The sequence below is a fragment of the Pantoea sp. BJFS-204 genome (assembly GCF_049310725.1).
In the GTDB taxonomy this organism is placed as follows: domain Bacteria; phylum Pseudomonadota; class Gammaproteobacteria; order Enterobacterales; family Enterobacteriaceae; genus Pantoea; species Pantoea agglomerans.
On record NZ_JBMOWE010000001.1, the window covers coordinates 1 to 230,686 of the forward strand.

The following is a 230,686-nucleotide window of genomic DNA, read 5'->3' on the forward strand; positions in this document are numbered from 1 at the left end:
TGAGAGTCCTGAAGGGACGTTGAAGACTACGACGTTGATAGGCCGGGTGTGTAAGCGCAGCGATGCGTTGAGCTAACCGGTACTAATGACCCGTGAGGCTTAACCTTACAACGCCAGAGGCGTTTTTTGAGAGACACAATTTTCAGCCTGTACCGGATAAAAATTAGCGGAAACGAAAGATTTTGCGGCGTGACAAGGCGCAGAGCGAGGACGTCAGCGGGAGCATACTGAAGTATGTGACCGGTGTGGCTGAGCGATGGCAACGCGGTCATGGCGTAAAAGATTCGTTTCGTGCACCAAGATTTGCCTGGCGGCTTTAGCGCGGTGGTCCCACCTGACCCCATGCCGAACTCAGAAGTGAAACGCCGTAGCGCCGATGGTAGTGTGGGGTCTCCCCATGCGAGAGTAGGGAACTGCCAGGCATTAAATAAGTGAAGAAGCCCCGCACGAAAGTGCGGGGCTTTTTTACGTCTGCACTTTGCCACGTTAAGCTGAAAATATGATCTGCAGGCACGCGGTATGTCACCCTTAACTCCCCATTATTCACTTCTGAATGACCAGCAACCCGCTGATTTTTCGATAATTAGCGACATAGCTCACAATAATAATCTCGGATTACGCCGCCTTTACCTTCAGTAGACTTAAATGCTTTACTCACTCCTTTAAACGCTGTTGATCAGCAAGGAACAGAGGTAAGGCATGGCACCCACAAATAATAAAACTCAGACGGATGATACAAAGAAACGTATCTGGGCTATCGTCGGCGCGTCATCAGGTAACCTGGTTGAGTGGTTCGACTTCTACGTTTACTCCTTCTTCTCACTCTATTTTGCCCACATTTTCTTTCCGCAGGGCGATACCACCACTCAGTTGTTACAGACAGCGGGCGTTTTTGCGGCAGGATTTTTAATGCGTCCGATTGGCGGCTGGCTGTTCGGCTATATCGGCGACAAACATGGCCGAAAAAATTCGATGCTGGTTTCGGTCTGCATGATGTGTTTTGGTTCGCTGGTGATCGCCTGCTTACCCGGTTACGCAACGATCGGCGTGGCTGCGCCCGTCATTCTGCTGCTGGCGCGTATGTTTCAGGGATTATCGGTGGGCGGAGAATATGGGACCAGCGCAACCTACATGAGTGAAGTGGCTCTGGAAGGACGCAAAGGATTCTACGCCTCATTCCAGTATGTCACGCTGATAGGTGGTCAGTTAGCGGCGGTACTCACCGTCGTGGTCCTGCAATTTCTGCTGACGGATGCAGAACTGCGAAGCTGGGGCTGGCGTATTCCGTTCTTCCTCGGCGCATTGCTCGCCGTTGTCGCATTATGGTTACGACGTTCACTGGAAGAGACCTCAGATAAGACGAGCCGCGAACATCGCGATGCGGGTAGCGTAATCGGGTTACTGCGTAATCATACTCGTCCCTTCCTGATGGTGCTGGGTTTCACCGCAGGCGGCTCCCTGAGTTTTTACACCTTCACCACCTACATGCAGAAGTATCTGGTTAATACGTCAGGTATGGATCCTAAAACGGCCAGTGGCCTGATGACCGGTGCTTTGCTGGTCTTTATGCTGATTCAGCCGATTATCGGTGCCCTGTCAGATAAAATCGGTCGTCGCACCTCGATGATGATTTTTGGCGCGGGCGCGGCCATCTGTACGGTCCCCATTCTGACACTGTTGCAAAACGTGCAGAGCCCTGGTGTGGCTTTCCTGTTAATCATGCTGGCGCTGCTGATTACCAGCTTCTACACCGCCATCAGTGGCATCCTTAAAGCAGAAATGTTTCCGCCACAGGTACGCGCACTGGGTGTAGGGCTATCTTACGCAGTAGCGAATGCGATCTTTGGTGGGTCGGCAGAGTATGTTGCGTTGCTGATGAAGCAGCAGGGGATTGAGACGACTTTCTTCTGGTATGTTTCAGCGATGGGCGCGGTGGCATTTCTGGTGTCGCTGTTGCTGCACAAGCGCGGTAAGGGGATTAAGCTTTAACAGAGAAGGCTACTGACTCAGATTCCACAGGGCAATGCCGCTGGCAGCACCGGCGGCATCCCAGGCGAAATCTTTCCAGCTCCAGCCGCTGCCATTCGGGCGGCTGTCATACCACTCTTTTCCCGCCCCAGGCGTTAATGAAAACAGTCTGGCTTTGCCGGTCAGAATGGTGCTGGCGCTGCCCATATTCACTGCCTGCTGTGGCCAGGACTGCAGAGGCGACAAAATGCTCCGCTTTATCTCGTCCGGTCTACTGATCTTCCGCCATATGGGCGCATCCACTACACAACAGCCCAGCAAGCAGCACACTTCGCATAGCAGATGCCTTATTGGCCGCAGCGATTAAAGAATCCGGCTGATCAGGCGATCGATACGTATCCGGCGCAGACGGCGAATCAGCTTGCGCACCTTGGCCGGGTAATCAGCAATACTCTCAAGCTCACGGAAATGCGTCACTACCGTTGTGTTCTGCCGGATTAACGTCAGCTCCTTCTCACGCTGAGCCGCTAACTCCTGATGAGGATCGTGGATCAGCACCGCATTTTCCAGATCGAGCCGCCAGGCACGTGGATTGAGGTTATTACCGGTAATCAGCTGCCATTCGTCATCAACCCACATTCCTTTAAGGTGATAACTGTTCTCGCCATCCTTCCACAGTCTCACGACCAGCTGATCGGTCGTAACGTAGTAGTGCAAACGGCTCATAAAGCGACGCAGATTGATTTCATACAGGTAAGGCAGCGCGCCGATGATTTTGAACGGCTGATCGGGCGCAATATAGAAGTCATTGGCTGTTTTATCGCCGACGATGATCTCAACCTGTTTTCCCTGCCGCAGAAGATGAATGATATTACGTACCAGCAAGGCGGGCATGTTGAAGTAGGGGGTACAGATGATCAGCTTCTGTTCCGCACAGGGCATCAGGTGGAAGATGGTTTTATTGAGCAGGCTATGCTTACCCAGACCGACCAGCGGCGTGACCGTCAGTTCATCGTTGCCGGCATTCCCTTCAAACTGATAATTGAAACCGCGCAGGTCCTGACGGAACTGGCGTGTCTCATTTTTAATTTCAGGACTTGAGGGGCGCTCAGCAAAATCGAGTCGGTTTACCGCCTCTGCTGACTTCAGATTGAGCGTGATCCAGTCATACATCGTATCGGTCAGCTGGGAATTACGGATAACCTGATAACGGTCATAGCGATACTTATCATGCTGATGCAGGTAGACATCATTGATGCTGGCGCCGCTGTAGAGCAGCATATCATCAATAATGAACCCTTTAAGGTGGAGCACGCCCAGCGCTTCACGGGTATTGACCGGGATACCATAAACCGGGATGGCAATATCCGGATAACGTGTCGCCATTTCGCAATACCAGTCGGCATTGGTTACGCCTCGCGCTGCGCCAATTCGCCCACGCTGCGCACGGTGCCAGTCAACCAGAATCGAGATATCCAGCTCCGGCCGCGCCTGCTTCGCACTATAAAGCGCATCCATGACGGCACGTCCGGCGTCATCATTTTCCAGATAGAGCGCAACAATACAGATGCGAGTCTGCGCTGCCGCAATCTTCTCCAGCAACGTCTGGCGAAATTCGGCAGGCGAGTAAAGTGTCGACACATCCGCAACGGATTGTGACAGTTTCGGCAGCTGTGCGAGGTGTTGTTGGTGTTTGTTACGTTTAAATTTAGACAACATCACAGTGCACTTCTTCTCTGTTCATTGCATGGCCTTTTGCCATCAAATCAGGGTTATAACCACAAATAATAACATCAACTTCGCCGATTCGAACGTTTTTTACCTTTCTCTACAAGGTTAGTTGATCTCATTCTGTAAAGACAATTTCAGGCTGACAATACCGTCATCCAGTTGAATATCAACATGAAAGTTTAGCTTTCGTGCCAGCGTAATCATGCCGCGGTTATGGGGCATGGTGATACCGTTCAATTGTTGCAAGCCGTGATGCCGGGTATAGCGGATCATCTTTTCCAGCAGACGACGGCCCATGCCTAAGCCTTTCAGGTCGGAACGGACCAGCACCGAAAACTCCGCATCAATGTTATCTGCATCAGAGATAGCGCGGGTGACGCCGATGATCTCGGGGCGCCCATGATGCTGACGTACCGCCACAATCGCCATCTCGCGGTCATAATCGATCTGGGTCATGTTGGCGAGATCATCATGAGTAAACTCACTGATTTCACTGAAGTAGCGGTAGTAGAGATCTTCTTTGGTGACCTGACTGATGAAATCGCGCAGTAGGGGCTCATCCTCTGGCAGAATGGGCCGGAACAGGCAGAATTGCCCATCCTTTAACTCCACCTGCTCTTCCAGATGCTGAGGATAAGGACGTATTGCCAGCCGTGCTTCGTTATCGCCGTGGAACGGAGCCAGCGTCAGGGTGACATCCAGCAGGGTAAAATCATTGCCCGCCGCCAGCAGCGGATGAATATCCAGTCGCTGGATCTCCGGGCAATCCACCACCAGGTTAGAGACCTGCACCAGCAACTGGCTTAAACCGGGGATATCCAGCGGATTCAGCGCGCTGCGGCTGCGGATTTTTCCGCTCTTGATCGCCTGAATCACCAGATAGCGTGCCAGCGTCATATTCAGCGGGGGAAGGGCAACGGCAGCCTGTTTATCGGCCTGCCATTCAACGCCGCCTTCCCCCAGCATAATGATCGGGCCAAACAGGGCATCCTGTTCGACCACGACCCGCAGCTCCTGTGCGCCTGCACGACTCGCCATGCTCTGAACCAGCAGCCCTTCGATACGTGCCTGTGGCAGCGTCTGTTTTACCCGATCAAAAATGGCCTCAGCGGCATGCTCCACTTCGCTGGCATTACGCAGGTAGAGCATCACGCCCTGCACCTCCGATTTATGCGCGATATCGGGTGAACGCAGTTTCAGCGCCACCGGATAGCCAATCTGATCGGCAATCGCCACTGCCGCCTTACTGTCGCTGGCGATCCAGGTCGGCAGCGTGGCCATCCCGTAAGCCTGCAACACCGGCTGCACTTCGTGGGTATCCAGCGCAGTAACACCACGCTCCAGCGCCTGTGACAGCAGCTGGTGTGCATGGGCACTGTCCAGGTTCAGGGTGGCGGGCAGGGCAGGGGTTTCGCGCAGCTGCTTCTGGTTACGGCGGTACTCAACCTGATGCATAAAAGCGGTCACCGTTCCCTCTGGCGTGCGCCAGGTCGGTATCCCCGCCTGCGTAAAGGCTCGGCGCGCGGCTTGTGAAGAGAACTCGCCGCTCCAGTTGGTCAGCAGCGTCACCAGCTTACCGCGCGGGTGACGGGCGATGGTGTCGATCAGATGTCCGGCCGTTTCAGTCGCGGGCGCGACCGCGCTTGGCGCATGAATAATCATCAATGCATCAAGTTCATGGCTGTCGAGCAGGATCTCTGTGCAGGCGGCATAACGTTCTGCTGTGGCGTCATCTTTTAAATCCAGCGGGTTGCCGCGGCCTGCGCCAGCGGGCAACAGCGCCTCGAGCTGCTGAATCGTCTGCTCGCTGAGCTGCGCCAGTTTCCCGTTGCGGGCATAGAGCTCATCCAGCGCCAGCGCGGCGGGGGCGGCACCATTACTGATGATCATCAGCCTGTCGCCACGCAGCGGCCGCATATGACTCAGCGACTCAACGGCGGAGAAGAGCTCATGGGTATCCTGCACCCGCAGTAACCCGGCACGCTGAATGGCTGCATCCCAGGCGGCGTCCAGACCGCTGTGGGTGCCCAGCAGCGCCTGTGCTTCCCGGCTGCGACCACTCTTGATCACCAGAATCGGTTTATTACGGGAGGCGCTGCGTGAGGCAGAAACAAAACGACGCGCATCGCTGAGGTGCTCAAGATAGAGCAGGATAGCGCTGGTTTTACCGTCGCGAGCCAGGAAGTCGAGCAGATCATCGACATCGGTATCCAGACTGTCACCCAGCGCGATAAACCAGGAGAATCCGAGATTACGCTGCTGCGCCCAGTCGAGAATGGTGTTGGATACGGCGGCGGACTGGGAGATAAATGCGATACGGCCTTTCTCTATCGGCACTGGCGAGAAGCTGGCATTCAATCCCTGCCAGGGGGCCAGCAGTCCAAGACTGTTCGGGCCCAGCAGACGTATCTGCCACTGGCTGGCGCAGGCTTTGAGTTCGGCAGACTGGCTGGCGGGCGCAGAGAGAATAATGCAGGCTTTGCAGCCTTTCTCCCCGAGCTGTTGCAGCAGTTCGAGGTTACGTTTTGAGTGGGTGCAGATCACTGCCAGGTCTGGTGCGAAAGGTAAGCTGTCGATAGTGGGCCAGGTCAGTACGCCGCTGACCGCTTTATATTTCGGCGTCACCGGCAACACCGGGCCGCTAAAACCGCCCGCCAGCAGGTTACGCATCATAAAGTATCCGGCGCGCCCTGGCGTGACCGAGGCACCAATCACCGCAATTGATTTAGGTCGTAACAGCGCTTCCAGTCCGCGTTGGCTCATCTCGCTCTCCAGAGTTCGGGATTTGCGTGATTGTAAACGCTTTTTGCTGGCAGTGCTTCCGGGCAGATCGCAGGCTGCGCATCCCGATTTTAATCTCTGTCACCGCAGGGACGCTCCCGCCAGGAGGTGACAGGGCGATTAATCCTGTCCGGCGTGGTGCGGTTTCCCTGTCAGATAGGCCGCGCGGAACTGATCAAAATGGTGAGATAACGCCTCAGCCGCCAGCCGATCGCCCGCCTGCGCCAGCAGCGCCGCGGCCACTTCAGCAGTGCAGTGCTGACCTGCGCCGTGGGCTTCACGCAGCGTATAGCGCGACGGGGTGCTGACATCCAGCGACATCACCGGCAGGGCGTCGAGCCAGGGGCTTTTACGGAACATTTTGCGGGCTTCGGTCCAGGTGCCGTCCAGCATAATAAACAGCGGCGGCTTGCCACTGGCGGGCGGCGTTGTCAGCACTTCGCGACCGGGGTCGGCATAGGATGCCGGGAAAACGACCAGCGGCTGATAATCGGGATTGCGCACCGCCGCCAGCAGCAGCGGATCCGTCTCGGTGCGTGACCAGCCAAAAGCCTGAGTTTCCGGCAGAATATCGGCAATCAGCCGGCCGGTGTTGCTCGGCTTCATCGGCTCGGTATCAAACATCACCAGGCAGAAGCGGCTACGGGCGGACTGCGGCACGATCTGACTGCAGAGACAGTTGATCTCTGGCAGCAGGCAGCCCTGACAGCGGATGACCCGATTCCCGCGCGCGAGGAAAGGACGGGTAGATCGGGCCAGGCGTTGGGTGCGCAAGCGCAAAACAGCATTATCAGACATGAGTATTCAGGGCAGGAAAAACGTCAGTGTAATCGAAGCGCAGGCGAAAAGGAAAAGGCCAGCCAGGCTGGCCTCTGAAGATTAAAGTGACTCATCCAGCCATTCATTGAAAGGCGCTTTAGGCATCGCGCCATTCAGCATGTCGACCCGCTCGCCGTTCTTAAACAGCATGATGGTCGGGATGCTGCGAATGTTGAAACGGGCGCTCAGGGCCGGCTCCGCTTCGGTGTTCACTTTAATAAAGCGGACTTTACCGCTGCGTTCACTGGCGACATCTTTAAACACCGGCGCAAAATTGACACAGGGACCACACCAGGGCGCCCAGAAATCGATCACCACCGGCAGATCATCCTGCAGATATTTGTCAAAGTTAGCGCTGGTGGCATTCACCACTTCGCCATCAAATAACGCATTTCCACAGCGACCACATTTCGCCACGTCGGCAAGGCGTTCTTCAGGAACGCGATTGGTTGCCTGACAGGAAGCGCATACCGTATTCATAGGAACCTCTGATGTTGAAAAGTGTCAGTCTGGTAAATATTGTTCATTATGAAAGGGGACGGATTCCCTCTCAATCTGGATTGCTCTATAGGTTCAATAGTTGATAGCTAAGCGCCAGCACATCAGGTAATCTGCGCGCTCTCAATGCAGGAGGAAGACATGAACGACGAATTTAAAGGCAAGAGCGGTAAGGTTAAGGTGATGTACGTGCGTGGCGAGGACGATAAAAGCGCGCGCGCGCCTAATCCTCGTACAGGCAAAGGTGGTCACGCTGCTGCCCGTTCGGATGATAATCGTCGTTCGTCTGGCCCCCGTACTGAACGCAGTCAGGAAGGTGGTCGCTCCGCTGGCCGTCGCAGCGACGACACCGGTCGCAGCAGTTCACCGCGTCGTGATGAAGGCGGACGTGGCGCTCCACGCCGTTCAGACGATGGCGCAGGCCGCCGCAACGATCGTGGCGATGATAATCGCGGCGCCTATGGCAGCAGCGATTCCCCGTGGCGCACCGTGTCACGCGCGCCATCAGCAGATCGTCCGGCAACCGAAAGCGATAAGCCGGATCACGGCGGCATCAGCGGCAAGAGCTTCGTCGATCCCGAGCAGATCCGTCGTCAGCGTAACGAAGAGACGCGCGTCTATGGTGAGAACGCCTGTCAGGCGCTGTTCCAGAGCCGTCCTGAAGCGATTGTTCGCGCCTGGTTCGTGCAGGAAGTGACACCGCGTTTCCGCGAAGCGCTGCGCTGGCTGGCGGCTAACCGCAAAGCCTATCACGTCGTGGAAGATGCTGAGATTACCAAAGCGTCAGGCACTGAGCATCATGGTGGCGTCTGCTTCCTGATCAAAAAGCGCATGGGTATGGCGGTTTCTGAATGGCTGAGCCAGGCGAATACCAAAGATTGCGTGCTGGCACTGGAAGATGTCAGCAACCCGCATAACCTCGGCGCGATTATGCGCAGCTGCGCGCACTTTGGCGTAAAAGGTTTGCTGGTGAACGACGCCTCACTGCTGGAGTCCGGCGCAGCGGTACGTACCGCAGAAGGCGGTGCTGAGCATGTGCAGGCCATCAGCGGCGCAACCTTCAGTGAAGGTCTGGAAGCGTTCCGTAAAGCGGGTTACACCATCGTCACCACCTCCAGCCATCAGGGCACGCCGCTGGCGCAGGCTCAGCTGCCCGAGAAAATGGTGCTGGTGTTAGGGCAGGAGCGTGAAGGTCTCTCTGATACCGCGTTCAAACAGGGTGACATGAGCCTGTCGATTGGCGGCACCGGCAACGTAGAAAGCCTTAACGTCTCGGTCGCAACCGGCGTACTGCTCGCCGAATGGTGGCGTCAGAACGCATAAAAAAACGGGCCGAAAGGCCCGTTTTGCTTTGTCACATCAGTGCGCACCACCGCCACCGCCGCCTGCGCTAAACGGCGGACGGGCAAACCAGATCAGCACCAGCAGAATCAAAAAGACCCCCGCCGACGCCCAGAAAATTTCATTCGCTGAAATAATCAGTCCCTGGTTAGTAATCTGCTGCGCGATCCAGGCCGACGCCTGCTGCTGCGTCATCCCCATGCTCTCCAGCTGGCTATACATCTGCTGCGAATTGACGTTGTAAGGGGTAATCGACTCCGTCAGGTAGCTATGATGCATCGACTCGCGGTTACTCCACATGGTGGTGGTAATCGACGTTCCCACCGAGCCTGCAAAGGTACGCATAAAGTTCGACAGGCTGGAGGCTGCGGCCATGCGCTCCGGCGGCAATCCCGACAGCGTAATGGTGGTCAGCGGCATAAAGAAGCAGGCCACGGCAAAGCCCTGAATAAACTGCGGCCAGGCTGAGGCACCAAAGTCCATTCCCGGTTCAAACGTATACGCGCGCCAGTAGAAGCAGACGGCATACATAATGAAGCTGAACGTGACCAGCCGTCGCATGTCGAGCTTATGGGCAAAGCGTCCGATGATCGGCGACAGGATCACCGGCAAAATGCCCACCGGCGCAGACGCCAGACCGGCCCAGGTTGCGGTGTAGCCGTAGACCTCCTGCAGCAGCTGCGGCAACAGAACAATCGAGCCGAAGTAGAGCATATAAGCCAGACTGATCGACAGGCAGCCAATGGTGAAGTTGCGCGACTTAAACAGCGACAGATCTATGATCGGGTGATCGTCAGTCAGCTCCCACACCAGCAGGACTGACAGCGCAATCACGGCCACTACCCCGAGCACGATGATCTCGGACGAGTTAAACCAGTCGAGCTCCTTTCCGCGATCCAGCATCACCTGCAAACAGCCGATCCCCACCACCAGCAGCACCAGCCCGACCATATCGATCCGCCGGATTTCGGTTTTGGTTTCCCGTCCACGCAGGGTTTGCAGCGTCAGTATCACCACCGCCACACCAATGGGCACGTTGATAAAGAAGATCCAGCCCCAGTGATAGTTATCGCTGATCCAGCCGCCCAGTATCGGGCCACAGATCGGTGCGACGATCACCGTCATCGCCCACAGCGACAGCGCAACACTGCGCTTGGCGGGCGGATAGTTGTTGAGCAGCAGACTTTGCGACAGCGGGATCAATGGACCCGCGACGATCCCCTGAATGACGCGGAAGAAGATCAGCATCTCCAGGCTGTCTGACATGCCGCATGCCCAGGAGGCGATAGCAAACAGAATGGTCGACCAGGTAAAGAGCTTCACTTCACCGATGCGTTTTGCCAGCCAGCCGGTCAGCGGGATCGAGATCGCATTGGCCACACCAAACGAGGTGATCACCCAGGTTCCCTGGGAGTTCGACGCCCCCAGATTACCGGCAATCGTGGGGATAGCCACGTTGGCGATGGTCGAGTCCAGAACCTGCATGAACGTCGCCAGCGATAGCGCAATGGTCATCAGGACCAGCGGCATTCCTTCAAGCGGTTTTTGTGCCATTACAGCCTCCGCGTCATCATCCGGCGTTGGCGCGGACGATATCGGTGATCAGCTGATTGACCGGCGCAAGGTCAATCGCCAGTGCGTTGCTGCTGTAAGCGGCTTGCTGACGGGCGCTGGTGGCCAGCGCGCTGCCCTCTTTGCTGGTGGTATCGATTTTAACCAGCGTTGAGAGGCCAATACGCAGCGGATGTCTGGCGATATCTTCCTGATTCAGTTCGATACGAACTGGCAGGCGCTGAACCACTTTGATCCAGTTACCGGTGGCATTCTGTGCCGGCAACAGTGAGAAGGCGCTGCCGGTGCCCATATCCAGTCCTGCAACTTTGCCCTGATAAACCACTTCGTCACCGTAGATGTCGGCAACCACGGTGACAGGCTGACCAATACGAACGCCAGCCAGCTGGGTCTCTTTAAAGTTGGCATCGACCCACAGATTCGTTGCAGGCACGACGGCGAGCAGCGGGGTGCTGGTGGAGATTTGCGAACCGACCTGCACGCTGCGACGGGAGACAAAACCATCCATCGGGCTACGGATTTCGGTGCGCTGCAGCGCCAGCCAGGCGTCACGCAGCTCAGCCGCGCTCTGTTGCACGGCAGGCTGATTTTCCAGTGAGGTGTTGAGGATCATCGCCTGATTCGCATTGTATTGCTGAATCGCCACGTCCAGTTGTGCTTTGGCCGTCGCGACGGCATCGCGGGCGTGCTGCAACTCTTCACGGCCAATCAGATTAGCCGCGCCTAACGGCTCACGGCGTTTCAGGTCGGCCTGTGCCTGCGCCAGAGCGGTCTGTTGCAAGGTAATGCTGGCCTTATACTGTTTACCATTAATCATCAGCTGATGCGTCTGACGCACGCTGGTGGCAAGTGCCGTCTGCGCTTTTTCAAACGCCTGCTCCGCATCCGTCTTATCCAGTGAAACCAGCACATCGCCTTTTTTGACGAAATCGGTATCTTCAAACCAGACTTTATTTACGCTACCGGAGACCTGTGCCATCACCTGCACCTGGTTACCCGCAACGTAGGCGTCATCCGTTTCCTGAAAATGGCGCAGGACCAGGAACCAGTAAACTCCCCAGGCAATACCAATCAGCACAAAGATCAACGCCAGCACGATGAGCACACTTTTGCGCTTCTTCTTTTTGTTGGCTGACGGTTGCGGGCTTTGTGCTTCTGCCGTTGCACTCATGTCTTTCTCCACGTTTTCCATTTAGTCGGGCGGCAGAAATCCCTTTTCGCCAGCGCCCGAGTCGAAAAAGCCAGCGACTGAGCGCTGGCCAGATAAAAAAGGAAATTAAAATAACGATTCCGACAGGTGATTGTGTCGCACTTATTGCTATTAGCGGGAAAGCGAGGCGATCAGCTGATCTTCATCCATTTTATCAAGACGATTAAGTAGCTTACGGGTGATGCCTTCCAGCTGTGACTTCTCATCGACGGAGAGCGAAGACCAGAGGTATTGCAGGCTCTGATGCTGAGGTGGCAGCAGCTGACGCAGGAACTCCATCCCTTTATCGGTCAGATGCAGGTGCAGGCAGCGACGGTCGTGATCGCTTTCGCGACGCTCAATCCAGCCGCGCTTTTCCAGTTCATCAGCAATGCGCGTGGCATTGGTGCGCGAAGAACCAAGGGCAGAGCTGAGCTCAGAGGGCTGAATACTATGGTTTTCCTGTGCATCCAGCGTAATCAACGCCATGAACAGGGTTTCATTAATACCCTGTGCTTTCAGCATCTTATTACGGTTGTCCAGCAGTTTACCCTGCATATGCATACAGAGACGCGTCAGAATAATTTCCTGCAACGGAAAATCCTTATGGCGATTGGCACGGATGTTTAGCATCTGCTCAATGGGAGTAAACGAACTTTCCATTAAAAAAAACCTCACTAATTGCAACTTGTATAATAACTATGGTGACAGGATAAGCGTAGTCACTTTTTGGCAGGTGATCGCTGACAGAATCACTATTCACCATCAAAGGTATTCCAGGCCATTCCCTGGCCCTGGGTCAAAAACCCGTACGTCCGGCGGCAGCCGCTGTGCCGGAACGTGATCAAAAAGGGGGCAAATTTAATAATATCGCGGGGAAAAATAACTGAAGTGAATAGGTTTGCTACTAACCATAACAAACCTAACCATTTGTGACCAGACGCAATGCGCTGTCCGGCCAGGCTTCAGTTGATTTTTTCCGGCTCAAAGCGCGATCCGGTTGCCCAAATCAGCAGATTAACCACAGTCAGCAGCGCGCCAGCGCCACAGACGCCATACCAGCCCCAAAGATGGTAAGCGGTCGCGGAGAGCAGTGAGCCGGCCGCGCCACCCATAAAGTAGCTGGTCATGTAACCGGCATTAAGACGGTTCCGCGCCTCCGGCATCTGCGCGTAGATCACGCTTTGATTGGTGATATGGACGGCCTGTACCGCCAGATCCAGCAGCAGGATGCCGACGATCAGCGGCGCAAGCTGCTCCGCGCCCCACGCAATGGCAGCCCACGACAGCAGCATAAGCAGCAGGCCCAGTTGGGTGGTCAGCTTCGCTTTACCCTTGTCAGCCAGCGCGCCCGCCTGACGTGCGGCCAGCGCACCCGCGGCACCGACCAGCCCCAGCAAGCCAATCTCGCCCTCTGAGAAGTGATAGGGCGCCCCGGCGAGCAGAAAGGCCATTGAGGTCCACAGCAGGCTGAAATTGGCAAAGGAGAGGCAGCCGGTCCAGGCGCGGGTGCGGAGCACCCGATTACCGGCATACAGGCGAAAGATGGAGGCCAGCAGTTGCGGATAGCTCATGGGCACAGACTGTTTCACGCGCGGCAGCGATCGCCACAGCGCCAGGGCCATCACCACCATCAGCAGGCTGGCAGTCCAGTAAACGGTACGCCAGCCGCCAAGCTGCGCCAGGCCGCCTGCCACGGTGCGCGCCAGCAAAATCCCAAGCAGCAAACCGCTCATTACCGTCCCCACTATTTTGCCGCGCCGCTCCGGCTCTGCCAGCGTGGCGGCCAGCGGCACCAGGATTTGTGCGGCGACCGAGAACAGGCCGGTCATCACCGTGCCCAGCAGTAAAAAGAGAAAGGAGTGCGAAAGGGCGATAATCACCATGCCCGCAGCAGCCAGCAGGATCATCGTAACAATCAGGCTGCGTCGTTCAAACCGATCGCCAAGCGGCACCAGCAGCAGCAGACCGCAGGCGTAGCCCAGCTGCGCCGTGGTGACAATAAATCCGGCGAGGCTGACAGAGAGATCAAACTGTTGGGCGATGGTATTCAGTAATGGCTGAACGTAGTAATTACTGGCTACGCAGAGGCCGGTTGCTACTGACATCAGCATTACTAAAGCAGGCGTCAGACCCTGGCGAGTCGCATTCATAAACAGCATCGGTCGCTAATAATCATTTGAGGTTAATAGTAACTCAAAAAACTATTTCACACGCATGTTTATTAACAGGCCATACCAGTCGGGAAAGCAGGCATAAAAAAAGGGCAGAAAAATTTCTGCCCTCAGATAACTGCCCGACTAAAAGCGTATGCTCACTGAGCCAGCACTTTTATCAACCACCCGGGGCGGAAATGTTTTCAGGTTATTGCGCGGCGGCCTGCGCCTCGCTGATCCATTTATCGAACTCAGCCTGATGCGCCTTAATCCAGCCATCCACATGACGGTTAATCGCCTCTTCTGAGTTTTGTCCGGCATGCATTGCTGAGTTTTCAGCATTGATATCGGTAATGGGCAGCTTCATGACCGCAAACAGACGGGCAGCCGCCGGGTTTTTCGCCGCCCAGGCTTTGTTGGCGACGATGTGCATGGTGTTAACCGGGAAACCGTAGTTCGCGCCGTTTGGCAGCTTAGTATCCACATCCTTCTGTTCGCCAGGCAGCGAAGAGAACGGCACCTGCAGCCAGACCACATCGCGGCCCGGCTTCAGCACATCGCTCAGCCAGTAGGGCGTCCAGGTGTAATAAAGGATCGGTTTACCCTGTTTGTAGCGCGCCAGCGTATCCGCCACCATCGCCGAATAGTTACCCATATTGGCGGTCACGGTATCACTGAGACCGAAGGCGCTGTTCTGATGATTAATCACCGCTTCACAGCCCCAGCCTGGCGTACAGCCGGTCATATCCGCTTTGCCATCGCCGTTGGCGTCAAACAGGCTGGCGATCTTAGGATCTTTCAGCTGTTCGATATTGGTGATGTGATATTTCTCGGCGGTCTTCTTATCAATCAGATAACCCTGGGCGGCACCGGTAACGTAGGTGCCCTGACGATAGAGCTTCTGATCGCCACCGGCGGCTTTGTACATGTCGTCATGCAGCGGCTGCCAGTTCACCGCGGTAAAGGTGGCGTCGCCGGCGGCGATAGAGGTGTAGCCAACGTTGTAATCCACTTCACTCGGCTTGCTGACCTGATAGCCGAGTTTTTCCAGCGCGCGGCTGACAATCAGGGTCTGAAAAGTCTCTTCAGCGATAGTGCTCTGTATGGGTTGTACCGTAATACCTTTGCCCGGCAGATCGGCAGCGGAGACGTGTGAAACGGCCAGCGTGGTTACCACGGCGGCGAGCAGAGAGGCTCTGTTGCGCATAGTCATTCCTTATTTCAGATGTCGCGTCAGGATGGGCGGCGCGCAGGCACCGCCCGACAGATTATTTTTTACGCGAAGGAGAGAAGATCAGGCCCAGCGGGCCGGTGTGATACCAGTGACGATTACCGCGGCTGCGGCTATCGCGACCAAACGATTGGGTCAGACGGTCAAGGATAATGGCAAGGATCACAATCCCCACGCCACCCACCGTAGCCAGCCCCATATCGAGACGGCCAATACCGCGCAGGACCATCTGACCGAGTCCGCCCACGGCGATCATCGAGGCGATCACCACCATCGACAGCGCCAGCATCAGGGTCTGATTAACGCCCGCCATAATGGTGGGCATCGCCAGCGGCAACTGCACTTTGAATAGCAGCTGACGCGGACTGGCACCAAAGGATTCGCTCGCTTCGATCAGATCGGCGGGCACCTGCTTAATGCCGAGAATAGTCAGACGCACAATCGGTGGCAGGGCGAAGATAATCGTGACCACCACGCCTGGCACGTTGCCGATACCAAACAGCATCACAATCGGCACCAGATAGACAAAGGCGGGTGTTGTCTGCATCGCATCCAGCAAGGGACGTACGATACGCGCTGCCCGTTCACTGCGGGCCAGCCAGATCCCCAGCGGCAGGCCGATGAGAATGCAGAACATCAGCGCGGTAAGCACCAGCGCCAGCGTGACCATCGCCTGCGACCAGGCGCCAATTGCGCCAATCACGATCAGCGATACCAGCGTGGCGATGCCCATGGCGGGCGTCGCGATCTGCCAGGCGATTAGCGCAAACACCAGAATCGCTACCGGCGCGGGCATCCCCAGCAACAGCTGCTGAAAGGCGCTGAGAATATAGTCAACCGGTACCCGGATACCCTGAAACAGCGGGCGGAAATGGTTGACCACCCAGTCGATGCCGGTAGTCACCCAGTGATCAAGCGGGATCCAGGTTTTGTGGAACGGATCCATGATATTGAAATGTTCCGGCGCGGGCGCAGGGGCGCTGTTGAGCCAGTCACTGCTGCTGGCTGCATCGGGTGTCGCGCTGCCATCGGGCGTGCCCCAGGCATCGGCACCGCCGCTGCTGGTGGGCGCAGCCTGACTGCTGGCGGCGGTGCCGCTATCCCACGGATTGGTGGTTTCCTGACTCATGGCTGGGCTCCTTCACGATCTAACGCGCGCAATAGCGTGCTTTTGGAAATGATACCGACATACTGATTCTCCTCGCCGACCACTGGCACCGCACAGGGCGCCTGAGCGACGTGCGAGAGCAGATCGCTCAGTGAGGTATCGGCGGGCACCGCGGCTGGCGAGTCGAGGAGGGCGCTATCGAGTCCCAGACCTGCTGCCAGCGCGGCTTTCAGCGAGTCGGTGGAGACCACGCCAAGAAACTTCTGTTTCTCCAGCACGTAGCCGTAGTCGCGGTCTTCATCCTGCAGCAGCTTAATGGCGGAGCGCGGGCCGAAACCTGGCGCTTTGCGGATCAACGCTCCCGCGCTACGACGTGCGATATCTTTGGCGCTGAATACGTGGCTGATATCGACGCCGCGGAAAAAGGTGCGGACATAGTCATTGGCTGGATTATTCAGGATCTCATCCGGCGTACCAACCTGTATCACTTCGCCGCCCTGCATAATGGCAATACGGTCGCCAATACGCATCGCTTCATCAAGATCGTGGGAAATAAAGACGATGGTGCGCTGATGCCTGGCTTGTAAATTAACCAGTTCATCCTGCATTTCAGTACGAATCAACGGATCCAGAGCGGAGAAGGCCTCATCCATTAATAAGATGTCGGGATTGATGGCCAGTGCGCGGGCTAATCCGACGCGCTGCCGCATCCCTCCGGAAAGTTCATCCGGGTAAGCGTGCGCATAATTCTCCAGCCCGACCTGACGTAACGCTTCCAGTGCTTTTTCCTGGCGTTCAGCCAGTGCGACTCCCGCTAATTCCATGCCAAATGCCGTATTATTTAATACATTCATGTGCGGCATCAAAGCAAATGACTGGAATACCATACTGATTTTATTTCTGCGCACGTCACGCAGTTCGCTGGCTGATATTTTGGCAATATCGACACCGTCAATAATCACCTGGCCGCGCGTCGGCTCTATCAGACGATTGAGAAGGCGAACCATGGTCGATTTTCCTGAACCGGATAACCCCATGATGACGAATATCTCGCCTTCTTCAATGGCCAGACTGGCGTTCTTTACGCCAAGGGAGAGCCCGGTCTTCTCAAGAATGACATCTTTGGTCGCACCCTTTTCAATATATTTAAACGCGCGATCCGGATTGTCGCCAAATATTTTATAGAGATTTTTTACTTCGAGCTTAATAGCCATGCAGTCATTAAATCCTGGTTGAAATATCTAATATTATCCTGTCGTTCCCGCTGAAATTTAAGCAGGCCATACCGTAGCACACTGACGTTATCTGACAACCCTGAAGTGGAATATTGACCGGCCGCGGGACATTCAGATGCCGATTATCTTCAGTGCTCACAAGGGATAAGCGTGGATTAATTTTTTGTGAAATCATCGGCGGGTTTTTGGCATTTCAGCCGATTTGCCGGCTGAAAGGGAGAAAAACAAGCGTCACCGACGTGAAATATTACGGAAATAATGGATTCCGATGCAGGGAAATAATCACGCCTGAAACGATCGGGTTCAGTGGAATAATCGGCCGTAAAAAAAGGAAATGCGGGGTGGGTGAAAATCAACAAACGGTGAAATAGTCAGGCTGTGTTGCAGTAATATTTTTTTCTTATGATTAGACGGAATGGCGCGGCTGACACGGCACTGCCAGAGAAAACCGGATGCTGACAAAACAGCACCCGGTAACCCTTAGAAATTCCAGTCTTCGTCTTCGGTTTCGACCGCTTTTCCCATCACATAGGAGGAGCCTGAACCGGAGAAGAAGTCGTGGTTTTCGTCGGCGTTGGGCGACAGAGCCGACAGAATGGCCGGATTCACCGCTGTCAGCTCCGCCGGGAACAGCGCCTCATAGCCCAGATTCATTAACGCTTTGTTGGCGTTGTAGTGCAGGAAGGTTTTCACCTCCTCTACCCAGCCGACATCGGCATAGAGCGCCTCGGTATAAGCCACTTCGTTCTCATACAGCGCCAGCAGCAGATCATAGGCGAACTGCTGCAGCTCTTCGCGGCGCAGATCGTCAGCGGCAGCCAGCGCCTGCTGATATTTGTAACCGATGTAGTAACCGTGCACCGCCTCATCGCGAATAATCAGGCGAATCAGGTCAGCGGTGTTGGTCAGCTTGCCACGGCTCGACCAGTACATCGGCAGCCAGAAGCCGGAATAGAACAAAAACGACTCCAGGAAAACGCTGGCGATCTTCTTCTTCAGCGGATCATCGGCCTGGTAGTGTTCCAGGATGATGCGCGCCTTGTTCTGCAGCGGCGCATTCTCTTCGCTCCACTGATAAGCGGCATCCACATCCTGGGTGTTACACAGCGTTGAGAAGATCGAACTGTAGGAGCGGGCATGCACCGCTTCCATAAAGCTGATATTCGACAGCACCGCCTCTTCGTGCGGGGTAATGGCATCTTCCATCAGCCCCGGCGCACCGATCACGTTCTGGATAGTGTCGAGCAGCGTCAGGCCGGTGAATACCCGGATGGTCAGCTGCTGCTGCTGTTTATCCAGCGTCTGCCAGCCGGGCAGATCGTTGGAGAGCGGCACTTTCTCTGGCAGCCAGAAGTTGCTGGTGAGACGATTCCACACCTCAAGATCTTTGTCATCCTGAATGCGGTTCCAGTTAATTGCCTGAATCTGTTTTAGTTTCATCATTTTCATCACAGGGAGCATGATACGCAGCCCTGAACCTCCGTGCCCTGAAGCGCCATCTGGCGCAGTCGAATGTAATAGAGCGTCTTAATGCCTTTTTTCCACGCGTAAATCTGCGCTTTGTTGATGTCACGGGTCGAGACATCATCGCGGAAGAACAGCGTCAGCGACAGGCCCTGATCGACATGCTGAGTCGCTTCTGCGTAGGTATCAATAATCGCTTCCGGCCCAATCTGATACGCATCCTGATAGAGATGGAGATTCTCATTGGTCATAAACGGCGCGGGATAGTAGACGCGGCCGGTTTTGCCCTCTTTGCGGATCTCGATGGGGGAAACAATCGGATGGATGCTGGAGGTGGCATGGTTGATGTAGGAGATTGACCCGGTTGGCGGGATCGCCTGCAGGTTCTGATTAAACAGTCCGTGCTGCATCACCGCGTCGCGCAGTGCCTGCCAGTCCGCCTGTGTCGGCAGCGTCAGTCCGGCGTCGGCAAACAGCGTCGCTACCCGTTCCGTGCGCGGCAGCCATTCGCGCTGCAGATACTTATCGAAGTAGGCGCCGCTGGCGTACTGCGATTCCGCAAAGCCATCGAAGGTCTGCTGACGCTCCTGTGCCAGCTGATTAGAGGTGCGCAGCGCATAATAGGTGATGCAGTAGAAGTAGAGATTAGTGAAATCCAGCGCTTCCGGTGAACCATAGGCGATGCCTTCCCGCGCCAGATAGCCGTGCAGGTTCATCTGACCCAGGCCAATGGCGTGCGAACGGCGATTGCCTTCGGCGACCGAGGGCACCGAGCCAATTTCGCTCATCATCGACACCGAGGTCAGGGCGCGGATCGCCACATCCACGGTACGCGCCAGATCGCGTGAATCCATGGCGTGCGCAATGTTCAGTGAGCCGAGATTACAGGAGATATCTTTGCCGATCCGGCGATAGCTGAGATCGTCATTGTACTCGCTGGCACTGTTCACCTGCAGGATCTCAGAGCAGAGGTTGCTCATGTTAATGCGACCGGCAATCGGGTTACTGCGGTTCACGCTGTCCTCATACATGATGTAGGGATAGCCCGACTCAAACTGAATCTCAGCCAGCGTCTGGAAGAAGTCGCGTGGCTGAATATAGGTTTTACGGATGCGGTCGTCGGCCAGCATCTCGTCATATTTCTCGCTGATGCTGATATCGCCAAAGGCCTGACCGTAGATCCGTTCAACGTCGTAAGGCGAGAACAGCGCCATCGGTTTGTTCTCTTTTGCCAGCTGGAAGGTGATATCGGGGATCACCACGCCCAGCGACAGGGTTTTGATGCGGATCTTCTCATCGGCGTTTTCGCGCTTGGTATCAAGGAAGCGGAAAATATCGGGATGGTGCGCATTGAGCCACACCGCGCCAGCGCCCTGACGCGCGCCGAGCTGATTCGCATAAGAGAAGGCATCCTCCAGCATTTTCATCACCGGGATAACGCCCGACGACTGATTTTCAATACGTTTGATTGGCGCACCGGACTCACGCAGGTTCGACAGCAAAAAGGCGACGCCGCCGCCGCGCTTTGAGAGCTGTAGTGCCGAATTCACGGCGCGACCAATTGACTCCATATTGTCTTCGATGCGCAGCAGGAAGCAGGAGACCAGCTCACCGCGTTGCTGTTTGCCGCAGTTCAGGAAGGTTGGCGTGGCGGGCTGGAAACGGCCGCTGAGGATCTCCTCCAGCAGGGCCCGCGCAAGCTTTTCATCGCCCTGAGCCAGCGTCAGCGCCACCATGCAGGCGCGCTGTTCGAAGGTTTCCAGATAGCGTTTGCCGTCGAAGGTCTTCAGGGTGTAGCTGGTGTAGTACTTCCAGGCACCGAGAAAGGTTTTGAACTCAAATCCCCAGTTTTCCGCCACCTCATGCAGCGCAAGCAGGAACGCAAAATCGTACTGGTTCAGCACTTCCGCTTCGTAATAGCTCTCTGCCACCAGATAGCGTAAACGCTCAGCGCAGCTATTGAAGGAGACGGTATTGGGTTGCACATGCTGCAGATAAAACTGACGTGTCGCTTCGCGATCCTTGTCGAACTGGATGCGGCCCTCGGCGTCGTAGAGATTGAGCATGGCATTAAGGGCGTGATAATCGAGCGTCACGTCGTTGAGGGTGTCTGTTGTTGCCAAAATTGGGTTACTCCCGCTTTAACTTTCGCGATATCGTCAGGCGTTCCCATCAGCTCGAAGCGGTAGAGGCAGGGAACCTGACATTTATTTGCAATGATGCTGCCCGCCAGGCAGTAACCGGCACCGAAGTTACGGTTGCCCGCTGCGATTACGCCACGAATACCGCGTCGGTTCGCCTCATCATTAAGAAACTGAATCACCTGACCGGGCACCGCACCGCGACTGCTGCCACCGCCATAGCTGGGCACGACCAGAATATAGGGCTGGTCGATATGCAGTTGTTGCCGGGCATCAAGCGGGATGCGCCGGGCAGGCAGGCCGAGGCGCGTCACAAACCGGTGGGTGTTTTCCGACTGGCTGGAAAAATAGACCAGCGGGAACATGTGTTTATCCTCCGACAGCAGAAAGCGTGCGCAGCGTGGCGATTTTGTCCGGGCGGAAACCGCTCCAGTGATCGTTATCTGCCATCACGACGGGTACCTGGCGGTAACCCAGTGATTTCAGGTTGTCGATCGCCTCGGGCTGGCTGTCGAGATTGATAAGCTGATAGGCGAGACCCTGACGGTCCATCGCATTTTTGGTTGCCGTGCACTGGACACAGTTATCTTTAGTGTAAATAATAATGCGCATGATTCGTATTTCCCTCTATATGCGGTTCTGATGTCAGGAAACAGAGCTGGAGGAGCAGGTTGCGGGCCTCATTCTGCCGGACATCTGGTGTCGTGCTGATGAGATAAATACTAGATGTAGTGCTTTTGTGGGTCAAGCCCACCAGATATAGGGTTTTATGATTTGCATTTGCGCAACAGCGGCAAAGCCAGCAGGGATGCGCCCTGCAGCCTGGAAAAATCTTTTGTAAATGTCACCAGCCAGAAAAAGGGCATAAAAAAGCCCCGCACAAGGCAGGGCTCAGGAGATTTTCTGGAGTTGAGCTTAGCGGCGTGAAGCCAGCAGCACGCCCACTACGATACCGAAAGCGGCACCGATACCAACACCGTGCCATGGCTTGTCATGGACATAGGTGTCAACCTGCGCACTGGCATCACGCGCAACCTGTGAAACACGGTTGCTGCCGCCGTTCAGTCTGGAGCGGGTCTGTTTCAGCAGCTTTTCTGCCTGACTGCGTGCAGAATCCACTTCGTCTTTGGCGTCACTGCCGTAAGATTTCAGCAGCGCTTCCAGTGAATCGGCCAGTTCGTTAACATCCTGATTAATATCAATGTCATCGTTTTTTACAGTGCGATTAAACATTTTTTAGCTCCCTTTGATTTAAAAACGTAATACTAGTGTAGACGACCTTGAGATAAACGAGACGCGGGAGTGTTCTTTAGGGAAAATTCCGAATGCCCACTCTGTCATGCTGTTGTAAGGTTGCGAAGCTTTTGAAAGAGGAGAGGATCGAGCATGTATTTACGACCAGATGAGGTAGCGCGCGTACTGGAAAAAGCGGGTTTCGAAGTCGATGAAATTACCCCACGGGCCTATGGTTATCGCCGTGGAGAGAACTATGTTTATGTGAATCGCGAAGCGCGCATGGGGCGCATGGCACTCGTCATTCACCCGACACTGAAAGAGAAGAGCCAGCCGTTCGCTGAACCTGCTTCAGAAATGAAGACCTGCGATCACTACACCCAATTCCCTCTCTACCTGGCGGGTGATTCACAGGAACACTACGGCATCCCGCACGGATTTAGTTCCCGCATGGCGCTGGAACGTTATATTCAAAGCGTTTTCGGCTAACGCATCAGGCCCCGCCGCGACGGGGCACTGAACCGCCTTTACCTCCTCCCTGTTTCCCTGCCGTTGCAATTACCGGCTGTGACGCGTATAAAACTGTTCCTTATAGATGTTTAGACGTCCATACGGATAAAAGTGATGAGCGAACAGCCAACTCCCTCGCAGGAACAATTTAAACGCACCATGAAAGTGCGCCATCTGGTGATGTTATCGCTGGGCGGCGTAATCGGCACCGGCCTGTTTTTTAACACCGGCTACATCATTTCCACCACCGGGGCGGCGGGGACGCTGCTCGCCTATCTGATTGGCGCGCTGGTGGTCTGGCTGGTGATGGTCTGTCTGGGCGAACTCTCCGTGGCGATGCCGGAAACCGGCGCGTTCCACGTCTATGCCGCACGCTATCTCAGCCCGGCAACCGGCTACACCGTGGCCTGGCTCTACTGGCTCACCTGGACCGTGGCGCTCGGCTCCAGCCTGACGGCGGCGGGCTTCTGTATGCAGTACTGGTTCCCGCAGATCCCGGTATGGATCTGGTGCCTGGTCTTCTGCTGCGCCATCTATCTGCTGAACGTTATCTCAACCCGCTTCTTCGCCGAAGGGGAGTTCTGGTTCTCGCTGATTAAGGTGGTAACGATCGTCGCCTTTATCGTGCTCGGCGGTGCGGCGATGTTTGGGTTTATCCCGATGAAGGATGGCACGCCCGCACCGGGCCTGAGCAATCTGACGGCGCACGGCTGGCTGCCCAACGGCGTACTGCCGATTCTGATGACCATGGTGGCAGTCAACTTCGCCTTTTCCGGCACCGAGCTGATCGGTATTGCGGCCGGTGAAACCCAGCAGCCGGAGAAAGTGCTGCCGCTGGCGATCCGTACTACCGTGGCCCGGCTGATTATCTTCTTCATCGGCACGGTATTTGTGCTGGCGGCGCTGATTCCTATGGATCAGGCGGGTATCGTGAAAAGCCCGTTCGTGCTGGTCTTCGAAAAGATCGGCATCCCGTGGGCGGCTGACATTATTAACTTTGTGATCCTGACCGCTATCCTGTCTGCGGCCAACTCCGGACTCTATGCCTCCGGGCGGATGCTCTGGTCGCTGGCCAATGAAAATACGCTGCCGCGCGCCTTTGCCCGGGTGAACAAGCGCGGCGTGCCGATGCTGGCGATCACCGTCAGCATGGTGGGTGGTTTGCTGGCGCTGGTCTCCAGCGTGGTCGCGCCCGACACGGTGTTTGTGGCGCTGTCGGCCATCTCCGGCTTTGCGGTGGTAGCTGTCTGGCTCAGCATCTGCGCTTCGCATTTTGTTTTCCGTCGTCGTCATCTTCAGCAGGGCAAATCGCTGGCCGATCTGGCCTATCGTGCGCCGCTCTATCCGCTGACGCCGGTGCTGGGTTTCCTGCTCTGTCTGCTGGCCTGTGTCGGTCTGGCGTTTGATCCGACCCAGCGTATCGCGCTGTGGTGTGGCATCCCGTTTGTGCTGTTCTGCTATGCCGCTTACCATCTGACCCACAAATCATCCCCGAAGCCTGAGGAGGCCAATGATGTCGTATAACCCTGTCGCGCAGGCTTTAACGGAGTCGCCACTGCTGATTCTGGATGGTGCCCTGGCCACCGAGCTGGAAGCCCGCGGCTGTCATCTGGCCGATGCGTTATGGTCAGCTAAGGTGCTGATGGAAAATCCTGAACTGATCTATCAGGTGCACTACGACTATTTTGTCGCTGGCGCGCGCTGTGCCATTACCGCCAGCTATCAGGCGACGCCGCAGGGCTTTGCCACACGTGGCCTTGATGAGGGGGAGTCACTGGCGTTGATCGCGCAGAGCGTCGAGCTGGCGCGACGCGCCCGTCACGATTATCTGGCGGTCCGGCCCGACGCGAAAACGCTGCTGGTAGCGGGATCGGTCGGTCCCTATGGCGCCTTCCTGGCGGATGGTTCGGAATATCGCGGCGACTATGCGTTGCCGGAAGCGGAGATGATGGCGTTTCATCGCCCACGCGTACAGGCGCTGCTGGCGGCGGGTGCCGATCTGCTGGCCTGCGAAACCCTGCCTTCGTTTGCCGAAGCGCAGGCGCTGGTGAAGCTACTGGCTGAATTTCCTGAAGGCCGCGCCTGGTTCTCGTTTACCCTGCGTGACGCCGGACACATCAGCGACGGCACGCCGCTGTCAGACGTCGTGAGCTGGCTGAATCAGCAGCCACAGGTGGTAGCGGTGGGAATCAACTGTGTGGCACTTGAGAGCGTGACGCCTGGGCTGCAGCAGTTGCAGAAGCTGACCGACAAGCCGCTGGTGGTCTATCCCAACTCTGGCGAGCAGTATGATGCCAGCAGCAAAACCTGGCACTCAGCGCCATCAGGCTGCACGCTGCATGACAAGCTGGCAGAGTGGCAGCAGGCGGGCGCGAAGCTGATTGGCGGCTGCTGTCGCACCTCACCCAACGACATCGCGGCTATCGCCCGCGCTTGTCAACCGCAATAAGCTGGCTGAATCGGGCGATGATAGCCCGATTGAGGCGGAGAGGGCGGTCTACACTCTGATCACTGATCACTCTGTGGACCCCTTCATGAAACAGCGAATTCTGGCCCTGGCCGCCGCGCTGCTGCTTAGCGGCTGTGCCACCATTGTCGGCAATGAAACCCAACTGGTGCGCATCGACTCCTTGCCGCAGGGCGCGCGCTTTACCGTGCAGGATGAGCGTGGCTATGCGGTTGCGCAGGGTTTCACGCCGCAGACCGTTGAACTGGAAAAATCTACCGGCCGCTACTTCGGCAAAAAGCACTACCTGCTGATGCTGGAAAGTCCGGGCTACGTGCCGGTCACGGTGCCTATCGAGGCACGCGCTAACCTGTGGTATCTGCTGGGCAATATCCCACTGGGTGGATTCCCCGGCTGGCTGCTGGTCGATCCCTTCTATGGCGGCATGTACGACCTCAAGCCTGAACACCCGCGTCCCTTTATGAACCCGGTTGGCGCGCGCGGCTGATTACTGCGCGGTCGGCTTCACCATTCCGCCTGGCGTTTTATGGCGTTCCAGATACTGATGCTGGAAAATGCACATGCGGATGGTGTTGCGGTACTCCCCGTTGATGAAAAACTCATGTTTAAGCACGCCTTCGATCTCGAAGCCGAGCTTGGTGTAGATGTGGATCGCTTTTTCGTTCTCCTGATCGACAATCAGGTAGAGCTTGTAGAGATTCAGTACTGAGAAGCCGTAATCCATCGCCAGTTTTGCCGCCTGGGTTGCCAGTCCTTTGCCCTGATGGGCCGGATCGATAATGATCTGAAACTCGGCGCGGCGGTGCACATGGTTGATTTCCACCAGTTCCACTAATCCCGCTTTCTGCCCGCTGTGCTCGACCACAAAGCGACGTTCGGTCTGATCGTGAATGTGCTTGTTGTAGAGATCGGACAGCTCCACAAACGCCTCATACGGCTCCTCAAACCAGTAACGCATCACGCTGGCGTTGTTATCCAGCTGATGGACAAAGTGCAGATCTTCCCGCTCCAGCGGACGCAATTTTACCGTCATTGCCTTTTCCTCTCATGAAATAATGGTCGCGAGTATACCGCATCAGCCAGCCGCTGCGTTTTGCGCTGTCGCATTCGCTGCCTGCTTCAGTCTGTAAAGGTTTACAGCGTCGCGTGGCAATCTAATGACTCAGAGGAAGAGGACAGCGCGCCATTCTGGCAATAGAGAGGATGAGGCTAATGGCGAAAGAAGGGGATGTTACAGAAAGGCGTGGCGGATGCAGCAGCGCCGGACGGCAGGTGAACGCCGTCCGGCCTGATTTCAGGCAGAGATCTGTTCGATGATGCGACCCTGCGACATGTGCACGGCGCGATCGCACATGTGATCGATCACGTCGGGATCGTGGCTCACCAGCACCATGGTCAGGCCATCCTGCTGTTTCAGATCGTTGAGCAGATTGAGGATCTCCGCCTGCACTGACATATCCAGCGCCGACGTCGGCTCATCCAGCAGCAGGATCTTCGGCTGCAGCAGCAGGGCGCGCACGATGGCGACGCGCTGACGCTGGCCGCCGGAGAGCTGATGCGGATAGCGATCCGCCAGGGCGGGATCGAGTCCGACATGACGGAAGCCCTGATCGATACGATCGTTGATATTGTCGCGTTTCAGCAGCTTCAGCAGCTTCAGCGGCTCGGCCAGCGTGCGACGCAGCCGGTGACGCGGATGCAGCGAGGCATAGGGATCCTGAAACACCATCTGCACTTCCTGACGCAGCGCGCCGGTGAAGGCTTTACCCGGCTGAACTTCGTGACCGGCAAGCTGCATCTGACCCTGCCAGTGTGGGTTCAGACCTGCCAGCACCCACAGCAGCGACGACTTGCCGCAGCCTGACGGACCCACCAGACCAAAACACTCACCAGCGTTAACCTCCAGGTTAACCTCATGCACCACGGTGCGCAGCTCGTAACCCTGTTTGTGGGCGACGCTTAGATTCTGCAGCTTAATCATCATTCGCCTCCAGCGCAGCGCGGTCCAGCACCGGTAAAGTCTGTCCGTGGGTCGCTTTGCCCGGACGGCAGGCCCACAGCGTGCGGGTGTAGGGATGAGTAGCGTGCGGCAGATCGGCGGCGGGTAGCGTATCCAGCAACCGGCCTTTATACATCACCATCACCCGCTCGCAATGTTCTGAAACCTGCTGCAAATCATGGCTGATCAGCAGCAGGCCCATGTTGCGCGCCTCCACCAGACCGCGGATCAGCGCCAGCACCTGATCGCGCATGGCATGATCCAGCGCGGAGGTCGGTTCATCGGCGATCAGGAAGTCCGGATCGGTAATCAGGGCGATCGCCAGCATCACGCGCTGGCCCATGCCGCCAGAGAGCTGATGCGGATACTGCTGCATCAGACGACGCGGATCGGGCAGGCCGACCGCATCCAGCATTTCACATACTTTCTCTTTGCGCTCGGCACGGCTCAGACGGCGATGCAGGATCAGCGGCTCTTCCACCTGCCAGCCAATGGTGCGCGTCGGGTTAAGGGCATACTTCGGGTCCTGCATCACCATCGCCACGCGGTTACCGCGCAGCTGGTTCCAGTGACGCTCGCTTAGCGTCAGCGCATTTTCACCGGCCACCTGGAGCTGGCTGGCCTGCAGATGCAGCGCGGGCGAGAGTAAGCCCATCAGGCTGCGGGCGGTCAGTGACTTGCCGGAACCGGACTCACCGACCAGCGCCACGCGCTCGCGACCCACGGAAAAACTGATGTTGTCGACCAGCAGCGCATCGTCGCTGCGAATGGTCAGCCCCTCGGCATGGAGCAGATTATTTTGCATGACGGGTATCCAGTCGGTCGCGCAGGCCATCGCCTGTCAGGTTAAAGGCCAGGCTGGCAAACAGAATCGCCGCGCCCGGTGCAGCAGCAACCCACCACTGATCAAAAATGACTTTACTGCCTTCGGCCACCATCGAACCCCATTCCGCCGTCGGCGGCTGAACGCCCATACCGAGGAAACCGAGTCCGGCCGCGGCCAGGATAATCCCGCCCAGGCTCAGTGCGGCGCGGACTACCGCCGTCGGCATGCAGAGCGGCAGGATATGACCGAACATCAGGCGAAAGCCCGTAATCCCCTGCATCCGCGCGGCAGCAAGGTAGTCGCTGCGGCGCAGTGCCAGGGTTTCGGCGCGTGCCTGACGGGCAAACGGCGGCCAGCTGGTCAGTGCCAGTGCCAGTGCGCCGTTCATCAGGCCAGGGCCGAGAATCGCCACCAGCGCCAGCGCGATCACCAGGTTGGGCAGCGACAGGAAGATATCGGTAATGCGCATCAGCAGGCGTTCGGTCCAGCCGCCCACGTAACCGGCGGTGATGCCGATCAGCAGCCCGGCCGGAATGGTCAGCACCAGAATCAGCGATACCAGCAGCAGGGTCGGACGCGCACCGTAAATCACGCGCGACAGCAGATCGCGGCCAAAGCCGTCGGTGCCGAACCAGTGCTGTGCCGACGGCGCCAGCAGACGGCTCGACATGGTCTGCACGTTCGGATCGAACGGCGCAATCAGCGGCGCCAGCAGTGCCATCAGGATAAGAATCGCCACCAGCGTCAGCCCAACGGTTAACGAGGTAACGCGTTGACGGCGACGGCGTGGTCGCAGCGTTTCGAGTTCAGAGAGTTGTTGCGTCATCGGGTTCTCGGATCGGTTAACCAGGTTAAAACATCCGCCAGGGTGTTAATCAGGATAAAGCAGCTGCCGATTAACAGGGTTGAGCCCAGAATCGCCGGCACATCGCCGGAGAACAGCGCATTGGTCATATAGCGACCCACACCTGGCCAGGCGAAGACGGTTTCGGTCAGCACCGAGCCTTCCAGCAGCGTAGCGTAGGAGAGGGCGATCACCGTGACCAGCGTGCCCAGCACGTTGGGGAAGATATGGCGCAGCAGGATGCGCACCCGACCCGCGCCTTTAGCACGCGCCAGCACCACATACTCTTTGCTGCTCTCTTCCAGCAGCGCAGCACGCAGCAGGCGGGTAATGCCCGCCATCGCCAGCAGGCCGAGGATCACCACCGGCAGCCAGAGGTGCGCAATTGCATTGCGGAACATCTCCGGTTCACCCGACAGCCAGCTGTCGATCAGCACAAAGCCGGTCTTCGGCTCCAGAGTATAAACCCAGATATCATCCAGCCGTCCCGGTCCGGCGGACCAGTGCAGCACCGCATAAAAGAGCAGCAGGCCCAGCAGGCCGAGCCAGAACACCGGCACCGAGTAGCCCAGCAGCGAGACAAAGCGGGCGAGATTATCGATCCAGCTGCCCGGTTTCCAGGCGGCCAGCAGCGCCAGCGTTACGCCGAACACCACCGCGAAGATCATCGCGCAGGTCGCCAGCTCGATGGTGGCGGGGAAGGTGGTCATCAGGTCGCCGCTCACCGACTGATTGGTGAGACGGGAGACACCCAGATCGCCCTGCGCCAGATGTTCGACGTAGCGCCAGAACTGCATCAGCACCGGCTGGTCGAGACCCAGGTCATGACGCACCTGCTCATAGGTCGCTTCACTGGCGTGATCGCCGGCGATCTGCTGCACCGGATCGATCGGCGAGAGATGCGACAGCATAAAGGTGAAGGCGAGCAGGCCAAGCAGCGTGACCAGCAGCGACAGTACGCTACCGATCAGGCGCCCGCCACGCTGCCAAAAAAGCCGGGCGAACCCGGCTGAAGGAACAGACTGTGCCATTACTTAGTGACCTGCGAGTAATACACCATGTCAGGGTTAATGCCCTGCACATAGCCTTTCAGGTTGTCGCGCAGGGCGATGAGGTTCTTCGCCTGCATCCCAATCACATACGGTGAGTTCTTCATCACTTCACGCTGCATCGCTTCATACAGCGCCACGCGTTTCTTCGGATCGCTCTCGGCCGTCGCCGCAATCACCTGCTTGTTCAGCTCAGGAATGTGCCAGTCTGAACGGAAGGCGATGGTTTTGCTGCCATCTTCCGGGTTGTAAGCAAACGAGGCGGCATTGGTGTTGGGATCGAAATAGTCGGAGCCCCAGGCGTTCAGCGTCGCTTCATATTTATGCGCTTTCACGTTGGTCGATACTTCGGAGCTCAGACCCGGCACCACTTCCACTTTCACGCCCGCTTTGGCGAAGCTGCCCTGCAGCGCCTGTGCGATATCCAGATAAGGCGGCTGGTTGCTGGTGGAGAGCTTGAAGGTGACGTTGTTCAGGCCCGCTTTCTTCAGAATCGCTTTGGCTTTTTCCGGATCGTAGCTGTATGGCGTGTCGTTGATCGCGCCCAGGAAGCCCTTAGGCAGGAAGCTCTGATGCACGTCGAACTGACCTTTCAGCAGCTCACTGGCGATGCCTTTGTAATCCCACAGGTAGCGTGCCGCTTCCCAGAAGGCCGGGTTCTTCATCGTCTCGTTCGCGCCGATGTTGAACTGGATGTAGTAGAGCGACGCCATTGGAATCGCTTCCGTCTTCACGCCCGGTTTGCCGTTCAGCGCAGCAATCTGATCGGCACCCAGGTTACGGGCGATATCGGCATCACCCTGTTCCAGCAGCAGACGACGCGCAGCCGGTTCAGGCACGTTCTTGATCAGGATGTTCTTCATTTTTGGCGCGCCCGCTGGTGAGGTCGGGTTAGCGCTGAGCAGTACCACCTGATGCATCACCACTTTGCGGATCTGATACGGACCGCTGCCCGCCGAGTGGGTGGCCAGCCAGGCGTTACCGAAATCGCCGTTCTTCTGGTTCGCCATCGCGGTTTTTTCATCAATGATCGATGAAACCGGGGCAGAGAGCAGGCTCAGGACGTAGGTCGGGCTGACGTTGGCGGTCCAGCTGATCTGCACATGATTGTCGTCGACTTTTTTCAGGAAGCCATCGACGTTATCTTTGGTCCAGCCGAGCTGCGTCAGGATGAAAGAGGGATCGAGGTTCAGTTTCACCACGCGGCCCAGCGAGAAGATCACATCTTCCGGACGCAGCGGGTTGCCGGTAGAGAATTTCGCATCTTTACGCAGTTCAAAGGTCAGGCTGCGGTTGTCGCTGCCGGGCTGCCACGAGGTGGCCAGTGTAGGTTTCAGGTCCACCGGATTCTGCGGGTCAGACTGCACCAGACGCTGATAGATGTTCGTAAAGGCCTGAACGCTGGTCAGTTCAAACCCTTTAGCCGGGTCGAAGCTGTCTGCGTCGTCAGTTGATTGTGCAATCACCAGCGTATCTTTTGGTGTTGCGGCCTGGGCTGTGAAGGCGGCAGCCAGCGTCAGCGCCAGCAGTGATGGAATTATAGTTTTCATGAAATTTCCTTGCCTCTAAAAAGTTACGCGAGTTTACGAAAGGGCCGATGCGAAGAATAGTCGAATATGGGCTAATCATATGCCAAAAGGTTATAAGCATTACCTGGAGGTTATAAGAAGATCGCCACGCTGTTACCGAAGCGGCAACCTGAGCAGAAACAAATCCTCAACGAAACCGTTATTCAATACGTTATTGCTTTACCGAAGCCGGCCTCTCTTTATAATGGCGGCAGATAACTTCAGGAGAATTCAGTTGGACAGTCACCCGAGATTAACCTTTATTCTGGCAAGCTGAGTTTCCTCTGCTGCTTGCCAACCGGCGAGCAGCGATCCCCGCTTTAATTAACGATCGCGCTCCTTATTTTTAATCCTGCTATCACCAGGAGTGCGCGTTATGCTGCTGTTTATATTCGCTCTTTTTCCTCCGCCCCGTCTGGCGTAGCCCAGGCTGCGCCCAATCGCTGATATCAGACTTTTAAAACGCCGCGTATAACCGGCGTCAGGTAACCCTGTGCGCGTCATTATTTTGTGTGCAGGCGGAATAACCTGACTGTTTCTGAAAGTCACCCCATTAAATAACCCGGCCACGCCAGGTTTTATCCATGCACGATATTTCCCGTGCAGGACAACTATTGCTTTAAATCAGGGAGATGTCGAAATGAGCGACATGAAACTGGAACAGGTTGCGATCACTTCATCCGGCAACCGTAATGATAAAAAAAGTAAAAAAATGTTTGCCGTTGCGCAGCAGGCAGACCAGCACATTGATATGACGCTGGCGAACCTGCGTAGTCAGCGTCAGGGCCTGACCCAGGCTGAAGCGGCGAAACGACTGGCTTTGTATGGCCGTAATGAAGTGGCGCATGAGAAAGCGCCACCGGCGCTGATTCAGCTGCTGATGGCGTTTAATAACCCGTTTATCTACGTATTACTGGTCCTGGCGCTGGTGAGCCTGTTTACCGACTATATTCTGCCGCTGCGCGCCGGTCAGGAGACCGATCTCTCCGGCGTGATCATCATCTTCACCATGGTGATGCTGAGCGGGCTGCTGCGCTTCTGGCAGGAGTTTCGCACTAACCGTGCGGCGCAGGCTCTGAAGTCACTGGTGCGCAGCCAGGTCACCGTGTTGCGCCGTGAGCCAGGCAGCGAAACCGCGCAGCGTCAGGATGTGGATATGAGTGAACTGGTGCCGGGCGATATCATTCTGCTCAGCACCGGCGATCAGGTGCCTGCCGATGTCCGTCTGCTGAGTTCGCGTAATCTGTTTATCAGTGAAGCGGTGCTGACCGGCGAGTCGCTGCCGGTTGAAAAACAGAGCAGCGATGCGGGTATCGATGCCGAAGGTCAGACCGCCCAGGAGCGGCTGGCATCACCGAATATCTGCCTGATGGGCACCAGCGTGGCCAGCGGCACAGCCAGCGCAGTCGTGGTAGCGACGGGCGGCGAGACCTGGTTCGGCTCCCTGGCCTCTTCGCTGACCGGAAGCCGTCCGCAGACCGCCTTTGACCGCGGGGTGAACAGCGTCAGCAAGCTGCTGATCCGCTTTATGCTGGTGATGGTTCCGGTGGTGCTGCTGATTAACGGCTTCACCAAAGGCGACTGGATGGATGCCACGCTGTTTGCACTGGCCGTCGCGGTCGGACTGACCCCGGAAATGCTGCCGATGATTGTCAGCGCCAACCTGGCTAAGGGCGCGATTGCGATGTCACGTCGCAAAGTGATCGTTAAAAAGCTCAACGCCATTCAGAACCTCGGCGCGATGGATGTGCTCTGTACCGATAAAACCGGCACGCTGACCCAGGACACCATCCTGCTGGCGCATCATCTGGATGCGCGGGGCAACGAAGATGCACAGGTGCTGCTGCTGGCATGGCTCAACAGCGGCAGCCAGAGTGGCGCGAAAAACCTGATGGATCGCGCCTTACTCTGCGCAGGCGACAAGGTCATTTCACAGTCTCAGCGCAGCCAATTCCAGCTGATCGATGAGCTGCCGTTTGATTTTACCCGCCGTCGGGTGTCGGTGCTGGTGGAAGATCTGACTCAGCATCGTTCACAACTGATCTGTAAAGGCGCAGTGGAAGAGATGCTGGCAGTGAGCATTGCCGTGCGGCAGGGTGACACGGTGGTCGCACTGGATGCGGCACAGCGCGCGGCGCTGCTGGCGCAGACCGAACACTATCATCAGCAGGGCTATCGCGTGCTGCTGGTGGCAACCCGTGATGGCGAGCTGCACGCGCCGCTCAGCGACAGTGATGAGCGCGATCTGATTATTCAGGGAATGCTGACCTTCCGCGATCCGCCTAAAGCCAGCGCGGGCAAAGCGATTAAAGCCCTGCGTGACAGCGGTGTGACGGTGAAAGTGCTGACCGGTGACAATCCGCTGGTGACGCTGCGGGTCTGTGCCGATGTCGGGCTGACCGATCCGGCGATGCTGACCGGCGATCAGATTGAGGCGATGAACGATGATGAGCTGGCGCAGGAAGCCGAGCGCTGCACCCTGTTTGCTCAGCTGACGCCGCTGCAGAAATCCCGTCTGGTGCGGCTGATGCAGCAGAACGGTCACACCGTCGGGTTCCTGGGCGATGGCATTAACGACGCGCCTGCGCTGCGGGCGGCTGACACCGGGATTTCCGTGGACAGCGCGGCGGATGTGGCGAAAGCCTCATCGGACATCATCCTGCTGGAGAAGGATTTACAGGTGCTGAATGAGGGTGTACTCAAAGGACGCGAGACCTTTGGCAACATCATCAAGTATCTCAACATGACCGCCAGCTCCAACTTCGGCAACGTTTTCTCGCTGCTGGTGGCCAGTGCCTTTATTCCGTTTCTGCCGATGCTGTCGATTCATCTGCTGATTCAGAACCTGATGTATGACGTTTCCCAGCTGGCGCTGCCGTGGGACAAGGTTGACCGTGAGTTTCTGAATAAGCCGCGTAAATGGGATGCCGGCAACATCAAGCGCTTCATGCTGTGGATGGGTCCGACCTCGTCAATTTTTGACGTCACCACCTTTGCGCTGATGTGGTTTGTTTTCGGCGCTAACCATGCAGGCGTGCAGTCGCTGTTCCAGTCCGGCTGGTTTATTGAGGGGCTGCTGTCACAGACGCTGGTGGTGCATATGCTGCGTACCCGGAAGATTCCGTTTATTCAGAGCCGCGCCACCTTACCGGTGATGCTGACTACGCTGGCGGTGATGGCGCTGGGCATCCTGATCCCGTTCTCACCGCTGGGCGCAATGGTCGGTCTGGTGCCACTGCCATGGCAATATTTCCCGTGGCTGGTGCTGACGCTGTTCAGCTACTGCCTGGTGGCGCAGGGCATGAAGCGTTTCTACATCCGTCGCTTTGGTCAGTGGTTCTAGGGAGGAGAAGATGAAAAAAAGCAGGCTCGATACGATATTTGTCGGCGTGATGATCATCGGCTTAACTCTGATTGCGCTGACGGTCATCGTGCGGTGATGGCGTTGTGATAGTGCGGTAAGTGAGAGGCAGCGAGGGGACTCGCTGCCTTTTTTTATTGATGCAGTTACTCTTCGTCGCGCTCACGGCTGGCGCGCTGGCGCTCGTAATATTCATCTTCTGCGGTGATGATCTCATCCATCAGAGAATCCATATCGACTACGCGCTCCTCTTCCACAAACTTCCCGGTAAGCGGCGTTTCCGGCGTCAGCTTGCCATCTTCATAGAGCAGCCAGATCTCTTTGGCGTAGCGCGTCTTCAGCAGCTGCGGAGCGAACTGACCGTAGTAAGAGGTGATGTTGTCTACGTCACGTTCAAACATCGACTCGGCATGGTTGTTGGCCGCCGCATCAACTGCCTGTGGCAGGTCGATAATCACCGGGCCCTGGTCATCCAGCAGTACGTTGAACTCGGATAAGTCACCGTGAACGATACCGGCACAGAGCATACGAACGATGTTGCGGATCATGGTGTGGAAATCCGTCACCGCCTGCTCTTCAGACAGAGAGACATCGCTGAGACGTGGCGCGACCGAGCCATTGGCATCGGTCACCAGCTCCATCAGTAACACACCGTCGATGCAGAGATAAGGCTGCGGCACGCGAACACCGGCGTTCGCCAGGCGGAACAGGGCATCTACTTCTGCGGTCTGCCAGGACTCTTCCTGCTGCTTACGGCCGAATTTTGTGCCTTTCTGCATGGCGCGGGCGTTACGGCTGTTACGGGTTTTACGACCTTCCTGATACTGCACCGCCTGCTTGAAGCTACGCTGGGTCGCTTCTTTATAGACTTTGGCGCACTGCACCTTGCCGCCGCATAGCACGGTATAGACGTCTGCTTCTTTGCCGCTTTTCAGCCGCTGCAGGACATCGTCAATCAGGCCGTCATCGACCAGGGGCTGGATTCTGTTTGGGATTTTCATGCGGCTTTATACCTTATTTCACCCGCTTTTCGTATCACTTTGCGATGATGGAAAACATTGGCAATGACTGAACAAAGTTTCTAATTCTACCCTGGAAAGTCGCTTTGTGGGGATGAACCTTGATGAGCTGCGCTTTTGACCTTTGTTTTATCATAAACAATGGATTAGAGGGGAGAGCAGGACGGTTTTATCCGCCAGAGGAGCGCTTTGTCATGTATCAGCCCTGTGGGCGGGGATTTCGTGTCAGAGAAATGTGCCTGAAATGCAGGCTGGCAGGAGGCTGAAGGCCGAAATCCTGCCAACAGAATTTCGGCCCGCCTGCGGGATTACTTCAGGCCTTTAAGCACTTTAACCGTACTTTCAATGTCGATCTCATCTTCAGAGAAGATCAGTGTCGTACCCTGGAAGGTGGTGACCGCCAGCTTTTTCAGCGAGCGCATCTCATTGGCGTTCGGGTCAGTTTTGGGCCGGATATTATTCAGCAACAGGCCCACTGACAACACCGCGTTCTCTTTATCGACACCGGCATCGACCGGGACTTCTTCGTTGTAGACCAGATAAGACTTAATCGAGGTGATCTTGAGCCGCTCGCCTGCGATATAGATGTATTTGCTGGTCGGCGCGACCTTCACCGCATAGGCGGATAAGCCCTTGTTGTTGGTGGTGGGTTCAAACGTCACCGCCGCATCTTTCTTGATCAGATCAGGATTGGCGACCTTAATCACATGAAAATAGCGGTTATCACCGTTTTCATCTTTGATAAAGCCAAAACCTTTATCTTCAAACCAGGTTGTGATCGTTCCGTTCATCGCCATTTTTGCCTGCTTAATCTACTCAGTTTTTTACAGCGCGCAGTGTAAAACACAATGCCTGCGCAGACTATATAAGTCTGGATGATAATTTTCAGGTGCGCCAGAGGGTGAGCGGCGGAAGGGGGCTTTGTGGCGGATGAAGGCGTGTGTGATGGAGTGTGTGTAGCGGCAGATAAAAACGAAGATGGGTCGGTAGGGCAGGGAACGGACATCAGCCACGTGAAACACGTGGCTGTCAGCACTGGGCGTTGTTACGGGGATACCGGCGCTGTGTCGAATCAGGTTGTTGAGTCAGGCAGATTCACCGGCAAACTGCGCAAAGCTCGTCTGCCGGTGAGTGTCTGTTACTCGTTGCCCCAGCGGTTCAGGAACTCCGCAATTTCATCAATACGCTGCTCATCGATACCCGCTTCACGCGCCATATCCTGCTGCGACTCTTCACTGATCTCTTCGTTGTTCATCAGACGGGTGATCAGCAGCTGGAAGTAATGCGCCAGTGGGGTACGTTCAGCTTCGCTCACCGGCTTAGCGGACTCCGTCGCATACTCATCTGCGACATCATAGTATTTGAGAGAGATTTCGTTATTCATAAATTGTCCGCAGAGTTGAGTTTGGGTTTAAGCGTTGGCAGGGCGTTGTGGCCCGGCGTAGAGGGGTATTATTTCGTGTTTGGGTTGGGGCTGTAAAGGGGGAGTGGGGAGGGGAAGTATAGTAATGACGTTGCAGAAAATGTTGATATACATGCCTGAAGCGCATTCGCACGGAAGGCCGCAGGGCTGCACAGACACAAAAAGCCCGCAGCATGTTTATCTCGCGGGCTCTGAGGAGTTCGACAAAGTTCTGGTAACCCTCCATCGAACAGCGATGCTCGTTTATAAGGGATTGCCATGGTCACTATGCTTGTTGATGCTTTCGAGTATTCTCAGAAGCAACCCTTTACCATCTTCCGGTGCAAAGGCGTTAATATACCTGTCTCTGAACTCTGATTTTATCATTTCATCGTCATATGTCAGAAAGTTCATCACTTCTTTTTTTAGATCTTCACGATCCTGGAGTGTTAATTCAGCTGTGTAAATATCAATAGCTTCATCAATGGTGTCAGCACCTGTAATAAAGTCAAAGTCCTGATTTAATGTCCCTTCAATCAGAATATCTATATTAGTAGTGAGTAGCATAATTTACACCTCCGGGAATGCAGTCAGAATATAGTAAGGCTTGCCGTTGTACAATTCATATTTAAGAACAACTTTGACTTTCGTTGCCGGAGTCAGTTTTTGACTACCCCTGAACAGGGAGTAACCAATGGCTTTCCCGGTGTCATATTTGATATTTAAATTATGTCCTGGTCTGCTTGCCGCCCAAATCTTTATCCACTCTTTATTTACTTTTATGGCATCGGATACTGACTTTTCGGCCAGATCTATATTGGTGAAAGAGCTAATGGCATTTGGCGGGCGAGCCATATTTTCTGTGCTTTTTAACCGGGCTGCTAATTCATGCTGTGTTTTACCAATATGCTTTAAAATTGCATGGCCTCCGGGCGTGTGGCCAGTTACTGATTCATGTTGAATAAGTTTGATGCGTCCTGTCCGAATGGCTGCAACTCTAACTGCTCCAGCCCCCAGAGAAAGAGCAACAGGTACAGCAACATCGAAGGTCAAACCTACCAATCAGTTCACGAATGGGCGCGCACGCAACATCATCTTTCATCGTATCTTTTGATGCTTTCAAGGAAATAGAGCAAAAAACTGCTGGCGTAATCAGGTGAAATATCTTGCCAGCGCTGAGAAAACTCTTCCTTTATCTCTTCTTCTGACAGCTTGAGAAAGTCAGTAATTTCTTTACGTAAATCACATCTTTCTTCTGGAGAAGCTTCGTCAACGACTACATCAATGGCACCATCCATCGTATCAGCGCCAGTGATAACGTCGAAGTCCTGATTCAGTGTTCCAACAATGCATAAATCTAAGTTTGGGGCTAGAGGTGCACGGCTCATGATCAACTCACTTATCTGGAAAAGAAGTAATTATATAATAAGGTTTGTTATTGTAAGTCTGATACTTCAGCGCAACTCTGATTTTAGTTGCTTTATACGCAGTGTTGCTCCCTTTCTGAACAACATAACCAACGGTATTACCCACATCGTAACTTATCGTCATGTTATGTCGTGGTTTACTTGCAGCCCATAGTTTTATCCACTCCCGATTATTATGAAGTGCCTTTGATATGGCTGCGTCGGCAATCTCCAGCGACGAGAACGAACCAGATAGATCCAATACCCCATTGGATTGGATAATTCTTTCATGAAGTTCCTGGGGTGATTTTCCAATATGCTTTAAAAGCGTATGCCCGCCCGGTTTTAATCCAGAGACAGAATTCACTATACAATCTAATTTTAAGGTTAACCATAAAATATGGTATAGAAAATTATCTAACTGAATGTTTTATTAACATGATCAAATTATTTGAGCTTTGATCAGTAGTGCAATAATGGAAAGTGAAAAGCAACAGAAAAACCCTAATAAAAATGTATAATATAATGGTTTTAAGTTGTTTATTTTTTTTAGATTTTGACCTTCATGTGTAAATCTATAAGCATTGTCGTTCCTGTTTAAAAATAAAATTTTTTTATTTTTTTTTAATCGCATAAAAAAATAGGTCATTAGAGGTGAACCTATATACCCCATATTGCAGTGCAACAAGTAAGGAGTGGGCAGTGTATGCTGTTGTTGGAAGTCTGAGATCAATTCCTTGTAGCGAGACCTGTTCATTAGATACAAAAAAACGCTTACCACTAAGCAAACCAAAGGAAGCATGATTAAAACCATTATGGCCGACTTCATTCTTCAAATTCCCATGTATTCATAGATAGTATCCATTACAGAATCACTCGCTTTAGCACCTACATAGCCCGCAGCTATTGAGCCAACAGCAGCGCAGACTACCGCGCCGGTTCCTGCCGTGGCGATCCCTATTGCTGCGCATATACCTACGCCTGCTAAAGAACCGGCTGCACCAGCTCCCACACCCGTTAAGGTCGAAGCCCCAAACTTACCATACTCTTTGAATGCGGTTCTTTTACATTCGCTCTCACGTCCTTTAACGCAGGCATTGACTACGTCATTGGTGGTTCCAGCAAAGGCAAACCCCATTCCTATGTAACCACCTGATTTCAAAAACTTTGCCGCTTTCGCTGCATTGCCTATATAACTTGAATAACCTGGGATCCCTGCCAGTCCCACTGTAGACCATTCATGTACTATGGATCGGCTGGATAGATTTAGTGCTCTTCGCATGTCTTCGTAAGGTTTGAACTTAACCGCATAACGTATCAATGATTTAAGTAGCGGTTTGTTCACAAGTTCTTTTAGCTGATTAAAGAGTTGGTTACGCTCTGCGTAGAATTGCTGACTAATCAGTGTTCCCTGAGTACGGAACTGGTTTTGGTAACTGACTTGTATTTTTTTGAGGGTATTCTCGATCTCTGAAAAGTATCTCTCACCAACGTCACCAATAGTGCCAAAGACTTTATCTCCCGCAGTAGTCAGTGCAGCGATCAAACCGTAATGCTGCTGCATGAAACTCGCTTCGTCAGGAGTTACTCCAACAAACGCCATATTGGTTTTCTGTTTGGCCTGCCTTAATGTGCTCAACATTTGCGTAGTTTGTGAAGAAGCAGGGTCAGCCACTATAACTATCTGACCCGGACTCAACCAGGGAGTGTCGGCATTGGTCTGCATAAAGAGACATGCTGCTTCAGAGTTACTGTCATTGAAAAGCATTCTTGCCTGGAATTCGAGGTTGCCAGGTTGTTGAACTACACAGTAAGCGGGTGCCAGATTGCGCGGCATGTGATTTCCTCCACTGAAACAGTTGCTTAGTTAAAAATTTAAGCCTGTTTCTTCCATAGATACTTTAATCAATCATGCAGGATATTCTAAATACTTCTAATGATTTAGGCAAAGTATTGGTTTACATGACAAACCTATATGATATTGAAAAGCGATAACACTTCATTGTTAGCTATGTGGAGAGAGGGGGAATAAAAGCATTAAAAGCCCGCAAGGCTTTCAACTTGCGGGCTCTCAGGACTTCGATGATGGTTCTGGTAACCATCAACCAAAAATTTAGTGGGCTGGCGGAATCTGAATAAAACTTGCAAGCTAATGTATTTAGGTGTGTTTATCTAATTCAAATTTGTTCCGTGTACCTAAGCGTGTACCAATTATTAGATCTCACACCCCGGAGCGGCACGGCAAGGATAACGAATTCCCCGCGCTAGATCCAAAATAAAATGATTTTAGAGAAAAGTGTTCACACTGTTCACTTTGGTTTTTTGTTTATTAAATTCATGGTATTAGGTAGTGAAGGGGGTGAGGCCGGATGTACATTAGTGTGCACTTAGGGTGATCAATCTTAATCGAGATGATCAAAATCGGCAGAAGCCGGTATGCGTAATGTAAGTTTTGAGGTTCTGCATGCTGGCAATGGTTAGCTTTGTACCAAAATTGACTTGTAAATCCATATGGATGGGAAATAAGCCACAAGTAGTAAGGTTATGAGTGTTGAAGTTATTTACAGTTCTTTATTTAAAATAAATTAGAGAGGATTACGAGATAATGGATGTTTACACATGAGCACAGCAAACGAGCATTACTTGACTGAACGTTATTATTTATCTCTTTAAGAAATGAATGAAGACGACGCAATACAAGACGCTGACTCTATGAACCATGATAAATGGCATACTAAATTTTCTTGCACCAATCAGGGCTATTATAACATCCTAGCCATCTGTGCGGTTGAATCAAGATATAAAGTTTCACGAGCAATCAATTAAAATGTTTGGCTCGTGAGATTTTTTCGGTGAACCTTAAGGCATGACGTTAAGAATAATACTGGTTATTTGCACTCAAATAGTGAACTCTGGACGTGAGCCTGGAAATTCTCCCGACTCCATATGGATAGCTAAGTCTAAGGTGGTTATTCTACGTAAAGTAGATGCTGCAATAAACTGAACTCCTAGAGCCAATCGAACAACCTGAAGACGCTTAAGCCCCGCTGGCTTATAGCGGCTGGCGACATAATGTGGAAGGTTATCTATAACCGCTTTAATTTTTCTATCATCACGATGGGGTATTTTATCCATCAATGTTTTTGCCAAATAATCCAGATTATGACCATTTTTTCCTTTTAAGGCATTCAAATCGATCCCGCTCCAAACTAAAGCAGCTTTGAGGGAGAGCTCTGCTACCAAACAGATAGGTTGGATAACTGAATCATGACTAAAGCTATTAGGTAGTGTATTTGCCATATCTTCGAGATTGGATCGGGACATCTGCCAGAGTGTTAATGCCTCTGCGTCGCAATTTTCTACTTCATTTAGTCCCATGGTAAAATCATGAATATCAGCAATAGCAAAAGATACATCTGCTGCGATTGCTCGATCTCTCCTACACCACTCCCACCATTCCTCATTACTAATGAAACCTGCTATTTGCCAGACTTCTAACTGGTTATCCCCGAATATGACAGGGGAGGTTGTTTTTTTCACTTGATCCATGGATGCAATCAGACCTATTCCTGCACCAGGCCAGCTTGTTTCGACTTCAGGCATCATGGCAATATAAGCATCTACGATGTGTTGAACCTCAGGATTACTCAAAAGACCAAAGCTGAAATCTGTTCCAAGTATATCAAATGCGGCGCTTAGAGGTCTCTGATGAAGGTGAACACCTTCCTCAGCATATTTTTTATCCAATCTGCGCAGGTCATCTAACGTCCACATAATTATATTAATTCCTTATTGTTTTTTGCCAATTGCAACGGAAGACTCCAATTCAGAAATTTTTTATGCCTTACTCCATTAGCGGTAGGAGTAATTGATTTAAACTTTAATGTATGCCCGCTTTTCGTTCATAGTTGATCTGGCGTTAGCCGCATCTAACCTCTGCGGCCAAAGCATGAACATCCCATTACAGAAATAAATATTGTTTACTACTCCATGTCATCTCAGATTGGCTCATTATTGGGCATTGAAGTTCATCAACTGAAAAAGCAGGGCGCTGAACTGTTTTGAAAATACTTGAAAAATTAGACTGTATGGGGTTGTTGAATATTTCTCGTCCATATTGCGCCTCGAGTAAAATATGAATGGCAGCAACAGAATTTATTACGGATTTAAGTGATGCTTTATGTCTATTAATACCACGGTTATGTTTGACGGCATTGTATGCATCATACCAAGATATACTTTTAGTCGGTTGTGTAATATCCCAGCCGCTAAAAGGAGACCATTCTTGCAATTGTGGATAGAAGGTGAGTTTTGTTGAGTAGTTGTTTAATTTTAGAGGATTTAGAGATTTTATGTAATCATTGGTACTAAATCTGGTAGTTGAAGGGTATTTGTTATCCACAAGAAAGTTTTGGAGTAAATATTCAACCTCAGTGCATGCAATAATTAAAATCTCTCTTACTTTGCTTCCAAAGCAATTTAAATTAAGAGTGTCAGGATCTATGTAGTTAAAAAGTTCATTTAATGAGTCGCAGATGTTACTAAAGGCACGAATTTCATCAAGCATTGGAGTGTTGGCATAATGATAGCTGAATAGATTAGGTTCTCCTCGGTTTATCCGAGGGGAAAACATACCACTTTCAGTTTTTTTGGATTGATTAATCACTATTGGATAATATGGGCAGTAATCATAAGCTTGATGCCAAGAAAAATAACCAATTGCTTTTGCAATCTGGTCATTACTGATTGCGTCAGGAAATGTCTCATTATAGTTATTTTCACCTCGCAGCTAATCATTCCATTTGTAATAATGAGTTTTAGAATAGATTCCGGTGTCAATATATATATAACAATCATCACCTTCTTTCTGAAAGTATCCAAATACATTATTCTTTAATTCAAATGTATAGCTCTCCATGCTCCCTCCTTTATATGTTCTATACTATTAATATCATATCCTTATATGCAGTGTCCAAAAGCATTCTGAGTTTTCGTTTGAGTTGTAGACATAACTGAACACCCTCACTACGGTCTGTTCATTAAGTTTTGTTGGTGAATATGGAAATAGATACCTCGCAAGCGGCATCTTTGTGAACGTTTCTCAATCATAGTTGACCTTGGCTGACATGAAAAATTTTATCAAAAATAAAAACCGGCGTAAGCCGGTTTATTTGAGACGATTTATAAGGGGCTGCACGCTGGCAACCAATCTGCTTCGCTGTCCTCGTGTAACGTAAGATTGGTTTGTATGCCGTTATTGGTACGGCGCTTGAGTAGCACTCGCTCATACTCTTTAAGCGTCTGTGGCACTGCCTGGCCGAAGGCTGTCAGGCTGAGCGGGTGCTGATGCCCACGCGATTCCATAAACGACAAATAAGCATGGTAGAGATAGCGCTTAGGGTTAATCGGGCGAATGTTAGCGTTACCGATAAACAGCCCGTTGGGCGTGCTCAACGGCATCAGGTAGCCGCAGAAATCGACCAGCGGATCAGCTTGTCGCTTTATCTCCAGCGCTTCGCCGGATGACTGCTGAGCCTGCAACAGCTCGCGCGCTTCATCGGGTGACGCGAAGCGCTGCATCAGATGACGAACAATGATGGCCAGCTCGGTACTGATTTTGTCAAGCAGCTGCGGGTCACGCTCTTTTGCCGGTATCACTTCCGGGAATGTCAGAATTACCCGGCGGCGCGACACGCCGCCGCTGCGGTCGCTGAAGCGCATCGGGTTGTTATTCACAGCCAGAATCACCGCCGGGATATGCGTTGAATAAGCGTCGCGATATTTTGGATCGATTGCCACCGCATCGCCACCGGTAATCGCCTTGATGCCCGCGCCGTCGCCGCTCCATTTCTCCTGGTCAGGCAGGATAATCAGAGAGAAGCCCACCACACTGGCGCGCTCGCGGGAGGATTCCAGCGTGTCGATGGTGGCTGACGTGGTGTTGTCTTTTCCGGCCAGCAGAGTGGCAATCGAGGCCATGACGCTTTTACCGCTGCCGCCGGGGCCGGTCACCTCAAGAAACATCTGCCAGTCATAGCGGTTTGCCAGCACCATAAATAACGCCGCGAGGATGCGCTCCTGCTTGTCGTGATTGTGTCCGGCGGCCCGCGTTAACCAGCGCCAGAACGCCGGGGCGTGGTCCGAGAGGTTCTCACCCGGACGCGGCGCGGTGTAGTCCACGCTGTTGACGGTGCGCAGCCAGTGCTCGCGGCGGTGCGGGCTGAACGTGCCGGTAGCGGTATCAAATACGCCGTTACGGAAGCCAATCAGGCGGCGGGACGGTTCCCCCATTTGCGGCACCATCAACTTGAGTGTGTCCAGCACGCTGCCAATACCGGCGGCCGAGAACGGTGCGCGCACCTTCTGAAACAGCGCGGCGATTTCCCGGCGCAGCGTCTTCGCCTCCATCACCTGCCATGCGCCGTTCTCATAGCGGCAGATTTCCTCCCCGACCGGCGGCACGGCCAGCGCCTCCCCGTAATGGGCGACCAGCAGCTCGGCCTTCTGGCTGGCGCTCATGGCCTTCAGGTCGGCCTCGCTGACGGATTCAAACGGGCTGAGCGGCTGCGGCTGCGTGAAGTCGGTGAGCTGCGCCAGCGTGGCGATATCGCCCTGCGCCTGCCACACGTCGCTCCAGTCACCCGTAACCGGCGGCAGTGCGGTTTTCCCGCCACAGGCTTTTGCCGCTTCCTCTGCCTTTAACTGGCCGGTGCCGTTGTCGTCGCGGTCTGCCGGACGTTAAGCCGGGCGAACAGCTGCAGCAGCAGCGCGCGGAAGTATCACAGCGGGTAACACAGGCGGGAGACTGGGAGCGCCAGACCGATCAGGCCATCCGTGAAACGTCCATGAGCCGGGAGGTTAAAGCCGATACTGAAAAGCGTGAGCTGGTCAGCAGGGAAACAACGGTCAAAGCCACGGACAGAACCACGGTGATCGGCACGGCGTCACTGATGGCCGGAGCCATTCAGCACGTAACAACCGGCAGTTACAGCGTGGCCGCACAGCAGAATCAGCTGATTACAGTGGGCGGTAATGCGGAAACAGACGTCACCGGCAGCGCCACGATAAAAGTCGGGCAGGAACTGACTGAGAAAATTGGCCAGCTGCGCCAGAGCATTGCCGGGACGCGTCAGGAGATTATCGCGCCGGTGGTGTGGATTGGTTCAGAGAAGATTAACGTGGCCCAGCTGATGCTCGATACCGTGGCGCTTGTCCAGCAGCTGGCTGACCAGCTGGCCAGCCATACGCACCCGTCAACCGGGCAGCCCACGAACAGCAGCGCCATCGCACAGAGTGGCCAGCAGGCCGCTGCGCTTAGTACGAAATATTCCCCCGTCATCGGTAAGTAAGCCAGCACCCTGACCCGCTATCACAGCGGGTTTTTTATTGCCCGTCACCAGAACGCCTCAGACGCACGATGCGCCACGCAAAGGCGCGCCCTTCAGGCAAGACAACCATAAACAGATCATCCGCACAGCGCGGCACTGGCTGCGCGTCAGCACGGCAAAATAATCATCCGGCAGACAAAATCGGCGCTACACCGCACCCGCCTGCAGGTTTTGGATCATAAAAATTTTTCAGTTTGGTTTTTTTACAAACGGTATGGCCAGACCGCGCCGGTGCTGGGGTTCTGCCGGAGTCCGCCAACTGAAAATATTGAAAAGAATTTCAGTGCTTTTCAGTTAGAATTAAAAAAACAAAAGAAAAAATTTATGTATGTCTATGATTTTTCGATTTTAAATTTTATTTTATAGGGTGGGCTAAACTATAAATATCTGGTGATGCTGTTGTAACGCATTGAAAGTTAATAGTATTTATTAAGACAGCCTTTCAATGCGTAACATTCTAATTAGAAAGTTTCTTCTGAATCTGCGCTGCATGTAAAACATTTCGGTTCATGGTGAAAACATTAATTCCAGGAACTGTAGTGTAATCTCCATCATCTGTTAAAATGTTAAGTATACCTGAGCTTAACATGCTTTCATGAATCATCAGATCATAACCATCTAGGGTATTTGATGACATTTTGCCTAAGCAAGATGTAATAATTGGTTGGTTCAATGTAATGTCAACCTGAGACGCTAAAGTTTCAACCTGCATCCATGATGTTTTAATTTCATTTATAGCTGCGAGTCTTTCGTTTTTATAGTTGTGTCTGAAGTCTTTAGTTTGAATCTTTTTCTTGATAACTTCTGAATGTATTTCCCTTTCGGTTTTTTCTATCACATGTGCTAATTCTGCTAGCGATAGGCCGGAATGAAATAGTTGGGAATTATTTTCAAGTGCTGAGTCAATGAAACTGTTATACGCATATAGAAACTTCCTGTCTTCTGGGATTCCTTTTGAATAGGTCATCCATAACCAAACGTTTGTATCTACAAAAAACTTGTCTTTATCGTTAGGTTTGTACCTACTGATGTCATAAACGTTAGAAAGTATCGCTCCATTAAATCCCATTACTCTGACTCCCTTGCTTGCTGCTCTAAAATAGCGTCAACTATCTTCTTATAATCTACATCAGACTGAAATCGACTTGAATTCTCTATTACCCTTTCGATAATAGAATGCCCTACCGGTTCAAGGTTTTCTACATGTAGTTTACTTTTGATATCTTCCATTTTAAAAGAATTAAAAAGTTGCCCAATGCTATAGTTAAAGAACGGTGATGCAAACATTTTAACATTTATAAAGTTTAAGGTTACTTCATCACCAACTTTGAATAATGAAACTATTTTATCATGAAGCTTTTGTCCATCCTCTTTAAGAATGCAGCGAGGACCTATGTATTCTTTAACTAAAATATTCATGATTAACTCCCTAGTTCAGATGCTAATTGATAAAAGTTTTCATCGCATAACAATGTTATATTAAGTATAGTACCTCTAAATGGAAAGGGTAAGGTTTTAAAAATCTCGCCATTTTGATCTATTTTTACGTAAGCGTTATGACTATATAACTCAAGTTTCCCTTTGTTAATTCTTACTAATTCTTTTAAAAGATGAAGTCCTAAACCTCGGGCTATCCCATCTTTAGTGGTTGTGTTACCGCTCACGCATGCCCACCGTAAGCAAGCCTCAGCAGATAATGTTGCAGCTCTTGAGTCCTGAGATAAATATTCTCTGACGTTATGAGGAATGCCTACGCCAAAATCAACTACTGATAATACTAATTCATGTTTTGTATGATAATGTTGACCACATGAAAAAACACCTATAGGTGATTTAGAGTGTTCAAAGGAATTGACATATATTTCCCAAACTTTGCCCGCAACAGCGTCCCTTAAAGCTTCACTAACTCTAACCCATTCTCTGCCTATCCAATTTTGCGTAAGATAGTCTAAAATTGAGTTTGTATCTTGTTTAGGGTCTTCACGATAAGGTACTGAATTACCAGTATAGGATGTTTTCTTATGTCCAAATTGCTGACAAAAAGTGTTTTGAATCAGAGTGTTTATGATCTCATAACGTAGGGATTCCCAATCTACATATACTGTCACCCCTTTACGCTGTAGCGAGCGCCAAGTTCCACCCAGAAAAGCAACAGCATTAGGCTTAAGAAAACGGCAGTGTGGAAATGTAAACAAAACGTTAGATGCCTCCGATCCCATCACTTGCGCATGAATCATAAACAAACGCTGAAAATCATCCTCACTGTCATTCAGAGTCGGTACGGCTATGGTCAATCTGTTAGTCACTTCAAGCATCTGCATCCCTCAGAAAAACTTCAAAATGAAAATATCGCACAGTTTTAGTTAGTTTAAAACTGCATAAGAAGGTCATAACCGCGTCATTTCATTGGATAGAGTTGCTTTAAGAAAATAGCTATATATTTGAATAGATTGGCGGCAGGAGGACGTTACGTTAGGCGTTAGTAACGATTTGATTATAGGTGATAGCACATAATTGAAAAAAGTTGGAATGCGTCTGCTCACGCTAGCAAAAAACACTGACTATCATCGAACAGCTGTCGCCATTCTGTCGCCAATCTGAAATAAAAAGGGTTACGCTGGAACGTAACCCTTTGATTTGTTTGGTGGAGCTGGCGGGAGTTGAACCCGCGTCCGAAATTACTACACCGTCGGCACTACATGCTTAGTCAGTTTTTACATTCGCCGGTTAGCTGCGAACAGACACGCCACTAACAGACTAGCCTGATTGGATTTAACGCTTCAACCCCAGGCAAGGCATCCACGCGATCTCTTTTGGGTTTGACTTCTCTTGATCCCCGTCTTAAGAGCGGAAGCTAGGGAGAGAAGGCTCTAAGCAGGTTATTAAGCTGCTAGTGCGTAGTTTTCGTCGTTTGCGACTATTTTTTTGCGGCTTTTTACGAGGCAAACCGCCCCTCGGCATGCTCCTAAGGCTTCACAATCCCGTCGAGTCCAGAATCAGCCCCAGAACTTCAAATACTAACAACAAAACAACTCAAAATCCAGTGCTTAACGCTTTGAATTCTTCATGATACGTGCTTTGTCTAATTGCCATTCGCGGTCTTTGATATCATCGCGCTTGTCGTGCTCTTTTTTACCGCGTGCAACACCAATCTTCAGTTTGCACCAGGCGTTCTTCCAGTACAACGACAGCGCCACGATGGTGTAGCCTTCGCGGTTGACGCGGCCATACAGGGAGTCGAGTTCACGTTGCTTCAGCAGCAGCTTACGGCTGCGCGTCGGGTCACAGACCACGTGACTGGAGGCAACGGCTAAGGGTTGAAAGGTTGAACCGAACAGAAAGGCTTCGCCATCACGCAGCAGAATATAGCTGTCGCTGATGTTGGCTTTACCAGCACGAAGTGACTTAACTTCCCATCCTTGTAACGACAATCCCGCTTCGTACTCCTCTTCAATGAAGTACTCGTGACGGGCGCGTTTGTTCATGGCAACAGTGGCAGAACCGGGTTTGTGTGCTTTTTTCTTTGTCATAGTGCGGCGTATTTTACATCACTTAGTCGGTTATCGCATCCCCAGTCCAGCGGGGCGGCAGGAAACGGGATATTCTAGCACACCCTCACTCGGGGACATTTTTGTTTAATCGCTGAAAATGCTATTATTCAGCGGTTTCGTGATGAACAGGAACCATTATGGCTCAGATTAGTCGTTCGGCGCTGGTCCCGTTTAGTGCCGGGCAGATGTACAAACTTGTAAATGATGTGGATGCCTATCCGCAATTCCTGCCGGGTTGCACCGGAAGCCGCGTGCTGGATGCGTCAGATAATCAGATGACTGCGTCCGTGGATGTGTCGAAAGCGGGCATCAGCAAGACATTTACCACCCGCAATACCCTGACAGATAACCAGAGCATCCATATGCAACTGGTTGATGGACCGTTCCGCAAGCTGACCGGCGGCTGGAAGTTCGTCTCGCTGGGCGATGACGCCTGCAAGGTTGAATTAAGCCTGGAGTTTGAATTCACCAACATGCTGGTAGAGATGGCCTTTGGCCGTATCTTCAAAGAGCTTGCCAACAGCATGGTGCAGGCTTTCACTCAGCGTGCCAAAGAGGTCTACAGTGCCTGAGATCTCCGTTGAGGTGGTCTACGCCTTACCTGAAAAACAGTATCAGCTTTACGTGAAAGTAGAGCAGGGCAGTACGGTAGAGCAGGCCATCGAAAAGTCAGGGCTACTGGAACTGCGTCGGGAGATTGACCTCACCAGTAATAAAGTCGGCATCTACAGTCGGCCAGTGAAGCTGGGTGATGAGGTTAATGAGGGCGATCGTATTGAGATCTATCGTCCGCTGATTGCCGATCCCAAAGAGCTGCGCCGTCAGCGCGCAGAGCGAGCGGCAGAAAGCAAAAAATAAGTCGCTATCCCTTCAGGCTCAGTGGATAGCGGGCATAAAAAAAGGCGCTCAGTGCGCCTTTTTGCTGTCTGCCGTTTAAACGGTCTTCCGTTCAATCAGTCGCTGTTTTTGGCCAGATTCTGCTTATTGTCGATGTTAGTCAGAACACCGTTGCCATCAAAGTTCAGCGTCAGCGTCTGCTGCTTCACGCGCTCATGACCTGGCTCCTGACGGAACACGTAATACCATACGTTGCTGCCAAACGGGTCTTTCATCATCGGCGTACCGAGGGTGTAAGCCACCTGTTGCTGTGTCATACCGGTATGGATCTTGGCTACGTCGTTAGCTACCAGATAGTTACCCTGGTTGATATCAGGACGATAGACCACGCGCTCTAAGGTGGAACATCCGGCGGTCATCATCAACATTACTACTGCCGCGGCAGTCAGCGTTTTACAGCGCATCTATACATTCCTTTTCCGGGGCCAAACGCCTTTTACAGGCGGTTTTCTTGCCATCAAAATCTGAACTCTGCCTGCGGCAGGCTTTATTACTTTGGCGACATAAGTGCCGATGATAATAAACCTTTTCGCTATTGGAAACCTCTACAGAGCAAGCTTATGACCCCAGCCGGTTAAAAAAGTGCGCTGCTATGCGGCTAAAAGTTCTTTTGCGTTGGCCAGGGTATTGCGTGTGACCTCGCTGCCACCCAGCAGTCGCGCCAGTTCCTGCAGACGTGCACGCTTGTCCAGTGGCTGCATATGGGTCTCGGTCATCGCTCCATCGGTCTCTTTGCTGACATAAAAATGCTGATGACCACAACCGGCAACCTGCGGCAGGTGGGTTACACACATCACCTGAGTCGATTCGCCCAGCTGACGCAACAGCTTACCTACCACGGCGGCGGTCGGGCCGCTGATGCCGACATCCACTTCATCGAAAATCATCGCCGGCGTTTCCATTTTCTTCGCGGTGATTACCTGAATCGCCAGGGCGATACGTGACAGTTCACCGCCTGAAGCGACTTTGCCCAGCGGCTGCAGTGGCTGACCTGGGTTAGTCGTCACCTGGAAATCAACGCGGCTCGCACCGTCTGCGGTCAGCTGATCCGGATTAAAGGTCAGCGCGATTTTAAACTGGCCATGCGGCATCGAGAGCAGGTGCATACTCTGGGTAATCAGCAGCTGCAACTCATCGGCATAGTGGCTGCGCTGCTGATGCAGCTGCTCTGCGCTTTGCAGCGCGGCCTGATAGTGTTCACCCACCAGTAATTGCAGGCTCTCCTGATCGCTCTCCTGCTGAGACAGCAATTCCGCTTCCGCCAGCAGTTGCTGATGCAGTTCAGGCAGCCCTTCAGGGGTGACGTGATGCTTACGGGCTAAGGCGATCTGGCGCGAAATACGCTGTTCCAGTTCGTACAGGCGGTTAGGATCCAGATCGAGGCTGTCGCAGTAGTGGCGCAGTTCGTCGCTGGCTTCGCTCAGCTGAATCGCCGCCTCTTCCAGCAGGTTGTGAACGCCGTTCAGCTTCTCATCCAGCGAGGTCAGTTCTGAAATCATCTCACGTGCGCTGTAGAGCAGGCTGTTGAGATTATTGTCATCGCTGTCTGCTAACAGTTGCAGTGCTTGCTGGCTGGTCGACAGCAGCTGTCCGCTGTTGGCCAGACGCTTGTATTCTTCGTCGATCTGCTCATATTCACCCTGCTGCGGAGCGAAGTCGTTCAGCTCTTTTAGCTGATACTGCAACAACTCGCGGCGGGATTCGCGCTCCTGCGCCTGCTGCTGATGCAGCGCCAGGGTGCGGCAGCTCTGATGCCAGGTCTGATAGCTGGCGCGCATTTGCTGCAGCAGATCGTCGTGACCGGTATAGGCATCCAGCAGATGTTTCTGATGGTCTGGTTTGAGCAGAAGCTGATGGGCATGCTGGCCGTGGATCTGAATCAGTAACTGGCCGAGATCGCGTAGCTGAGAGAGCGGCACTGCCGTGCCATTTATAAAGCCGCGGGAACGTCCGTCAGCGCTGATAACCCGGCGCAGCAGACATTCGTTGCCGTCATCCAGATGATTATCTATCAGCCAGCGCTGAGCAGAAGGGGAGGACTTAAGCTGGAAGCGTGCGCAGAGGTCGGCCCGGCTGGCACCCTGACGCACCATGTCGGCATCAGCACGACCGCCCAGGCATAATCCCAGCGCATCAATCGCGATAGACTTACCGGCACCGGTCTCACCAGTGATTGCTGTCATGCCGCGTTGAAAATCAATGTCGAGCTCACGAACGATAGCGAAATTACTGATGGTCAGTTGGGCCAGCATAGGTTCACCTGTATGAATAAACACATATGGTTTTTCATACAGTATAAACTGGTTTTATATCCAGTAAAGAGGGGAGGCCGCATTTCAGAACAATTTTTTTGACCAGCCCAGTTTTGAACTCAGCGTATTGAAATAGCTGTAGTTTTTGGGGTGAATCAGGTTCAGGTGATTGGCGCTGCGTCGTATCAGTACATCCTCGCCTTCCTGAATCGGCAGCGCAATCTGGCTGTCACAGCTGATTTCCAGGTCGCTGCGGCGCGATGAAAAGCGCAAACGGATGGTACTGCTGCTGTTGATGACCAGTGGCCGCGCTGACAGCGTATGCGGGAACATGGGCACCAGCACAATCGCTTCGAGTGACGGCGTCAGAATCGGGCCGCCCGCAGAGAGTGAATAGGCGGTCGAGCCGGTGGGTGTCGAAATAATCAGCCCATCCGAGCGCTGGGAGAAGGCGAACACTTCATCAATGTAGACTTCAAATTCGATCATGTGCGCGACCTTGCCGGGATGCAGCACCACTTCGTTGATAGCGGAGCCAATGCGCGGCGAGCAGTCAGATTTGCACACCTGCGCTTCCAGCAGGAAGCGGCTCTCGACGAAATAGTTGCCCTGCAGCACCTCATCCAGCTGCTGCTGTGCATTGTCCGGGTCAAGGTCGGTAAGAAAGCCGAGATTACCGCGGTTAATCCCAATCACTTTTATGTCGTAGCGCGCCAGTACCCGCGCTGCGCCCAGCATATTGCCATCACCGCCCACCACGACCGCTAAATCGGCCTGCTGACCAATCTCCGCCAGCGTGCCCGTCTGCACGTCGTGAAGCGACAGCTCCTGCGCAATTTGCTTCTCAACGATCACTTGATAACCTTTGGCTGTCAGCCAGCGCCAGAGCATCTCATGCGTGGTTAACGCGGTGGGATGGCGCGGATGACCCACAATACCAATGCAGTTAAAGTGTTTGTTCATCTGGTCGGTGTTCCTTATAAGCCAAAACGGTAAGGCAATGTGATAGGTTCCCTTGAATCCGTCATACCAATCCCCATAATAAGCCAACCAGCGAAATGAATGTGCAAAACGCGGAGAAATTCATGAGTAGTAAAGAACAGAACACCCCAAACGAGCAAGTCTCAGACGAAATTCAGCAGGATCAGCAGCAACCTCAGGAAGCGGAGACAGCGGCAGAGGTGGATCCGCGTGATGAGCGTATTGCTCAGCTCGAAGCTGAATTAGCGCAGTCGCAGACCGGTGTGCGCGATGCCCAGCTGCGTGCGCAGGCAGAGATTGAGAACATTCGTCGTCGTGCCGAGATGGACGTTGAAAAGGCGCATAAATTTGCGCTTGAGAAGTTTGCCAACGAACTGCTGCCGGTAATCGACAGTCTGGAACGTGCGCTGGAAGTGGCGAACAAAGAGGATCCACAGCTGGCCTCTATGATTGAAGGGATTGAACTGACCCTGAAAGGCCTGCTGGGCGCCGTGCGTAAATTCGGTGTTGAAGTGGTCGGCGAAACCGGCGTGCCGTTTAACCCGGAAGTGCATCAAGCGATGTCGATGATGGAGTCTGAAGAGTTTGAGCCAAACCATGTCATGCTGGTGATGCAGCGTGGCTATACGCTGAATGGTCGCCTGCTGCGCCCGGCGATGGTTGCGGTTTCCAAAGCTAAAAGCTGATTCAACGCCTGAATCCCGTTACACGGCCGCGCACTGACGCGGCCGTGTGCTTTCTGGCGTTAGTCTGGTAAAACCGGCGTCCAGTCCACCGGCTTTTTACCGGCAGCGCTCAGCAGCTCATTGGTTGTTGAAAAGTGTTTGCAGCCGAAAAAGCCACGGTGCGCGGAGAGCGGCGAGGGATGCGGAGCCTGCAACACGTGATGGCGCTGGCGATCGATAATGCTGCCTTTCTTCTGCGCATGTGAACCCCACAGCAGAAAAATCACCCCTTCACAGTGCTGGTTAATCGCCGCAATCACATTATCCGTAAAGGTCTCCCAGCCAAATCGCGCATGGGAATGCGCTTTACCTGCCTCAACCGTCAACACGGTGTTCAGCAACATCACGCCCTGTTTTGCCCAGCTCTCAAGAAAGCCGTGACTGGGCTTCTGAAAACCTGGAATATCCTGCATCAGCTCTTTGTAGATATTCTGCAGAGAGGGCGGCACCTGGACGCCGGGCAGTACCGAGAAGGCCAGGCCGTGCGCCTGATGAGGCCCGTGGTAGGGATCCTGACCGAGTATCACGACGTTGACGTCGCCCAGCTCCGTCAGGCGAAAGGCGTTGAACACATCTTTCTGCGGCGGATAGACCGTGATACCCGCGGCGCGTTGATCGGCAACCTGCTTTAGCGTCTCGATAAAATAGGGTTTCTCTTTCTCTTCAGCCAGCACGTCGTGCCAGGTCAGCTTTTCAGCCATGTTTAACTCCCTTAACGTTAGTGCCATAAGCTTAGCGGTTCCTGCCGCTGACCTGAAGGCAAAAATAATTTGAATAATACAAATTAAGTTTAGGTGGCAGGGGTATTGAGATCAACGGGTTAGCTTAAAAGCGGCCGGAATGCCTGATTGATATTGATACAGGTCAAAACTGTCCGAGATCAAAGGTGATATACCGGGGCCTCAAATTTGATTTATCCACGTATTACCCGGGAGACGCAATCATGATCACTGGTATCCAGATCACTCAATCAAACAATTCACAACTACTGAACTCCTTCTGGCTGCTGGACGAAGAGAAAGCCGAAGCGCGTTGCCTGTGTGCAAAAGCGGGCTACGAAGAAGATCAGGTTGTCGCCATCAGCGAATTGGGCGAATTCGCTTTCCGTGAAGTGCCTGTTGAAATCAAACCTCAGGTACGTGTTGAAGGTGGACAGCATCTGAACGTCAACGTTCTGCGTCGCGAAACGCTGGAAGATGCAGTTAAACATCCTGAAAACTATCCGCAGCTGACTATCCGTGTTTCAGGCTATGCCGTGCGTTTTAACTCACTGACGCCTGAGCAACAGCGCGACGTGATTACCCGTACCTTTACTGAAAGTCTTTGAGCAGCCTGAGTTAGCGGCTGCTGAAAATTAGCGCAAAGCGCACACAGCAATTTTTATTAATATTATGAATAAGATAAGCAGCTGACTGCCCGGCACGCTGATGCCAGTATCGTGAAGAAAGCGCTCTGGCAGATAAAAGATTGTGAAAGGGCTGTTACTGATTATCAGATAAAAAAAATCGCCTCCTGTGAGGCGATTTTTTTATAGCTGCGATGATTTATTCCGCATTCTCGTTAGCTGGCGTACTGCCGCTTGCCTTGCGGCGTTTGCCGACATTTTTGGCATCACGATGGCGTTTTTTCACACGCGGTTTTTCTGTTTCACTGGCTTTCTGCTCTGCACGCTTCGCCAGAACCTTTTTCGACGGTTTGCCGGTCGTTTTGGCACTTGGCGCCCGCGTCTCAGGGCGCAGCTCATCAATCACGCGCGCTTTGATCGGCTCGTTCACGTAGCGGGTGATTTTGCCCAGCAGCACGAAATCGTGCGCTTCAACCAGTGAGATGGCGATGCCTTTACGGCCCGCACGACCGGTACGCCCGATGCGGTGCAGATAGGTATCGGCGGTGCGCGTCATGTCATAGTTGAAGACGTGACTGACATCTTCAACGTCAATGCCGCGCGCGGCGATATCCGTCGCAACCAGCACGTTAACGCGGCCTTCACTCAGACGTTTAATCGCTTCGTTACGCTTTGCCTGCACCATTTCGCCTTCAAGATAGCTGCTACGAATCCCCGCTTCGTGCAGCCAGCTCACCAGCTCATGCAGACGTTCACGCTTACGCACGAACACGATGCTGCGCGTCACATCCGGCTGTTTCAGCAGATGGATCAGTAATTTGGTCTTGTGCTGCAGATCGTCAGCGCGGTAGTACCACTGCTGGATCTTTTTGCGCTCACGGCGGCTTGGGTCCGCTTCCAGCTCAACCGGATCGTTCAGCAGACGCTCGGCGAAGTCACGGATATTGTCGCCTTCCAGCGTGGCAGAGAACAGCAGAGTTTGCTTGCGCCAGCGCGTTTCAGCCGCGATGGTTTCGATATCCTGGGCAAAGCCCATATCGAGCATGCGGTCCGCTTCATCCAGCACCAGGGTTTCTACTGCGCGGCAGTCAAAGTTCTCTTCTTTGATGTACTGCAGCAGACGGCCGGTGGTGGCGACCACGATGTCCTGGTTTTCGCTGAACACTTCGGCATGGTTCATATAAGCCACGCCGCCAGTGATGGTGGCGATGTCCAGATGGGTATGTTTCGCCAGCTCACGCGCATGATCGGCGACCTGCATTGCCAGTTCGCGGGTCGGGGTCACAATCAGGATGCGTGGCGGGCCAGATTTCTTACGCGGAAAATCAAGGAGGTGCTGCAACGCCGGTAACAGATACGCGGCGGTTTTCCCGGTCCCTGTAGGTGCCGAACCCAGAACGTCACGGCCCTCCAGCGCGGGCGGAATTGCAGCAGCCTGGATCACTGTTGGGCGCGTAAAGCCTTTTTCCTGCAACGCTTGTAGCAGGCTTTCGTCGAGTTCGAGTTCGGAAAATGTGGTTACTGTCATGGTCTACCTCAGTTTGGGGCGCTGATTATAGACAGATCAGACTGAATCTTCATCTGTTAATCCGTTTCGGCTGCGCCTGGGGTTGTCTGCCGCGTGAATTCCCTCTGTTGTCACGTTACACTCATGCGCTGCCGTACGGCAGGAAAAAAACGATGGTAGTGACGAATGATGCAGGATAAGCCGCGTGAACGGCCACAGTTAAACAAGAACGGTTTTACCTTTAAACAATTTTTTGTCGCGCACGATCGCTGTGCGATGAAAGTGGGCACCGATGCCATTCTGCTTGGGGCCTGGGCGCCGGTTGCCGGGGTAAAACGTATTCTGGATATTGGCAGCGGCAGCGGGCTTATCGCGCTGATGCTGGCGCAGCGTACGCCGTCGCCGGTCAACATCGATGCGGTTGAGCTAGAACCGGAAGCCGCGCTTCAGGCGCAGGAGAATGTACAGCAGTCGCCGTGGCCTGAACGTGTTCAGGTTCATCAGCGTGATATCGCCGACTGGGCCGAAGAGTGTGATAAACGTTACTCGCTAATCGTCAGCAATCCGCCTTATTTTGCGCCTGGCGTGGCCTGTTCGACAGCGGCACGGGACAGCGCCCGTGCCACGGCCTCGCTCGATCATCAGACACTGCTACGCAGTGCTGCATTACTGATTGAAGAAGAGGGGATGTTCTGCGTGGTGCTGCCCACCGCGACCGGCCAGGAATTCATCGCCCTGGCGCAGGCGGATGGCTGGCATCTGCGTTTCCGGCTGGACGTAGCGGAATATGCCCATCGTCCGCCGCACCGCGTTCTGCTGGGGCTGTCGCCGCAGGCCGGTGAAACCCTGCTGGAGCGCCTTGCCATCCGCACGCAGGACACCCGCTATTCTGATGAGTGGTGTAGCCTGACGCGGGAGTTCTACCTTTTTATGTAGTCCGGCGGCGTCAGGATGGTTGGCCGCGCCTCGGGCAGTAAATCCGGGTAGTCGCGGATATAGTGCAGGCCGCGACTCTCTTTTCGCTCCAGCGCACAGCGCACCATCAGGTCAGCGACCTGCACCAGATTCCGTAGCTCCAGCAGATTATTGGAGAGGCGGAAATGACGATAATATTCATCGATCTCCTGCTGAAGCAGGTTGATGCGACGCAGCGCCCGCTCCAGCCGCCGGGTCGTGCGGACGATTCCCATGTAATCCCACATGAATAACCGCAGCTCGTGCCAGTTATGCTGGATCACCACGCGTTCATCGGCGTCATCAACCTGACTTTCATCCCATGCGGGTAGCGCAGTAACGGCTTCAATGGCGGGCAGGGTGCGAATCAGCTCCTCTGCGGCGGACCAGCCATAAACCAGACACTCCAGCAACGAATTGGATGCCATGCGGTTAGCGCCGTGCAGGCCGGTATAACTCACCTCACCGATGGCATAGAGGCTACTGACGTCGGTCTGGCCATGCTGATCGACGACCACGCCGCCACAGGTATAGTGCGCGGCAGGCACAATCGGGATGGGTTCTTTGGTGAGGTCAAAGCCAAAGGTCAGCAACTTCTCATAGATCATCGGGAAGTGCGCGCGAACAAACTCCTCAGGCTGGTGGCTGATGTCCAGATACATACAGTCAACGCCCAGCCGCTTCATCTCATGATCGATGGCCCGGGCGACGATATCGCGCGGGGCGAGTTCGGCACGCTCATCGAAATCGGGCATGAAACGGCTGCCATCGGGACGCAACAGCCAGGCACCTTCTCCGCGTAACGCTTCGGTTAACAGGAAATTCTGCGCCTGCGGATGAAACAGGCAGGTCGGGTGGAACTGGTTAAATTCCAGATTGGCAACCCGGCAGCCGGCACGCCAGGCCATCGCGATGCCGTCACCGGAGGCGATGTCGGGGTTAGTCGTATATTGATAAACTTTGGCGGCACCGCCAGTTGCAACCACCACGGCCCGTGCCCGACAGGTTTCCACCTGTTCGCGATTACGGTTCCAGATCCATGCTCCCACCACGCGGCGTGGGCCTGGCAGGCCGATTTTATCTGAAAGAATCAGATCGACTGCGTTGGTGCGTTCCAGAATCCGGATGTTGGGATGGCTCAACGCCTGGCTTACCAGCGTCGTTTCAACCGCATGGCCTGTGGCGTCAGCGCTGTGCAGGATACGGCGATGACTGTGGCCGCCTTCCCGCGTCAGGTGATAACGCATGTCGCCGGCCGCCTGCGGATCGAGATCAAAAGCGACACCGTTGTCGATCAGCCACTGCACGCAATGTCGGGCATTACTGGCGATAAACGAGACGGCTTCACGGTCGCATAATCCTGCTCCGGCAATCAGCGTATCTTCGATGTGTGACTCGATACTGTCAGTCTCATCAAATACCGCTGCAATACCGCCCTGGGCGTAAAGGGTTGACCCCTCATTGACCTGCGCTTTACTGAGAACTGTCACCTGATACTGTTTTGCCAGCCGCAACGCCAGCGACAGGCCAGCGGCACCGCTGCCCACAATGAGTACATCACACTGATAATCCGGGTTCGCATTCATCATAATGTTTAATTTACTAAACAAGAATAGGGCTGAGCATAAGCGCAATGGGGGTTGCTGTGAAGTATTTTAAACATCTGGCGCAGGTTTTTGTCTGATGATTTCCCAAAGTTACTTAATATCAGTGAGTTAAAACCGGACTGCTTTTGGCGCGGTTTTTTATAGCAAACTTATTAAACCTAAAGGATTTAATGATGAAAAAGCTGTTGTCATAGGTTACTCTGCCTGCGATTTACGCTCCTTACACTGAACGAAAACGAAGAACCTGTGTAATGTCCATCGGAGCGGTAAATATCAGGGCGAGAAGTGAACTTCGCACCACATCACAACTCTAAGCGCATGCTTGCTCAGAACCATGAGATGTGCTGGCAGTTACTTTATGCGTATGAAAAATTTGGGGAGACATTACCTCGGATGAGCGAGCAGTTGACGGACCAGGTCCTTGTCGAGCGCGTACAGAAGGGAGATCAAAAAGCTTTCAACTTACTGGTGATTCGTTACCAGCATAAAGTGGCGAGCCTGGTTTCACGCTATGTTCCCTCGGGCGACGTACCTGATGTAGTACAGGAATCGTTTATTAAAGCGTATCGCGCGCTGGATTCATTCCGGGGCGATAGCGCGTTTTATACCTGGCTGTACCGCATTGCGGTAAATACAGCGAAAAATTACCTGGTTGCTCAGGGGCGTCGTCCGCCATCCAGCGATGTGGATGCTATTGACGCAGAAAATTTCGAAAGTGCGGGTGCATTAAAAGAAATTTCGAACCCTGAGAACTTAATGTTGTCAGAAGAATTGAAACAAATTGTCTTTCGTACCATCGAGGCGCTACCCGAGGATTTGCGTATGGCAATCACCCTCAGGGAACTGGACGGTCTGAGTTATGAAGAGATCGCCGTCATTATGGATTGCCCGGTAGGCACTGTTCGATCACGTATCTTTCGTGCGCGAGAGGCCATTGATAACAAAGTTCAACCGCTTATCCAACGTCAGTGATAACGGCTACTGGAAGGGTACATAGGCATGCAGAAAGAAAAACTTTCCGCTTTAATGGATGGTGAGACCTTAGATAACGAGCTGTTTTCCGCCTTGTCTAAGGACGCAGAATTACAGAAAAGCTGGGCAAGCTATCATCTCATTCGCGATACCATGCGCGGTGATGTGGGCGATGTCCTGCATTTTGATATTTCTGCGCGCGTCGCTGCTGCCATCGAAAAAGAACCGTTGCGTACGGTTACAACGCTGATCCCTGAAGCTCAGCCAGAACCTTCCCGCTGGGAAAAAATGCCGTTCTGGAAAAAAGCTCGCCCGTGGGCTGCGCAACTGACCCAGGTCGGTGTCGCTGCCTGTGTTTCACTGGCCGTGATCGTAGGCGTTCAGCACTATAACCAGCCAGAGGGCAGCGCCACGCAGACCTCTGACTCTCCGGTGTTCAATACGATGCCGATGATGGGCAAAGCGTCTCCGGTGAGCCTGGGCGTGCCGTCTGATGCATTTGACACCAACAGTTCTAACCAGCAGGTTCAGGACCAGCGTCGTCGCGTAAATGCCATGCTGCAGGATTACGAACTGCAACGTCGCCTGCACGCTGACCAGCTGCAGTTTGAAACCACTGCGCCAAAACAGGCGCAGGTTGATGTTCCCGGAAATCAATCATTAGGACAGCAACAGCAGTAATGAAGCCGCTTTGGTATGCTGTTAGCCTGCTGACAGGCAGCCTGTTGTGGTCATCTGCCGCCCCGGCGCAACCTTCTGCGTCCGGGGCGCTATTGCAGCAGATGGAGCAGGCAAGTCAGAACCTCAACTACGAATTCGCCTATATCAACGTTTCCCGCATCGGCATCGAATCGCTGCGTTATCGTCATGCTGTAATCGATAACCGGATATTCGCGCAGCTGTTGCAGATGGACGGGCCACGTCGGGAAGTGATCCAGCGCGGCAACGATATTAGTTACTTCGAACCCGGCCTCGATCCCTTTTCGCTCCCCGGCAATCACATTATCGATGCTTTACCGTCGGTGATTTTTGCTGACTTCACCAAGCTCGCCACAGCCTATGATTTTATTACCGTGGGCCGCTCGCGCATTGCCGATCAGATGTGTGATGTGTTGCGCATCGTTTCACGCGATGGCACCCGTTACAGCTATGTGGTCTGGCTGGATGTGGACACCAAGCTGCCGCTGCGCATCGACCTGCTCGATCGTGATGGCGAAACGCTGGAGCAGTTCCGCGTCATCAGCTTTGCGGTGGACGAAGGGGTGCGTAATCTGATGCAGGGGCTGGAGAAAGCCAATCTGCCTCCGTCGCTTTCGGTGCCGAAAGGGGATGCGGTCACGCTCACCTGGCAGCCAGGCTGGATACCTGCCGGTATGTCGCTGGTGTCGCAGAATCGCCGCACGCTACCCGGTCTGAATAAAAATATGGAATCGAAGCTCTACAGTGATGGCCTGTTTAGTTTCGCTATCAACGTGACGCCGGCCGATAAAACCAGCACAACGCAGACATTGCGCACTGGGCGTCGTACGGTACAGACCGTTGTGCGCAATAATAACGAAATAGCGGTGATCGGCGAATTACCGCCCTCGACCGCAAAACGTATTGCGGACAGCATCGACCTGGGGTCACAAAAATGATGAGAGAATGGGCCACCGTGGTGGCATGGCAGGATGGCATCGCCACGCTGCACACTGAAGCAAAAACCTCCTGCAACAGCTGCCAGGCGCGTAAAGGCTGCGGCAGCCATATGCTGAATAAGCTCGGTCCGAAGAATGCCCACGTGATGCAAATCGCCAGCAGCAAGCCGCTGCAGCCGGGGCAGCGGATCGAACTCGGTATCAAAGAGAGCAGCCTGCTGGGTTCAGCGTTGCTGGTCTACATGACGCCGCTGTTTGGCCTGTTCCTGGTTTCCGGGCTGTTTCAGGCGCTGTTCAGCAGCGATCTGGCCGCCGCCTGCGGTGCGCTGCTGGGCGGCATCGGGGGTTTTATTGTCGCCAAAGGCGTTTCAATGAAATTCGGCGATCGAGAAGCCTTTCAGCCGGTCATTCTGAACATCGCCTTGCCTCCCGATGCGCTGCGTGTTGAAAGCGAAGCGTAACGCACGTCCAGGCCGCGCATCCCGCGGCCTTTGTCTGTTCTGCCTCGCGCAGATATCTGTTTCGCTTCCACCACGTTCCATTCTTTTATGCGCGGCGTTAACAGTGTAATATGCGTCGTCATTAATGAGGCTGACAGGATTGTGGGTAAAGAGCGATCTTCCTGAATGTGTCTGTGCTCAGGTTTTCAACTGAATTTTAAGCGAAGATATCCCAATAAATGAAGCACATAAGAAATTTCTCCATCATCGCTCATATCGACCATGGCAAATCTACGCTCTCTGACCGCCTGATTCAGATTTGCGGCGGCCTCACCGCTCGTGAAATGGCTGCGCAGGTTCTTGACTCTATGGATCTGGAGCGCGAGCGTGGCATCACCATCAAAGCACAGAGCGTCACACTCGATTACCACGCGAAAGACGGCCAAACTTACCAGCTCAATTTCATCGATACCCCAGGACATGTAGACTTCTCTTATGAAGTTTCCCGCTCACTGGCCGCCTGCGAAGGCGCGCTGCTGGTGGTGGATGCCGGTCAGGGTGTTGAAGCGCAGACACTGGCGAACTGCTACACCGCGATGGAGATGGATCTGGAAGTGGTGCCGGTTCTGAACAAAATTGACCTGCCCGCTGCCGATCCCGATCGCGCCGCGCAGGAAATTGAAGATATCGTCGGCATTGATGCAACTGACGCGGTGCGCTGCTCAGCCAAAACCGGCGTCGGCGTTCCGGAAGTGCTGGAACGCTTAGTGCGCGACATTCCTCCGCCAGAAGGCGATCCGGAAGCGCCGCTGCAGGCACTGATTATCGACTCCTGGTTCGATAACTACCTGGGTGTTGTTTCCCTGGTGCGCGTGAAAAACGGCACCATGCGCAAAGGCGACAAGATCAAAGTCCTGAGCACCGGCCAGGTTTATAACGCTGACCGCCTGGGTATCTTCACCCCAAAACGGGTTGATCGTAATGAGCTGAACTGCGGTGAAGTAGGCTGGCTGGTCTGCGCCATTAAAGATATCCTCGGCGCACCCGTGGGCGATACGCTGACTACCGCACGTAACCCAGCAGACAAAGCGCTGCCAGGCTTTAAAAAAGTGAAGCCACAGGTTTACGCTGGTCTGTTCCCAATCAGCTCTGACGACTATGAAGCGTTCCGTGATGCGCTCGGTAAGCTGAGCCTGAACGACGCCTCGCTGTTCTATGAGCCAGAAAGCTCAACGGCGCTGGGCTTTGGTTTCCGCTGCGGCTTCCTCGGTCTGCTGCACATGGAGATCATCCAGGAGCGTCTGGAGCGCGAATACGATCTCGATCTGATCACTACTGCACCGACGGTGGTGTATGAAGTCGTGACCACCAGCGGCGAAATCGTTCATGTCGACAGCCCATCCAAGCTGCCGGCACTGAACAATATCGAAGAGCTGCGTGAACCGATTGCCGAATGTCACATGCTGCTGCCGCAGGAGTATCTGGGCAACGTCATCACGCTCTGTATTGAGAAGCGTGGCGTGCAGACCAACATGGTTTACCACGGCAATCAGGTGGCACTGACTTACGAAATTCCGATGGCTGAAGTGGTACTCGACTTCTTTGACCGTCTGAAATCAACCTCGCGCGGTTATGCCTCGCTGGATTACAACTTTAAACGTTTCCAGCCTTCAGACATGGTACGCGTCGACGTACTGATTAACTCTGAACGTGTGGATGCGCTGGCGCTGATTACTCACCGTGACAACGCGCCTTATCGCGGACGCGATCTGGTTGAGAAAATGAAAGAGCTCATCCCGCGTCAGCAGTTTGATATTGCGATTCAGGCTGCCATCGGTAACCACATTATCGCGCGTTCAACGGTGAAACAGCTGCGTAAAAACGTTCTCGCTAAGTGTTATGGCGGTGACGTCAGCCGTAAGAAGAAACTGTTGCAGAAGCAGAAAGATGGTAAGAAGCGAATGAAGCAGGTTGGTAACGTTGAGCTGCCACAGGAAGCGTTCCTCGCCATTCTGCATGTCGGTAAGGACAGCAAATAAGGATTTCCAATGGCTAATATGTTCGCCCTGATTCTGGCGATAGCGACGCTGATTACTGGCATCGTATGGGTAATTGATCGTTTTAAATGGGCACCCGCGCGTCGCGCGAAACAGGCTGAGGCTCAGGCCCAGACCGGTAACGCGCTCGACAGCAAAACGCTGGCGAAGGTCGCTGCAAAGCCAGGCTGGGTTGAAACCACCGCGTCTGTGTTTCCGGTGCTGGCCGTGGTTTTCATCGTGCGTTCGTTTATCTACGAACCATTCCAGATTCCCTCTGGCTCGATGATGCCGACACTGCTGATTGGTGACTTTATCCTGGTGGAGAAGTTTGCTTACGGCATCAAGGATCCGATCACCCAGACGACGCTGATCCCAACCGGTCAGCCGAAGCGCGGCGATATCGCGGTATTTAAATACCCGAAAGATCCGAGCCTGGATTACATTAAGCGCGTTATCGGCCTGCCGGGCGACAAAGTCATTTATGATCCTTACAGCAAAACGCTGACGGTGAAACCGACCTGCTCCGATGATAAAGCCTGTGACACAGCGTTAGCGGTAACTTACACCGACGTTGAGCCAAGCAACTTTGTTCAGACCTTTAGCGGCTTTGATGGCAACGAAACCGGCAACGGTTTTTATCAGGTGCCGCAGGGCGATACCCTGCGCGGTGGTTTGCGCCTGGGAACCCGCAAAGAGACAATCGGTAACGTGACGCATGACATTCTGCTGGTAAACGAAGCGCAGAGTCAGGCAGGCATGTATTATCAGCAGCCGGGTCAGCCGCAGGCGAGCTGGGTCGTGCCGAAAGGGCAATACTTCATGATGGGCGACAACCGTGATAACAGCGCCGACAGCCGCTACTGGGGCTTTGTCCCGGAGCGTAATCTGGTCGGTAAAGCGGTCGCTATCTGGATGAGCTTTGAGAAACAAGAAGGCCAGTGGCCAACCGGCGTGCGATTCAGTCGCATCGGTGGTATCCACTAACATTATTGTCTGATTAACAGGCAAATCGGGTGGCCTCCTCAGGGAGGCCACTGCACACCAAACGGAACGTGTTGGATTACCAGCCCCGTTTGGTATGCAGAGTCACAGACGCAACAAAGAACTGGAATCGCATGAACCCCATCCTGATTAACAAGCTTCAGCGCAAACTGGGCTACACTTTTACTCATTCGGAACTGTTACAGCAGGCCCTGACTCACCGCAGCGCCAGCAGTAAGCACAACGAACGCCTGGAATTTCTTGGCGATTCTATTCTTAGCTATGTGATTGCTAATGCCCTTTATCACCGCTTCCCGCGGGTTGATGAAGGTGACATGAGCCGCATGCGCGCCACGCTGGTGCGGGGCAACACGCTGGCTGAAATGGCACGCGAATTTGATCTTGGCGAGTGCCTGCGCCTGGGACCCGGCGAGCTGAAAAGCGGCGGTTTCCGTCGTGAATCGATCCTGGCGGATACGGTGGAAGCGCTGATTGGCGGTATCTTCCTCGACAGCAGTATTGAGCGGGTAGAGCAGCTGATCCTCGACTGGTATCAGACCCGCCTCGACGAAATCAGTCCTGGCGACAAACAAAAAGATCCGAAAACGCGCCTGCAGGAGTATCTGCAGGGACGTCATCTGCCGCTGCCAAGTTATCTGGTGGTACAGGTACGTGGCGAAGCCCACGATCAGGAATTCACCATTCACTGTCAGGTGAGTGGCATGGCCGAGCCGGTTGTTGGCGTCGGCTCCAGCCGTCGTAAAGCCGAGCAGGCAGCGGCTGAACAGGCACTGATAAAATTAGGTCTTGAATAGATCTGTCGGGGTGACAGTGCCAGAACCGGCACTGAACCATTAACCTGACACTCTATCCCGGCGTCAGAAGACGCTGAATGACACATGACTCAAATAGCACTCTTTCGGCGCCGCATCAGGCGCTGAACAATTCAGGACTCGAATGAGCGAAAACGTTACTTATTGCGGCTTTGTCGCGATTGTTGGCCGACCAAACGTCGGTAAATCCACCTTACTGAACCAGTTGCTGGGGCAGAAGGTGTCGATCACCTCGCGTAAGCCGCAAACCACGCGCCACCGCATCATGGGCATTCATACCGAAGGCGAATATCAGGCGATCTACGTCGATACCCCAGGTCTGCACATGGAAGAGAAGCGCGCTATTAACCGTCTGATGAACCGCGCAGCCAGCAGTTCTATTGGCGACGTAGAACTGGTGATCTTCGTGGTTGAAGGCACCCGCTGGACGCCCGATGATGAGATGGTATTGGGCAAACTGCGCGACAATAAAGTGCCGGTGGTGCTGGCGATCAATAAGGTCGATAACATCCAGGACAAAAGCATTCTGCTGCCGCATCTGCAGTTCCTGAGCCAGCAGATGAACTTCCTCGATATCGTGCCTATTTCTGCTGAGAGTGGCAAAAACGTCGATACCATTGCGGCGATTACCCGCAAGCATCTGCCGCAGGCCGATCATCACTTCCCGGAAGATTACATCACCGACCGCTCACAGCGTTTCATGGCGTCAGAGATGATCCGTGAAAAACTGATGCGCTTCCTGGGGGCTGAACTGCCTTACTCCGTTACGGTTGAGATTGAGCGCTTCGTGACTAACGAACGTGGCGGTTATGACATTCACGGTCTGATTCTGGTTGAGCGCGAAGGGCAGAAGAAGATGGTGATTGGCAACAAAGGCGCCAAAATCAAAGTCATCGGAACAGAAGCGCGCAGAGACATGGAAGAGATGTTCGAAGCGAAAGTGCATCTCGAACTGTGGGTGAAAGTGAAATCCGGTTGGGCAGATGACGAACGTGCGCTGCGCAGCCTGGGTTATACAGACGATCTCTGATTCAATGGAAGGCTGGCAACGCGCCTTTGTGCTGCATAGTCGCCCCTTCAGCGAAACCAGTCTGCTGCTCGACCTGTTCAGCGAAAGCGAAGGGCGGGTACGGGTTCTGGCCAAGGGCGCACGTTCGCGGCGCTCGCAGCTGAAGGGGGCGTTACAGCCTTTTACCCCGCTGCTGGTTCGCTGGAGTGGGCGCGGGGAAGTCAAAACCCTGCGCAATGCCGAAGCGGTGTCGCTGGCTTTACCGCTCAGTGGCATCACGCTCTACTGCGGTCTCTACGTCAATGAGTTGGTCTCTCGCGTATTGCAGCAGGAATTCCCCTTCTCAGAACTCTTCTTCGACTATCTCAACTGCCTTCAGGCATTAGCCTCAACGCACGGCAAGCCCGAACCGGCACTGAGGCGTTTTGAACTGGCGCTGCTCGGTCACCTGGGTTATGGCGTCGATTTCCTGCACTGCGCCGGTAGCGGCGAGCCGGTCAGCGACAACATGACGTACAGCTACCGCGAAGAGCGCGGCTTTATTGCCAGCCTGGTGGTCAATCAACGCAGCTTTACCGGCCGCGAATTGCGCGCCCTGTGCGAGCGAGAGTTTCCCGATGCCGACACCCTGCGCGCCGCGAAGCGGTTTACCCGCATCGCCCTGAAGCCCTATCTTGGTGGCAAGCCGCTGAAGAGTCAGGAGCTGTTCCGCCAGTTTATCCCAAAGAAAAAGCCTGAACAGGCAGAAGAATAGCGCGGGTCGTACCGCCTGTTTCACTTTGCGCGGTACACTCAACATCACGATGAAAAAGAAGTGAGGATGGTCATGGCTGAGTTGCTGTTAGGCGTCAATATCGATCACATTGCCACGGTGCGTAACGCCCGTGGGACAAACTATCCCGATCCGGTGCAGGCGGCGTTTATCGCCGAGCAGGCGGGCGCAGACGGCATTACCGTGCACCTGCGCGAAGATCGCCGTCACATCACTGACCGCGACGTGCGTATCCTGCGTGACACCATCCAGACGCGGATGAATCTGGAGATGGCGGTCACAGATGAGATGATCGGCATCGCCTGTGATATCCAGCCCCACTTCTGCTGCCTGGTGCCGGAAAAGCGTCAGGAAGTGACCACTGAAGGCGGGCTGGATGTGGCGGGGCAGCAGGAGAAGATGAACGCGGCCGTACGACTGCTGAGTGACGCAGGCATTCTGGTTTCGCTGTTTATCGATGCCGATCACCGCCAGATTGAAGCGGCCGTGGCCAGCGGCGCGCCTTACATCGAAATTCATACCGGCGCTTACGCCGAAGCACCAGAGGGACTGGCGCGTGACGCTGAGCTGGCGCGTATCCGTCACGCCGCGACCTTTGCCGCCAGCCTGGGACTGAAGGTCAATGCCGGTCATGGTCTGACCTACCACAACGTGCTGCCGATTGCGGCGCTGCCGGAAATGCATGAGCTGAATATCGGCCATGCGATTATTGGCCGCGCGGTGATGAGTGGCCTGCCGGATGCGGTGAAAGAGATGAAGCAGCTGCTGCGTGAAGCCCGTCGCTGATGGCTATTCTGGGACTGGGTACGGACATCGTTGAGATTGAACGCATCGCCGGGGTGATTGAACGCTCCGGCGACCGGCTGGCACGGCGGGTGCTGAGCGAAGCCGAATGGCAGCAATATCAGGCGCACAAGCAGCCGGTGCGCTTTCTCTCTAAACGCTTTGCGGTAAAAGAGGCGGCGGCAAAAGCCTTTGGCACCGGTATTCGCGGTGGTCTGGCGTTTAATCAGTTTGAAGTTTACAACGATGCGCTGGGAAAACCGGGATTACGCTTCTTTCAGCATGCCGCTGAAGTGGCAGAGAGGCTGGGCGTTAAACACGTTCACGTGACGCTGGCCGATGAGCGTCACTACGCCTGCGCCACGGTGATCATTGAAAGCTAGCCGTGCAGCAGCACGAACTTCTCCCACAGCGCATCACGTGATTCGGTGTGCTGTGGGTCAATGATGATGGTGTTGTCGATGGGGCATACCTGCTGACAGGTTGGCGTCTCATAGTGCCCGACGCATTCCGTGCAGCGGCTGACATCAATCTCATAGATCGCATCGCCCAGTGAAATGGCCTGGTTCGGGCACTCCGGTTCACACATATCGCAGTTAATGCATCTGGACGTAATCAACAGCGCCATTTTACCCACCTGATAACAACAGAAAAAGCGCGGGTATTATACGCGCTGCCGCTGATCAGACCAGCTTTTTCACCAGCGCTTCGCTATGGCGAATATGACTGGACGCGCGTTCCGGATCGTTTTGCACCAGCGCCATAAACAGCAGATCGGTCAGGGCCAGCTGCGCCGTGGTCGAGGAGATGGCCGCGCTGCGGGTACTCTGCTCCTCCGCCACCGTATAGAGACAGTAACTGGCGCTCTGCTGCAGCGTATTCGGCGTAAAACCGGTAAACGCCACCACATCGGCGCCTACCTGAACCGCCTCCTGCGCGGCCAGATTGATCTCCCGCCGTTCACCGGTGTAAGAGATGGCGAGCAGCACATCGCCGGGCCCCATCGCCTGCACGCTGGCCAGCAGGGCGTGCATATCCTGCTCCGCCACCGCATTGATGCCAATCTTCATCAGCTTCCAGGAGAAGTCCTTCGCCACCAGACCCGAAGCGCCGATGCCCACCAGTAAAATACGCCGGGCATTTTTCAGCAGCTGTAACACATCGTTGAGTTTCTCTTCGCTGTTGATATCCAGCGTGGCGCGGATTGCCGAGAGTTTCTCCGTCAGCAGCTTCTCACCCACCATTTTAAGGGGATCGTCGCTGAGGATATGGTTATGTACGGTAATGGCATCTTTGTCCGCCAGTGACTCACTCAGGGCCAGCTTAAGCGCCGGAAAACCTTTGTATCCCAGTTTCTGAGCAAACTTCACCACGCTCGACTGGCTGACGCCAGACTCTTCCGCCAGCTTTTGCGAACTCAGGTGGCGCGCCCGATCGGGTTGCGACAGTAGAAAATCAGCCAGCCGACGCTCGTTCAATGCCAGACGTGGATAAAGCTGGCGAATGCGCAGCAATGAACTCATGCCCAATCCTCGTAATTCAGGGATAATCTGTGAAGAATAAACTATTCATCAGGCATTGTAGTCATCGGAATTAAAAATGACAGTCATCGCCGTAGCGCCTGATGATGGCTACACTACTCTTTATCATTCCAGAATCAGCCTGAAGGAGAGTTGTTTGACCAGGGGAACACAACGTCGCGTCGTATTTTTTGACCTGGATGGCACTTTGCACCAGCAGGACATGTTTGGTACTTTTATGCGCTATCTGCTGCGTCGCCGACCGCTTAATCTGCTGCTGGTGGTGCCGTTATTGCCGGTAGTGGGTATCGGCTTGCTGTTTAAAGGCCGGGCGGCACGCTGGCCCATGAGCCTGCTGCTCTGGTCTATTACTTTTGGCCGTTCTGAGCGGACGCTGCTGCAACTCGAAGCCGAATTTGCGCAGTGGTTCCGCCTGCGCGTCAAAGCCTTTCCGGTGGTTCAGCAGCGCCTGACCGATTACCTCGGCAGTGATGATGCTGACGTCTGGCTCATCACCGGATCGCCACAGTCTCTGGTGGAGCAGGTCTATTACGACTCCGCGTTTCTGCCACGCGTGAAGCTGATTGCCAGTCAGATGCAGCGCGGCTGGGGCGGGCGGGTACTGGCAATGCGCTGCCTCGGCCATGAGAAAGTGGCACAGCTGGAAGAGAAAATCGGCACGCCGCTACAGCTCTACAGCGGCTATAGCGACAGCAAACAGGACAACCCGCTGCTGTTTTTCTGTCAGCATCGCTGGCGCGTAACACCCGCAGGTGAGCTGCAACAGCTGGAATAAGTTTCTAAAGGATCGGTGAGACCGCTATAATGCGCCGCTTTTCTGTCGCCCGGAGTGGTCAGCATGAAACAACAAGATGAATACTGGATGCGCCATGCGCTTGACCTGGCGCGCCGGGCGTGGGAGCAGGGCGAAGTGCCGGTGGGTGCGGTGCTGGTTCAGAATGACCGGGTGATCGGTGAAGGCTGGAACCGGCCCATCGGCCAGCACGATCCGACGGCGCATGCGGAGATTATGGCGTTGCGGCAGGGCGGTAAAGTACTGGAAAATTATCGTCTGCTGGACACCACGCTCTACGTGACGCTGGAGCCGTGCGTGATGTGCGCCGGCGCTATGGTTCACAGCCGCATCAGCCGGCTGGTCTACGGTGCGCACGACATCAAAAGTGGGGCGGCAGGATCGCTGCTCGATGTGCTGGGACACCCCGGCATGAATCATCAGGTTGAATTACAGAGCGGCGTGCTGGCTGAAGAGTGTGCCGCTATGCTGAGCGACTTCTTCCGTATGCGTCGCGAGCAGAAAAAAGCGCTGCGGCAGGCGCAACGCCAGGATTAGTTCATGGCGATCTTCGGTTCGACCGCCGGATAGCCTTTGGCCAGTTCGGCCTGTGCTTCAGCCTGCTGCGCCAGGCGCTTTTCCTGCTCCTGCAGATAACCCACCAGGCTTAACTGATATTTGCGGATGTTCTCCACATAGTTATAGGCTTCATGCCCACGGGCATAGCCATAAGCCGTCTGGGTGTAGTAACGCTTCTGGCTCAGCATGGGCAGACGCAGCTTCACATCCGCCCAGCTATCCGGATTACCCCCCTGGCGGGCAGTGAGTTTACGGACATCCAGCATATGGGCATAGCCCATGTTATAGGCCGCCAGCGCAAACCAGATGCGCTCATCTTCCGGGATGGTCTGCGGCACCTTCGCCATCATATCCTGCAGATACTGACTGCCGCCGCGAATGCTCTGTTCGGGATCCGTCCGGTCGCCCACATCCAGGCTCTCAGCGGTGTTACGGGTCAGCATCATCATGCCGCGCACGCCGGTAGGGGAGGTGGCCTGCGGGTTCCAGTGCGACTCCTGATAGGAGATTGCCGCCAGCAGTCGCCAGTCAATGCTGGTGGCGTACTTCTCAAACAGCGGTTTGATGTCAGGCAGCGTGTTGTCGATGGCGCGCAGGAAAGTGCGGGTATCGACATAATCAAAGGTGCCGACGTGGCCGAGATATTTCTCCTCCAGTCGCGCCATCGCCCCTTCTTCACCCATACCGTTAAAGAAGTCGAGCATCGCGGCATTCAGGCTGTCGTCATCGCTGTGCCGCACATACCAGGTGACCGGCTCTTCATCAGTGACGTCAAACGCCACCGCCAGCTGCGGATAGATGCGCTGCAGCAGAGCGATGGTCACGGAGTCGCCAATCGTATAGTCGAGCTTGCCGTCTGCCACCGCTTCCAGCAGGGCTTTAGGACTTTGATCGGTGGAGATCGCCCAGTCCAGATCGGGGTACTGATTTGACCGCGCGCTCTTCAGCGTTGACAGATACGCCGATCCTGACGCAACAGTCAGCCGCCCCTTTAAGTCACCGAGGTTTTTAGGGCGCGGCTTATCCACGCGATAGACCAGCTGCTGCGAAACGTTGTAGTAGCCTGGCCCGGTCTGATAGCGGGTCAGGCGTTCGCTGTTGTAGTTCAGACCCGCGGCCAGCAAATCGGCTTTGCCATCATCTAAATCGTCAAACAGATCGCTCAGGTTGGGACGTACTGTCACCTTGAGTTTGACGCCCAGATAATCGGCGAAGCGTTTTGCCAGCTCATAATCCATACCGGCCGGAGATTGGTTCACTGTGTAGTAAGTCAACGGGGAATTGATGGTACTGACACGCAGTACTCCCCGTGATTTAATCTGTGAAATCTGGTCCTGCCCACCCCCATACCAGGGAATGGATGGCCATAGCGCTAACGCTAACAGCACGGCAACCAGACCGATAAACAGATAATTAAATTTTAGGCGTTTCAAATAGTTATCTCTCGCTGGCTCTAAGGCCTCTGTCTTTTAAAGGCAGTATTTGTCTTCTTTGAACTCCCAGAGCGAGGGGCATTTTGCGCAACAAAATCACGCTGAGCAACTTTTATAGCAGCTTTTGCGCAAAATTCAGGCAAATCCGGGTCGCCAAAAATTGTGCGCAAACGGTTTCGTCGCGAGGTCGCTTTCTCTATAATACGCCCCGTTTTCCCTGTTGCGCCCAATGAAGCGTCGCCCGGCGCCCTGACGAGAGATTTATTAATGGAAATTCTGCGTGGTTCGCCCGCCCTGTCGGCATTTCGTGTAAACAAACTGCTGACCCGCTTTCAGGACGCTCATCTGCCGGTGAGTGATATTTACGCTGAGTACATCCATTTTGCTGATGTCAGCACGCCCTTAAGCGCTGACGAACAGAGCCGTCTGCAGCGCCTGCTGAAATATGGTCCCTCTCTCGCTGAACATGCCCCACAGGGGCGTCTGCTGCTGGTGACGCCTCGTCCCGGCACCATTTCGCCCTGGTCATCCAAAGCCACTGACATTGCCCACAACTGCGGTCTGCCGCAGGTCCGTCGCCTGGAGCGCGGCCTGGCCTTTTATGTACAGGCCCCACAACTGACGGAAGCGCAGTGGCAAACGCTGGGCACACTGCTGCACGATCGGATGATGGAAACGGTCTTCGGCGATCTGGCGCAGGCTGAACAGCTGTTCGCGCATCACACGCCACAGCCGGTGAAAAGTGTCGATCTGCTGGGTGAGGGCCGTCAGGCGCTGGTTCAGGCGAATATCTCACTGGGTCTGGCGCTGGCCGACGATGAAATCGACTATCTGGTGGCGGCGTTTACCGCACTGGGCCGCAATCCCAACGACATTGAACTCTACATGTTTGCGCAGGCGAACTCTGAGCACTGTCGTCACAAGATCTTCAACGCCGACTGGATTATCGACGGCGAGAAACAGCCAAAGTCGCTGTTTAAGATGATCAAAAACACCATGGAGCAGACGCCGGACTACGTGCTCTCTGCTTACAAAGATAACGCCGCTGTGATGGAAGGCTCAGAGGTTGGCCGCTTCTTTGCTGACGCCGGAGAGAGCGAATACCGCTGGCATCAGGAAGCCGCACACATCCTGATGAAGGTGGAAACCCATAACCACCCAACGGCCATCTCGCCGTGGCCTGGTGCTGCGACCGGTTCCGGTGGTGAGATCCGTGATGAAGGCGCAACCGGAAGGGGTTCAAAGCCAAAAGCGGGCCTCGTCGGTTTCTCCGTATCGAACCTGCGTATCCCTGGCTTTGAACAGCCGTGGGAAGAGGACTTCGGCAAACCGGCCCGCATCGTCAGCGCGCTGGAAATCATGACCGATGGCCCGCTGGGCGGCGCTGCATTTAACAATGAATTTGGTCGTCCGGCTCTGAATGGTTACTTCCGTACTTATGAAGAGCAGGTCACCAGCCACAACGGCACTGAGCTGCGTGGCTACCATAAGCCGATTATGCTGGCGGGCGGCATCGGGAATATCCGTGCCGATCACGTGCAGAAAGGTGAAATCACCGTAGGCGCGAAGCTGGTGGTGCTGGGCGGTCCGGCAATGAACATCGGCCTGGGCGGCGGCGCGGCGTCATCGATGGCCTCGGGCCAGTCTGATGCCGATCTCGACTTTGCCTCGGTACAGCGTGATAACCCGGAGATGGAGCGCCGTTGTCAGGAAGTGATCGACCGCTGCTGGCAGCTGGGCGATGAGAACCCGATTCTGTTTATCCACGACGTGGGCGCTGGCGGTCTCTCCAATGCGATGCCGGAGCTGGTCAGCGATGGCGGTCGTGGCGGCCGGTTTAACCTGCGTGACATCCTGAGTGATGAGCCAGGCATGAGTCCGCTGGAGGTCTGGTGTAACGAATCACAGGAACGTTATGTGATGGCAGTGGCACCCGATCAGCTGGCGCAGTTTGAGGCAATTTGCCAGCGCGAACGCGCACCGTTCGCGGTCATTGGTGAAGCCACCGAAGAGCTGCACCTGAGCCTGGAAGATAGTCATTTCGGTAACAAGCCGATCGACATGCCGCTTGATGTCCTGCTGGGCAAAACGCCGAAGATGACGCGGGATGTGGTGACGCAGCAGACACAGGGTACTGCCCTGCAGCGTGACGGCATTACGCTGGTCGATGCGGTGAATCGCGTGCTGCATCTGCCTGCCGTGGCGGAAAAAACCTTCCTGATCACCATCGGTGACCGCAGCGTGACCGGCATGGTTGCGCGCGACCAGATGGTGGGACCGTGGCAGATCCCGGTTGCCAACTGTGCAGTGACAACCGCCAGCCTCGACAGCTATCACGGCGAAGCGTTTGCCCTGGGCGAACGTTCACCGGTTGCGCTGCTGGACTTCGCGGCATCGGGTCGTCTGGCCGTCGGTGAAGCACTGACCAACCTGGCGGCTACCCATATTGGTTCGCTGAAGCGTGTGAAGCTTTCCGCAAACTGGATGTCCGCAGCCGGTCATCCGGGTGAAGATGCCGGTTTATATGCGGCGGTGAAAGCGGTCGGCGAAGAGCTTTGCCCGGCGCTGGGGATCACCATCCCGGTCGGTAAAGATTCGATGTCGATGAAAACACGCTGGCAGGAAGGCAGCGAACAGCGCGAAATGACCTCACCGCTGTCGCTGGTGATTACCGCTTTTGCCCGCGTCGAAGATGTCCGTCGCACCGTCACGCCACAACTGCAGGCCGATCAGGATAACCTGCTGCTGCTGATCGATCTGGGCAACGGCGCGAATACGCTGGGCGCAACCGCGCTGTCGCAGGTTTACCGTCAGCTTGGCGACAAACCTGCCGACGTGCGCGATGCCGCTCAGCTGGCGGGCTTCTTCAATGCCATCCAGGCGCTGGTGGCTGAGCAGAAACTGCTGGCTTATCACGATCGTTCCGACGGTGGTCTGCTGGTGACGCTGGCCGAGATGGCGTTTGCCGGTCACTGCGGCATCGACGTTGACATCGCCTCGCTGGGTAACGATGCGCTGGCCTCCCTGTTTACCGAGGAGCTGGGCGCGGTGATTCAGATCAACGCCGCCGATCGCGCCGTGGTTGAGCAGATCCTGGCGGATCACGGCCTTGCCGACTCGACGCATCTGCTGGGCAGCGCGCAGCCGGGCGATCGCTTTGTGATCCGTTCTGGTGACAGTGCGGTCTACAGTGAAAGCCGCAACACGTTGCGTACCTGGTGGGCGGAAACCACCTGGCAGATGCAGCGTCTGCGCGACAACCCGGCGTGTGCCGATCAGGAACATGAAGCGAAGAAAAACGACAGCGATCCTGGCCTGAACGTTAATCTGACATTTAATCCGCAGGAAGATGTTGCTGCCCCGATGATCGCCACTGGCGCACGTCCAAGGGTCGCTGTGCTGCGTGAGCAGGGCGTGAACTCCCATGTAGAGATGGCCGCCGCCTTTGATCGGGCAGGTTTCACCGCCATTGACGTTCACATGAGCGATCTGCTGGCCGGACGTCGCGGTCTGGAAGAGTTCCAGGCGCTGGTCGCCTGTGGCGGCTTCTCCTACGGCGATGTGCTGGGTGCCGGTGAGGGCTGGGCGAAATCGATTCTGTTTAATCCGCGCGTGCGTGACGAGTTCGAAACCTTCTTCCACCGTCCGCAAACCCTGGCGCTGGGCGTCTGCAACGGCTGCCAGATGATGTCTAATCTGCGTGAACTGATCCCAGGCAGCGATCTCTGGCCGCGCTTTGTGCGTAACCAGTCTGAGCGCTTTGAAGCGCGTTTCAGTCTGGTAGAAGTGGCCGCCAGTCCATCGCTGTTGCTGGACGGCATGGCCGGTTCGCATATGCCTATCGCCGTTTCGCACGGTGAAGGCTTTGTTGAAGTGCGTGATGCTACGCATCTGGCGGCGCTGGAGTCGAAAGGGCTGGTGGCACTGCGCTTTGTCGATAACTTCGGCAAGGTAACAGAAACCTATCCGGCTAACCCGAATGGCTCACCAAACGGCATCACTGCCGTGACTAATGAAAGTGGTCGCGTCACTATCATGATGCCGCATCCGGAGCGGGTATTCCGCACCGTCAGCAACTCCTGGCATCCGGCAGAGTGGGGCGAAGACAGCCCGTGGATGCGTATTTTCCGCAATGCGCGTAAACAGCTGGGTTAATGTAATCCGCTGAAAAGAGCAGGAGGCCAGTGTGCCTCCTGCTCTTTTTTGTGACTCTGTTGGCAAATGGCGACAATGAGCATGTCGTACTGTCTCTTTTTGGCGACATCTATCTCGTTGATTTTTAATGAACGCCCATCCGGCGCGATTTCATGTCGCTCAGCGGAGACAGTTTTCCCTTACTGTAATCAGATTTTGCGCAACAGTTGTCCGGTAAGCTTATTCAATCTGCTGAAAAATATAATGATTTATTTTCTGGCATGGAACTTGCTATACTCATGCAGCTGCTCATTCACCTGTTTATGATTGCCCCGCTTAGCGGAGAAGAGCTCATAAAGCCCGAATGACGCACCAAACGGAGCCTGCCGTCCAACTGACCGATAATCGCTTGCGTTATCAAACACCGGACGTAACGTTGAGTAAGGCTCCACCCATTTTTACGCGATGCATCACGCGTCGTGCCAGCGGCAGGCCATTGAGCCTGCCGTTTTCTTTTGTTCCCCTTTCTTCCGCCGACACCTTTCTTCCGCTGACAGAGTCCGTTAGCATCCAGACAGCAAATCTTAAGGAAGCGGCTGCGTGAAAAAATGGCGTTTATTTCCCCGTTCTCTGCGTCAGCTGGTGCTGATGGCGTTTGTACTGGTGCTGCTGCCGTTGCTGGTGCTGGCCTGGCAGGCGTGGGAAAGTCTCTCTGCGTTAAGCGAACAGGCAGCGGATACCAACCGCAATACTTTCACCGACGTTCGCAGAAGTGAGGCGATGGCGCGAACGGCAGTGGAGCTGGAGCGCAGCTATCGCCAGTACTGCGTGCTGGATGATGCCTCGCTGGCGCGCCTTTATCAGACCCAGCACACCCGCTACAGCCAGATGCTGAGTTCGCACAGCGCCAGCCTGCCCGAGCTGCCCGCATTCCAGACTTTACAGGCGACGTTGCCGCTGCTGACACCGTTAAAGTGCGATAACGGCAATCCGGTTACGCCTGCCGCAGAGGCGCTGGATCGTTTTTCTGCCACCAATGCGCAGATGGTGCAGGACACGCGCGAAGTGGTGTTTTCGCGCGGCCTTCAGCTGCAGCGCGAAATTGCCGATCGCGGCCAGTTTTTTGGCTGGCAGGCGCTGATTCTGTTTATCATCAGTCTGGCGTTGATGACGCTGTTTACCGGCATGATTATCGGGCCGGTCAAGCGTATTGAGCGGATGATCAACCGGCTTGGCGAAGGCCGGGAACTGGGTAACAGCGTGACATTTCGCGGCCCGCGCGAGTTACGCTCGCTGGGACAGCGCATCGTCTGGCTCAGCGAACGGCTTCAGTGGCTGGAATCGCAGCGCCATGAATTCCTGCGCCATCTTTCTCACGAACTGAAAACGCCGCTGGCCAGCCTGCGTGAAGGCACCGAACTGCTGGCGGACGAGGTAGCCGGGTCGCTGAACGCCGATCAAAAAGAGGTGGTCACTATCCTCGACGGCAGCAGCCGTCATCTGCAGCGGCTGATTGAACAGCTGCTTGATTACAACCGTAAACTGGCAGATGGCCCGATCCAGCTGGAACCGGTCAGCGTGGCGGAAATTGTGGAGGGGGTGGTGAATGCACATGCACTCTCGGCGCGCGCCAAACTCATGCAGACGGTTGTCGATCTGGAGGTCAGTCACTGCCTTGCCGAACCGATGTTACTGATGCGGGTCATCGATAATCTCTATTCGAACGCCGTGAACTACGGCAGCGAATCCGGTACCATCTGGCTGCGCAGTCAGCAGCAGGGCGATCGGGTCTGGATTGATGTCGCGAACAGCGGCACGCCGATCCCGCCAGAAGAGCAGGCAATGATTTTCGAACCTTTCTTCCAGGGTAGCCAGCAGCGCAAAGGGCCGGTAAAAGGCAGCGGGCTGGGATTGAGTATTGCCAAAGATTGCCTGCGCCGGATGCATGGCGACCTGACGCTGGTCTCCTGCGAGCAGGCTGATGTCTGTTTTCGAATTGAACTGAACACCACAGCCGGGAAAGTCTGACTGATGAAATATTTACCCGCTTTGCTGTTGAGCACACTGACCACGCTGCTGCTCAGCGGATGTACGACCTCCCCGGCCACCTCATCCCTGCCGTCAGGCCATCAGGTGGCGGAACCCGAGGTCAGCGTGGCTGATTACCTGGCGACCCGCTGCAGTGACCTGTGGACGATAGAGAATAGTGCGGCACTGAGTAATCCCCTCTACTGGATGCGGGCGATCGATTGCGCTGAACGCCTTTCCCCCGCCGAGGCCCGAGCCGAAGCTCACCGCTGGCCGGTTGAGAGCTGGTCGCGCGCTTTCAAGCAGGGCGTGCTGATGTCGAACGGCAACGTGACGCCAGTGGAGCGTCGTCGCTATGTTGAAACCCTGGATCGCTACAGCAGCGATTTCCCGCAGTCTGTGCGTCCGCTGCTCCAGTTGTGGCGCAGTAATCAGGCCGCGCAGCTCGACCTGAGTGAAGCGCGCACCCGTTATGTTCATCTGCAACAGAGCAGCGATACCCAGCTGGAGGCGATACGCCAGCAGATGGTTAAACAGCAGCAGCAGCTCAGCGACACGCAGCATAAGCTGGAGCGGCTTACTGATATTGAGCGCCAGCTTTCATCGCGGAAAGCCCCGGATGTTTCTGACAGCGGCCACGGCACTGCGCTGCCGCAGGATGAGGAGCAATAATGGTCAGACAAGCGGCAAAACTGCTGCTGGTGGATGACGATCCCAGCCTGCTAAAGCTGCTGGGCATGCGTCTTCGCAGCGAAGGGTATCAGGTCACCACCGCGGCCAGCGGACCCGAAGCGTTGCGTCTGCTGCAGAAAGAAAAAATCGAGCTGGTGATCAGCGATCTGCGGATGGATGAGATGGATGGTCTGGCGCTGTTTGGCGAGATCCAGAAACGCCACACCGGTCTGCCAGTGATTATCCTGACGGCGCACGGTTCTATCCCGGACGCAGTTTCCGCCACGCAGCAGGGCGTCTTCAGCTTTCTGACTAAACCGGTGGATAAAGATGCGCTTTACAAAGCGATCGATGAAGCACTGGCTCAGCAGGCGCCGGTCAGCGATGACCGCTGGCGGGAAGCGATCGTCACCCGCAGCCCGCTGATGTTACGGCTGCTGGAACAGGCGCATATGGTGGCGCAGTCGGACGTCAGCGTGCTGATTAACGGGCAGAGCGGTACCGGTAAAGAGATGCTGGCACAGGCGATTCACGCCGCCAGCCCGCGAAACGGCAAGCCCTTTGTCGCCATTAACTGTGGCGCACTGCCGGAGCAGTTGCTGGAGTCAGAGCTGTTCGGGCATGCCAAAGGGGCCTTTACCGGCGCAGTCAGTGCCCGTGACGGTCTGTTTAAAACTGCAGGTGGCGGGACGCTGTTCCTGGATGAGATTGGCGATATGCCGCAACCGCTACAGGTTAAGTTGCTGCGGGTGTTGCAGGAGCGTAAGGTCAGGCCGCTGGGCAGCGATCATGATATTGAGATTGACGTGCGCATTATTTCAGCCACGCATCGCGATCTGCCGAAGGCGATGGAGAAAAAGGAGTTTCGCGAGGATCTCTTCTATCGTCTTAATGTGGTGAACCTGAAGATTCCGGCGTTGCATCAGCGCACTGAAGATATTCCGCTGCTGGCTAATCATCTGTTGCGTCAGGCGGCGGAACGGCATAAACCGCAGATCCGCAGTTTTTCCGTTGATGCGATGAAGCGGTTGATGGCGGCCAGCTGGCCGGGCAATGTGCGTCAGCTGGTTAACGTGATTGAACAATGTGTAGCGCTGAGCTCATCGCCGGTGATCAGCGATGCGCTGGTGGAGCAGGCGTTAAGCGGTGAGAATAGTGCTTTGCCGACCTTTGCTGAGGCGCGCAATCAGTTTGAGCTGAACTATCTGCGTAAGCTGTTGCAGATGACCAAAGGCAATGTAACCAATGCCGCACGTCTGGCTGGACGCAACCGCACGGAGTTCTATAAGCTGCTGTCTCGTCATGAGCTGGATGCCAGTGATTTCAAAGAGTAGCGGAGGCTGCGGAGTGATACCGGCAGGTTGCCTGCTCAGGCCCGAATCAGAATGGGTGCGGTCAGCATAATCTGGCAGCGCTTGCGGCAACCTGAAGAATCCCGGATATTACCGCCCGACAGCGCCAGCAACATTTATACTTGATAAACCCTCTGACCATGGAGGGAGTGAAAAAGGGTCTGACATGAAAAAGATTGATGCGATTATCAAACCATTCAAACTCGATGATGTCCGTGAAGCCTTAGCGGAAGTCGGCATCACCGGGATGACCGTGAGTGAAGTGAAGGGTTTTGGCCGCCAGAAAGGGCACACCGAGCTTTACCGCGGCGCAGAGTATATGGTCGACTTTTTGCCTAAAGTGAAAATCGAGATGGTGGTGGGCGACGATATCGTTGATACCTGCGTCGAGACCATTATGCGCACTGCGCAGACCGGCAAAATCGGTGACGGTAAAATCTTTGTCTTCGACGTGGCGCGCGTGGTGCGCATCCGTACTGGCGAAGAGGATGAAGAGGCGATCTGATTGTCTCTTTATCAGCATAAAAAAGCCCGCGCTGCGGGCTTTTTTTATTGCTCAATTACATCCCTTTATGCGGGCCAAAGAGTTCGTAGTGAATGCGTGTATCTGCCACGCTGGCATCACGCAGTTGCGCCACCACATGCTGCATAAAGGGCAGCGGACCGCAGAGGTAAAAGTGGGTGTCGGGTGAGGCGAGACGTGCGGAGATCGCGGTGATATCCATCAGACCCTGCGCGTCATAGCGACCAGCATCTTCAGCGGCGGGATCGCGATACCAGACCTGACTGACGAAATCGGTGAGCTGAGCGCCCGTTGCTATCACTTCCGGGCCAAATGCATGCTGTTTGCCGTTCTCTGCTGCGTGCAGCCAGCTGACCGGCGCGCGGTGCTGGCGGGCCGCCAGGGCATGCAGCATGGCCAGCATCGGCGTCTGACCCACGCCCGCGGAAATCAGCGCCACCGGGGTTGCAGCATCGACCTCAAGGAAGAAGTCGCCATGCGGTGCGGCCAGCATCAGCTCATCACCCACTTTGCCATTCTGATGCAGCCAGCCGGAGACGGTGCCCTGCGCTTCACGTTTCACCGCAATCCGATAATCTTTGCCATTACTAAGGTGAGTAAGCGAGTACTGACGAATCTGGTGATGTTCGAAACTGGCGGGCTGCAGATGCACCGTCAGATACTGACCCGGTTTAAAGGCCGCTACCGGGCCGCCATCTACCGGACTGAAGGTAAAGCTTTTAATCACCTCGCTCTGCTGCTCAATAGCACTGATGCGAAACGCACGAGTGCCGCGCCAGCCACCAGTTTGCTGCTCCGTCGCCTGATAAATTTCCTCTTCGCGATTAATGAACACATCTGCCAGTACGCCATAGGCCCGGCCCCAGGCTGCCAGCGCCTCTTCACCCGGATTCAGCAGCTCTTTAATGGTTGCCAGCAGATTTTCACCGACGATGGCGTATTGCGCAGGCTGAATATTCAGGCTGGTATGTTTCTGCGCAATCTTTTCCACCGCAGGCAGCAGCACGGCCAGGTTCTCCAGATTCGCGCCATAGGCGCAAATGGCGTTGAATAGCGCTTCACGCTGATCGCCATTGCGCTGGTTGTTCATATTGAAAACATTTTTGAGTTCAGGATGGTGCGACAGCATGCGGTCATAGAAGTGTGCGGTAAGCGCAGGACCACAGGCGGCGATGGCAGGCAGGGTCGATTTAACCGTGGCGATAGTGTGTGCATCAAGCATAAAAGCGGCCTCTCATTTAAAGATGTATTTAAAATGCATCTTATAGCCGTCTCGCCTGTGGTGTAAATAACCCGATAAATTTCCCGGTTGTCAAAGTGGCAACTTTTTGGTGCATCCTTAGAAACCGCCGTCACACCCTGAAGAAAAATCGTGGCGTCTGAACCGGGTGAAAAGGTGTAAAAAAGCCCTGCCAGTAGCCAGCCAATCGTTTGCGTAAAAAGAGGAGGTTCACCCTACCTTCACCTGTTAAAACGGTTTACACTGTGGGCCTTCGCCCCTGAAGGGGGGTAAATACCGTCAGAAAGTTAGCTGAGTCAGGAGATCCGGATGTTAAAGCGTGATATGAACATTGCCGATTACGATGCCGAGTTGTGGCAGGCGATGGAGCAGGAGACAGTGCGTCAGGAAGAGCACATTGAACTGATTGCTTCTGAAAACTACACCAGCCCGCGTGTTATGCAGGCACAAGGTTCTCAGCTCACCAATAAATACGCTGAAGGCTATCCGGGCAAACGCTACTACGGCGGCTGTGAGTACGTTGATATCGTTGAGCAACTGGCGATCGATCGCGCAAAAGAACTGTTTGGTGCCGATTACGCTAACGTGCAGCCACACTCAGGTTCACAGGCTAACTTTGCGGTTTACACCGCGCTGCTGCAGCCGGGCGATACTATTCTGGGGATGAACCTGGCGCACGGTGGACACCTGACTCACGGCTCACCGGTTAACCTGTCGGGCAAACTCTATAACGTTGTGGCTTACGGTATCGATGAGACCGGTAAAATTGACTACGACGAACTGGCTGAACTGGCGAAAACCCACAAGCCAAAAATGATCGTTGGCGGATTCTCAGCTTACTCCGGCGTTTGCGACTGGGCGAAAATGCGCGAAATCGCGGATAGCGTAGGTGCATGGCTGTTTGTGGACATGGCACACGTTGCCGGCCTGATTGCTGCAGACGTTTACCCGAGTCCGATCCCGCATGCGCACATCGTGACCTCTACCACTCACAAAACGCTGGCGGGTCCGCGCGGTGGTATCATTCTGGCGAAAAACGGCGACGAAGATTTCTATAAGAAACTGAACTCTGCTGTCTTCCCTGGCGGTCAGGGCGGTCCTCTGATGCACGTTATCGCTGGTAAAGCGGTTGCGTTCAAAGAGGCGATGGAGCCGGAATTCAAAACCTACCAGCAGCAGGTGGCAAAAAACGCCAAAGCGATGGTTGAGGTGCTGATTGAGCGTGGCTATGACATCGTTTCTGGCGGCACCTATAACCATCTGTTCCTGATCGATCTGGTGAGCAAAAACCTGACCGGTAAAGAAGCGGATGCGGCGCTAGGCCGTGCCAACATCACGGTTAACAAAAACAGCGTACCTAACGATCCGAAAAGCCCGTTTGTGACTTCCGGTATCCGTATCGGTACACCAGCTGTTACCCGTCGTGGCTTCAACGAAGCGGACGTGCGTGAGCTGGCTGGCTGGATCGCGGATGTGCTGGATAACGTCAATGACGAAGCGACCATTGAGCGCACCAAAAAGAAAGTACTGGAAATCTGCAGCCGTCTGCCGGTCTACGCTTAATCGTTAACCTGTTGTGAGACAGCATACAAAGGATGGCATCAGCCATCCTTTTTTATTGCCTGTCCTGCGGCGCTCTGCCAGAGTAGCGCCCACTCATGCTGCCAGGCAGCACTCTTGCTGGAGGGAATATGGCAATCGGCTCCGCCAGATGGCTCGGATTGGGCTACTTCACTTACTTCTTCTGTTACGGCATCTATCTGCCATTCTGGGGCGTGTGGCTGAAAGGCACCGGTCTCGATGCTGAAAAGATTGGCCTGCTGCTCGGCTGTGGCATGGTGGCACGCTTTGTCGGCAGTCTGCTTATCGCCTCTCAGGTCAAAAATCCTTCACGGTTGATTACGGCGCTGCGTTTGCTGGCGCTGATGTCCTGCCTGTTCGCTGCCGGTTTCTGGGTGGGTGAGCAGTGGATGTGGCTGCTGACGGTCATGATCGGCTTTAACCTCTTTTTCTCGCCGCTGGTCCCGCTTAGCGATGCGCTGGCCGCCACCTGGACACAGCAGATAGGGCTGGCGTATGGGCCGGTCAGGCTGTGGGGTTCGCTAGCCTTTGTGATCAGCTCGGCATTAACCGGCGTGCTGGTCAGTGCTTACTCTTCAAACGCCATTCTGCTGCTGCTTTCCGTCGGCGTCATCTCTATGCTGGCAGGCATGATGCTGTCACCCGCCACCCAGCCACAGGGTAATGAACGGCAGGGCGCGGCGGGCGGCGGCTGGCAGGTGTGGCGTGAATTGCTGCGTGAGAATGCGGTATGGCGATTTATGCTCTGCGTAACACTGCTGCAGGGTGCGCACGCCGCCTATTACGGCTTCAGTGCTATCTGGTGGCAGGAAAGTGGCTATTCCGCCTCCACGGTGGGTTATCTCTGGTCGCTGGGCGTGGTGGCCGAAATCGTCGTGTTTGCCCTGAGCAACCGGTTGTTCCGCCGCTGGAGCGCGCGCGATCTGCTGCTGCTTTCGGGCATTTGTGCGTTAATCCGCTGGGGTCTGATGGGCGCCACTACCGCGCTGCCGCTGCTGATTGTGGCGCAAATTCTTCACTGTGGCAGCTTCACCGTCTGTCATCTGGCGGCGATGCGCTTTATCGCGGCGCGTCAGGGAGCGGAAGTGATCCGTCTGCAGTCGCTCTATTCCGCGTTGGCGATGGGGGGTGGCATTGCGATAATGACCATGATCTGCGGCGTCCTGTTCGCTCATCTGCAGGGGCATCTGTTCTGGGTGATGGCACTGGTGGCGCTGCCCGCGCTATTTCTGCGTCCCGGCTACGACTCCAGTAAATAACGAATCCGCTGCTGATGGTGTAACGTCAGCGGCAGTTCCGCATGCACCAGCGGCGGAGAGAAGAGTGGCAGCGAGGTGGGGTAGGGCGAAATGATGATGTCCACATCCCGCGGTGCGCCATCCCGCTGAAACTGTTTCACGTCCTGATAGGTAATATTGATCGGCAGCAGCGTGATCTCCCGGATCTGCTGCTCCACATCCTGCTCCAGATCGGTATCGTCACCCGTCAGAATCAGCACCTGCTTCTCCTGCAACGCATTCTCCTGCATCAGCCAGGCACCAAAAATAACGGTAATTAAGCTCACCTCTTCCGGGCTGAACGCAATCCCGTATTGCTGCTCAAACGCCTGCAGCGCCTGCTGAGTGGTGCGCAACAGGCGGGGATAGAGGCGGCTGACATCCAGCGCCACGCTGTTGTCGATGCCGATAGTGAAGTGGGTGCGATCCAGCGCCTGCGCCAGATGAGGATAAAGCTGGTTAAGCAGCTCGTCGCGATCAGCAAAAGTGATGTCGGCACACCGTTCAAAGTCATTAATTAACTGCTGGGTCGCAGCCATTAACTGCTGATCAGCAGGATGGGCAATCGCATCCACGACAGGCGTATGTATCTGGCTGAACAGCAGTGTCCAGAAGTCGGTTTCACTGACGGGCGGCGCAAGGTGGCAGCGTTTGCGCCAGTGGTGAATCACATCCTCGGCAGCCTGCCGCTCAGCCTTCTGCTGCAGCCAGTGACACTGCGCTTCACTGAACAGCACCGGCTGGCGCTGGCATAATCCATACTTCATGAAAATCTGCAGAAAAAGCCGGTCGCGTTCGCTGAAATCGCGCTTCAGACGCAGGCTACAGTGCTGGATCAGCGCCTGTAAATTGGTCTCATCCCACAGCGCCTTCTCAATCTTCATCACCTTCAGGCGCTGACGCAGGGGAGCTGCAAAATGGTCGCAGACGAAATCCTGCGATAAACGCAAACTGCGTCGCAGGTTGTGCAGCAGACAGAGGCGCCGATCCAACTCTGTGCCATGAAGACGAAAGCTGCCATCCACCATCTGATGCAATTCCAGCTGATGATATCGCTGTATCTCAAGGCCCACATCCGCGATATCCTGTCGGGCAACAGCAGGATCGACGCCATTCAGCTGGCAGACTTTTTCAAGCGTAAGCACGGGTGTCGGCAGAAACAGCAGCAATAAAAGATGGCACTGACGCTGTGAGCGGGTGAAGAGTGGTGCCAAAGGGGTAGCAGAACTCATCAATCAGGTTTCCAGCAGGCTATTTTGAGCTAAGAATAGTCAACCCCGTCAGCGCCTGCGCGGTTTACGCGGTTTATTTGCCGGAGGTTTAAGGCGGGTCACAAAATTTTGTTACTTATAGATTCTTTTCATCGGGAACGTTACTTTATAACATTATGAAACGCACACTCTTTGCCCTCTTGATGGCCTTAAGTCCGGTTGTAATGGCACATCCTCACAGCTTCATCGATATGAAAACCGAACTGGTGGCGCAGGATGACACCTTTACCGGATTAAAGATGACCTGGACCATGGATGAGATTACCTCCGCCGATCTGCTTTATGACGCGGGCGAGGCGAAACCAGGCAGCGTGGTGTGGAAGAAGCTGGCGGCAGGCGTGATGGCGAACGTGCTGGGCCAGCACTACTTTTCTGAAATCTGGCACAACCAACAGCGGGTAAAGTTTTTGAATCTGCCAACCGAATACAACCTGTCACGTAACGGCCATAAAGCGGTGCTGGAATTTATTCTGCCGCTGGCGGAACCCCCGAAGCTGACCGGGCAGCGCTTTGAGATCCTGACTTTTGATCCCACCTATTTCGTCGATATGTTCTATGACAATCCCGGTGCGTTAACGCTGCCGACGGCGCTGCAGGCGCGCTGCAAGTTCGCGCTGAACACGCCAAAGCCCAATGATTCACTGAAGCAGTATGCGCTGTCGCTGGATAAAGCCGACGCGCCTGCAGAGGAGATGGATTTAGGCCGCCAGTTTGCCCAGACGGTGATACTGACATGTCAGTAATCTCCACTCCGTTACGGGCTTCCCGCCTCTGGCCGCTGTGGCTGATGGCGGGCGTGCTGCTGAGCAGCGCATTGCTGGTCTGGCTCTACTGGCCGCAGATTCTGATGCAGAGCGTACTGTGGCAAAAAGATCTGCATCGGCAGATGACTCAGCTGCTACAGCAGGTTGCGGAGCAGCCCCACCAGGCAGGCATTTCGCTGGTGATATTCAGCCTGCTATATGGCGTACTGCACGCGCTGGGGCCGGGCCATGGCAAAGTGGTGATCGCGACTTTTCTGGCGACCCATCCCACCAGAGTGAAAACCAGTATCAGGCTGACGCTGCTCGCCTCACTGCTGCAGGGTTCGGTGGCGATTGCCCTGGTGACGGTGATGCTGGTGCTGCTGAAAACGTCATCGCGACAGCTGCATCTCAGCAGTTTCTGGCTGGAGAAGGGCAGTTATCTGTTGGTGATCGGGCTGGGCGTGATGATCGGTTATCGGGCGCTGCGTTCGCTGTGGCGGACATTGCGTCCGCGTCCGGCCCCGGTATTTCGCACCTTCAAACCTCACCATCAGCATGACGATCAGTGCGGATGCGGACACGCACATCTTCCGACACCGCAGCAGATGAGCGGCAATCTCAGCGTGAAAACCCAGCTGCTGGTGGTGGTGTCGATGGGATTACGTCCCTGTTCCGGCGCGATTATGATGCTGCTGTTTGCCAAAGTGATTGGTGTCTATGGCTGGGGGGTTATCTCTGCTGCGGTGATGGCGCTGGGCACGGCACTGACCATTTCGGCGATTGGCCTGCTGGTTCAGCAGGCGCGCACGGTGGCGCAACGGCTGGCACAGCCTGGCGTTACCGCAGGCATGACGCGACTGCTGATCCCCGCGCTGGCCTTAACCGGCAGTCTGATTTTAATCGTAGCGGGTATCGCGCTATGGCAGTCAGCGCAGATGACGCTGGGTGGCGGAATTCGACCTTTCTGAATAAAAGCGCAGCGGAAATAAAATTGCCGCTGCGCTCTTCTCTTCGTTAATTATCTCTGAATTCATCTCTTTATTTTTTTCTCTGGCTGGTTTAGTGGTGAAATGACTATTCCCTGTCTACGCTGATAATACCAAAACGGCATTCCGCCGTCGGGATGATAAAAGATCAAGACCGCTTTCTGTTTATTGCGAGGAGTATATTTCATGGCTGATACCCGTATTAATAATGGCTACACCGAAACGCTGGCGACCGGGCCGGCTGGATTGCCGTTAAAACGTATTTCCTGGAGCGCCGTGTTTGCCGGTGTCATTTGTGCGTTGATCGTTCACATTATTCTGACGCTGCTGGGAACCGCCATTGGTGCAACAACCATTGATCCGATGAAAGAACAGAATCCACTCGACGGCCTGGGCACAGGCGCGCTGGTCTGGACTGCCATTGAAATGCTGGTCGCGATGGCTGCAGGTAGTTATGTTGCAGGCCGACTGGCTCAGCGCGAAGGCGCACTGCACGGTTTACTGATGTTTGGCCTTAGCACAATTTTCACTATTTACCTGGCTATTGCGCTGGCGACCAGTGTATTAGGCGGCGCGATGAATATTGTGGGCTCAGGCTTCCAGGCGCTGGGTAGTGGTATTTCCGCTGCTGCGCCATCCGTTACCCAAATGGCAAAAGACAAACTGCAGGAGAGTAATATTAATTTAGATAACCTGCAGAACGAACTGGAAACGACTTTACGCCAGACCGGGAAACCGGAATTACAGCCAGAGAATTTAAAGCAGGATGCAAATAAAGAAGCGCAGAATGCTGAAAACCAGGCTAACAACACCGCAAACCATCCACAGACAGCGGATACTGATCTGGCTAACTGGTTAAAAGGGGTGATGGATCGTCATTCCGATACCCTGCAGGCAGCCGATCGTGATGCGCTGAAAAATATTATCAAAGCGCGCACCGGCAAAAGCGATCAGGAAGTGGATCAGATCGTGGCCAAAACTGAACAGAGCTATCAGCAGGCGGTTCAGAAGTATCAGGAACTGAAACAGCAGGCTGAACAGAAAGCGCGTGAAGCCGGTGAAAAAGCCGCTGCCGCGACTGCGAAAGCGAGCTGGTATGCCCTGATTCTGCTAATCATCGAAGCGGTGCTGGCAGGCGTGATGGGTATGGTAGGTCGTCGTACTCAGCCTCGTCAGGTGCTGTCACACGAACGTCGTTAATCATCACTGAGTAACAGGCAATAAAAAAGGCGGCTGAGAAGCCGCCTTTTTCTGTACTGAGACTTAGCGTTTTAACGCTTCGCTCAGCTCATCACGCATGTTCGACAGCATCGATTTCACCACACGTGGGTTACCCGCGACCAGGTTACCTGACAGCAGATAGCCATGGTTGCCGGTGAAGTCGGTCACCAGACCGCCCGCTTCACGGACCAGCAGTTCACCCGCCGCAAAATCCCACGGCTTCAGGCCAATCTCAAAATAGCCATCTACGCGACCGGCAGCCACATAGGCCAGATCCAGCGCAGCAGAACCGGTGCGGCGGAAGTCAGCACACTGGGTAAAGAGTTTGGTCATGATATTCATGTAAGCCGGCGCGTGCTGCTTCATTTTGAACGGGAAGCCGGTCGCCAGAACGGTGCCATCCAGATCGCGGGCCGTGCTGCCACGCAGACGATAGCCATTCAGCTGAGCGCCCTGACCGCGTGAAGAGGTGAAGAGTTCATTGCGCATTGGATCGTAAACGACGGCGACTTCGGTGCGGCCTTTAATGCGCACAGCGATAGAAACAGCAAAGTGGGGTAAACGTTTGATGAAGTTTGAGGTGCCATCCAGCGGATCGATAACCCATTGAACATCCTGATCTTCGCCCGCCAGTTCACCGCTTTCTTCGGTGATGATGGTATGTTTCGGGTAAGATTTACGAATAATTTCGATAATCAGGCGTTCTGCTTCGCGGTCAACATTCGTTACGAAGTCGTTGCTGCCTTTCTGGCTGGCTTCGACGGCGTCCGGGGTTTCATAATATTTGGCAATTAAATTTCCGGCCTTGCGCGCTGCGCGCACGGCAATGTTGAGCATTGGATGCATCGGTATCTCTCGCTGGATGTTAAAGAACGGGGAAAACGGCGCGGAGTATAGCAGCGTGTTCGGTAAATGTCCTGCTTTATGTTAATATTCTCTCTACTGATTTTACTGACCCCTTTCTGAGTATCCCTAATCATGTTGCAAAATATTCGTATCGTGCTGGTCGAGACTTCTCACACCGGTAACATGGGCTCCGTTGCGCGCGCCATGAAAACCATGGGCTTAACCAACCTCTATCTGGTTAATCCGCTGGTCAAGCCTGACTCACAGGCTATCTCACTCGCGGCCGGTGCCAGCGACGTTATTGGCGACGCCAAAATTGTCGACTCGCTGGATGAGGCGATTGCCGGATGCAGTCTGGTGGTCGGCACCAGTGCACGCTCCCGCTCGCTGCCCTGGCCGATGCTGGATGCGCGCGAATGTGGCGTGAAAAGCGTGGAAGAGGGCCAGCAGGCACCGGTTGCGCTGGTTTTTGGTCGTGAACGTGTCGGCCTGACCAATGACGAGTTGCAGAAGTGCCACTATCACGTCGCAATTCAGGCAAACCCGGAATACAGCTCGCTGAATCTGGCGATGGCCGTACAGATTATCGCCTATGAAGTGCGCATGGCATGGTTACAGGCGCAGGAGCAGGCCAGCCCGCCGCCACACTATGAAGAGTCACCTTATCCGCTGGTGGATGACCTGGAGCGCTTCTATCAGCATATGGAACAGATGATGCTGAACAGCGGCTTTATCCGTGAAGCCAATCCTGGCCAGGTGATGAGCAAACTGCGTCGTCTTTACACCCGTGCCCGCCCGGAACGCGACGAACTGAACATCCTGCGCGGCATGCTTTCGTCGTTTGAAAAGCGAAAAAACGATAAAAAAGAAGCAGATAATAGTTGAGTGAATTACCAGGTTAAATACCTGACTAATTTACCAGGTTAAATAGTTGACCAATTTACTCGGGAATGGCAGACTTCAGAGCATCTGTTGCTAATCCTCCGATAACCGGACGCTATTGAGGTCGTACGCTATGAGACTGACATCCAAAGGACGTTATGCCGTTACTGCAATGCTGGACGTTGCCCTTCACTCCCATGAAGGTCCGGTCCCGCTGGCTGATATTTCAGAGCGTCAGGGCATTTCGCTCTCCTATCTGGAGCAGTTATTCTCCCGATTGCGTAAAAATGAGCTGGTGTCCAGCGTACGTGGTCCGGGCGGCGGTTATCTGTTGGGTAAAGCGTCTAATACCATCTCTGTCGGTGAAGTGATCACCGCCGTTGATGAGTCTGTTGATGCCACCAAATGTCAGGGTAAAGAAGGCTGCCAGGGCGGCGAGCGTTGCCTGACTCACGTGCTGTGGCGCGATCTGAGCGTGCGTATCAGTGACTTCCTGAACAATATTACACTGGCTGAGCTGGTGAATAATCAGGAGATCCTGGATGTAGCCGATCGTCAGAATGCGATTGATAATCGTCGCTTCCAGAGCCCGCGCACGCAGGAAATTAACGTCAACCAACGCGCCTCGTAATACCCGCTGTTGCGGCCCTTACTGCTAACGCGGTCAGGGCCGAATCTGCTATAAAGACGTATGATTTTTTATACGGAGCTGTAGCGCAATGAAATTACCGATTTACCTGGATTACGCCGCCACCACGCCGGCCGATCCGCGTGTGGCCAGCAAAATGATGCAGTTTCTGACGCTGGATGGCACGTTCGGTAATCCGGCCTCGCGATCGCACCGTTTTGGCTGGCAGTCTGAAGAAGCGGTTGATGTTGCGCGTAATCAGATCGCCGAACTGGTCAATGCCGATCCGCGTGAAATCATCTTTACCTCTGGCGCCACTGAATCCGATAACCTCGCGATTAAAGGTGCAGCTCACGCCCATCAGGCGCGCGGCAAACATATCATCACCAGCCAGACAGAACATAAAGCGGTGCTTGATAGCTGCCAGCAGCTTGAGCGTGAAGGCTTTGCTGTCACTTATCTCACCCCTGCGGCTAACGGCATTATCTCGCCTGACCAGCTGCGTGCGGCGCTGCGCGACGACACGATTTTAGTCACCCTGATGCACGTTAATAATGAAACCGGAGTGATTCAGGATATCGCCGCCTTTGGCGAACTCTGCCGCGAACGTGAGATTCTGTTTCATGTGGATGCGACCCAGAGCGTCGGCAAGCTGCCTATCGATCTCAGCCAGTTACCGGTTGATTTGATGTCCTTTTCTGCCCATAAACTCTATGGCCCGAAAGGCATCGGCGCACTCTATGTCCGGCGTAAACCGCGTGTGCAGATTGCTGCGCAGATCCACGGCGGCGGACATGAACGCGGTATGCGATCCGGGACATTGCCGGTGCATCAGATTGTCGGCATGGGCGAGGCGTATCGTATCGCAGCAGAAGAGCGCGAAACCGAGATGGCGCGCCTGCAGACTCTGCGCGATCGCCTGTGGCAGGGCATCAGCACACTGCCCGACGTCACCCTCAATGGCGATCTGCATCAGAGCGCACCGAACATTCTTAACCTCAGTTTTGCTGACGTTGAGGGTGAATCACTGATCATGGCGCTGAAAGATCTGGCGCTCTCTTCCGGCTCGGCCTGCACCTCCGCCAGCCTGGAGCCTTCCTATGTATTGCGGGCGCTGGGCCTGAGTGAAGAGCTGGCGCACAGTTCGTTGCGCTTCTCGCTGGGACGCTTCACAACCGAGGAAGAGATCGACTACGCCATTGCCCTGGTGCAGAAATCAGTGACCCGTCTGCGGGCCTTAATGAAATCCTGATATCCGGTCATAGTCCGGAAATTGCGCCTATATTTGCACTTCGCTGGCAACACCTGACGGAATCTGTTATCAGGTCTCTCTGCGAATTATATTTAACATCTTATTAAAGCCGTTATAACAATCAGGCTGGATGAAACAGATAACGATTATGGAGCTTTTCGATGACCACACAACCCATGAATATTACGCTTAGCAGCCAGCCCGCCGATGCGCGCTGGGGCGAAAAAGCGATTCTCAGCAGCAACGACAGCGGCATGACACTGCATCTGACCGGCGCGGATGCGCTGAATATCATTCAGCGTGCGGCTCACAAAATCGACAGCCAGGGGATCCGCCATGTGGCGCTGACCGGCGAAGGCTGGCACCTTGAGCAGTGCTGGGCATTCTGGCAGGGCTTCCGTGGTCCGAAAGGCCAGCGTCAGGTTGAGTGGCCGGCGCTGGGCGAACATGAGCAGGCGGAGTTTGATCGCCGTCTGAAAATTATCGACTGGGTCCGCAACGTTATTAACCTGCCCGCGGAAGATCTGGGGCCGGAACAGCTGGCACACAATGCAGTCGATCTGATTAGTGAAGTGGGCGGCAGTGCCGTCAGCTATCGCATCACCAAAGGCGACGATCTGAGGGTACAGGGGTATATGGGCCTGCACACCGTTGGACGCGGTTCAAATCGTCCGCCGGTATTTCTGGCACTCGATTACAACCCGACCGGCGACGACGATGCCCCGGTCTACGCCTGTCTGGTCGGTAAAGGCATTACCTTTGATACCGGTGGCTACAGCCTGAAGCAGAGCAGCTTCATGGACTCAATGAAATCTGACATGGGCGGCGCGGCGACCGTCACCGGCGCGCTGGCCATGGCGATTTCGCGCGGTCTTAACAAGCGCGTCAAACTCTACCTCTGCTGTGCCGATAATATGGTCAGCAGCAACGCCTTTAAACTGGGCGACATTATTCGCTATCGCAACGGTAAATCGGTGGAAGTGATGAACACCGATGCGGAAGGGCGTCTGGTCCTGGCCGACGGTTTAATCGACGCCAGCGAGCAGAACCCGACGATGATCATCGATGCTGCGACGCTGACCGGTGCGGCCAAGACGGCGCTGGGCAACGATTACCATGCGCTGTTTACCTTTGATGATGTGATGGCACAGTCGCTGATGGGCAGCGCGGTGAGTGAGAACGAACCTTTCTGGCGTCTGCCGCTGGCCGAATTCCATCGCAGCCATCTGCCGTCTAACTTCGCCGATCTTAATAACATCGCCAGCCCGTCACATGCGGCGGGTGCCAGTAGCGCGGCAGCGTTCCTGTCACACTTCGTCAGTAACTATCAGCAGGGCTGGCTGCACATCGACTGCTCCGCGACCTATCGCAAAGGCGCAGTTGACCAGTGGGCGGCGGGTGCAACAGGTCTTGGCGTGCGTACCCTCGCCAATCTGTTACTGAAATAAGCCGATCTCAGCGGTGGCTGATGCTGCCGCTGTTCAGAGGGAAACTATGAATCGTCTTGAAGAGGTGCTGAAGCTGGCGGCCACTGAGCCTGCCCATCGGCCCGAATTTTTTCAGCTGTTGCTGGAATCTGATGCCTGGGTGCCAGGTGAAAGCACCACGCAACAGCTTGATGCCAGCACGCCCGTTGATCTGCAGCACTGGGAAAAAGAGGATGGCAGCAGCATCATTCCTTTTTTCACGTCAGAAGAGGCGATGAGTGAAGCGGTGAGCGGTGAGCAGTCCTGGCTGCGTCTGCCGGTACGAACGCTGTTTGAGATTACACGTGGCGAGACGCTGTTTCTCAATCCCAAACTGCCTTCCGGTAAAGAGTTTACTGCGGCCGAGATCACCCATCTGCTGGCTGAAGAGGGCAGTGCACTAAGCCAGCAAACCGTGCTGGAAGGCGGACAGTCACTATTGCTGTCTGAGGTGGCTGAACCCCCTGCCCAGATGATCGACTCACTGACTCAGCTCTTCAGCAAGCATAAGCAGGTGCGTCGCGCGTTTATCGCCAGTATCCGTGAGCGGGCTGACGAAGCGCCCAATCTGCTGATTGGCATTGAAGCGGACAGCAACATTGAGACGATCATTCAGGCGGCGGGCAGCGTGGCAACCGATACGCTGCCGGACGATGCGCCGGTTGATATCTGTGAGGTGACGCTAAACGATCGCGGCATCAGCCACTTCTTTACCGCCCACATCACGCCATTCTATGAGCGTCGCTGGGGCAGTTTCCTGCGCGACTTCAAGGGAAGTGAGCGGATTATCTGAGACAACAAAGTAAACAGGCGGCTCACGAGCCGCCTCATATAGCTGATATCCCGAATCAGGGGGAATCTGGCCGCAACGAATAAGCTTAACGCGCAGGGAACAGGGTCAGAGGAGGAAAGCGTCCCGCGCCATGGACGGCGCGGGCCGAGCGGCCAGGGAGTGGCTTTAGCGACTTTCCGATCTGACCCTGTTTCCTGTGCTACCTCGTTCTTACAGCTGATCGAATCCGATATTATTAAAAAACAGGCGGCTCATGGGCCGCCTGTTTTTTATTTCGCGATAGGTAAGTCGTCGCGACTGCCCCATTCGCCCCAGGATCCGTCATACAGCGTGACATCCCGTGCGCCCAGCGCCGTCAGCGCCAGAATCACCACCACCGCCGTCACGCCTGAGCCACAGCTGGCGACCACCGGTTGGGTAATATCGACGCCCGCATCGGCAAACAGCGTCTGAAGTTCCGCCTCCGGCTTGAGTTTTCCCTGTTCAACCAGGCTGTTCCACGGCACGTTCAGGCTGTTGGGAATGTGTCCGCGATGCAATCCGGGACGCGGCTCATCCACTTCGGCGTTAAAGCGATTGGCAGGACGCGCATCAATAATCTGTGCGCCGCCTTCATGGCTGATCAGCAGTACGTCCGTCAGGCGTTTCACCCGGCTTTCATCTGCGTGGGCCTCAAACTCACCTTCCGGCAGATTCACTTCGCCGGTTGCCAGCGCAAAACCAGCTTCTTTCCAGCCCTGCAAGCCCCCGGCCAGAATCGACACCTGAGCCACACCAAAGGTTTTCAGCATCCACCAGGCGCGTGGCGCAGAAAAGAGATTACCCTCGTCATACACCACCAGGTGCTTATCACTGCTGATACCCAGTTCACGCATCGCGACGGCAAAACTTTCGGCGCGGGGCAGCATATGGGGGTAAGGGCTGGTGTGATCGGAAAGCGCTTCAATATCGAAGTAAGGGGCGTCGGGTAAATGACCCGCCAGATATTCGGCCTGGATATCGCGAACCGCTTCCATACCGGGTGGCAACAACCGTGCATCCAGCACCTGAAGCCGCTCATCGTTGTAGTGCTCTTGTAACCAGTCGGCGGACACAAACAGTGGCGTCGTCATAACAACCTCATCTCAGCAATCTGTCATACCAGTGTCAGGGAATGTGCGCACCATCTCAAGAGAAGCGTTGATTAAATGCGAGCATTGATATGAAATTGCGCTGCGTAATCAAACGACACTCCCTGCGTCCCGGTGAAGGAACTACCATGAAGAAACGCAATACCCGGCTGCTGCTCAGCATGCTGATCGGTGGCTCGCTGCTGTCAGCGACCCTGTTACCTGTTTTGCCTCTCCAGGCGGCAGAAGCACCCGCAACCTCCCAGGTCAGCAAACCGCTGACGATTATCGATCTCTCGGAACTGCAGATCGATAATGCCGCTGCGCTGGTCTTAACCTTCAGTCAGCCGCTGGATGATAAACAGGATATCGCGCAAAAAGTCAGGCTGACCGACGATAAACAGGGCCGGGTGGATGGCGGCTGGGAGCTTTCTGCTAACCGCAAAACGTTGCGCTTCCGCCATCCCGAGCCGTCACGTCACTTCACCGTCACGGTGGATGCGGGACTGCGCGCGGCCAGCGGAGAGACGCTTGCCGCCGATTACAGTCAGAAAATCGCCACCCGTGATATCCAGCCGATGGTGGGCTTTGCCAGTCGCGGTTCACTGCTGCCGCTGCGTATCACGCAGGGACTGCCGGTGCTGGCGCTGAATGTTGACCAGGTCGATGTCGATTTCTTCCGGATAAAGAATGCCGGCCTGGCGGAATTTCTCTCGCAGTGGAATTACGGCAACAACCTCTCAAGCTGGCAGTCGCAGGAGCTGCTGAAAAGCAGCCAGCTGGTCTATAGCGGACGCTTTGAGCTCAACCCGGCGCGTAACACGCGTGAAAAACTGCAGCTACCGATGCGTGACATTACCGCACTTCAGCAGCCGGGCGTCTATCTGGCGGTGATGAAGCAGGCCGGTACTTATCGCTACAGCCAGCCCGCCACGCTTTTCACCCTCAGCGATATTGGCCTGTCACTGCATCGCTTCCCGACCCGGTTCGAACTGTTCGCCCAGAGTCTGGCAGACGGTCAGCCGCTTTCCGGGGTCAGCGTCAGGTTACTGGATGAGAAGGGGCAGGTGCTGCAAAGCGGTACCAGTGACAGCACCGGTCATCTGAGCCTCAAGGCGGATGAAAAAGGCAAGCTCCTGCTGGCAATTCAGGGAGAACAGACCTCAATGATCGACCTGGCGCGTCCGGCGCTGGATCTCGCTGAATTCCCGGTCGCGGGGCCGCAGGGCTATGACAAACAGCTGTTTGTTTTTGGTCCGCGCGATATCTATCGTCCTGGCGAAACGGTCATCGTGAATGCGCTGCTTCGCGATGCCGACGGACACCCCTTGCCCGCGCAGCCGATCAAAGCGGAGCTGGTGCAGCCCGATGGCCAGGTGATGCGGACTTTTGTCTGGCAGCCTGAAGCGGGATTCTACCAGCAGCGACTGGCGCTGTCCGCGTCGGCCATGACCGGCGACTGGATGTTGCGACTGAATACCGGCGATAACCTCAAGCGAGAGTGGAAGTTTCACGTCGAAGATTTTCTGCCGGAGCGTATGGCGTTAACCCTGAAAAATGACCCTCAGCCACAGGCCGCTGATGCCAGTGTTGAGTTCGGTATTGAGGGGCGCTATCTCTATGGCGCCCCAGCGGCAGGTAACACGCTACAGGGTCAACTCTATCTGCGACCGGCACGCGAGGCGGTGACTGCACTGCCAGGCTACCAGTTTGGTGACATCACCGAAGAGGGGTTAAAGCGCACGCTGGATGAGGTGGATCTCAAGCTCGATGCCAGCGGTAAAGCACAACTCACGGTAGAAAATCAGTGGGATCAGCTCCACTCCCCGCTCAATCTGATCCTGCAGGCCAGCCTGCTGGAAACCGGCGGACGTCCGGTCACCCGTCGTGCCACCCAGGCCATCTGGCCCGCTGAAGCGCTGCCGGGTATCCGGCCGCTGTTTGGTAACAAGGCGGTTTATGACTACCGCAGTGACAGCTATCACGATGAGCCGACCGTGCCGGAACAGAGCCTGGCCGAATTCGACATTGTCTATGCCAACAGTCAGGGCAAAAAACTGGCGGCAGAGAAGCTGGATGTTCGCCTGATCCGTGAACGCCATGATTACTACTGGAGCTTCTCTGACAGCGAAGGCTGGCAGTCGCAGTATAGCGACAAGGATCTGCAGGAAGATGAACGCGCCATCTCTGTCCCGGCTGATGGCAGCACCAAAGTCAGCTTCCCGGTCGAGTGGGGCCACTACCGGCTGGAAGTGCAGGCGGGCGAGAAGATCGTCAGCAGCGTCCGGTTCCAGGCGGGTTATGACTGGCAGGATAACACCAACGGCACGGGTGCATTGCGCCCGGATCAGGTCAGACTGAAGCTGGATAAAGCGGCTTACCAGCCGGGCGATACCGTGCATCTGCAGGTTGAGTCACCGGCGGCCGGTAAAGGTTACCTGATGGTGGAGTCGAGCAGCGGCACGCTCTGGTGGCAGCCATTGACCGTACCAAAGGGCGGCACAACGGTGGATGTCCCTGTTGCTGAGAGCTGGCAGCGTCACGATCTCTACTTCAGCGCCATCGTAGTGCGTGACGGCGATAAAGTCAGTGGCGCAACGCCAAAACGCGCGGTGGGGCTGTTGCATCTGCCGATGGCGACGGAGGCGCGCCGCTTAAATCTGACGCTGGATGCGCCCGATAAAATCCGTCCTGAGCAACGCCTGACGGTAAAAGTCCACGCCAGTCGTGACGGCGGCCCGCTGCCTGAAAAAGTGAATGTGCTGTTGTCAGCAGTGGACAGCGGCGTTCTGAGCGTCACGGATTATAAAACCCCCGATCCGTGGCAGGCGTTCTTTGGCCGTAAACGCTATAACGTCGATCAGTATGACGTCTTTGGCCAGCTGATCGAAGGCGGTGGCCGGCTCGCGGCACTGCGTTTTGGTGGTGATGGCGAAGATGAATCGATGACGCGCGGCGGCAAAAAGCCGGTGACGCACGTCAATATCGTGGCGCAGCAGTTACAGGCAGTCACGCTGGATAAAGAGGGCAACGGGTCGATTACGCTGCCGATCCCGACCTTTAACGGTGAACTGCGGCTGATGACCCAGGCATGGAGCGACGACAGCTTCGGCGCGGCCGAACGTAAACTGGTGGTCGCGGCGCCGCTGATCAGCGAACTGGCCACTCCGCGCTTCCTTGCCAGCGGCGATACAGCCTCACTGGCGCTGGATCTCACTAACCTGACCGATCTGCCGCAAACCCTGAAGGTGGATCTGAGCAGCAGTGGCTTAGTGGATCTGGCCGGGGCTGCCAGCCAGAGTGTGACGCTGGCCAAAGGCGCGCTTACCACACTTCAGATTCCGGTCATGGCGAAAACCGGCTTTGGTGATGGCGAGGTTGCCGTGCAGATTTCCGGTCTGAACCTGCCGGGCGAGCAGGTGAAGCCCAGCAAACAGCAGTGGAAAATCGGCGTCAGACCACCTTATCCGGCCCGGACACTGAATTTCGATGCCGTCATCAATTCCGATCAGCCCCGGCAGGTCGCGGCAACCGCGTTTACCGGGCTGGATGCTCAGACCCTGAGTGGACAGCTGACGCTGAGCAATCGTCCGCCGCTCAATATCGCCAGCTATATCAGTGCGCTTTACGCCTATCCCTACGGCTGTCTGGAACAGACCACCAGCGGCCTCTGGCCGTCGCTCTACACCAGCCATGCCGAGCTGACCGCGATGGGGATAAAAACCAGCAGTGACGAGGCGCGCCGGGCCGCCGTCGACACCGGCATTGCCCGTCTGGCGGGCATGCAGCGGGCCAACGGTAGCTTCGGGCTGTGGGACAAACAGAGTGAGGAGGAGTTCTGGCTGACGCCTTACGTGACCGATTTCCTGCTTCGCGCCAGCGAGGCGGGCTATGCGCTGCCGGATAATGTAGTTGATCGCGCTAACGCACGGCTGCTGCGCTATCTGCAGGATCCCGCGCAGATCAGCGGCGGCGGCAGTGATAACAACGCCGCGCTGCAGTTCAGCGTGCAGGCTTACGCCGGACTGGTGCTGGCGCGTCAGCAGCGTGCGCCGCTGGGTGCGCTGCGCGCCTTGTATGAAAAGCGTGAGAAGGCCCGCTCCGGCCTGGCGCTGATGCAGCTTGGCGTGGCGCTGAAGCTGATGGGTGACGGGCAGCGCGCATCGCTTGCGATCATGCAGGGTGCCAGTCTGACGCGCTCAGATAAAGAGTGGTATGGCGACTATGGCAGCACGGTGCGCGATCAGGGGATGATGATAGCCCTGTTAGCAGAGAATAAGCTGCAGCCTGATTTGCAGAATAGTCTGCTGCTGTCGCTGTCAAAAGAGGTCAACGGCAAGCGTTGGTTCTCGACTCAGGAGAATAACGCGCTCTATTTAGCAGCGCATACTCTGCAGCGTGCGCAGGGCGGAAGCTGGCAGGCGCAACTGTCGGGCAATGCACAGCCTCTGCAGGGCGATGCGCCATTGAATAAAGGGCTGGGGGCTGAACGACTGTTGCAGGGCTTAGCCGTCAGTAATCCGGGCAGTGCGCCGCTGTATGGTCGTCTGGATGTCACCGGTTATCCGCTGGCCGCGCCACAGCCGGAGAGCAATGTGCTTGGGATAAAACGTGAATACTTTACGCTGGATGGCAAAGCCGCCGATCTCAGCAATCTGCGCAGCGGTGAGTTGCTGGTGGTGCGTCTGACAGTTTCGTCGAAGCGCAGCATCACCGATGCGCTGGTGGTGGATCTGCTGCCTGCCGGTCTGGAGCTGGAAAACCAGAACCTGGCGGATAGCAGCGCCAGCCTCGGCGACAGTGCGGATGCGCTGAAGGAGAGCATGGGTGACATGCAGCAGGCAGACATCAGACACATTGAGTTCCGTGACGATCGCTTTGTGGCGGCACTGGCGGTAGATACTTATCGTCCCGCGACGCTGGTCTACCTGGCGCGGGCGGTCACACCGGGGCGCTATCTGATGCCACCACCGCAGGTCGAGTCGATGTATGTGCCGGAGTGGCGCGCCACCGGCAGCACGCCGTCACAGCTGCATATTCAGTAAGTGACGCGACGCGTGGTAAACGTCAGCAGCATCAAAAAGTGGTGGCTCGCGCTGCCGCTTTTTTTTCTGGCGCTGTGGCTGGCGACATGGGGGCTGGATCGGCTTTTCCCATTGCCGCTTAAACAGGTGCAACCTGCGCGGGTGATTGTTGCCAGCGACGGTACACCATTGTGGCGCTTTGCAGACAGCAAGGGGATCTGGCGCTATCCGGTCACGCCAGAGGAGGTGGCTCCGGCCTATCTGCAGGCGCTGCTGACCTACGAAGATCGCTGGTTCTGGTATCATCCCGGCATCAATCCCCTGGCTCTGCTGCGTGCCGCCTGGCAGGATCTGCGCCATCAGAGCGTGATTTCCGGAGGCAGCACGCTGACCATGCAGGTGGCACGCCTTATCGACCCGCAACCCCGGACGCTGCGCGGCAAGATAATTCAGGTGTGGCGTGCGCTGCAGCTGGAGTGGCATCTTTCCAAACGTGACATCCTGACGCTCTACCTTAACCGTGCGCCCTTTGGTGGCACGCTGGAAGGGGTGGGCGCGGCCAGCTGGAGCTGGCTGGGAAAAGCCCCGTCACAGCTGACGTCGGGCGAGGCGGCGCTGCTGGCCGTTTTGCCGCAGGCACCCAGCCGTCTGCGGCCCGATCGCTGGCCGGAGCGGGCAGAAGCCGCACGCAACAAAGTGCTGGATCGGCTGGCGGAATACCGCATCTGGTCCGCTGAACAGGTGGCGGAAATCCGTCAGGAGCCGGTGTGGCTGCCGCCGCGGCAGATGCCACAGATGGCGCCGCTACTGGCCCGGCGGCTGCTGTCGATCAGCCACAGCGATAAGATTGTCTCTACGCTTGACCCCTCCCTGCAGCGCGAACTGGAAAGCCTGGCGCTGAATGTTAAAAATCAGCTTCCTCCACGCACCTCGCTGGCGATGCTGGTGGTGGATCACACCACCATGGCGGTTCGCGGCTACGTCGGCTCGGCTGACTTTACCGATGACAGCCGTTTTGGCCATGTGGATATGATCGCCAGCGTGCGTTCGCCAGGCTCGGTGTTAAAACCCTTTATTTACGGCATGGCGCTGGATGAGGGGCTGATTCATGCTGAATCACTGCTGCAGGATGTGCCGCGTCGCTTTGGTGATTACCGGCCAGGCAACTTCGATACCGGATTTCACGGGCCGGTCAGCGCCAGTGACGCACTGGTGCGGTCGCTGAATCTGCCTGCGGTGCAGCTTCTGGAGGCGCTGGGACCGAAAAACGTAGCAGCGCGCCTGCGCAATGTCGGTCTCAACTTACGTTTTCCCCCCGGCGCTGAACCTAATCTTTCGCTGATTCTCGGCGGCACCGGAGCGCGCATGGATGAGATCGTGGCAGCCTACAGCGCCTTTGCCCGCCACGGCAACGCCGGCCAGCTGCGCTGGATGCCCGATCAACCCTTACAGCAGCGGCCGCTGCTTTCGCCTGAGTCGGCGTGGATCATCCGGCGTATCCTGGCCGGGGAAGCGCAGCCCGCGGGCAATGGCAGCGTACCCGATGTGGTGCCACTGGCCTGGAAAACCGGCACCAGTTATGGCTACCGCGACGCCTGGTCGGTGGGGATTAATCCCCGTTATCTGATTGGCGTCTGGGTCGGAAGACCGGATGCGACGCCGGTTGCCGGGCAGTTTGGTTTTGCCTCTGCCGTGCCCGTCATGAATCAGATCAACAGCCTGCTGATGAGTCGCCTCAGCAGACGTGACGTTCCGGGCGATCCGCGGCCGGCCTCGGTGACGGTGGCGACCATTTGCTGGCCTGGCGGTCAGCCGTTGCCCGCCGGAGACGAAAACTGTCGCCAGCGGCGGCAAAGCTGGGTTGCCGCCGACACGCTGCCGCCTACATTGCTGGCTCCCGGTCAGGAGAGCCTCAGCGGATTACGCCTGGGCTACTGGCAGAATGCGCAGGGACTGCGCGTCGCAGCAGACTGCCCCGACGCCATCCGCCATGAACGGCTGGTCTGGCCGCTGCCGCTGGAGGCCTGGCTGCCGCCTCAGGAGCGGCGGGCGCAACGTCTGCCCCCTGTCGATGCCCGGTGTCCGCCGTTACAGCAGGGCAGCAGCGCACCGCTGATCGTTACCGGCGTGATTGAGGGGCAAATTGTCAGACCGCTGCCGGGCAGGAGCGCGCTGACAATGCCGGTTGCGGTGCAGGGAGGGCAGGGCACACAGCGCTGGTGGTTCCTGAATGGTGAGCCTCTGATGACGCAGAACGCCGCAGACAGCCTGTCGCTGCAGCTCGATCATCCGGGCGAGTATCAGCTGGTGGTGATGGATGAAGAGGGGCAACTTGTCTCCGTCACCTTCAGCCGGGGCTGACGCTTTTTTGCGCTAAATCATAACTATGGCGCGTCTGCTTCGACTCAGATCAAGAATTTTCATCAAATTAGGGATCTCTGATAGGCAATGCCGGACTCAGCCCCTATAATCGGCGCCGTTTCTTAACCGGGGCGGACGCCACCGGTTTCTTCAGAACGTTAAGACAGAGGTCATCATGGCAATCGAACGTACTTTTTCTATCATCAAGCCAAACGCCGTCGCTAAAAATGTGATTGGTGCTATCTACAACCGTTTTGAAAGCGCTGGCTTCAAAATCGTTGGCGCAAAAATGCTGCAGCTGAGCAAAGAGCAGGCTGAAGGTTTTTACGCTGAGCACCAGGGCAAGCCATTCTTCGATGGTCTGGTTGAATTCATGACCTCTGGCCCGGTTGTTGTTTCTGTGCTGGAAGGTGAAAATGCCGTTCAGCGTCACCGTGACCTGATGGGTGCCACTAACCCGGCAAACGCACTGGCTGGCACACTGCGTGCTGACTACGCTGACAGCTTCACCGAAAACGCCACGCACGGTTCAGATTCTGCTGAATCCGCTGCCCGCGAAATCGCTTATTTCTTTGGCGAAAACGAGATCTGCCCACGTACCCGTTAATCGCCTGGCGATAAACGTTACGTCGGCTTTACAAAAATCTGCGTAGGGGAGGTCACTCCCGCCTGTTATCAGGCTGCAGATGTTGTACAATATTGCGCCTTCATTGACTCAGCTTAATGAAGGCGCAATTTTTTTCACCTATCCCTGAACAGCGCCATAACGTGTAACAACGAGGCCAGAGAATATTATGTCCGAACAGATTGTGACGTCCGCGTCCGCATCCCCTATTGTCGTCTCCCCCAAAAGCCAGAAAATAAATCTGCTGGATCTCAACCGTCAGCAGATGCGCGAATTCTTCCTGTCGCTGGGCGAAAAGCCTTTCCGCGCCGATCAGGTCATGAAGTGGATTTATCACTACTGCTGCGATGACTTCGAGCAGATGACCGACATCAACAAAAAGCTGCGTAACCGGCTGATGGAGCTGACGGAGATCCGTGCGCCAGAAGTGGCAGAAGAGATGCGCTCTACCGACGGCACCATCAAATGGGCCATTCGCGTGGGCGACCAGCTGGTGGAAACGGTCTATATCCCGGAAGGGGACCGCGCCACGCTCTGTGTCTCATCACAGGTGGGTTGTGCGCTGGAGTGTAAATTCTGTTCGACCGCACAGCAGGGCTTTAACCGTAACCTGCGGGTGTCAGAAATTATTGGTCAGGTGTGGCGCGCGGCAAAAATTGTCGGCGCAGCCAAAATCACCGGCCAGCGTCCTATCACCAACGTGGTGATGATGGGCATGGGCGAGCCGCTGCTCAACCTCAATAACGTGGTCCCGGCGATGGAGATCATGCTGGATGACTTCGGTTTTGGTCTGTCGAAGCGTCGCGTGACCCTCTCCACTTCGGGTGTGGTGCCCGCGCTGGATAAACTGGGCGATATGATCGACGTCGCGCTGGCGATTTCCCTGCACGCGCCTAACGATAAGTTGCGTGATGATATTGTCCCGATCAACAAAAAGTACAATATCGAAACCTTCCTGGCGGCGGTGAAACGCTACATTGGCAAATCCAACGCCAATCAGGGACGCGTGACCATCGAGTACGTGTTGCTGGATCACGTCAATGACAGCACAGATGATGCGCATGAACTCGCCGCATTACTGAAAGAAACACCGTGTAAAATCAACCTGATCCCCTGGAACCCCTTCCCGGGCGCGCCTTATGGCCGTAGCTCCAATAGCCGCATCGATCGTTTCTCCAAAGTCCTGATGGACTATGGTTTTACGACCATCGTGCGTAAAACCCGTGGCGACGATATCGATGCCGCCTGTGGTCAGTTAGCCGGTGAGGTGATCGACCGTACCAAGCGTACGATGCGTAAAAAAATGGCGGGTGAAGCCATCTCTGTGAAGGCTCTCTAGAAGAGTGACTCAGAGCGTTTCCTGAAGTGATGACGCGTGGCAGGCTGCAGCCTGTCAACGTCAAGCGGATGGAAACGATTATGCGTAACGGATTACCTGCAGTTTTACTGGCGCTGTTTGTTGTAAGCGGGTGTGTCAGCCAGCATCACGAACCCGGAGCAGAAGAGGTGCGTCTGCAGTTAGGGATGCACTATCTGGCGGGTGGCGACTATGCCGCAGCTGAGCGAAACTTTCTGCGGGCACAGGCCGCCGCGCCAGAGGATTACCGGGTCTCGCTTGCGCTGGCTCGACTGGCGCAGAAGCAGGGTAATCAGACAGCGGCGCAGGCACGGTTTATACTGGCACAGCAGCAGGCCCCGGATAATGGTTTTGTTGCTAACAATTACGGTGCGTTTCTCTGCGCTTTAAGGCAGTATGGCGAAGCGCATCAACAGTTTAGTCGGGCAAGCGCAGCACCGCAGTTTGATGCACGCAATGACGCGCTTGAACTGGCAGGGTTTTGTTATCTGCAGGCTGGCGATATTGCCGCTGCCCGCAGGACACTACGCCAGGCCATTGAGGCTGACAGACGCAAAGCTGATTCGCTGCTGTCGGAAGCTGAAAAGCAGTTGGCAGATAACCATCTGGCGAAGGTGCAGGTTTTGCTTGATATTTACCAGCAACAGCTGCCCGCAACGGCACGAAGTCTGGCGTTACACTTACGTTTCGCCGCGCTACAGGGAGATGCCGCTGACGTTTCACGTTATGGCGACCAGTTAGCGCGACGTTTTCCGCAATCGATACAGTACCAGCGTTATTTAGCTAATGAATACTGAAGCCACTCAAGAAAACTCTGCATTACATTCAACAGGTGAACGCCTGCGTCTGGCCCGTGAGCAGATGGGGCTGACGCAGCAGAACGTCGCTGAACGCCTGTGCCTGAAACTTTCTACCGTGCGTGATATCGAGGAAGACAAATCGCCTGCCGATCTGGCCTCCACGTTCCTGCGCGGATACATTCGCTCCTACGCGCGTCTGGTGCACATTCCTGAAGAGGAACTGCTGCCGATGATGGCGAAACAGACACCGATTCGGGCTTCAAAGATCGAGCCGATGCAAAGTTTCTCGCTGGGCAAACGCCGCAAGAAACGCGACGGCTGGTTGATGATTTTCACCTGGCTGGTGGTGTTTGTGGTGGTGGGTCTGACCGGTGCCTGGTGGTGGCAGAATCATAAAGAGTCGCAGGATGATTTGGTGCCGATGACCGATCAGAACAGCAGCAGCGGTGATAGCGGTCAGTCGATTCCGCTGGGTGAATCCAGCGGTGACAGCGCGGCACCTGCCGCGCCTGACGAAAGCAATACCACCAGTGACAACAGCGCAGCCAGTGCGCCAGCGAGTGCGGCTCCGGCCGCCACTGGCAGCAATAGCGCGACCACCGCACAGCCGGATACCACCAGCAATGCCGTGGTTTCACCGAGCCAGGCGCCCGTGGACAACTCAGCGGCTGCACCTGCGGCCACAAACACGAATACCAATACCAGCACGGCACCTCAGATGCCAGTAGGTGCAGCGGCGGTCAGTGAACCGGCTGCTGACCCTAATGCGGTGGTGATGACCTTTAACGCCGACTGCTGGCTGGAAGTGAGCGATGCCACCGGCAAAAAACTGTTCAGCGGCATTCAGCGCAGTGGTGGTAAACTCAGCCTCGCAGGAACGCCTCCGTATCGTCTGAAAATTGGCGCGCCTTCCGCTGTTCAGGTGCAATATCAGAATCAGCCCGTTGATTTAAGTCGTTTTATCCGTAATAACCAGGTTGCTCGCCTGACGTTGGGTGCGCAATAACAGCGTATCGCGTACCGGGCAATTGTGGAGAAGAAATATGCATAACGAAGCACCCATTATCCGTCGTAAATCCAAACGCATTTACGTCGGCAAGGTGCCGGTCGGTGACGGCGCACCCATCGCTGTCCAGTCGATGACCAACACCCGCACCACTGACGTGGAGGCGACGGTAAATCAGATCAAAGCCCTTGAGCGAGTCGGTGTCGATATCGTTCGTATCTCGGTGCCTACCATGGATGCCGCAGAAGCATTCAGACTGATCAAACAGCAGGTAAACGTCCCGCTGGTTGCAGATATTCATTTTGACTACCGCATCGCCCTGAAAGTCGCCGAGTATGGCGTCGACTGCCTGCGCATCAATCCCGGTAATATCGGGAACAATGAGCGCATCCGTATGGTGGTCGACTGCGCGCGCGACAACAATATTCCGATTCGAATTGGCGTGAACGCCGGTTCGCTGGAGAAAGATCTGCAGGAAAAGTATGGCGAGCCGACGCCGCAGGCGTTGCTGGAATCTGCCATGCGCCATGTCGATCATCTCGACCGTCTTAACTTCGATCAATTCAAAGTCAGCGTTAAAGCCTCTGACGTTTTCCTCGCGGTTGAATCTTATCGTCTGCTGGCGAAACAGATTGAACAGCCACTGCATCTCGGTATCACCGAAGCGGGCGGCGCGCGGGCTGGCGCAGTGAAATCGGCGATTGGACTGGGTCTGCTGCTGTCAGAAGGGATCGGCGATACGCTGCGTATCTCGCTGGCCGCCGATCCGGTAGAAGAAGTCAAAGTCGGTTTCGATATCCTGAAGTCACTGCGTATCCGTTCTCGTGGCATCAACTTCATCGCTTGTCCGACCTGCTCACGTCAGGAGTTCGACGTTATCGGCACGGTCAACGCGCTGGAGCAGCGTCTGGAAGACCTCATCACCCCGATGGATGTCTCCATTATCGGCTGCGTGGTCAACGGACCTGGCGAGGCGACCCTCTCTACGCTGGGCGTGACCGGCGGCAGCAAGAAGAGTGGTTTCTACGAGGATGGTGTGCGTCAGCGCGATCGTCTCGACAACAATGACATGATCGATCAGCTGGAAGCGCGCATTCGTGCTAAAGCGTCGATGCTGGATGCCAGTCGCCGTATTGATGTGCAGCATCTGGAAAAATAATGGCGTACGCGGTTTGCGTGCGTGACTTTTTTGACTGAACCTGTGCGGTTTCATCCTCATAAGGTATGATGCCGGACAGGTTTTTTTGCATTAAGAGATTCTAACGTGGCGAAGAATATTCAGGCGATTCGCGGGATGAACGACTACCTGCCTGCGGATACCGCCCTCTGGCAACGGATTGAAGGCGTTCTCAAGCAGACGCTGGCGAGCTACGGTTACAGCGAAATTCGCTTACCGCTGGTGGAACAAACCCCACTGTTTAAACGCGCCATCGGTGAAGTCACCGACGTGGTTGAAAAAGAGATGTATACCTTCGAAGACCGCAACGGTGAAAGCCTGACGCTGCGTCCGGAAGGCACTGCAGGTTGCGTGCGAGCCGGTATTGAACACGGTTTACTCTACAACCAGGAGCAGCGCCTGTGGTATATGGGCCCGATGTTCCGCTATGAGCGTCCGCAGAAAGGCCGCTATCGTCAGTTCTACCAGATTGGCGTGGAAGTGTTTGGTCTGCAGGGACCGGACATCGATGCTGAACTGATCATGCTGAACGCCCGCTGGTGGAAAGCCCTGGGTATCTCTGAGCACGTTCGTCTGGAACTCAACTCTATCGGTTCGCTGGAAGCACGCGCGCATTACCGCGACGCGCTGGTCGCCTTCCTTGAACAGCATAAAGAGGTGCTGGATGAGGATTGTAAACGCCGCATGTACACCAATCCGATGCGCGTTCTCGACACTAAAAATCCCGATATTCAGCAGTTACTGAATGATGCGCCACAGCTTGGCGACTATCTTGATGACGAATCACGTGAACATTTCAGCGGCCTGTGTGCTTTGCTGGATGACGCCGGGATCAGCTACACCGTCAATCAGCGTCTGGTACGTGGTCTTGATTATTACAATCGCACCGTGATTGAGTGGGTCACCGATAGCCTGGGTTCACAGGGCACGGTATGTGGCGGTGGTCGCTATGATGGCCTGGTTGAGCAGCTCGGTGGCCGCGCAACACCTGCCGTTGGCTTTGCCATGGGCATGGAGCGTCTGGTGCTGCTGGTTCAGGCGGTTAATCCTGAATTTGAACCGACGAGCAATGTGGATGTCTATGTTATCGCTTCAGGTCAGGGCGTGCAGTCTGCAGCAATGCAGCTGGCTGAGAAATTGCGTGATGAAGCGCCAGAACTGAGGCTGATGACCAATTTTGGCGGCGGCAACTTCAAGAAACAGTTTGCCCGTGCTGACAAGTGGGGCGCTCGCGTCGCACTGGTGTTAGGCGAGGACGAGGTCAAAGCCGGTCAGGTCGTGATTAAAGATCTGCGCCGTGGCGAGCAGCAAACGCTGGATCAGGCAGAGGCTGCTGCTGTCTTGCGCTCGCTGTTACAGTAAGCGTGACACAGCACCAACCATAGAAAGGAGAGGGATTGCGTGGAAGTGTATAGCAATGAGAACGAGCAGACCGACGCGCTGCGCAACTTTTTTGCCAACAATGGCAAAGCGTTAGCTATTGGCGTGGTGATCGGCATTGCTGCGCTGGGCGGCTGGCGTTACTGGAGCAGTCATCAGGACGATACGGCGAAGACAGTATCAGCGCAGTATCAGCAGCTCACCAGCGCCATGCAGGCGGGCAAACCGGAGACGCTGGAAGCGGTAAACCGTTTTGCCAGTGAAAACAGCAACACCTACGGTGCGCTGGCTGCGATGGATCTGGCGAAGCAGTATGTTGACGCCGGTCAGCTTGATAAAGCCGCGACGCTGCTGCAAAACGGACTGAAAGATACCAAAGATGCCAATCTGCAGGCGGTGATTAACCTGCGCCTGGCACGCATTCAACTGCAACAGAATCAAGCGGATGCGGCGCTTAAAACCCTTGACGGTGTGAAGGGTGATGGCTGGACAGCCATTGTGGCCGATATTCGCGGCGAAGCGCTGCTGACCAAAGGCGACAAGCAGGGCGCGCGCGATGCCTGGAGTAAAGGGGTTGAATCTGACGCCTCTCCGGCATTGAAGCAAATGATGCAGATGAAGATGAATAACTTAAGCTAAGCCAGTCAAGAGAGAGCGCATGGAATTACGTAAATACCTGCTGCCGGGACTGATTTCAGTCACTTTGCTCAGCGGTTGTTCGCTGTTTAGCGGCGAAGAAGATGTAGTAAAAATGGCCCCGTTGCCGAAGGTGGAAAATCAGTTCACGCCACAGAAAGTGTGGAGCACCTCGGTAGGCGATGGTGTCGGTGATTTCTACTCAAATCTGCATCCTGCCTGGCAGGATAATACGGTTTATGCTGCCGACCGCTTTGGTATCGTCAAAGCGCTCGATGCCGCAGACGGTAAAGAAAAATGGAAAGTCGATCTCTCTGAGAAAACCGGCTTCTTCTCTAAAAATCGCTCAGCCATGTTATCAGGTGGCCTGACGGCTGATGGCGATCGGGTCTATGTTGGCAGCGAGCGCGGCCAGGTTTATGCCCTCAACAGCAGTGATGGTAGCCTGGCGTGGCAGACGAAAGTCGCCGGCGAAGCACTGTCACGTCCGGTAGTCAGCGATGGTCTGGTGCTGGTTCATACCAGCAACGGCATGTTGCAGGGCCTGGATCAGAGCAGCGGTGCCGTGAAGTGGAGCGTTAACCTGGATATGCCAGCGTTGTCTCTGCGCGGTGAATCTGCTCCGGCTGTCGCTTTTGGTGGCGCGATTGTCGGTGGCGACAATGGTCGTGTCAGTGCCGTGGTGCTGAACCAGGGACAACTGGTCTGGCAGCAGCGTATTTCCCAGGTCAGCGGTGCCACTGAGATCGATCGTCTTAACGATGTCGATACCACACCGGTTATCGTCAATGGCGTGGTTTACGCGCTGGCGTATAACGGCAATCTGACAGCACTGGATCTGCGTTCCGGCCAGATTTTGTGGAAACGCGAAATTGGCGGTGTGAAAGATCTGATTGTAGATGCCGGCCGCATTTATCTGGTCGATCAGGACGATCGTGTGATTGCGCTCAACGCTGACGGCGGTGTCGCCATCTGGCGTCAAAGCGATCTGCTGCATCGCAACCTGACTTCGCCGGTGCTCTACAACGGCTATCTGGTTGTCGGCGACAGCGAAGGTTATCTGCACTGGCTGAACACCACGGATGGTCGTTTTGTTGCGCAGCAGGAACTGGATAGCTCAGGCTTCCAGACCGAGCCGGTGGTCGCCAGCGATAAGCTGCTGATCCAGTCGAAAGATGGTGAGGTTTATGCGATTACCCGTTAACGGGTACACGTCTGGCAGGTGAAATCCTCCGTTCCGACGGCTCCTGATTTAATCAGGGGCCGTTTCGTTTTTAGTCAGGCATGGTATTCTTTGCGCCTTAAGCCTGAACTTGACGGCCAGAGCCGTTATAATCACGCCATTCGGGCGATTAATTATTTATTGAGGCATTTTGTTATGGTACCTGTGGTCGCGCTGGTTGGGCGTCCCAATGTGGGAAAATCTACGCTATTTAACCGCTTAACCCGCACACGTGATGCGCTGGTAGCGGATTTTCCTGGACTGACTCGCGATCGCAAATATGGTCGCGCCGAAGTGGAAGGGCGCGAATTTATTGTTATTGATACCGGTGGTATCGACGGCACCGAAGAGGGTGTTGAAACGCGGATGGCCGAGCAGTCACTGCTGGCGATTGAAGAAGCGGATGTCGTGCTGTTTATGGTCGATGCGCGTGCGGGCATGATGGCCGCCGATCAGCAAATCGCTAAGCATCTCCGTTCCCGCCAGAAAGCGACTTTCCTGGTGGCCAACAAAACTGACGGGATGGATCCTGATCAGGCGGTTGTGGACTTCTATTCACTGGGCCTGGGCGAGATCCACGCCATTGCGGCATCGCATGGTCGTGGTGTGAGCAGCCTGATAGAAGAGGCACTGCTGCCATGGATGGACAAAGTTGAGACGGTCGAGCTCACGGAAGAAGAAGAGAACCAGGCGTACTGGGCTGCGCTTGAAGCTGACGAGATTGCTGAGCAGGAAGCCGCCGAGGAAGAAGAAAACTTCGACCCGACGGGCCTGCCGATCAAACTGGCGATTGTTGGCCGTCCTAACGTAGGTAAGTCAACGCTTACCAACCGTATTCTCGGTGAAGACCGCGTGGTGGTCTACGATATGCCGGGTACCACCCGCGACAGCATCTATATTCCGATGGAGCGTGATGGACGTGAATACGTTCTGATCGACACGGCGGGCGTGCGTAAGCGTGCCAAAATCTCTGACACTGTAGAGAAATTCTCGGTGATCAAGACGCTGCAGGCGATTGAAGATGCCAACGTGGTGATGCTGGTGATTGATGCCCATGCCGGTATTTCCGATCAGGATCTGTCGCTGCTTGGCTTCATTCTCAACAGTGGTCGTTCGCTGGTGATTGTGGTCAACAAATGGGATGGCCTGTCGCAGGAAGTGCGTGATGAAGTGAAAGAGACACTGGACTACCGTCTGGGCTTTATCGACTTCGCCCGCATCCACTTTATCTCTGCGCTGCACGGCAGCGGCGTCGGCAATCTGTTTGAGTCGATCACTGAAGCCTATGACTGTTCGACGAAGCGTGTAAACACCTCGCTGCTGACCCGTATCATGAACATGGCGGCAGACGATCACCAGCCACCGCTGGTACGCAGTCGTCGCGTTAAGCTCAAATACGCGCACGCGGGGGGCTATAACCCGCCTATCGTGGTAATCCACGGTAATCAGGTTAAGGATCTGCCCGATTCTTACAAACGCTACCTGATGAACTATTTCCGTAAATCACTCAACGTGATGGGAACGCCAATTCGTATTCAGTTCAAAGAGGGTGATAACCCTTATGAAGGCAAACGTAACCTGCTGACACCAACGCAGCAGCGTAAACGTAAGCGTCTGCTGGCGCATATGAAAAAGAACAAGCGTTAAGAATAGAGGGCCATCTGGCCCTCTTTTTTTTACCCTGAATAAACCGGAGCAGGGAGAAAATAGTGACTATTATTTGCGAAAAATGTCAGCAACCGCTGTCGCTCAGTGACGGTGAATTTATCTGTATTACCTGCGGTACGCATTACCCCGCACAACCCTGCTGTCCGGAGTGTCATCAGCCGCTTGAGGTGCTCAAAGCCTGCGGCGCGGTGGACTATTTTTGCCGGAACGGACATGGCCTTATCTCTCGCAAGCGCGTCCTTTTCCAGCCGTCAGGTCACTGACGCCGCTTTCAGCTACGCTTAAAACGTCTGAGAATTCAGAGCGACGACTGGCTCATTTTGTAGCAAAAATGCTATTGCGCCGTAACAAATGAGTTGTAGATATTCACTCTGTAATGTACCAGGTGGTACAATCCTGCCGCGTCGTGGGAGGGGCAAGCCACATCCGTGTTCTTCCGGCCCCTCGATCTCACGGACGCGGGTCTGTTTATATTCGATTTGAAACCGAGCGGTGCCCGGCGCGGACTGCCTTATCGCGCCGGCGTCCGGAAGGCCATCTGTCCGGGCGCTCTGTTTATTCAGGAGAGTAAGTATTATGGCTGAAACATCCTCCCGCTCCGGAAAGGGGCTGGGAATAGCATCCGTGCTGCTCGGACTGGTGCTGCTTGCCACCGGTCTGTTTTTTGCAATTGGCGGCGGCAAACTGGTTGCACTTGGTGGCAGCGGGTACTTTTTAATTGCGGGTATCGTCACTGTACTCTCCGCAATTCAGTTCTTCCGTCGTAAATCCTCGGCAGTGGTTCTGTTCCTGCTGGTCTTTGTCGGCACCCTGATCTGGTCGCTGTTCGACGCGGGCCTGGAGTTCTGGCCGCTGGTATCACGCCTGATGGTGCCTGCCGGACTGATGCTGCTTGCCTTCCTGATCTGGCCTTCACTGCGTAAGCATGAAGGTAAGCACTCACTGGCAAAACCCTCTTATGCGTTCTCTGCGCTGCTGGCGGCAGGCATGGTTGTTACGCTGGTGCAGATGTTCCAGCCACATCCTACCGTTGCAGGCACGGGCGAAGAGCTGCCGCTGATCCCGGTAGATAAAGCGAAACAGCAGAAAGACTGGGATAACTACGGTAATACTCCGCAGGGCAGCCGCTTTGTGGCGCTGGATCAAATCACCCGCGACAACGTGAAAGATCTGCAGGTGGCCTGGACTTTCCGCACCGGTGATACCCCTGTCAGCCCGACCGGCAACGGCGCAGAAGATCAGCAGACACCGTTGCAGATTGGCAACACCCTTTATCTCTGCACACCGCACAACAACGTCATCGCCGTTGAAGCCAACAGCGGTAAGCAGATCTGGAAACGTGAAATCAATGCCAAAGCGGAAGTCTGGCCGCGCTGTCGTGGTCTGGCTTACTTTGACGCCACAAAACCGCTGCAGCAGCCAGATAAGCCGGGGTCTTCACCTGTGACTGCCGCAGTGTTGCCAGCCGGTGACAGCTGTCAGCGTCGTATTCTGATGAACACCATCGACGCGCGTCTGATTGCGATCAATGCTGACAACGGTGAGTTCTGTGAAAACTTTGGCGATCACGGCATCGTTGATCTCAAAGCGGGCATGGGCAAGGCACCGGATCCGCAATATCAGCTGACCTCAGCGCCAACCCTGGCTGGCACCACTGTGGTGGTCGGCGGTCGCGTAGCGGATAACGTACAGACGGATATGCCGGGTGGCGTGTTGCGTGGCTTTGACGTTATCACCGGCCAGATGCGCTGGGCGTTTGACCCAGGCAATGTTGACCCGAATGCGATATTGATGCCGGGTAAAGATTATACCCGCAGTACGCCGAACTCATGGGCGCCAATGTCTTACGACCCGGCAATGAACACCGTGTTCATTCCAATGGGCAGTTCGTCGGTTGACCTCTGGGGTGCGAACCGTACTGAGCTGGATCACAAATATGGCGCATCGGTTCTGGCGCTGGATGCCACGACCGGTAAAGAGAAGTGGGTCTATCAGACCGTGCATAACGATCTGTGGGACTTTGACCTGCCGATGCAGCCAAGCCTGATCGACTTCCCGCAAAAAGATGGCACTACCACACCTGCGGTAGTGATTGGCGGCAAAACCGGCATGATCTTCGTGCTTGACCGTATGACCGGCAAGCCGCTGACCAAAGTCGAAGAACTGCCGATGCCGCAGGGTCATATCCCGAACGAGCAGTACACCAAAACGCAGCCACACTCGACCGGGATGCCGCAGATTGGCAACCAGACGCTGAAAGAGTCTGACATGTGGGGTGCCACGCCGTTTGATCAGCTGGCCTGCCGCATTGGCTTCAAATCCATGCGCTATGACGGCCTGTTCACCGTGCCGGACACCGACAAGTCTCTGAGCTTCCCGGGTTCGCTGGGCGGTATGAACTGGGGCAGCATGTCGGTCGATCCGAACAACCACCTGTTGTTCGTCAATGATATGCGTCTGGGTTTGTGGGTTCAGATGATCCCGGCTGATACCAGCAATATTGCGCGTGGCAGCAACGGTGGCGAAGCGATCAACACCGGTATGGGTGCCGTTCCGCTGAAAGGCACGCCATATGCTGTGAATAAAAATCGCTTTATGTCACCGCTGGGTATCCCATGTCAGAAACCGCCATTTGGTACGCTGTCGGCGATTGACATGAAAACGCAGAAAATCGTCTGGCAGGTGCCGGTCGGCACGGTGCAGGATACCGGACCATTCGGTATCAAGATGCGCGTGAAAATGCCGGTTGGCATGCCAACGCTGGGCGGTACGCTGGCCACGCAGGGCGGCCTGGTGTTCATCGCGGGTACGCAGGATTACTATCTGCGCGCCTTTGATTCTTCAACCGGTAAAGAGGTGTGGAAAGCACGTCTGCCGGTGGGCAGTCAGGGTGGACCGATGAGCTACGTCTCACCGAAAGATGGTAAGCAGTACATCCTGATCTCGGCAGGTGGCGCACGTCAGTCACCGGAACGTGGTGATTATGTAATTGCTTACGCGCTGCCAGACAGCAAGTAACAACACTTAATGAAAAGGGCCGACATTGTCGGCCCTTTTTTTTGCTTATTTGCCGTCGCGCCACAGCGCCTGCAACTCAGGCGGCGCCACCTGTTCCGGAATCAACAGCACTATCGTCCCGACCTCGCGGTGGGTTGAATACTGAATCTGGATGCGAAAATAGCGCTGGTCGCCACTGCCCACCTGCGCGGCTTTCTCCTCAGGTTCGCCCAGCGGCATCGCCTGCTGCAGCGCATGGCAGACGCGTTCTCTTTCTGGCGGCGGCAGATCGCCCAGCATAAAGCGTCGTTCGGCGCGTAGCCCCGGAATAAAGGCCATGCCGCCTTCACGCGCGACGATGATGGTGGCGTCATCAGTGAGTTCGGGCAGGTCACTCATAGCACGCCAACCTCCTTCCACGCCTGTTCAATGGCACTGCCGACCGATTCGTTGAACCGTTTTTTACCATGCTGAACGGTGAAGCGGGCAAAGGTCTTAAAGTCAGCATCCTGTGGCAGTTCGTCGTCACACACCGTGTCGTACCAGGCATATCCCGCCTGTTCCCACGCATAACCACCCAGCGCTGTTGCTGCCAGATAAAAAGCCCGGTTAGGGATGCCGGAGTTGATATGAACCCCGCCATTATCTTCGCGTGTTTTCACGTAGTGATCCATGTGTGCCGGTTGCGGATCTTTGCCCAGCATCGGGTCATCATAGGCCGAGCCAGGTTCAGACATCGATCGCAGACCACGCCCATTGATGCCGCTTGCCAGCAGGCCTTCGCCGATAATCCAGTCCGCCTCATCGGCGCGCTGTTTTTTACTGAACTGTTTCACCAGCGAGCCAAACACATCTGACAGCGACTCGTTCAGTGCACCAGCCTGCTCGAAGTAGATCAAGCCGGCTTCATTTTCCGTCACGCCATGCGCCAGTTCGTGCGCCACAACGTCAATCGCAATGGTGAAGCGATTAAAGATTTCGCCGTCACCATCACCAAATACCATTTGCTGACCGTTCCAGAAGGCGTTCTGGTATTTGTCACCGTAGTGCACGGTACCGAGCAATTTCAGCCCCTGATTATCCAGCGAATTACGCTGATAAGCCTGCCAGAAGAAGTCATAGGTTACGCCAAGATAGTTCCAGGCTTCCTCAGCCGCCACGTCGTCATTGCCGGGCTGGCCCTCCTGACGAATCAACTTACCTGGCAGGGTCTGCTGACTTTGCGCATCATAAATTTCACGATCCACGTGGCCGCCTGCCGCGGTTTTTGCCACCGGCTGCTTTTGCCAGTGTTCCGCCATCAGGTGCTGGACGTGGGTCAGGGTGCGACGCGCCTGCTCCTGCTGGTGGCCGGAACCGTGCGCGATGATTTTGCGAAGGATATAGGGAGGAATAACGCAATAAGCCATCTGAAACTCCTTGGCGACAGGGAATGTGCCAGAAAGTATAGACCCGTCAGGCTGGTTAGACCTCATTAGTGAGGCCAGCGTTAAGTGTAAAAGTGTGAGCTGACGGGCAGAGTCAGGAGGCAGTTTTGCGGCGGCGCTTTTCTGAGGCAACAACGTTGGCAAGCCATCTGAAACGCCCTGGCGACAGGGAATATGCCAGAAAGTATAGACCCGTCAGGCTGGTTAGACCTCATTAGTAAGGCCAGCGTTAAGTGTAAAAGTGTGAGCTGACGGGCAGAGTCAGGAGACAGTTTTGCGGCGGCGCTTTTCTGAGGCAACAACGTTGGCAAGCCATCTGAAACGCCCTGGCGACAGGGAATGTGCCAGAAAGTATAGACCCGTCAGGCGGGTTAAACCTCATTAGTCAGGCCAGCGTTAAGTGTAAAAGTGTGAGCTGACGGGCAGAGTCAGGAGGCGGTTTTGCGGCGGCGCTTTTTCTCAGGCAGTAACTGCGTCACCTGGCTTTCAACCCAGCCATCATCAAGACGGGTACGGAGCAGGTCGCCGCTCTGGAGCTGTGCGGTTTTCTTCACCACCTGTCCGGCAGTGTCGGTGGTCACGCTAAAACCGCGCGCCAGCGTCGCCAGCGGGCTGACGCCTTCCAGCTGCGCCACCAACTGACCAAAGTGCTGTTTGCTGGTGCTCAGCTGTTTTGTCATGCTCTGCTGCAGGCGGTAGTGCCAGCTTTGCAGCTGTTTTTGCGCATCGAACAGCCGCTGCTGAGGCTGCTGGGCATTGAGTCGATGCGACAGGCGATCCTGCTGACGCGTGGCCTGACGCAGGCGGGTTTCCATCGCTTCTCCCAGTCGCTGCTGCAGGCGGAACAGGGCGGTCTGCTGACGGGCCAGACGCAGCTGCGGATGCTGCTGTTGCAGACGATGTTCAAGGCGGGAGTAAAGCCGCTGCTGACGTGTCAGGTAGTAATCCATCGCCATCTCCAGCCGCTGTTGCTGTGACTGCAACTGACGCAGTAACTCCAGCTGGTTACGGCTGACAATTTCAGCCGCGGCGGAAGGGGTGGGTGCACGTAAATCGGCAACGAAGTCGGCAATGGTGACATCGGTTTCATGACCCACCGCGCTGACGATGGGAATGCGGCTGGCAAAAATGGCGCGCGCCACGCGTTCATCGTTAAAGCCCCACAAATCTTCCAGCGAACCGCCGCCGCGTCCGACAATTATTACGTCGCACTCGTTGCGCAGGTTGGCGATTTCAATCGCCCGGACGATAGCCGCTGGCGCATCGACGCCCTGAACCACGGTCGGGTAGATGACCACGGGCAGAGAGGGATCACGGCGATGCAGCACGCGTAACACATCGTGCAGCGCCGCGCCGGTGGAAGAGGTGATTACCCCGACCTGACGCGCCGGTTCCGGCAGCGGTTGCTTATGCTGCGGATCAAACAGTCCTTCGGTGGCCAGTTTTGCTTTCAGCAGTTCAAACTGCTGCTGCAGCAAGCCTTCACCCGCCGGATGCATACTTTCGGCAATCAGCTGATAGTCACCGCGTGGCTCATAGAGAGTGATGTTGGCGCGCACCAGCACCTGCTGACCATGCTGCGGACGGAAGGTGACGCGTCGGTTACTGTTGCGGAACATAGCACAGCGAACCTGAGCGCCATCATCTTTCAGCGTGAAGTACCAGTGACCGGATGCCGGTTGCGTGAAGTTGGAGATCTCGGCGCTGATCCAGACCAGGCCCATCTCTTTCTCCAGCAGCTGACGCACTGTCGTATTGAGACGGCTGACGGTAAAAATATTGGCGATGGGTGGCAGCGACATGTGACGAAGATCAAATTCCAAATCAGCAGGTTAATTCATCGATACTACAGGGCTGCCAGTGCGGATCAAGAGTTTTTCGTAAATAATGCTGGAGGCAATCGATTACGGCCTGTATAATGCCGCGGCAATATTTTATCTATTCTCAATCACCCGAGGTGGAGTATTGCCATGTTAAGAATCGCTAAAGAAGCACTCACTTTTGACGACGTTCTGCTCGTCCCTGCACACTCCACCGTCCTGCCGAATACGGCCGATCTCAGCACTCAGCTGACCAAAAATATCCGTTTAAATATTCCTATGCTCTCCGCTGCCATGGACACCGTGACCGAGTCGGGTCTGGCGATTGCGCTGGCACAGGAAGGCGGCCTTGGCTTCATCCATAAAAATATGTCAATCGAACGCCAGGCGGACGAAGTGCGCAAGGTGAAGAAACATGAAAGCGGCGTGGTGACTGAACCACAGACCGTCCTGCCAACCACCCCACTGGCTGACGTTAAAGCGCTGACCGAGCGCAACGGCTTTGCGGGTTATCCGGTGGTTAACCGCGACAACGAACTGGTGGGTATTATCACCGGTCGTGACGTGCGCTTTGTCACTGACCTTTCACAGCCTGTCTCTGCAGTCATGACCCCGAAAGATCGTCTGGTGACGGTGAAAGAGGGCGAAGCGCGCGATGTGGTGCTGCACAGGATGCATGAAAAGCGCGTTGAGAAAGCGCTGGTGGTGGATGACAGCTTCCATCTGCTGGGCATGATCACCGTTAAAGATTTCCAGAAAGCTGAACGTAAACCTAACGCCTGTAAAGATGAGCAGGGTCGTCTGCGTGTCGGTGCGGCAGTTGGCGCAGGTGCAGGTAACGAAGAGCGTATCGATGCGCTGGTTGCAGCGGGCGTTGACGTGCTGCTGATTGACTCTTCACACGGCCATTCTGAAGGCGTGCTGTCACGTATCCGTGAAACCCGTGCCAAATACCCGGACCTTGAAATCGTCGGCGGCAACGTAGCCACCGGTGCCGGTGCACTGGCGCTGGTTGCGGCAGGCGTCAGCGCCGTTAAAGTGGGTATCGGCCCGGGCTCTATCTGTACTACCCGTATCGTGACCGGCGTGGGCGTTCCGCAGATCACTGCCGTCTCTGACGCAGTCACCGCGCTGGAAGGCACCGGTATTCCGGTGATTGCTGATGGCGGTATCCGTTTCTCCGGTGACATCGCGAAAGCGATCGCCGCCGGTGCGTCCTGTGTCATGGTCGGTTCGATGCTGGCGGGGACCGAAGAGTCACCGGGCGAGATCGAACTCTATCAGGGCCGTTCGTTCAAATCCTATCGCGGTATGGGTTCACTGGGCGCGATGTCTAAAGGCTCTTCTGACCGCTACTTCCAGACCGATAACGCCGCTGACAAACTGGTGCCGGAAGGTATCGAAGGTCGCGTGGCCTATAAAGGCCGTCTGAAAGAGATCGTGCATCAGCAGATGGGCGGCCTGCGCTCGTGCATGGGCCTGACAGGTTGCCCGACCATTGATGACCTGCGCACCAAGGCGGAGTTTGTACGCATCAGCGGCGCCGGCATCAATGAGAGCCACGTGCATGATGTGACCATCACCAAAGAGTCACCGAACTATCGCATGGGTTCATAATCCCGATTTCCCGCCCGGCTTAAGCCGGGCGCTTTTATTGATTAAGTCACCGTTCTGGAAAACCCTCAATGACGACGGAAAATATCCATAAGCATCGCATTCTGATTCTCGATTTCGGCTCACAATATACTCAGCTGGTTGCACGTCGCGTGCGCGAGCTGGGCGTTTACTGTGAACTCTGGGCATGGGATGTCACCGAAGAGCAGATTCGGCAGTTCAATCCAAGCGGCATCATCCTTTCCGGTGGCCCGGAGAGCACCACCGAACTGAACAGCCCGCGTGCGCCTGAATATGTCTTCAGCGCTGGCGTGCCGGTGCTGGGTGTCTGCTACGGTATGCAGACGATGGCGATGCAGCTGGGCGGCACCGTTGCTGGCTCAACCGAGCGCGAGTTTGGTTATGCGCAGGTCGAAGTGACGACGCCAAGCGCCCTGGTTCGCGATATTGAAGATGCGATCAGCGCCGCTGGCAAACCGCTGCTGGATGTCTGGATGAGCCACGGCGACAAAGTCACGGCGATCCCGGCTGACTTCGTGACCGTTGCCAGCACAGAAACCTGTCCGTTCGCCATCATGGCTAACGAAGAGAAGCGTTTCTACGGCGTGCAGTTCCACCCGGAAGTGACCCATACCCGCCAGGGCCTGCGGATGCTTGAGCGCTTCGTTATCGACATCTGTGAATGTGAAGCCCTGTGGACGCCAGCCAAAATCATTGAAGATGCGGTTGAACGCCTGCGTGTGCAGGTCGGCAACGACAAAGTGATCCTCGGCCTGTCAGGTGGTGTTGACTCCTCCGTGACGGCAATGCTGCTGCATCGCGCCATTGGCGACCGTCTGACCTGCGTGTTCGTGGATAACGGCCTGCTGCGCCTGAACGAAGCACAACAGGTTATGGATATGTTTGGCGACCACTTCGGCCTCAACATTATTCACGTTGAAGGCGAAGCGCGCTTCCTCGACGCGCTGGCAGGTGAGAATGAGCCGGAAGCGAAACGTAAAATTATCGGTCGCGTCTTTGTGGAAGTCTTCGACGAAGAAGCGCTGAAGCTGCAGGACGTTAAGTGGCTGGCACAGGGCACCATCTATCCGGATGTCATTGAGTCTGCGGCCTCTGCAACCGGTAAGGCGCACGTCATCAAATCGCATCACAACGTCGGCGGCCTGCCGAAAGAGATGAAGATGGGCCTGGTTGAGCCGCTGCGTGAGCTGTTCAAAGATGAAGTGCGTAAGATTGGTCTGGAGCTGGGCCTGCCTTACGACATGCTCTATCGCCATCCGTTCCCGGGTCCAGGTCTGGGCGTGCGCGTGCTGGGCGAAGTGAAGAAAGAGTATTGCGACCTGCTGCGCCGTGCCGATGCCATCTTCATTGAAGAGCTGCATAAAGCGGATCTCTATAACAAAGTCAGCCAGGCGTTCACCGTCTTCCTGCCGGTACGTTCAGTCGGCGTGATGGGTGATGGCCGTAAATATGACTGGGTTGTCTCGCTGCGTGCGGTGGAAACCATCGACTTTATGACCGCACACTGGGCGCACCTGCCGTATGAGTTCCTTGGCCGTGTCTCTAACCGCATCATCAATGAAGTCGACGGCATCTCCCGCGTGGTGTATGACATCAGCGGTAAGCCACCAGCGACGATTGAGTGGGAATGATTCCACGTTTGGCAACAGCCTGCACGTAAAAGCAGTAAAGTACCTCTAAGCCCGCGTAACTGCGGGCTTTTTGTTTTTGTGTCTGGCACTTTCTGGCAGCTGTTAGCAACGGGAAGCAGGGTTTTTTCAATGGAATTTTTGATGGTACTCTCTGGTTTTGAATTCAGGTTTGAAAAAGTACCATGTGATAAATTCTGGTTGAGTTATGGTATTTGTTTTTTATAACTCAATTAAAAACAGATAGTTAAATAATTTTTCTGAATTTTTTACAACATGGTATTTTTTGATAAAAGGAAAACAATAAACCATGTTGACTGACACCAGGCTGCGTCACCTTAAGCCGAAGGAAAAACTCTATAAAGTTAATGACCGTGATGGGCTGTATGTTGCGGTCACTCCTGCTGGAACGATCTCATTTCGTTATAACTATTCAATAAACGGAAGACAGGAGACCGTTACTTTTGGCCGCTATGGTGTTGGAGGGATCACGCTTGCAGAAGCGCGTGAACGGCTCAATGAAGCCAAAAAAATGGTTGCCAGTGCAAGATCGCCTGCGAGGGAAAAAGCCAGAGATAAAGCGCGTATCAAAGATGCGGAGACTTTTGGTGCGTGGGCCGAGAAATGGTTACGCGGTTATCAAATGGCTGAATCGACGCGTGATATGCGGCGTTCGGTATATCAAAGGGAGTTGAAGTCAAAATTTGCCCAGCAGAAACTGAGTGAGATTACACATGAAGACTTACGCGCATTAACCGATAGCATTGTCGAGAGAGGGGCACCGGCGACAGCTGTTCACGCCAGAGAGATTGTATTGCAAGTCTATCGCTGGGCTATTGAGCGCGGTCAGAAGGTTGAGAATCCCGCTGATCTGGTACGGCCTGCAAGCATAGCGAAATTTGAGCCTCGTGACAGGGCATTGACGCCAGTTGAAATTGGTCTGATGTATCGGTATATGGAACGGATAGGAACGACGCCATCAATCAGAGCAGCGGTTAAACTTTTGCTGTTAACGATGGTACGTAAAAGTGAGCTTACTAACGCGACCTGGAACGAGATCAATTTTAGTGAAGCTGTATGGACGATACCAAAGGAGAGGATGAAACGACGTAATCCACATTTGGTTTTTCTTTCCAGACAGGCAATAGATATTATGATTGCCCTTAAAACCTTTGCCGGTAGCTCTGATTATATCCTTCCTTCGCGGTACGATTCCGATGCGCCAATGAGTAGTGCTACCTTAAACCGGGTTTTGACACTTACATATCGTCTGGCACAGAAAGAAGGGGAGTCATTGCCGAAGTTCGGTCCTCATGACTTACGGCGTACAGCCAGCACCTTACTACATGAGGCTGGGTACAATACTGACTGGATTGAGAAGTGCCTTGCCCATGAACAAAAGGGAGTTCGAGCTGTTTACAATAAGGCCGAGTATCGCGAGCAGAGATCAGAGATGCTGCAAGACTGGGCGAATATGATTGATGAATGGGTTAAAAAGTAGTTAGTAATCATATTTTTAGCTAAATGCCATCCTCGATCTGCATCAAAAAAAATTTTAGCTGCTAAAATTTATGGATTATTTCATATTCATTGATATGACGATTATGCCGTCATAAAGTGTATGAGTTTAGAAAAATATGAATGTTATATATATGAAAATCGAAACTAAGTCCGCTCGCTTTCTATAGAATATTTCTTTCCGTTTATTCTGGAAAATAATTATAATGTGAGGCGATAACCTGCCCCACATTATTTTGATAAAGCTAAAGCTTATCAAAGATGGAGCCAGAGGATGGCGTGAATATCTTATGATAAAGTCTCGTTGCGTAATCATCTGTAGTGCCTGCAAGATAATCACAAATAACTCTTAAGTTACACCCTTCATTATTATATTTTTCGAAATATTTTTTAGGTAAGAGTCGCGATGGATTGTTCGCTATTGTATCAAACAATTTTAAGACCATTTGTTGCCCTTTGTATTCTAGAGTTTGTACCTCCGGCGTTTTGATAACGTTATTTACAACAAACTCTTTAAGGATATCAAGTTCTTCTCCAACAATCTTTGGAAATTCAGCCTGATAATCTAATAAATTATGACTTAAAATGTCTTGTTTATTTACTTCAACATTAGTCACGAAGTGGTTTACTAGCTGGCTTATTGCTTTTTTTCTGGTTTTATTTTCACCAGAAAAAAGTAATTTGGTGTATTCATCTATTTTGTCTGACATCGGCGCTTTTCTTAATGAGTCCTGAAGTCTGGCAACAACTTCAGTTAGCCATGTTCTTTCGCTAACTAACCCAAGAGCGATAGCATCTTCTAAATCATGAACCCCATATGCAATATCATCAGCAATTTCCATTATGCTTGCATCAAAAGATTTATATAATGGTTTTTTGTGTTTTCCTTCACTAGGATTTGAAGATGACATGAAAGTTTTTCTGTCATTAGTGAATGGTTGAAGAATCCAATCAACGTGCTCCTTATCACAATCAAATATACATTTTGGAGGTTTATATGAATCTAAGTTTAACCCCTTTGAATCATTGTATATTTTTGCATTAACCACATCACTATAAAAACATGGGTATTTTATTATCCCAAGTAAAGTTCTTCTTGTAAGATTCAAACCATTCCCATCAGAATATTCACCTAATTTCGTGCATATTCTTAACGTCTGTGCATTACCTTCAAAGCCCGCATTGTTTCTCATTGCATAATTCAATGCAACCTCGCCACCATGTCCAAATGGCGGGTGGCCAATATCATGTACTAAACCTATGGATTCAATTAAATTTTGATCAGGTATTAGACTAATAATTGTTTCGTTATCTTTATATTGAGATTTTAAAAATTCTGAAATTCCACCGGCTATTTGTGCGACTTCTAAAGAATGCGTTAAACGAGTCCTGTAAAAATCGCTTTCGCCTAACCCCAGTACCTGAGTTTTTCCTTGTAATCTACGAAAAAATGCTGAGTGAATAATTCTCGCGCGATCTCTACCGTACTGATCTCGCTCAAAACCACTATCAATTGCTTTTTCAAAACGGTCAGTCCACATATATTTTCTCCTTATAAATTAGGTCTTTTGATGTTTAACTAAATATAAAATTCTTTCCTCACAGAATTCAAGGCCTTGGACACAGCCTGACGTGTCATTGGCAAGTGATAATTTGATGTTAAAATTTTTCCGATCTCAGATTGGTTAAACCCCTGATTTTTTAATGCAAGTATTATTTTCTTAGTGTCGGAAAGCTTAGAATCTGTCATAAGCCGTGCAATATTTCTAAGTTCCCCTATATCTACTGGGGTTAAGTTTCTGCCTAGTATCCACTCTAAAAAATAATAATCAATCAATTCATTACCGGAATTAGAGTTAGCTTTGCTTGGTTTAGCACATTGCCGCCTTAGTCTTAAAAGTTCTTGGTTGAATTGTTCAAGGGAGCGTTTTCCTTGTCTGTAAAGGGGATTCCACTGGCCATTGGTCAATCGGGGTCTATGGTTAGAGCAATATCGATCGCTAAAAACCAGCTTTTCATGATAAGGGAATTCATTGTCTTTAGCAGCATATTCTGAAATTTCAGTAATAAATTTAGAGAATTCAGTCTGGTTACCGCAGAACTCGCAAAAACCGAGTTTACGTTGAGAATTTATAGTTACACCTTTTGCCGGTGATGATTTCTTTGGCCGTTTGGATGCGCACTCACTGACTAATTCAATCAGAGACTCAATTGTAGCAATAAAGCATTTATCGAGAGAATTTTGACTATCTGAAGTCAGAATGAATTGACGCAAAAGAAGTCTTTGTGCGCGTGCTACCACATTAAAACCCACATTTTTGAGTAGTTCACTAAATTCAATTCCTCCGCCAGAAATGTAGTCCTTATGGCTTGGTGGCAAAGAATTTTTATAAGCAGCTATTGCAGGGTCAATCACTTTCTGTATCAGGCGCAGTATTGGATACCGCCGTGAAAATGTGGAATACGGAGAGCTACGCTCTACAAATACTTTAAATGCTGCTGCAACTGTGAGGTCACAGCCTTCCCAAGGGATGATTTTCATGTCAACCATTTTAGTCAATGAATAGGTTTTATCAAGCGGTAATGCTTGGCATTGTATAGGCCTGATTGGAAACAGGAGGAAGGCAGATGCAACCAAAGGCACATAGCACGCTCATTAACAGAAAAACGCTTCTGGAAATGATCCCATTGTCAGCCCGGACTATTTATAACCTTGAGCAGCGAGGTGAGTTTCCTCGCCGTATAGCACTTACTAGCCGAAATGTTGCATGGCAGTTATCTGAAGTAGAACAGTGGATTGCGGATCGTAAATCAGCAATGTTTAAAGCGGCCAGACCCGGTATTGTTTTAGGTAGGTAACAGCAATGTCATTGAACATAATGGAAGCGTTTGAAGCTCCGCCACAGCCAATTGATTACGTTTTGCCTAATTTAGCTATTGGTACTGTCGGAGCGATTGTTTCTCCGGGAGGTGTTGGAAAGTCAATTCTGGCATTACAACTGGCTGTGCAGATTACTTGTGGTGTGGATCTTTTAAACTTTGGTGATTATCCAACTGGATTAGTGGCATATTTACCTGTGGAGGACTCTGCAACCATCGTTCACCATCGTCTATATGCTTTGGGAAAATATTTAACAGCATGTCAGCAGCAGATTGTAGCTGATCGACTATTTGTCGAACCTTTGGTAGGGAAATGCCCAAATATTTTCTTGCCAGATTGGAGCAACTTGATCGATGAGATTTCAAAAGGTAGACGGTTGATAATTTTGGATACTCTTCGTCGTTTTCACCATGAAGATGAGAATAATAGTGGAGCAATGTCCAAAGTCATTGGAAAGCTAGAAGGTATTGCTGCTGATAATGGGTGTTCGATTATATTTCTACATCATTCAAACAAAGGCGCTGCTACGATGGGAGTTGGTGATATACAACAGGCAAGTAGAGGTAGTAGTGTCCTGGTTGATAATATACGGTGGCAATCTTATCTAGCAGGTATGACCACCTTAGAAGCGAAGACGTATGGTATTTCTGAGGATATTCGAAATTAATTTGTTAGATTTGGAATCAATAAAGAAAATTATGGTGAGCGTGCCCCAGATCGTTGGTTACAGAGACATGAGGGGGGAGTATTAAGAATAACTGCGTTTAGCCCGAAGAATAATAAAAAGCTTATTAAAGAAAGAAAATCTTCTTGGAGTGGGGCTGACAATGACAACTGGTAATAAAGTGGTACCCACTAGTACAGCATGGCAAGCCCGAGTAATACTGTACCAGCCAAGCCAGCGCCCTAAGGAGATGAAGGGACAATGGATGGAGACAAGTTTCGGACGTTGTCGTGTTACCGGACGGCTCGGGCAGCGTCATGCCGATATCGTTGAGACAATATTATATGTTGCCGAGCAACGTCGTGAAATTTCTGATGGTGGAATCGAATTATTAGTAGATCCAGCGAAAGTACGCCGAACGTTATCTGATGCTCAATATAGTTATGGTCGTATACAAAAATTGCTTTTAGATCTTCGCGTTGCAACAGTTGAAATTATAACGCCAGAGCTAGAGAAAAGCGGCGACTGTATAATAGGGGGACTAATAGATCATGTAGTGCCATCACCTATGACTCGCCCTAATCCTTTGACTGGGGGAGTACGCCGTTTATGGCGTGTCCGTCTGGGTGTTGCATTAGCTATGTTACTCAAAAAAGATTTGCCATTTTATTATCATCCTGGCCCTATAGCTCGGCTACAACATGGTATTAGCCAGGCAGTTGCTCGCCACGTCTTAACCCATAGGAATAATCCTTTAGGGGGGTGGTATATAGATACGTTGCTATTAGCAGTGTGCGGTGAAGGAACGAGTAATATGACTTTACGTAACTATCGTCGGAGATTGAAAGAAGATTCCGTGCAATTGCTGGAAATTGGAATTGATTTGAACGGTTCTAGGATAAAACGTGTCACAACGGCCCGATATTGTGTCACAACGGCCCGATAGCGTGTTATAGCGGCCCGGTAGCGTGCTACAGCGGCCCGATTTTTTACTATTCAGCAGTATTTACAGGATCGTTCAGGATCTACAGTCTTTGAAATCACCTGCCTGAGCAGGCGCTTTGAAATCTAGAATCGGCCAAAGGCCGATGGTTGGACGCCAGAAGAGGATATTACCTACGTACTTGTTATATAGACATTTGAGGTAGGTTTTCATGACATATGAGGTACGCCCCTAGCCTTATGCATAGGGGGCAGATTTTAGCCGCTAAAATCTGCAGGTCACATGCTGAGATATAGTAACTAAACTAGTTCATGGACAATTAAAAGACTTCTTACAATATATCGAAACATGAATAAAGTTGGCGGGCACCAATATATAACTATCAAAAGTTATTTTCAAACGGGAGAAATATAATTTCCCTTGAAAAAAACAGATTTGCTGCAGATTTTTATTCGAGTAATCCTGCAGTAATACTTAAAAAAACACATCCTGTACACAGGAATACACAATACGTACACAGATATACAACGGTAACTGTGGGGCAGGACATGTAAAGTTAGCTAACCAGCAAGCTGTTTATCGAACTTTACTTTTCCCCATTTGCATCTTCGATGCTCAAGAGGAATTCTGCTCTGCGAGGCTAATCGGCTACCGCCGATATGGAGAGTCATATGACTGTTGCTCAGACGCAGCTTTCCATACTTCAGCGACTGTTAACAGTGAGAGTGTTCAATATAAATAACCAGTTAATATTGAGGTGCAATATGAAGCTATTGGTTCAGATGTTTACATCATTGAGAGGGAGTTTAGCCGCTAAAAAAACGGTGCCCATTTTCATTTCCGTATCGCTTATCGCTCTGGCGGCTAAAGCCGGGATTCCTGTTATTGATGGTACTAACGTGGTTCAAACGACAATCAGCGCAGTCAATAACGTTCAGGCCGTTGCAAAACAAATCCAGCAGTACCAGACTCAACTCCAGCAGTATGAAAGCATGCTGCAAAATACTGCCGCACCTGCAGCATATATCTGGGATCAGGCCAATTCCACTATAAACAAATTACTACAGGCTCAAGACACGCTTAACTATTACAAGAACCAGGCCGGGAGTCTGGATTCATATCTAAAACGTTATCAGGACATTAACTACTATAAATCTTCTCCTTGTTTTAATAGCAATATTGAGTGTACTTCAGCCGAGATCGACGCACTTCGTAGTGCTGAGCGGAATAATTCAGAATCGCGTAAAAAAGCGAATGATGCCGTTTTCAAAGTAATAGACCAACAGCAGCAAACCTTGCAGCAAGATGCTGATAATGTCGCAGAACTCCAGTCTCAGGCTAGTGGGGCTACGGGCCAGATGAAAGCAATTCAGGCCGGTAATCAGCTTGCCAGTGCACAGGCTAATCAGCTCCTGCAGATACGCTCACTTCTGGTAGCTCAACAGAATGCCGCAATGACATTGGCTCAAGTACAGGCAGATAAAGAAGCTCAACAAAGAGTAGCTGATGAGAACGTTTTAGCTGGGGAAAATAAACAAAGCCCTAAGAGAGTTTGGTGAGGGGAAATAATGAGAAATAAATTTTTGATATTATTTGCTGTAATAACTTCGTTGATTCTATGTTCTTGTGAAAGAAAAGATAAGGAGTGTTTATTGCCACCAGGAAATACGCCTAATGGGAATAAATACGATAATTGTGTGCTTCATGGTAATAATAGTCCAAGCCCTAAGCGAGATTGGTGATTATGAAAATTGCAAGCAAACTTACATGTTTAGGTGTGGTATTTTTCTTTTCTATAAATGCCTATGCAGGCCAACTGGATAGCAGTGGTTTACTTGATACTTTATTAGATAAGTATCAGCAAGTTGCCAGTACATGGACGACAGTAATTGATAATTATGCGAATTGGCTATTTTGGGGGCTGGCATTAATAAGTATGGTTTGGACTTTTGGTTTAATCGCCATGAAAGGGGGAGGTTTGCAAGATTTGCTTGCAGAAATAATAAGATTCTTCACTGTGACTGGTTTTTTCTATTATCTTTTAAATCATGGCCCTGCGATATCTAAAGCTATAATTGATTCTATGAGAGAGCTTGCCGCAAATGCATTAGGAACCAGCGCAGGCATTTCGCCTTCAAGTATAGTTGATATGGCATTTTTGATATTAACGAAAATAAGTTCTGCAGCATCGATCTGGTCACCAATGATATCCACGATAATGATTTCTGTCGCGATAATCGTTTTGGTTGTAATGTCTCTTATCGCCATAAATATGTTGATAATGTTGGTTTCTGCGTGGGTGTTATGTTATGCAGGAATCATATTGCTTGGGTTTGGAGGTTCGAAGTGGACTTCTGATATTACAATTAATTATTTGCGTACTGTTTTATCAATCGGTATTCAGCTGTTCACAATGACATTAATTATCGGCATTGGACAGTCATTTATAGATCAATACTTTTCTGTTATTAAAGATGATGTTCCTGATCTTAATAGCCTTATCGTTTTGCTTCTGGCGTCAATCATCCTATTAGTATTAACTAATAAGTTGCCACTTTTGTTATCAGGTGTTGTCGGAGGGGCGTCTTTACAAGGGATTGGTGGGTTTGGGGCGGGTATGATTACCGGCGCTGCCGCTACTGCCATCAGCGGTGCTGGGGCAATGGCAATGGGGGCATCAGCTCAAGTCAGCGGTGGAGCCTCTGCATTAAAAGCAGCGTTCGAGTCTGCGCAAGCTGCCATGGCCGAAGAGTCGGGTTCCGGCGGCGTAATTGGTGGTGGTGAAGATACCGGTTCTTTAGACATGTCGGGAGAGCAACCATCCGGTAAAGGTAGCTCCAGTGGGGGAAGCGAAGGTTTTGCTGCATCCTTCTCGCGAGCTGGCCGCATGGCAAGCCATATGGGAAGCAGTATGGCTAACGGTGCTGCTGAGTACCAGACAATGAAGCGAAGTGGCAATTCTTCTCGCATCCAACAGACTATTGGAGGGGCGTTGGCGACTCAGATACGTAAACAAACAGCTACTCGTCGGGATAACCGCGAACATGATGATTTTGCGGGGGATAGCTTATCCGGCAATAATAAATCTTGAATCGCGCGCGTCAGTTAACGAGGTTGCGTGAACTGACGCTTTCACTGTGCGAACTTTACTCTTGCAATTCAAAGGAAAAACATGTCCAGGACTCCCTATTCACGGTTACGCATCGAGGGCTTCCGCAAAGCAGAGGCTTCCCTGAGGCTTGAAGGAATGGACCCCTGTGGTACGCCGCTCTATGAGTCCATTAAGGCACGTATTATTTCAGGTGAGTTGACGTATGAGCAGGGGCGTTCAGAGATTCTTGCTTACTACACAAAAGCAGATACCGCCGGGCCTGTGACCGTGGGAGAAATGCTGGCAGAGGAATTTTTAAAACCGCTGAACATGTCTCATGATGAACTGGCGGAAGCTATTGGTGTTTGCAAGCAGGATATTGAAGATATTATCTGCGGTTTGCGTCGTCTTACGGATGATGAGGCTAGCGTTCTTGCTGACATATTTGAGACTGATGAGGATTTCTGGCGCAATCTGCAGGTGCTGCAAGATCGCCCAGAGCAACGGCGTAAGTAATCAACGGGAGAAAGTCAGCCCCTCAAGTGTCATGAAATTCGACCACTTGGCTTCATTTCTCCACCAAGGGCCGCATAGGGGGGGACTGTCTAAGGACATTAAAGTTTGGAACTTTTGTGCTTCCTAAGTGTTTTTCTAACGTGAACACAAGACCCAATGATGACAAAAAAGATCGAAACTTAGACATCAGACGATGTGTATATCCAAAAAATTTGTGACAACAAAGTTCGAAACTAACTTTTGGACAATTAGCTTAGCCCCAACAATTTTTTTAAAAAATTTGATTTTGCAAGAACTGGTCTTCTCTTATTCAAGAATGCATTATCCCATTGCTGCAAATAGTCATCTCTGAAGACTTCTCCCCAATGCTGTTTACCATCTAATTCGCGAGTTCTTAAAGCATAATCATAAATATCTATTAAAATAGAAATTGATGAATCCCATATTTCATTAGGTAATTCAATCCCTTCTCGGGCTGCGAGTTGAGGGTAAAAGTGTTGGAGGCCGATGGCATATTCGGGCTTACAGTATTCAACAAGAAAACCGTTATAGATGCCTGGTGAGTAAATTCTATCGTATCCACCATTCCATAATGTTAAAGAATTCAACCAATTGATTGCCTCTAGGTCTTCCATGTCCTCTAACAAAATACCTGATTGTATGCCCTGTTCTCGGCAATCTAACACTGAAGCCACGTTCTCCATAAGCATGGTATATGCTTCTGTTGGTTTCATTATTTTTAAATCCATCACTTGGACTATCCTTTTTAAAATCTAACAGTGCCTTTAATGAAAAGTTATGAGCTTTATTGTCTTTTTTCAAACTTTAATGTCCACCGACATGTACCTTAAGTGGCAAGTGTCAGACTTTGACCGCCCTGCACTTGGCGACTATGCCGCCACCACAGCTCGGGCAGGTTCCCTTGAGCTTTGGTTGAGCTTCTACTCGCTTTTCATTCACAACCGCCAATCTCACGTTTCGCCCCGTCTTTTGATGTGGAGATAATGCCAGTATTGCCCTCGAATCCACTCTCTTTACCGTTAGCCATATACTATGGTACAACTTAAGCGATAGTTAGTAATCGATAATAAGTCTTCCGTAATAACAAGGCGTTGCATAATCTGGCGGGGGCAAACCTTATGCATCTTCACTCTCTGGCGTTTAAGAATTTTCGTAGGTTAAAAGATGCGCGTATCGAGTTTGCGAACGACCTGACCATATTTGTTGGAGCTAACAATAGTGGAAAGACATCAGCAACTCACGCAGTAGACCTGTTCTTGTCAGGCTCTAAAGACAAGTTCACTGTCAATGATTTCAGCGCAGATTGCTGGCCGGCCTTTGAAAATTTCCCGGCGGAAGATGCGGTTGAGCAAGCCCATGAATTCCCGGCAATAACTCTTGATGTGTGGATAAGCGTTGATCCGGATAATCTCTACCGGGTCGTGGATCTCCTGCCTAGAGCCGCATGGGAAGGTGCACTCGTCGGTGTCCGGATTTAGTTTACCGTGAAGGACGCGGCCCAAACGCTGGCCAGCTACCGGAAGATGGCGACCGAGGCTGCGAAGTTCGCCCAGAATAAGGCTGAGCATGGCGCAGATTACAAACCTTGGCCTCGCAACATGCGCGACTACCTCGCTCGCGAGCTGAAGAATGAATACGGCCTGCGCTATTTCATTCTTGACGAAGCGTCACTATACCCCGCTAACGCTGGCGAGACTTACACGCCGAAAGAGATCCTGGGAGACACCGAGCGAACGGGACACTCGATCATCAATTCGCTGATTAAGGTGGACTTCCTGAGCGCTCAACGACACCTTAGCGACGGTAACTCACAAGCTCGAACCGAGGATTTGTCCAAGCGGCTCAGCCGTTTCTACACTCGCAACCAGAGCAAGCGCGAAGACGACCACAACGCCCTGCGCGCGTTGGCGCTCTCTGAAGAACAACTGACGAAGCATTTTTCGGACGTGTTCAAGGACACGTTCAAATCGCTGCGCAAGCTCGGGTATCCCGGCCTTTCCAACCCTGCACTGGAGATCCGCGCAGCCCTACGGCTGGAGCGACTGATGGGCGATCAACAGGCCAAAGTTCACTACCTGCTCGAAGGAGCGACCGGCGGCGTAGAAGCCCTGTCTCTCCCCGATAGCTATAACGGGTTGGGTTTTAAAAATCTCATCTACATGGGCGTCGAACTCCTCGACCTCCACGCTGCGTGGTCGGTCACAGAGGAAGGCGAGGAAGGAAAACGCCAGCCAATCCACCTGATGTTTATCGAGGAGCCGGAGGCGCACATGCACGCGCAGCTCCAGCAGGCCTTCGTTCGCAAGCTCACTGAACTCATCCCGCCCAAAGGGGCGGATGGTTACGGCACACAGTTCGTGATCACGACGCATTCTCCGCACATCCTGTACGAGCGAGGCTTCAAACCGATCCGCTATTTCCGCCGTTCGGCCGAAATCGGTTCCAAGCAATGCTCTTCTGTTTTCAACCTCTCGGCCTTCTACGAGAGCAACAAGGACGACCGGGATTTCCTTCAGCGATATCTGAAGCTGATGCATTGCGACCTTTTCTTCGCTGACGGCGCAATCCTTGTAGAGGGTAACGTCGAGCGCCTCGTACTTCCGTTGATGATTGGTCACGGCGCTCAGAAGCTGAACGCGGCTTATCTCAGCATTCTTGAGGTTGGTGGTGCTTTCGCCTTTCGTTTCCAGAAGCTGATTGAGTTTCTTGGCTTGCCGACCCTGATCGTGACGGACCTCGACAGCGTGTACCCGCCCAAGCCTAAGAAGGCTGCTGACGCCGCTGCCCAAGACGATAACGACGCTGGTGAAGACGAAGATGAAGACGAGGAAGATGATCTCGACGATGAGGCTGCGGCTGAAGGGGATGAGCCGAAGCCAAGCTCAAAATGCCCTGCAGGAACGGCTGGAGCTGTGACGGCAAACCAGACCCTTCGCCAGTGGCTCCCCAGCAAGATACTGATTGAAGACCTTCTGGCCGCAACGCCTGAAAGTAAGCTGCAAGCGCCGCAGAATGGCTCGGGTGCGCATGTGATGGTGACGTATCAGTGCCCTGTAACCGTGAAGTGGGGAAAGGAGACAGCTGAGCTGAAGAGCCGAACCCTCGAAGAGGCCTTCGCCTATGAAAACCTTGAGTGGTGCCAGAAGAAAGAGCACCACGATCTGAAGCTGAGATGGAGCAAGGCGGGAACGATGCCGCTGGCCGACCTTGCTTCGAAAATCCATACTCGCGTCAAAGGCCAGCATTTCAAGAAAACCAACTTCGCCTTGGGCCTGTTGGCTAGCAGCGACGCGACGTGGGTCGTCCCTACTTACATCCAGCAGGGCTTAGACTGGCTGACGCAGCACGTCACAATCGTAGAAGAGGTGTCGGATGGCACGGCTGAAGTCGTCGGTGTCGATGACGCTCCTGTCCAACCTCAAGATGTTCAGGTGGATCAATGACCAGCCGTGCGGGAAAGCCGGATACGCCGGCTGATATCGAACTGAGAACCTTGCTAGACGATGATGCGTCTACCGGGTTCGTGATGGTTTCAGGTGCAGGGTCGGGAAAAACGACCTCAATCGTCAAAGCGCTCGATCATCTTCTCAAAACACGAGGCCCCGCTCTACGAGCGCAGTCCAAAAAGATTGCCTGCATTACTTACACAGAAGTCGCGGTCGGCGAGATTTGGGGTGATGTCGGCAACAACCAGTTGTTCCATGTGTCCACAATCCACAGCTTCCTCTGGGCGGCCGTGAAGCCGTTTCAGAGCGACATCGCAGACTGGGTCGGACGTCGGCTCGACAAGAAAATCACCGACACTGAAACTGAGATTGAAGGCTTCACGAACAGGACGCGGGCACCGACGCGAGATCGTAAACACGCCGACCTAGAGCGATATCGAGCCCAAAAGCTCACGATCGGTGATGTGAAGCGCTTCATCTATGGTGTCGGGAGCGACTACCCGAAGGGCATTCTGGGGCATGGCGACGTTATCAGGCTTTCGACCGAGCTGATTCGGGATCTACCGGTTATCGCCAAGGTCGTTGGGCAGAAGTATCCCTTCATTTTTGTCGATGAGAGTCAGGACACCGATCCGGATGTTGTTGCGGCATTAAAGGCGATCTCAGCTTTGCTCGGTAATAAGTTTTGCCTCGGGTTCATTGGCGATCCGATGCAAAAAATTTACATGTCCGGGGCCGGCGTCATAGCCCCTCTAGACGGTTGGAAACTTATTGAGAAGCCTGAAAATTTTCGCTGCCCCGTCGCAGTCCTCGATGTGATCAATCAAATCCGCGCGGGCGCTGACGGTCTTGCTCAGACCGGAGGCAAAACGAAAGAGGTCGGAGACGCACGCGTTCCGGTCCAAGGTTCTGCGAAGCTGCTCGTGGTGTCCAAGGCCGACCGTACCCAGAGCCTTGCCGAGGCGCGACAGTGGTTAGCCCATCACAACAGCGACCCCCTTTGGCTTAGCGATGAAGCTGACGCTGACGTAAAGGTCTTGGTGGTTGCCCATCGAATGGCAGCCAACCGCCTTGGCTTCGGCTCCCTTTACGAAGCCTTCCACGACAAAACGTCTGACGGTTTCAAAGATGGGTTCGATGACGGCACACATTGGTCTGTCGCCCCTTTGTTGAAGCTGCTGGCCCCCTTGATGCTGGCCAATGTCGATGACGATCAATTCGAGGTTATGAGCCTTCTGCGTCGTCATGCGCCTTTTTTGCAGCGCGAGTACATGCAGGCGAACGCCGTGCCCGGTATTTTGAAGGATATGGATATTCGAGTGAAGGCGCTCGCGCAGATCTGCGGAGAGTCTTCAGCAACTCCTGTATTCGCTGCGTTCGAACACCTGCGAGATGGAGGCATGTTTAAGCTGGATGAACGCATCCTAGCGGCAATGGCCGAATACGATGCTGCGGTTCCATCGGCTGAGAGCGGCAACCATGCCGCTTTGGTGAAGCTCCTTCACACGCCGATCCGGCAACTATGGGGCTATCGTCGCTACATCGAGGAGCAGTCGCCGTTTGAAACGCATCAGGGGGTAAAGGGGGCGGAGTTCAACCGGGTGCTCGCGATCCTCGATGACGAAGAAGGTCGCCATAACCAGTTCCATTACGGGAAGTATTTCGGAATAACGCCTCTCTCCGACACGGACGAGCAGAATATCCGGGATGGCAACGAAACGACGATTATGCGCACCCGTCGACTTCTGTATGTCTGCTGTTCTAGAGCTGGCGAGGATCTGGGAGTCGTGTTTTTTGCGGATGATCCTGCGCAGGCACATGCTGCCATCGTCGCGTCGGGTCTCTTCCCCACTCAGGACGTGATCAATCTTGCCGCGCCCTAGTCTGTTACAGGCCTTAGAGCACCTGGTGAGGCTTGTTTGAGGTGGTGCATGTCTATTGGATGGCCTACCGCAGGTCGAGCTCATTAGGGAGGTTTACAGTGGAATAAGCATGTTGCGAGATGGCTCAGTTATCGGACCGTTGTCAATGTTTACGCCTGTCAGCTCACGTCGTTACTAAGCGCGAGTTACCTATCTCGATAAATCTTATAGCGGCAATGGGCAATACTCGGGCGGTTGGAGATGACCGATTGGAGCCGATCCCGACAGGTAGCTAACAGCTACAAGCGGTCATCTTGTGTCTCGGATATATATACTTTGGCGAAGCAGTTCATTCGATCACAGACTATATGGTTGGATATTTCAGCTCACTCAGCCCACATGAAAAAAACAGTGGCTGACCACCAATTGAAGCGGAAAACCGATTCAGGAAAAACCTTATAGCGGTGGCCAGTTATATTTGGCTACTACATATCTACATTTACTCGGAGTTGATAGCTATGGCCGAAAATCGCAACAAAGATTTGCAATTAGCAATTAAGGTTGAATTTGATAAATATCCATTATTGAATAAACTAGTGAAGAATCCAACTCATTCCTTGCATTCGCCTTGGACTCAGCTCGTAAGCGAACACCTCCAATCTCAATTTACTACATCTAGCGAAGGAGATTTTTATCGGATCGTTTTCAAGCCAGGAGCGACCGGTGAATTGATGACTATTCAAAAAGGACCATTAGCCGGGCTTAAAACAACCAGTGTTGTTGAAGGTGGAAAAATCACCTCCATGGCAGCTTTAGAAAAAGTTGACGGCCAGCTAGCTAAAAATTTCATTCCTATGTTTCTTACATTAGGAGCTTTAAATTCCATCCATGCTCGCCTGAATTACATTGCAGATATTTGTATTACAATAAGAAATCGTCAGATATCCGGTGACAAAGCCAAGCTTGAACGAATCTCTGAAGTTATCGCTGACTGCTTCGATAGCCTTAGCGAGGGAGATGAAATACTCAATGCGGAGAACCTCCGTCGTGTGACTATCAACACCGATGATTGCTTTGAAATTCTAAGTGTACTTCTTGATGACTTAGAATCTCAGCATATAGCGACTGCAATGGACTTCGAAAGCTGTGACGAGCATACGGGCATAATTTGGTATGGTGATAGAAAACTTGCTAATCCGACGCAAGCAATGCGTACTCTTATGCGACATAGTGTTTTTTCTGCATTCGAAAGGTATGTTGCAGGTAGAGCTTGCCAGGTTCTGCTTAGCGGAAATTATTCATTGACTAATATTGGCCGTCACAAACGAGCATTAGTACGGGTTCGAGATTCAATTAAAACAATTTTTGATGTAAGAATGGAGAGTTTTCAAAGAGGCGCCAAATTGTTCAGGGAGAAAGTTAAATCTTTTGAAGAAGGCTATGATGATCCTAACTGGACGATGGAGGCCGCTCAGAGGTCATTGGATAGGCAGTTGACGGTCATCAAGGAACTGGAGAACGAACTAAATATTCTTCTCGACTCAAAAATTGCAGACTTTGAATCCCTTGCTGAAATTTTCTCAAGAGGAAGTTTTGAAGCAATAGTTATCGATGGGGGGATGATTTTCAGCGACCTAAATCCTCCACAACTTGAAAATGAGATTACAAATTCCCCAGAATCATTCTTGAGCACGGCCCAGATCGTCCAAAGGTCTGACGTTGTGCATAGTGCAAATGATTCGAACTAAAAAATCAGAACTTACAGCGTCGAATACGATTTAAGCCAGCTATCGATATATAGGAACGGCATTTTCAGTCAAAAAAATAATTGTTGGGTTGACTTTTTTTGGCCACTTGTTCTCATTCGTGTCAAAAGAAGTGTCCAGAATCGGATCGTCTCTTAGTAGGGTAGCAGCCTATTCTAGAGGGTTAAGGGCAACAAGGAAATAGGGACTGTAGCCACGATGAGGTAATGGCAGGAGGCCTTTGAAAAGGCCTCGCCGTAAGGACGGAAAATGACTACGGGAACGGGGGGTACTCCAGTTCGCACAATCCTGATTAAGTGATCTACTATTTCTCACAGCTATTTAATAGTTATTTTTTTAGAGAGAGCATATGCAACTTGACATATTTTTAGAAGATTTTGAAATGACAGAAAATACAGAGAAGTTACATTCTATTCTTGGTCGTAGTCTGGTTATTGCTACAAGATTCGATAGCTTATGTGATCATGCATTAAAACTTTTAGAATTTAAGTCATCATTTTCTATACTCTTACCAGAAAAAGATTTCCAAGAGTACGTTGATAAGTTATTCTCTAAGTTTTCTTCACTTAGCAATAATATTGATGCGTTGACTATCGATAATTCGTACAAATCCATTTTACATGAAGCTCGTAAAGCCAGAAATGAGGTTGTTCATAGTGTGGGAAAAGGTTTAACAGGTTGTTTAGATGGTAAAGTAGATGAAGAAAAATTTAAAAGTTATCTGTCTGAACTGATAGTTAAGGTTGCTGATGGTGATTTTGTAATATCAACAATATTATCAATCATAAATTATAACCAACTACCTAATTATAAAAATGATCAGTATCAGAAAAAAATAGTCAATTGGACTCTTGGAAAATAAATGCATAGCAAGTTATTGAAAATATTGCATTAAACGAGGGTTGATGCTATATGGAGATTTTCACACGTTTTAGTTTTAACGTTATCTGAAATTACTGGGGTGTTATATTTTAGTGGGATGCATTGAAATGAATAATCAATTTAAGCTCTTGATTGAAGCTAAGAAACAAAAAATATTAGAAGAAATACGCCAAGCAATGGAAAATGTTAAGGTATATAATTTCCCTGTTTTTATTGAAAATAGTATGTCCAAACCAGAATTAATTGGTTCGTGTGTGTTTTTAATTGTCGATGGCCGGAAATTTTTTGTTACGGCTGGACATGTGGCAAATGAGTGTGCTAATTCTTCAATATTTGTAGGGTATAATTCTAAACTTGTTGAGTTTAGCGGTGTTATTATAAAAACAGCAGGAACAAATACAGATAAAATAGATATTGCAATATTGGAGTTAGATGGTGACCTTTTTGGAGAAATTGAAGGTTCTGACTGTGTTACGTTGGAAATGATAGCGCCGATAGGTACTTTTTCACAGCAAAGAATATATTCTTTTATTGGTTATCCTGCAACCAAGTCGAAAATTGATCGTAGCAAGATTGATACTGTTAAATCAATAATGTACATGTATTTTAATACGACATGTGAAGGGGAAGTGTATGAAGATATGTCATTAACCCCTGAAACTCATATATTGGTTAAGTTCGATGCTAAGAAATGCAAAAATGAATCTGGAGAAATAGTTACATTTCCTAAACCTAATGGCTTGAGTGGCGGTGGTGTGTGGTTGCATAAAGATCTAACAGCTACTGGAGAAGAAACTACTGAATATTTGGCTGGAATAGCTATCGAACATCATGCCGATAAAAAATGTATGCTGGGTGTAAGTATTGAAGCTGTTATTGAAGTCTTGAAGCAAGAGTTCAATGTAAGTTCCTTAAGTTGTAATAATACACATTTCAGCATCGATGATTAAAATCCAACAAATTTCTTAAGTCGACAGCTAACGCGTGGCATTTTAGCTTCAGGACAATTTAGTGTTTAAGGAGCTATGCGGTAAGTTACTCATTGTGTTAGCTGCAGCTTAGCGAGGCGTTATGGTTGTTGGAGAATGTCATGATCTGTAAAGTATATTATTGAAGAAACCACTGCCTCTAAACTCTGAGTTCACATTCTCGCATATGGGTTCGGTATTCGGAAAACGTTAGTTTTATGGACACGTCAAAAATTCGCATCCGAGACTATCTGAACCCAAATTTCCAAGTTAACATTCCCGTCAAGTTTTCAATGTCCCGGTAGTGTCAATGAAACAGCGAATCGGCTATCCACTGGACTTGGCTTGAGAGGCTGTGAAGTTGGTGCTGTGGCAGGTGGAAGATTAGGCGGTGGCGTAAGATGGATGCCTAATCTAAAACGCAGCTATGAGGGTCGTAATTCCGATAAGAGAGGTGCATGGTGGATAAGTCGAAGAAGAGATCGGCACCGTCGAAGGGTGATGTGTCGAGCGTTGCGCTTTTGCGTTCGACAGATGTCGGTGGCACTGTTTCGTTTGAGGTAGACCAAAGCGCGCTTCCCGACATAGAGCGCCTTTACAGCCGCTCTATGAGCGGGCTGAGTGCTCTAGCATTCTGGCGCGCCGCGGCCAGCGGCACATATCGACCGGACAAGGGGCTGTGGCTCCCGCAACGGCGCGCGGTCGCTTTTGCGCACGCCTATCTCGCGGCTTGGGACATTGGTGTTGCCGGCGGACAGGCAGCGTTGGTCAAGATGCCGACAGGAACCGGCAAGTCGGCCGTAATCGCGACATTGGCTTGCGTTTCGCCACGGGTGAAGAAGGTCCTCATCCTCACGCCGCGCGAGGGATTGGTCAGCCAGATGCGCTTCGATCTCTCGTTCCGTTTCTGGGGCAAAGCCTTCGGGGCCGTCTTTGACGGCGACCGATTGCGCGAAGACGTCGACCATGCTGAGATCGAGCGTATCGAGAAGGCGGTGACCAGCGGCAGGATCGCTCCGGCACGCGTCCTCGAGGCGGCCCAATATTCAAAGATCATCGACGACGCTGATACAGGCAAGGACCGGCAGATCCTCGTTGGCACCTTCAACGCACTGCATCGTGTGCTTGGTCTAGAACCCCCGCCCCATCGCGACTTCCACGGCCGTAACGCCCCCGAACCGGCGACAAGCCTCAGCTGCCTGCCGGGAGGTGCCGAGAGTCTGCGAACGCTGCTGCGCAATGTGGATCTCGTCATTGTTGACGAGGGCCATTATGAGCCAGCCTATGCATGGTCTCAGGCCGTGCGCGCCCTTGATCGCCCGACAATCATCTTCTCGGCGACGCCCTATCGGAACGACTATAAATATTTCAAGATCGACGGAGGTTTCGTCTTCAACCTACCGTGGGACGAGGCTGTCGGCCAACGCCTGATCCGCGATGTTCGGGTAGAGCCGCCGCTGGCTGTGACCGATGCACCGCCAGCCAACCCGACACGCGAGGAGCTGTTCGTCCACCAGTTTCGCACGACGTTCGCTGCGCTGCCCGCAGAAAAGAAGGTGATCGTGCATGCGGCGACGTTCCGTTCGCTTGCTGCCCTCCAAGCTGCCATTCACAATATACTGAAGCAGTCGGCGGTGCTGATCCATGATGTTGCCACCAAGGGCAGCAATTCCAAGCTAGGGCTCGATGGGCTCTCGGAGGCTTCCACCGAGCAGCTCAAATCGCTCCGATTCGAAAGGGTCCGCGTCGCGGTCAAAGACGAACAGGCCAAGGTCGCTCGGATTTGGCTCCACCAATACAAGCTGCTGGAAGGGATCGACGATCCCAGCGTCGTCGAGATCTGGCTCCTCGATCCGTTCGGGTCCGCACGGCAACTTGTCCAGCAGATCGGTCGCGCCACCCGCTTGTCCGACCTGCACGACGCAGCAGGGCAGTATGCGATCGTCCGCGGCAGCACCGGAAGGATCGACCACTATGTCGGCGCGCCGACCGTGCATGAACAGATCGGCGAACGTTGGCAGAATTACCTCGCTTATGAGCGGTATGCGGCAAGCGAGGTCGATATGGCCTTCCGGGCCGAGACCCAGTTGTTGGCAAGCGTCAAACGCGCGGCACCGGCCGTCCAGTATATCGCGCGTGAGTTCCGAGGCGGGCATCTGCTCGACGAGACCCCGACCATGGCCGCCTTCATCCTCCCCCGCCGTGCGAGTGTGCATGTTCTCGAGGGCATGCCGAAGAGCGTAAAGACTGAGACGCTGGACGAGCTGGCCAAGGCGTTCTGTGAAGCGATGCTGCTCGAGGAGCGCTTTGATATTTCGGAGGTTTTGCCACCGCCTGGCCTCGAGACCGACTATGCCGATGTGCGGATGATCCGGTATCTGCTGTGGAGCAATTCACGCTATCTCGCGCACCACCACATTCCCGAATGGCGGCTTGGCGTGGCGGTCATCGCGCGAGCGGGACCCCACATCTTCCTCCTCGATACCGAGGGCGTGCCGATCGACAAATCAAGACTCAAGCTGCTTACGCCGCCGACCGAGGACCTCCGCCGACTTTTCCCTGACACTAAGAGTGACGCCGCGCTCCGCACGCGGATTGTCGAGACCGCGGCGGCTGGTCTGGACCTGGGCGAGCGCGGCCTCCGGTCGCTGCGCGTGCGGCGACATGCGATGGAAACCGGCTATTTCGATCTGGCCGAAGCCACCCAGGTACCGACGTCGATTAGCGGGATTGCACCGCATGACGGCGGAACCGCGCGCAGGCGCCTGTCGCTGTGGAACTCGAGTGTGGCTGACAGCAGCTATGCCTTTCTGGCCGTAGATAAATGGCTCGCATGGGTACGCCTGATCTCGGCGGCGATGACTGCTGATGAGACGGTGCCACACCAATATTTCAGCCGATTCGCGCGCGAGGTGCCGCCGCCGACATCCGGGAACGGCAAAGCCAAATCGATCTTGCTCGATCTGTGGGGGGTAGTCGACGAGGTGGCCAGCGAAGAGGCTGATGCCAAGGGCTGGGACGAGAGCAAGCTCAAGGCCCTGCTTGATCACGACACCTGCTGCGATGTCAAGGACTTCGTCGATGATGACGGTAAGGTGATAGGGCAGACCTTCGAATTCGGGCCATTTCAGCTTTCGATCAAATATATCTACCGCGGAACCACGCCACCGCGGGGCCGATACAAGATCGAAGGTGAGATGCTCGATCAATCGGTGACCGGGAGCGAGGCGCCCGAGAATGCAGGCGTCGAGCTGCGTGAGGATGAGCGCGAGTTCGGTCGCAAGCTGCCAAGCTCCCTGATACGGATCATCAATCAGCAGCAGTCGTTTCGTATCATCCCGGCAAGTGGTGACTGCGTTTACTCGACAGGTCATTTCTACAAGCCAGAACTCAACCTCTCGATGCTTGAGATCCTAGAGTGTTCGACGCACACCATGGACGTACTGAGCGAGAAGGGGGACACGCGTGTCAAGGATGTGGCGAAATGGAATACGCAGACGCTGTTCGGCCTAGTTTTTGGGTGGCTTGACGAAAGCCTTCCCAAACCGACCGAGCAGTTCGGAATCGATCTGATCGCATCGCAGCTTATCATCTGCGACGATAGTAATGTCGAGACCGCCGATTTTTATGCGGTCGATCAGGTAGCCCGGCGCGTGATGCTCATCCATGCCAAAGCGTCGAAAACCTGCAATCCCAAAGCTGCCGCGGGCAAGTTGCAGGATGTCACCCGCCAAGCCCAGGCGAGCCTTGCCTTCGCAGGTTCTTCGGGGGTGGGCCTCGCCAAGCCGTCAGGCTGGGATGACGACTGGTCCGTCAAGTTGACGGACGCTCCAGGCGAGCCTGTGCTTAAACGCTCCCGTCTCCTCAAAGGGCCTCCGACGATCGATGAAGCCCATCAGGCACTGGCAGCTGCACTGGCGGACCCATCTTATCGCAAGGAGGTAGTCATGATGACCAGTGGCCTCCTGAGCTCCAAGGCGGCCAATACGGCCTTTACCCGACAGAACACACAGGATCTCCAATTCCTTTATTTCTTGGCCGGTGCCCGGACCGCCTTTGATCGTGCCGGGGTCCGCTATCGCATCATTTGCAATTCCTGAAAAGCGGGTGCATAGCCACTTATATATCATCAAAGCGCAAGGTGAAAGATCTGAATTGCTCATTACGGAAGGGTTATACTAGTACCGTTACGCTGATTGGAAACGAAACGGAGCGACATTGACAAGTAGTGTGCGGCTAGTCGTAAACGTGGCTTACGTTAGTCGATTGGTGGGGCCTGCGCTCAGCATTGCGGGGCCGAAGAGGGCTCCTGACAGCCTCTAGCTCCAAGCATGGTATCAATCATGGCATTGACAGGATTTACCTTTATAATCATTTGATAAATATCAATAATAAAATGCTATTCACAATAGAGTGGGAATAACCTGGCCTCAGCCAGTTAATCCCTGATAAGTCTGCAGCCCGCTCCTCAGCGGGCTTTTTTTATTGCTCTGACCGTGCGCAGACTCGCCGTTTTAACTTTTCAGCGCATCCCGCCTCGCCGCTGGCGTTTTATTATTCACTTTGCCGGAAATTACGCTATCCTCCATGCAGTAAAAGCCCGCAACTGACGTCAGTTGTGTCCCGCTTTTATCCGCCGCTTTCATCGATCGTCCGTATCCCAAAGCCGCCGCGTACTGAAACCGTCTGCTGAACAGGCGTTTCGCGATTCTTACGTCACCAGGAATGTTGTCATGCTCTCACTTAAAGTGTTCAGCCTGTTTTTTGTTGCCGTACTGCTGCTATCGCTGGGAGCCAGCATCGCGCAGGCGACGCGTCACAGCGATACCACAGAGCAGGGCGGCTGGTGGTCGGCCCGGCGCGATTCGGCCGGGATAGCGCCCGACCCGCGCGCTTTATATAGCCTGGCTATCGTACAGGTCTATGCTGCGCCGACTTACGGCTGGAAAGGGGCGGTGGCGGTGCATCCGTGGATCATCTTCAAGCGCGCAGGTGAAACGCGTTTTACTCGCTACGAAGTGATTAGCTGGGGCAGCGGCGATAAAGTCCGGCGCAACACCAACCTGCCTGATGGCTACTGGTATGGCGCAAAACCGCGGCTGCTGGTGGAACATCGCGGACCGGAAGCAGAAGCGATGATCCCGCAGATTGAAGCCGCCATTAAATCCTATCCGTGGCCGACAACCTATCGCGCCTGGCCTGGACCAAACAGCAACACCTTCCTGGCGCATATTGGCCGCGAAGTACCCGCTTTAAGGCTTGATCTGCCCGCTAACGCGCTGGGAAAAGATTACCGGCCACTGTGGCGTCCGGTCGGGCTGCCGCCATCCGGGCGCGGCCTGCAGGTGTCGATTCTGGGCGTGGCGGGCGTGACGCTGGGTGCAGAAGAGGGACTTGAAGTCAATCTGCTGGGTCTGAACATGGGAGTCGATTTCACACCGTTCCGGCTGCGTCTGCCGTTTATTGGCGGTCTGGGAAATGACAACCTTCAGCAGGATAAGCCCTGACAGTCTGGCCCCGTCAGGGGCCGTTTCACCTCAGCACACGCCAAAGTCACCCTCTTCGTGATAGAGATTGACGCTCTCTGCTTTCACTTCGATCTCTTTTTTCGCCGCATCATCAACGCGTGCACACCATAAGGTGTCGCCTTCTACGCGCAGCACCTGCATTTTCGGGCCGCCGGTTTTCGACTGAACAAAATCCTCTGCTTTAAACATATTGCCTCCGTTGATTATCGCTTCTGCTGCCAGATGACTTCTGGCGCTGATCGTTTTTTGTGTGACGTTTTCCAGTTTATACCCTGACTGTTTTACTGCGAGAAAAAGTCTGCGCATGCTGAGCCGCACTAAGATAATTTCATCAGGTTGTCAGTTGACAACTTATCAATTCGGCGTCAGGATAGGGAAAAACATGGCAAGGAAGCGGCATCCCAACAAAGAGATCGAAACGGCGTTACGTTACGCCGAATCCCATGGCTGGCTGGTCGTCACGGGAGGCCATCACGCCTGGGGCAAAATGTACTGTCCGAAAAATCTGTTGATGTGCCGATGTGGGGAGTTTTGTCTGACCTGTATCTGGAGCACACCAAAAAACGCACATCAGCATGCCCGCGCGCTGCGACGCGTGGTCGACAACTGTCACTATCTGAAGTCCTGATGCAGCACAAGGAGAAGCATATGGAATATTGTTTCACATTACGGTTCAGCCTGCCGGAAGGGCATGCGCCGGTGGATGAACTGCTGGAAACGCTGGCAGCGGCAGGCTGTGATGATGCGCTAATCGGCCTGGGCATGCCGGGCAGAATTGCACTGGAGTTCACCCGGGAGTCCGACTCTGCAACGGATGTATTGAAGCAGGCAGAAGAGGATGTGCTGCGTGCGATACCGGGGGCCACGCTGGTGGAAGCCGCACCCGATTTTGTGGGATTGACGGATGTGGCGGAGATCATCGGCATGACGCGTCAGAATATGCGTAAGCTGATGCTAAGCCACCGCCCGCCGTTTCCGCTGCCGGTGCATGACGGTAAAACCGCCATCTGGCACTTAGCGGATGTGCTGGAGTGGCTGAGTCAGCGTGGTAACTATACGCTGCCTGCGGCGACCCGAGAGCTGGCACAGGTAACGCGGCAGCGCAATCTTAACGGGTCGCTGCAACGTTACGGCCTGCAAGCCTGACGATCAGTGCGGCAGCAGGAAGATCGTCGCCAGCCCCAGGAAAATAAAGAAGCCGCCGGTGTCGGTAAGGGCGGTGATCAATACGCTGGAGCCGACGGCGGGATCGCGATTCATTTTAGTCATGACCAGCGGCACCAGCACGCCCATCAGCGCGGCCAGCAGCAGATTAAGCGCCATGGCCAGCATCATAACGCCGCCCAGCGCCATATTGTCATACATCAGCCAGGTGATGCCGCCCATGATGCCGCCCCAGAACAGGCCGTTGATCAGCGCCACGCCAAGCTCGCGGACGATCAAAAACGAAAAGTTGCCCGGTTCAACCTGATGTAAGGCCAGCGCCCGCACAATCATGGTGATGGTCTGATTACCGGTATTGCCGCCGATACCCGCGACGATCGGCATCAGCGTGGCCAGCGCCACGATTTGCGAAATCGTCCCTTCAAACAGTCCGATAACCCGGGAGGCGACAAAGGCGGTACAGAGGTTAATCGCCAGCCAGGCCCAGCGTTTACGTACCGATTTACGCACCGGCGCGAACACATCCTCTTCCTGACTGATACCCCCCATTTTACGAATGTTGCTTTCGTTTTCGGCATTCACCAGGTCGATGATGTCTTCAATGGTCACGCGGCCAATCAGCTTGCCCTTGGCGTCGGTGACGGCGGCTGAAATGAGGTTATAACGTTCAAAGGCACTGGCTGCGTCTTCGGCCTTATCATTGAGCTGGAAGGTGGTAGGGCGGGCGTTCATCACGTCGCTCACCAGGGTTTTGGGTTTGTTAAGCAGGATGTCCGTCAGCAGCAGCTCGCCCAGCAGCTGATTATCTTTATTGGTGATGAAGAGTTTATCGGTACCGCCCGGCATGCTTTTGCGCTTGCGCAGAAAGCGTTGCACCGTTGCAAGCGTGACATCTTCACGCACCGTCAGGATATTGAAATCCATTACCCGGCCTACGCGGTCACGGTCAAGCTGCACCATATCGAGCATGCGGGCGCGCAGGGCGGGCTCCACAGTTGCCAGCAGGCGTCCGGTCAGGTCACGTGGCAGATAACGCGCCAGCCAGACCTGATCGTCGATATCCAGCGGCTGGATAGCGCGCAGGATATCGCGGTCGCTCATCTCTTCGGTGAGGCTTGCCCAGACCGTTTCAGACGCTTCAACCAGCACATGGCCGCGCCGCTCGTTCGGCACCAGCCGCCACAGCGCCTGACGTTCTTCTTCGGGCAGGGCTTCGAGAATATCCGCGAGGTCAGCGGCATGCAGTTGCAGAATGTCCTGCTCCAGCGCGTCACGCTGGGCCGCATTTTCACGTTGCTGTTCAGGATTGAGATCGCCCGATTTCTCCAGCAGGGCATCAACCAGATCGTGCTCGCTGAGCAGCAGCGTCAGAATGCGATGACGTATTTCACTTAAACGTTGAGAGTGAGAGGCAGACACATTGGATCCCTTAAGTCTGAAAGCACCAGCACGAAGTGTAGCGTTTCGCCTGAAAAAGGGATGCAAAAAAGAGTCCAGTTATCTGGATAACGTTTAAGTTTCAGGTGCGTTTCAGGCGAAATGTCGTTATTGGTTATTCGCTATCGCGTATCGCCTGATGTTATGGCAACCGGTTCAGGAATAGCTTTCTGTTGCTGATGATGCTCGAAGGCAGCAGGCAGGATAAAAATCAGGCGACTAAAAAGAATGATAAAACTAATCAGCAGCACAATGCGGGTCATGGTGCCGGTTTTTTGACGTCTTCGGGGAGAAATAGCGCTGTTCACGCGGGGTGGTTCCTGTAATGACCCCATCTGGGGCGACTGCAATATTTAGTCACAGTCGCCTGATGAAATCAATCGCTGTTGAAAAAAACAGCAGATAAAGATCAGTAACTCGCTTTTTGCGCCAGCAGCGTCGCAAACCGACAGGTGATGCGGTTGCCATTTTCATCTGTGCGATGCAGTTGACCAGGGTGCTCGTTGTACTTCACGATGTGCCAGTTGCGGTAGTAGTGGCTGAGCTCACCTGATTTAAACGCAAAGGAGAAATCAGCCGGGCAGGGCATATCGTCCGTGTTCATCGCCGCCACGATCAGGTTAAAACCGTCTCTGACCGTGCAGGCCTGCATGTCGGCAATCAGCTGCGGAATAGTCTGCGGCTGCAGGAACATCATCACCACGGTCGACAGCACAAAGTTAAAGCCGCCATTAAAGCGCGTGTTGTTCAGGTCGCGCTGCTCGGTATGAATGCCGCTGAGATTTTCCTGCGCAATAATCTCCTGCAGGCGCGCCAGGCTTTGCGGATTATGATCCCACGCCGTGACGTCAAAACCGTGCTGATTCAGAAACAGCGTATTGCGTCCCACGCCACAGCCAAGGTCAAGCGCCTTGCCGACGTTGAGCTGGGGCAGCGCCGCAACCACTTCGGAGTGGGGCGGCGTTAAACCATAGGTTTCGGCAAAATAGTTTTCGCCTGAAAGGGGTGCGGTTGGTTGTGTCATATTCATCATTTCAGTTAAACGGGCGCCAGGCACCCGTGTTGTCAGACTTCTTCTTCGAGGATCAGTTTCCATCCCGTGACGTCATTCCAGTAAACCTGCTCCCGTTCAAGATCGAGCTGAACCAGGTTGTTCTGCGTGAAATAGCCCGCCGGGAAGGTCAGCGTCCAGTGGCCATCATCGCATTTCAGGGTTAACGCCTCCGGACGCGTGGTGGCCTGTCGCTGATTATTCAGCAGGGTACCCAGGCGAAGCAGGAAGATCAGCGGTACAAACTGCTTTTTCTTGAACAGCGTCACGCGCGGCAGCTCATCAAGCTTTATCGCTTTACGATGGAATCTGACCAGCGCCGCCAGCAGCATCTGCTGATCCTGATTGAAGCCCGGCAGGTTGGTGTTTTGCAGAATATAGGCTGAATGGCGTTGCAGGCCGCTGTGATTAATGGTCAGGCCCACTTCGTGCAGCATCGCCGCCCATTTCAGCAGTGCGGCCAGTTGTGGATTCGCCAGTTTCTGATTCTGCTCGCGCCACTGCAGATAAAGCTGCTCGGTAGTGTCGAGCACGCGTCGTGCCTGGTCGCTGTCGATAGCGTAATGGTTCGCCAGACTCTGTGCCGTACGGCTGCGAATATCCTGATGGCGGAAACGGCCCTCCATCTCATAGAGCACGCCTTCACGCAGCGCACCGTCGGAGAGGCGCAATTCGCGAATGGCCAGCGCATCAAATACGCCGCAAAGAATCGCCAGCCCGGGTACAAACACGCCTTTACGCTCTTCCGACAGACCCGGCAGGCTGAGTGCAGCAAAGGATTTGTGTTTCATCACCTCGTCATAGAGCTTTTCGAGGCGCTCAGGCGTAATCAGCTTCTCTTTTTCATCCATCGCCAGCAGCACTTCGCAGGCGGCTTTGATGGTGCCGGACGCGCCCAGCGCATATTGCCAGCCATGCAGACGATATTGCCACGCCAGCGTTTCCAGCTTCTGCGCGGCCGCTAAACGGGCGCGACGGAAGTTTTCACGGCTGATTTCACCTTTCGGGAAATAGAGCTGGGCGAAACTGACACAACCCATGCGTCGGCTCTCAACCAGTTGCGGTTCAAAATCCTCGCCAATGACCAGCTCGGTTGATCCGCCGCCGATATCGATCACCAGCTTGCGGCCTTTCTCCGGCTGGGTATGTTCAACGCCCATAAAGATCAGGCGAGCCTCTTCATGGCCCGAAATCACCTCGATCGGATAGGGGATCACCTCGGCCGCACGTTGCAGGAAGGTTTCGGCGTTGACCGCCTCGCGCAGCGTGTGGGTACCGACAATCGTCACGTTGCTCGGACTGAACCCCTGCAGGCGCTCGGCGAACAGGGCCAGGCAGGCTAACCCTCGCTCCATCGCTTCCTCGCTGAGGTTGTGCCGGGCATCCAGCCCGTCAGCCAGATGGACGCGCTGTTTAAGGCGGCCCAGTACCTGCATCGCACCATCGACAACCCGCGCAATCACCATATGGAAACTGTTCGAGCCCAGGTCAATCGCCGCAAACTCCTGGGGTTTTGGCGTACTTTTATGAGAAATTGGCATAGGATTTATTCAGGTTGTTCCAGTTTCTTGATGTAATCATAAATGGCCAGCTGCGATCGCACTTTACGACGATTGCCGCGCTGGACGTAATGGTTACTCAACTCTTTATCGACGATGCGGGCTTTCACCGTATCACTCAACTGAATAGCAATAATGTCGAGTATGCGCTGCCGGATGTGGGGATCGAGTATCGCCACTGCAACTTCGATACGGTAATCAATGTTACGTGTCATCCAGTCAGCGGAGGAGAGGAACACCTTCTTATCGCCGCCATTCTCAAAAATATAGACGCGATCGTGTTCCAGATAACGGTCAACAATACTGATGACACGAATATTTTCACTGATCCCGGGCAAGTCAGGGATTAATGAGCACATTCCGCGCACCAGAAGATTAACCTTCACCCCTACGCTGGAGGCTGTATAAAGCCGATCAACCAGACCTTTGTCCACCAGATTGTTGATTTTCAGAGTAATGCCGCAGGGCTTATTCTGCTGCGCATTAGCAATTTCGGTGTCGATTAGCTCATACAGCATCCGGCGCGAGTTCTGCGGCGAGACCATCAGATGATCGAACGTCACGGGCCGGTAGGGATTCTCAATAAAGTTGAATACCCGACGCACTTCATTGGTGATGCGCGCATCCGCGGTCAGCAACGAGTAATCCGTATAGAGACGCGCGGTTTTCTCGTTAAAGTTGCCGGTACCGATATGCGCGTAGCGCACAATCTCTTCGCCTTCGCGGCGTGAGATCAGGAACAGCTTGGCGTGGATCTTCAGGCCTGGTGCGGAGAAAATGACATGCACGCCCGCTTCAGTCAGGCGTTTCGCCCAGTAAATATTGGCTTCTTCATCAAAGCGCGCCTGCAGCTCCACCACCACCGTGACTTTTTTACCGTTGTAGGCGGCATGGATCATCGCATCCATGATGCGGGAGTGTTTAGCAACGCGGTAGATGTTGATTTTTATCGCCAGCACGCTGGGGTCGAACGACGCCTGACGCAGCAGCTCCAGCACATGCTCAAAGGTGTGGTACGGGTAGTAGAGCAGCACGTCGCGATTGCGAATCGCATCAAAGCCGTTGCGGAAGCCATCAAAGCCGATGTGGCGAATCTGCGGCAGCGGGCGGTTCACCAGGTTATTTTTGCCGACGTTAGGGAATCCGATAAAGTCTTTGAAGTTGTGGTAGCGGCCGCCTGGCAGGATGGAGTCCAGGTTTGAGATGGAAAGCTTGTGGCACAGCAGCGACACCATCGTGTCTGGCATATCGCGCTGGTAGACGAAACGCACCGGTTCCGCCGTCAGTCGCTGCTTCAGGCTGGAGGACATCAGCTCCAGCAGGCTCGACTCCATCTCCGTGACCAGGTCGTACTCGGCGTCACGCGTCATTTTCATTGAATAGGCGTTGAGCGCGTCGTAGTCGTAGAAACCTTTAAAAATGTCATCCAGGCAGTAGCGCAGAATGTTATCCAGCAGGATCATTGGCTTACGGCGGCGCGGTGGCTCAGCCGGTAAATTGATGAAACGCGGGACTTTGTCGGACGGAATTTCCAGCAGCGCATACTGAATATTGTCACCGCGAATGATCTCTACCGCCAGATAGGTGTAGTCATCTTTAAGGAATTCGGTCAGATCCGTTTCATGGGTGATCAGAATCGGCGAGATATGCTGACGCAGCTCGTGCTTGAAGTAGTGGCGCAGCCACGCCTGCTGATTGGATGAGAGCTGACGTTCGTTGATCAGGAAGATCTGGTTACGTGCCATCTCCAGCAGCAGATCGTTATATAACGCATCAAACTCCTGATCGGACTTCATTACCCGCTGCTGAATTTTCTTAAACAGATGGCGTGGCGTACTGGCGGAACCCTGCTCTTCACCAATCAGAATGCGGCGTTTGAGGTCTGCGAAACGCACTTTATAGAATTCGTCGAGATTATTGGAGTAGATACCCAGAAAGCGCATCCGCTCAATCAGTGGATTGCTTTTGTCTGCTGCTTCCTGCAAAACCCGTTCATTAAAGGATAACCAGCTTAATTCTTTTTCAATATAAAGCTTTACCTGACCCATTCTCACTCCATTTAGCGGTTGCAGGACTGAAGATCCAGTATCCACCAACATTATGGCGAGAGTATGGCAGCGTTGTCCAACGCCAGGAGTTGTCTTATCAATCGGCTACGGGCAACATAGCGGCTTATTTTGGCCTGCTAGCGGAACCGCATGAGCGCAAACCACATTCCTGTCCAATTCAGCGATCGTAAGCGTCGTGCCGTTGACCGTCTGACACGGCGACTGGTCACCTGCTGTGGCGTGGCGATCCTGCTATTGATGCTGCTGCTCTTCTGCTGGCTGATTGGCGTGGTATTACCGCTGTTTAATGCGCCGGGCCTGCAGATTGCGGCCAGCCAGCAACTCTGGGATCGTGCGCCAGCCTTAGCGATTGGCAATCAGGGGAAGGTCGGCTGGCGCATCAGCGAGCGCGGTGCGGCGCGTTTTATTCCGCTGGATGGTCAGCCTGCGGAACCGGCACTGGCCCTGACCCCGCCGCCCGGGGAGATAGTGCGGAGTGCCGATGAGCAGACGTTACTGCTGAATATGCAGGGTGCGCTGACTCTGATTCAGCCAACCGCCGACCAGCAGTGGCGTTTTCCGCTGGGAGACAAACCGTTTCATCTGCCCGATGGCGCAGTGACGAAGATGGCGCTGGCGACGCGCCATGCGGGTCAGTGGCGTATAGCCGCACTCACTGAGGCCGGACTCCGGGTGCTGACGCTCGGCACCGATCGCCAGGCCTCGGTTATCCCGCTGCCGCAACGCCAGCTGGATCTGCTGGCGCTCTCGCCGTCCGGCGATCTGCTCTACACCACCGAAGGCAATCTGCTGCGGGTCTGGCAACTTGACGATGACCGTGCACTATTGCGCGAAACGCACGCCCTGCCGCAGCGGCCAAAAAGTCTGCATCTGCTGGTGGGCGGCACAAGCCTGCTGATCCAGGATGGCAGCGGCGTCACGCAGTGGTTTGCTATCGCCAGCGAACAGGGGCCGCGCCTGCAGCGCATTCGTACTTTTGCCAACAGCGACGGTGAGACCATTCTGGTGACGGAATCACAACGCCGCGTGTTTGCGACGCTCAGTAAACAGGGGATGCTGCGGCTGTTTGCCAGCAAGCAGGATGGCCCGATACTGCAGCGTCAGCTGGAACCTGGCATTGTGCAGGCGCAGTTTTCGCCACGTGGCGACAGCCTGCTGATTGAACGGGCGGGAAGCTGGCAGACCCTGCGGCTTGATAATCCGTGGCCGGACGTCACCTGGCGCAATTTCTGGCAAAAAATCTGGTATGAAAATTACCCCGGACCGGACTGGATCTGGCAATCGACCGCGGCGGGTGACAGTTATCAGGCCAAGTTCAGCCTGATGCCGATGGTGATGGGTACGCTGAAAGCGGCGAGTTTAGCGCTGCTGTTTGCCACACCGCTGGCGCTGGCGGCGGCGATGTACACCGCCTGGTTTATGGCGCCAGGCCTGCGACGCTGGGTCAAACCGGCCATTGAGATGATGGGTGCGCTGCCAAGCGTAGTGGTGGGGCTGATTGCCGGGATCTGGCTCGCGCCGCATATTGGTCAGGCGCTGGTGGGTGTGCTGCTGCTGCCGCTGACGCTGGCGGGCACGCTGCTGCTGTGCGGCGTATTCAGCGCGCGTTTACCGCCGCGCTGGCGTCAGCCGGGTCATGAAGTGCTGATTCTGCTGCCGCTGTTACTGCTGGTCACGCTGCTGACGCTGTGGCTGCCCACGCTGTTGATACCGGATGCGGGCGACTGGCTGCCGCATTACGAACAGCGCAATCTGCTGGTAGCCGCACTGGCGATGGGCTTTGCGCTGGTACCGCTGATCTTTACCCTCTCTGAGGATGCGCTGTTCAGCGTGCCGGCTGCACTGGGGCAGGGCTCGCTGGCACTGGGCGCGACGCCGTGGCAAACCCTGACCCGCGTCGTGCTGCCGGGTGCTTCCGCCGGTATTTTTGCCGCTCTGATGATTGGTCTGGGGCGTGCCGTAGGAGAAACCATGATTTTGCTGATGGCGACCGGCAACACGCCGCAAAGTGAAGGTGGCCTGTTCAGCGGCCTGCGCGCGCTGTCCGCCAATATCGCCATTGAGATGCCGGAAGCGGCGGCGGGGAGTGCTCATTATCGCGTGCTGTTTCTTAGCGCCCTGATGCTGCTGCTGTTTACGCTGGTGATCAACACGGTTGCCGAGCTGATCCGTCAGCGGCTGCGCCAGCGCTACAGCCAGCACGAGGAGCAGGCATGAAAGCGATGCAACAGAACGATCGCTGGCGCTGGCTAACCGCCGGTGCCGTAGCCGTCTGCCTGCTGGCCTTTACGCTGCTGATTGGGTTACTGGCCTGGCAGGGCGTGCGCGCTTTCTGGCCGCAGCGCGTCGATCTCTACACGTTTAGCCAGCCTGAAGGGGGCGAGACGCGGCTGCTGGGTGAAACCCTGGAACATCAGCGGCGCTTTCCGGCCCCGGCAGATGAGCAGGGCAACAGCGGCGGACAGGTTAATCGTTATCTGATTAAAACCGGTAACCGTGACTGGGACGCACCCGATTTCCGGGTGGTTTACAGTCGCACGGCGGCGCAGGTCAGCCAGCCAGCGGACATCATGGTGCTGCAGCGCCGCAGCCACGGTCAGGCATACGGCTGGTTTGTCGGCCTGCGTGAGGATAATGAAGAGCTGACTGCGCAGGATCCCGATGCACTGCTGCATCAGCGGCTCGGACAGGTGCAGATGCTGGTGCGGCAGGCTAATCAGATTCGCCGGGTCGATATGGCGCGCCTCAACAGCCAGCGTGAGCAGCTTGATGAGCAGGCGGCCACAAACCGTGCTGCCGGGCGCTTTGATCTGCAGGCCGAGTCAGAATATCAGGCCAATCAGGCCGCTTTGCAGCGCCGGTTTAATCAGCTGAGCGAGACACTGGCTTCGCTGCAACAGCAGAGTCAGCGCGATCTGTTAATCCTGCGGGATGTACATGGCACCAAACATGCGATCCCGCTGACCGAAATCGTTGACAGCTGGAAGCCGAACGCGATGACGCTGACCGGCAAAACGCTGCATTTTCTGCATCAACTGTGGCGTTTCGTCAGTGATTCACCCGCTGAAGGCGAGAGTGAATCCGGGGCGTTCCCGGCGATCTTTGGCACCGTGCTGATGGTGCTGCTGATGTCGGTGGTCGTGATGCCGCTGGGTGTCATCGCCGCCATCTGGCTGCATGAATATGCCGGACGCAATGCGCTGACCAGACTGGTGCGCATCGCGGTGGTCAATCTGGCAGGCGTTCCTTCAATCGTCTATGGCGTATTTGGTCTGGGCTTCTTTGTCTGGCTGGTGGGCGGCACGATAGACCAGCTCTTCTTCGCCAGCGCGCTGCCCAATCCCACCTTCGGGACACCTGGTTTGCTGTGGGCGTCGCTGACTCTGGCGTTACTAACGCTGCCGGTGGTGATTGTGGCGACCGAAGAGGGACTATCCCGCATTCCCAACAGCCTGCGGCAGGGATCGCTGGCGCTGGGCGCGACTCAGGCGGAAACCCTGTGGAACGTGGTGCTGCCGATGGCGGTGCCTGCCATGCTGACCGGCCTGATTCTGGCGGTGGCGCGTGCCGCTGGTGAAACCGCGCCGCTGATGCTGGTTGGCGTGGTAAAAATGGTGCCGGAACTGCCCGTCGACGCGGTGTTTCCTTATCTGCATCTGGATCGCAAATTTATGCATATGGGCTTCCAGATTTACGATCTGGCGTTTCAGAGTCCGAATATTGAAGCTGACCGGCCGCTGGTGTTCGCCACCGCGCTGCTGCTGGTGCTGATTATTCTGTCGCTTAATCTGCTGGCGATGGGCCTGCGTCACCGTCTGCGTGAACGCTATCGCCTTATGACTCAATAACAGGCTATGACTATGACGTCCGACACGGATATCGCGCTGACCGTTAACCAGCTGTCGCTGTGGTATGGCGAGCGCCAGGCGCTGCAGGCTATTTCGCTGCAGGTGCCGAAAAACAAGATTACCGCGCTGATTGGTCCCTCCGGCTGTGGCAAATCGACGCTGCTGCGCTGCTTTAATCGCATGAATGATGTGATTGATCATTGCCGGGTCGAGGGTGAGGTGTTGCTGGGATCGCAGCCGATCCTGCGACCTGAGCAGGATCTCTCGGCGCTGCGTCGTCGGGTCGGCATGGTGTTTCAGCGCCCCAATCCTTTTCCAAAATCGATCTATGAAAATGTGGTCTACGGGCTGCGTTTACAGGGTGTACGCGATCGGCGGGTGCTGAACGAAGCCTGTGAACGTGCGCTGCGCGCGGCGGCGCTGTGGAGTGAGGTCAAAGATCAGCTGTCACAGAATGCGCTGACGCTCTCGACCGGACAGCAGCAGCGGCTGGTGATTGCCCGCGCCATTGCGATTGAACCGGAAGTTCTGCTGCTGGATGAGCCGACCTCCGCGCTCGATCCCATCTCAACGCTGGTGATTGAAGAGCTGATGACTACGCTCAAGCAGCATTTCACACTGGTGCTGGTGACGCACAACATGCAGCAGGCTTCTCGCGTGTCAGATTACACCGCGTTTATGCATCAGGGCGCGTTAGTTGAGTTTGATGAGACTGACCGTATCTTTACCGCGCCAAAACAGCGACGGACCGAAGATTATATTACGGGGCGTTACGGTTAAGTCAGTAACGGGAGCAGAGCAGGTTGTTATGTCAGACGGCTCAAAGGCTCCCTGAGCCTTTACCCTGACCGCCAGCACTTCAGGGGAAGCCCCGGCTTCCCCTGTCGGGTCAGTCGTTAGCATAACCCTGCGGCGGCAGCGGTTCGCCATCCAGCCAGGCCTTGCCGTCACGCATCGCCAGACGACCCTCAACAAACCAGCCGATTACCATCGGATAAATGGCATGCTCCTGATGCTGCACCCGCTCCGTAATCTCCGCTTCGCTGTCGCCGGGAAAAACCGGGACTTTGGCCTGCAGGATCACCGGACCTCCATCCAGCTCGTCAGTGACGAAATGTACGGAGGTGCCATGTTCGCTATCGCCATTTTCCAGCGCCTGACGATGCGTATGCAGACCCGGATATTTCGGCAACAGGGAAGGGTGGATATTCAGCAGGCGATCGTGAAAATGGGCCACGAACGCGCTGCTGAGAATGCGCATATATCCTGCCAGCACAATCAGGTCTGGAGTGTAGGCTTCGATTTCAGCGATGAGCTGGCGATCGAAGGCTTCGCGGTCAGTGAAGTCGCTGGCGGCAAGCGAGTGGGCAGGAATACCTGCCTCCTGCGCCCGCGTAAGGCCATAAGCGGCGGCGCGGTTGCTGAACACGGCAGCCACGCTGCCGTGAATCCGCCCGCTTGCACAGGCGTCAAGGATGGACTGAAGGTTACTTCCGTTGCCGGAAATCAGTACAACCAGCTTTTTCATCCGTTGATGACCACACGCTCTTCGGCATCAGACGCTTTAATCACGCCGAGCTTCCAGGCTTTCTCGCCCGCAGCCTGCATCAGCGCAATCGCGTTGTCCGCGTCTGCCGGACTCAGGGCGATGATCATGCCGACGCCGCAGTTAAAGGTACGGTACATCTCGAAACGGCTGACGTTGCCCGCCTGCTGTAACCAGCTGAAGACGGCCGGCCACTGCCAGCTCTTCTCGTCGATGACGGCCTGAGTGTTGTCGGGCAGCACGCGCGGAATATTCTCCCAGAAGCCGCCGCCGGTCAGGTGTGCGATAGCGTGCACATCGACCTGCTCAATCAGGCTCAGGATATTTTTCACGTAGATGCGGGTCGGTTCCAGCAGATGATCGGCCAGCGGTTTGCCTTCCAGCTGTTCAGCCAGCGGATCGGTATTGCTGACTTCCAGAATCTTACGCACCAGCGAATAGCCGTTGGAGTGCGGGCCGCTGGAGCCGAGGGCAATCAGTACGTCGCCATCCTGCACCTTGCTGCCATCAATGATCTCTGACTTTTCCACCACGCCAACACAGAAACCGGCCACATCGTAATCTTCGCCGTGATACATGCCTGGCATCTCAGCGGTTTCACCGCCCACCAGCGCACAACCCGACTGCAGACAACCTTCGGCGATGCCGGTGATCACCGCAGAGGCGGTATCCACATCCAGTTTGCCGGTAGCGTAGTAGTCGAGGAAGAAGAGGGGCTCGGCGCCCTGTACCACCAGGTCGTTGACACACATCGCCACCAGGTCAACACCAATGGCATCGTGACGTTTGAGATCCATCGCCAGACGCAGCTTGGTGCCAACGCCATCGGTGCCGGAGACCAGCACCGGTTCACGGTATTTCTGCGGCAGCGCGCAAAGCGCACCAAAACCGCCCAGTCCACCCATCACTTCCGGGCGACGCGTCTTTTTCACTACGCCTTTAATACGGTCAACCAGAGCGTTACCAGCATCAATATCAACACCGGCGTCTTTGTAACTGAGAGAGGTTTTGTCGGTCACTGCGAGGTCCCCACGCGAGTTGCGGTTGGTGGTTTAAAATAAAGCGCGGCAATTCTATCAGTGCAGGCAAACGTTTGCGAGTCCGGGATTGCGCATCGGGCGATTTTCATTAATCCTCTATTTGTCCCGGTAAAACCCGCGGCTTTGCGCAAGAGCAGGTGGCGCGGAGCGTAAAAGGCGGTATAATCCCGCGATTTTTTTTAGCTCAACTCATTCCGGGAGAACACCAATGAAGATCGTGGAAGTCAGACACCCGCTGGTCAAACATAAACTGGGCTTGATGCGTGAGCATGATATCAGTACAAAGCGTTTTCGCGAGCTGGCGTCTGAAGTGGGCAGCCTGCTGACCTACGAAGCGACCGCCGATCTGGAAACAGAGCGCGTAACCATTGAGGGCTGGAATGGCCCGGTAGAGATCGATCAGATCAAAGGCAAAAAAATCACGGTGGTGCCGATTCTGCGTGCCGGCCTGGGCATGATGGAAGGGGTGCTGGAGCACGTTCCCAGCGCCCGTATCAGCGTGGTGGGTGTTTACCGTGATGAAGAGACACTGGAGCCGGTTCCCTATTTCCAGAAGCTGGTCTCTAACATCGAAGAGCGCCTGGCGCTGGTTGTCGATCCTATGCTGGCGACTGGCGGTTCCATGATCGCCACCATCGACCTGCTGAAGAAAGCGGGCTGCACCAGCATTAAAGTGCTGGTACTGGTTGCCGCACCAGAAGGGATTGCCGCGCTGGAGAAAGCGCATCCTGACGTTGAGCTTTACACCGCGTCAGTGGATCAGGGACTGAATGAGAAGGGTTACATCATTCCCGGGCTCGGCGATGCCGGGGACAAGATTTTCGGAACCAAATAAATCGCATAGCCGACCAGAGAGTCGGCTTTTTTTTGGCAAAAAAAAGATCCCCGAACGGGTTCGGTGTGGCTGCGAGGCTCACCGGCGTGCCTGCTGCTGTGCCAGAGGCGCGCGCCCTGGGGGATAAATAACACAAGGGGATAAATGATGACTCGTCGCGCCATTGGCGTCAGTGAACGACCGCCGTTACTGCAAACCATTCCACTCAGCCTGCAACACCTGTTCGCCATGTTTGGTGCCACGGTACTGGTACCGATTCTGTTCCACATCAACCCGGCGACGGTGCTGTTATTTAACGGCGTAGGCACGCTGATCTACCTCTTTATCTGTAAAGGCAAAATTCCCGCTTACCTCGGTTCCAGTTTTGCCTTTATCTCGCCAGTACTGCTATTGCTGCCGCTGGGGTATGAGGTCGCGCTGGGCGGATTTATCCTGTGCGGCGTGCTGTTCTGTCTGGTGGCGCTGATTGTCAAACGCGCGGGCACCGGCTGGCTCGATGTGATGTTTCCCCCGGCGGCGATGGGCGCGATTGTCGCCGTCATCGGTCTGGAGCTGGCAGGGGTAGCCGCTAATATGGCGGGTTTGCTGCCCGCGGAAGGCAGTGCGCCCGACAGTACAACCGTGCTGATTTCGCTGGTCACGCTGGCAGTGACGGTATTCGGTTCCGTGCTGTTTCGTGGCTTCCTGGCGATCATCCCGATTCTGGTCGGGGTGGTAGCGGGTTATCTGCTCTCTGCATTTATGGGCATTGTTGACTGGAGCGGCGTGATCAAAGCACCCTGGTTTGCGCTGCCAACTTTCTATACCCCGCGCTTTGAGTGGGTGGCGATGCTGACGATCCTGCCTGCGGCGCTGGTGGTGATTGCCGAGCATATCGGTCATCTGGTGGTCACCGCCAACATCGTAAAGAAAGATCTGATTCGCGACCCTGGCCTGCATCGTTCAATGTTCGCCAACGGCTTATCAACGGTCATCTCCGGCTTCTTTGGTTCAACGCCTAACACCACCTACGGTGAAAACATCGGGGTGATGGCGATTACCCGCGTCTACAGTACCTGGGTGATTGGCGGCGCGGCGATTCTGGCGATCCTGCTCTCCTGTGTCGGCAAACTGGCGGCGGTGATCCAGGCGATCCCGGTACCGGTAATGGGCGGCGTGTCGCTGCTGCTGTATGGCGTGATCGGCGCATCCGGTATTCGGGTGTTGATCGAGTCCAAAGTCGATTACAACAAAGCGCAAAATCTGATCCTGACCTCGGTGATCCTGATCATCGGCGTCAGCGGTGCGAAGGTGCATATCGGTGCTGCGGAGCTGAAAGGCATGGCGCTGGCGACAATCGTAGGGGTTGGATTAGCGCTGATCTTCCGTGTGATCTCGCTGTTGCGTCCGGAAGAAGTGGTGCTGGAGGCTGAAGAATCGCGCGAGCCGTGATCGCAGCAAGCCTGACAGGATCGGGGCAGGGACGCCCCATTCATCTCTTTCTGAAAACTGTGTTAGACTTCCCCCGATTTTTTGCTTGTTCTCTTGCTGAGGTGCTTCTGAACACGCCGGCACAATTGTCATTGCCACTCTATTTACCTGACGATGAAACCTTCTCCAGCTTCTGGCCGGGGGAAAACCCGTCGCTGATTGCCGCGCTGAAAGGCGCTCTCAACCAACAACATGGCAGCTATCTCTACTTCTGGTCACGCGAAGGCGGAGGGCGGAGCCATTTGCTGCACGCCGCGTGCGCCGAGATGTCAGCGCGCAGCGAAGCGGTCGGTTACGTTCCGCTGGATAAACGCACCTGGTTTGTACCGGAAGTACTGGAAGGGATGGAGCAGCTGTCACTGGTCTGCATCGATAACATCGAGTGCATTGCAGGCGAGCCTGAATGGGAAATGGCGATCTTCGATCTCTATAACCGTATTCTGGAAACCGGCAATACGCGCCTGTTTATTACCGGCGATCGTCCGCCACGCCAGCTTAATCTGCAACTGCCCGATCTCGCCTCGCGGCTGGACTGGGGGCAGATCTATCGCCTGCAGCCTCTCTCCGACGAAGACAAATTACAGGCGCTGCAACTGCGCGCCGGGTTACGCGGATTTGAGCTGCCGGAAGATGTGGGTCGCTTCCTGCTGAAGCGACTGGATCGTGAAATGCGCACCCTGTTTGATACGCTGGATCGGCTTGATCGCGCCTCGATCAGCGCCCAGCGTAAACTCACCATTCCGTTTGTGAAAGAGACACTCGGCCTTTAAAACAGGTCGAGCACCGCTTCGGGCGGACGCCCGATCCGCGCCTTGTCGCCATTGATCACTATCGGCCTTTCAATCAGCACCGGATGTTCCACCAGCGCATCCAGCAGCGCACTTTCGCTTTTGTCGCTGAGTGCCAGTTCGCTATAGATCGCCTCTTTAGTCCGCATCAACTGCTGTGCGCTCTGCATTCCCAGTTTCTGTAACAGGATTTGCAGCGTCTCGCGATCGGGCGGCGCTTGCAGATAGAGCACCACGTCCGGCTCGATCCCGCGGGCGTTCAGCAGTGCCAGCGTCTCGCGGCTCTTGCTGCAGCGCGGGTTGTGGTAAATCGTCACCATCTCAGACTCTCCTCTATTCGCAGCGTGAATGCTCAGCCTTTCTGATATTGCTTAAAGCGCTGTTGTAACTGGCGCAGCTGATCGATACGGGCATCGTAGCGCGCCTGTTTCAGGCTGCCGAGCGGCACCTGTGCGCTGGCGCTGCCAAGCGCGGTGATCGCCTGATCGAGCTGGCCATTCAGCGCCAGACTCTCTGCCCGCGCCGATAACTCTTCATCATTCAGTCCCTGCTGTGCAGACGCCTGGGCCAGCAAATCCCAGCCGTTGGGATCATCTTTATTAGCCCAGGTGTAGCGATTCAGAATGCGGCTGGCATTGGCATACTGTTTCGCTTCAACGTAGGCGTTGGCCAGGTTGAGCTGCACCACCGGGCTGTTTTTTGCACTGGTGGCGGCGCTGAGCAGGGCGATCGCCTGTTGTGGCTGATTCAGGCCGATATCGATGTCTGACATAAGATCCAGGAACCAGACGTTATTCGGCTGTTTCGCCAGCAGCGGCGTCATAATCCGCTTCGCATCGGCAAAGCTTTTCGCCTGCAAAAACTGTATGGCTTTGCCATATTGTGACGCCAGCTGCTCACGAGAATTGCCGCTGGCATACTGGCTCAGCAGTTCGTCGGTGAGCTGATTACGCCCGGTGGAGTACATGCCCAGTGAACGCACCTTTGCCAGATAGAAATCTTCTGTAGATTGCACCACCACCGGGCGCATCTGGTTAGCGCGGTTGCGGGCATCCGCCAGACGGCTGTCGGGCAGGGGATGCGTCAGCAGAATTTCAGGAGGCTTCGAGGAGAAACGGCTCTGATCGGCCAGCTTCTGTAAAAAGTTCGGCATCGCCTGAGGATCAAACCCGGCGCGCTGCAGTACCTGAATTCCGATGCGGTCGGCTTCCTGCTCATTACCCTGGGTAAAACTGATAATCCCCTGCTGAGTTCCCGCCAGAGTGCCGGTCAGTGCTGCCATGCCCGCCTGCGGATTGGCCATCGCCAGCAGAATAGAGCCCAGCGCACCGACCCATGTCAGTGGCGCATTGCGCTTCTGATCTTCCATTGCGCGCGCCAGATGGCGCTGGGTAACGTGTGAGATCTCATGCGCCATTACTGATGCCAGCTGGCTTTCATTTTCGGTATAGCGGAACAGCGCTGAGTGCAGCACCACGTTGCCACCAAAAAAGGCAAAGGCGTTAAGCTCATCGTTCTGAATCAGAAAGAAGTGGAACGGGGTTTTCACTGAGTCGGCGTGCGACACCAGTCGCTGACCCAGCTGATTAATATACTGATTAAGCAGCGGATCGTTGATCAGCGGCGCACTGGCACGCAGCTGGCGCACATAAAAGTCGCCCATCTGCAGTTCCTGATTAATCGACAGCGTCGAACCGGCCGTAGTGCCAATATCGGGAAGTGAATCACTGACATCGGCGTAAGCAGGTGACAGAGTAGTGAAAATGAGCGTCGGAAGGAGCGCGGCGATCAGCGTTTTCTTTAACCGGTTCAACATGCCTTAATCCTGTAGAGAGGCCCTGAAAATGGACAGGTGCGCAGCGGGAATGTTCCATTTTTCGCAGATAACGACGGTTCGTGACTATCTTAACCAGAGCATCAAAAGAATGAAATGTCGTTTTCTGGCAAACGACCAACGTAATTTGTGCAAGAACGCCCATTTTGACGAAAAAAATTGAACGTCCTGCCAACTTAAACCGCGGTTAAACGAATAAAAACCGGCGGAGTATCGCCGGGTTTGTGAGCGGTTAAGTAATGCCTTATTCATTTATTCCCAATGCGCTTCGGCAGAATAAAGCAGAATCTGCTGCCGCGCAGATTTAGCCTGTGAGCGGATTTTTTTAAAGTTATGTAAATTCACTCAAAAAAACTGACTATGGCATGAGTTTTTCCAGGTCTACTCTGAAAAAATAGCCCTCTCTGAGCCGTGAATCTCCTCTTCGCCATTGATAAATTAAATCGTAGCTCCCGCCTTTATCCTGCTTATTCCAGCTACGCCTGGCTGTTATTTATTGCTGTTAATGTCACAGGAAGTGAAAAGAGCACAAAGAGTCAGGTCCATTCTGATTAAGACCTTTTTTTCCTCATAATGAAACTTTTCGATTAATACGGAAGGTGAATAATTTCAGCAGTTATCAGCCGCGCGCTGACCTGAATTTACGCAGGCGAGAATTATGCCTGCGCTGTGATATAGATAGCCGACCTGATTCAGTCCTGAATCTGCCAGACATTATTTGCCGGAGAGAAGTGTTATGCGTTCAGTTGTTTCATACGCGTTAATCGCCATTATTGGCGGAGTCGTTGGCGCGGCTGTCACACAGAGTGGCGAGATTTATGACAAAGTGACACGCCATTTTGCAACCGAGCCACAGGAAGCCCCGGGATTCTGGAGCACACCAGCGATTGAAGGTTACGGCAAAATTCATTATGAGCCCGACGCCGCGTTTAAACCGGTTGCGGGCCTGAGCAATAAAATTGTTTTCCAGATTACCCGAAGCGATGGCGCGATGACCGCGCCCAATCTGGGACTGGAGCGTGTGGCGCGCGTGGTGAATTTATATATCGCCTCCGGCATTCCGGCCGATCAGCTGAAGTTTGTCGTTTCGGTCACCGGCGATGCGACGCCCGCCATGCTGGATAACGCCCATTTTAAAAAGTTTTATGGCATCGAAAATCCAAACCTGAAGCTGATTAATGAGCTGAATCAGGCGGGAGTGAAAGTCTCGGTCTGCGATCAGTCCGTGGCATTCCATCACTATCCTAATAACTGGATTGATAAATCTGTAGTCCATGCACTTTCCAGTCCGACCACCGTATCAACCCTGCAAAACCAGGGATACGCGTGGCTGGCAATGTAATTGATGTTTTAAACGATCGGGAGAAGAGTTAATGCGTCCAGCAGCTTTAGTGGTGATGGCAGCCGTAGCGGGATTTATCGGAGGCAATGTTTTACAGTTGCCGGAATTATTCGATAAGGTCAGCGGAAAAATGGCGGATAATAAATCCGAACCTGCTGATTTCTGGAGTACGCCAGCGATTGAAGGCTACGGCAAAATACATTATGTCGATACGCCTGCATTTAAACCCGGCACGACAGCGGGCCTGAGTAATAAAATAGTATTCCAGATCAACCGCAGTGAAGGGGATATTCGTAAGCCGAATCTTGGTCTGGAGCGCGTAGCGCGCGTCACCAACCTCTATTATGCGGCAGGTGTGCCACTCGACCAGCTGAAATTTGTGGTGTCAATTAACGGCGACGCGGTTTCATCAGCGCTGAATAATGACCAGTTCAGCAAAGCCTACGGCGTCGATAACCCGAACCTGAAGCTGATCAGCGAGCTGAAAAAAGCGGGCGTTCAGGTCACTATCTGCGATCAGTCAGTGGCGTTTCATCAGCTTGAGCGCAACTGGATCGACCCGATGGTCACTCACACTATCTCCAGCGGCACCACCGTTGCGACCCTGGAAAACAGCGGTTACGCCTTCCTGATGCTTTAATTCCCCCACAGCGGCGTCACTGCCGCTGTCATCTGCCCGTCAAATTGCTGTGATGCCCCTGTCATAGAACGCCACTAGTGTTGTCGCAATGAGATCGATCTCATCGACAATACACGAGGCAGTCATGACCGATTTAATCAGCGTAGCCAGACTGGCAGGGGTCTCCCGCGCAACCGCTGCGCGCGCCTTTTCTGACCCTCATCTGCTAAAACCGGGCACGCTGCAAAAGGTGCTTGCCGCCTCGGAACAGATCGGTTTCCGTCCGAATCATATTGCCCGTCAGCTCCGCACCCAGCACTCCACCACGCTTGGCGTCCTGTTGCCTTCACTGCTCAATCCGGTTTTTGCCATGCAGTTACAGGCGATGGAGCAGCAGGCTCGTCTGGCGGGATATGGGCTGCTGGTAGCAACCAGTGATTATCAGGCTGAGCGGGAAGCGGCCATTGTCGAACTTATGCTGCACCAGCGTGTCGCCGGTCTGGTACTGACGGTGGCAGATGCCGACAGCAGTGCGCTGCTGCCGACACTGGCAGCGGCGAAGATGCCCTTCGTGCTGACCCACAACGTACCGCAACAGCACGAATGGCCCGCGCTGTGCGTAGATAACCGCAAAGCCATTGCCGAAGCGACCGCCCATCTGGTGTCACTGGGACACCGCCACATCGTGATGGCTGCCGGTCCTATGCAGCAATCTGACCGCGCCCGTCTGCGCTACCTTGGCTACTGCGATGCCATGCAGCAGGCCGGTCTGACGCCGCAGGCGATGATTGAGATGCCCAGCCATATCCAGTCCGATTTCCATCTGTTGCTGCCGCTGATTAATGCACCTTTGCCGCTGACGGCGGTGATTTGCAGTAACGATCTGCTGGCTATCAGCCTGCTGGGCGCCGCTGCGCGTGCCGGCGTCAGCGTTCCGAATCAGCTCTCCGTGGTCGGCTTCGATGGCATTGAGCTGGGCGAACAGCTTTCACCTTCACTGGCCAGCGTGGTGCAGCCGATTGCGCTAATGGGCGCGCGCGCTATTGACCTGCTTCTGAATCCCGTCGGCGGTAAAACCCATCTGCTGGCTCATCATTTACGTTTCGGGGAGAGTGTCGCCCCGGCATTTCATGGCTCTTTTTCAGGGGAACATCATGTCACTCACCGTTAGTTTCAAACCTATCGCCAGCGCTGCGCTGCTGGCCGGATGCACGCTTGCCTCATCGTGGGCGCAGGCGGCTGAAAATGCTATCTGCTACAACTGCCCGCCAGAGTGGGCCGACTGGGCGACACAGCTCCAGGCGATCGAAAAAACGACGGGTATTCATGTGCCGCAGGATAATAAAAATTCGGGTCAGGCGCTGGCGCAGCTGGTTGCCGAGAAAAGCAATCCGGTCGCCGACGTGGTCTATTACGGCGTCAGCTTCGGCATTCAGGCAGTCAGTGCAGACGTGGTCAGCGCTTACAAACCGGCAAACTGGGATCAGATCCCGGCAGGCATGAAAGATCCTGCTGGCAAGTGGGTGGCGCTGCACTCCGGTACCATGGGCTTTATGGTCAATGTTGATGCGCTGGGTGGCGCGCCGGTGCCGCGCTCCTGGGACGATCTGCTGAAGCCGGAATATAAAGGCATGGTGGGTTATCTTGATCCGGCCAGCGCCTTTGTCGGCTACGTTGCAGCCGTCGCGGTGAATCAGGCGAAAGGCGGCAGTCTTCATGACTTCACCCCGGCTATCAACTGGTTCAAAGCGCTGCAACGCAACCAGCCGATTGTGCCTAAGCAGACCGCCTATGCCCGGCTGATTTCAGGCGAAATCCCGATTCTGATCGACTACGACTTCAACGCCTATCGCGCCCGCTACAAAGATCACGCCAATGTGGAATTTGTGATCCCCAGCGAGGGGACGGTCACGGTGCCTTACGTCATCAGCCTGGTGAAAAATGCGCCGCATCCGGCCAACGGTAAGAAAGTGATCGATTTCGTGCTGTCAGATGCCGGTCAGGCGATCTGGGCTAATGCCTGGCTGCGTCCGGTCCGGGCGGGCGCGATGTCACCCGAAGCGAAGAAATATTTTCTGCCTGACAGCGACTATGCGCGCGCTCACACGGTTGATTATCAGCAGATGGCCGATGCGCAGAAGAGCTTCTCCGCCCGTTACCTGAGCGAGATCCGCTGATGTCACTCTCAGAGATCAATCCGTTTGCTGCTGGCGACTCAGTTCGCCACCGCCTTCGGCCGCTGGGGGCAAACTGGCCGTGGATGCTGCTGCCTGCGCTGCTGTTCTTTGCTGCCTTCTGGCTGTTGCCGTTTGCTCGTCTGTTGCAGATCGGTATGACGGAAGATCGCACGACTCACCACAGCGGCTACTGGACGGTAATCAGCCAGCCGCAATATCTGCAAAGCCTGCTGAATACCGTGCTGCTCTCGGCAGCGGTCACACTGGTGACGCTGCTGATTGCTGCGGTGGTGGGCTGCTTTCTGGCACGGCAGCGCTTTACCGGGCGAGGCACGCTGCTGGCGCTGCTGACCTTTCCGCTGGCCTTTCCGGGCGTGGTGGTGGGATTTCTGATGGTCATGCTGGCGGGGCGTCAGGGTGTTCTGGCGCAACTCAGTCTCAGCCTGTTTCATGAGCGCTGGGTCCTTGCCTATTCGCTCAGCGGTTTATTTATTGGCTATCTCTATTTTTCGCTGCCGCGCGCCATCGTGACGCTGGTGGCGGCCAGTGAAAAGCTGGACCGTTCGCTGGAAGAGGCCGCCCGTTCGCTGGGTGCCAGCCAGTGGCGCATCATCATTGACGTCATCATTCCTGGGCTGAAACCGGCGCTGCTCTCCTGCGGTGCGCTCTGTTTCGCCACCAGCATGGGCGCCTTTGGCACCGCATTTACCCTTGGCACAGAGCTCGCGGTGCTGCCGCTGACCATTTATGGTGAGTTCACTAATTACGCCAACTTTGCCACTGCGGCGGCGCTTTCGGTGGTGATGGGGGCGGTGGCTTGGCTGGCGCTGATGCTGGCGAACGGACTGGCTGCCCGCCGTAAGGAGAAGGCATGAAACGCCGGGGGCTGTTCTGGCTGCAGGTGGTGATCACCAGCCTCACCGCGCTGTTTATGATTGTGCCGGTTGTGCTCTCGATGCTGGCGGGCGTCACGCAGAACTATTTCACTGGCCTGCGCAGCGGCCTGACACTGAAGTGGGTGGAACAGGTGTGGCAGATGTATGCCGACACCTTCTGGCTGTCGCTGCTGATCGCTCTGAGTTGTCTGGCGGTAACGGTTATCGCTGGCGTGCCGGCCGCCTGGGGCTTACTGAAATCACCGTCTCGCTGGGCCAGCCGCATTGAGGAGTGCCTGATGCTGCCAGTCGCATTGCCGGGCCTCGCCACCGCTCTGGGCATCATTCTGCTCTATGGTCAGTTCAGCGCGTTGCGCGACAGCTGGCTCTTCATCCTGATCGGCCATGTGCTCTTTACCTTGCCCTTTATGATCCGACCGGTGCTGTCGGTGATGCAGGCAATTGATCTGCCGCGCCTTGAAGAAGCCGCCGCCAGCCTGGGGGCGGGCTTCTGGCGCCGCTTCTTTACCGTGGTCGTCCCGAACTGCCGTAACGGCATTCTGGCGGGCGCATTTATGGTGATCACCCTGTCGGTGGGGGAGTTCAACATTACCTGGATGCTGCACACGCCACTGACCAAAACCCTGCCGGTCGGTCTGGCCGACAGCTACACCTCGATGCGGCTGGAAGTCGGGTCCGCCTATACCCTGATCTTTATTATGATGATTTTACCGCTTCTGCTGTTGCTCAACGCCTGTAATCACTGGTTGGAACGGCAATCTTCGCGGCAGCAGAGAGAGGAAACCGTATGAATGAGGCCGTCAACGTGACGCTGCGCCACTGCTCGCGTCGCTTTAATCAGCAGGTCGCGCTGCATCCGCTCGACCTGCAGGTTCACGCCGGTGAAACACTGGTATTGCTGGGGCCGTCAGGCTGTGGCAAAACCACGCTGCTGCGTATTATCAGCGGTCTGGATAGCAGCGATCCCCCGGGAGAGATCTGGTTTAACAAGCGTAACGTCACCGCGCTGCCCATTGAGAAACGCAACGTTGGCATGGTGTTTCAGAACTACGCGCTGTTCCCGACGCTCAACGTGGCGCAGAACGTCGCCTATGGTCTGAAGGTGCAGGGCGTGCCACGTGCCGAGCGTGATGCGCGGGTCGCGGAGATGCTGGCACTGGTTGACCTGACACATCTGTCCCACCGGGCGATTGATAAATTGTCCGGCGGGCAGAAGCAGCGGGTGGCGCTGGCACGTGCGCTGGCCGCCCGGCCCAAAGTCCTGTTGTTCGATGAGCCGCTGGCAGCGCTTGACGCCAGGCTGCGCGATCGGCTGCGGCTGGAGATCGGCGCGCTGCTCAAGCGGCTGGCGATCACTGCGGTTTACGTCACCCACGATCAGCAGGAGGCGATGGCGCTGGGCGATCGCATCGCGGTGATGGAGCAGGGCCGTCTGGTGCAGTTGGATACTCCGCAGGGAATTTATCAGCGCCCGGCCTCCCGCTTTGTGGCGGATTTTGTGGGCGCCATAAACTGCATTGCGCACGATCCCGACGGTCATCCCCTGCGTTTTTGCCGCCCGGAAGATGTGCTGCTGGCCGACGACACCCGCTATGCCCAGCGCGGTGTGGTGGTGAGCAGTACGTTTCTTGGCGCCTCGCAGCGCTTACTGATCGATATCGGGCTGGATAACCCCATTCAGGTCGAGCGTCATGCCCGCGAAATCTGGCAGGCGGGACAGCGCATCAGCTGGTCGCTGACCCGCCAGGCCGCGCTGGAATTTAGTTGCTAAGGAGTCTGTTGTGTCTGTTCAACCCACAGTCATCGCGCAAATCAGCGATCTGCATATCAAGGCTTTTGGTCGTCTCTCTTATAAACAGGTCGATACCCATGCCGCTTTACTGCAGGTTATCGATACCCTTAACGCGCTGCAGCCGCGCCCCGATGTGGTGGTGATTACCGGCGACCTGGTCGATTTTGGCAGGCCGGAAGAGTATCAGACGCTGCGGGAAGCCCTGCAGCGCCTCCAGTTGCCCTTTTATCTGATGGCGGGCAATCACGACGATCGCGAGGCACTGCGTGCTGCCTTCCCGGATCACACCTACCTGCAGGCGGGACCAACCCTGAACTGGCAGCTTAGTGTGGGCGGCGTCAGGCTGCTGGCCCTGGACTCCAGCGTACCGCAACAGCCGTGGGGGGAGGTGGATGAGCAGCAGTTGCAATGGCTGGATCAGGCACTGCGCGAGGCCGCGGATCAGCCCACGCTGGTGATGCTGCATCATCCCCCTTTTGCCTGTGGCATTGCGCATATGGATCGGCAACGGTTACGCCATCCTGAGGCACTTGAGGCGATCATTGCCCGCCATCCGCAGGTTGAGCGGGTGCTTTGTGGTCATCTGCATCGCAGCCTGCAGACCCGCTTTGCCGGAACCCTGGCCTGTGTCGCACCCGGCGTGTCGCATCAGGTGGCTCTGGATCTGCACCCGGAGGGGCCGGCTCACTTTATTCTGGAGCCGCCCGGCTTTTTGCTCCATTGCTGGCAGCCAATGCAGGGAATGGTCACGCATCAGTGCGCGATTGGCCACTTTTCGGGACCCTGGCCATTTTACGATAGTCAGGGGTTAATCGATTAGTGCCAGCTAAATCTGTATTAAGCGGGGTGATATTTGTCTTAATGCTGCTCAAAAATGCCGACACAGTGTAGACTTAAGCCCGGCTATCAGGGCTTCTGGCACACATTAAAAAAATAATCAGGCATTCACGACATGACACTCTTCTCCGGGGCGGCGACGCCATGTTAAAGCTCTTTCGGCCCAAGGCCGACTTGCGCAATCTGATCGCCCTGCTGGTGATTGTCAGCATTGTTATCACGCTCGCGAATACGCTCTACGCCACCTGGCGGGTGCAGCGCCAGGTGCTGATTGACACCACGCTTGAGGCTAACCGGGCCTATGCCGCCAAGCTGGCCTCAACCAGTGAAATTTTCTTCCAGCTGGCGCAGTCACAGTTGCACTACAGCGCCAATCAGCTAAGCCGTGACTTTAATAATGAAGGACTGCTGAATAGCGAAGTCAATCGTCTGCGTGAGCAGACTACCAGTTTCAACTCGGTGGCCGTGGTGGATGAGCAGGGCGCGATCAAAGCGATCTCGCCCGAATCCCTGACGCTGAAAGGGATGCGTGTCACCAGCGACGCCTCCCGCGAAGCGCTGACGCTGCGGCAGCCGATCATCAGTAAACCGACCCTTTCTGCAGCCAATAATCTGCTGGTGTTTGTCTCCTGGCCAATCTGGAGTCCCGATGGCGACTATCTGGGCTACATCGGCGGCACGATCTATCTGAAGAAAAAAAGCATTCTGAATGCGCTACTGGGTGAACAATTCTACCGTGATGGCACCACGGTCTATGTGCTCGACAGTAATAATGAGGTGTTGTATCACCAGAATCGTCAGCTGATTGGTAAAGTTCTGCCCGCCATCGTCAGTCCGCGTGACGAGCAGACCAATGGCTCGCTGATGCTTGCGGGTGCAGGTGAGTCCACGCAGCTGGCGGGCTATGCCGTCGTCCCGACTACCGGCTGGACGGTGGTGGCGCTGAAGCCGATTAACGTCACGCTGAACCCGCTTTCAGGCCTGTTAATGAAAGTCCTGAAAAACTCGGTGCCGTTCGCACTGCTGACCCTGCTGGTTGCGTTAGGGCTGGCACGGCTGATTGCCCGACCACTGTTCCAGCTGGCCCGCAAAGCCAGCCGGATGGATGCGCAGGGCGTATCAAAAGAGATTGGCGGCATCAGTGCCTGGTATTTTGAGGCGGCGCAGGTCAAGCGCGCGCTGCTCACCGGCATCGGACTGGTGCAGGACAAAATCGGTCGTCTGAGTTCGGAAGCCCAGACCGACCCCCTGACTCAGTTGCTGAATCGGCGTGGTCTTAATGCGGTACTGGAGTACTACCGCACGCTACGCCAGCCTTTCTCGGTGCTGGCGCTGGATATCGATCACTTTAAAAACGTCAACGATAGCTGGGGCCACGATGTGGGCGACCGGGTGATTCAGCAGGTGGCGAGCACGCTGCGTGCCAGTGCCCGTCACTCTGATGTGGTGTGCCGCAACGGCGGAGAGGAGTTTCTGATGCTGCTGCCGGGAACGGCGCTGGATGAGGCGCAGATTATCGCCGAGCGCGTGCGACTGGGTATTGCAGAAGCCTGGCTCACCGACGTGGGACGCATTACCTTGTCTATCGGCGTCGCGGCCTGGAATGGTTCGCAGGATGTCGGGCTGGAAGGCAGTTTAAAACAGGCGGATGCGGCACTCTATGAGGCGAAAAATGCCGGGCGCAACTGCGTTATCGTGGCCGCCGCGTAATCGCGTTAACTCACAGTGTTTCGCAACGGCAGGATAAAAATGGGTGGGGAAGGGGAAGTTAAGCAGGGCGCGGCGTTAAGGCTACCGCGCCCCTCAACATCAGGCTGACTTGACGTAATCCAGCACCATGTCGTGGTGATTCGAGGTCTTGAAGTTATCAAACACTTTTTCGATCCTGCCCTCAGCATCTATCAGGAAGCTGATGCGATGAATGCCGTCATAGGTTTTCCCCATAAACGTTTTTTCACCCCAGACGCCAAACGCCTGGCAGACTTCATGGTTTTCATCGGAGAGCAGGGTAAAGTTCAGCAGCTCTTTTTCGACAAACTTTGACAGTTTTTCCGGTTTGTCGGTGCTGATGCCCAGCACTTCCACGCCCGCTTTTTTCAACTCATCCATGTTGTCACGCAGACCGCACGCCTGCACGGTGCAGCCTGGTGTCATCGCTTTCGGGTAAAAGTACACCAGAACGCGCTGTCCCTGGAAGTCGGTCAGATTCACGTGTTCGCCGTCCTGATCGGGCAGGCTAAATGCGGGTGCAGTATCTCCGGCTTTCAGTGGATTCATTACATCTCTCCATTTTCTTATTCAGGCTGTGGGTAATACACCATCCGGTCAGAAACGGCCAGAGGGAAAATTACCATCAGGGGGTATTTCACCACATAGCCGGTCACCTTTCAGTGGCAGTAATGTGGAGAAATAACTCCGGTTAATTGACCAAAGCTTAGCGTACCGCGCTGACAGATTCGCTGCTGTCGGCATCTGACACACTGTAAAGGCGCAGCGTTCCCTGAGCATTCAGCTCCTGACACAGGGTATTAAACGCCTGCTCAAACGGGGTGCCACTGGTTCGCGTCGGACTGTGAGCGGTCATTTGAATATAGAGCGTAGGGGGCAAATTGTGTTGCGCTGGCGTAATGCGCGACACCAGTTCGGCCACATTCATCTGATGCTTATCGATAAGATCGGTAAAGCGTTCAATAATATGCGGCGAATCAGCCACCTCAACCTGAATGAACGCGGTGTCGGGCATCGGCGGACGGAGCCGGGCATTGGTGCGCTTCATGACGATCAGCAGTTCCAGCTCTGCCCCTTTCAATGGCAGGGTCGATTCAATCAGCGTGATCGCGTTCCAGCTGCCCGACAGCAGCATGATAAAGGTGAACTCATCCCCAAGCATGGCAAGACGGCTATCTTCAATATTGCAACCGCAGCTGCTGACGTGTCGGGTAATGGTGTTGACGATACCCGGACGGTCAACACCGAGCGCGGTGATCACCAGATGATGGGGCTGAGATTGCGGCAAAATGGCTTTTCCTCTGCTTTCGCTAATAACCATAAGGTAAACATAAAAAAAACTGCTGACAAGCGCGGGAATGGCGTGGCTGGCTTGCTTTTCCCTAAGTGTAAAACGTACCATGAAGCACTTGTTTGTCGAGGGGATCGCCAATGTTTACGGGAAGTATTGTTGCACTCGTTACGCCAATGGATGACAGCGGTAATGTCTGCCGGTCGAGTCTGAAAAAACTGATTGATTATCACGTCGCCAGCGGCACCGCGGCGATCGTTTCCGTCGGCACCACAGGCGAATCTGCTACCCTGAGCCATGAAGAACATGGTGATGTGGTGATGCTGACCCTGGAACTGGCCGATGGCCGTATTCCGGTGATTGCCGGAACCGGGGCAAACGCCACCGCTGAAGGCATCTCTCTGACTAAGCGTTTTGAAAATTCCGGCGTTGTGGGTTGCCTGACCGTGACCCCATATTACAACCGTCCGACGCAGGAAGGGCTGTTCCAGCACTTTAAAGCGATTGCGAATAGCACCAGCCTGCCACAGATGCTGTATAACGTTCCCTCGCGTACCGGTTGTGACATGCTGCCGGAAACCGTTGCCCGCCTGGCCGAAATCAAAAATATTATCGGAATCAAAGAGGCAACCGGGAACTTATCGCGGGTTAGTCAGATCCAAGAGCTGGTTAATGAAGATTTCATTCTGGTGAGTGGCGATGACGCGACTGCGCTGGACTTTATGCAACTGGGCGGTAAAGGCGTTATTTCGGTGACGGCCAACGTGGCTGCGCGCGAAATGGTCGAACTGTGTCAACTCGCACAGCAGGGCAATTTCGTCGAGGCACGCCGCCTGAATCAGCGTCTGATGCATCTGCACCAGACGCTTTTCTGTGAACCCAATCCTATCCCGGTGAAATGGGCTGCGAAACAGCTAGGATTAATCGCTAACGACACGCTGCGTCTGCCAATGACGCCACTGACTGCAGCCGGCCAGCCGAAAGTGGAGCAGGCGCTGGTGAAAGCGGGTTTGCGATAATTTAGGGAGTTTGAATGAATTACTCAGTAAAGCGGTCAACAGTAGCCACAGTGGTGGGGCTTTCTACCCTGATGCTGTTGTCGGCCTGTTCAAGCGATCAGCGTTATAAGCGCCAGGTCAGCGGTGACGAATCTTATCTTGAAGCCAGTCAGTTAAATGAACTGAAAGCGCCTGCCGGAATGATCCTACCGGTGCAGCGTGGTGATTTCGACGTGCCGCGCACGACCAGTCAGGCACCCACCGGCAAGCAGCTCGACATCCGTCCGCCAGCCCAGCCGCTGGCGCTGATGAACGGCACCCGCGCACAGTTCAGCAACAATACCGGCGCGCTGATGATTGATAACAGCCGCGGTTCAGTCTGGTCGCAGGTCGTCAACGTGGTGCAGTCATACAAATTCCCGATTGCCTCCCGTAATGACGCAGGCCAGCAGCTGACGACGGACTGGGTGCAGTGGAACCGCGCTGATGAAGATCAGCAGTATCGTGGCCGCTACCAGATCAGCGTGCAGTCGCAGAGCTATCAGCAGCAGTTAACCGTTCGTCTGCTGGAGCTGCAGCAGGATGGTAAAACCATTACCTCACCTGTGCAGATCCAGCGTTACACCGCGCAGATGCTGAATGACATCAGCACCGGTATGGACAAGATTGATACGGCGAGTGAAAACGCGGCCTCTGGTCGGGTGAATGGGGCCATTGATGTGCAGAGCGGTGCAGATGATACCGGCCTGCCACTGCTGATCCTGCGTACGCCATACAACGTGGCATGGCAGCGTCTGCCTGATGCAATGAAACGCGTCGGGATGGAAGTGACCGACACGACCCGCTCAACTGGCAGCATGAAGGTGACCTACAAGTCACTGAGCAGCAGCGACTGGGATTCAGTCGGTGCGAAAGATCCGGAATTACCAAACGGTGATTACAAAGTGCAGGTCGGCGATCTCGACAACCGCACCAGTCTGCAATTCATCGACCCGAAAGGGCATGTGCTGACCCAGTCGCAGAACGATGCGCTGGTGGCCGTGTTCCAGGCGGCGCTGAACAAATAAAGTTGCCCAAGGCCGGAGATTCTCCGGCCTTTTTATTTTGTTTTTGGCATAATAGCGCGCGGCGAAGTAAACGATTGCGTCAAGGCAATCGCCGCAGCGGCACTGGCCGCTGAACACCCGTTATTTCAAGTCTGGAGTGAACAAGATGCAAAAGCGAGCTGAGTTGTATCGCGGTAAAGCGAAAACCGTATACAGCACCGATAACCCGGATCTGCTGATACTCGAATTCCGCAACGATACGTCAGCAGGTGATGGCGCCCGAATCGAGCAATTTGATCGCAAGGGAATGGTTAACAACAAGTTTAACCATTTTATCATGACTAAATTGCAGGAAGCGGGTATCCCGACCCAGATGGAAGCGCTGCTGTCAGATACTGAAGCGCTGGTGAAGAAGCTGGAGATGGTGCCGGTAGAGTGCGTGGTACGTAACCGCGCCGCAGGCTCGCTGGTAAAACGTCTGGGCGTGGAAGAGGGCATTGTGCTCAATCCGCCGCTGTTTGATCTTTTCCTGAAAGATGATGCAAAGCATGACCCGATGGTCAATGAATCCTACTGCGAAACCTTTGGCTGGGTCAGCAAACAGAACCTGGCGCGGATGCAGGAGCTGACCTTTAAAGCCAACGAGGTGCTGAGCAAACTGTTCGACGATGCGGGTCTGATTCTGGTCGACTTCAAACTGGAGTTTGGTCTGTTTAACGGCGAAGTGACGCTGGGCGATGAGTTTTCGCCAGACGGTGCGCGCCTGTGGGACAAAGAGACGCTGGATAAAATGGATAAAGACCGTTTCCGCCAGAGCCTCGGCGGCGTGGTGGAAGCCTATGAAGCGGTTGCACAGCGGCTGGGCGTGAAGCTCGACTGAGTTTGCCTGCCGCGCAGAAAGAAAAAGGAGAGCCCCGGCTCTCCTTTTTTCATTTCAGGGTAAAGCTGGTGATTGCTGCCTCACACAACTAAAATCATGCCATCTGAAAAAATGACTGAGGGAATACAGCATGCGCTGGCAAGGGCGTCGCGAAAGCGACAATGTAGAAGACCGTCGCGATCAATCGTCCGGTTTAGGCGGCGGAGGCCGCCAGATTCGTCTGCCGCGCGGTAAAGGCGGTATTGTGCTGCTGATTGTCGTGGCCATCGCGGGTTATTACGGTTACGACCTGACCGCACTGCTGACAGGCGGCGAAGTTGCACCGACCAGCCAGCAGCAACAGCGCAGCGTCAGCGCCAATGATGATGAGGCTGCGAAATTTACGAAGGTGATCCTGGCCACCACGGAAGACACCTGGGGCAAACTGTTCCAGCAGATGAACAAACAGTATGTGGCACCGAAGCTGGTGATGTATCGCGGCGCAACCCGCACTGGCTGTGGTACCGGACAGTCAGTCATGGGGCCGTTCTACTGTCCTGCCGATCAGACCGTCTACATCGACCTCTCTTTTTATGACGAGATGAAAACCAAACTTGGCGCGGACGGTGACTTCGCCCAGGGCTACGTCGTCGCGCATGAAGTTGGCCACCATGTCCAGAAACTACTGGGTATTGAACCGAAAGTGCGTGAAATGCAGCAGGGTGCCAGCCAGACGCAGGTTAATCAGCTCTCCGTCAAAATGGAACTGCAGGCGGACTGTTTTGCCGGTGTCTGGGGACACTATATGCAGCAGGAAAATATCCTTGAAGCGGGCGATCTGCAGGAAGCGCTGAATGCCGCCGAGGCAATTGGCGATGACCGCCTGCAGCAGAAAGGTCAGGGCCGCGTAGTGCCGGACAGCTTCACCCACGGCACGTCTGAGCAGCGCTACACCTGGTTCAAGCGCGGGTTTGATGGTGGCAATCCAGGACAGTGCAACACCTTCGCCAGCAACTGATGAGTCTGCAGCCTCTTACGCAGCTTATGCAGCAGGCCGGTGTGCGTCGTCTGGCGGTGATCAGCGGCGACCCGGCCTGGTGTTTACTACGGGCTGCGGCGTGGCGTGAAACGCTGACCGGCGACTGGCTGGCGTTGAGCCCGGAACCGCTGTTCTCTGCTTCGGATAAAGGGCCGGGTCAGTATAAAACGCCGGTCCTGCACAAACAGCCTGCTGCGGTGCGCACGCTGCTTGGCCGTGAATTTCGTCATGCTCTGTTTGACGCTCGTCAGGGCTTTCATGCCGACGCTTTCGCTGCGCTGGCTGGCACGCTCACCGCCGGTAGCTGGCTGTTACTGCTGGTGCCGCCCTGGGAACAGTGGGCGCAGCAGCCTGACAGCGACAGCCTGCGCTGGGCCGATGTCGCTGAACCCATCGCCACCCCTTATTTTGTTCACCACCTGCAACAGCTGATATTAGCGGATGACCAGGTGCTGCTGGAGCGGCAGCATCAGCCATGCCGGTTTCCGGCGCAGCCGGACTGGCCGCAGTGGCACTGTCAGGCACCGCAGCAGCAGCAGGCGATACTCGATCAGCTGATGAGGCTGCCATCGGGGGTTGCCGTGCTGACCGCGCCCCGCGGACGCGGTAAATCGGCGCTGGCGGGTATGCTGGCGCGATTGAACGGACATTGTCTGGTGACGGCTCCGGCCAAAGCCTCAACGGAGGTGCTGAGCACCTTCGCCGCTGACGCTTTTCACTTTATGGCACCCGATGCGCTGCTGGTGCTGGAGACGCCACCGCAGGCGGAATGGCTGATTGTGGATGAAGCGGCGGCGATCCCGGCACCGCTGCTTCAGGCGCTGGTCAGTCGATATCCCCGCGTATTGCTCACCACCACCGTACAGGGCTACGAAGGAAGCGGGCGCGGGTTTATCCTTAAATTCTGCGCCGGGCTTCCTGATGCAAACTATTTTACGCTCGATGAGCCGCTGCGCTGGTCGCGTTTCGATCCGCTGGAGCAGTGGCTGAACCGGGCGCTGCTGTTTGACGATGCCGCCGCGACCGCACCCGATTCTCCTGTAACGCCTCATCATGTTGAGCGCCACGATTTCAGCGCGCTGGAGGCCGCGTATCGTCTGCTGACCAGTGCACACTATCGTACCTCGCCACTTGATCTGCGCCGCCTGCTGGATGCTCCGGGCATGCAGCTGTGGCGGGCCGGCGACGCGCCGGCGTTACAGGGCGCGCTCTGGCTGGTGGAAGAGGGCGGTCTTGAACCTGCACTGGCACAGGCGGTCTGGGCGGGCACCCGGCGACCCCGCGGGAATCTGGTGGCGCAGTCGCTGGCAGCCCACGCTGGTCTGGCTGAGGCGGCGACATTGCGCTCGCTGCGCATCAGCCGTATTGCCGTGGCGGCGGAGCGGCGTCGTCTGGGAACCGGACAGCAGCTGGTTGCGGCAGCGGCCAGTGCGGCAGCCGGATATGACTACCTCTCCGTCAGCTTCGGCTACACTGAATCTCTCTGGGCGTTCTGGCGCGCCTGTGGCTTTAGCCTGGTGCGGATTGGCAGTCAGCGCGAAGCCAGTAGCGGCTGCTACGCGGCGATGGCCATGTTGCCCTGTTCTGCTGCGGGTGAGGCATTGCAGCACCGCGCGGCAGAACAGCTGGCGCGAGACTGGCCGCTGTTGCGCCAGCATATCGCACTGGAACTGCAGTTTGATCAGGTTACTGACGACGGATTGACCGCGCAGGATATTCGTCTGGCGGCGGGTTTTGCCTGGGCGCAGCGGCCACTGGAAGCGAGCCTGCCGGTGTTGCAGCGTCTGGTGCAGGCCAGTTCAGCCTCTGTACCGCTGCTGGCCGCGGCGGTTGCCACACCCACAGCCCTGGGCGAACTGGCCCAGCAGGCGGGAGTGAGCGGGCGCAAAGCGCTAGTCGCAGCGCTGCGTCAGCAGGCGGCAGCGGCCCTCCAGACACTGGGCGTTGATGCAGCCTTGCTGCACCTGCCGTTGAAATAATTCGACCAGCTGGTTCAAATTATCCTCATATGATTTTATGCCAGGCGGCGTAGAGTGAACACAGGAGGTCAACATGACACTGAAATATGTAATCGTTCAACAGCCTGCTACCACAGCACAGCTGTTTCTGCTCTACCATGGCGTTGGCGATAACCCGGATTCAATGGGCGAGATTGGCAACTGGTTTGCCCGAACGTTTCCCGACGCGCTGGTGGTGTCCGTCGGCTCGCCTGGTGCGAGTCGTCAGTGGTTCGGCGAAACCGACCTGCACGATCAGACCGTCCAGCAGCGGGTTGATGCGGCCATGCCGCAGTTTGTTGGGTCTGTGCGTCACTGGCAAAAAAAGAGCGGTGTGCGGCCGGAAGCGACAGCGTTAATCGGCTTTTCGCAGGGCGGCAGTATGGTGCTGGAAGGGGTTAAGGCGCATCCGGATCTGGCGGGCCGCGCGGTGGTGTTTAATGGCCGGTTTATTACCCTGCCGGAGAAGGCCAGCACCCGCACCACCATTCACCTGATCCACGGTGATTATGATGAGCAGGTCCCGCTGCATCATGCGCAGCAGGCGGAGCATCGGCTGACCGCCTGCGGTGGCGATGTTACCCTGGATATCGTTGACGATCTGGAGCATGCCATCGATCACCGCAGCATGGAGCTGGCGCTGAATCATCTGCGTTATACGGTGCCAAAACGCTACTTTGATGAGGCGTTAAGCGGCGCAAAACCGGGTGACGATGATGTTATCGTGATGATGTAAAAAAGCCCCTGCGCAAGCCCGATCTTAACGCTGATGAGAGCTGACTTTGTGAAGAACCATAAAAAAGCCCCTGCATAGCAGGGGCTTTTTCGTTTACTTCTTCTTCGGCCAGTTGTCGTCGTCATCCCATTTATCGTTGAAATCACGATGCGGCGGCAGGTCAGGTTTGTTATCCATAAATTTTTTATGATCGATGCGTTTCAGATCTTTATAAACGTTCATCAGCACGCCAACCATCAGCAGGATCACCAGGATCCACCAGTAATCTTTAATAAATTCCATTTGCTGCTCCTTAAAACCGCCGTCAGGCGATCAGTTGTTCCATGATGCGTTGGTACATCCGGCTCAGCATCTGCAGGTCGGAGGCTTTCACACACTCATTGATTTTATGAATGGTGGCATTCACTGGCCCCAGTTCCACCACCTGTGCACCCATCCGGGCAATAAAGCGGCCATCGGAGGTTCCGCCCGTGGTCAGCAGCTGCGGCTTAATTTCATTATAGTGCGCTACAGCTTTCACGACGGCATCAACCAGCTTACCGCGCGTGGTCAGGAAGGGCTGGCCAGAGAGTTTCCACTCAATGGTGTAACGCAACTGGTGACGATCCAGCAGCTCTGCGACCCGCTGACGAATCATCTCATCGGTGAGTTCGGTGCTGAAGCGGAAGTTAAACTGCACAAACAGCTCGCCGGGGATCACATTGTTACTGCCGGTACCCGCCTGGACGTTGGCAATCTGCATGCTGGTCGCCGGAAAGAACTCATTCCCCTGATCCCACTCGGTCGCGACCAGCTCGTTCAGCGCGGGCATCGCCCGGTGAACCGGGTTATCCGCCAGATGCGGATAGGCGACGTGGCCCTGCACGCCATGCACCATCAGGTTAGCGGTGATTGAGCCGCGACGGCCATTTTTCACCACATCACCCACCACTTCCGTGCTGGAGGGCTCGCCGACCAGGCAATAGTCGAGCCGTTCGCGGCGCGCCATCAGCCGCTCAACCACTTTAACCGTGCCGTTGGCCCCGCTGGCCTCTTCATCAGAGGTAATCATAAAGGCGAGTCGCCCTCGGTGATTGGGACGTACTGCAACAAAACGTTCGGCAGCCACCACCATTGCCGCCAGCGATCCTTTCATGTCGGCCGCGCCGCGACCGAACAGCATACCGTCGCGGATGGTGGGTTCAAATGGCGGATTAATCCAGCGACTGGCATCGCCAGGCGGCACCACATCGGTGTGACCGGCAAACGCCAGCGTTTCACCTTCGCCACGGGTGGCCCAGAAATTCAGGGTGTCGTCGATGTTCATCGTTTCAATCTTAAAGCCAATGGCTTCAAGACGGGCGATCAGCAGAGCCTGACATCCGGCATCATCGGGGCTGAGAGAGGGGCGACGAATAAGCTGCTGCGTCAGCTCAATGACCGGGCAAAACATATTATGACTTCTCCTGGATAGCAATCTGATAGGTGGCTTCGCTGAAACCGGCGAGCAGGGCGCCATCCGGGGCGCGCAACAGCGGACGCTTAATCATGGCGGGATGCGCCAGCATCAGCGCTTTGGCGCTGCTGGCATCGGTAACCGCGTCGCGATCACTCTCAGGCAATTTACGCCAGGTGGTGCCCCGGGTGTTAAGCAGAGCCTGATAACCCAGTGCATCGATAAACTCCTGCAGCAGGGCATCGTTCAGGCCATCCGCACGGTAGTCGTGGAAGTGATAGTCAACGCCTGCGTCTGCTAAAAAGCGCCGGGCTTTTTTTATGGTGTCGCAATTTTTAATCCCGAACATCACCCACTGCGTGCTCATTGCCCGATCCTTATTGTCCTGTGAGAAGTGAAAGCTGAAAAAAGCAGCCAAAGTGCGAGTTTACCATAGTGTGATCCGTTGCGGCATCTGCACAGGCGCGGGAATCGGGCCACAGAGCACGGCAGCAAAGTCATCGTCCGGCATCGGGTAAACGCTATCAATTTCGCAGCTAACCATTACCCTGCTTATCAATAAGAGCTTAGGAATTTCGCCATGTTGATAAAATAGTCTACCGCTGGGTTTAAAATAAATTATTTTCAACGGGGTTAAGGAGTTGCTGAAGTGTGCGTCAGCTTGCAAAACCAGCAACATTCATGTTTTTATGGCGTATGCCGATAGATATAACAGGTGTAAACGTATTCACCTGTATAAAAAAAGAGCGTAACATTGCCAGCACAATAAGAGAGGGCATTATGATTGACACCGAAATGGGAACCTGGAAAGAATTTATCGAAGCGATGTTACGCAACAAGTAACGCGCGAAGAAAAAGCAGGTTAATCCCGCTTGCTGGAATTCTTACCACACACAGAAATAAGGCGGCCACTGATATCAGTGACCGCTTTTTATTTGCGCCTCTACTTAGTCGAGCGGCTTCTCTTTGAGCGGGAAGCGGCGGCGTACCAGCACAAAGAACAGCGGCACAAAAAAGATCGCCAGCAGTGTGGCAGAGATCATTCCGCCCATCACACCGGTTCCTACGGCATGCTGGCTGCCGGAGCCCGCTCCGCTGCTGATCGCCATGGGCAGTACACCAAAGATAAAGGCCAGCGAGGTCATCAGAATCGGCCGCAGGCGCTGACGCGATGCCTCCAGCGTAGATTCCACCAGCTCGCGTCCACGGCTGTTGATCTCATTAGCAAATTCTACAATCAGGATGGCGTTTTTGGCGGATAACCCCACTACCGTCAGCAGGCCAACCTGGAAATAGACGTCATTTTCCAGCCCACGCATCCAGGTGGCGATCAGCGCCCCGACCACGCCCAGCGGCACTACCAGCATCACCGAGAACGGGATCGACCAGCTTTCATACAGCGCGGCCAGGCAGAGAAAGACCACCAGCAGCGAAATCGCATAAAGTGCCGGTGCCTGCGAACCGGAGAGCCGCTCCTGATAAGAGGCACCGGTCCACTGGAACCCGACGCCCAGCGGCAGGGCATTAACCAGTTTTTCCATCTCATCCATCGCCGTGCCGCTGCTGACGCCACTGGCCGCTTCGCCGACAATCTCCAGCGATGAATAGCCGTTGTAGCGTTCAAGACGTGGGGAACCGGTCTCCCAGCGGCTGGTGGCAAACGCGGAGAAGGGCACCATTTTGCCGCTGCTATTGCGCACGTACCATTTGTTGATGTCGTCTGGCAGCATGCGGAATTCAGCGGCAGCCTGCACATAGACCTTCTTCACCCGGCCACGATCCAGGAAGTCATTCACGTAGCTGGAACCCCACGCGGTGGTCAGGGTGTCGTTGATGGTATCCAGCGACACGCCCAGCGCCTGCGCTTTACGTGCATCAACATCGATCTGCAGCTGCGGGCTGTCATCCAGTCCATTGTGCCGTACCCGCGACAGCGCGTTGTCATTGCCCGCCATCTCCAGCAGTTTGTCACGCATCGCCATCAGTTGGGTATGACCGACGCCCGCGTGATCCTGCAGTTGCAGGTCAAAGCCGGAGCTGCTGCCCATGCCGGTGATGGCTGGCGGGCTGCTGGCAATCACCCGGCCCTCTTTGATCTTCTGGAATGCCTTCGTCGCGCGATCGATAATCGCGAACGAGGTGCGATCGGCACCGGGCCGCGCTTCCCAGTCTTTCAGCCGCACAAACAGACGCGCCACGTTTTGTCCATTGCCGCCCGGACCTGCGCCGATGGTGGAGAAGACCGACAGCACGTTGGCCTTCTCCTCGGTGAGATAATAGTTTTCAACTTTGGCGACGACGCTGGCAGTTTGCTCAAGCGTCGCGCCTGCCGGAAGCTGAACCTGCGTCAGGAATACGCCGCGATCTTCCAGCGGCAGAAACGACGTCGGCAGACGCAGAAACAGAAAGGCCATCAGGCCGATGATGCCGAGATAGAGCAGCAGCCAGCGACCGCCCTTGCGCAGGATACCCGCGACCCCGCGCTCGTAGCGTTCAGCATTGCGATTAAAGTGACGATTGAACCAGCCGAAGAAGCCGCGACGCTCAGGCTGCTCGCCCTGTGAAACGGGTTTGAGCAGCGTGGCACAGAGCGCCGGTGTCAGGATCATCGCCACCAGCACCGACAGCACCATCGCCGACACAATGGTAATTGAGAACTGACGGTAGATGGCGCCGACGGTGCCGCCGAAAAACGCCATCGGCACAAACACCGCAGAGAGCACCAGCGCGATACCCACCAGCGCGCCCTGAATCTGGCCCATCGATTTTCGGGTGGCGGCACGCGGCGAGAGTCCCTCTTCATGCATGATACGTTCAACGTTTTCCACCACCACGATGGCATCATCCACCAGCAGCCCGATTGCCAGCACCATGGCAAACATGGTCAGGGTATTGATGCTGAACCCGCAGGCATAGAGCATGCTGAAGGTGCCGAACAGCACCACCGGCACTGCAATAGTAGGAATTAAGGTGGCACGGAAGTTCTGCATAAACAGGAACATCACGCCAAATACCAGCACAATCGCCTCCAGCAACGTCTTCACCACATCTGTGATTGACGCTTTAACGAAAGGGGAGGTTTCATAGGCGATTTTTGCTTCCAGACCGTGCGGGAAGTAGTGGGACAGCTCCTCAATGCGCGCCCGCACCAGCTTATCGGTGTTCATCTCGTTGGCACCGGATGCCAGCTTCACCCCCAGGCCTGACGCGGGCTGGCCATTGTAACGACTCAGATAATCATACTTCTCAGCGCCCAGCGCCACGCTGGCGACATCGCCCAGCGTCACCACCGAACCATCGGGATTGTTCTTCAGGGTAATCGCCCGGAACTGCTCAGGGGTCTGCAGCATCGACTGGGCGTTGACCGTAGCGTTAAGCGCCTGTTTCTCTACCGACGGCAGGCCACCCACCTGACCCACGGCAACCTGGGTGTTCTGCGACTGGATCGCACTGACCACATCTTCCGTGGTCAGCGAATAGGCGATCAGTTTATTGGGATCGAGCCAGATACGCATCGCATATTGCGAGCCGTAAGCGTCAACCTGGCCGACGCCATCAATACGGCTTAGCGGATCCTGAATATTACTGGCGACATAGTCTGAAATATCCTGCTTATCCATGCTGCCGTCGGTTGAAACGAATGCCACCATCAGAATATTACTGTCACCGGTTTTATTGACGGTCACACCCTGCGACTGCACTGCCTGTGGCAATTTGCGCAGTGCGGATTGCAGCTGATTCTGTACCTGCTGACGGGCTTCATCGGGATTGGTCCCGGCGGTAAAGGTGAGGGTGATCTGTGCCTGGCCGGTGTTGCTGCTGTTAGAGGACATGTACATCAGATTATCGATGCCGGTCATGTTCTGCTCGATCACCTGGGTAACGGTGTTTTCCAGCGTCTGGGCGGATGCGCCCGGATAGTTAGCGGTGATGCGCACGTTGGGCGGTGCCAGATCGGGGTACTGTTCAATAGGCAGCGAAATAATCGAAAGCGTGCCACACAGGCACAGCAGAATCGCCAGAACCCAGGCAAAGATAGGGCGGTCGATAAAGAAATTCGACATTAAATCGACACTCCTCACTACTTTTATCGTTGGTCAGGCCCACCAGCAACGGGCGCTCTGGCAGGAAACTCGGCGGGTCTTTGCCATGATTCTCCGCCGCCGTTTACTCTACGTGCGGCAGCGGGGGAAATCGTGGAGAAATTGAGGAGAAAATGTAAATTCGTTGGCTATTTGCGGCTTTCAAGCCACATCACCGTGGCGGCGACGCGTGAGCGGACATCCAGTTTCCGCAGCAGGTTACGAATGTGCACTTTTACCGTCTCTTCAGAGATATGCAGAATAGCGGCAACCTCTTTATTCGACAGGCCACGCGCCACCTCCTGCAGCACATCCCGTTCGCGCTCGGTGAGCTGACGCAGAGGATCGGCACTGTGCTGGCGATTAGCCAGATAGCGGGTGACGCCCTCGCTGAAGACCTTTTCGCCCCGCGATGCCTGCAGGATATGCGCCAGCAGGACCTCCGGCTCGCTGTCCTTGAGCAGATAGCCGTCAGCACCGGCATCCACCATGGCAAAAATATCGCTGCGGGCGTCAGAAACGGTCAGCACCAGAATGCGCGAACTGATCCCTTCATGGCGCAGCGCCTTCAGCGTATCCAGTCCGGACATGCCTTTCATATTCAGGTCGAGCAGAATGATGTCCGGTTCCTGATGGCGGGCCTCCGCCAGCGCTTCAGTGCCGTTGCTGGCTTCGGCGATCACCTCCAGCCGGGGATCCAGCGCCAGCAGCTGACGGACACCGCGGCGCATCAGCGGGTGGTCATCCACAATCATCAATGTTAATGCGGGCTGTTGCATATTTTCTCCGTTGCATTGGTTTCAGACTGCGGCAGATCAGACGGTATTGTTCAGGGACAACACCCTGTTCTGTATCGAATAGTCCGCGGTCGCAAACCGATAGATTATTTTAATAAATTAAGACCCGCTCTGGCCTGCTATTCCAGCGGGCGCGCCGGTTGCGGTGGAAAGCGCAACTCCACCCTGGTACCCCGTGGCTGTGCGTGGAGGGTCAGATGGCCGCTCAGGCGCTGAGCGCGCTCCGCCATAATAGTCAGGCCGTAATGGCCCGGCGGTTCGTCAGTGCTGTTCATCCCCACGCCATCATCCGTAATCGTCAGTAAGTGCTCACCTTTTTCACTGTGCTGATAATCCACCCGGATAACCTGCGCACTGGCGTGACGAATCGCATTCAGCAGCGCCTCACGGACGATCTGCAACACGTGCACCTGCTGTTGTGCTTCCAGACTCTGCAGGCCGGTCTGATAGTTAAAGTGTATCTCTGCGCTGCTCTTCTCCTGCAGCGAGGCGATCATCGCCTGCATGGCCGCCACCAGATCCGCCTGCTCAATGGTCAGACGGAAGGTGGTCAGCAGCTCGCGCAGCTGACGATAGGCCTCGGCCAGCGCCTGATCGAAGTCCGCGATAATGGTATGGGCGGCACTATCGTCTTTATCAACGGCGCGGCGCAGCAGGGTCAGCTGAATGCGTAAAAACGAGAGCGATTGCGCCAGCGAGTCATGTAATTCCCGGGCAATGGTCGTGCGCTCTTCAATCAGCAGCATCTGCTGATACTGCTGCTGTGCCTGCCAGATCCAGATAGCCCGTCCCAGCATCGCCGCCAGGCTGCGCATCAGTTCATCCGGAGGCGAGGCACCAGCTGTCTGCCAGCGCAGCTCGCCAATCTGCTGCTCGTCCTGCTGTAACGGCAGACGTTGCCACTGACCGGCTGCCTGATCATCACCGGCGCGAAACTGAAACTGGTCGCTGTCGAGCCGGATCGCCGTCAGTTTCTCGCGCGTCAGTACATTGGTTAACACGGCTTCAAACAGTGCCGGATGCAGCGGGCTGGCGGTCAGCATTTGTGAGCTGTCATAGAGTAGCGACAGCGTGCGATTCGCCTGGGTTAAATCTTCTGTTTTGGCGCGCACCGTGCTTTCCAGCAGCTGGTAGTGCGAATGCAGCCGTGCCGCCATGCCGCTGAAGGCATGCGACAGCACCCGCAGTTCATTCTGCTGCTCAACGTGCAGCGGCGGAAAAGCAAAGTTGCCGCTCTCAACATAGCGACTGGCGGTGACAAGCGCATTAAGCGGGCGCACCACCTGCAGTCGGGTAAAGCGAATCGTCATCAGTGCCAGCGCCACAATCGCAATGACCCCCACCAGGCTGCTGGCGGCCACCAGATGCATTTTCAACTCGGTATAGCGTTGCAGACCCAGCACAAAGCGATCGATTTCACCGACGTAGATCGGCACCTGCTGCTGATAAGCCACGGTATCGCCCTGTTGCAACTGTTGCTGCAGCGAGGGCCAGGCGGCACGCAGCCGTTGATAGCGAACACTTACTTCACGGGGTACCCAGGGCCGATCAAGTTTCTGCAGCACCGGGGCATCCAGCGTTTGCTGATAGCGCGCCAGATGATGAGCCAGATTTTGCGGCTGCCGGCTGGCATCCCAGGCCATGCGATAGCTCTGCATGCGCAGTGAACCCGCCAGATTGATCGCCTCCGCGTCGCGCTGGCTGCTCAGGAGCGTGACTAATGCCAGACCGGTGGTGAGCAGCGACAGCAGGACAATGGCGCTGAGCGCCTGAGCGATGCTTTGAGTTACGGAACGTTTAACAATCACATGAATGGCCCTGTTGAGAGTGCGGGAATTATAAGAGCGCATTAACGTAACGCAAATGATCCATTCCCTGTTTATCGCACAGGACGTTACACATCGCACATAAAATGACCGCAACTGACAGTTCCCAGGACGTGCTGCTGTTCAACGCTTAAAAAAGGAACAGGTTTACATCGTCCCGATGTTGCTTTTCATTGCAGCGCTAATAATTCATCCAGTCATCAACTCAACCCCGATCACAGATTAAGGAGCATCCAATGAAAAAGCTGAATGCTGTCCTGGCGGGCGCATTACTGGCTACCGCCTCATTTGCCACTTTCGCCGCCGCGCCGGTCGATCAGTCGCAGGCGCAGAGTATGCAGAGCATCGGTAGCGTTTCGGTTTCCGGTGTTCGCGGCTCGCTGGACGATGCGAATCGCCAGCTGTCGCAAAAAGCGGAAGAGATGGGCGCCAGCCATTACCGCGTTATCGGTGTCGATAACCCAGGCGACTCCAGCCTGTGGAGCGGCACCGCAGAGATTTATCGCTAACCCAACCCTCCTGTTTCCATCCCTGTAGCTTTTACCGGCCTGAAAATGGCCGGTTTTTTTGTTTTTGTGCATCAGGATGGATTCTTACAAATCAGCCTGTGCATCTGCCCGGTATATTTTGCTTCGTTCTTGCAGAACGGGTAGGATTCATCGCCGTAAATTCCCGCGCTGCCTGGCACTCACTCACAGGCAAACGCACAGAGGAAAATACCCCATTTCACAGGGCATTACGCCTGAAATGGGGGCGACGACTGATAGTCAGGACAAACAGGAATGCTATGAAATCTAAAAACAAAACCCCAGGCGAGATGCGCGCTGCGAAACGACGCTGGCTCAACTCTCATGACGCCGGCTACCAGAAGGCGATGGGTAACCGTCACGTACAGATGATTGCGATCGGCGGTGCCATCGGTACCGGTTTGTTCCTGGGCGCAGGTGGCCGTTTGCAGGCTGCTGGCCCCGCCTTAGCCATCATCTATCTGGTGTGTGGCATCTTCTCCTTCTTTATTCTGCGTGCGCTGGGCGAACTGGTGTTACACCGTCCCAGCAGCGGCAGCTTCGTCTCCTACGCCCGTGAATTCCTGGGTGAGAAAGCCTCCTACGTGGCGGGCTGGATGTACTTCGTCAACTGGGCAATGACCGGCATCGTCGATATCACCGCCGTCGCGCTCTACATGCACTACTGGGGCGCATTTGGTGATGTGCCACAGTGGGTGTTCGCCCTGGGCGCGCTGGCGATTGTCGGCACCATGAACATGATCGGCGTAAAGTGGTTTGCCGAGATGGAGTTCTGGTTCGCGCTGGTGAAAGTGCTGGCGATTGTGATCTTCCTGGTGGTGGGCGTGGTGTTCCTTGGCACCGGCAAACCGCTGGATGGCAACAGCACCGGCTTCCATCTGATCACCGATAACGGTGGCATGTTCCCGCACGGCTTACTGCCTGCGCTGGTGCTGATTCAGGGTGTGGTGTTCGCCTTTGCCTCTATCGAACTGGTAGGTACGGCGGCGGGAGAATGTAAAGACCCGAAAACCATGCTGCCGAAAGCGATCAACAGCGTGATCTGGCGTATCGGCCTGTTCTACGTTGGCTCCGTGGTCCTGCTGGTGCTGCTGCTGCCGTGGAACGCCTATCAGGCGGGTCAGAGTCCGTTTGTTACCTTCTTCTCGAAGCTGGGCGTGCCTTACGTTGGCAGCATCATGAATATCGTGGTGCTGAGTGCGGCGCTCTCCAGCCTGAACTCGGGCCTCTACTCAACCGGGCGTATTCTGCGCTCCATGTCGATGGGTGGCTCTGCACCGAAATTCATGTCTAAGATGAACGGTCAGCAGGTGCCTTATGCCGGTATTCTGGTGACCATCGCCGTCTATGTGATTGGTGTGGTGCTTAACTACTATGTGCCTTCTCAGGTGTTTGAGATCGTCCTGAACGTCGCCTCGCTGGGGATTATCTCCTCCTGGGCCTTTATCGTGGTTTGTCAGCTGCGTCTGCGCAAAGCGATTAAAGAGGGCAAGGCGGATGATGTCAGCTTCAAGCTGCCAGGCGCGCCGTTTACCTCATGGCTGACGCTGCTGTTCCTGTTCAGCGTACTGGTGCTGATGGCGTTTGACTACCCGAACGGGACTTACACCATCGCCTCCATTCCGCTGATCGCGGTATTGCTGGTGCTGGGATGGTTTGGCGTGCGTAAACGTGTTCACGCCATAGCTGAGACCGAACAGGATCATCACGAAGAGGAGCCTCAGCCGACCCGACTGGCTGACGACACCTCGCGCTGATAAGCGCTGCAGCAATCAGGCCAGCCTTCGGGCTGGCTTTTTTTTGGCGTAAACCGCCTCATTCACCGCGAGAATTAAGATAGTTTTCCCGCAAGCTTGCCCCTATGATGAAAGGCTCCCTTTATGCGGTAGCGGAGTCCTCATGTCGTTTAAGATCAACATCATCAAAGATAAGCTCCTGTCCGAAAACTGGTTTGTGCTGCGTAACTACACCTATGAGATTACCGATCGTCGTGGCGAGGTTATCCGCCATAAACGCGAAGTCTACGATCGTGGAAACGGGGCGACCATCCTGCTCTATAACCGCGAAAAGAACAGCGTGGTCCTGACGCGCCAGTTCCGTATCGCCACTTACGTCAACGGTAACGAGGGCGGCATGTTAATTGAAGCCTGTGCCGGCTTGCTGGACGACGACTCTCCGGAAGATTGCATTCGCAAAGAGGCGATTGAAGAGACCGGTTATGCGGTGGGCGAGGTGGAGAAACTCTATTCCTGCTATATGTCGCCGGGCGGCGTCACTGAATTGATCCACTTTTTCGCGGCGGAATATAATGAATCGCTGCGCGACAATGCGGGCGGCGGCGTTGAAGATGAGTCGATCGACGTGCTGGAACTGCCTTTCCCTGATGCACTGGCAATGGTCGCCGATGGCCGCATTCGCGACGGCAAAACCGTCATGCTGTTGCAGCATGCGCAGATTGCTGGCTGGCTGATACCATAAAAAATCATGCAGTTAGCCTGTTGCAGCGTGACGGCGTTGAGCGTGGAAAGTGAAACATCATCCACTTTTCATGCACGCTTTTTAAGCAGTTAACTGCGCTTTTTGCACAGGTTCACAGAATGGGAACCCTGGCAGGCCCGTTGATGCGCTATCCTCTCCACTCTGGGTATTCGGGGATCGATTTTCTTAATGTCGTATTGGATGAAATCGCTGTGGCTGTTGCCGTCTCTGTGGGTTGCCTGTGTTCAGGCGGAACCGTTGCAAAAGTCATTCAACGACTGGCAAATCACCTGCAACAATGAAGCCTTTTGCGTGGCGCGCAATATTCCGGGCGACAAAGGGTTAGTGATGACGATTTCGCGGCATGCGGGCGTCAACGATCGCCCCTTGCTGCGAATCGACTACGGCAGTGCCTACAGTGGCGCGCTGCCTGGCGGTTCGCTTCAGGATAACCTGCTACTGGATCAGCGCCGTCTGAAACCCGACCTCAAACACTGGACGGTTGAACCGCATCATCTCGCCACCAGCAATGCCATCGCAATTGATGAGTTTCTTGATCTGGTGATGGAGGCGAAAACCCTTCAGCTCACTTTCGATCCAAATGCGCTGATCTCCCTGCGCGGTATGAAGGCCGCGCTGTTGCTGATGGATGACACCCAGGGGCGGGTCAACAGCATGAGCGCATGGGTCAAACGTGGCGATCGCGCCAGCTGGGATGTTCCACCACCGCCTGCGCTGCCGCCACTGCCGCCTGCTGTCGAGCCACCCGCGGCATTGACGCGCGATGAGACCAGCGGATTAATTGATTACGGCACCTGGCGGGTCAATACCGACTCCTGCTCACTCGATCCACTGCGCCGTGAAGTCAGCGTGGCGCCACTCACCGATCAGCGCGCGCTGCTGCTGGTGAGTTGTGAAATGGGGGCTTATAACGTGATCGATCTGGCGTTTGAAGTGACGCGCAGCCAGCCGTATGTCGCGCGCGGCATCACCTTAACTCTGCCGTTTACCCCACCAGGTGCCAGTGATCGACAGCTTGAGCTGATTAACGCCGAATATGATGCGGCCAGCGGCCAGCTCTACACCTTTGGTAAAGGACGTGGATTGGGTGACTGCGGCAGTGCCACACGCTGGCAGTTTGATGGCACGCGTTTTGTGTTAGCGGAGTATGCGGAGGAGTCGACCTGTGATGCCTGGCACAGCAGTGATGACTGGCCAACCCTGTGGGTCAGCCAGTCTGACGGTGGCGTACAGCAGCGTTAACGAATCGCCTGCACCATCATCGGTGAGCCAAGCTGATTACCGACCAGTTCGGCCAGCATATTATTCACGCCGTCGCTCATTGGCGTAAAGCGGGTCAGCGGCGAGCGTGTCACCACCACAAATACCCCTACGTTATGCTGCGGCACCATCGCCATATAGGTGATGAAACCGCCGCCGCCGCCGGTTTTCTGAATAATGCCAGGGCGACCATTTTTCGGCCCCATAAAGACCCAGCCCATCCCCAGCGCATCCGCTTTGCCTGGCACATCCATGCCTTCTACTTTGCTCAGCTGATCGCGACGATAGATCAGCGTTTGCAGTCGATCGATCTGCGGCGTGCGGTGGTTAACCGAAGAGTTAAGGAACTGCTGCATCCAGCGGCCCATATCATCCGGCGTTGAGTAAACGCCGCCGCTGCCAATCGCCGCCAGGGTGTTATTGCACGGACTGGCCCCTTTTTCCGCGACCATCAGGCGTCCGCACTGCTCAGGCGACGGCGTAAACGTCGTGTCCTTCATGCCGAGCGGGCGGGTAATCAGCTGCTGAAACAGCGCCGGATAGGGTTTGCCGGTGGCGCGCGACAGCGCATCACCCAGCAGATCGTAGCCCAGGTTGGAGTAGGCGGCACTGCTGCCCGGTGCTGCTTTGAGGTTAGCGCGTGACAGCCACGCCCAGCGTTCACCACGGGTCGGCCAGACAAATACCGGACGCTGCGCTTTGCCGCCTGGCTGTTCGCGCGGCAGTCCGCTGGTGTGGGTCGAGAGGTTGATCAGGCGAATGGGCTGACCATTGTAGGTGGGCACGCGTGAACCCGGCGGCGCATATTTACTCAGGGGATCGTCGAGGCGAATCTGTCCGCGCTCAGCCAGCTTCACCATCACTTCACTGGTCATCAGCTTACTCAGCGAGGCGATGCGAATCAGCGAATCTTTCTGCGGACGGATATTGTTGCCGGGACGGGTTTCACCAAAGCTGGCGAACACCCGCTGATTGCCATCAATCGCCACCAGTGCCATGCCGGTTGCACCGCTGCCGTAAAAGATATGTTCCGCGTAGCGATCAACAATCTGAGAGGCCAGCAGTGGATCGGGCGCGACCTGCGCCATGCTTTTTAATGGAAGCAGTGAAACCATCAGGGCCAGTAAATAGGGTGTGCGCATGTTCAACGGAAGTGGCTTCGCTATAAAATCGGAGGAAATCTGCCTTCACTCATCGGGATGCATCAGGACAGAACCGCGTTATCCCGGCAGAACAACAGCAGGAACAGACGGACAGCCAGCGCACAGGCAGCATTAAGTATGACGGCTCTATAGTAATGAGTTTGCGCAGGGCGGGAAGAGGGGAATGGAGTTTTTTTTATGTATCAGGCTATAAGTGGAAATGGCCCTTCCCGGTGAGCCGGGAAGGGCATAAGCATTAAACTGGCTTGAGTAATGCTTCAGCGTGGCTGACGATATTCTCAACCGTGAAGCCAAACTCCGGGAACAGCTGACTGGCCGGGGCGGATTCACCAAAGGTGGTCATACCGACAATCGCACCGTCCAGACCGACATACTTGAACCAGTAGTCAGCAATACCCGCTTCTACCGCCACACGCGCTTTCACGCCGCTCGGCAGTACGGATTCGCGGTAAGCGGCATCCTGCGCATCAAACAGGTCAGTAGAAGGTAGTGAAACCACCCGAACCTTGTGACCGCCTGAAGTGAGCTTATCCGCTGCACCCAGGGTGATCTCAATCTCTGAACCGGTTGCGATCAGAATCACTTCTGGTGTGCCGTCGCAATCCTTCAGCACGTAGCCGCCGCGTTTGATGTTTTCGATCTGCTCCGGGGTACGTTCCGGCTGCAGCAGATTCTGACGCGAAAGGATCAGCGCAGTCGGGCCGTGATGACGTTCGACGGCGGCTTTCCACGCTACAGCCGTTTCGACCTGATCGCACGGACGCCATACGCTCATATTTGGCGTCAGACGCAGGCTGGCGATCTGCTCTACCGGCTGGTGCGTCGGGCCATCTTCGCCCAGACCGATGGAGTCATGGGTGTAGACCAGAATCTGTCGTGCCTTCATCAGCGCAGCCATACGCGCGGCGTTACGCGCATATTCGACAAACATCAGGAAGGTTGCGGTGTAGGGAACGAAACCGCCATGGTGCGCGATACCGTTACCAATCGCCGTCATACCAAATTCACGCACGCCGTAGTGAATATAGTTACCGGCCGGATCCTCTTTGATCGATTTAGAACCAGACCAGATGGTGAGGTTACTCGGTGCCAGGTCAGCAGAACCGCCGAGGAACTCCGGCAGCATTTTGCCGTAGGCTTCCAGCGAGTTTTGTGACGCTTTACGGCTGGCGATTTTCTGCGGGTTAGCCTGCAACTCCTGAATGAACCGGGTCGCTTCGGTTTCCCAGTTGGCGGGCATTTCGCCATTCATCCGGCGCTCATACTCTTTCGCCAGCTCTGGATGGGCTTCTTTGTAAGCCGCAAATTTTGCATCCCAGGCTTTTTCACGTTCAGCACCCGCCGCTTTGGCATCCCACTGCTGGTAGATTTCAGCCGGGATCTCAAACGCCGGATAGTTCCAGCCGAGCTGTTTGCGGGTCAGGGCAACTTCTGCCTCACCCAGCGCCGCGCCGTGCGACTCCTCTTTACCGGCTTTGTTCGGCGAACCGAAACCGATAATGGTGCGGCAGATAATCAGTGAAGGCTTATCGGTGACACTCTGCGCTTCTTTGATCGCCTCACGAATGGCATCAGCGTCATGGCCGTCGATATCGCCAATCACATGCCAGTTGTAGGACTCAAAACGTTTATGGGTGTCGTCAGTAAACCAGCCTTCGGTCTCGCCATCGATCGAGATACCGTTATGGTCATAGAAGCCGATCAGTTTGCCGAGACCCAGGGTCCCCGCCAGTGAACAGACTTCGTGCGAGATGCCTTCCATCAGACAGCCATCGCCCATAAACACATAGGTGTGGTGATCGACAATCTCATGATCCGGACGGTTAAACTGCGCGGCCAGCGTGCGTTCTGCAATGGCTAAGCCCACGGCGTTAGCCAGTCCCTGACCCAGCGGGCCGGTGGTGGTTTCAACGCCTGGGGTGTAGCCGATTTCCGGGTGACCTGGCGTTTTAGAGTGCAGCTGACGGAAATTTTTCAATTCTTCAATCGGCAGGTCATAACCGCTCAGGTGCAGCAGGCTATAAAGCAGCATCGAGCCGTGGCCGTTGGAGAGGATAAAGCGGTCGCGATCAAGCCAGGCGGGGTTGGTCGGATTATGCTGGAGGAAGTCGCGCCACAACACTTCGGCGATATCGGCCATTCCCATTGGCGCACCGGGGTGGCCTGAATTTGCCTTCTGTACCGCATCCATGCTCAGTGCACGAATCGCGTTTGCCAACTCTCTGCGTGAGGACATAAAGTTCTCCCTTGTTATGCATCAGGGCGGGAAAGTCCCGCCCGACTAAAATAAAGACTACAGGCGTGCGGCGAGCACATCTTCCAGCTTCTGCTGGTCAACCGCGAACTGGCGGATGCCGTCAGAGAGTTTTTCAACTGCCATCGGATCCTGATTATGTTCCCAACGGAACTCCGCCTCGGAGAGCGGCGACGGCTGGTGGAAACCTTCAGTTGAAGGCTCCAGTTTGCGCTCAAGCGGCGCATCACTGTTCTGCAACTCTTCCAGCAGGTTAGGTGACAGGGTCAGGCGGTCGCAGCCTGCCAGCGCGATAATCTGCTCCACTTTACGGAAGCTGGCGCCCATGATGATGGTGCTGTAACGATGCTTTTTGTAGTAATCGTAGATGCGACGCACGGATTTCACGCCCGGATCTTCATCTGCCACGTAGGGGTCCATGGGTTTGCGCGAGTTATACCAGTCGTAGATGCGTCCAACGAACGGGGAGATCAGGAACACGCCCGCTTCGGCACAGGCACGCGCCTGAGCAAAGGAGAAGAGCAGTGTCAGGTTGCACTGAATGCCGTTTTTCTCCAGCTCTTCCGCTGCGCGGATGCCTTCCCAGGTCGAGGCCAGCTTAATCAGTACGCGTGAGCGATCGATACCGTGCTCTTCATACATCCGAATCAGTTTTTCTGCTTTGGTCACACACATGCCACGATCGAAGGAGAGGCGCGCATCCACTTCGGTCGAAACACGGCCCGGTATGCTTTTCAGGATTTCCATACCAAGGTTGATCGCCACTTTGTCGCTGGCGTTGATAATCTGCGTCTCTTTGCTGCCGCCCTGTTTTTTGGCGTACTCAATCGCGTCATCCATCAGGTGCTTATACCCTTCGAGACCGGACGCTTTCAGAATGAGTGAGGGGTTGGTGGTGGCGTCTTCCGGATGGTAATTACGAATCGATTCGATATCACCACTGTCCGCCACCACGGTGGTGAACTGTTTTAGGGCTTCTAGCTGGTTCATCTCTAAACTCCTTGAAAAGAAAAATGAAAGCGAACAGGGGGCACCTCAGGCCTCGCAGCCGGTCTGTGGCATGTTCTGCTACCGGGAACGCGAACCCATAACATTGCAACAGAGAGTTTCTGATGAAAATGCGGTTTCTCTGATTGTTGCGCTGCGAGGCGGTGCGAAGGAGCCGTCATGCGGTGTTAACCGTGGGGTGCGCCATATTCCATCCTTAAGCATAGCAGTCAGGAGGAATGACGCAGGCCACACTGTAGCAATCCGTGCCCTGTGAAAGGGGACGTGTCGGGAAGGAGGAGGGAAGCGCAGCGCGGGTTGAGGCCCGCACTGCCGCAGCAGACGTGATCAGACTGGCAGATTCAGCCAGTTCTTCACCGGCAGGAAATCGCGATAGAGGGCGGCTTCAGGTGAGTCGGCATCGGGCTGATAATCATATTCCCAGCGCACCAGCGGGGGCATCGACATCAGGATCGACTCAGTGCGACCGCCGGTCTGCAGACCAAACAGCGTGCCGCGGTCCCACACCAGATTAAACTCCACATAGCGACCACGGCGATAGAGCTGGAACTGACGCTCACGATCGCCCCACGGGTGATCTTTACGGCGCGCCACAATCGGCCGATAGGCATCCATAAAGCCGCGGCCAACCGCCTGCATAAAGCTGAAGCTCTGCTCAAAGTCGGGCGTATTGAGATCGTCAAAAAACAGGCCGCCAATGCCGCGCTGCTCATCACGATGCTTCAGATAGAAATAGTCATCACACCACTTTTTATAGCGCGGATAGACATCCTCGCCAAAAGGCTGGCAGAGGTCAGCGGCGGTCTGGTGCCAGTGCAGCGCATCTTCTTCGAAGCCATAAAAAGGGGTCAGGTCAAATCCGCCACCAAACCACCAGACCGGATCGGCACCCGGTTTCTCCGCGATAAAAAAGCGCACGTTGGCGTGGCTGGTAGGTACATAGGGATTGTTCGGGTGGATCACCAGCGACACGCCCATCGCTTCAAAGCTGCGACCCGCCAGCTCCGGCCGGTGTGCAGTGGCGGATGCCGGCATCTGATCGCCATGCACGTGCGAAAAGTTGACGCCCGCCTGCTCAAACACCGCGCCGTTGCGCAGCACGCGGCTCTGACCGCCGCCGCCGCCAGGACGCTGCCAGCTATCTTCAGCAAACGCTGCGCCGCCATCTTCAGCCGCCAGCTGGTTACAAATCTCATCCTGCAATGCGAGCAGGAACGCTTTTACGCGGGAAATATCAGCCATTTTTTCGCTTATGGTTTGTCAAAGTCTGACGCGATTATACGCAAAACCGCGCCGCTTGCATGAGTGCGGCGAGTCGCACGGCCTGAACCGGCGACACGCATCAGGCGTTGCGCCGATCAAACTCATCAAAGTAATTGACGATGCCGCTGGCAATAGCCGAGGCGATTTTCTGGCGAAACGCGGTGGTGCCGAGCAGCTGCTCTTCACGCGGATTAGTAATAAAGGAGGTCTCGACCAGCACCGAGGGGATCGACGGTGACTTGAGTACCGCAAAGGCAGCCTGCTCGGTGTGCTGGCTGTGAAGATGATGAACCGGGCGGATCTGATCCAGTACATGCTTGCCCAGCGTCAGGCTGTTTTTGATGGTGTCTGTCTGCACCAGATCGAACAGGATCTGCTGCAGATAGTGATCCTGCTGCTGCGCTTTCACGCCACCCAGCTTATCCGCATCGTTCTCCCGCTGTGACAGATAACGCGCCATCGAGCTGCTGGCACCGCGATTAGAGAGCGCAAACACCGAGGCACCGCTGGCATCGGGACTGGTAAAACCGTCGGCATGAATCGACATAAAGAGATCGGCGCCGTGCTGGTGGGCAATCTCCACCCGCTGATAGAGCGGAATAAAGTGGTCGCTGTCGCGGGTCAGACGCACTTCTATGCGCGGATGGCTCTGTAACTGACGCTGCACGTTGCCGGCAATCTCCAGCACGATGTGTTTCTCTTCGGAACCCTCTTCGCCAACGGCACCAGAGTCGATGCCGCCGTGACCGGGGTCGATCATCACGATACGTTTACCGTTCTTTGCGGGCGGGGCAGGGCGCGAGTGACGATTTGCACCGGTAAGGGCTGACTGCTCTTTAGCCTGAACCGCGCGCGGCGATAGAATGGCCAGAGCCAGCCCGGAAAGCAGTAACTGACGGCGATGAATCAAACGTTTAAGCAGGTGCATGTGCGGGTCCGGTAACAGGAATCTTGCCGGTGTTATAGCCTAAGGGACTGCTGCCTGCGATCACAGAACCATTTCAGGGCATTACTTTGTATTGCAGGTCGCGAACAGTAAATTTGCGCTTTTTTATTTGTCGCCCGTCATGGAGGGTTGCGTGCGGCAGAGAATGCGTGATAATCAGCAAATTGTGCTTATTTGCAGGTAAAGAAGATGGAAATCCGCGCCTTCCGCCAGGAAGATTTTGAAGAAGTGATCACCTTATGGGAACGTTGCGATTTGTTACGGCCATGGAACGATCCGGAGCTGGATATCGAACGCAAAATGAATCACGACCCCGATCTCTTTCTGGTCGCTGAAGTGGGCGGCGTAGTCGTTGGCACACTGATGGGCGGCTATGATGGCCATCGCGGCGCGGCTTACTATCTGGCCGTGCATCCCGACTATCAGGGACGCGGCTTTGCGAATGCGTTGATGAACCGTCTGGAGAAGAAGCTTATCGCGCGCGGCTGTCCGAAACTGCATCTGATGATCCGCGAAGAGAATGATCAGGTGGTGGCGTTCTATGAGAAGCTTGATTATGAGCCGGTCGATGCGCTGCTGTTTGGTAAACGTCTGATCGAAGATCGTGAATACTAAGCCGTCACCGGGCTATCTGCCGGACGAGTATGACGCCAGAGGGCAGCTGCGGCTGCCGTTTCTTTTTTGGCTGATCCTGTTACTCCAGGCACGGACCTGGCTGCTGCTGGTGATGGCCGGGGCGTCTCGGCAGCAGGGCAACGATCTGCTGGCGCTGTTCTATCCGGATCGTCAGGCGTTCTGGATCGGTCTTGCGCTGGGTTTACCGGCGCTGGCGGGCCTGCTGCTGACCGGGTATCGCACCCGCCTGCCGCGACTCTGGCAGCACTGGCGCAGCGTGCTGGCGCTGTCGCTGCTGGTGAATCTGCTCTGGCAGGGAATGCAGTTTGTGCAGGGCGATCTGCTCACCTCACCGCTGCCATTGCTGCTGACGCTCTTTGACCTGCTGGCGCTGATCTGGCTGCAATCCAGCCGCCGCTGTCGCGACTGCTTTCTGCCCGAACATCATCTTCACTAAACTTTTTGTCGCTTTGCGACTCCAATCAGTTCCGCCTTTCCGGCATCGCATTTACAGGAGTTCTCATGAAAGCTGTTCGTTCCACGCTACTGATCGCCGCCGTTGTACTGAGCGGCTGTGCCAGTTCGGGTTCCGGCGCTGACAGCAGCCAGCAGGCAAGCTGGTGGAATCCGCTGACGTATCATTGGTCTTCGGCGCTGCCGTGGAACTGGTTCGGTTCCTCGCTGACCGCGACTGAACAGGGTGTGGGTGGGTTAACTGCCTCGACCGCCATGAAAGAGGACGCGATTAATGCCGGACTGAACGGTGACTATAGCCTGCGTCAGGGCATGCGCAGCCAGAATGGTCAGGTGGTCTCTTTCTGGCAGGCGCTGGATGATGGCAACGTTAAGCTGGTTATTTACGGGCAGTCGCAGGTCGAACGTATTGAGGTCATGGACAGCGCAATCGCCAGCAGTGATGGCAGCAAAGTGGGTGATGTCTTCAGTAATAAGTTCAGCAAAGCCTTCGACAACTGCACCTTAGCCAGCGGCACCGATGCGCGTGACGTGGCATGCCGTGCGCTTGGCAGTCAGCATCTGACCTATGTTTATCATGGTGACTGGCATGGACCGGGGGGATTAATGCCCTCGGACGATACGCTGAAAAGCTGGAAAATCAGCAAGATTGTCTGGCAGCGTTAATTCCTCGTCTTCAGCGCGCCGCCCGTCAGGCGGCCGCTGAGCCTCCCAAAACCTTTGCCGGCGCGCACGGCACGGGGTTCCTCCTACCTATCGGCTTTTGCTGATTTCTGCATAAACAGTGCCGTCGTCTTATGCTTTTTTCGACTTTGAAATCATCAAACGATATATAAAACCGTTACTGGTTTTCACTGAGTTATAAATAAACTGGTGCCTCAGCGGGTGAGATCCGCATCAAACTTTTTCAGGGTGCCAAATGACATTACAAGCGATGAAAAAAATCGTGAGCGGTATCGCGTTGTCGCTGAGCCTGGCCGGCGCAGCCAATGCCACTGAACTCCTCAATAGCTCTTACGATGTTTCGCGGGAGCTGTTTGTCGCCCTGAATGCTCCCTTCGTTAAACAGTGGGATGCCAGCCATCCCAGCGATCCACTGACCATTAAGATGTCGCACGCCGGTTCATCGAAGCAGGCGCTGGCAATCCTGCAGGGACTGCGCGCGGATGTCGTCACGTACAATCAGGTTACGGATGTGCAGGTGCTGCACGATAAAGGCAACCTGATTGCCGCAGACTGGAAAAGCCGTCTGCCGAATAACAGCTCGCCTTTCTACTCCACCATGGCGTTTCTGGTGCGCAAAGGAAATCCAAAACAGATTCACGACTGGTCAGATTTGACCCGCAGTGATGTGAAGCTGATTTTCCCGAATCCGAAAACCTCTGGGAATGGCCGCTATACCTATCTGGCCGCCTGGGGCGCAGCAGATAAAGCGGACGGGGGCGATCAGGCCAAAACCCGTGCTTTTATGACGCAATTCCTGAAAAACGTTGAAGTGTTCGACACCGGCGGTCGCGGTGCGACCACGACCTTTGCTGAGCGTGGCCTGGGCGACGTATTAATTAGCTTTGAGTCCGAAGTGAATAACATCCGCAACCAGTACGGCAAAGATGAGTATGAAGTGGTGGTGCCGAAAACCAACATTCTGGCGGAGTTTCCGGTGGCATGGGTGGATAAAAACGTCGCCACCAATAAAACCGCTGATGCGGCCAGCGCTTATCTGAACTATCTCTATACGCCTGAAGCGCAGAATATTATTACTCACTACTACTATCGCGTGAACAATGCACAGCTGATGGCGGAGCAGAAAGATCGCTTCCCGCAGACCAACCTGTTCCGGGTGGAAGAGGCGTTTGGCGGCTGGGATAAGGTAATGAAGACGCACTTCGTCAGCGGCGGTGAGCTCGATAAGTTGTTAGCGGCGGGGCGCGGATAATGTTTGCAGCCAGCCAGAAACGCGTATTGCCCGGCTTTGGTCTCAGCCTGGGCACCAGCCTGCTCTTTACCTGTCTGATCCTGCTGCTGCCTATCAGCGCGGTGATCATGCAGCTGTCGCAGATGACGCTGCAACAGTACTGGGATGTGGTGACCAATCCGCAGCTGATTGCCGCCTATAAAGTAACGCTGCTCTCTGCAGGCGTCGCCTCACTGTTTAATGCGGTGTTCGGCATGCTGATGGCATGGATCCTGACCCGTTACCGTTTTCCGGGCCGGACGCTGCTGGATGGCCTGATGGATCTGCCGTTTGCACTGCCTACGGCGGTGGCGGGTCTGACCCTGGCCGGACTCTTTTCGGTCAACGGCTGGTATGGACAGTGGTTCGCTCAGTTCGACATCAAAATTTCCTACACCTGGATTGGTATCGCCATCGCCATGGCCTTTACCAGCATTCCGTTTGTGGTGCGTACCGTACAGCCGGTGCTGGAAGAGTTAGGTCCGGAGTATGAAGAGGCGGCTGAAACGCTGGGTGCCACGCCATGGCAGAGCTTCCGCCGCGTCGTGTTGCCGGAAGTGGCACCGGCGCTGCTGGCCGGGACTGCGCTCTCCTTTACCCGCAGCCTGGGTGAATTTGGTGCGGTGATCTTTATTGCCGGTAACATCGCCTGGAAAACGGAAGTCACCTCACTGATGATTTTTGTCCGGCTGCAGGAGTTCGACTATCCGGCGGCCAGCGCCATCGCCTCGGTGATCCTGGCGGCATCGCTGATTCTGTTATTTGCGATTAACACATTACAGAGCCGCTTTGGCCGTCGTCTGGGAGGTCACTAATGGCTGAGGTTTCACAAATTAATCACGCTGCTCGTCAGCCAGTGAACTGGGGCAAGTGGCTGCTGATTGGTATCGGCGCGCTGATCTCGATTCTGCTGCTGGTGGTGCCGATGGCCTCCATCTTCTGGGAAGCGCTGAATCAGGGGCTGATTGTCGCCCTCAGCAATCTGGCAGACCCGGACATGCTGCACGCCATCTGGCTGACCGTGATGGTAGCGCTGATCACCGTACCGGTTAACCTGGTGTTCGGCACGCTGCTCGCCTGGCTGGTGACGCGCTTTACCTTCCCGGGTCGTCAGTTGCTGCTGACCCTGTTTGATATTCCTTTTGCCGTGTCGCCGGTCGTGGCCGGTCTGATGTATCTGCTGTTCTGGGGCGTTAATGGCCCGGCCGGCGGCTGGCTGGATGCGCATAACATCCAGATTATGTTTGCCTGGCCTGGCATGGTGCTGGCGACGGTGTTTGTGACCTGTCCGTTTGTGGTGCGCGAACTGGTCCCGGTGATGCTGAGTCAGGGCAGTCACGAAGATGAAGCGGCGGTGCTGCTGGGCGCCTCTGGCTGGCAGATGTTCCGCCGCGTAACGCTGCCGAACATTCGCTGGGCGCTGCTGTATGGCATCGTGCTGACCAACGCCCGTGCGATTGGTGAATTTGGTGCGGTCTCGGTGGTATCGGGATCGATTCGCGGTGAGACCTACACGTTACCGCTTCAGGTTGAATTATTGCATCAGGACTACAACACCGTTGGCGCGTTTACCGCGGCTGCCCTGTTAACCCTGATGGCAATTGTGACGCTGTTTCTGAAAAGCATTGTGCAGTGGCGTTTAGAGCAACAGCACAAACGCCTGCAACAGGAGGGAAATCATGAGCATTGAGATTAACAAGATCAACAAATCCTTTGGTCGCACATCGGTGCTGAACGATATCTCTCTGGATATTGCCTCGGGTGAAATGGTGGCGCTGCTTGGCCCATCAGGCTCGGGTAAAACCACGCTGCTGCGCATCATTGCCGGGCTGGAGCATCAGAACAGCGGTCACATCCGTTTTCATGGCAACGATGTCAGCCGCCTGCATGCGCGCGATCGTCAGGTCGGTTTTGTCTTCCAGCACTACGCGCTGTTCCGTCATATGACGGTATTCGACAACATCGCCTTTGGCCTGACCGTGCTGCCACGTCGTGAGCGTCCTTCAACGGCGGAGATCAAACAGCGTGTTACCCGTCTGCTGGAGATGGTGCAGCTGGCTCATCTGGCGAATCGCTTCCCGGCACAGCTGTCGGGCGGCCAGAAACAGCGTGTGGCGCTGGCGCGTGCGTTAGCGGTTGAACCACAGATTCTGCTGCTGGACGAACCCTTTGGCGCGCTGGATGCTCAGGTGCGTAAAGAGCTGCGCCGCTGGCTGCGTCAGCTGCATGAAGAGCTGAAATTTACCAGCGTGTTTGTCACCCACGACCAGGAAGAGGCGATGGAAGTCGCGGATCGCGTGGTGGTGATGAGCCAGGGCAACATTGAACAGGTCGGCACGCCAGATGATGTGTGGCGCGATCCGGCAACCCGTTTTGTGCTGGAATTCCTGGGTGAAGTGAACCGCTTTGATGGCGAGATTCAGGGATCACAGTTCCACGTTGGCGCGCACCACTGGCCGCTGGGCTATACCTCGGCCCACCAGGGCGCGGTTGAGCTGTTCCTGCGTCCGTGGGAAATCGACGTGTCACGCCGCAGCAGTCTGGAAACCCCGCTGCCGGTACAGGTACTGGAAGTGAGCCCGCGTGGACACTTCTGGCAGCTGGTCGTCCAGCCTGCTGGCTGGCAAAGCGAGCCGGTCTCGGTGGTGTTTGAAGGTGAGCAGACAGCGCCGATTCGCGGCGAGCGTCTGTTTGTTGGCTTACAGCAGGCGCGTCTCTATAAGGGCGATACGCCACTGCGCGCAGTTGCCTTTGCACAGAGCGCCTGATATTTTCTCTTCAACACCGGGCGGGAGTGACACTCCCGCCTTTTTTTCGCATCTGGTTTGTAAGATGCCAGGAACCGCACCGTGACGACTCTCGAAAATACCATCGGCAATACCCCGCTGATTAAGTTGCAGCGCCTGACGCCCGCCAACGGCAGTGAGGTCTGGCTCAAGCTGGAAGGCAATAATCCGGCAGGTTCGGTAAAAGATCGCGCGGCCTGGTCGATGATCAATCAGGCAGAGCTGCGTGGTGATATTTCACCTGGCGATCAGCTGATTGAAGCTACCAGCGGCAACACCGGGATTGCGCTGGCGATGATCGCGGCGATGAAAGGCTACCGACTTCGCCTGCTGATGCCCGACAACATGAGTCAGGAGCGGCAGGACGCGATGCGCGCCTATGGCGCAGAGTTAATCCTGGTGCCACGTGAACAGGGCATGGAGGGCGCACGCGATCTGGCGCAGGCGATGGCGGCGCGCGGTGAAGGCCGGGTGCTGGACCAGTTTAATAATCCCGATAATCCGCTGGGTCACTATCAGACCACCGGCCCGGAATTGTGGCAGCAGTCGAACCAGCGCATGACCCATTTTGTCTCCAGCATGGGCACCACCGGCACCATTACCGGCGTGGGGCGTTATCTGAAAGAGCTCAACACGGGCGTGCAGGTGATCGGTTTGCAGCCCAGCGAAGGCAGCAGTATTCCAGGCATTCGTCGCTGGCCGCTGGCCTATCTGCCGGGGATCTACCGTCCCGATCTGGTCGATGATGTAATGGATATGACGCAAAAGGAAGCGGAAGAGACGATGCGCGCGCTGGCACGCCGTGAAGGCATTTTCTGTGGCGTCAGTTCAGGCGGCGCGGTGGCGGGTGCGCTGCGCATTGCGCAGGCCAATCCTGGCAGCGTGGTGGTGGCGATCGCCTGCGATCGCGGTGACCGTTATCTCTCTACCGGACTCTATCATCAGTAACCTCTGCCAATGCGGAATCAGGCCTGTGCGTGCATTTACTGCCCACAGGCCTTTTTTTAACCCCAATTTTCGGTGCCAGACAGACTGAATCTGTAAGGATCGCGTAAATCAGGCTGCGCGAATGTTCAGCACAGGACAAAATAGCGGCAATTCTCCAGAGAGATAACCATGAAAATTTTGCTTGTTGATGATGATGTTGAATTAGGCACGATGTTAAGCCAGTACCTGATCGGGGAAGGGTTTGATGCCCAGCTGGTTCTGACCGGCAGCGCCGGCGTGCAGGGCGCGTTATCGGGAGAGTTCACCGCCATGATTCTGGACATTATGCTGCCCGACATGAGCGGCATTGATGTGTTGCGTCAGGTGCGCCAGAACAGCCGGATACCGGTGATTATGCTGACCGCCAAAGGCGATAATATTGATCGCGTGATCGGTCTGGAGATGGGCGCGGATGACTATATGCCCAAGCCCTGCTATCCCCGTGAACTGGTGGCGCGTCTGCGCGCCGTATTACGCCGTTTCGAAGAGCAGGCGCCACAGCCAGACGCCAGAGAGCCGCTGCGCTGGGGAGAGCTGATGCTTAATCCCGCCACCCGCATCAGCGAATGGCAGGGTAAAACCTTTGATCTGACGGCGTCGGAATTTAATCTGCTGGATCTGCTGCTGCGTGCGCCGGACAGAGTGGTGTCAAAAGATGAGCTCTCCGAAAAGGGACTCGGTCGTCCGCGTGAAGCCTATGACCGCAGCGTCGATGTGCATATCAGTAACATTCGTCAGAAGCTCAGTGCATTAACCGCTGACAGCATCAACATCGAAACCGTTCGCAGCATCGGCTACCGTATTCGATGAAGCAGAGTTACCGTGGACGCATGTTCTGGAAGATCTTTATCGGCTTCTGGATCGTTTTCGTCATTATGAGCCAGCTTATCTGGCTCGGCTTTACGCTCTCCGGTAAACGGCATGAACCGCCTGAACTCGTGGCTATCCGTCGTATTGTGGATCTGCAGATGACCTCCGCCGCGTCAGTGCTGGAGCGGGGCGGGCCTGATGCGCTGAATGCGATGCTCTCGGACTGGGATAACAGCGACCGGCAGTTCTTCCACGTCACCCAACATACAAAACCGTCACAATCAGAAAACAGCGGCAACCTGGATATCAGAGGGCGTTTTCCTGAAGAGGTGGTGCGCTGGGTTCGCGGCGCGGATGGCAAAGCCTATCAGCTGCGCTACGACCTGGATGGCATGCGTAAAGACAGCACGCTGAACATGATGCCGCGAAAATTTCTGAATATTCCTGAGCCGATGTTTGTCTTCGCCGGTTCGGTGGGATTGCTGTTCAGTCTGCTTCTGGCCTGGAATCTGACGCGACCTATGCGTCAGCTGCGGGAAGGATTTTCCCGCGTGGCTGAGGGCGATTTAAGCGTGCGGCTGTTTCCGATCATGCGTAAGCGCCACGACGAGATCTCAAACGTCGCTGAAGCCTTTGACGCTATGGTCGAGCGGCTCGATACCCTGGTGCGCGCCCGTGAAGAACTGTTGCATGATATCTCACATGAGCTTCGTTCACCGCTGGCGCGACTGCAGCTGGCGACCGGGCTGGCCAGACAGACGCCAGAAAGTGTGAACAGTTCGCTTGATCGCATTGATGAAGAGGCGCGTCGGCTGGACAAGATGATCGGTGAACTGCTGACACTGTCGCGGGCTGAGCATGAAAGCATCCCGGATGAGCAATATTTTGATCTGACCGGCTTGCTGCAGGCGGTTATTACCGATGTCCGTTATGAAGCGCAGATCCCAGGCGTGCAGGTAGAGTTGCAGGTCGACGATCGCGCTGATTACACCGTGCGAGGCAATGCAGAGCTGATACGGCGCGGAGCAGAGAATGTATTACGCAATGCGCTGCGCTTCTCTCAGCCAGGGCAGCGGATTGATGTTCATCTGCGCGCAGAACAGCAGTGGCTGGTGATTCAGGTGCGCGATCAGGGGCCGGGTGTCGATGAGGATAAGCTCTCCAGCATCTTTGACCCGTTTGTGCGGGTGAATTCGCCGCTGATGGGCAAAGGTTATGGTCTGGGACTGGCTATCGTGCGCAAGGTGGTGCTGGCGCATCATGGTGAGGTCGAGGCAAGAAACCGGCCAGAAGGCGGACTGGAACTGACGCTGCGTCTGCCGCACTGGCAGCCCTGAACAGGCATACAGCAGAAACGATAACGGCACCCGCGGGTGCCGTTATGTTATGAACGAATGCTTACTTTCTGATGCGAATCACCGGCGTTTCGCCGACGGTGACCTGGCCAGTCAGCTTAATCAATTCCTTGATTTCATCCATGTTGGAGATGACAACCGGTGTCAGGGTTGATTTCGCTTTCTCTTCCAGCAACGGCAGGTCAAACTCGATAACCACGTCGCCTTTTTTGACCTTCTGGCCTTCTTCAGCGATGCGTTTGAAGCCTTCACCTTTCAGTTCTACCGTATCGATACCGAAGTGGACGAACAGCTCAATGCCATTGTCTGATTCGATCGAAAAAGCGTGATTGGTTTCAAAAATCTTACCGATAGTGCCATCAACAGGAGCAACCATTTTGTTGCCGCTGGGCTTGATCGCAATACCGTCGCCCACGATTTTTTCTGCAAACACCACATCTGGTACGTCTTCAATGTTCACGATTTCGCCTGACAGAGGCGCTACGATATCAATTGTCCCAGCGCTATCCGTTTTTTCGCCAAAAAGTTTAGAAAACAAACCCATGATCTTCTCCTAAGCAGTAATTTGGGGCCAGCATCATGCGGATTAGCAGAGCGTTTTTTCCTTAATGAACTTGTTTACCAGGTTCATTAAATCTTCCGCTGTCGGTTGAGCCAGTGCCTGCTCCGCCAATGCCTTCGCATCTTCAAAATTAGTATTACGAATGATTTTCTTGATGCCAGGGATAGAAATGGCACTCATGCTGAACTCGTCCAGCCCCATTCCCAGTAACAGTAGTGTAGCACGTTCATCACCTGCCAGCTCACCACACATGCCGGTCCATTTACCTTCAGCGTGAGATGCATCAATGACTTGCTTGATTAAGTTAAGCACAGACGGCGCCATTGGGTTGTACAGGTGCGAGATCAAATCATTACCACGATCGACCGCCAGAGTATACTGCGTCAGATCGTTTGTCCCAATACTGAAGAAGTCGACTTCCTTCGCCAGATGATGAGCAATCACGGCTGAAGCCGGGGTTTCCACCATGATGCCGACTTCGATGCTCTCATCAAAGGCTTTACCTTCTTCACGCAACTGCGCTTTCAGCAGTTCCAGCTCCGCTTTCAGGCTGCGTACTTCTTCAACCGAAATAATCATCGGGAACATGATGCGCAGTTTACCGAAAGAGGAGGCGCGCAGAATGGCACGCAGCTGCGCATGCAGAATCTCTTTGCGGTCCATGGCGATACGGATAGCGCGCCAGCCGAGGAACGGGTTCTCTTCTTTTGGCAGGTTCATGTAAGGCAGATCTTTGTCGCCGCCGATGTCCATGGTACGCACGATAACGGCCTGTGAACCCATGGCTTCAGCGACGGCTTTGTACGCCTGGAACTGCTCTTCTTCGCTTGGCAGTGAGTCACGATCCATAAACAGGAATTCGGTGCGGTAGAGACCCACGCCTTCAGCGCCGTTACGTTCAGCACCGGCGATATCGCGCACAGTACCGATGTTGGCGCAGACTTCAACCTGATGACCATCCAGCGTAACGGCTGGCAGATCTTTCAGCTTAGCTAATTCATGTTTTTCCGACAGATACTGGTTCTGTACGGCTTTCAGCTCTTCCTGAATCGCTTCTGAAGGATTGACGTGAATCGCATTGTTAACGCCATCCAGAATCAGGAAATCGCCATTTTTAACCGTGACGGTCACATTGCCGGTACCGACAATGGCTGGGATCTCCAGCGAGCGCGCCATGATTGAGGTATGTGAGGTACGGCCACCCAGATCGGTGATAAAGCCCAGCACCTTCTTCAGGTTCAGCTGTGCGGTTTCTGACGGCGTTAAATCTTTTGCCACCAGAATGGATTCGTCCGGAATAGCGCTCAGGTCAACGATATGCAGACCGAGGATGTTTTGCAGCAGACGCTTACCGATGTCACGTACGTCAGCCGCACGCTCTTTCAGATATTCGTCATCTAACTCCTCCAGTGCTTTCGCCTGGCCATCGATGACCGAGTAAGCAGCAGCATCGGCAGAAGCGTGATCTTTTTTGATCAGGTCGATGATTTCCTGCTCCAGCTCTTCATCTTCCAGCAACATAATGTGGCCTTCGAAGATTGCTGCTTTCTCTTCACCGAGGGTTTCACCCGCTTTGACGCGAATCGCTTCCAGTTGTAATGCCGCTTTGCTGCGGCCATCGAGGAAGCGCTGAACTTCCTGCTCAACCTGGTCATCAGAAATTTTCTTGCGGTTGATGACGATCTCGTCTTCTTTCAGCAGCAGTGCTTTGCCGAAAGCGATACCTGGTGATGCTAAAATGCCTGAAATCATAACGCTACCTTTTAATCACGATGGCTGATGGGACTCTGTGCGGTGCCATTGTCGCGGGACACGTACTCTACGAAAGCAATAACGCGGACAGGTTGTCCGCGATCAAGATGTTTGCACTCAATGGCGCAGAGGAGTCGATTTGCTGGAGAGCTGAGCGGAGATTACTCCAGTTCAGCCATCAGTTTGACCAGATGCTCAACTGCTTTCTGCTCGTCTTCACCTTCCGCGGAAAGGGTCACAACCGTTCCCTGGGTTAAACCCAGTGTCTGCAGCTTGAACAGGCTCTTCGCGCTCGCTGATTTACCGTTAGAGGTCACGGTAATTTCTGACTGGAAAGCTTTGGCTTCTTTAACGAATTGCGCAGCTGGGCGAGTGTGCAGACCGTTTGGTGCAGTAATGGTAACTTCTTGCTGGAACATTCTATTTCCCCAACGTTATCAGGATGAGTGTTATGGATCTAAAGTCTAGCCTGGAGCCTTTACTTTAGCCTGTGTAGGTGCGCGGGTATAGCTTCATGCTGACCAAAGACGCGCATGCGTCAAATCTACAGTCCGTTGCGTCTCAAAACCGATTCTACACGTCACCGGTTAATTATGCCGTGATTCGCCGTTTCACTGAATCCGTAAATCGATTCAGCTTGATCCACTTCAAACGCGGATTAATTTCAGGCATCGAAATAATTGGCAGTCTAAATACCAGAGCGGCGTCACTGAAATCAATCTGCCGGGTGATGAAAGTGAGATCTGCACCACAAAAAAGCACCCGATTGGGTGCTTTTTTCTCCATTTTCGGACTATCGGCCTCTGCTACTGAAGCTCTTTTTCAGTGAAGAGATCGGCAAACAAAGCGGTACTCAGATAGCGTTCACCGGAGGAGGGGAGGATCACCACAATATTTTTGTTGGCGAAGGCTTCATCTTCCTGCAGCTTCAGCGCCGCGGCAACGGCAGCACCGGATGAGATACCGGCCAGAATACCTTCCTCTTCCATCAGCCGACGCGCCGTACTGATCGCCTCTTCATTGGTGATGGCCACGACGCGGTCCACCAGATTCAGCTCAAGGTTGCCCGGGATAAAGCCTGCGCCGATACCCTGAATTTTGTGTGGGCCGGGCTTGATCTCATCGCCCGCCAGCGCCTGAGCAATCACCGGGGAATCGGTCGGCTCAACCGCGACGGTAATCAGATCTTTTTTGCCTTTGGTGTTTTTGATGTAGCGGCTCACGCCGGTCAGCGTACCGCCGGTGCCGACACCGGCAATAAAGACATCCACTTCGCCGTCCGTGTCTTCCCAGATTTCCGGGCCGGTGGTCTTTTCATGGATTTCCGGGTTGGCCGGGTTGCTGAACTGCTGCAGCAGCACATATTTATCCGGATTGCTGGCAACAACCTCTTCAGCTTTGCTGATGGCACCTTTCATGCCTTTGGTGCCTTCGGTCAGTATCAGCGTCGCGCCCAGCGCCTTCAGCAATTTACGGCGCTCAACTGACATGGTTTCTGGCATCGTCAGCGTTAATTTATAACCGCGCGCTGCGGCGACATAGGCCAGAGCAATACCGGTGTTGCCGCTGGTCGGTTCAACCAGTTCAACACCCGGTTTCAGAATACCGCGTTTTTCTGCGTCCCAAATCATATTGGCACCGATACGGCATTTTACGCTGAAGCTCGGGTTACGGGATTCAACTTTCGCAAGGATGCGGCCGTTACCGATGCGGTTCAGTCGAACCAATGGCGTATGACCAATTGTCAAAGAGTTGTCTTCATAGATCTTACTCATAGCCTGTCCTTAACTGTATGAATTATTGGGAACCCTATGAGCATACCTTTTCTGCCTGGTGGCGGAAGGAAAGAAATCGTATATCTATATGTCGCCCGGCAATAAGCCCTGCTAAAAAGAGCATAAGGCGCGCTGATGAATTTAACGCAACTCATGACGTGCCAGCGTTGACCGGTAGCGATCGACCCACATGGCGGTGGCACCGCAGACGGCAACCGGCATGATCACCAGGTTCAGAACCGGGATCATGGTGAACAGACTGATTAGCGCGCCAAACTGCATATTGGCCGTTTTGTGTTGACGCAGGGCGTTGCGCATCTGCTGAAACGGCACTTTGTGGTTATCGAACGGATAGTCGCAATACTGGATGGACAACATCCAGGCGCTGAACAGGAACCACAGCACCGGCGCAACGGTCTGGCCAAAGCCAGGAATAAAGTAGAGCAGCAGCAGTCCCAGCGCGCGGGGCAGGTAATAACCCAGTTTTTGCAGCTCGCGCTTCATAATGCGCGGCACATCCTTGATCATTCCAGCCCAGCCGCTGTCCGGCAGAGGCTTGCCTGTCAGGCGGCCTTCCAGCTGCTCGGCCAGCAGGCCGCAAAACGGAGCGGCAATTAAGTTTGCCAGGGTCGAAAAGAAGTAGCTAAACACCAGCACAATCGCAATCACCGACAGCGGCCATAACAGATAGCTCAGCCACTGCAGCCAGTCCGGAATATGGGCCATCAGACGCGGGATCCAGTCACCGAGACGATAGAAAAGCCAGATGAAAGCGCCACCCAGCATCACGATATTGATCAGCAACGGCATCACCACAAAGCGGCGAATGCCAGGCAGACGTACCAGTTTCCAGCCCTGGCTAAAGTAGTGCATGCCGTTAAAATTTGAGACGGAATTCTCAATGGCCATAAAGCCAGTTCTCCTGAAGATGTTAAGGCGCGCCCACTATAACCTGGCTTTTTCTCCAGGCCAGGTGCCGTTTGGGTAAAAAAACAGCGAAAAAGCGTGGGTTGCCTATCTTATTTGTCAGAAAATAGTGCACAGACTTGCACTTGTGTAGCAGGGCAAATACAGTTAGAGGATAAAGTTTGCCGCGGTGGCAAGGTATTGGAACAACAGAGAATACAATGATGCAGGATTTGCGTCTGATATTAATCGTTGTTGGCGCGATCGCCATTATAGCGCTCCTTCTTCACGGGCTGTGGACCAGCCGTAAAGAGCGTTCGTCAGTGTTCCGCGATCGCCCGCACAAACGTCTAAAACAACGTGATGAAAATGATGAGCAGGACCTGATTGACGACGAGGATGATGGCGTCGGCGAGGTTCGCGTTCGTTCTGATCGCAACGTACATCAGGAACCGCGTTTCGATGAGATTCGCGAGCCACAGCCAGAAGCGCCGCGTAAGCCTGCGCCCGCTGAGCCTGTGCGTCAGCCTGCGCCACGACCCGCACCGCAACCCGAACCTGAAAGCGACCCGCTTTTTAACACGGCACCGCAGCCTGCTCCGCAGTCGCGCCCTGAACCGGTTCGTCAGCAGCCCGCACCCACTTTTGTCGCGCCGCCCGTTCAGGCCGACCCACTGCTGGATCTCGACCCGCTGGAATCTGTACAGCCAGCACCGCAGTACCAGGCAGAACCTGAGCCGCAGCCTGAAGTGACATCGGCGCCCGCGCCAGCACAGCCTGCTGCTAAAGCGCCAGCGGAAAAACCGAAAGAAGCGGTACTGGTGCTGCATGTTGCCGCGCACTCGGGCGGTGAACTGAACGGTGAGGCACTACTGCAGGGTATTCTTCAGGCGGGCTTCCAGTTTGGTGAAATGAACATTTTCCATCGTCATCTCAGCCCGGCTGGCAGTGGCCCGGTATTGTTCAGTCTGGCCAATATGGTTAAGCCGGGCTCATTCAATCCTGACCTGATGACCGATTTCAGCACGCCTGGCATCTCTATCTTTATGATGGTGCCTTCTTATGGCGATGCGAATCAGAACTTCAAGCTGATGCTGCAGTCGGCTCAGCGTATCGCTGATGATGTAGGTGGCGTGGTGCTGGATGATGAGCGTCGCATGATGACGCCGCAGAAGCTGGAAACTTACAAAGCGCGTATCCGCGATGTGGTTGGCGTCTGAGACCTGCGCTAAACGCTATCTGAATTGTTAAAAACAAACCCCCGCCTGTCGGGGGTTTTTTATCTGATGGGGCTTTATGAAATCCGTCCAGGATCACATCACCGAACTGCGCACCACGTTGCGCCATCATGAATATCTCTATCACGTTATGGATGCGCCGGAAGTGCCGGATGCTGAATACGATCGTCTGATGCGTGAACTGCGTCAGCTGGAGGAGGAGCACCCGGATCTCATTACGCCAGACTCGCCGACACAACGCGTGGGTGCCGCGCCGCTGACGGTCTTCGAGCAGGTGCGCCATGAAGTCCCGATGCTGTCGCTTGATAACGCCTTTGATGAAGCCACGTTTATGGCTTTCAACAAGCGGGTGCAGGATCGCCTGAAAAGCAGTGACGACATAACCTACTGCTGTGAACTCAAGCTCGATGGCGCTGCGGTCAGCCTGATGTATGAAAATGGTCTGCTGGTCCAGGCCGCAACGCGCGGTGACGGCACAACCGGCGAGAACATTACCGCCAATGTCCGCACCATTCGCGCTATCCCGCTGCGGCTTAAAGGCGACAACATTCCGGCACGGCTGGAAGTGCGTGGCGAAATATTTATGACGCAGCGCGGCTTTGAAAAGCTGAATGAGGAAGCACGCCGGACTGATGGCAAAGTCTTTGCTAATCCGCGCAATGCAGCAGCCGGTTCTCTGCGTCAGCTGGATCCGCGCATTACCGCCAAACGTCCGCTGACCTTCTTCTGCTACGGTTTTGGCCTGCTGGAAGGCGGTGAGATGCCGCACAGTCACATGGGGCGTCTGCAACAGTTTAAAGCCTGGGGCCTGCCGGTCAGCGACCGCATTAAGCTGGTGCACAACGCAGAAGAAGCCCTGGCCTTCTATCGTGATATTGAGCAACAGCGTCCGAATCTGGGTTTTGATATTGATGGCGTGGTGATCAAAGTCGATTCACAGGAACTGCAGGAAAAACTGGGCTTTGTGGCGCGCGCGCCGCGCTGGGCGATTGCCTTTAAATTCCCGGCACAGGAACAACTGACCTGGGTGCGGGACGTCGAATTTCAGGTTGGCCGCACCGGGGCTATCACACCGGTAGCTCGCCTTGAGCCGGTGCAGGTCGCGGGCGTGATCGTCAGCAATGCCACGCTGCATAATGCGGATGAAATCGAGCGGCTGGGATTACGCATCGGCGATCGGGTGGTCATTCGCCGCGCCGGTGATGTGATCCCGCAGGTGGTCAACGTGGTGCTCGCCGAGCGCCCTGAACAGACGCGTGAAGTCCTGTTCCCGGCACACTGTCCGGTTTGTGGTTCCGAGGTTGAACGGGTCGAAGGGGAATCGGTCACGCGCTGCACGGGCGGTTTAATCTGCGGTGCTCAGCGCAAAGAGGCGCTGAAGCATTTTGTCTCGCGCCGGGCACTGGATGTTGATGGCATGGGCGATAAGATTATCGACCAGCTGGTGGAGAAAGAGTACGTCAACACACCTGCGGATCTGTTCCGTCTCACGGCGGGCAAACTGACCGGACTGGATCGCATGGGGCCGAAATCGGCGCAAAACGTTGTCGACGCGCTGGAGAAAGCGAAATCGACTACGCTGGCGCGTTTCCTCTATGCACTGGGCATTCGTGAAGTGGGTGAAGCCACCGCTGCCAATCTGGCTAACCATTTTGGTGAATTGCAGAAGGTCATGGATGCCGATCTTGAGGCGCTGATTGCGGTGCCGGATGTCGGCAAAGTCGTTGCGGCACACGTGCGCAACTTCATGGAAGAGGAAAGCAACCGTGAGGTTATCCGCCAGCTGGTCGAGGATATCGGTATTCACTGGCCGCAGGTGGTGGTGGTGAGAGCCGAAGAGATCGACAGTCCGTTCGCGGGTAAAACGGTGGTGCTGACTGGCTCACTGTCGCAGATGAACCGCGATGATGCCAAAGCGCAGCTGATCGCGCTGGGCGCAAAAGTCAGCGGCAGTGTCTCAAAGAAAACTGATTTGCTGATTGCCGGTGAAGCGGCTGGTTCAAAGCTGGCGAAAGCAGCGGAGCTTGGCATTGAAGTGATTGATGAAGCGGAAATGATCCGCCTGCTGGGAGCCTCAGATGGATGAACATCAGCTGGTGGCGATAGCCAATACGCCTATGCCGTTTGGCAAATATAAGGGGCGGATGCTGATCGATCTGCCTGAGCCTTATCTGCTGTGGTTTGCCCGCAGTGGGGACTTTCCGTCTGGTCTGCTGGGTGATCTCATGCAACTCACCCTGACAATAAAAATTGAGGGTCTGGAAGGGTTAGTTAAACCGCTTCAGACCCGTAAGTAACGCTGCCCGCACTGGCGGGCAGCCGATCTATTTCTGAGACTCCATTACCGAATCCTTGACCTGCACAGCCTGCTGCTGCTTCTCATTGGTCTTCTTATAACGTCCGGCAATAAATGAGCAGACCATCAGCTGTACCTGATGGAAAATCATCAGCGGCAGCACAATAATCCCCACGGTACTGGCCGGGAACAGGATATTCGCCATCGGCACGCCATTCGCCAGACTCTTCTTCGAACCACAAAACAGCACCACAATCTCATCGGCGCGTTTAAAGCGGAACAGACGCGAGGCCAGCAGGTTGATAATCAGTACGGCGGTCAGCAGAATGATTGAGCCTGCCACAATCCACAGCAGCGTAATCAACCCAACGCGATGCCAGATGCCATTAACCACCGCTTCACTGAAGGCGGAGTAGACCACCAGCAGAATCGAGGTCTGGTCGGTTTTGCCAATCAGGCTGCGGTGCTTCTCAACCCAGCCACCGATCCAGCGCCGTGAGAGGTGTCCCAGTACGAAAGGCACCATCAGTTGCAGCATAATCTTCCCGATCTGCTCCAGTCCATCGCTGGGCGCGCTGCTGTGAATATCCATCACCAGGTTCACCAGCAACGGCGAAATAAACACACCCAGCAGGCTTGATGCAGAGGCGCTGCATACCGCTGCCGCAACGTTACCGCCCGCCATGGAGGTAAACGCGATAGCGGATTGCACGGTCGCAGGCAGGATACAGAGGTAGATAAAGCCGGTATAAATTTCCGGGCCGACATTAACCGGATGCCACCAGACCAGCAACAGACCCAGCACCGGAAACAGCACAAAGGTGCTGAACATAATCCACAGATGCAACCGCCAGTGACTGCTGCCTGAGATGATCTTTTCACGCGACAGCTTGGCACCATGCATAAAGAACAGCAGTGCTATCGCTGCCGTCGCGAGATAGCTGAATATATCAACGTAGATCCCCCTGGCTGGCAGAAAAGAGGCCAGCAGCACGGTGATGATGAGTTTAACCATCATCGGATCGAGTTTTAAAAATCCCATTGTTAAATTCCGGTAAATTTTTCAATAGCGCGATTGTGCGTGAAACCTGTTTAGAAATAAAATTGATTTATTGAATTAATCTATGAGCAGAATCGATGAATTACACCCTGCGTCAGCTACGAACCTTTATTGCGGTGGCACACTATGGCGGATTCAGCCAGGCGGGGCAGGCGATAGGTCTGAGTCAGTCGGCGGTCAGCCACAGTATTAAAGAGCTGGAAGCGGAAACCGGCGTGCGGTTGCTGGATCGAACCACCCGGGAGGTGATGCTGACTGAAGCGGGAAAACAGCTGGCGTCACGCATGGAGCGCCTGCTGGAGGAGATTCATACCACGCTGCTGGATATCCGCAGTTTTGGCGAACAGCGCAGTGGTACCGTCAGGGTGGCAGCCAGCCAGACCATTTCCGCTCATCTGATGCCGCAATGTCTGGCCGCCAGCCAGCAACACTTTCCTGACATCAAAGTGATACTGCACGATCGCGCCCAGCAGTGGGTGCTGCAAAGTGTGCGTAACGCCGAAGTCGATTTCGGGATTGTGATTGGGCCACTCAGCGACAGCGATTTTGACAGCATCGCGATTCTTGATGAGCCTTTCCTGCTGCTATGCCGTGATGATGATCCGCTGGCGCAGGTGGAAAGGGCAGAATGGTCAATGCTGGATGGCCGCACCATGGTGCTTCAGGACTATGCTTCGGGCAGTCGGGTCCTCATTGATGCGGCGATGCAGCAGCAGAATATCAGGGCTGAAGTCGTTCAGGAGATTGGTCATCCCGCTACGCTGTTTCCGATGGTACAGGTGGGGATCGGCATCAGTATTCTGCCCGCGCTGGCGTTACCGTTACCGGCGGATCGCGCATTAACGGTGCGGCGTCTATATCCTGAAATCAATCGCAGCCTCACGCTGATCAAGCGTAAAAACCGCTCGCTTACGCCTGCTGCCGAAGCGATCTGGCAGGAGGTGCGCCAGCAGGCGACGCTGCTGGCGCAACAACGCGAGGCCAGGCCCGCATTTTAGATGTAGACGTCAATTTTGTTGGTGTCGGTAGGGCGGTTAATCCCGTCTGCTTTGCTCTCACTGACGGACGAGCTGTCACTCTTTGGCTGATCCTGCTCGGCCTGCTTCTGTTCCAGCTGAGCAATCTGTGCCTGCAGCATGGTGATTTGTGACTGATACATCTGCTGCATTTCAGACTTCTGTTCGTCAGTCAGTTCTTTGTTGTCGGCCAGCTCTTTGACTTGCGTTAAGACGTTCTGAATCTGTTTATTCAGCGCCGCGACCTGCGAGGCAACACTGCCGCCACCGCTGTCACCGCCACTGACTGCACTGCTTAGAATTCCGGAAATTGAAGACATCATTTTTCTCCCTGTAAGTTGTCAGATACGTTATCGGCACGCTGTGAAACGACTTGAGAGCTGAAATTGTTAAGGTTGCGAAAAGGTGAGAGCTTATCTGTTAAGCCAATGTCAGTGCAGCAGAAAAAAAACAGGCACCAAAAAGGGCTAAAAGACAGCAGATAAGCTTAAAGCGAGGGGAGCACAGGCCTGTAGCAAAGCATCGCGGGACAGGGACAAAAACGCCGGGAGCGTTTTTGAACAACGCAAAGCGTTGGCCCGTTTGCGGGCGCACCTCAGGGATGAGGTGCGTAATCGCCCGCGCTGAGCCTGCCATGGATGGCGATTTTGCGTCTTTGCGAAAGGCCTGTGCTCCCTGAGCCAGCACTTTGTTTAAAGTCTGAAATAGCTGGAAAAAGCAGTTCCACTCTGAAGCGCAGGAAATCTCTCAATAGCAGAAACGAAAAAAGCGCCTTAAGGCGCTTTATTCTGAATTGGTGGGTCGTGCAGGATAGCCTCGGCCCGTCGTGGGCCTCGCCCTGCGGGTGATGCTGTCGCATCAGCCTGAATCGCTCCCGGCGATTCAGTCGAACCTGCAGCAGGTTCTCACCCTGCACGGTAAAGTCCGTGCCCCGGAAACGAAAAAAGCGCCTTAAAGGCGCTTTATTCTGAATTGGTGGGTCGTGCAGGATTCGAACCTGCGACCAATTGATTAAAAGTCAACTGCTCTACCAACTGAGCTAACGACCCGAAGTGGTGGGTGATGACGGGTTCGAACCGCCGACCCCCTCCTTGTAAGGGAGATGCTCTACCAACTGAGCTAATCACCCACTTCGTACTTCAGTACTACTAACAGGCAAGATATGGTGGGTGATGACGGGTTCGAACCGCCGACCCCCTCCTTGTAAGGGAGATGCTCTACCAACTGAGCTAATCACCCATATCTTCATACCTGTTCACTGCGGGCCACGCTGTTAAGAGTGGTGGGTGATGACGGGTTCGAACCGCCGACCCCCTCCTTGTAAGGGAGATGCTCTACCAACTGAGCTAATCACCCCCGCTGTGTGGAGTCGCATTATAGGGATAGTTGATTTTGAGTCAACGCTTTTTAAAACATAAATGTGCGTTCGGTTTATTTTTAAACACCCTGTCGCGCTTTTAGCCAATGTGCTGGTTTTACTGGCAGAAAAGCCCCTTTTCCCGGGCGGCAACCGGCGGGCATGCATTGAGGATTCACCGTCAGATGCTAGAATGTGCCCACTGTTTTTTCGCGTCTAACCTGTTTTTTGTCATCCAGACAGAGAACCCGCGCATCTAAGGCAATACTCAATGAAAATCAAAACACGCTTCGCGCCCAGCCCGACTGGCTATCTGCATGTAGGTGGCGCCCGTACCGCACTTTACTCCTGGCTCTTTGCCCGTCACAACCAGGGCGAGTTCGTGCTGCGCATTGAAGATACCGATCTGGAGCGCTCCACGCCGGAAGCTATCGAAGCCATCATGGATGGCATGAACTGGCTGAGCCTCGACTGGAATGAAGGCCCTTACTACCAGACAAAACGTTTTGATCGTTACAACGCGGTCATTGATGAAATGCTGGAAGCGGGCACAGCCTATAAATGCTACTGCTCTAAAGAACGTCTGGAAGCGCTGCGTGAAGAGCAGATGGCCAACAACGAAAAGCCGCGTTACGACGGCCGCTGCCGTGACAGCCATGAACATCATGCAGATGATGAGCCGTGCGTTGTGCGTTTCCGCAATCCGCAGGAAGGTTCGGTCATCTTTGACGACCAGATCCGTGGCCCGATTGAGTTCAGCAACCAGGAGCTGGATGATCTGATCATCCGCCGCACCGATGGTTCGCCAACCTACAACTTCTGCGTCGTCGTGGATGACTGGGATATGGGCATCACCCATGTGATTCGCGGTGAAGACCACATTAACAACACGCCACGTCAGATCAACATTCTCAAAGCAATTGGCGCGCAGGTTCCGGTCTATGCCCACGTCTCAATGATCCTTGGCGATGACGGCAAAAAGCTCTCCAAGCGTCATGGCGCGGTAGGGGTGATGCAGTATCGTGATGATGGCTACCTGCCGGAAGCGCTGCTCAACTACCTGGTTCGTCTGGGCTGGTCACATGGCGATCAGGAAATCTTCAGCGTGGCCGAAATGGCTGAGCTCTTTACCCTGGATGCAGTCAGTAAGTCTGCCAGTGCGTTCAACACTGAGAAACTGCAGTGGCTGAACCATCACTACATCAATACGCTGCCGCCAGAATATGTGGCGACACACCTGCAGTGGCATATTGAAGAGCAGAAAATTGATACCCGCACGGGGCCGGAACTGGCGAAGCTGGTTGGTCTGTTAGGCGAGCGCTGCAAAACATTGAAAGAGATGGCTGCATCCTGCCGCTACTTCTATGAAGACTTTGCAGAATTTGATGCCGATGCCGCGAAGAAACATCTTCGTCCGGTAGCGCGTCAGCCGCTGGAAGTGGTACGCGATAAGCTGGCCGCGATCGAAGAGTGGACGGCTGAAAACGTACATCAGGCTATTCAGAGCACCGCAGATGAGCTGGAAGTCGGGATGGGGAAAGTGGGCATGCCGCTGCGCGTGGCCGTAACCGGTGCCGGTCAGTCACCCGGACTGGATGTCACCGTGGAAGCGATAGGCCGCAGCCGCAGCGTTGCACGTATTGAGCAGGCGCTGGCCTTTATCAGTGAGCGGGAAGCGCAGGCTTAATAAACAGAACCGGAAGCTTCGCGCTTCCGGTTTTTACTCTTCAGTGATATCCAGACGCTGCAACATGCCTTTAATTCCTATCCGTAATATCAGCGCTGACAGCTGCTCCTGTTCAGCCTGACTCATTTGCGGAACCGCATTTACTAACAGTGCCGTCAGTGAATCTGCCGGAACCCTATACATTGCAGCGGGTTCGTGCAGACTACGCGTCGAATGGATAAATTTTTCTACGCGATCATCGACATGAATCAATCGCGCCTTGCCGCCCTGAATACCGGGTCTGGGCAGGGTGGTCCAGTTTTCGCGCTTAATCCATTTGTTCACTGTCTGTCGGCTCAGGCCCGTCTCTGAGGCGAGTTCTTCGGGTGTTAACCATTCCTTTTTCATCATACCTTCCCTGATAAATACACCTTACTCTTCGCTGATTCCCAGTCGCTGCAAAACGCCCTTGATACCTTCGCGTAAGATTAGTGCAGTGAATTGATCCTGCTCGTCCTGAGTCATTTGCTGGACGGAACTTATTAATAACGCAGGTAATGAATTAGACGGAGTGCCATAAGTTGCCGTCGGCTCGTTAAGGTTACGGGTCGACTGAATAAAACTTTTCACGCGCTCATCAATGTGAATCAATCGGGCTTTACCGCCTTGCACACCGGGCTTCGGCGTGGTCGTCCAGTTTTCCCGCTTGATCCATTTATTCACCGTTTGCCGACTGTAACCCGTCTCTGCAGCCAGCTCTTCGGGGGTAAGCCATTCCTTTTTCACGATGCAGTCCCTGATTAATACATTAGCAGGACATATTACAGCAAAACGTAACGGGTGAAAGTAACTGAAGCTGAAATTGCCTTTTGTCTCTCGACAAAAGGCAAAACATCATTACTGAGGATTACTGGCGGGTTCAGCGGCAGGGCGGAATGCAAGGAAATAGGCCAGACCAACGAACACGGCACCACCCACGGCATTGCCTGAGAAGACGGCAATAAAATTAGGGAAGTACTCTGCCCAGCTCATCTGACCGGCAAAAATGGCGGCCGGAATAATAAACATGTTAGCGACAACGTGCTGGAAGCCAATGGCCACAAATGCCATCACCGGGAACCACATGCCGAAGATCTTGCCGACCACATCTTTACTGGCAAAGGCCAGCCATACCGCCAGGCAAACCAGCCAGTTACAGCCGATACCGGAAATAAAGGCGTGCAGGAAATCAGCGTGGACTTTTGCAGAAGCGATAGCAACGGTCTTCTTCAGGTAATCGCCCTCGGTCATACCCAGCATGTGACCAAAGAACCAGGCGACAGCCACGCTGCCGAGAAAGTTAGCCAGGGTAACCCAGAACCAGTTGCGCGCCACGCTCATAAAGCTGATGCGACGGGCGAACCAGGCCACCGGTAAGGTCATCATATTACCGGTCAGCAGTTCACCACCCGCCAGCACGGTCATGATGATCCCCACCGGGAAGACCGCGGCACCTAACAGGCCACCAAAAGAGCCCCATTCAGCGGGAAGGGTGTTGATCACGTGAAGATCCAGCAGGAAGCCGGTCGCAATAAATGCGCCCGCCATAAAGCCGAGAATCAGAAGGATGCTGACAGGTGCACGGCTTTTAGCCACGCCTGACTGGATCGCCAGTTGTGCGATTTCTTTAGGTGTATGCAGCGACATAGTATCTCAGTAGTTTTTTTATGATTAATGGGACGATAACGCCTGGTGGACGCGTGGTGCGCGGGAGAGGGTCCCGGGTACCACTAAATTAGCGGGCTAAGTTTTGCATGCGAAAAAGCCGAAGACAAGAAAATTCCTATAACATATTTAACCGTGAATTAACCTGACGGCAGACTAAATAACAGTTAAAAAACGGTCCTGTGTGAACAGACACGATTTTCCCCTGCAGCATGCTGCTGAAACTTCGCAGGTTGCCGCCTTTTTCAGCGATCAAACAGAGAATGTCATTTTGCCGTTGACACCCCGGAGGGGGTTTCATATTATGCCGTCCGTCGCTTAACGCGACAGTTTTTCGGTTCGGGGCTATAGCTCAGCTGGGAGAGCGCCTGCATGGCATGCAGGAGGTCAGCGGTTCGATCCCGCTTAGCTCCACCAAACTTCTTCCCAAAAGTTTGGCACTGAAAAACGATTCCAGATGTGGGGGTATAGCTCAGCTGGGAGAGCGCTTGCATGGCATGCAAGAGGTCAGCGGTTCGATCCCGCTTATCTCCACCATTTTCTGACACGCCGTTGTCAAAATCCTTTCTGATTAATCTCTTATTCGCCAGTTGCTGCGGATCCCAACGCTATTGCTTTGCCATTCACGCTGCTGCGCACGCTTAAATACGTTATTACCGGCATGACCCGCCATAACATCCGATGCTGTTTGCAGGACGTTGTGCCGCCTGTTGTGCACGATCTGAATGCAGATGTGAACATGTGCAATGGAAGAGATAACGCGGGAAGGGGGAATCAGCGGGAAGCAGAGCAAGGATAGAGCAGAAAGAGAAGGGCGAGACCTGCTCGCCCTTTGATGCTAAGAGTAGTGCGCAGAACCGTGCTTAGAACGCCAGAACCAGACCGGCGATAGCGGCGGAAAGCACGCTCACCAGCGTAGAGCCGTACAGCAGCTTCAGACCAAAGCGGGAAACCACGTTGCCCTGTTCTTCGTTCAGACCTTTAATCGCACCGGCCACGATGCCGATAGAAGAGAAGTTAGCGAACGAGACCAGGAACACAGAAAGAATACCTTCTGAATGTGGTGACAGCTGACCCGCGATTTTCTGCAGATCCATCATGGCAACAAACTCATTCGACACCAGCTTGGTCGCCATAATACTGCCGACCTGCAACGCTTCGCCAGCAGGCACGCCCATCACCCAGGCAAACGGATAGAAGACAAAGCCGAGAACGCCCTGGAAGGAGATGCCGAAGATCAGATCAAACAGCGCATTCAGACCTGAAATCAGCGCGATAAAACCAATCAGCATGGCGGCAACGATAATCGCGACGCGGAAACCGGCCAGGATATACTCGCCCAGCATCTCAAAGAAGCTCTGGCCTTTGTGCAGATCCTGCAACTGCAGATCTTCTTCGTTCTCAACGCGATAAGGGTTGATCAGCGACAGCACGATAAAGGTGCTGAACATGTTGAGCACCAGCGCGGCGACCACATACTTCGGCTGCAGCATGGTCATGTAGGCGCCGACGATCGACATCGATACGGTCGACATCGCGGTCGCGGCCATGGTGTACATGCGGCGCTGTGACATTTGGCCCAGGATATCTTTATAGGCGATGAAGTTTTCTGACTGTCCCAGTATCAGAGAACTCACAGCGTTGAAAGATTCCAGTTTTCCCATGCCATTCACTTTCGACAGTACGGTACCAATACCGCGAATCACCCATGGCAGGATACGGAAATGCTGCAGAATACCGATCAGCGCAGAGATAAAGACGATAGGGCACAATACGTTAAGGAAGAAGAAGGCCAGACCTTTGTCGCTCATGTTGCCAAAGACGAAGTTGGTACCCTCAGCGGCATACTTCAGCAGATGGTCAAAGAAGCCCGCGAATCCTTTGACGAAACCGAGTCCCGCTTCTGAGTTCAGGAAGAACCAGGCGAGCACAATTTCAATCACCAGTAGCTGTATAATGTAGCGAATGCGAATGCTTTTACGATCGTGACTAACCAGCAAGGCGAGTATCCCGACCACCACCAGTGCTAAAAGAAATTGCAAAATATGGGACATGGTTGCTCCAAATTTGAGGAGGGTTGTATTTTGTTGCGTATTCTATGTAACGCGTTACTTAAAAACGAGATCTGAACCACAATATAAGTATTCGCTATCGTTATATTTTCCAGAAAAGTTCCAGAGATCACGTCCTGTTTACAAATACTTCACTTCAGATAACCACATAATTATTGTCTGAATTTTACGCCGGGCGTAAAGTGACACTATTGCTCACATTTTTAGCAATCACATCCTTTACTGTAATGTATAGCAATGGCTATACTTTATAGCAGCATCTATTACACCGATAACAATAAACGAATTTCACTTGCACCTGCTAACCCCTAAGCTGCCGGGGCAGGCAAATGTTCAGACAGGGTACCGGATATGTTTGAAAGTCGTACCGCCGAGCGCGCCGCTCGCGGAGTCAGAAAAGTCAAACTCGCACTACTGGGGCCCGCTTTTATCGCCGCTATCGGCTATATCGATCCGGGCAACTTTGCGACC

General features: G+C 54.5%; 203 protein-coding genes, 6 tRNA genes, 2 rRNA genes, 2 other RNA genes and 4 pseudogenes (1 of these 217 cut by a window edge). 120 read left to right on the forward strand and 97 right to left on the reverse strand.

The genetic code is table 11. The features are described 5' to 3' along the window. From ACO6VX_RS00005 to ACO6VX_RS00015, 3 genes are all read left to right on the forward strand, one after another. Positions 1-107, forward strand: a 23S ribosomal RNA gene (locus tag ACO6VX_RS00005); the annotation flags it as partial. Between the two features lie 199 nt (positions 108-306). After that, positions 307-422 (forward strand): 5S ribosomal RNA (gene rrf, locus ACO6VX_RS00010). A 277-nt stretch (positions 423-699) separates the two neighbouring features. After that, complete coding sequence (locus ACO6VX_RS00015; RefSeq protein ID WP_010257813.1) at positions 700-1,989, forward strand: MFS family transporter; 1,290 nt, start codon at positions 700-702, stop codon at positions 1,987-1,989. Between the two features lie 9 nt (positions 1,990-1,998). On the opposite strand, the pseudogene ACO6VX_RS00020 reads toward ACO6VX_RS00015, so the two are convergent. The 5 genes and pseudogenes from ACO6VX_RS00020 to trxC all read right to left on the reverse strand — a co-directional run bounded on the left by ACO6VX_RS00020 (position 1,999) and on the right by trxC (position 7,779). Then, positions 1,999-2,305, reverse strand: a pseudogene (locus ACO6VX_RS00020) (YfiM family lipoprotein). A gap of 26 nt (positions 2,306-2,331) precedes the next feature. Next, positions 2,332-3,687 carry a CDP-diacylglycerol--serine O-phosphatidyltransferase gene (gene pssA / locus ACO6VX_RS00025; RefSeq protein WP_029519515.1) on the reverse strand — a complete coding sequence of 452 codons (1,356 nt, stop codon included), beginning with the start codon at positions 3,685-3,687 and terminating at the stop codon, positions 2,332-2,334. 117 nt (positions 3,688-3,804) lie between these two features. After that, positions 3,805-6,462 (reverse strand): GNAT family N-acetyltransferase, encoded by a 2,658-nt coding sequence (locus ACO6VX_RS00030; protein ID WP_422457343.1) that lies wholly within the window; start codon positions 6,460-6,462, stop codon positions 3,805-3,807. A 138-nt stretch (positions 6,463-6,600) separates the two neighbouring features. Beyond that, on the reverse strand, positions 6,601-7,278 hold the full coding sequence (locus ACO6VX_RS00035; protein ID WP_422457344.1) for a tRNA-uridine aminocarboxypropyltransferase: 678 nt from the start codon (positions 7,276-7,278) through the stop codon (positions 6,601-6,603). 81 nt (positions 7,279-7,359) lie between these two features. Then, positions 7,360-7,779, reverse strand: coding sequence for a thioredoxin TrxC (gene trxC / locus ACO6VX_RS00040; protein WP_010257800.1), 420 nt, complete (start codon positions 7,777-7,779; stop codon positions 7,360-7,362). 159 nt (positions 7,780-7,938) lie between these two features. On the opposite strand from trxC, the gene ACO6VX_RS00045 reads away from it, so the two are divergent. Next, on the forward strand, positions 7,939-9,120 hold the full coding sequence (locus tag ACO6VX_RS00045) for a tRNA/rRNA methyltransferase (protein WP_010672152.1): 1,182 nt from the start codon (positions 7,939-7,941) through the stop codon (positions 9,118-9,120). Between the two features lie 36 nt (positions 9,121-9,156). Here the strand turns inward: ACO6VX_RS00045 and emrB are convergent, their stop codons facing one another. From emrB to ACO6VX_RS00105, 12 genes are all read right to left on the reverse strand, one after another. Next, on the reverse strand, positions 9,157-10,692 hold the full coding sequence (gene emrB, locus ACO6VX_RS00050; protein WP_010257793.1) for a multidrug efflux MFS transporter permease subunit EmrB: 1,536 nt from the start codon (positions 10,690-10,692) through the stop codon (positions 9,157-9,159). 16 nt (positions 10,693-10,708) lie between these two features. Next, a complete protein-coding gene (gene emrA / locus ACO6VX_RS00055) occupies positions 10,709-11,881 on the reverse strand; it encodes a multidrug efflux MFS transporter periplasmic adaptor subunit EmrA (RefSeq protein WP_422457346.1) in 1,173 nt (390 codons plus the stop codon). Positions 11,882-12,031: 150 nt separating this feature from the next. Further along, positions 12,032-12,562, reverse strand: coding sequence for a transcriptional repressor MprA (mprA, locus tag ACO6VX_RS00060; protein ID WP_003850381.1), 531 nt, complete (start codon positions 12,560-12,562; stop codon positions 12,032-12,034). Between the two features lie 302 nt (positions 12,563-12,864). Beyond that, the gene (locus ACO6VX_RS00065; protein WP_050679761.1) at positions 12,865-14,052 is read right to left on the reverse strand and encodes an MFS transporter; all 1,188 of its coding nucleotides are present in this window, start codon (positions 14,050-14,052) and stop codon (positions 12,865-12,867) included. 211 nt (positions 14,053-14,263) lie between these two features. After that, positions 14,264-15,262: a glycine betaine/L-proline ABC transporter substrate-binding protein ProX gene (proX, locus tag ACO6VX_RS00070; protein ID WP_010257785.1), complete on the reverse strand. Its 999-nt coding sequence runs from the start codon at positions 15,260-15,262 to the stop codon at positions 14,264-14,266. 61 nt (positions 15,263-15,323) lie between these two features. Then, complete coding sequence (proW, locus tag ACO6VX_RS00075; RefSeq protein WP_022624068.1) at positions 15,324-16,415, reverse strand: glycine betaine/L-proline ABC transporter permease ProW; 1,092 nt, start codon at positions 16,413-16,415, stop codon at positions 15,324-15,326. Next, complete coding sequence (gene proV, locus ACO6VX_RS00080; protein WP_010672155.1) at positions 16,412-17,608, reverse strand: glycine betaine/L-proline ABC transporter ATP-binding protein ProV; 1,197 nt, start codon at positions 17,606-17,608, stop codon at positions 16,412-16,414. The genes proW and proV overlap by 4 nt, the downstream gene beginning before the upstream one ends. A 501-nt stretch (positions 17,609-18,109) precedes the next feature. Next, positions 18,110-19,069, reverse strand: coding sequence for a class 1b ribonucleoside-diphosphate reductase subunit beta (nrdF, locus tag ACO6VX_RS00085; protein WP_010257777.1), 960 nt, complete (start codon positions 19,067-19,069; stop codon positions 18,110-18,112). Positions 19,070-19,077: 8 nt separating this feature from the next. Continuing rightward, positions 19,078-21,216: a class 1b ribonucleoside-diphosphate reductase subunit alpha gene (gene nrdE / locus ACO6VX_RS00090; protein WP_422457348.1), complete on the reverse strand. Its 2,139-nt coding sequence runs from the start codon at positions 21,214-21,216 to the stop codon at positions 19,078-19,080. Continuing rightward, positions 21,186-21,599, reverse strand: coding sequence for a class Ib ribonucleoside-diphosphate reductase assembly flavoprotein NrdI (gene nrdI, locus ACO6VX_RS00095; RefSeq protein ID WP_422457349.1), 414 nt, complete (start codon positions 21,597-21,599; stop codon positions 21,186-21,188). The genes nrdE and nrdI overlap by 31 nt, the downstream gene beginning before the upstream one ends. 4 nt (positions 21,600-21,603) lie before the next feature. Further along, a complete protein-coding gene (gene nrdH / locus ACO6VX_RS00100; RefSeq protein ID WP_010257769.1) occupies positions 21,604-21,846 on the reverse strand; it encodes a glutaredoxin-like protein NrdH in 243 nt (80 codons plus the stop codon). Between the two features lie 303 nt (positions 21,847-22,149). Beyond that, positions 22,150-22,467: a DUF883 family protein gene (locus ACO6VX_RS00105; RefSeq protein ID WP_010257764.1), complete on the reverse strand. Its 318-nt coding sequence runs from the start codon at positions 22,465-22,467 to the stop codon at positions 22,150-22,152. Positions 22,468-22,620: 153 nt separating this feature from the next. On the opposite strand from ACO6VX_RS00105, the gene ACO6VX_RS00110 reads away from it, so the two are divergent. The 4 genes from ACO6VX_RS00110 (at position 22,621) to ACO6VX_RS00125 (ending at position 25,931) form a co-directional block, all read left to right on the forward strand. Beyond that, positions 22,621-22,956 (forward strand): DUF2002 family protein, encoded by a 336-nt coding sequence (locus ACO6VX_RS00110; RefSeq protein ID WP_003850360.1) that lies wholly within the window; start codon positions 22,621-22,623, stop codon positions 22,954-22,956. A gap of 135 nt (positions 22,957-23,091) precedes the next feature. Further along, positions 23,092-24,501 (forward strand): S-methylmethionine permease, encoded by a 1,410-nt coding sequence (gene mmuP / locus ACO6VX_RS00115; protein ID WP_033758676.1) that lies wholly within the window; start codon positions 23,092-23,094, stop codon positions 24,499-24,501. Beyond that, positions 24,491-25,426, forward strand: a complete 936-nt coding sequence (mmuM, locus tag ACO6VX_RS00120) for a homocysteine S-methyltransferase (protein ID WP_346463968.1) — start codon at positions 24,491-24,493, stop codon at positions 25,424-25,426. Before mmuP ends, mmuM begins: the two co-directional genes overlap by 11 nt. An 85-nt stretch (positions 25,427-25,511) precedes the next feature. After that, on the forward strand, positions 25,512-25,931 hold the full coding sequence (locus ACO6VX_RS00125; protein WP_010257757.1) for a hypothetical protein: 420 nt from the start codon (positions 25,512-25,514) through the stop codon (positions 25,929-25,931). Here the strand turns inward: ACO6VX_RS00125 and speG are convergent, their stop codons facing one another. From speG to ACO6VX_RS00155, 6 genes are all read right to left on the reverse strand, one after another. Continuing rightward, complete coding sequence (gene speG / locus ACO6VX_RS00130) at positions 25,932-26,477, reverse strand: spermidine N1-acetyltransferase (protein WP_003850356.1); 546 nt, start codon at positions 26,475-26,477, stop codon at positions 25,932-25,934. It lies immediately after the preceding gene. 261 nt (positions 26,478-26,738) lie between these two features. Then, positions 26,739-27,425 carry an ABC transporter ATP-binding protein gene (locus ACO6VX_RS00135; RefSeq protein ID WP_422457951.1) on the reverse strand — a complete coding sequence of 229 codons (687 nt, stop codon included), beginning with the start codon at positions 27,423-27,425 and terminating at the stop codon, positions 26,739-26,741. Continuing rightward, positions 27,418-28,248 carry an ABC transporter ATP-binding protein gene (locus tag ACO6VX_RS00140; protein ID WP_031594057.1) on the reverse strand — a complete coding sequence of 277 codons (831 nt, stop codon included), beginning with the start codon at positions 28,246-28,248 and terminating at the stop codon, positions 27,418-27,420. The genes ACO6VX_RS00135 and ACO6VX_RS00140 overlap by 8 nt, the downstream gene beginning before the upstream one ends. Beyond that, entirely contained in the window at positions 28,238-29,095 is an 858-nt protein-coding gene (locus tag ACO6VX_RS00145; RefSeq protein ID WP_010257750.1) for an ABC transporter permease, read from the reverse strand. Before ACO6VX_RS00145 ends, ACO6VX_RS00140 begins: the two co-directional genes overlap by 11 nt. Next, entirely contained in the window at positions 29,092-30,144 is a 1,053-nt protein-coding gene (locus ACO6VX_RS00150; RefSeq protein WP_010257745.1) for an ABC transporter permease, read from the reverse strand. Before ACO6VX_RS00150 ends, ACO6VX_RS00145 begins: the two co-directional genes overlap by 4 nt. After that, complete coding sequence (locus ACO6VX_RS00155; RefSeq protein WP_022624076.1) at positions 30,144-31,712, reverse strand: ABC transporter substrate-binding protein; 1,569 nt, start codon at positions 31,710-31,712, stop codon at positions 30,144-30,146. The genes ACO6VX_RS00150 and ACO6VX_RS00155 overlap by 1 nt, the downstream gene beginning before the upstream one ends. 658 nt (positions 31,713-32,370) lie before the next feature. On the opposite strand from ACO6VX_RS00155, the gene mgtA reads away from it, so the two are divergent. Then, positions 32,371-35,073, forward strand: coding sequence for a magnesium-translocating P-type ATPase (mgtA, locus tag ACO6VX_RS00160; RefSeq protein ID WP_039391420.1), 2,703 nt, complete (start codon positions 32,371-32,373; stop codon positions 35,071-35,073). Positions 35,074-35,083: 10 nt separating this feature from the next. Beyond that, entirely contained in the window at positions 35,084-35,170 is an 87-nt protein-coding gene (gene mgtU, locus ACO6VX_RS00165; RefSeq protein WP_422457953.1) for a magnesium transporter protection protein MgtU, read from the forward strand. A 67-nt stretch (positions 35,171-35,237) separates the two neighbouring features. Here mgtU and ACO6VX_RS00170 read toward each other — a convergent pair whose 3' ends face one another. From ACO6VX_RS00170 to ACO6VX_RS00220, 11 genes and pseudogenes are all read right to left on the reverse strand, one after another. Continuing rightward, the gene (locus ACO6VX_RS00170; protein WP_010257738.1) at positions 35,238-36,092 is read right to left on the reverse strand and encodes a PA4780 family RIO1-like protein kinase; all 855 of its coding nucleotides are present in this window, start codon (positions 36,090-36,092) and stop codon (positions 35,238-35,240) included. Positions 36,093-36,418: 326 nt separating this feature from the next. After that, a complete protein-coding gene (locus ACO6VX_RS00175) occupies positions 36,419-36,907 on the reverse strand; it encodes a cold-shock protein (protein ID WP_010257735.1) in 489 nt (162 codons plus the stop codon). A gap of 341 nt (positions 36,908-37,248) precedes the next feature. Next, positions 37,249-37,494 carry a YmjA family protein gene (locus tag ACO6VX_RS00180; protein WP_010672163.1) on the reverse strand — a complete coding sequence of 82 codons (246 nt, stop codon included), beginning with the start codon at positions 37,492-37,494 and terminating at the stop codon, positions 37,249-37,251. A 282-nt stretch (positions 37,495-37,776) separates the two neighbouring features. Further along, entirely contained in the window at positions 37,777-38,079 is a 303-nt protein-coding gene (locus ACO6VX_RS00185; protein WP_010672164.1) for a contact-dependent growth inhibition system immunity protein, read from the reverse strand. 3 nt (positions 38,080-38,082) lie between these two features. After that, the gene (locus ACO6VX_RS00190) at positions 38,083-38,574 is read right to left on the reverse strand and encodes an RNase A-like domain-containing protein (protein WP_262390695.1); all 492 of its coding nucleotides are present in this window, start codon (positions 38,572-38,574) and stop codon (positions 38,083-38,085) included. A 29-nt stretch (positions 38,575-38,603) separates the two neighbouring features. Next, positions 38,604-38,900, reverse strand: coding sequence for a contact-dependent growth inhibition system immunity protein (locus ACO6VX_RS00195; protein ID WP_031292167.1), 297 nt, complete (start codon positions 38,898-38,900; stop codon positions 38,604-38,606). Positions 38,901-38,907: 7 nt separating this feature from the next. Continuing rightward, the gene (locus ACO6VX_RS00200) at positions 38,908-39,285 is read right to left on the reverse strand and encodes an RNase A-like domain-containing protein (RefSeq protein WP_422457353.1); all 378 of its coding nucleotides are present in this window, start codon (positions 39,283-39,285) and stop codon (positions 38,908-38,910) included. Positions 39,286-39,750: 465 nt separating this feature from the next. Next, positions 39,751-40,755 carry a hypothetical protein gene (locus ACO6VX_RS00205; RefSeq protein WP_422457354.1) on the reverse strand — a complete coding sequence of 335 codons (1,005 nt, stop codon included), beginning with the start codon at positions 40,753-40,755 and terminating at the stop codon, positions 39,751-39,753. A 1,061-nt stretch (positions 40,756-41,816) separates the two neighbouring features. After that, complete coding sequence (locus ACO6VX_RS00210; protein WP_422457356.1) at positions 41,817-42,692, reverse strand: hypothetical protein; 876 nt, start codon at positions 42,690-42,692, stop codon at positions 41,817-41,819. 187 nt (positions 42,693-42,879) lie between these two features. Next, entirely contained in the window at positions 42,880-43,584 is a 705-nt protein-coding gene (locus ACO6VX_RS00215; RefSeq protein ID WP_422457358.1) for a hypothetical protein, read from the reverse strand. Between the two features lie 515 nt (positions 43,585-44,099). After that, positions 44,100-45,650, reverse strand: a pseudogene (locus ACO6VX_RS00220) (primase-like DNA-binding domain-containing protein); the annotation flags it as partial. Here ACO6VX_RS00220 and ACO6VX_RS00225 point away from each other — a divergent pair. Beyond that, positions 45,647-46,267: pseudogene (locus ACO6VX_RS00225) on the forward strand (hypothetical protein); the annotation flags it as partial. The pseudogenes ACO6VX_RS00220 and ACO6VX_RS00225 overlap by 4 nt on opposite strands. A gap of 496 nt (positions 46,268-46,763) precedes the next feature. On the opposite strand, the gene ACO6VX_RS00230 reads toward ACO6VX_RS00225, so the two are convergent. The 5 genes from ACO6VX_RS00230 to smpB all read right to left on the reverse strand — a co-directional run bounded on the left by ACO6VX_RS00230 (position 46,764) and on the right by smpB (position 49,836). Then, positions 46,764-47,375, reverse strand: coding sequence for a PIN domain-containing protein (locus ACO6VX_RS00230; RefSeq protein ID WP_422457359.1), 612 nt, complete (start codon positions 47,373-47,375; stop codon positions 46,764-46,766). Further along, the gene (locus ACO6VX_RS00235) at positions 47,375-47,725 is read right to left on the reverse strand and encodes an STAS-like domain-containing protein (protein WP_422457361.1); all 351 of its coding nucleotides are present in this window, start codon (positions 47,723-47,725) and stop codon (positions 47,375-47,377) included. The genes ACO6VX_RS00230 and ACO6VX_RS00235 overlap by 1 nt, the downstream gene beginning before the upstream one ends. Before the next feature lie 2 nt (positions 47,726-47,727). After that, positions 47,728-48,621: a hypothetical protein gene (locus ACO6VX_RS00240; RefSeq protein ID WP_422457362.1), complete on the reverse strand. Its 894-nt coding sequence runs from the start codon at positions 48,619-48,621 to the stop codon at positions 47,728-47,730. Between the two features lie 327 nt (positions 48,622-48,948). Further along, positions 48,949-49,310, reverse strand: a transfer-messenger RNA (tmRNA) gene (ssrA, locus tag ACO6VX_RS00245). A gap of 43 nt (positions 49,311-49,353) precedes the next feature. Further along, on the reverse strand, positions 49,354-49,836 hold the full coding sequence (smpB, locus tag ACO6VX_RS00250; RefSeq protein ID WP_010257694.1) for an SsrA-binding protein SmpB: 483 nt from the start codon (positions 49,834-49,836) through the stop codon (positions 49,354-49,356). A 158-nt stretch (positions 49,837-49,994) separates the two neighbouring features. Here smpB and ACO6VX_RS00255 point away from each other — a divergent pair, with 158 nt between their 5' ends. Continuing rightward, positions 49,995-50,429 (forward strand): type II toxin-antitoxin system RatA family toxin, encoded by a 435-nt coding sequence (locus tag ACO6VX_RS00255; RefSeq protein WP_010257692.1) that lies wholly within the window; start codon positions 49,995-49,997, stop codon positions 50,427-50,429. Then, positions 50,422-50,715, forward strand: a complete 294-nt coding sequence (locus ACO6VX_RS00260) for an RnfH family protein (RefSeq protein ID WP_033778631.1) — start codon at positions 50,422-50,424, stop codon at positions 50,713-50,715. The genes ACO6VX_RS00255 and ACO6VX_RS00260 overlap by 8 nt, the downstream gene beginning before the upstream one ends. Before the next feature lie 95 nt (positions 50,716-50,810). Here ACO6VX_RS00260 and bamE read toward each other — a convergent pair whose 3' ends face one another. From bamE to nadK, 3 genes are all read right to left on the reverse strand, one after another. Next, positions 50,811-51,158: an outer membrane protein assembly factor BamE gene (gene bamE / locus ACO6VX_RS00265; RefSeq protein ID WP_129063103.1), complete on the reverse strand. Its 348-nt coding sequence runs from the start codon at positions 51,156-51,158 to the stop codon at positions 50,811-50,813. Positions 51,159-51,344: 186 nt separating this feature from the next. Beyond that, positions 51,345-53,006 carry a DNA repair protein RecN gene (gene recN / locus ACO6VX_RS00270; protein WP_422457365.1) on the reverse strand — a complete coding sequence of 554 codons (1,662 nt, stop codon included), beginning with the start codon at positions 53,004-53,006 and terminating at the stop codon, positions 51,345-51,347. A gap of 84 nt (positions 53,007-53,090) precedes the next feature. Further along, entirely contained in the window at positions 53,091-53,969 is an 879-nt protein-coding gene (gene nadK, locus ACO6VX_RS00275; RefSeq protein WP_010257685.1) for an NAD(+) kinase, read from the reverse strand. A 122-nt stretch (positions 53,970-54,091) separates the two neighbouring features. Between nadK and grpE the strand changes: the two genes are divergently transcribed. Beyond that, the gene (gene grpE / locus ACO6VX_RS00280; protein WP_010257683.1) at positions 54,092-54,673 is read left to right on the forward strand and encodes a nucleotide exchange factor GrpE; all 582 of its coding nucleotides are present in this window, start codon (positions 54,092-54,094) and stop codon (positions 54,671-54,673) included. Positions 54,674-54,732: 59 nt separating this feature from the next. Here grpE and ung read toward each other — a convergent pair whose 3' ends face one another. Next, complete coding sequence (ung, locus tag ACO6VX_RS00285) at positions 54,733-55,413, reverse strand: uracil-DNA glycosylase (protein ID WP_422457366.1); 681 nt, start codon at positions 55,411-55,413, stop codon at positions 54,733-54,735. Positions 55,414-55,655: 242 nt separating this feature from the next. On the opposite strand from ung, the gene grcA reads away from it, so the two are divergent. Continuing rightward, positions 55,656-56,039 carry an autonomous glycyl radical cofactor GrcA gene (grcA, locus tag ACO6VX_RS00290; RefSeq protein WP_010257678.1) on the forward strand — a complete coding sequence of 128 codons (384 nt, stop codon included), beginning with the start codon at positions 55,656-55,658 and terminating at the stop codon, positions 56,037-56,039. A 217-nt stretch (positions 56,040-56,256) separates the two neighbouring features. On the opposite strand, the gene srmB is transcribed toward grcA, so the two are convergent. Continuing rightward, the gene (srmB, locus tag ACO6VX_RS00295) at positions 56,257-57,585 is read right to left on the reverse strand and encodes an ATP-dependent RNA helicase SrmB (protein WP_010257676.1); all 1,329 of its coding nucleotides are present in this window, start codon (positions 57,583-57,585) and stop codon (positions 56,257-56,259) included. A 165-nt stretch (positions 57,586-57,750) separates the two neighbouring features. Here srmB and trmN point away from each other — a divergent pair, with 165 nt between their 5' ends. Next, positions 57,751-58,500, forward strand: coding sequence for a tRNA(1)(Val) (adenine(37)-N(6))-methyltransferase TrmN (trmN, locus tag ACO6VX_RS00300; RefSeq protein ID WP_422457368.1), 750 nt, complete (start codon positions 57,751-57,753; stop codon positions 58,498-58,500). Here trmN and nadB read toward each other — a convergent pair. Continuing rightward, a complete protein-coding gene (nadB, locus tag ACO6VX_RS00305; protein ID WP_250489386.1) occupies positions 58,485-60,104 on the reverse strand; it encodes an L-aspartate oxidase in 1,620 nt (539 codons plus the stop codon). The genes trmN and nadB overlap by 16 nt on opposite strands. A 414-nt stretch (positions 60,105-60,518) precedes the next feature. Between nadB and rpoE the strand changes: the two genes are divergently transcribed. The 11 genes from rpoE (at position 60,519) to acpS (ending at position 69,974) form a co-directional block, all read left to right on the forward strand. Then, positions 60,519-61,097 (forward strand): RNA polymerase sigma factor RpoE, encoded by a 579-nt coding sequence (gene rpoE, locus ACO6VX_RS00310; RefSeq protein ID WP_010257669.1) that lies wholly within the window; start codon positions 60,519-60,521, stop codon positions 61,095-61,097. A 27-nt stretch (positions 61,098-61,124) separates the two neighbouring features. Then, on the forward strand, positions 61,125-61,778 hold the full coding sequence (rseA, locus tag ACO6VX_RS00315; RefSeq protein WP_010257667.1) for an anti-sigma-E factor RseA: 654 nt from the start codon (positions 61,125-61,127) through the stop codon (positions 61,776-61,778). Continuing rightward, positions 61,778-62,734 (forward strand): sigma-E factor regulatory protein RseB, encoded by a 957-nt coding sequence (gene rseB, locus ACO6VX_RS00320; RefSeq protein ID WP_010257666.1) that lies wholly within the window; start codon positions 61,778-61,780, stop codon positions 62,732-62,734. The genes rseA and rseB overlap by 1 nt, the downstream gene beginning before the upstream one ends. Beyond that, positions 62,731-63,195, forward strand: a complete 465-nt coding sequence (gene rseC, locus ACO6VX_RS00325) for a SoxR-reducing system protein RseC (RefSeq protein WP_010257664.1) — start codon at positions 62,731-62,733, stop codon at positions 63,193-63,195. Before rseB ends, rseC begins: the two co-directional genes overlap by 4 nt. Positions 63,196-63,413: 218 nt before the next feature. Further along, positions 63,414-65,213, forward strand: coding sequence for a translation elongation factor 4 (gene lepA / locus ACO6VX_RS00330; protein ID WP_010257661.1), 1,800 nt, complete (start codon positions 63,414-63,416; stop codon positions 65,211-65,213). A gap of 9 nt (positions 65,214-65,222) precedes the next feature. Then, positions 65,223-66,197: a signal peptidase I gene (lepB, locus tag ACO6VX_RS00335; protein ID WP_010257658.1), complete on the forward strand. Its 975-nt coding sequence runs from the start codon at positions 65,223-65,225 to the stop codon at positions 66,195-66,197. A gap of 131 nt (positions 66,198-66,328) precedes the next feature. Next, on the forward strand, positions 66,329-67,009 hold the full coding sequence (gene rnc / locus ACO6VX_RS00340) for a ribonuclease III (protein WP_010257656.1): 681 nt from the start codon (positions 66,329-66,331) through the stop codon (positions 67,007-67,009). Positions 67,010-67,151: 142 nt separating this feature from the next. After that, positions 67,152-68,057 carry a GTPase Era gene (era, locus tag ACO6VX_RS00345; RefSeq protein WP_010257653.1) on the forward strand — a complete coding sequence of 302 codons (906 nt, stop codon included), beginning with the start codon at positions 67,152-67,154 and terminating at the stop codon, positions 68,055-68,057. 4 nt (positions 68,058-68,061) lie between these two features. Continuing rightward, a complete protein-coding gene (gene recO / locus ACO6VX_RS00350; protein WP_010257651.1) occupies positions 68,062-68,790 on the forward strand; it encodes a DNA repair protein RecO in 729 nt (242 codons plus the stop codon). Between the two features lie 72 nt (positions 68,791-68,862). Continuing rightward, positions 68,863-69,594: a pyridoxine 5'-phosphate synthase gene (gene pdxJ, locus ACO6VX_RS00355; protein WP_010257647.1), complete on the forward strand. Its 732-nt coding sequence runs from the start codon at positions 68,863-68,865 to the stop codon at positions 69,592-69,594. Continuing rightward, complete coding sequence (gene acpS, locus ACO6VX_RS00360) at positions 69,594-69,974, forward strand: holo-ACP synthase (protein ID WP_010257645.1); 381 nt, start codon at positions 69,594-69,596, stop codon at positions 69,972-69,974. Before pdxJ ends, acpS begins: the two co-directional genes overlap by 1 nt. Here acpS and ACO6VX_RS00365 read toward each other — a convergent pair. Continuing rightward, positions 69,971-70,219, reverse strand: coding sequence for a YfhL family 4Fe-4S dicluster ferredoxin (locus ACO6VX_RS00365; protein WP_010671305.1), 249 nt, complete (start codon positions 70,217-70,219; stop codon positions 69,971-69,973). The two genes, acpS and ACO6VX_RS00365, sit on opposite strands and share 4 nt — an antisense overlap. A 55-nt stretch (positions 70,220-70,274) precedes the next feature. After that, the gene (locus ACO6VX_RS00370) at positions 70,275-71,114 is read right to left on the reverse strand and encodes a MurR/RpiR family transcriptional regulator (protein ID WP_010257643.1); all 840 of its coding nucleotides are present in this window, start codon (positions 71,112-71,114) and stop codon (positions 70,275-70,277) included. Between the two features lie 154 nt (positions 71,115-71,268). Here ACO6VX_RS00370 and yfhb point away from each other — a divergent pair, with 154 nt between their 5' ends. Continuing rightward, positions 71,269-71,907, forward strand: a complete 639-nt coding sequence (gene yfhb, locus ACO6VX_RS00375; protein ID WP_010257641.1) for a phosphatidylglycerophosphatase C — start codon at positions 71,269-71,271, stop codon at positions 71,905-71,907. Positions 71,908-71,970: 63 nt separating this feature from the next. Further along, the gene (gene tadA / locus ACO6VX_RS00380) at positions 71,971-72,462 is read left to right on the forward strand and encodes a tRNA adenosine(34) deaminase TadA (RefSeq protein ID WP_010671307.1); all 492 of its coding nucleotides are present in this window, start codon (positions 71,971-71,973) and stop codon (positions 72,460-72,462) included. On the opposite strand, the gene mltF is transcribed toward tadA, so the two are convergent. After that, on the reverse strand, positions 72,459-73,916 hold the full coding sequence (gene mltF / locus ACO6VX_RS00385) for a membrane-bound lytic murein transglycosylase MltF (protein WP_287059106.1): 1,458 nt from the start codon (positions 73,914-73,916) through the stop codon (positions 72,459-72,461). The two genes, tadA and mltF, sit on opposite strands and share 4 nt — an antisense overlap. 267 nt (positions 73,917-74,183) lie before the next feature. Here mltF and purL point away from each other — a divergent pair, with 267 nt between their 5' ends. The 5 genes from purL (at position 74,184) to glnB (ending at position 82,607) form a co-directional block, all read left to right on the forward strand. After that, positions 74,184-78,071: a phosphoribosylformylglycinamidine synthase gene (gene purL / locus ACO6VX_RS00390; protein WP_033769678.1), complete on the forward strand. Its 3,888-nt coding sequence runs from the start codon at positions 74,184-74,186 to the stop codon at positions 78,069-78,071. Positions 78,072-78,650: 579 nt separating this feature from the next. Beyond that, entirely contained in the window at positions 78,651-80,078 is a 1,428-nt protein-coding gene (locus tag ACO6VX_RS00395) for a sensor histidine kinase (RefSeq protein WP_191918343.1), read from the forward strand. 3 nt (positions 80,079-80,081) lie between these two features. Continuing rightward, positions 80,082-80,750 carry a two-component system QseEF-associated lipoprotein QseG gene (qseG, locus tag ACO6VX_RS00400; RefSeq protein WP_033758654.1) on the forward strand — a complete coding sequence of 223 codons (669 nt, stop codon included), beginning with the start codon at positions 80,082-80,084 and terminating at the stop codon, positions 80,748-80,750. Next, positions 80,750-82,084 (forward strand): two-component system response regulator GlrR, encoded by a 1,335-nt coding sequence (gene glrR, locus ACO6VX_RS00405; protein ID WP_010257627.1) that lies wholly within the window; start codon positions 80,750-80,752, stop codon positions 82,082-82,084. The genes qseG and glrR overlap by 1 nt, the downstream gene beginning before the upstream one ends. 184 nt (positions 82,085-82,268) lie before the next feature. Beyond that, the gene (gene glnB, locus ACO6VX_RS00410) at positions 82,269-82,607 is read left to right on the forward strand and encodes a nitrogen regulatory protein P-II (protein WP_003848647.1); all 339 of its coding nucleotides are present in this window, start codon (positions 82,269-82,271) and stop codon (positions 82,605-82,607) included. 55 nt (positions 82,608-82,662) lie between these two features. On the opposite strand, the gene hmpA is transcribed toward glnB, so the two are convergent. Continuing rightward, a complete protein-coding gene (gene hmpA, locus ACO6VX_RS00415; RefSeq protein ID WP_089415031.1) occupies positions 82,663-83,847 on the reverse strand; it encodes an NO-inducible flavohemoprotein in 1,185 nt (394 codons plus the stop codon). A gap of 327 nt (positions 83,848-84,174) precedes the next feature. Here hmpA and glyA point away from each other — a divergent pair, with 327 nt between their 5' ends. Together glyA and ACO6VX_RS00425 are read left to right on the forward strand one after the other, a co-directional pair. Then, entirely contained in the window at positions 84,175-85,428 is a 1,254-nt protein-coding gene (gene glyA, locus ACO6VX_RS00420; RefSeq protein ID WP_010257616.1) for a serine hydroxymethyltransferase, read from the forward strand. A 128-nt stretch (positions 85,429-85,556) separates the two neighbouring features. Next, the gene (locus tag ACO6VX_RS00425) at positions 85,557-86,705 is read left to right on the forward strand and encodes a 3-phenylpropionate MFS transporter (protein ID WP_422457377.1); all 1,149 of its coding nucleotides are present in this window, start codon (positions 85,557-85,559) and stop codon (positions 86,703-86,705) included. On the opposite strand, the gene csiE is transcribed toward ACO6VX_RS00425, so the two are convergent. Further along, a complete protein-coding gene (gene csiE, locus ACO6VX_RS00430; RefSeq protein ID WP_422457378.1) occupies positions 86,687-87,955 on the reverse strand; it encodes a stationary phase inducible protein CsiE in 1,269 nt (422 codons plus the stop codon). The genes ACO6VX_RS00425 and csiE overlap by 19 nt on opposite strands. 155 nt (positions 87,956-88,110) lie before the next feature. On the opposite strand from csiE, the gene ACO6VX_RS00435 reads away from it, so the two are divergent. The 3 genes from ACO6VX_RS00435 to ACO6VX_RS00445 all read left to right on the forward strand — a co-directional run bounded on the left by ACO6VX_RS00435 (position 88,111) and on the right by ACO6VX_RS00445 (position 90,926). Next, positions 88,111-88,737 (forward strand): DUF1007 family protein, encoded by a 627-nt coding sequence (locus ACO6VX_RS00435; RefSeq protein WP_179257487.1) that lies wholly within the window; start codon positions 88,111-88,113, stop codon positions 88,735-88,737. Continuing rightward, positions 88,728-89,708: a nickel/cobalt transporter gene (locus tag ACO6VX_RS00440; RefSeq protein WP_163850718.1), complete on the forward strand. Its 981-nt coding sequence runs from the start codon at positions 88,728-88,730 to the stop codon at positions 89,706-89,708. The genes ACO6VX_RS00435 and ACO6VX_RS00440 overlap by 10 nt, the downstream gene beginning before the upstream one ends. A gap of 204 nt (positions 89,709-89,912) precedes the next feature. Continuing rightward, on the forward strand, positions 89,913-90,926 hold the full coding sequence (locus ACO6VX_RS00445) for a TIGR04086 family membrane protein (RefSeq protein WP_010257601.1): 1,014 nt from the start codon (positions 89,913-89,915) through the stop codon (positions 90,924-90,926). Positions 90,927-90,989: 63 nt separating this feature from the next. Here ACO6VX_RS00445 and suhB read toward each other — a convergent pair whose 3' ends face one another. Next, on the reverse strand, positions 90,990-91,793 hold the full coding sequence (gene suhB / locus ACO6VX_RS00450) for an inositol-1-monophosphatase (protein ID WP_008926709.1): 804 nt from the start codon (positions 91,791-91,793) through the stop codon (positions 90,990-90,992). A gap of 132 nt (positions 91,794-91,925) precedes the next feature. On the opposite strand from suhB, the gene trmJ reads away from it, so the two are divergent. From trmJ to sseB, 5 genes are all read left to right on the forward strand, one after another. After that, positions 91,926-92,678, forward strand: coding sequence for a tRNA (cytosine(32)/uridine(32)-2'-O)-methyltransferase TrmJ (gene trmJ / locus ACO6VX_RS00455; protein WP_422457381.1), 753 nt, complete (start codon positions 91,926-91,928; stop codon positions 92,676-92,678). A gap of 130 nt (positions 92,679-92,808) precedes the next feature. Next, entirely contained in the window at positions 92,809-93,306 is a 498-nt protein-coding gene (gene iscR, locus ACO6VX_RS00460) for a Fe-S cluster assembly transcriptional regulator IscR (protein WP_010257591.1), read from the forward strand. Between the two features lie 88 nt (positions 93,307-93,394). Beyond that, entirely contained in the window at positions 93,395-94,555 is a 1,161-nt protein-coding gene (locus ACO6VX_RS00465; protein ID WP_031592489.1) for an IscS subfamily cysteine desulfurase, read from the forward strand. Positions 94,556-94,716: 161 nt separating this feature from the next. Next, the gene (gene pepB, locus ACO6VX_RS00470; RefSeq protein WP_010257585.1) at positions 94,717-96,003 is read left to right on the forward strand and encodes an aminopeptidase PepB; all 1,287 of its coding nucleotides are present in this window, start codon (positions 94,717-94,719) and stop codon (positions 96,001-96,003) included. Positions 96,004-96,049: 46 nt separating this feature from the next. Next, entirely contained in the window at positions 96,050-96,814 is a 765-nt protein-coding gene (gene sseB / locus ACO6VX_RS00475) for an enhanced serine sensitivity protein SseB (RefSeq protein ID WP_010257582.1), read from the forward strand. A gap of 269 nt (positions 96,815-97,083) precedes the next feature. Here the strand turns inward: sseB and sseA are convergent, their stop codons facing one another. Next, positions 97,084-97,926, reverse strand: coding sequence for a 3-mercaptopyruvate sulfurtransferase (gene sseA, locus ACO6VX_RS00480; RefSeq protein WP_187492055.1), 843 nt, complete (start codon positions 97,924-97,926; stop codon positions 97,084-97,086). Positions 97,927-98,072: 146 nt separating this feature from the next. Between sseA and ACO6VX_RS00485 the strand changes: the two genes are divergently transcribed. The 13 genes from ACO6VX_RS00485 (at position 98,073) to ACO6VX_RS00545 (ending at position 118,197) form a co-directional block, all read left to right on the forward strand. Further along, a complete protein-coding gene (locus ACO6VX_RS00485) occupies positions 98,073-102,968 on the forward strand; it encodes an alpha-2-macroglobulin family protein (protein WP_422457384.1) in 4,896 nt (1,631 codons plus the stop codon). Beyond that, entirely contained in the window at positions 102,969-105,308 is a 2,340-nt protein-coding gene (pbpC, locus tag ACO6VX_RS00490) for a peptidoglycan glycosyltransferase PbpC (RefSeq protein ID WP_422457386.1), read from the forward strand. A 175-nt stretch (positions 105,309-105,483) separates the two neighbouring features. Then, entirely contained in the window at positions 105,484-105,915 is a 432-nt protein-coding gene (gene ndk, locus ACO6VX_RS00495; protein WP_003848684.1) for a nucleoside-diphosphate kinase, read from the forward strand. A 187-nt stretch (positions 105,916-106,102) separates the two neighbouring features. Beyond that, positions 106,103-107,272, forward strand: coding sequence for a bifunctional tRNA (adenosine(37)-C2)-methyltransferase TrmG/ribosomal RNA large subunit methyltransferase RlmN (locus ACO6VX_RS00500; protein ID WP_010257560.1), 1,170 nt, complete (start codon positions 106,103-106,105; stop codon positions 107,270-107,272). A gap of 80 nt (positions 107,273-107,352) precedes the next feature. Then, positions 107,353-108,087 carry a type IV pilus biogenesis/stability protein PilW gene (pilW, locus tag ACO6VX_RS00505; protein ID WP_031292207.1) on the forward strand — a complete coding sequence of 245 codons (735 nt, stop codon included), beginning with the start codon at positions 107,353-107,355 and terminating at the stop codon, positions 108,085-108,087. Then, complete coding sequence (gene rodZ / locus ACO6VX_RS00510; protein ID WP_010257552.1) at positions 108,077-109,096, forward strand: cytoskeleton protein RodZ; 1,020 nt, start codon at positions 108,077-108,079, stop codon at positions 109,094-109,096. The genes pilW and rodZ overlap by 11 nt, the downstream gene beginning before the upstream one ends. Positions 109,097-109,133: 37 nt before the next feature. Then, the gene (ispG, locus tag ACO6VX_RS00515; RefSeq protein WP_003848692.1) at positions 109,134-110,255 is read left to right on the forward strand and encodes a flavodoxin-dependent (E)-4-hydroxy-3-methylbut-2-enyl-diphosphate synthase; all 1,122 of its coding nucleotides are present in this window, start codon (positions 109,134-109,136) and stop codon (positions 110,253-110,255) included. Between the two features lie 105 nt (positions 110,256-110,360). Continuing rightward, the gene (gene hisS, locus ACO6VX_RS00520) at positions 110,361-111,635 is read left to right on the forward strand and encodes a histidine--tRNA ligase (RefSeq protein WP_010257545.1); all 1,275 of its coding nucleotides are present in this window, start codon (positions 110,361-110,363) and stop codon (positions 111,633-111,635) included. Positions 111,636-111,674: 39 nt separating this feature from the next. Beyond that, positions 111,675-112,292, forward strand: coding sequence for a YfgM family protein (locus ACO6VX_RS00525; RefSeq protein WP_010257542.1), 618 nt, complete (start codon positions 111,675-111,677; stop codon positions 112,290-112,292). 19 nt (positions 112,293-112,311) lie between these two features. Then, positions 112,312-113,493: an outer membrane protein assembly factor BamB gene (bamB, locus tag ACO6VX_RS00530; RefSeq protein ID WP_010257539.1), complete on the forward strand. Its 1,182-nt coding sequence runs from the start codon at positions 112,312-112,314 to the stop codon at positions 113,491-113,493. Positions 113,494-113,667: 174 nt separating this feature from the next. Next, the gene (gene der, locus ACO6VX_RS00535) at positions 113,668-115,158 is read left to right on the forward strand and encodes a ribosome biogenesis GTPase Der (RefSeq protein ID WP_010257536.1); all 1,491 of its coding nucleotides are present in this window, start codon (positions 113,668-113,670) and stop codon (positions 115,156-115,158) included. Between the two features lie 62 nt (positions 115,159-115,220). Then, positions 115,221-115,442, forward strand: coding sequence for a zinc ribbon domain-containing protein (locus ACO6VX_RS00540; RefSeq protein ID WP_422457391.1), 222 nt, complete (start codon positions 115,221-115,223; stop codon positions 115,440-115,442). A 313-nt stretch (positions 115,443-115,755) separates the two neighbouring features. Beyond that, entirely contained in the window at positions 115,756-118,197 is a 2,442-nt protein-coding gene (locus ACO6VX_RS00545; RefSeq protein ID WP_422457393.1) for a glucose/quinate/shikimate family membrane-bound PQQ-dependent dehydrogenase, read from the forward strand. A gap of 45 nt (positions 118,198-118,242) precedes the next feature. Here ACO6VX_RS00545 and ACO6VX_RS00550 read toward each other — a convergent pair whose 3' ends face one another. From ACO6VX_RS00550 to xseA, 3 genes are all read right to left on the reverse strand, one after another. Continuing rightward, positions 118,243-118,575: a protealysin inhibitor emfourin gene (locus tag ACO6VX_RS00550; RefSeq protein ID WP_422457395.1), complete on the reverse strand. Its 333-nt coding sequence runs from the start codon at positions 118,573-118,575 to the stop codon at positions 118,243-118,245. Continuing rightward, positions 118,572-119,585, reverse strand: coding sequence for a M4 family metallopeptidase (locus ACO6VX_RS00555; RefSeq protein ID WP_010257519.1), 1,014 nt, complete (start codon positions 119,583-119,585; stop codon positions 118,572-118,574). Before ACO6VX_RS00555 ends, ACO6VX_RS00550 begins: the two co-directional genes overlap by 4 nt. 446 nt (positions 119,586-120,031) lie before the next feature. Beyond that, positions 120,032-121,405 carry an exodeoxyribonuclease VII large subunit gene (gene xseA, locus ACO6VX_RS00560; protein ID WP_422457955.1) on the reverse strand — a complete coding sequence of 458 codons (1,374 nt, stop codon included), beginning with the start codon at positions 121,403-121,405 and terminating at the stop codon, positions 120,032-120,034. Positions 121,406-121,573: 168 nt separating this feature from the next. Here xseA and guaB point away from each other — a divergent pair, with 168 nt between their 5' ends. The 3 genes from guaB (at position 121,574) to ACO6VX_RS00575 (ending at position 126,187) form a co-directional block, all read left to right on the forward strand. After that, positions 121,574-123,040, forward strand: coding sequence for an IMP dehydrogenase (guaB, locus tag ACO6VX_RS00565; protein ID WP_010671324.1), 1,467 nt, complete (start codon positions 121,574-121,576; stop codon positions 123,038-123,040). A 68-nt stretch (positions 123,041-123,108) separates the two neighbouring features. Continuing rightward, positions 123,109-124,689 carry a glutamine-hydrolyzing GMP synthase gene (gene guaA, locus ACO6VX_RS00570; RefSeq protein ID WP_022624130.1) on the forward strand — a complete coding sequence of 527 codons (1,581 nt, stop codon included), beginning with the start codon at positions 123,109-123,111 and terminating at the stop codon, positions 124,687-124,689. Between the two features lie 307 nt (positions 124,690-124,996). Beyond that, positions 124,997-126,187: a tyrosine-type recombinase/integrase gene (locus ACO6VX_RS00575; protein WP_422457398.1), complete on the forward strand. Its 1,191-nt coding sequence runs from the start codon at positions 124,997-124,999 to the stop codon at positions 126,185-126,187. A gap of 262 nt (positions 126,188-126,449) precedes the next feature. On the opposite strand, the gene ACO6VX_RS00580 is transcribed toward ACO6VX_RS00575, so the two are convergent. Together ACO6VX_RS00580 and ACO6VX_RS00585 are read right to left on the reverse strand one after the other, a co-directional pair. Continuing rightward, on the reverse strand, positions 126,450-127,745 hold the full coding sequence (locus ACO6VX_RS00580) for an anti-phage deoxyguanosine triphosphatase (protein WP_422457400.1): 1,296 nt from the start codon (positions 127,743-127,745) through the stop codon (positions 126,450-126,452). Positions 127,746-127,783: 38 nt separating this feature from the next. Beyond that, the gene (locus tag ACO6VX_RS00585) at positions 127,784-128,848 is read right to left on the reverse strand and encodes a LuxR family transcriptional regulator (protein WP_422457402.1); all 1,065 of its coding nucleotides are present in this window, start codon (positions 128,846-128,848) and stop codon (positions 127,784-127,786) included. On the opposite strand from ACO6VX_RS00585, the gene ACO6VX_RS00590 reads away from it, so the two are divergent. The 6 genes and pseudogenes from ACO6VX_RS00590 to ACO6VX_RS00615 all read left to right on the forward strand — a co-directional run bounded on the left by ACO6VX_RS00590 (position 128,833) and on the right by ACO6VX_RS00615 (position 134,299). Further along, positions 128,833-129,063, forward strand: a complete 231-nt coding sequence (locus ACO6VX_RS00590; RefSeq protein ID WP_094110081.1) for a helix-turn-helix transcriptional regulator — start codon at positions 128,833-128,835, stop codon at positions 129,061-129,063. The two genes, ACO6VX_RS00585 and ACO6VX_RS00590, sit on opposite strands and share 16 nt — an antisense overlap. Positions 129,064-129,068: 5 nt before the next feature. Beyond that, a pseudogene (locus tag ACO6VX_RS00595) lies at positions 129,069-129,926 on the forward strand (helicase RepA family protein). Next, positions 129,913-130,695 (forward strand): ABC transporter ATPase, encoded by a 783-nt coding sequence (locus ACO6VX_RS00600; protein ID WP_422457404.1) that lies wholly within the window; start codon positions 129,913-129,915, stop codon positions 130,693-130,695. Before ACO6VX_RS00595 ends, ACO6VX_RS00600 begins: the two are co-directional and overlap by 14 nt. A 761-nt stretch (positions 130,696-131,456) precedes the next feature. Then, positions 131,457-132,251 (forward strand): P-type conjugative transfer protein TrbJ, encoded by a 795-nt coding sequence (trbJ, locus tag ACO6VX_RS00605; protein ID WP_422457957.1) that lies wholly within the window; start codon positions 131,457-131,459, stop codon positions 132,249-132,251. Positions 132,252-132,436: 185 nt separating this feature from the next. Continuing rightward, the gene (gene trbL, locus ACO6VX_RS00610) at positions 132,437-133,783 is read left to right on the forward strand and encodes a P-type conjugative transfer protein TrbL (protein WP_422457406.1); all 1,347 of its coding nucleotides are present in this window, start codon (positions 132,437-132,439) and stop codon (positions 133,781-133,783) included. Positions 133,784-133,864: 81 nt separating this feature from the next. Beyond that, complete coding sequence (locus ACO6VX_RS00615) at positions 133,865-134,299, forward strand: HigA family addiction module antitoxin (protein ID WP_422457407.1); 435 nt, start codon at positions 133,865-133,867, stop codon at positions 134,297-134,299. A gap of 248 nt (positions 134,300-134,547) precedes the next feature. Here ACO6VX_RS00615 and ACO6VX_RS00620 read toward each other — a convergent pair whose 3' ends face one another. Further along, positions 134,548-135,048, reverse strand: coding sequence for a hypothetical protein (locus ACO6VX_RS00620; RefSeq protein WP_422457959.1), 501 nt, complete (start codon positions 135,046-135,048; stop codon positions 134,548-134,550). A 390-nt stretch (positions 135,049-135,438) separates the two neighbouring features. On the opposite strand from ACO6VX_RS00620, the gene ACO6VX_RS00625 reads away from it, so the two are divergent. The 8 genes from ACO6VX_RS00625 to ACO6VX_RS00660 all read left to right on the forward strand — a co-directional run bounded on the left by ACO6VX_RS00625 (position 135,439) and on the right by ACO6VX_RS00660 (position 148,751). Next, positions 135,439-135,798 (forward strand): AAA family ATPase, encoded by a 360-nt coding sequence (locus ACO6VX_RS00625; RefSeq protein WP_422457408.1) that lies wholly within the window; start codon positions 135,439-135,441, stop codon positions 135,796-135,798. A 6-nt stretch (positions 135,799-135,804) separates the two neighbouring features. Beyond that, the gene (locus tag ACO6VX_RS00630; RefSeq protein ID WP_422457410.1) at positions 135,805-137,763 is read left to right on the forward strand and encodes an ATP-dependent nuclease; all 1,959 of its coding nucleotides are present in this window, start codon (positions 135,805-135,807) and stop codon (positions 137,761-137,763) included. After that, entirely contained in the window at positions 137,760-139,649 is a 1,890-nt protein-coding gene (locus ACO6VX_RS00635; RefSeq protein WP_422457411.1) for a UvrD-helicase domain-containing protein, read from the forward strand. The genes ACO6VX_RS00630 and ACO6VX_RS00635 overlap by 4 nt, the downstream gene beginning before the upstream one ends. A 497-nt stretch (positions 139,650-140,146) precedes the next feature. Next, positions 140,147-141,376, forward strand: a complete 1,230-nt coding sequence (locus ACO6VX_RS00640) for a hypothetical protein (protein ID WP_422457413.1) — start codon at positions 140,147-140,149, stop codon at positions 141,374-141,376. Between the two features lie 367 nt (positions 141,377-141,743). Continuing rightward, positions 141,744-142,256 carry a hypothetical protein gene (locus ACO6VX_RS00645; protein ID WP_422457415.1) on the forward strand — a complete coding sequence of 171 codons (513 nt, stop codon included), beginning with the start codon at positions 141,744-141,746 and terminating at the stop codon, positions 142,254-142,256. Positions 142,257-142,383: 127 nt separating this feature from the next. Continuing rightward, entirely contained in the window at positions 142,384-143,226 is an 843-nt protein-coding gene (locus tag ACO6VX_RS00650) for a hypothetical protein (RefSeq protein WP_422457417.1), read from the forward strand. Between the two features lie 476 nt (positions 143,227-143,702). Beyond that, positions 143,703-147,344, forward strand: a complete 3,642-nt coding sequence (locus tag ACO6VX_RS00655) for a DEAD/DEAH box helicase family protein (RefSeq protein WP_422457419.1) — start codon at positions 143,703-143,705, stop codon at positions 147,342-147,344. A 633-nt stretch (positions 147,345-147,977) separates the two neighbouring features. Next, on the forward strand, positions 147,978-148,751 hold the full coding sequence (locus ACO6VX_RS00660; protein ID WP_033788083.1) for a DUF3750 domain-containing protein: 774 nt from the start codon (positions 147,978-147,980) through the stop codon (positions 148,749-148,751). A 30-nt stretch (positions 148,752-148,781) separates the two neighbouring features. Here ACO6VX_RS00660 and ACO6VX_RS00665 read toward each other — a convergent pair whose 3' ends face one another. Then, positions 148,782-148,961, reverse strand: a complete 180-nt coding sequence (locus tag ACO6VX_RS00665) for a hypothetical protein (protein WP_022624131.1) — start codon at positions 148,959-148,961, stop codon at positions 148,782-148,784. 193 nt (positions 148,962-149,154) lie between these two features. Here ACO6VX_RS00665 and ACO6VX_RS00670 point away from each other — a divergent pair, with 193 nt between their 5' ends. Both ACO6VX_RS00670 and ACO6VX_RS00675 read left to right on the forward strand, forming a co-directional pair. Then, positions 149,155-149,400, forward strand: coding sequence for a hypothetical protein (locus tag ACO6VX_RS00670; protein ID WP_010671328.1), 246 nt, complete (start codon positions 149,155-149,157; stop codon positions 149,398-149,400). A gap of 20 nt (positions 149,401-149,420) precedes the next feature. After that, on the forward strand, positions 149,421-149,918 hold the full coding sequence (locus tag ACO6VX_RS00675) for a helix-turn-helix transcriptional regulator (protein ID WP_022624132.1): 498 nt from the start codon (positions 149,421-149,423) through the stop codon (positions 149,916-149,918). Between the two features lie 3 nt (positions 149,919-149,921). Here ACO6VX_RS00675 and mgtE read toward each other — a convergent pair whose 3' ends face one another. The 5 genes from mgtE to ppk1 all read right to left on the reverse strand — a co-directional run bounded on the left by mgtE (position 149,922) and on the right by ppk1 (position 156,031). Continuing rightward, complete coding sequence (mgtE, locus tag ACO6VX_RS00680) at positions 149,922-151,355, reverse strand: magnesium transporter (RefSeq protein WP_010671330.1); 1,434 nt, start codon at positions 151,353-151,355, stop codon at positions 149,922-149,924. A gap of 140 nt (positions 151,356-151,495) precedes the next feature. Beyond that, a complete protein-coding gene (locus ACO6VX_RS00685) occupies positions 151,496-151,681 on the reverse strand; it encodes a YfgG family protein (protein ID WP_010671331.1) in 186 nt (61 codons plus the stop codon). Between the two features lie 101 nt (positions 151,682-151,782). Continuing rightward, positions 151,783-152,397: a tellurite resistance methyltransferase TehB gene (tehB, locus tag ACO6VX_RS00690; RefSeq protein ID WP_010671332.1), complete on the reverse strand. Its 615-nt coding sequence runs from the start codon at positions 152,395-152,397 to the stop codon at positions 151,783-151,785. 41 nt (positions 152,398-152,438) lie between these two features. Further along, complete coding sequence (gene ppx, locus ACO6VX_RS00695; protein WP_010260078.1) at positions 152,439-153,965, reverse strand: exopolyphosphatase; 1,527 nt, start codon at positions 153,963-153,965, stop codon at positions 152,439-152,441. A 5-nt stretch (positions 153,966-153,970) separates the two neighbouring features. Continuing rightward, entirely contained in the window at positions 153,971-156,031 is a 2,061-nt protein-coding gene (ppk1, locus tag ACO6VX_RS00700) for a polyphosphate kinase 1 (RefSeq protein ID WP_010260075.1), read from the reverse strand. A gap of 150 nt (positions 156,032-156,181) precedes the next feature. Here ppk1 and ACO6VX_RS00705 point away from each other — a divergent pair, with 150 nt between their 5' ends. The 3 genes from ACO6VX_RS00705 to pstB are packed head-to-tail and all read left to right on the forward strand — an operon-like array spanning position 156,182 to position 160,680. Next, the gene (locus ACO6VX_RS00705) at positions 156,182-158,269 is read left to right on the forward strand and encodes an ABC transporter permease subunit (RefSeq protein ID WP_124890199.1); all 2,088 of its coding nucleotides are present in this window, start codon (positions 156,182-156,184) and stop codon (positions 158,267-158,269) included. Continuing rightward, on the forward strand, positions 158,266-159,900 hold the full coding sequence (gene pstA / locus ACO6VX_RS00710; RefSeq protein ID WP_422457423.1) for a phosphate ABC transporter permease PstA: 1,635 nt from the start codon (positions 158,266-158,268) through the stop codon (positions 159,898-159,900). The genes ACO6VX_RS00705 and pstA overlap by 4 nt, the downstream gene beginning before the upstream one ends. A gap of 12 nt (positions 159,901-159,912) precedes the next feature. Beyond that, the gene (gene pstB, locus ACO6VX_RS00715; RefSeq protein ID WP_010260068.1) at positions 159,913-160,680 is read left to right on the forward strand and encodes a phosphate ABC transporter ATP-binding protein PstB; all 768 of its coding nucleotides are present in this window, start codon (positions 159,913-159,915) and stop codon (positions 160,678-160,680) included. A 109-nt stretch (positions 160,681-160,789) separates the two neighbouring features. On the opposite strand, the gene purN is transcribed toward pstB, so the two are convergent. Both purN and purM read right to left on the reverse strand, forming a co-directional pair. Next, a complete protein-coding gene (gene purN, locus ACO6VX_RS00720; RefSeq protein WP_010260066.1) occupies positions 160,790-161,428 on the reverse strand; it encodes a phosphoribosylglycinamide formyltransferase in 639 nt (212 codons plus the stop codon). Then, positions 161,425-162,465 carry a phosphoribosylformylglycinamidine cyclo-ligase gene (purM, locus tag ACO6VX_RS00725; protein WP_010671337.1) on the reverse strand — a complete coding sequence of 347 codons (1,041 nt, stop codon included), beginning with the start codon at positions 162,463-162,465 and terminating at the stop codon, positions 161,425-161,427. The genes purN and purM overlap by 4 nt, the downstream gene beginning before the upstream one ends. Positions 162,466-162,694: 229 nt before the next feature. On the opposite strand from purM, the gene upp reads away from it, so the two are divergent. The 3 genes from upp to hda all read left to right on the forward strand — a co-directional run bounded on the left by upp (position 162,695) and on the right by hda (position 165,561). Further along, a complete protein-coding gene (gene upp / locus ACO6VX_RS00730; protein ID WP_009088774.1) occupies positions 162,695-163,321 on the forward strand; it encodes a uracil phosphoribosyltransferase in 627 nt (208 codons plus the stop codon). Positions 163,322-163,468: 147 nt separating this feature from the next. Continuing rightward, positions 163,469-164,752, forward strand: a complete 1,284-nt coding sequence (gene uraA / locus ACO6VX_RS00735; protein ID WP_010260058.1) for a uracil permease — start codon at positions 163,469-163,471, stop codon at positions 164,750-164,752. A gap of 107 nt (positions 164,753-164,859) precedes the next feature. Then, a complete protein-coding gene (hda, locus tag ACO6VX_RS00740) occupies positions 164,860-165,561 on the forward strand; it encodes a DnaA inactivator Hda (protein ID WP_195719715.1) in 702 nt (233 codons plus the stop codon). On the opposite strand, the gene arsC is transcribed toward hda, so the two are convergent. Together arsC and ACO6VX_RS00750 are read right to left on the reverse strand one after the other, a co-directional pair. After that, entirely contained in the window at positions 165,558-165,899 is a 342-nt protein-coding gene (gene arsC / locus ACO6VX_RS00745; protein WP_033778680.1) for an arsenate reductase (glutaredoxin), read from the reverse strand. The two genes, hda and arsC, sit on opposite strands and share 4 nt — an antisense overlap. 32 nt (positions 165,900-165,931) lie before the next feature. After that, positions 165,932-167,395, reverse strand: a complete 1,464-nt coding sequence (locus tag ACO6VX_RS00750; RefSeq protein ID WP_010260049.1) for a tetratricopeptide repeat protein — start codon at positions 167,393-167,395, stop codon at positions 165,932-165,934. A gap of 754 nt (positions 167,396-168,149) precedes the next feature. Here ACO6VX_RS00750 and ACO6VX_RS00755 point away from each other — a divergent pair. From ACO6VX_RS00755 to ACO6VX_RS00795, 9 genes are all read left to right on the forward strand, one after another. Then, positions 168,150-168,755, forward strand: a complete 606-nt coding sequence (locus ACO6VX_RS00755; protein ID WP_010671340.1) for a DsrE family protein — start codon at positions 168,150-168,152, stop codon at positions 168,753-168,755. A 31-nt stretch (positions 168,756-168,786) separates the two neighbouring features. Further along, on the forward strand, positions 168,787-169,395 hold the full coding sequence (locus ACO6VX_RS00760; RefSeq protein ID WP_010671341.1) for a DsrE family protein: 609 nt from the start codon (positions 168,787-168,789) through the stop codon (positions 169,393-169,395). Between the two features lie 124 nt (positions 169,396-169,519). Continuing rightward, positions 169,520-170,545 carry a LacI family DNA-binding transcriptional regulator gene (locus ACO6VX_RS00765; protein WP_422457425.1) on the forward strand — a complete coding sequence of 342 codons (1,026 nt, stop codon included), beginning with the start codon at positions 169,520-169,522 and terminating at the stop codon, positions 170,543-170,545. Then, positions 170,529-171,551 carry an ABC transporter substrate-binding protein gene (locus ACO6VX_RS00770; RefSeq protein WP_422457427.1) on the forward strand — a complete coding sequence of 341 codons (1,023 nt, stop codon included), beginning with the start codon at positions 170,529-170,531 and terminating at the stop codon, positions 171,549-171,551. Before ACO6VX_RS00765 ends, ACO6VX_RS00770 begins: the two co-directional genes overlap by 17 nt. Continuing rightward, on the forward strand, positions 171,551-172,426 hold the full coding sequence (locus tag ACO6VX_RS00775; RefSeq protein ID WP_050482729.1) for an ABC transporter permease: 876 nt from the start codon (positions 171,551-171,553) through the stop codon (positions 172,424-172,426). The genes ACO6VX_RS00770 and ACO6VX_RS00775 overlap by 1 nt, the downstream gene beginning before the upstream one ends. Beyond that, a complete protein-coding gene (locus ACO6VX_RS00780) occupies positions 172,423-173,238 on the forward strand; it encodes an ABC transporter permease (RefSeq protein ID WP_022624145.1) in 816 nt (271 codons plus the stop codon). Before ACO6VX_RS00775 ends, ACO6VX_RS00780 begins: the two co-directional genes overlap by 4 nt. Beyond that, positions 173,235-174,218 (forward strand): ABC transporter ATP-binding protein, encoded by a 984-nt coding sequence (locus tag ACO6VX_RS00785; protein WP_163850736.1) that lies wholly within the window; start codon positions 173,235-173,237, stop codon positions 174,216-174,218. The genes ACO6VX_RS00780 and ACO6VX_RS00785 overlap by 4 nt, the downstream gene beginning before the upstream one ends. A gap of 10 nt (positions 174,219-174,228) precedes the next feature. Further along, the gene (locus ACO6VX_RS00790; RefSeq protein WP_060680718.1) at positions 174,229-175,059 is read left to right on the forward strand and encodes a phosphodiesterase; all 831 of its coding nucleotides are present in this window, start codon (positions 174,229-174,231) and stop codon (positions 175,057-175,059) included. A 161-nt stretch (positions 175,060-175,220) separates the two neighbouring features. Continuing rightward, positions 175,221-176,786 carry a sensor domain-containing diguanylate cyclase gene (locus tag ACO6VX_RS00795; RefSeq protein ID WP_061703708.1) on the forward strand — a complete coding sequence of 522 codons (1,566 nt, stop codon included), beginning with the start codon at positions 175,221-175,223 and terminating at the stop codon, positions 176,784-176,786. Positions 176,787-176,885: 99 nt separating this feature from the next. On the opposite strand, the gene bcp is transcribed toward ACO6VX_RS00795, so the two are convergent. Beyond that, complete coding sequence (gene bcp / locus ACO6VX_RS00800; protein ID WP_010260016.1) at positions 176,886-177,353, reverse strand: thioredoxin-dependent thiol peroxidase; 468 nt, start codon at positions 177,351-177,353, stop codon at positions 176,886-176,888. Positions 177,354-177,510: 157 nt separating this feature from the next. Further along, positions 177,511-178,092 carry a glycine cleavage system transcriptional repressor gene (locus tag ACO6VX_RS00805; RefSeq protein ID WP_010260011.1) on the reverse strand — a complete coding sequence of 194 codons (582 nt, stop codon included), beginning with the start codon at positions 178,090-178,092 and terminating at the stop codon, positions 177,511-177,513. Between the two features lie 143 nt (positions 178,093-178,235). Here ACO6VX_RS00805 and dapA point away from each other — a divergent pair, with 143 nt between their 5' ends. The 6 genes from dapA to ypfH all read left to right on the forward strand — a co-directional run bounded on the left by dapA (position 178,236) and on the right by ypfH (position 184,770). Next, on the forward strand, positions 178,236-179,114 hold the full coding sequence (dapA, locus tag ACO6VX_RS00810; RefSeq protein ID WP_010260008.1) for a 4-hydroxy-tetrahydrodipicolinate synthase: 879 nt from the start codon (positions 178,236-178,238) through the stop codon (positions 179,112-179,114). Between the two features lie 14 nt (positions 179,115-179,128). Then, positions 179,129-180,160, forward strand: coding sequence for an outer membrane protein assembly factor BamC (gene bamC, locus ACO6VX_RS00815; RefSeq protein ID WP_010260005.1), 1,032 nt, complete (start codon positions 179,129-179,131; stop codon positions 180,158-180,160). A 145-nt stretch (positions 180,161-180,305) separates the two neighbouring features. Next, on the forward strand, positions 180,306-181,019 hold the full coding sequence (purC, locus tag ACO6VX_RS00820) for a phosphoribosylaminoimidazolesuccinocarboxamide synthase (RefSeq protein ID WP_010260002.1): 714 nt from the start codon (positions 180,306-180,308) through the stop codon (positions 181,017-181,019). A 130-nt stretch (positions 181,020-181,149) separates the two neighbouring features. Further along, on the forward strand, positions 181,150-182,016 hold the full coding sequence (locus tag ACO6VX_RS00825) for a neutral zinc metallopeptidase (protein ID WP_010259999.1): 867 nt from the start codon (positions 181,150-181,152) through the stop codon (positions 182,014-182,016). Continuing rightward, positions 182,016-184,016, forward strand: coding sequence for a tRNA(Met) cytidine acetyltransferase TmcA (locus tag ACO6VX_RS00830; protein ID WP_422457431.1), 2,001 nt, complete (start codon positions 182,016-182,018; stop codon positions 184,014-184,016). Before ACO6VX_RS00825 ends, ACO6VX_RS00830 begins: the two co-directional genes overlap by 1 nt. Positions 184,017-184,089: 73 nt before the next feature. Beyond that, positions 184,090-184,770: an esterase gene (gene ypfH, locus ACO6VX_RS00835; RefSeq protein ID WP_010671350.1), complete on the forward strand. Its 681-nt coding sequence runs from the start codon at positions 184,090-184,092 to the stop codon at positions 184,768-184,770. 93 nt (positions 184,771-184,863) lie between these two features. Here the strand turns inward: ypfH and ACO6VX_RS00840 are convergent, their stop codons facing one another. Genes ACO6VX_RS00840 through ACO6VX_RS00850 form a run of 3 tightly spaced genes read right to left on the reverse strand, consistent with a single transcriptional unit; the run spans position 184,864 to position 186,572 of the window. After that, positions 184,864-185,052: a YpfN family protein gene (locus ACO6VX_RS00840; RefSeq protein ID WP_003848800.1), complete on the reverse strand. Its 189-nt coding sequence runs from the start codon at positions 185,050-185,052 to the stop codon at positions 184,864-184,866. Between the two features lie 22 nt (positions 185,053-185,074). Next, a complete protein-coding gene (dapE, locus tag ACO6VX_RS00845; protein ID WP_010671351.1) occupies positions 185,075-186,202 on the reverse strand; it encodes a succinyl-diaminopimelate desuccinylase in 1,128 nt (375 codons plus the stop codon). A gap of 1 nt (position 186,203) precedes the next feature. Then, entirely contained in the window at positions 186,204-186,572 is a 369-nt protein-coding gene (locus ACO6VX_RS00850; RefSeq protein WP_033772387.1) for an ArsC family reductase, read from the reverse strand. 284 nt (positions 186,573-186,856) lie between these two features. Between ACO6VX_RS00850 and ACO6VX_RS00855 the strand changes: the two genes are divergently transcribed. Next, positions 186,857-187,048: a hypothetical protein gene (locus ACO6VX_RS00855; RefSeq protein ID WP_010259981.1), complete on the forward strand. Its 192-nt coding sequence runs from the start codon at positions 186,857-186,859 to the stop codon at positions 187,046-187,048. Positions 187,049-187,152: 104 nt separating this feature from the next. Here the strand turns inward: ACO6VX_RS00855 and acrD are convergent, their stop codons facing one another. The 3 genes from acrD to narQ form a co-directional block, all read right to left on the reverse strand. Continuing rightward, positions 187,153-190,269: a multidrug efflux RND transporter permease AcrD gene (gene acrD / locus ACO6VX_RS00860; RefSeq protein ID WP_422457433.1), complete on the reverse strand. Its 3,117-nt coding sequence runs from the start codon at positions 190,267-190,269 to the stop codon at positions 187,153-187,155. A gap of 167 nt (positions 190,270-190,436) precedes the next feature. Continuing rightward, entirely contained in the window at positions 190,437-191,066 is a 630-nt protein-coding gene (gene narL / locus ACO6VX_RS00865) for a two-component system response regulator NarL (protein ID WP_010259976.1), read from the reverse strand. Between the two features lie 137 nt (positions 191,067-191,203). Continuing rightward, the gene (gene narQ / locus ACO6VX_RS00870) at positions 191,204-192,892 is read right to left on the reverse strand and encodes a nitrate/nitrite two-component system sensor histidine kinase NarQ (RefSeq protein ID WP_029519734.1); all 1,689 of its coding nucleotides are present in this window, start codon (positions 192,890-192,892) and stop codon (positions 191,204-191,206) included. A gap of 254 nt (positions 192,893-193,146) precedes the next feature. On the opposite strand from narQ, the gene ACO6VX_RS00875 reads away from it, so the two are divergent. The 4 genes from ACO6VX_RS00875 to ACO6VX_RS00890 all read left to right on the forward strand — a co-directional run bounded on the left by ACO6VX_RS00875 (position 193,147) and on the right by ACO6VX_RS00890 (position 197,178). Continuing rightward, complete coding sequence (locus ACO6VX_RS00875) at positions 193,147-193,419, forward strand: DUF1471 domain-containing protein (RefSeq protein WP_010671356.1); 273 nt, start codon at positions 193,147-193,149, stop codon at positions 193,417-193,419. 278 nt (positions 193,420-193,697) lie between these two features. Next, positions 193,698-195,194, forward strand: a complete 1,497-nt coding sequence (gene ansP, locus ACO6VX_RS00880) for an L-asparagine permease (protein ID WP_010259970.1) — start codon at positions 193,698-193,700, stop codon at positions 195,192-195,194. Positions 195,195-195,336: 142 nt separating this feature from the next. Next, entirely contained in the window at positions 195,337-195,915 is a 579-nt protein-coding gene (gene nudK, locus ACO6VX_RS00885) for a GDP-mannose pyrophosphatase NudK (RefSeq protein ID WP_422457435.1), read from the forward strand. A gap of 189 nt (positions 195,916-196,104) precedes the next feature. Next, positions 196,105-197,178, forward strand: a complete 1,074-nt coding sequence (locus tag ACO6VX_RS00890; RefSeq protein ID WP_010259965.1) for a DUF1176 domain-containing protein — start codon at positions 196,105-196,107, stop codon at positions 197,176-197,178. Here the strand turns inward: ACO6VX_RS00890 and ampH are convergent. The 5 genes from ampH to amiA form a co-directional block, all read right to left on the reverse strand. Then, the gene (gene ampH, locus ACO6VX_RS00895) at positions 197,175-198,338 is read right to left on the reverse strand and encodes a D-alanyl-D-alanine-carboxypeptidase/endopeptidase AmpH (protein ID WP_033772869.1); all 1,164 of its coding nucleotides are present in this window, start codon (positions 198,336-198,338) and stop codon (positions 197,175-197,177) included. The two genes, ACO6VX_RS00890 and ampH, sit on opposite strands and share 4 nt — an antisense overlap. Positions 198,339-198,594: 256 nt before the next feature. Beyond that, positions 198,595-200,595, reverse strand: coding sequence for a transketolase (tkt, locus tag ACO6VX_RS00900; protein ID WP_010259958.1), 2,001 nt, complete (start codon positions 200,593-200,595; stop codon positions 198,595-198,597). Positions 200,596-200,652: 57 nt separating this feature from the next. Further along, a complete protein-coding gene (gene tal, locus ACO6VX_RS00905) occupies positions 200,653-201,603 on the reverse strand; it encodes a transaldolase (RefSeq protein ID WP_010259954.1) in 951 nt (316 codons plus the stop codon). 345 nt (positions 201,604-201,948) lie between these two features. Next, positions 201,949-202,863 carry an oxygen-dependent coproporphyrinogen oxidase gene (hemF, locus tag ACO6VX_RS00910; RefSeq protein ID WP_010671360.1) on the reverse strand — a complete coding sequence of 305 codons (915 nt, stop codon included), beginning with the start codon at positions 202,861-202,863 and terminating at the stop codon, positions 201,949-201,951. 100 nt (positions 202,864-202,963) lie between these two features. Further along, on the reverse strand, positions 202,964-203,812 hold the full coding sequence (gene amiA, locus ACO6VX_RS00915; protein ID WP_010259947.1) for an N-acetylmuramoyl-L-alanine amidase AmiA: 849 nt from the start codon (positions 203,810-203,812) through the stop codon (positions 202,964-202,966). 207 nt (positions 203,813-204,019) lie between these two features. On the opposite strand from amiA, the gene ACO6VX_RS00920 reads away from it, so the two are divergent. The 10 genes from ACO6VX_RS00920 (at position 204,020) to ACO6VX_RS00965 (ending at position 212,793) form a co-directional block, all read left to right on the forward strand. Beyond that, positions 204,020-204,445 (forward strand): GNAT family acetyltransferase, encoded by a 426-nt coding sequence (locus ACO6VX_RS00920; RefSeq protein WP_003848834.1) that lies wholly within the window; start codon positions 204,020-204,022, stop codon positions 204,443-204,445. After that, on the forward strand, positions 204,435-204,902 hold the full coding sequence (locus ACO6VX_RS00925; RefSeq protein ID WP_010259942.1) for a DUF2919 family protein: 468 nt from the start codon (positions 204,435-204,437) through the stop codon (positions 204,900-204,902). The genes ACO6VX_RS00920 and ACO6VX_RS00925 overlap by 11 nt, the downstream gene beginning before the upstream one ends. A gap of 65 nt (positions 204,903-204,967) precedes the next feature. Next, complete coding sequence (locus tag ACO6VX_RS00930; protein ID WP_422457437.1) at positions 204,968-205,585, forward strand: RpoE-regulated lipoprotein; 618 nt, start codon at positions 204,968-204,970, stop codon at positions 205,583-205,585. Between the two features lie 253 nt (positions 205,586-205,838). Then, positions 205,839-206,855, forward strand: coding sequence for a sulfate ABC transporter substrate-binding protein (locus ACO6VX_RS00935; protein ID WP_033772378.1), 1,017 nt, complete (start codon positions 205,839-205,841; stop codon positions 206,853-206,855). Further along, positions 206,855-207,688 carry a sulfate/thiosulfate ABC transporter permease CysT gene (cysT, locus tag ACO6VX_RS00940; RefSeq protein WP_010259932.1) on the forward strand — a complete coding sequence of 278 codons (834 nt, stop codon included), beginning with the start codon at positions 206,855-206,857 and terminating at the stop codon, positions 207,686-207,688. Before ACO6VX_RS00935 ends, cysT begins: the two co-directional genes overlap by 1 nt. Beyond that, the gene (gene cysW, locus ACO6VX_RS00945; protein ID WP_031590524.1) at positions 207,688-208,563 is read left to right on the forward strand and encodes a sulfate/thiosulfate ABC transporter permease CysW; all 876 of its coding nucleotides are present in this window, start codon (positions 207,688-207,690) and stop codon (positions 208,561-208,563) included. Before cysT ends, cysW begins: the two co-directional genes overlap by 1 nt. Further along, positions 208,553-209,641 carry a sulfate/thiosulfate ABC transporter ATP-binding protein CysA gene (cysA, locus tag ACO6VX_RS00950; protein WP_010259925.1) on the forward strand — a complete coding sequence of 363 codons (1,089 nt, stop codon included), beginning with the start codon at positions 208,553-208,555 and terminating at the stop codon, positions 209,639-209,641. Before cysW ends, cysA begins: the two co-directional genes overlap by 11 nt. A gap of 81 nt (positions 209,642-209,722) precedes the next feature. Continuing rightward, positions 209,723-210,607 (forward strand): cysteine synthase CysM, encoded by an 885-nt coding sequence (gene cysM / locus ACO6VX_RS00955; RefSeq protein WP_033772372.1) that lies wholly within the window; start codon positions 209,723-209,725, stop codon positions 210,605-210,607. A 168-nt stretch (positions 210,608-210,775) separates the two neighbouring features. Next, positions 210,776-211,456, forward strand: coding sequence for a response regulator transcription factor (locus ACO6VX_RS00960; RefSeq protein WP_010671364.1), 681 nt, complete (start codon positions 210,776-210,778; stop codon positions 211,454-211,456). Next, the gene (locus ACO6VX_RS00965; protein WP_163640796.1) at positions 211,453-212,793 is read left to right on the forward strand and encodes an ATP-binding protein; all 1,341 of its coding nucleotides are present in this window, start codon (positions 211,453-211,455) and stop codon (positions 212,791-212,793) included. The genes ACO6VX_RS00960 and ACO6VX_RS00965 overlap by 4 nt, the downstream gene beginning before the upstream one ends. 61 nt (positions 212,794-212,854) lie before the next feature. Here the strand turns inward: ACO6VX_RS00965 and crr are convergent, their stop codons facing one another. From crr to cysZ, 5 genes are all read right to left on the reverse strand, one after another. After that, the gene (crr, locus tag ACO6VX_RS00970) at positions 212,855-213,355 is read right to left on the reverse strand and encodes a PTS glucose transporter subunit IIA (protein ID WP_010259911.1); all 501 of its coding nucleotides are present in this window, start codon (positions 213,353-213,355) and stop codon (positions 212,855-212,857) included. 42 nt (positions 213,356-213,397) lie between these two features. After that, a complete protein-coding gene (ptsI, locus tag ACO6VX_RS00975; RefSeq protein ID WP_010259908.1) occupies positions 213,398-215,125 on the reverse strand; it encodes a phosphoenolpyruvate-protein phosphotransferase PtsI in 1,728 nt (575 codons plus the stop codon). A 161-nt stretch (positions 215,126-215,286) separates the two neighbouring features. Continuing rightward, entirely contained in the window at positions 215,287-215,544 is a 258-nt protein-coding gene (ptsH, locus tag ACO6VX_RS00980) for a phosphocarrier protein Hpr (protein ID WP_003848868.1), read from the reverse strand. A 387-nt stretch (positions 215,545-215,931) separates the two neighbouring features. Next, positions 215,932-216,900: a cysteine synthase A gene (gene cysK / locus ACO6VX_RS00985; protein WP_010671366.1), complete on the reverse strand. Its 969-nt coding sequence runs from the start codon at positions 216,898-216,900 to the stop codon at positions 215,932-215,934. Positions 216,901-217,041: 141 nt separating this feature from the next. Then, entirely contained in the window at positions 217,042-217,809 is a 768-nt protein-coding gene (gene cysZ / locus ACO6VX_RS00990; protein ID WP_010671367.1) for a sulfate transporter CysZ, read from the reverse strand. Positions 217,810-218,027: 218 nt separating this feature from the next. On the opposite strand from cysZ, the gene zipA reads away from it, so the two are divergent. The 3 genes from zipA to ACO6VX_RS01005 all read left to right on the forward strand — a co-directional run bounded on the left by zipA (position 218,028) and on the right by ACO6VX_RS01005 (position 221,341). Further along, the gene (gene zipA, locus ACO6VX_RS00995) at positions 218,028-219,026 is read left to right on the forward strand and encodes a cell division protein ZipA (RefSeq protein WP_029519439.1); all 999 of its coding nucleotides are present in this window, start codon (positions 218,028-218,030) and stop codon (positions 219,024-219,026) included. Positions 219,027-219,102: 76 nt separating this feature from the next. After that, on the forward strand, positions 219,103-221,130 hold the full coding sequence (ligA, locus tag ACO6VX_RS01000) for an NAD-dependent DNA ligase LigA (protein WP_022624163.1): 2,028 nt from the start codon (positions 219,103-219,105) through the stop codon (positions 221,128-221,130). Continuing rightward, on the forward strand, positions 221,123-221,341 hold the full coding sequence (locus tag ACO6VX_RS01005) for a DUF3820 family protein (RefSeq protein WP_003848878.1): 219 nt from the start codon (positions 221,123-221,125) through the stop codon (positions 221,339-221,341). The genes ligA and ACO6VX_RS01005 overlap by 8 nt, the downstream gene beginning before the upstream one ends. 27 nt (positions 221,342-221,368) lie before the next feature. On the opposite strand, the gene ACO6VX_RS01010 is transcribed toward ACO6VX_RS01005, so the two are convergent. Then, a complete protein-coding gene (locus ACO6VX_RS01010; RefSeq protein WP_010671370.1) occupies positions 221,369-222,382 on the reverse strand; it encodes a bile acid:sodium symporter family protein in 1,014 nt (337 codons plus the stop codon). Positions 222,383-222,477: 95 nt separating this feature from the next. Here ACO6VX_RS01010 and ACO6VX_RS01015 point away from each other — a divergent pair, with 95 nt between their 5' ends. Next, on the forward strand, positions 222,478-223,398 hold the full coding sequence (locus tag ACO6VX_RS01015) for a LysR family transcriptional regulator (protein WP_010259882.1): 921 nt from the start codon (positions 222,478-222,480) through the stop codon (positions 223,396-223,398). Here the strand turns inward: ACO6VX_RS01015 and ACO6VX_RS01020 are convergent. The 6 genes from ACO6VX_RS01020 to ACO6VX_RS01045 all read right to left on the reverse strand — a co-directional run bounded on the left by ACO6VX_RS01020 (position 223,395) and on the right by ACO6VX_RS01045 (position 224,772). Beyond that, complete coding sequence (locus tag ACO6VX_RS01020; RefSeq protein ID WP_010259880.1) at positions 223,395-223,736, reverse strand: FlxA-like family protein; 342 nt, start codon at positions 223,734-223,736, stop codon at positions 223,395-223,397. The two genes, ACO6VX_RS01015 and ACO6VX_RS01020, sit on opposite strands and share 4 nt — an antisense overlap. A gap of 474 nt (positions 223,737-224,210) precedes the next feature. Beyond that, positions 224,211-224,346: non-coding RNA, RtT sRNA (locus ACO6VX_RS01025), on the reverse strand. Positions 224,347-224,389: 43 nt separating this feature from the next. Next, positions 224,390-224,465, reverse strand: a tRNA-Lys gene (locus ACO6VX_RS01030). Positions 224,466-224,469: 4 nt separating this feature from the next. After that, positions 224,470-224,545, reverse strand: a tRNA-Val gene (locus ACO6VX_RS01035). 34 nt (positions 224,546-224,579) lie between these two features. After that, positions 224,580-224,655 (reverse strand) — tRNA-Val (locus tag ACO6VX_RS01040). 41 nt (positions 224,656-224,696) lie between these two features. Next, positions 224,697-224,772, reverse strand: a tRNA-Val gene (locus tag ACO6VX_RS01045). A 272-nt stretch (positions 224,773-225,044) separates the two neighbouring features. Between ACO6VX_RS01045 and gltX the strand changes: the two genes are divergently transcribed. Next, positions 225,045-226,460 carry a glutamate--tRNA ligase gene (gltX, locus tag ACO6VX_RS01050; protein ID WP_010257834.1) on the forward strand — a complete coding sequence of 472 codons (1,416 nt, stop codon included), beginning with the start codon at positions 225,045-225,047 and terminating at the stop codon, positions 226,458-226,460. A 33-nt stretch (positions 226,461-226,493) separates the two neighbouring features. On the opposite strand, the gene ACO6VX_RS01055 is transcribed toward gltX, so the two are convergent. From ACO6VX_RS01055 to ACO6VX_RS01065, 3 genes are all read right to left on the reverse strand, one after another. Continuing rightward, on the reverse strand, positions 226,494-226,847 hold the full coding sequence (locus ACO6VX_RS01055; RefSeq protein ID WP_010257835.1) for a YfeC-like transcriptional regulator: 354 nt from the start codon (positions 226,845-226,847) through the stop codon (positions 226,494-226,496). Positions 226,848-226,871: 24 nt separating this feature from the next. Next, the gene (locus tag ACO6VX_RS01060) at positions 226,872-227,225 is read right to left on the reverse strand and encodes a YfeC-like transcriptional regulator (protein WP_010257838.1); all 354 of its coding nucleotides are present in this window, start codon (positions 227,223-227,225) and stop codon (positions 226,872-226,874) included. Between the two features lie 111 nt (positions 227,226-227,336). Further along, positions 227,337-228,125, reverse strand: coding sequence for a formate/nitrite transporter family protein (locus ACO6VX_RS01065; protein WP_010257841.1), 789 nt, complete (start codon positions 228,123-228,125; stop codon positions 227,337-227,339). A gap of 359 nt (positions 228,126-228,484) precedes the next feature. Between ACO6VX_RS01065 and ACO6VX_RS01070 the strand changes: the two genes are divergently transcribed. Both ACO6VX_RS01070 and ACO6VX_RS01075 read left to right on the forward strand, forming a co-directional pair. Beyond that, a tRNA-Ala gene (locus ACO6VX_RS01070) sits at positions 228,485-228,560 on the forward strand. A 44-nt stretch (positions 228,561-228,604) separates the two neighbouring features. Next, positions 228,605-228,680, forward strand: a tRNA-Ala gene (locus tag ACO6VX_RS01075). 326 nt (positions 228,681-229,006) lie between these two features. Here ACO6VX_RS01075 and ACO6VX_RS01080 read toward each other — a convergent pair. Further along, on the reverse strand, positions 229,007-230,197 hold the full coding sequence (locus ACO6VX_RS01080; protein ID WP_010671371.1) for a NupC/NupG family nucleoside CNT transporter: 1,191 nt from the start codon (positions 230,195-230,197) through the stop codon (positions 229,007-229,009). A 369-nt stretch (positions 230,198-230,566) separates the two neighbouring features. Between ACO6VX_RS01080 and ACO6VX_RS01085 the strand changes: the two genes are divergently transcribed. Then, positions 230,567-230,686, forward strand: the start of a protein-coding gene (locus tag ACO6VX_RS01085; protein ID WP_010257845.1) for an Nramp family divalent metal transporter. The gene runs 1,122 nt beyond the window's last position; only the first 120 of its 1,242 coding nucleotides appear in the window; it begins with the start codon at positions 230,567-230,569; its stop codon lies off the right edge, out of view.

Coding starts and splice junctions, on each gene's coding strand:
- ACO6VX_RS00015 (WP_010257813.1), top strand. CDS start 700: ATGGCACCCACAAATAATAAAACTCAGACGGATGATACAAAGAAACGT.
- pssA (WP_029519515.1), bottom strand. CDS start 3,687: ATGTTGTCTAAATTTAAACGTAACAAACACCAACAACACCTCGCACAG.
- ACO6VX_RS00030 (WP_422457343.1), bottom strand. CDS start 6,462: ATGAGCCAACGCGGACTGGAAGCGCTGTTACGACCTAAATCAATTGCG.
- ACO6VX_RS00035 (WP_422457344.1), bottom strand. CDS start 7,278: ATGTCTGATAATGCTGTTTTGCGCTTGCGCACCCAACGCCTGGCCCGA.
- trxC (WP_010257800.1), bottom strand. CDS start 7,779: ATGAATACGGTATGCGCTTCCTGTCAGGCAACCAATCGCGTTCCTGAA.
- ACO6VX_RS00045 (WP_010672152.1), top strand. CDS start 7,939: ATGAACGACGAATTTAAAGGCAAGAGCGGTAAGGTTAAGGTGATGTAC.
- emrB (WP_010257793.1), bottom strand. CDS start 10,692: ATGGCACAAAAACCGCTTGAAGGAATGCCGCTGGTCCTGATGACCATT.
- emrA (WP_422457346.1), bottom strand. CDS start 11,881: ATGAGTGCAACGGCAGAAGCACAAAGCCCGCAACCGTCAGCCAACAAA.
- mprA (WP_003850381.1), bottom strand. CDS start 12,562: ATGGAAAGTTCGTTTACTCCCATTGAGCAGATGCTAAACATCCGTGCC.
- ACO6VX_RS00065 (WP_050679761.1), bottom strand. CDS start 14,052: ATGAATGCGACTCGCCAGGGTCTGACGCCTGCTTTAGTAATGCTGATG.
- proX (WP_010257785.1), bottom strand. CDS start 15,262: ATGCGCAACAGAGCCTCTCTGCTCGCCGCCGTGGTAACCACGCTGGCC.
- proW (WP_022624068.1), bottom strand. CDS start 16,415: ATGAGTCAGGAAACCACCAATCCGTGGGATAGCGGCACCGCCGCCAGC.
- proV (WP_010672155.1), bottom strand. CDS start 17,608: ATGGCTATTAAGCTCGAAGTAAAAAATCTCTATAAAATATTTGGCGAC.
- nrdF (WP_010257777.1), bottom strand. CDS start 19,069: ATGAAACTAAAACAGATTCAGGCAATTAACTGGAACCGCATTCAGGAT.
- nrdI (WP_422457349.1), bottom strand. CDS start 21,599: ATGTTCCCGCTGGTCTATTTTTCCAGCCAGTCGGAAAACACCCACCGG.
- nrdH (WP_010257769.1), bottom strand. CDS start 21,846: ATGCGCATTATTATTTACACTAAAGATAACTGTGTCCAGTGCACGGCA.
- ACO6VX_RS00105 (WP_010257764.1), bottom strand. CDS start 22,467: ATGTTTAATCGCACTGTAAAAAACGATGACATTGATATTAATCAGGAT.
- ACO6VX_RS00110 (WP_003850360.1), top strand. CDS start 22,621: ATGTATTTACGACCAGATGAGGTAGCGCGCGTACTGGAAAAAGCGGGT.
- mmuP (WP_033758676.1), top strand. CDS start 23,092: ATGAGCGAACAGCCAACTCCCTCGCAGGAACAATTTAAACGCACCATG.
- mmuM (WP_346463968.1), top strand. CDS start 24,491: ATGTCGTATAACCCTGTCGCGCAGGCTTTAACGGAGTCGCCACTGCTG.
- ACO6VX_RS00125 (WP_010257757.1), top strand. CDS start 25,512: ATGAAACAGCGAATTCTGGCCCTGGCCGCCGCGCTGCTGCTTAGCGGC.
- speG (WP_003850356.1), bottom strand. CDS start 26,477: ATGACGGTAAAATTGCGTCCGCTGGAGCGGGAAGATCTGCACTTTGTC.
- ACO6VX_RS00135 (WP_422457951.1), bottom strand. CDS start 27,425: ATGATTAAGCTGCAGAATCTAAGCGTCGCCCACAAACAGGGTTACGAG.
- ACO6VX_RS00140 (WP_031594057.1), bottom strand. CDS start 28,248: ATGCAAAATAATCTGCTCCATGCCGAGGGGCTGACCATTCGCAGCGAC.
- ACO6VX_RS00145 (WP_010257750.1), bottom strand. CDS start 29,095: ATGACGCAACAACTCTCTGAACTCGAAACGCTGCGACCACGCCGTCGC.
- ACO6VX_RS00150 (WP_010257745.1), bottom strand. CDS start 30,144: ATGGCACAGTCTGTTCCTTCAGCCGGGTTCGCCCGGCTTTTTTGGCAG.
- ACO6VX_RS00155 (WP_022624076.1), bottom strand. CDS start 31,712: ATGAAAACTATAATTCCATCACTGCTGGCGCTGACGCTGGCTGCCGCC.
- mgtA (WP_039391420.1), top strand. CDS start 32,371: ATGAGCGACATGAAACTGGAACAGGTTGCGATCACTTCATCCGGCAAC.
- mgtU (WP_422457953.1), top strand. CDS start 35,084: ATGAAAAAAAGCAGGCTCGATACGATATTTGTCGGCGTGATGATCATC.
- ACO6VX_RS00170 (WP_010257738.1), bottom strand. CDS start 36,092: ATGAAAATCCCAAACAGAATCCAGCCCCTGGTCGATGACGGCCTGATT.
- ACO6VX_RS00175 (WP_010257735.1), bottom strand. CDS start 36,907: ATGGCGATGAACGGAACGATCACAACCTGGTTTGAAGATAAAGGTTTT.
- ACO6VX_RS00180 (WP_010672163.1), bottom strand. CDS start 37,494: ATGAATAACGAAATCTCTCTCAAATACTATGATGTCGCAGATGAGTAT.
- ACO6VX_RS00185 (WP_010672164.1), bottom strand. CDS start 38,079: ATGCTACTCACTACTAATATAGATATTCTGATTGAAGGGACATTAAAT.
- ACO6VX_RS00195 (WP_031292167.1), bottom strand. CDS start 38,900: ATGAGCCGTGCACCTCTAGCCCCAAACTTAGATTTATGCATTGTTGGA.
- ACO6VX_RS00205 (WP_422457354.1), bottom strand. CDS start 40,755: ATGCCGCGCAATCTGGCACCCGCTTACTGTGTAGTTCAACAACCTGGC.
- ACO6VX_RS00210 (WP_422457356.1), bottom strand. CDS start 42,692: ATGTGGACGTTAGATGACCTGCGCAGATTGGATAAAAAATATGCTGAG.
- ACO6VX_RS00230 (WP_422457359.1), bottom strand. CDS start 47,375: ATGGGATTTAATGGAGCGATACTTTCTAACGTTTATGACATCAGTAGG.
- ACO6VX_RS00235 (WP_422457361.1), bottom strand. CDS start 47,725: ATGAATATTTTAGTTAAAGAATACATAGGTCCTCGCTGCATTCTTAAA.
- ACO6VX_RS00240 (WP_422457362.1), bottom strand. CDS start 48,621: ATGCTTGAAGTGACTAACAGATTGACCATAGCCGTACCGACTCTGAAT.
- smpB (WP_010257694.1), bottom strand. CDS start 49,836: ATGACAAAGAAAAAAGCACACAAACCCGGTTCTGCCACTGTTGCCATG.
- ACO6VX_RS00255 (WP_010257692.1), top strand. CDS start 49,995: ATGGCTCAGATTAGTCGTTCGGCGCTGGTCCCGTTTAGTGCCGGGCAG.
- bamE (WP_129063103.1), bottom strand. CDS start 51,158: ATGCGCTGTAAAACGCTGACTGCCGCGGCAGTAGTAATGTTGATGATG.
- recN (WP_422457365.1), bottom strand. CDS start 53,006: ATGCTGGCCCAACTGACCATCAGTAATTTCGCTATCGTTCGTGAGCTC.
- nadK (WP_010257685.1), bottom strand. CDS start 53,969: ATGAACAAACACTTTAACTGCATTGGTATTGTGGGTCATCCGCGCCAT.
- grpE (WP_010257683.1), top strand. CDS start 54,092: ATGAGTAGTAAAGAACAGAACACCCCAAACGAGCAAGTCTCAGACGAA.
- ung (WP_422457366.1), bottom strand. CDS start 55,413: ATGGCTGAAAAGCTGACCTGGCACGACGTGCTGGCTGAAGAGAAAGAG.
- grcA (WP_010257678.1), top strand. CDS start 55,656: ATGATCACTGGTATCCAGATCACTCAATCAAACAATTCACAACTACTG.
- srmB (WP_010257676.1), bottom strand. CDS start 57,585: ATGACAGTAACCACATTTTCCGAACTCGAACTCGACGAAAGCCTGCTA.
- trmN (WP_422457368.1), top strand. CDS start 57,751: ATGATGCAGGATAAGCCGCGTGAACGGCCACAGTTAAACAAGAACGGT.
- nadB (WP_250489386.1), bottom strand. CDS start 60,104: ATGAATGCGAACCCGGATTATCAGTGTGATGTACTCATTGTGGGCAGC.
- rpoE (WP_010257669.1), top strand. CDS start 60,519: ATGAGCGAGCAGTTGACGGACCAGGTCCTTGTCGAGCGCGTACAGAAG.
- rseA (WP_010257667.1), top strand. CDS start 61,125: ATGCAGAAAGAAAAACTTTCCGCTTTAATGGATGGTGAGACCTTAGAT.
- rseB (WP_010257666.1), top strand. CDS start 61,778: ATGAAGCCGCTTTGGTATGCTGTTAGCCTGCTGACAGGCAGCCTGTTG.
- rseC (WP_010257664.1), top strand. CDS start 62,731: ATGATGAGAGAATGGGCCACCGTGGTGGCATGGCAGGATGGCATCGCC.
- lepA (WP_010257661.1), top strand. CDS start 63,414: ATGAAGCACATAAGAAATTTCTCCATCATCGCTCATATCGACCATGGC.
- lepB (WP_010257658.1), top strand. CDS start 65,223: ATGGCTAATATGTTCGCCCTGATTCTGGCGATAGCGACGCTGATTACT.
- rnc (WP_010257656.1), top strand. CDS start 66,329: ATGAACCCCATCCTGATTAACAAGCTTCAGCGCAAACTGGGCTACACT.
- era (WP_010257653.1), top strand. CDS start 67,152: ATGAGCGAAAACGTTACTTATTGCGGCTTTGTCGCGATTGTTGGCCGA.
- recO (WP_010257651.1), top strand. CDS start 68,062: ATGGAAGGCTGGCAACGCGCCTTTGTGCTGCATAGTCGCCCCTTCAGC.
- pdxJ (WP_010257647.1), top strand. CDS start 68,863: ATGGCTGAGTTGCTGTTAGGCGTCAATATCGATCACATTGCCACGGTG.
- acpS (WP_010257645.1), top strand. CDS start 69,594: ATGGCTATTCTGGGACTGGGTACGGACATCGTTGAGATTGAACGCATC.
- ACO6VX_RS00365 (WP_010671305.1), bottom strand. CDS start 70,219: ATGGCGCTGTTGATTACGTCCAGATGCATTAACTGCGATATGTGTGAA.
- ACO6VX_RS00370 (WP_010257643.1), bottom strand. CDS start 71,114: ATGAGTTCATTGCTGCGCATTCGCCAGCTTTATCCACGTCTGGCATTG.
- tadA (WP_010671307.1), top strand. CDS start 71,971: ATGAAACAACAAGATGAATACTGGATGCGCCATGCGCTTGACCTGGCG.
- purL (WP_033769678.1), top strand. CDS start 74,184: ATGGAAATTCTGCGTGGTTCGCCCGCCCTGTCGGCATTTCGTGTAAAC.
- qseG (WP_033758654.1), top strand. CDS start 80,082: ATGAAATATTTACCCGCTTTGCTGTTGAGCACACTGACCACGCTGCTG.
- glrR (WP_010257627.1), top strand. CDS start 80,750: ATGGTCAGACAAGCGGCAAAACTGCTGCTGGTGGATGACGATCCCAGC.
- glnB (WP_003848647.1), top strand. CDS start 82,269: ATGAAAAAGATTGATGCGATTATCAAACCATTCAAACTCGATGATGTC.
- hmpA (WP_089415031.1), bottom strand. CDS start 83,847: ATGCTTGATGCACACACTATCGCCACGGTTAAATCGACCCTGCCTGCC.
- glyA (WP_010257616.1), top strand. CDS start 84,175: ATGTTAAAGCGTGATATGAACATTGCCGATTACGATGCCGAGTTGTGG.
- ACO6VX_RS00425 (WP_422457377.1), top strand. CDS start 85,557: ATGGCAATCGGCTCCGCCAGATGGCTCGGATTGGGCTACTTCACTTAC.
- csiE (WP_422457378.1), bottom strand. CDS start 87,955: ATGAGTTCTGCTACCCCTTTGGCACCACTCTTCACCCGCTCACAGCGT.
- ACO6VX_RS00435 (WP_179257487.1), top strand. CDS start 88,111: ATGAAACGCACACTCTTTGCCCTCTTGATGGCCTTAAGTCCGGTTGTA.
- ACO6VX_RS00440 (WP_163850718.1), top strand. CDS start 88,728: ATGTCAGTAATCTCCACTCCGTTACGGGCTTCCCGCCTCTGGCCGCTG.
- ACO6VX_RS00445 (WP_010257601.1), top strand. CDS start 89,913: ATGGCTGATACCCGTATTAATAATGGCTACACCGAAACGCTGGCGACC.
- suhB (WP_008926709.1), bottom strand. CDS start 91,793: ATGCATCCAATGCTCAACATTGCCGTGCGCGCAGCGCGCAAGGCCGGA.
- trmJ (WP_422457381.1), top strand. CDS start 91,926: ATGTTGCAAAATATTCGTATCGTGCTGGTCGAGACTTCTCACACCGGT.
- iscR (WP_010257591.1), top strand. CDS start 92,809: ATGAGACTGACATCCAAAGGACGTTATGCCGTTACTGCAATGCTGGAC.
- ACO6VX_RS00465 (WP_031592489.1), top strand. CDS start 93,395: ATGAAATTACCGATTTACCTGGATTACGCCGCCACCACGCCGGCCGAT.
- pepB (WP_010257585.1), top strand. CDS start 94,717: ATGACCACACAACCCATGAATATTACGCTTAGCAGCCAGCCCGCCGAT.
- sseB (WP_010257582.1), top strand. CDS start 96,050: ATGAATCGTCTTGAAGAGGTGCTGAAGCTGGCGGCCACTGAGCCTGCC.
- sseA (WP_187492055.1), bottom strand. CDS start 97,926: ATGACGACGCCACTGTTTGTGTCCGCCGACTGGTTACAAGAGCACTAC.
- ACO6VX_RS00485 (WP_422457384.1), top strand. CDS start 98,073: ATGAAGAAACGCAATACCCGGCTGCTGCTCAGCATGCTGATCGGTGGC.
- ndk (WP_003848684.1), top strand. CDS start 105,484: ATGGCAATCGAACGTACTTTTTCTATCATCAAGCCAAACGCCGTCGCT.
- ACO6VX_RS00500 (WP_010257560.1), top strand. CDS start 106,103: ATGTCCGAACAGATTGTGACGTCCGCGTCCGCATCCCCTATTGTCGTC.
- pilW (WP_031292207.1), top strand. CDS start 107,353: ATGCGTAACGGATTACCTGCAGTTTTACTGGCGCTGTTTGTTGTAAGC.
- rodZ (WP_010257552.1), top strand. CDS start 108,077: ATGAATACTGAAGCCACTCAAGAAAACTCTGCATTACATTCAACAGGT.
- ispG (WP_003848692.1), top strand. CDS start 109,134: ATGCATAACGAAGCACCCATTATCCGTCGTAAATCCAAACGCATTTAC.
- bamB (WP_010257539.1), top strand. CDS start 112,312: ATGGAATTACGTAAATACCTGCTGCCGGGACTGATTTCAGTCACTTTG.
- der (WP_010257536.1), top strand. CDS start 113,668: ATGGTACCTGTGGTCGCGCTGGTTGGGCGTCCCAATGTGGGAAAATCT.
- ACO6VX_RS00545 (WP_422457393.1), top strand. CDS start 115,756: ATGGCTGAAACATCCTCCCGCTCCGGAAAGGGGCTGGGAATAGCATCC.
- ACO6VX_RS00550 (WP_422457395.1), bottom strand. CDS start 118,575: ATGAGTGACCTGCCCGAACTCACTGATGACGCCACCATCATCGTCGCG.
- ACO6VX_RS00555 (WP_010257519.1), bottom strand. CDS start 119,585: ATGGCTTATTGCGTTATTCCTCCCTATATCCTTCGCAAAATCATCGCG.
- xseA (WP_422457955.1), bottom strand. CDS start 121,405: ATGTCGCTGCCACCCATCGCCAATATTTTTACCGTCAGCCGTCTCAAT.
- guaB (WP_010671324.1), top strand. CDS start 121,574: ATGTTAAGAATCGCTAAAGAAGCACTCACTTTTGACGACGTTCTGCTC.
- guaA (WP_022624130.1), top strand. CDS start 123,109: ATGACGACGGAAAATATCCATAAGCATCGCATTCTGATTCTCGATTTC.
- ACO6VX_RS00575 (WP_422457398.1), top strand. CDS start 124,997: ATGTTGACTGACACCAGGCTGCGTCACCTTAAGCCGAAGGAAAAACTC.
- ACO6VX_RS00580 (WP_422457400.1), bottom strand. CDS start 127,745: ATGTGGACTGACCGTTTTGAAAAAGCAATTGATAGTGGTTTTGAGCGA.
- ACO6VX_RS00590 (WP_094110081.1), top strand. CDS start 128,833: ATGCAACCAAAGGCACATAGCACGCTCATTAACAGAAAAACGCTTCTG.
- ACO6VX_RS00600 (WP_422457404.1), top strand. CDS start 129,913: ATGACAACTGGTAATAAAGTGGTACCCACTAGTACAGCATGGCAAGCC.
- trbJ (WP_422457957.1), top strand. CDS start 131,457: ATGAAGCTATTGGTTCAGATGTTTACATCATTGAGAGGGAGTTTAGCC.
- trbL (WP_422457406.1), top strand. CDS start 132,437: ATGAAAATTGCAAGCAAACTTACATGTTTAGGTGTGGTATTTTTCTTT.
- ACO6VX_RS00615 (WP_422457407.1), top strand. CDS start 133,865: ATGTCCAGGACTCCCTATTCACGGTTACGCATCGAGGGCTTCCGCAAA.
- ACO6VX_RS00620 (WP_422457959.1), bottom strand. CDS start 135,048: ATGGATTTAAAAATAATGAAACCAACAGAAGCATATACCATGCTTATG.
- ACO6VX_RS00625 (WP_422457408.1), top strand. CDS start 135,439: ATGCATCTTCACTCTCTGGCGTTTAAGAATTTTCGTAGGTTAAAAGAT.
- ACO6VX_RS00635 (WP_422457411.1), top strand. CDS start 137,760: ATGACCAGCCGTGCGGGAAAGCCGGATACGCCGGCTGATATCGAACTG.
- ACO6VX_RS00640 (WP_422457413.1), top strand. CDS start 140,147: ATGGCCGAAAATCGCAACAAAGATTTGCAATTAGCAATTAAGGTTGAA.
- ACO6VX_RS00645 (WP_422457415.1), top strand. CDS start 141,744: ATGCAACTTGACATATTTTTAGAAGATTTTGAAATGACAGAAAATACA.
- ACO6VX_RS00650 (WP_422457417.1), top strand. CDS start 142,384: ATGAATAATCAATTTAAGCTCTTGATTGAAGCTAAGAAACAAAAAATA.
- ACO6VX_RS00655 (WP_422457419.1), top strand. CDS start 143,703: ATGGTGGATAAGTCGAAGAAGAGATCGGCACCGTCGAAGGGTGATGTG.
- ACO6VX_RS00660 (WP_033788083.1), top strand. CDS start 147,978: ATGCTCTCACTTAAAGTGTTCAGCCTGTTTTTTGTTGCCGTACTGCTG.
- ACO6VX_RS00665 (WP_022624131.1), bottom strand. CDS start 148,961: ATGTTTAAAGCAGAGGATTTTGTTCAGTCGAAAACCGGCGGCCCGAAA.
- ACO6VX_RS00670 (WP_010671328.1), top strand. CDS start 149,155: ATGGCAAGGAAGCGGCATCCCAACAAAGAGATCGAAACGGCGTTACGT.
- ACO6VX_RS00675 (WP_022624132.1), top strand. CDS start 149,421: ATGGAATATTGTTTCACATTACGGTTCAGCCTGCCGGAAGGGCATGCG.
- tehB (WP_010671332.1), bottom strand. CDS start 152,397: ATGACACAACCAACCGCACCCCTTTCAGGCGAAAACTATTTTGCCGAA.
- ppx (WP_010260078.1), bottom strand. CDS start 153,965: ATGCCAATTTCTCATAAAAGTACGCCAAAACCCCAGGAGTTTGCGGCG.
- ppk1 (WP_010260075.1), bottom strand. CDS start 156,031: ATGGGTCAGGTAAAGCTTTATATTGAAAAAGAATTAAGCTGGTTATCC.
- ACO6VX_RS00705 (WP_124890199.1), top strand. CDS start 156,182: ATGAGCGCAAACCACATTCCTGTCCAATTCAGCGATCGTAAGCGTCGT.
- pstA (WP_422457423.1), top strand. CDS start 158,266: ATGAAAGCGATGCAACAGAACGATCGCTGGCGCTGGCTAACCGCCGGT.
- pstB (WP_010260068.1), top strand. CDS start 159,913: ATGACGTCCGACACGGATATCGCGCTGACCGTTAACCAGCTGTCGCTG.
- purN (WP_010260066.1), bottom strand. CDS start 161,428: ATGAAAAAGCTGGTTGTACTGATTTCCGGCAACGGAAGTAACCTTCAG.
- upp (WP_009088774.1), top strand. CDS start 162,695: ATGAAGATCGTGGAAGTCAGACACCCGCTGGTCAAACATAAACTGGGC.
- uraA (WP_010260058.1), top strand. CDS start 163,469: ATGACTCGTCGCGCCATTGGCGTCAGTGAACGACCGCCGTTACTGCAA.
- arsC (WP_033778680.1), bottom strand. CDS start 165,899: ATGGTGACGATTTACCACAACCCGCGCTGCAGCAAGAGCCGCGAGACG.
- ACO6VX_RS00750 (WP_010260049.1), bottom strand. CDS start 167,395: ATGTTGAACCGGTTAAAGAAAACGCTGATCGCCGCGCTCCTTCCGACG.
- ACO6VX_RS00755 (WP_010671340.1), top strand. CDS start 168,150: ATGCGTTCAGTTGTTTCATACGCGTTAATCGCCATTATTGGCGGAGTC.
- ACO6VX_RS00760 (WP_010671341.1), top strand. CDS start 168,787: ATGCGTCCAGCAGCTTTAGTGGTGATGGCAGCCGTAGCGGGATTTATC.
- ACO6VX_RS00765 (WP_422457425.1), top strand. CDS start 169,520: ATGACCGATTTAATCAGCGTAGCCAGACTGGCAGGGGTCTCCCGCGCA.
- ACO6VX_RS00770 (WP_422457427.1), top strand. CDS start 170,529: ATGTCACTCACCGTTAGTTTCAAACCTATCGCCAGCGCTGCGCTGCTG.
- ACO6VX_RS00775 (WP_050482729.1), top strand. CDS start 171,551: ATGTCACTCTCAGAGATCAATCCGTTTGCTGCTGGCGACTCAGTTCGC.
- ACO6VX_RS00780 (WP_022624145.1), top strand. CDS start 172,423: ATGAAACGCCGGGGGCTGTTCTGGCTGCAGGTGGTGATCACCAGCCTC.
- ACO6VX_RS00785 (WP_163850736.1), top strand. CDS start 173,235: ATGAATGAGGCCGTCAACGTGACGCTGCGCCACTGCTCGCGTCGCTTT.
- ACO6VX_RS00795 (WP_061703708.1), top strand. CDS start 175,221: ATGTTAAAGCTCTTTCGGCCCAAGGCCGACTTGCGCAATCTGATCGCC.
- bcp (WP_010260016.1), bottom strand. CDS start 177,353: ATGAATCCACTGAAAGCCGGAGATACTGCACCCGCATTTAGCCTGCCC.
- dapA (WP_010260008.1), top strand. CDS start 178,236: ATGTTTACGGGAAGTATTGTTGCACTCGTTACGCCAATGGATGACAGC.
- bamC (WP_010260005.1), top strand. CDS start 179,129: ATGAATTACTCAGTAAAGCGGTCAACAGTAGCCACAGTGGTGGGGCTT.
- purC (WP_010260002.1), top strand. CDS start 180,306: ATGCAAAAGCGAGCTGAGTTGTATCGCGGTAAAGCGAAAACCGTATAC.
- ACO6VX_RS00825 (WP_010259999.1), top strand. CDS start 181,150: ATGCGCTGGCAAGGGCGTCGCGAAAGCGACAATGTAGAAGACCGTCGC.
- ACO6VX_RS00830 (WP_422457431.1), top strand. CDS start 182,016: ATGAGTCTGCAGCCTCTTACGCAGCTTATGCAGCAGGCCGGTGTGCGT.
- ypfH (WP_010671350.1), top strand. CDS start 184,090: ATGACACTGAAATATGTAATCGTTCAACAGCCTGCTACCACAGCACAG.
- ACO6VX_RS00840 (WP_003848800.1), bottom strand. CDS start 185,052: ATGGAATTTATTAAAGATTACTGGTGGATCCTGGTGATCCTGCTGATG.
- dapE (WP_010671351.1), bottom strand. CDS start 186,202: ATGTTTTGCCCGGTCATTGAGCTGACGCAGCAGCTTATTCGTCGCCCC.
- ACO6VX_RS00850 (WP_033772387.1), bottom strand. CDS start 186,572: ATGAGCACGCAGTGGGTGATGTTCGGGATTAAAAATTGCGACACCATA.
- acrD (WP_422457433.1), bottom strand. CDS start 190,269: ATGTCGAATTTCTTTATCGACCGCCCTATCTTTGCCTGGGTTCTGGCG.
- narL (WP_010259976.1), bottom strand. CDS start 191,066: ATGCAACAGCCCGCATTAACATTGATGATTGTGGATGACCACCCGCTG.
- ACO6VX_RS00875 (WP_010671356.1), top strand. CDS start 193,147: ATGAAAAAGCTGAATGCTGTCCTGGCGGGCGCATTACTGGCTACCGCC.
- ansP (WP_010259970.1), top strand. CDS start 193,698: ATGAAATCTAAAAACAAAACCCCAGGCGAGATGCGCGCTGCGAAACGA.
- nudK (WP_422457435.1), top strand. CDS start 195,337: ATGTCGTTTAAGATCAACATCATCAAAGATAAGCTCCTGTCCGAAAAC.
- ACO6VX_RS00890 (WP_010259965.1), top strand. CDS start 196,105: ATGTCGTATTGGATGAAATCGCTGTGGCTGTTGCCGTCTCTGTGGGTT.
- ampH (WP_033772869.1), bottom strand. CDS start 198,338: ATGCGCACACCCTATTTACTGGCCCTGATGGTTTCACTGCTTCCATTA.
- tkt (WP_010259958.1), bottom strand. CDS start 200,595: ATGTCCTCACGCAGAGAGTTGGCAAACGCGATTCGTGCACTGAGCATG.
- tal (WP_010259954.1), bottom strand. CDS start 201,603: ATGAACCAGCTAGAAGCCCTAAAACAGTTCACCACCGTGGTGGCGGAC.
- hemF (WP_010671360.1), bottom strand. CDS start 202,863: ATGGCTGATATTTCCCGCGTAAAAGCGTTCCTGCTCGCATTGCAGGAT.
- amiA (WP_010259947.1), bottom strand. CDS start 203,812: ATGCACCTGCTTAAACGTTTGATTCATCGCCGTCAGTTACTGCTTTCC.
- ACO6VX_RS00920 (WP_003848834.1), top strand. CDS start 204,020: ATGGAAATCCGCGCCTTCCGCCAGGAAGATTTTGAAGAAGTGATCACC.
- ACO6VX_RS00930 (WP_422457437.1), top strand. CDS start 204,968: ATGAAAGCTGTTCGTTCCACGCTACTGATCGCCGCCGTTGTACTGAGC.
- ACO6VX_RS00935 (WP_033772378.1), top strand. CDS start 205,839: ATGACATTACAAGCGATGAAAAAAATCGTGAGCGGTATCGCGTTGTCG.
- cysT (WP_010259932.1), top strand. CDS start 206,855: ATGTTTGCAGCCAGCCAGAAACGCGTATTGCCCGGCTTTGGTCTCAGC.
- cysW (WP_031590524.1), top strand. CDS start 207,688: ATGGCTGAGGTTTCACAAATTAATCACGCTGCTCGTCAGCCAGTGAAC.
- cysA (WP_010259925.1), top strand. CDS start 208,553: ATGAGCATTGAGATTAACAAGATCAACAAATCCTTTGGTCGCACATCG.
- ACO6VX_RS00960 (WP_010671364.1), top strand. CDS start 210,776: ATGAAAATTTTGCTTGTTGATGATGATGTTGAATTAGGCACGATGTTA.
- ACO6VX_RS00965 (WP_163640796.1), top strand. CDS start 211,453: ATGAAGCAGAGTTACCGTGGACGCATGTTCTGGAAGATCTTTATCGGC.
- crr (WP_010259911.1), bottom strand. CDS start 213,355: ATGGGTTTGTTTTCTAAACTTTTTGGCGAAAAAACGGATAGCGCTGGG.
- ptsI (WP_010259908.1), bottom strand. CDS start 215,125: ATGATTTCAGGCATTTTAGCATCACCAGGTATCGCTTTCGGCAAAGCA.
- ptsH (WP_003848868.1), bottom strand. CDS start 215,544: ATGTTCCAGCAAGAAGTTACCATTACTGCACCAAACGGTCTGCACACT.
- cysK (WP_010671366.1), bottom strand. CDS start 216,900: ATGAGTAAGATCTATGAAGACAACTCTTTGACAATTGGTCATACGCCA.
- cysZ (WP_010671367.1), bottom strand. CDS start 217,809: ATGGCCATTGAGAATTCCGTCTCAAATTTTAACGGCATGCACTACTTT.
- zipA (WP_029519439.1), top strand. CDS start 218,028: ATGATGCAGGATTTGCGTCTGATATTAATCGTTGTTGGCGCGATCGCC.
- ligA (WP_022624163.1), top strand. CDS start 219,103: ATGAAATCCGTCCAGGATCACATCACCGAACTGCGCACCACGTTGCGC.
- ACO6VX_RS01005 (WP_003848878.1), top strand. CDS start 221,123: ATGGATGAACATCAGCTGGTGGCGATAGCCAATACGCCTATGCCGTTT.
- ACO6VX_RS01010 (WP_010671370.1), bottom strand. CDS start 222,382: ATGGGATTTTTAAAACTCGATCCGATGATGGTTAAACTCATCATCACC.
- ACO6VX_RS01015 (WP_010259882.1), top strand. CDS start 222,478: ATGAATTACACCCTGCGTCAGCTACGAACCTTTATTGCGGTGGCACAC.
- ACO6VX_RS01020 (WP_010259880.1), bottom strand. CDS start 223,736: ATGTCTTCAATTTCCGGAATTCTAAGCAGTGCAGTCAGTGGCGGTGAC.
- gltX (WP_010257834.1), top strand. CDS start 225,045: ATGAAAATCAAAACACGCTTCGCGCCCAGCCCGACTGGCTATCTGCAT.
- ACO6VX_RS01055 (WP_010257835.1), bottom strand. CDS start 226,847: ATGAAAAAGGAATGGTTAACACCCGAAGAACTCGCCTCAGAGACGGGC.
- ACO6VX_RS01065 (WP_010257841.1), bottom strand. CDS start 228,125: ATGTCGCTGCATACACCTAAAGAAATCGCACAACTGGCGATCCAGTCA.
- ACO6VX_RS01080 (WP_010671371.1), bottom strand. CDS start 230,197: ATGTCCCATATTTTGCAATTTCTTTTAGCACTGGTGGTGGTCGGGATA.